Source organism: Sulfitobacter sp. LC.270.F.C4 (assembly GCF_032922545.1).
GTDB lineage: Bacteria > Pseudomonadota > Alphaproteobacteria > Rhodobacterales > Rhodobacteraceae > Sulfitobacter > Sulfitobacter profundi.
This window is the reverse complement of the sequence record NZ_CP136692.1, coordinates 1789803-2016925: the sequence shown is the minus strand read 5'-3', so window position 1 is coordinate 2016925 and position 227123 is coordinate 1789803. Positions and strand designations below refer to the sequence as shown.

Below are 227123 nucleotides of genomic sequence, written 5' to 3'. Positions count from 1 at the left end.
ATTTCCCTGCGAACGGAAATTTGAATGGACTTGCGCGTCTTATTATTGGCAAACCGGGCAGGCAATAGGGTCGCTCGGCGGCAATGGTAAATTCACGGGGAACGACATGGGATTCAGCGCGACATCTTCACGGCATCTGCCCAATCTTATCGCGGGGCTGGCCCTGATGATCACGGCGTTGATCTTTGCCGCGCCCGCCACGGCGCAGGTCACTGCCTTCAAACAGGCGGTCGCCGAGGCCGCCGCGCAGGACGATGATATCGCTGCTTTCTACCGCGAAAATGACTACGCCGCGATCTGGACCGGCGCCGCCGAGGAACACCGTGTGCGCCGTTCGGAACTGCTGCGGGCGATCACCACGGCGGATGACCACGGCCTGCCGGTGACGCGCTATAACCCCGATGCCGTTCTGGACATGCTGCGCAACGCGCAGAGCCCGCGCGACCGGGGATTCGCCGAAGTTGAACTGAGCCGCGTCTTCCTGCGCTACGCTCGCGACATACAGACCGGCGTGCTGATCCCCAAGCGGATCATCAGCCAGATCGTGCGTGAAATCCCTTACCGTGACCGCAAGACCTATCTGCAAGACCTGCCCAAATCCACTCCCGCTGCTTATTTCCGCGCCCTGCCGCCGCGCAGCCTCGAGTATAATGCGCTGCTCAAAGAGAAAATCGCGATGGAAAAGCTGCTGTCGCAGGGCGGCTGGGGCCCATCGGTTCCCGCAGGCAAGCTTGAGCCGGGCGATACTGGCAATGACGTGATCGCACTGCGCAACCGTCTTATCGCCATGGGCTATCTGGAGCGGTCCAACGCCGTTGGCTATGACGCCAGCCTCACCGATGCCGTGCGCCAGTTCCAAGAGGCCCATGGGCTGAACACCGATGGTGTCGCAGGTCCGGCCACGATGAAGCAGATCAACATCGGTGTAGAGCAGCGGCTGCAATCGGTCATGGTGGCGCTGGAGCGCGAGCGGTGGTTCAACACCGACCGCGGCAAACGTCATATCCTTGTGAACATTCCCGACTTCTCGTCCAAGATCATCGACGACGGCAAGACCACTTTCCAAACCCGCTCTGTCGTCGGGGCCGCACGCGAAGACCGCCCGACGCCCGAATTTTCGGATGTGATGGAGCATATGGTGGTCAACCCAAGCTGGTACGTCCCACGCTCGATCATCGTTGGGGAATACCTGCCGCAGCTTAAGCAGAACCGTAATGCGGTGAGCCATATTGAAATCACCGACAGAAGTGGCCGGAAGGTGAACCGCGGTGCCGTGAATTTTAGCAAATACACCGCGCGGACCTTCCCCTTTTCCATGCGTCAGCCGCCCAGCAACACCAATGCTCTGGGTCTGGTGAAGTTCATGTTCCCCAACAAATACAACATCTACCTTCATGACACCCCGGCCAAGAGCCTGTTCGACCGCGACGTGCGCGCCTTTAGCCATGGCTGTGTGCGTTTGGCCGAGCCGTTTGAGTTTGCCTATGCGCTTCTGGCACGGCAATCGGCAGACCCTGAGGGGGAGTTTCAGGCCGTGCTGCGCAGCGGGCGTGAAACGCGGATCGTCTTGAAAGAGCCGGTCCCCGTGCATCTGATCTACCGCACAGCCGTCACCAACGCCCGTGGTCACACCGAATACCGCGATGACGTCTATGGCCGGGATGCGCTGATCTGGAACGCGCTGGCCAAGGCGGGGGTGGCCTTGCGCGGCGTTCAGGGGTAACTCTCGGGCGCGCAACAAGTAAGGGCCGCCCGAAATGACCTATAGTGTTCAGCAAATCGCCAAAGCCGTCGGCGCCAGCGCCGAGGGCGACATCGAACTCAAGGTCAGCGGCGTTGCCGAACCGGCCAGTGCCAAACAGGGTCAGATGGCGCTGGCGATGGACCCGCGCTATGCCAGCAGCCTTTCTGAGGGTGCCGCCGAGGTGGCGATGCTCTGGGAAGGCGCGGATTGGCGGGCTCTGGGTCTCAAGGCGGCAATCTTGCCAAACCGTCCGCGCTATGCGCTTTCCGGTGTGACGCGCATGCTCGACAAAGGGCAGGGGTTCAAGCCGGGCATCCATCCTACAGCCGTGATCGACCCCGAGGCCGTGCTTGGCGATGATGTCTCGGTCGGGCCGCTGGCGGTGATCTCTGCCGGGGCGCGGATTGGCGCGGGCAGCGTGATCGGGCCCCTGTGCTTTGTCGGCGTGGATGCGACATTGGGCGAGGGCTGTTTCCTACGAGAACACGTCAGCATCGGCGCGCGCGTCACCATCGGCCCACGCTTCATTGCGCAGTCCGGCGTGCGTTTGGGCGGCGATGGTTTCTCCTTTGTGACGGCAGAGCTGTCCACGGTCGAAAAAGCCCGGCAAACGCTGGGCGATCAGGGCGACGCCGCGCCACAGCCTTGGACCCGCATTCATTCGCTCGGCGCGGTGACCATCGGCGCGGATGTTGAAATGGGCATGGGCTCCACCATCGACAATGGCACCATCCGGGATACCCGCGTGGGCGATGGCACGAAAATCGACAACCTTGTCCACATCGGCCATAACGCGGTGATCGGCAAAAACTGTCTGCTTTGCGGGCAGGCCGGGGTCGGCGGTTCGACCCGCGTGGGCGACAATGTCGTGCTGGGCGGGCAGGTCGGTCTGGCCGATAACATCACCATCGGTGACCGGGTGATCGCGGGCGGCGGGACGGTTGTGTTGTCCAACGTGCCCGAGGGCCGGACCATGCTGGGCTACCCCGCCACGCAGATGAGCAAACAAACCGAAATCTACAAAGCACTCCGCCGTCTTCCCAAACTGCTGCGTGATGTCGCGGCCCTGCAAAAGGTGGTTTCCAAAGCCGACAAGGCTGACTAAACCTGCCGCGGACATATGTGAGGGACGCCGCCATGAGCACTCAGGATCAGGTCATCACCATCCTCGCCGAACAGGCCATGATAGAGCCGGAAGATGTCACGCTCGACAGCACGCTGGAGGATCTGGGCATCGACAGCATGGGGGTCGTCGAGAGCATTTTCGCCATCGAAGAGACGTTTGACATCAACGTGCCGTTCAATGCCAACAGCCCCAGCGAAAGCGATTTCGACATCTCGACCGTGCGCAGCATCGTCGCCGGGGTGGAGCGGCTGAAGGCCGAACAGAGCTGAGCGGATGAAACGCGTTGTCATCACAGGTGCCGGCACGATCAACGCTTTGGGCTTGTCGGTGCCAGAGACACTCGCCGCGATGCGCGAAGGCAAATGCGGCATCGGCTCGCTCGAGTTCCGCGATGTCGAGCGGTTGGCCATCCGTATCGGCGGGCAAGTGCGCGGGTTCGAGGCCGAAGGGCGCTACAACCGCCAGCAGATCGCCCTCTATGACAGGTTCACGCAGTTCACCCTCGCCGCCGCACGCGAAGCGATTGAGCAGTCGGGGCTGACCTTCACCGATGAGTTGGCCGCCCGCGCCGGTGTGGTTCTGGGCACGGCGGGCGGTGGCGTGTCCACGTGGGACGATAACTACCGCGCGGTTTATGAAGAAGGCAAAAATCGGGTGCATCCCTTTGTAGTGCCCAAGCTGATGAACAATGCCGCCGCTAGCCATGTCAGCATGGAGTGGAACCTGCGTGGTCCGTCCTTTACCGTGTCGACCGCCTGCGCGTCGTCCAACCACGCCATGGCGCAGGCTTTCGCGATGGTCCGCTCCGGCATGAGCCCGGTGATGGTGACGGGCGGATCGGAATCCATGCTCTGTTTTGGCGGGGTGAAAGCATGGGAAGGGCTGCGCGTGATGAGCCGCGATGCGTGCAGGCCCTTCTCGGCCAACCGCAATGGGATGGTGCAAGGCGAGGGCGCGGGGGTCTTTGTCTTCGAAGACTATGACCACGCGCGGGCACGGGGGGCCGAAATCCTTTGCGAGGTTGGAGGTTTCGCCATGACTTCGGATGCCAGCGACATCGTCATGCCTTCCAAGGCCGGGGCCGCGCGGGCCATGCAGGGTGCGCTGCAGGATGCGGGGATCAACCGCGAAGAGGTCGGCTATATCAATGCTCATGGCACCGGGACGGCGGCCAACGACAAGACCGAATGCGCCGCCGTGGCGGATGTTTTCGGCACCCATGCGGATCGGTTGATGATTTCCTCCACCAAGTCGATGCACGGCCATGTCATCGGCGGCACCGGCGCGGTTGAGCTTTTGGCCTGTATCATGGCGCTGCGCGATGGGGTGATCGCCCCCACCATCGGCTATGAAGAACCCGACCCGGAATGCGCCCTAGACGTGGTGCCCAATGAGGCGCGGGAGGCGCAGGTCGATGTGGCGCTCAGCAATGCCTTCGCCTTTGGCGGGATGAACGCCGTCTTGGCGCTGCGCCGCACCTGATCCCAGAACCGGCAACGAAAAATGCCGCCCCCGAGGTCGGGAGCGGCATTTAAACTCACGTCAACAGCAGTGTCTTACTGCTCGATCACCGACACTTCGTCATAGCCCGCGGTGAACCCGTCGAGCGAGAGTGTCAGTTTCACTTCTTGATCCGGGGCAAGGGCGGGCACGATGGTCAGCACCGCTTGCTTGCCGCGTTTGAAGGCGCCGATATCGGCATCGGTCAGACCCATGCGCACGTAGCAGCCCACCGGGTTGCAAAAGGCATAGGGATAGCGGCGGGCTTTGCCACCGTCGACCGACAGGGTCAGCTGTGCGGGCAGGGCGGTCTCAAGCGGGACAACAACCGTGGCACCGGCTTTGGCCTGACCACCATCAGGCAGACGGAAAAGCGAGACTTCGGCAACCGGCGCGCCTTCGCCATCAGCGAGGAGCTGGTACATCTGGCAGGGGTCGACCTCTTCCTCGGTCTTGATGCAGCGCATCTCCCAAGAGCCGATCTCTTTCTTGGTGTAGGGCTTGCCCAGTTCGGGGTCTTTGTCCGCGTCTTCGCCAAGGCTCAGCTGTTCTTCGATCTGGGCGGCATTGCCGCTGGTGCCGGGCTGGGGCTGCTGCTCTTCGGTCTGTGCTGGCTCTTCTTCCGTGGCGGTCTGGGCGAAAGCCGTCATTGGGGCCGTCAGTGCAAGCGCTGCACAAAGCGGCAGGGCGGTCATAAACTTGCTCATGTCATATCCACATTTGTTGCGTTACCGCCCCTTACCACGCCGCCGCGGGATTGTCAGTGGCCATGGCCGCATTTCAATCATGGTTCGGGCAATTTCATGCCGACCTGCGCGGGGGCGGTTTCCCTACGTTCTCAAGGGTTTAGGCGGCACAAATGCAAAAGGGGACGCAGCGCGCCCCCTTTCCGTGTACTTTCTCCCCGTCGGACTGGGCCGACTTATTAATGCCACGTTAGGCAAGCAGGTGATGCCGGTCAACAGGAAAAATGCGACAATCTGTCAGGGGCCCGCGACAGTCCTTGGCAGAAAAAGGGCCGCACCCGAGGGCGCGGCCAAGTCTAACAGGGAGGAAGTACACCCACCCGAAAGAAGGACATGCGGGCGGGGTGCCTTCACTATGGCGCGCAAAGGTTAAGTTTGTATGCTCTAGTGGAACGGACGAATGGCTAAATTTGACAGAAAGGCCCCAGCGTGAGCAGTGACATCTTTATCGGCGGCGGCGGTCCCGACCATGCGACCAAGCAATTCCTCGACCTCGGCTATGCCAACCGCCACGGGCTGATCGCAGGGGCGACGGGCACGGGCAAGACGGTGACGCTGCAAATCCTTGCCGAGGGTTTTGCCAATGCCGGAGTGCCGGTGTTTCTGTCGGATGTGAAAGGCGATCTGTCCGGCCTTGCAGTCGCGGGAAGCGAGACCGCCAAACTGCATGTCCCCTTCACCGAACGCGCGGCAAAGATCGGCTTTGACGACTATGCCTATCAATCCTTTCCGGTGACCTTTTGGGATCTTTTTGGGCAGCAGGGCCACCCCGTCCGCACCACCGTTTCCGAGATGGGCCCGCTGCTGATCGCCCAATTGCTCAGCCTTTCCGAGGCACAGGAGGGCATCCTGAACATCGCCTTTCGCGTGGCTGACGAAGAGGGGATGCCCCTTTTGGACCTGAAAGACCTGCAATCCCTGCTGGTCTGGGTGGGCGAGAATGCAAAGGACTTGGCGCTGCGCTATGGCAATGTCTCGACCGCGTCGGTGGGCACGATCCAGCGGCGGTTGTTGGTGCTGGAGAACCAAGGCGGCGCGCAGTTGTTTGGCGAACCGGCGCTGGCGCTGTCGGACCTCATGCGCTGCGATGCCGAAGGCCGCGGACGGATCAACATCCTCGCCGCCGACAAACTCATGGCCTCGCCCAAGCTCTATGCCACCTTCCTGCTGTGGCTCATGTCCGAGCTTTTCGAGGAACTGCCCGAGGTCGGCGACCCCGACAAACCGAAGCTCGTGTTCTTCTTCGACGAGGCGCATCTGCTGTTTGACGACGCGCCCAAGGCGCTGGTCGACAAGGTAGAGCAGGTGGCACGCCTGATCCGCTCCAAGGGCGTCGGCGTCTATTTTGTCACCCAAAACCCGGCCGATGTGCCCGACGATATCTTGGGCCAGCTTGGCAACCGCATCCAACACGCGCTGCGCGCTTTTACGGCGCGCGACCGCAAGGAACTGCGCCAAGCCGCAGAGACCTACCGCGAAAACCCGCGTTTCGACACCGAAGAGGCGATCCGCGAGGTCGGCGTGGGCGAGGCGGTGACCTCTATGCTGCAACGCAAGGGCGTGCCGGGCGTGGTGGAGCGCACCTTGATCCGCCCGCCGTCTTCTCGGCTGGGGCCAATCACGGTGGCAGAGCGTGCGGCGGTGCTGGCGGAGTCCGATCTGGCGGGGAAATACGAGACCATTCAAGACCGCAACTCGGCCTATGAGATGCTGAAGGCCCGCGCGGAAGCGGCGGCCAAAGAGGCCGAGAAAATCGAAGCCGCCGCCGAGGCAGAGGATGAAGCCGCCCGCGAGTTTCAAAAGGCCCGCCGCTATGGCGGGGCGCGCAGCGGCGGCGGCAGCCGGTCGGGCCGCAAGGCATCAGACGGGTTTGGCGATGCCATCGCAAGCGCGGTGATCAAAGAGCTGAAAGGCACCACCGGGCGCCGTATCGTACGCGGCATCTTAGGCGGCTTGTTCAAAGGGCGCTGAGAGGCTGGACAGACAAAAAAGGGGCGCGGTAGCAATACCGCGCCCCTTTTCGTGAGGGGATCTCACCCACAGCTTACCGCTCGGGGATCAACCCGCGTGGGCTGAAGCGTAGCACCAGCAGCAGCACGACGCCCATGGTCAACAGCCGCATATGCGCGGCGCTCTCGATCAGATGCGCCTTCAATGCCGAGCCTTCGGACATGCCAGCGGTGATCAGGCTCATCAGCCACAGACCCATCGGTTCGACCTGCACCCAGAGGAACCAGATCAGGAAACCACCCAAGATCGCGCCGAAGTTGTTGCCCGACCCGCCAACGATCACCATCACCCAGATAAGGAAGGTAAAGCGCAGCGGCTGATAGGTACCCGGCGTCAACTGGCTGTCCATCGTGGTCATCATCGCACCCGCAATGCCGCAGATGGCAGAGCCGAGGATGAAAACCTGCAAATGCCGCGCGGTGACATCCTTGCCCATGGCTTCAGCCGCGACTTCGTTGTCACGGATTGCCCGCAGCATCCGACCCCAAGGGGAATGCAGCGCACGCTGGCTCATCCACAGCAAAAGGATCAGAACCGCCGCGAAAAGCGCGATATAAAGCAGTTTTACCCAAAGCGTCGAGGCTTCCACCGGGTCAAACCCGAAGCCGGCGGCGCGTTCCACAAAGGAGGTGCTGTTCTGCAGATCGATCTCATAGGGCACCGGACGGGGCAGGCCGATCACGTTTTTCACGCCGCGGCTCATCCAGTCTTCGTTTTTCAGCACCGCGATGATGATCTCGGCAATCCCCAGCGTGGCAATCGCCAGATAGTCCGACCGCAGGCCAAGCGCCGTCTTACCGATCAGCCAAGCCGCCCCCGCAGCAAAGAGACCACCCACAGGCCAAGAGATCAGCACCGGCAGGCCAAGACCACCAAGATAGCCGGTCTGCGCGGGGTTGATCGCCTCGACAGCCTCAACCGCAGGATCGAGCAGGGCGCGGAAGATGAAGAAACCGATGACCAGCACCGCGATCACCGCAAGGGTGCGCGCCGTGCCGGGGGCCATGCGTTTCATCAGCATGACCGCCGCCACCACGGTGCCCGCCCCAAGGGCCAGCGCCCCCAGAATGGCGAAACCACCGGTGGACCAAGCGCCCTCGGTCGGGGGCATGGAGACCAGCACAGCCGCCAGACCACCCAAGGCGACAAAGCCCATGACGCCGACGTTGAACAGCCCCGCAAAACCCCATTGCAGGTTCACCCCAAGCGCCATGATCGAAGAGATCAGGCCCATGGCGATGATAAGCAGGGCAGAGTTCCAGCTTTGGGCAAAGCCAGTGTAGATGATCATCAGGGCGATGATCCCGAAAAGGATCGTGTTTTTCACAGTCTGGGTCATACCGATTTCCCCTTGAACAGGCCGGTGGGCTTGATCAGCAGAACGATCAGAAGAATGACGAAGCTGACCGCAAATTTGTAATCCGTGCTCATAAGCTGCACCAAGCCGTCAGGCTGCAGCCCTTCGGGCATCACATAGCCCAGCACCTTTTTCCACGCATAGGTAATCGTGACTTCGCTGAATGCGATCACGAAACCGCCCGCGATCGCCCCCACCGGAGAGCCAAGCCCGCCGACGATGGCCGCCGCGAAGATCGGCAACAGAAGTTGGAAATAGGTGAAGGGTTTGAACGACTTATCAAGGCCGTAAAGTGTGCCCGCGATAGTCGCGAGTGCGGCCACGATCATCCATGTGATCATCACCACGCGCTCGGGGTTGATGCCCGACAAAAGCGCCAGATCCTCGTTGTCGGAATAGGCGCGCATGGATTTGCCCGCGCGGGTCTTGTTGAGGAACCAGAACAGCACGGCCACAACGATGATCGCGGTGATGATGGTGATGCCTTGGGTCGTCTTGAAGGCCAGACCTTCGCGCAGGCCGGTCATCTCTTTGAAATCCCGCGCCGACATGATGAAGCGCTGCCCGTCGAGGAAGTTCTGATCGTCCGCGCCAATGATGAAGCGGGTGATGCCGTTATAGATAAAGGTCACACCGAGGCTGACGATCACAAGGATCACCGGCTTGGCCTTTTGCTCGCGGTAGAATTTATAGACCACCCTGTCGGTGCCCAGCACCAGCAGCATGGCAAAGGCGATGCCGAAGGGCAGGGCCAGAAGCGCCGTGGGCAGCACGCCGAGGCTGAGGCCCATGGATTGGAACAGCCATGTTATCAGGATCGTCGCCATGGTTCCCATGGCCATCGTGTCGCCATGGGCGAAGTTGGAAAACCGCAGAATGCCGTAGACCAGCGTCACGCCAAGCGCGCCAAGCGCCAGCTGTGAGCCATAGGCGATGCCCGGAATGAGCACATAGTTCGAAAGTGCAATAATTGCGTTGAGCAGATCCATGTTCAGCCCCCCAGAAACGATTTGCGGACTTCAGGATCGGCCAAAAGCTCTTTGCCGGTGCCGGTAAAGGCGTTCGCCCCCTGCACAAGCACATAGCCTTTGTCCGCGATCTCAAGCGCTTGACGGGCGTTTTGTTCGACCATCAGGATCGGGATGCCGGTGCGGGCCACCTCGATGATCCGGTCAAAGAGTTCGTCCATCACGATGGGCGAGACACCCGCTGTCGGCTCATCGAGCATCAGAACCTTCGGCTGCGTCATCAACGCCCGGCCCACGGCGACCTGCTGGCGTTGACCGCCCGACAATTCGCCCGCCGCCTGATTGCGCTTTTCCTTGAGGATCGGGAAGAGGTCATAGACCTGCGCCATCGTATCGCGGAAATCATCACGGCGGATGAAGGCCCCCATCTCTAGGTTCTCTTCGACCGTCATTGAGGTAAAGATGTTTGAGGTCTGGGGCACAAAGCCCATGCCCTTGGCCACCCGGTCTTGCGGGCTGAGATTGGTGATATCCTCCCCATCCAGCCGCACATGGCCTTTGCGCATGTCGAGCATACCAAAGACCGCCTTCATACCAGTGGATTTGCCCGCACCATTGGGGCCGACGATCACGGCGATTTCGCCGCGATCCACTGCGATGGTGCAGTCATGCAGAATGTCGGGGCCCGCGCCGTATCCGGCGGTCATGCTGTCGCCGATCAGAAAGGGGCCGCCGGGGGCGGGGTGAGTTTTGCCGCTGGCCTTGGGCATGATGCTGCCTTGGCCCTTTGCGTTGCCGACCGACCAATCTTTGTTGCCGCGGTCGCCGTAGGGTTCATTGCTCATGCGCCTACCTTGTCCTTGTTCTTCAGGCCGGTGCCGAGATAGGCCTCGATCACCTGCTCGTTCGCCTTGATCTCATCCAGCGTGCCTTCGGCCAGCACGTGGCCCTCGGCCATGCAGATCACTGGATCGCAAAGGCGGCCAATGAAATCCATGTCATGCTCGATGACGACGAATGTGTAATTGCGTTCTTGGTTCAGGCGGATGATGGCGTCGCCGATGGTGTTGAGCAGCGTCCGGTTCACGCCCGCGCCGACCTCATCCAGAAAGACGATCTTGGCATCCACCATCATGGTGCGGCCCAGTTCCAGCAGCTTTTTCTGGCCGCCCGAGATCTGACCGGCCTTTTGCTCGGACAGATGTTCGATGGTCAGGAATTCCAGCACCTCATCGGCCTTGGCTTTCAGTGCGCGTTCCTCATCGGCGATGCGCTTGGTACCGAACCATGTGTTCCACAGTGTTTCGCCCGACTGGTTGCCCGGCACCATCATCAGGTTCTCACGGCATGACATCGACGAAAATTCATGCGCAATCTGGAAGGTGCGCAGCAGCCCTTTATGGAACAGCTCATGCGGGGGCAGGCCAGTGATGTCTTCACCGTCCATGGTCACCCGGCCCGAAGTGGGCTGCAGCACGCCTGCGATAACGTTGAACAGCGTGGTTTTACCCGCGCCATTGGGGCCGATCAATCCGGTGATCGATCCCTTTTCAATCGACAGGCTTGCCCCGTCGACGGCGTGAAACCCGCCGAAGTGTTTGTGTACGTCGTCTACGACGATCATATGTCCATCCCCGTGTCCGCCACCTTGTGGCTGGTTTTTATTGGTCGTCTTGCGGTGGGCCGCGCATATCCGCGCTGCCTTACCTGTTTACAGTCTGCTGAGATTCTTGGAAGGGACCGCTGCGGTCCTTTTATGAAGAAAGCTTGCCGCTGCCTCGTTAAAGGCAGATCGCGCAGCATTGCCGAAATCACACTCAGCAAGATACATGCTCAGAGCCCTGACCGGCACGGCCATCTGTTGCTTTTTCATCCTGTCCTCCCAGACGGGACGTGTTTTCCACGTCCTCAATAGGAGTTTTGTACTGGCTGCCTGCGCGGAAGAAAAGCCGATTTCCCAAGCAAAAGGCCCGATCGCGATGCAACCGGGCCTCTGCAAGTGTTTCAGACGAAGCTTAGATCAGCGGTAGCCGACCGTCACCATCTTACCGTCTTTCATTTCGATCTCACGGTAGCTGCCCGCGCTTTCGCCCGGTCCGATCAGCTCAACCGCCGACGCACCGACATAGTCGACATCGCCGCCGTCTTTGATGATCTGCAGCGCTTTGCCCAGCTCACCCGGCAGGATTTTTTCGCCCGGTGCGTTGGCGACTTCCATCACTTTTTCTTTGTACATCGCCGGATCGTTGGACCCTGCGGCCTGCATCGCCAGCAGCATCAGAGCCGCCGCGTCATAGGCTTCGGGCGAGAAGGCGTTGGTCGGCTCGAAACCGGCTTCTTCGCCCATCTTCTTGTAGTTGTCGGGGCCTTCGCCAGAGGCGCTTGGGTTCTGACCGAAAGAGCCATCCGCGATCTCGGCGAATTTTTCTTCGAGCGTGTCGGAGACCATGCCGTCGGGGAACATGAAGGTGTCGAACGCGCCTGCGTCCAGCGCGCCGTTCACGATGCCCGCACCGCCTTGGTCGACGTAGCCTGCAACGATCAGCACTTCACCACCGGCAGAGGCCAGCGCGCCGACTTCGGCGGAATAGTCCGCTTTGCCGTCTTCATGCGATGTGTTGATTGTGACGGTGCCGCCGGATTCCTTAAACGCGGTTTCAAAGCTGTCGGCCAGACCTTTACCATAGTCGTTGTTGGTATAGGTGACGGCGACTTCTTTGATGCCACGGTCGTTCAAGATGTCGGCCATGACCTGACCCTGACGCGCGTCAGACGGTGATGTGCGGAAGAACAGGCCGTTGTCTTCGACGGTCGACAGAGCAGGCGATGTCGCCGATGGCGAGATCATCACGATGCCGTTCGGAATGGCGACGTTCTGCAGCGAGGCTGTCGTCTCGCCCGAGCACATGCCGCCCACAATGCCGCTGACGCGATCAGAGGTGATCAGACGCTCAGCGGAAGCCACGGCCAGACCCGCGTCGATGCAGCCGGTGTCGCCACGCTCGGACGAAACGGTGGCACCGTCGAGGAACATGCCGGATTCATTAACTTCGGAAATCGCCAGTTCAGCACCGGCAGCCATGTCATTGGCCAACGATTCCAGCGGGCCGGTGAAGCCCAGCAGAATGCCGATTTTTGTGTCTTCTGCATGCGCGCCGGTGGCGAGCAAAGCTACGGCCGTTGTGGCCATCAATATTTTTTTCATTTGGTACTCTCCCTTAGTTGAACTCTCGTTCTGATCGAACGTTAGGTCGTGGTTTCGAAAAAGAAAAGGCGATTTATCACGTGGTCTGCGCGGGCGGCTTTTCGCGTGTGCCGAGTGGAATGCTGGAAATGGGCCGCTTGCTGGCTATGTCTTGTTCCAAGCCCCCATGCCCAAAGGAGCCTGCCCGTGACATCCGCCAAACAATTTGCAACCGCCACTTTCATCGGCCTTAGCAGCCTCTGCGCCGCAGGCGCGGTAAGCGCCCAGAGCAGCCTGACGATCACCCCCATAGCCGAGGGTCTAGAGGCGCCTTGGGGCATCGCCCCCATGCCCGACGGCGGCCTGTTGGTCACCGAGAAAGCCGGGCGGCTGATCTACCAAAAAGACGGCGCACGGCATGAGGTGTCGGGCCTGCCCGAGGTGGCCGTGGTCGGGCAGGGCGGTCTGTTGGACATCACCTTGGCCGAGGATTTCGCGCAGAGCCGCCTGTTGTTCCTGACCTATGCCAAACCCCAAGAGGGCGGCGGCGCGGGCACCGCTTTGGCCAGCGCCAGATTGTCTGAGGACGCCCGCACTCTGGAAAACTTGACTGAGCTTTTCGCCATGAAACCGGGCAGCAACGGCGGGCAGCACTTCGGCTCTCGCGTGGTCGAGGCGCGGGATGGCACGCTGCTGGTGACCATCGGCGAACGTGGCGATCGCCCCGCAGCCCAAGACCGCAGCACCCATAACGGCAGCATCATCCGCGTGAACCGCGACGGCTCGATCCCCGACGACAATCCCTTTGTCGATATGCCCGATGTGCTGCCCGAGATTTGGTCCTATGGCCACCGCAACCCGCAAGGCGCGGGGCTGGATTTGGATGGGCGGCTTTGGGTGTCGGAGCACGGGGCCAAGGGCGGCGACGAGGTGAACCGCATCACCAAGGGCACGAATTACGGCTGGCCGGTAATTTCCTACGGGGAGCATTATTCGGGTGCGAAGATCGGCGAGGGCACCTCGAAAGAGGGAATGGCGCAGCCCGAATTCTACTGGGATCCCTCCATCGCGCCTGCGGGGCTGGTGGTCTACTCCGGCGCGCAATTCCCCGAATGGGAGGGCGATATCTTCGTAGGCTCGCTCAAGTTCGACTATATCGCCCGGCTGAGTGGTGACCCGCTGGAAGAGGTCCAGCAGATCAAAACCGCCGAGACTGCCCGCGTGCGCGATGTTGTCGAAGGCCCCGAAGGTGCGATCTGGTTCATTTCAGAGGGCAATGGCACCGTCTACCGGATCACGCCTTGACCCTCAGGCGGGCTGCCGGGTGGATTGGCTGCCGCGCTCGCGATAGGGCGTGGTTTGATAGTGCGCCCGGTAGCATTTGGAGAAATGCGAGGGCGAAGCAAAGCCGCAGGCCAGCGCCACGTTAATCACGCTCATATCCGTCTGCATCAACAGGTTACGCGCCTTTTGCAGCCGCAGTTCCATATAGTACCGTTTGGGGCTGCGGTTCAGGTAACGCCGGAACAGCCGCTCCAGCTGGCGGGTCGACATGCCAACATCCCGCGCAAGGATCGAGGGGCTGATCGGCTCTTCGATATTACGCTCCATCTGCTGAATGACTTGGCTGAGCTTGGGATGCCGCACACCGATTCGGGTGGGCACCGACAGGCGCTGCGTGTCTTGGTCCGTGCGGATCGACGAATAGATCAGCTGGTCCGCCACGGCATTGGCTGTTTCTTCGCCGTGATCATCGGCGATGAGTTTCAGCATCAAATCCAGAGACGAGGTGCCGCCCGCCGTGGTCAACCGATTGCCGTCCACCACGAAAACCGATTTCGTCAGGATAACCTCTTCGAATTCCTCGCCAAAGCTGTCTTGATTCTCCCAATGGATCGTCGCGCGTTTGCCATCGAGCAGCCCGGCCTTGGCCAACGTATGTGCCGCAGTGCACAGGCCGCCCACCACCAACCCTTTGCGGGCCTCGCGGCGCAACCAAGCCAACAGTTTCTTGGTGGTCGCCGCCTGCACGTCGAGGCCGCCGCAGATCACAATCGTGTCGTCGCGGCCCAATTCCTCTAACCCGCCATCAAGCGCAAAGACCGCGCCGGCTGAGCTTGTGCAGGTCTCACCGTTTTCGCCCACGGCCTGCCATTGGTAGACCTCGCGTTCGAGCATGCGGTTGGTGATACGCAGGCATTCCACCGCCGAGGCAAAGCTCAACAGGGTGAAATTCTCCAACAGCACAAAGACGAAGCGCCGCGGCTTGTCGGTCTTGGGGGGCATGCGGGTGGCCGGGCGCGGTTGGGACATCTCGGCGTCTTTCTACTCAGGTCGTCTCTGCCGACATGTGCCATAGCCGCCAGAACTTGCCGAAAACATTGCCCACGGGCCTGTCGTAACGTCAATAGGGCGCATTTCGGTTCTGGTCACTTTACCCGCGCCTTTGTATAGAGAAAGATCACGAAGCGCCGACACTCGGCGCTGTGGAGCGGAGTAGAAAGATGACAGACTGGAGCACCTCAAGCTGGCGCAGCAAACCGCGCGTCCAGATGCCCGATTACCCTGACCAAGCCGCATTGCAAGCGGTTGAGGCACAGCTGGCACGCTATCCGGTCCTCGTTTTTGCGGGCGAAGCACGCCGACTGAAGAAACATCTGGCCGCCGCTGGCCGTGGCGAAGCCTTCCTTTTGCAGGGCGGCGATTGCGCGGAGAGCTTTGAGCAGTTCAGCTCGGACGCCATTCGCGACACATTCAAAGTGATGTTGCAGATGGCCATCGTGCTGACCCACGGTGCCAAAGTGCCGGTGATCAAACTGGGCCGTATGGCCGGTCAATTCGCCAAACCGCGCTCGGCTCCGACCGAAGTGGTCGATGGTGTGGAACTGCCCAGCTACCGCGGTGATATCATCAACGATCTGGCCTTTAGCGAAGCGGCCCGCATTCCGGACCCGCAAAAGATGCTGCGCGCCTACACACAGGCCGCCGCCACGCTGAACCTGTTGCGCGCCTTCTCGACCGGGGGCTATGCGGATGTGCATCAAGTCCACGGCTGGACGCTGGGCTTCACCGATGACGAAAAGGCCGAGAAATACCGCGAGATTGCCAACCGCATCTCTGACACCCTGGATTTCATGGCCGCCGCTGGCGTGACCGCCGAAACCGCGCATACCTTGCAATCGGTGGAATTCTACACCAGCCACGAGGCGCTGTTGCTGGAGTATGAAGAGGCGCTTTGCCGTCGTGACAGCCAGACTGGCAAGTGGCTAGCAGGCTCGGGCCATATGATCTGGATCGGTGACCGCACGCGGCAGCCCGACGGCGCGCATGTGGAATTCGCCAGCGGTGTGCAAAACCCTATCGGCCTGAAATGCGGCCCCTCGATGACCAGCGATGACCTCAAGCAATTGATGGCCAAGCTGAACCCCGACAACGAAGAAGGCCGTCTGACGCTAATCTCGCGCTTTGGTGCGGGGCAGGTGGGCGATCACCTGCCGCGTCTGATCAAAACCGTGCAGGAAGAGGGCGCGAATGTCGTCTGGACCTGTGACGCGATGCACGGCAACACGATCAAATCCTCGACCGGTTACAAGACCCGGCCGTTTGATTCCGTGCTGCGCGAAGTGCATGAGTTCTTTGCCGTGCATAACGCCGAAGGCTCTGTCCCCGGTGGTGTGCATTTCGAGATGACCGGCCAAGACGTGACCGAATGCACCGGCGGTGTGCGGGCGGTCAGCGACGAAGACCTGTCGGACCGCTACCACACCGCCTGCGACCCGCGCCTTAACGCCAGCCAATCGCTGGAATTGGCGTTCTTGGTTGCCGAAGAACTGTCGAACCGCCGCACGGCACAGACAGCGCGGGCAGCTGGGTAACAGACGCGGCCTTGGCCGACCCACGATGAGATTGACGCCGCCCCGCATAATGCAGGGCGGCGTTTTTTTACGTTCGAAGGGCAGGTTTGCGCGCTATTCCTGCTCTGACTTCACCAACCGCAGGTAGGGCGGCAGATTTCCCGTCGTGGCACTGGTGAAGCTGGCTTTTCCCTCTGCAAATCCGGTTTCCCTTGGCAAAGTTGATTGTTGCAACGGAGCGGCATAGCGCAACGCTCTGGTCGCACCGCCAATGCCGCTGCGCCGCGTCGCCTGCGCCAGATCGAAACGCCGCGGGGTTTGGCCGACCTCGCCTCGTACGACCAGACAGCCCAGCACCCGGCTGACATCGCCCAGATCGCTTTTAAGCGGCAAAAGCAGCATGCGCCCCGTCAAAGCAGGTCGCCCATAGGAGGCAGCCGCGCTGAGATGCAGGGTGGTTTGACCGGGCAGTTGAAAAACCTCTTCCAGCGCCTCGCTGACGCGGGGACGCGATTGCGTGCCGAAAAAGGCGGTGATTGGCATGCCGCGCACCTCCATCCCCATGAGATCGCGCAGATGGCCGCCCGCGATACGCAACCGCCCAACACCCACCGCGACACGTTCAAGGATAAAGGCGTATTCCAGCGCGGCCTCTATTCCGCGCGGGTCGATATCGGACCGCCGCGGCATCAATCTGTTGCCACGCAAGGCTTCCCAATAGGCTTCGACCTGCGCCAGCGGGCCATAGCCAACATGCGTCCGATGATCTGACATGGCGACAACATTCTGCGCGGTGTGGCCTGTATTGCCCATTAAAACTCACCCATAAGGACCTGGCCAATACAGCTGCCGTTTTTGAAACGACAGCGGCACAATGTGGCCGAAAACATTACCAAATCATTAATACCGCACCCCGAGAGAGAATTCGTCCCGCTTTCGGCGAAGTGGTTAACGACATTGCCTTGGGATCAGCCGGTCCATCGGGGCCGGGGGCTTGCCCCTCGCGGGGGTTTCGCCGTAAGGCAGGACATGACCGCCCTTGCAAGGAACGCACCGATGATCAGGTCCATGACAGGTTTCGCCTCTGCCTCCGGCACTTTGGAAGGCTGGAGCTGGTCTTGGGAACTGCGCGCGGTCAATGGCAAAGGGCTCGACCTGCGGCTGCGTGTGCCCGATTGGGTCGACGGGCTGGAGGTCGCCCTGCGCAAGCAGGTGACGGCTCAGGTGGCGCGGGGCAATATCACCTGCAACCTGCGCATATCCTCGGCTGAGAGCGACGGCAGCTTGCAGGTCAACGCGGCGCATGTCGACACGCTGCTGACCGCCCTGCATGAGATTGAGGCCCGCGCGATGGATGCCGGTGTGTCGCTCGCGCCCTCGCGGGCAAGCGACATTCTCACCATGCGCGGCGTGCTGGAACAGGCCGAGCAGGCACAGGACATCGACGCGCTGCGCGACGCTTTGCTGTCGGAAATGCCCGCCTTGCTGCGCGACTTCAACGCCATGCGTGAGCAGGAAGGCGCGGCGCTGGCCACGGTCATGCAAGCGCAATTGACCGAGGTCGAAAACCTTGCCGCCGAAGCCGCCGCTTTGGCCGAGGCGCGCCGCGAAGACAGCGCCACCAATCTGCACCGCAACCTCGCAAGGGTGCTCGACAACAGCGAAGGCGCGGATGCCGACCGGGTGGCCCAAGAGCTGGCCTTGATCGCGGTCAAAGCCGATGTCACCGAAGAGATTGACCGCCTTGCTGCCCATGTCGCCGCCGCCCGGGCGCTGATCGGGCAGGGCGGGCCGGTGGGGCGCAAGCTGGATTTCCTGATGCAGGAGTTCAACCGCGAAGCCAACACGCTCTGCTCCAAGGCGCAGAGCACCGAATTGACGACTGTCGGTCTGGCCCTGAAGGCGGTGATCGACCAAATGCGCGAACAAGTGCAAAATGTGGAGTAAGACGTGACAAACCCAAGCCGACGCGGCCTTCTGATCATCCTAAGTTCCCCCTCCGGGGCGGGCAAATCGACCATGGCCCGCGCCCTGCGCGCATGGGATCCGACGATCAAGTTCTCGGTTTCCGCCACCACCCGCGCCCCCCGTCCGGGCGAGGAGGACGGCACCGATTACCGCTTCGTCGGCGAGGAGCACTTCCGTCAGGCCGTGGCCGAGGGCGAGATGCTGGAACATGCCCATGTCTTCGGCAATTTCTATGGCTCGCCCAAGGCGCCCGTGCAGGCGGCGATCGATCAGGGGCAAGATATCCTCTTTGACATCGATTGGCAGGGCGCACAGCAAATCCGCAACTCGGATCTGAACACCCACACGCTGTCGATCTTCCTGCTGCCGCCCTCGATCACCGAATTGAAACGCCGTTTGGAAAGCCGTGGGCAGGACGATGCCGAGACCATTGCCAAACGCATGGGCAAAAGCTGGGACGAGATCAGCCACTGGGATGGCTATGACTTCGTGCTGGTGAATGACGACCTTGATCAGACCGAGGCACGGCTGAAATCCATCATCACCGCCGCGCGGCTGCGGCTGAGCCAACAGCCCGCGATCAAGGACCATGTCCGCCGTCTGCAATCTGAATTTGAGGAGTTGAAATGACCCTTTACGCCCTTGCTGATGCCCGCCCCGATGTCTCTCCGGATGCTTGGGTCGCGCCGGATGCCAATGTGATCGGCAAAGTCACACTCGGGCCTGACGCCTCTGTCTGGTTCGGCAGCACCCTGCGCGGCGACAATGAGATGATCACCGTGGGTCGCGGCAGCAACGTGCAAGAGAACTGCGTCTTTCACACCGATATGGGCTATCCGCTGACCGTGGGCGAGGATTGCACCATCGGCCACAAAGTCATGCTGCACGGCTGCACCATCGGCGACAACAGCTTGATCGGCATGGGGGCCACGGTGCTGAATGGGGCCAAGATTGGCAAGAACTGCCTGATCGGGGCAGGGGCGCTGATCACCGAGAACAAGGTGATCCCCGATGGATCACTCGTTATGGGCGTGCCGGGCAAAGTGGTGCGCGAACTCGATGCACAGGCGATCCAACAGTTGACCGCCAGCGCCAAACACTATGCCGAAAACGCCGCGCGCTTCCGTCGCGATCTTGAACCGCTCTGACATGGGCAACACCGCCGTGACCCTTGCCGATGTGGTGGCGGCGCTGCCGCTGCCAAGCGTGGCCATCAACGCCGAAGAGCGGATCACCGTTCTGAACGCCCCCGCCGAAGATTTGCTGGGCAAGGGGCTACTGGGCCGCCACTTTGTCACCGCGCTGCGCCAGCCGGGGCTGGTCGAAGCGGTGGAGCGGTGTCTTTCGGGGGCGGGCCCCTGCCAAGCGCGTTTCACCAGCATTGGCGGCGAACACGGCACCACCTATGACGTCAGCCTGCGCCCGGTGGGGGCGCATGGGATTGTCCTGCTCAGCTTCAACGATGTGACGGAGATGGCGCAGGCCGGGCAAATGCGCCGCGATTTCGTGGCCAATGTCAGCCACGAGTTGCGCACCCCGCTGACCGCGCTCATCGGATTTATCGAAACGCTGCAAGGCCCGGCGCGTGATGACACGGCGGCGCGCGAGCGTTTTCTGGGGATCATGGCGCAGGAAGCCGAGCGGATGAACCGACTGGTGGGCGAGCTTTTGTCGCTCAGCCGGGTCGAGGCCGAAGAGCGCGTGCGCCCGGAAGTGCCGATTGACCTGCGCGATGTGCTGCGCGGCACCCTGCGCAACCTCGCCCCGCTGGCGGTGGATAGCAACGTGACATTGGCGCCGACATTGGGCGATGCCCCGGCGCTTGTGCTGGGGGATGCGGACCAATTGGTGCAGGTCTTTACCAATCTTATCGAGAACGCGATTAAATACGGCGGGCGCGACAACAGGGTCGAGATCTCGGTTAAAAGCACGGCCCATGACCCGGCGATGCGCGGCCCGGCGGTCTATGTCAGCGTGCGCGACCACGGCCCCGGCATTGATGCAATTCACCTGCCGCGCCTGACCGAACGGTTTTACCGCGTCGACAGTCACCGCAGCCGCGCGCTTGGGGGGACAGGGTTGGGCCTGGCCATCGTCAAACACATCATGAATCGCCACCGCGGGCGGCTTAAGGTGACCAGCACCCCCGGCCAAGGGGCCGAATTCCGCGTGATTTTGCCGATGAAAACGGAATCTGACTAAATTTTGCAGAAATTTGGTGATTCAGGCCGACTGTCATGAAACTGTAACGTTGCTGTCACAAAAGCACAGCACCGCCTTCATAGACGGGGCGCAGATCACCATGGGGTGGTCACCAATTCGCATCTGACAGGAGATATCATGTCACTCGCAAAACTCACCACTTCCGCCCTGGCGATTGCCGCCGTATCCGCAACTGCCGCTGCCGCGCGTGACCAAGTACAGGTTGCCGGTTCCTCGACCGTGCTGCCCTATGCCTCCATCGTCGCCGAAGCCTTCGGCGAAAACTTTGACTTCCCGACACCGGTCGTGGAATTGGGCGGCTCTTCGGCTGGCCTCAAGCGTTTCTGCGAAGGCGTGGGCGAGAACACCATCGATGTGGCCAATGCCTCGCGCCAGATCAAAGACGCCGAAGTGGCGGCCTGTGCCGAGAACGGCGTGACCGACATCATCGAAGTGCGCGTTGGCTATGATGGCATCGTTTTCGCCTCCGACATCAACGGCGAGACTTTTGAGTTCACCCCGACCGATTGGTACAAGGCCCTCAGCGCCAAGGTTGTCGTCGACGGCGAAGTGACCGCAAACCCCTACACCACGTGGGATCAGGTTAACCCCGCTTTCCCAGCCCAGCCGATCCAAGCCTTCATTCCCGGCACCAAACACGGCACGCGCGAAGTCTTTGAGGAAAAAGTGATCCTCGCAGGCTGCGAAGAAACGGGCGATCTGGAAGCATTCGCAGAAGCGGCGGACGGCGACAAGAATGCCGCCGAGAAAGAGTGCATCAGCCTGCGCACCGATGGTAAATCCGTCGACATTGACGGCGACTACACCGAAACGCTGGCACGCATCGAAAGCAACCAAGACGGCATTGGCGTCTTTGGTCTGGCCTTCTATGAGAACAACACCGACAAGCTGCAGGTTGCCACCATGGGCGGCGTTGAGCCAACCACCGAGAGCATCGCCTCGGGTGACTACCCCGTGTCGCGCCCGCTGTTCTTCTACGTCAAGAAAGCCCACATCGGCGTGATCCCCGGTCTGAAAGAATACGCAGAATTCTTCGTCGCTGACGAAGTTGCTGGCCCCGACGGCCCTCTGGCCGAATACGGTCTGGTGTCCGACCCCGAGCTGGCCGACACCCAGTCCGTGGTTGCCGACGAGACCGTCATGGGCAGCGGTTCCTAAACCTAACCTAAACGACGCCGGGGGCGGGCAACTGCCCCCGGTTTTTCGCTTTTTGATCCACCGGGGGACATGTGGGACAAATACTGACAACAGGCGCGGTGCTGCCACTGGTCATCCTGATCGCGGCTTTGGCACTGGGCGGCTACTTCCTTGCGCGGCGGCGGGCTTTGGCCTCTGCCCAAGGCGACAGCCGCAATCTGCATTCGCTGCCAAGCTATTACGGCTATAACGCGGTGATGAGCGTGGCGGTGCCCGCGCTTTTGGTTCTGGGCCTCTGGCTGCTGGTGCAGCCGATGCTGGTGCAATCTTCGGTGGTCGACATGATCCCTGCCGAGGCTGTGCCCGAAGGGTCTTCCGTTAACCTGATCATGAGCGATGTACGCCGGTTGGCCGATGGGCTGGATGCGGCGGTTTCTGCCGGTGCTCTCAGCGCGGGCGACGCAACGGACCTATCTGCCGCGGACGATCTGCGCGCATGGCTGGCCGAACGCGGCGTCGCCATCGGGGCCGAGATCAGCCCCGAAGTCCTCGCCGCCGCGCAGGCCTACCGTCAGATGACGGCCACGGGCAATTTTTGGCGCAACATTGTCGTCGCACTCATCGCCTTGATCGCGCTTTTTCTGGTGCTGCGCGAAACCGATGCCGAATTCCGCGCCCGTAACCGGGTCGAGGGTGGCATCAAAGCTCTGCTGATCCTTGCGGCCTCCCTCGCGATCCTCACCACCGTGGGCATTGTGCTGTCGATGCTGTTCGAGACGATCAACTTCTTTAATCTGCATCCATGGACTGATTTCTTCTTCGGCTCGTCTTGGGCGCCAAACTTTCGCGGGGACAGTGACCTTTCGATCCTGCCGCTGCTTTGGGGGACGCTCTATATCTCTTTCATTGCGCTGCTGGTGGCTGTGCCCATCGGGCTCTTCGCCGCGATTTACCTAAGTGAATATGCCGGTCCCAAAGTGCGCGCCACAGCCAAGCCGCTGCTGGAGATCCTCGCTGGTATCCCAACCATCGTTTACGGTCTCTTCGCGCTGCTGACGGTTGGACCGTTCCTTGTGCAGGTCTTTGGCCGGGGGGATGCAGGGCTGCTGGGCGTTGACTGGATGTCTGGCGCGACCTCGGTGCTGACCGCTGGTTTGGTCATGGGCATCATGCTGATCCCCTTTGTTTCGTCCCTGTCGGACGACATCATCAACGCGGTGCCCCAGTCGCTGCGCGACGGCTCCTTTGGCTTGGGTGCCACCCAGTCCGAGACGATCCGTCAGGTCGTGATCCCCGCCGCTTTGCCGGGCATCGTCGGGGCCGTTTTGCTGGCCGCCAGCCGTGCCATCGGTGAGACGATGATCGTAGTGCTGGGGGCAGGGGCCATCGCCCGCATCTCGGCCAATCCGCTGGAAGCCATGACCACCATCACCACCCGCATCGTCAGCCAGTTGACCGGGGACAGCGATTTCGCCAGCCCAGAAACGCTGGTGGCCTTTGCCCTTGGCCTGACCCTCTTCGTCCTGACCTTGGGCCTGAACGTGCTGGCCCTCTACATCGTGCGTAAATACCGGGAGCAGTACGAATGAGCGATATCCCCAACCCCGCAGCCCCTTTTGCAGACCCGCGCGGTGCGTCCCTGCTGGTGCAAGACGGGCGGACCAAACGCCGCAACGCCGCCGAGGGCCGTTTCAAGCTCTATGGGATCATTGCCATCGTCATCGGCCTACTGATGCTGCTGACGCTGCTTTTCACCATCATCTCCCGCGGTACCGGCGCGTTCCAGCAGACCTATGTGACGCTTTCCGTGCCACTTCTGGAGGACAAGCTCGACAAGAACGGCAACCGTGATCTGGAAGACATTAAAAAGGTCTCGACCTTCGGCTATTCACCTTTGCTGAAAGCGGCCTTTGAAAACAAGGTCGAAGCGGCGGGGATCGAGACTGATCTCAAGTCGAAAGACATGGCTGACATCCTGTCGAAAGACGCCGCTGCACAGCTTCGCGATCATGTTCTGGCGAACCCAGAGTTGATCGGGACCGCCGCCGAGTTCGAGTTCCTGACCAACAGCCGCGTCGATGGCTACCTCAAGGGCCGTGTGACTCGCGAAAGCATCGCCAATGACAAGAACATCAGCGCCGAACAGATTGATTTTGTAGATGTTTTGATTGCTGACGGCAGCCTCGAAAAGCGCTTTAACCTCGACTTCATCACGGGCGCCGACGCCTCTGACGCGCGGCCCGAAGCGGCGGGCATGGGGGTGTCGATGATCGGTTCCTTTGCCATGATGCTGGTGGTGCTGGTGCTGGCGCTGCCCATCGGTGTTGCGGCCTCGATTTATCTCGAAGAATTCGCCCCCAAGAACTGGATCACCGACATCATTGAGGTGAACATCAGCAACCTCGCTGCGGTGCCGTCGATCGTCTTTGGCATCCTCGGCCTTGCGGTATTTATCAACTATATGCACCTGCCGAACTCCGCCCCCTTGGTCGGTGGTCTGGTGCTGACACTGATGACCCTGCCGACGATCATCATCTCGACCCGCGCTTCGCTGAAATCCGTGCCGCCGTCGATCCGTGATGCGGCGCTTGGGGTAGGGGCCTCGAAGATGCAATCGGTCTTTCACCATGTGCTGCCCTTGGCCGCGCCGGGCATCCTGACCGGCACCATCATCGGGCTGGCGCAAGCCCTTGGCGAAACAGCACCCTTGCTACTTATCGGCATGGTCGGCTTCATCGCCTCCAACCCGCCGGAGACCATCGCCGAAGGGCTGATGTCCCCGAATTCCGCCATGCCGGCCCAGATTTACGAATGGGCCAAACGCGCCGACCCGGCCTTCTATGAACGCGCCTGGGGCGGTATCATCATCTTGCTGGTGTTCCTGATCTCGATGAATGCCATCGCCGTGCTGCTGCGCCGCCGCTTTGAGCGACGCTGGTAAACAAAGGACGGGACCATGAAAGACAACAGATATTCGGAGAGTGACGTGACAACCCAACCCGTCAAGATCGCGGCCCGCAATGTGCAGGTCTACTACGGTGACAGCCACGCCATTCGCGACGTGGACATCGACATCAACGATAAAACAGTGACGGCCTTCATCGGCCCTTCGGGCTGCGGGAAGTCGACTTTTCTACGCTGTATCAATAGGATGAATGACACAATTGACGCCGCACGCGTCACCGGTGATATTCGCATCGACGGCGAAGACATCTATGACAAACGCGTCGACCCGGTGCAGCTGCGGGCCAAGGTAGGCATGGTGTTCCAAAAGCCCAACCCGTTCCCCAAGTCGATCTACGACAACGTGGCCTATGGCCCGCGCATTCACGGGCTGGCGCGCAACAAGACTGATCTAGACGAGATTGTCGAACAGGCGCTCCGCCGTGGGGCGATCTGGAACGAGGTGAAGGACCGTCTGCATTCACCGGGCACGGGTCTGTCGGGTGGCCAGCAGCAGCGTCTGTGCATCGCTCGTGCCGTGGCCACGGAGCCCGAAGTGCTGTTGATGGATGAGCCTTGCTCGGCGCTTGACCCGATCGCCACCGCGCAAGTCGAGGAATTGATTGACGAATTGCGTCAGAACTACTCCGTCGTGATCGTCACACACTCCATGCAACAGGCCGCGCGAGTGAGCCAGAAAACCGCCTTCTTCCACCTCGGCAACCTTGTGGAATTTGGCGACACCGACGACATCTTCACGCGCCCCCAAGACCCGCGCACCGAAAGCTACATCACCGGCCGTATTGGATAATATCATGTCAGATCAACACATTGCATCAGCATTCGACCGCGATCTGGAAGCGGTTCAGGCCCAGATCCTCAAAATGGGCGGCTTGGTCGAAGACGCCATCCGCCGCGGTGCCCAGTCACTTGAAACCCGCGACGAAGAGCTCGCCAATGAGGTGCGGGCAGGGGACAAGGCCATCGACGGGCTGGAAGAGCAGATCAACGAAAGCGCCGCCCGCGTTATCGCTTTGCGCGCGCCCACGGCGATTGACCTGCGGCTGACATTGAGTGTCATCAAGATTAGCGCCAACCTCGAACGTATTGGCGACTATGCGAAAAACATGGCCAAGCGCAGCAGCGTGCTGAACCAGATGGAGCCAGTCAGCGACAGCACCGGTGCGATCCGCCGCATGGCCGGCGCAGTTGAGGCGATGCTGAAAGACGCGCTTGATGCCTATATCCAGCGCGACGCCGATCTTGCGCGTGACGTGATCACCCGCGACGAAGATGTCGACCAGATGTATAATGCGCTGTTCCGTGAATTCCTGACCTTCATGATGGAAGACCCGCGCAGCATCACAGCCTGCATGCACCTGCATTTCATTGCCAAAAACGTCGAGCGTATGGGCGACCATGTCACGGCCATCGCAGAACAGGTCGTCTATCTGGTGACCGGTGAGACGCCTGAGGACGACAGGCCCAAGGCCGACCGCACCTCGATCACCACGAAGGACTGAAACCATGGACGTGACCCGGCCACAGGTTTTGCTGGTAGAAGACGAACCCGCGCAACGTGAGGTATTGGCCTACAACCTCGAAGCCGAAGGCTTTGAGGTGCGGCGCGCCGAGGATGGTGAAGAAGCCATGTTGCTGGTGTCAGAGGCCGCACCTGATCTGGTGATCCTCGATTGGATGATGCCCTTAATGAGCGGCATCGAAGTCTGCCGCCAGTTGAAGTCGCGAGAGAGCACTCGGCATATCCCGGTCATCATGCTCTCGGCGCGATCCGAGGAAGTGGACACCGTGCGGGGCCTTGAGACCGGCGCGGATGACTATGTCATCAAGCCATACAATCTGCGCGAACTCATGGCGCGTGTGAGAACGCAGTTGCGGCGCACACGACCTGCAGCCGCAGGCGCGCTACTCAGCTTTGATGACATCCAGCTTGATCCAGAACGCCATCGCGTAAGCCGTGCGGGCAATGAACTGAAACTGGGGCCAACAGAATATCGGCTGCTGACAACGCTGCTTGAGAAACCCGGCCGCGTGTTCAGCCGCGACCAGTTGCTCGACCACGTTTGGGGCCGCGATATCTATGTCGACACGCGCACTGTGGACGTTCACATTGCACGACTGCGCAAGGCGTTAACCCGTGAAGGCGGTGGTGATCCAATCCGTACCGTACGGGGCGCGGGCTACGCCTTGGGCTAAGGCATTCGGTTCACCCTTAGGACGCCATTTATTTACATAATACTGATTATGAGTTTTACATATTACGGTATTGGCCCCGTTGTTGCGATCTTCTCGCCACAGTAGCACCTCAATGCCACCTGACGCTGGACAGCGCCAGTTTCGCTCCGCTAACACTATCTAGATGTTTTAAAGCGAGTGATTATGGCCTCTGTACTTATTTTGAACGGCCCGAACCTGAACCTGTTGGGCACGCGACAGCCTGAGGTCTATGGCAAGACGACCTTGGCGGATGTTGAGGCTCTCTGCGCGGCGGAAACTGCGCGGCTGGAATTGGAGATGCAGTTTGCGCAGTCCAATCACGAAGGCGCGTTGATCGACTTGATCCATGAGGCCCGTGGCCAACATGCTGGTATCATTCTGAATGCTGGCGCCTATACGCATACGTCGATCGCGCTGATGGATGCCATTGCCTCTGTCGAACTCCCTGTGGTCGAAGTGCATTTGAGTAATATCCATGCCCGTGAGAGCTTTCGCCATAGGTCCTACATCGCCCCTGTGGCCATCGGACAAATCTGCGGTTTCGGTGTACACGGCTATGTTTTGGCCATCCAAGCCCTTCAACGTTGTATTGTAAGCTAATGAATTTGCGCGATTATCTTCATCAAATCGCGCATAGCCCGACAATCGAAGAACTCTGGGATGCCCATACACGACAGATGGCTGACTATGGGTTTGACCGGCTGATCTACGGGTTTACGCGCTACCGAACGCCGACATCGCTGGGGGATCCGGCGGATTTTGTTATTCTGAGCAATCAAAGCCCGGAGTATCTTAACGGCTATCTTCATAGCGGGCTGTACTTCAACGCGCCTATGCTCAGATGGGCGCTGAACAACGAAGGCGCTTGTAGCTGGGGCACCCTGCCCGAGATCACGCATGGCGATGACCTGTCGGAGTCCGAGAAACGGGTGGTTGATTTCAACGCGCGGATGGAGGTGACCGCGGGCTACACGATCAGTTTCCGTTCAATCTCGGCGCGGTCCAAAGGCGCGATCGCCTTGACGGCACGGCGCGGCCTGACCCAAGACGAGGTCGATGCGATCTGGGACGAGCATGGCGCCGACATTCAGTTGATGAATGAAATCGCGCATCTAAAGATCCTGTCCCTGCCCTATAGCAGCCCCAACCGAAGCCTTACGCGGCGCCAGCTAGAGGTACTGCAATGGGTCGGAGATGGCAAAACAACGCAGGACATCGCTCTGTTGATGGGTCTGACAGCCCCCACCGTCGAAAAACACCTGCGCCTCGCCCGAGAAGCGCTGTCGGTTGAGACGACAGCTCAGGCGGTGCTGAAGGCCGCTTTTGCGAACCAGATGTTTGTGATGGATCCGTAATATATTAGGGTATGGAATACCTTACTGGCACCTCAGGTAGTAGATGGCCATGGTCCGCCAGTATCGCGGGTGTTCGCATCAACGGTACGACGGGCTTTAAATCCTTGTAATACCAAGGCGCTTTTGGGCCCGCCGGTTTCAGTCAGGTTTATTTTTCACCTGGCTGACCGGATCCCTACCCATCCCCAGATACTCTTCGTTCACGGCCCCCGCCCTGCGCATTGGCAGCGCCGCCATGCGTATCCCTCCAACGAAAAAGGGCGGCGCATTGGAATGCGCCGCCCCATATTCAGCATGACGAAAAGGCTTAGCCTTTCGCGGCTTTTGCCACTTCTGCTGCGAAGTCTTCTTTGATGACCTCGATGCCTTCGCCAACTTCCAGACGCACGAAACCGGTGATGGTCGCGCCCGCTTCTTCGGCAGCTTTGCCGACGGTCAGATCAGGGTTCACAACGAAGGACTGGTTCACCAGCGTCACTTCAGACATGTACTTCTGCATCCGGCCGGTGATCATTTTCTCGATCACGGCTTCGGGCTTGCCGCTTTCACGGGCGATGTCCATCTGAACTTGCTTTTCTTTCTCGACCACGGCTGGGTCCAGATCAGCTTCGGACAGCGATGCAGGGTTCACAGCGGCGATGTGCATCGCGATCTGCTTGCCCAGTTCTTCGTTGCCACCGTTCATGGCGACCAGAACACCGATCTTGCCCATGCCGGGCGCGGCTGCGTTGTGCACGTAAGAGACAACGGTCTCGCCTTCGATGCTCTGCATGCGGCGCAGGGACATGTTCTCGCCGATTTTGGCGATGGCGTCGGTCAGCGTGGTTTCAACGGATTTGCCATTGATCTCAGCCGCTTTCAGCGCTTCGACATCGTCCACTTTCAGCGCTGCATCGGCGATGTTGCTGACCATGGACTGGAACTCGGCGTTCTTGCCAACGAAGTCGGTTTCGGAGTTCACCTCAACCGCGACACCGCGGCTGCCTTCAACCTTGACAGCCACAAGACCTTCGGCTGCGGTACGGCCGGATTTCTTCGCCGCTTTGGCAAGACCTTTGGTGCGCAGCCAGTCAACGGCGGCTTCCATGTCGCCGTTGCTTTCTGTCAGTGCCTTTTTGGCGTCCATCATGCCCGCGCCGGTGCTGTCGCGCAGTTCCTTGACCATGGATGCTGTGATTGCCATCTCTTGGTTCTCCTTTGGAAATCGGGTTCAGGCCCAAGGCCCGCTACTGGTGGAAATCGGGGCAGGTTACCCTGCCCCGTGTTTCAGGTCCGTGACGCTTAGCCTTCGGCTTTTGCGACGGTCTCTTTCTTGGATTCGATGTCCAGCGGCGCGTCTTTGCCCATGGCATCGTCATGCACGGTCTCTTCGGATGCGTTGCCGATTTCGACGCCGGTGCTTTCTTCGCTTACGGCTTCCTCTTCGGGGGCTTCTTCCATGGCGCCCAGATCAACGCCTGCCGCACCCAGCTGAGCGGACATGCCGTCGAGAGCAGCGCGCGATGCCAGATCGCAGTAAAGCGAGATGGCGCGGGCCGCGTCGTCGTTGCCGGGGATGATGTAGTCAACGCCGTCGGGCGAGCAGTTGGTGTCAACCACGGCCACAACTGGGATGCCCAGTTTGTTGGCTTCGGCGATGGCCAGTGCTTCTTTTTTCACGTCGATGACGAAAAGCAGGTCAGGACGGCCGCCCATTTCGCGGATGCCGCCCAGCGATGCTTCCAGTTTGTACTGGTCACGCTCCATACCAAGACGCTCTTTCTTGGTCAGGCCTTCAAAGCCGCGCTCGGACTGCTCATCGATGTTTTTCAGACGGTTGATCGACTGCGAAACGGTCTGCCAGTTGGTCAGCGTGCCGCCGAGCCAACGGTGGTTCATGTAATACTGTGCGCATTTCTCTGCGGCTTCGGCGATCGGCTGAGCAGCCTGACGCTTGGTGCCAACGAAGAGAACACTGCCGCCTTTGGCGACGGTGTCACGGATCACTTTCAGCGCATCGTCCAGCATAGGAACGGTTTGCGTGAGGTCCATGATGTGGATGCCGTTGCGTGCGCCGTAGATGTACGGGCCCATGCGGGGGTTCCAGCGCTGTGTCTGGTGACCAAAGTGTACGCCTGCTTCAAGCAGTTGGCGCATGGAGAACTCAGGAAGAGCCATGTCTTTATACCTTTCCGGTTTAGCCTCATCGGGGGTATGACAGCGTCATGCTGCCAACCGGCGGACGTTTTGGGATTTCTCCCCAAAAGGCCCAACCCCGACTGCGGGTTCAAGTGGTGCGCATATATGCCAGCGCGCGCCGCAGCGCAAGGGGCTTATTGCAGGCCCGACCGGGGATCGGCATGCCCTGCCCGCACGATCGCCTCGCAATGTTGCGCCAGCGCCTTGCGCCCCGCGAAATCGGCTACCGGAAGCGGCGGGTGATAGACCACCTCGACCGCACCCTGTTTTCGCGCGGCCAGTGTCGTCAGCAGATGCGCCCCAAATGACATATCCCCCCACCATCCATAAAACCGCGGGTCTTCGCCCTGAGGCGCATGGTAGATCACACTCACCGGCTGAACCGCGATCTCGTCACGCAAGGCCGGGTCGAAAAAAGCCTCAAAAAGGGTTGTTTTGAAGGGCAGCACTTGCAGCCCGTCGGTGCTGGTGCCCTCTGGGAAGAACAGCAGCTTATGCCCCGCCAACAGCCGTGTCCGAAAAACCTCTGTCTGGCTGCGCGCCTCGGCCCGGTCGCGGCGGATAAAGACCGTCCCCGTCGCCCGCGCCAACCAGCCGATGCCGGGCCAGCCCGCGACTTCGGATTTGGAGACGAAATAGATCCGTTTGGCCGCGTTCAGCGCGAAAATATCCAGCCACGACGTATGGTTGGCCACCACCGCGCCGCGCCGCTCCATCGGGGTGCCCCGCCTGACAAAGCGCATGCCAAGCACCCAGAATGCGGCTCGGCATACCATTTGCGTGATATGGGGCGTGATGGGCCGGTGCAGGCCGAAAATTGGCCGCTCGATCAGCCGCAACAGCAACAAGACCACCAGCCCGCCAAAAACCAAAAGCGCCAAGAGCACACCGCGCAGCGCCACGCGCAACATCCCCCCAAGGGTCAGGTGCCGCTTGGGCGGTGGCTGGTCACTGTCCCAAGTCGTGGTCATCCTGCGCCTCCGCCATAGAACCGTGTCTGACGCGCGCTCATCTGTTTCGTGTCCAAGATCAGGCAGACATCCGTGGTGTTAAAGGCACGGTCGATATAGGCCCCCTCGCCCACGGTGCCGCCCAGCCGGAGATAGGCTTTGATCAGGCTCGGCACGGCCAGCATGGCTTTGCGCCGGTCAAGCTCGGCCTCAGGGATCAGGTCCATCGGTGTGATTTCACGGGCGCGCACGCGCAGGTCTGCGGGCGCCAAGTGCCGATGATGCAACAGCGAAAGCGGTTCGGCCAAGGCGGCCGTATCGGTGCCGTGAAAACTTGCCACGCCGAACAGAACCTCGATCTCATGCTCGGCCACATAGCGCCCGAGCGCGGCCCAAAGGTGGTGCATCGCCGTGCCACCGCGATAGGCAGGATCAAGGCAAGACCGCCCCAATTCCAATAGTTTACGTCCCGAATTCTTCAGCGGTGTCAGATCGTATTCCGTCTCTGAATAGAACCCGCCTGCCCGCGCGGCCATATCCCCGCGCATCACCCGGTAAACGCCCGCAAGCTTGTCTTTACGCAGATCCGTCAAAAGCAGATGATCAAAGTAGGGGTCGAACCGGTCTTGCTCCAGCCCGGCGGTGTGATCGACCATCGGCCCGCCGCCGCCCAGCTCTTGCACGAAGACATCATAGCGGAGCCGCTGCGCGGCCTGCACATCAGCGTCCGTCTGCGCCAGTCTGACTTGAAAATCTGCTGCAACGCCCCGCGGCATCGGCCAATCCTATGCCCGAAATGAAAGTCTTCGCCTGATAGGCAATCGACTGGCAAGGCGCAACAGTTGCAAGGAAAGTGAAAACCGGTTACTCTCCCTCTGGTTGCTTCAAAGAAAATTTCTTCCACCATTAAGGATTTAGAAAGGGTCATCCCTCATCAAAGACCGGCATTAATTCCAAACGAAAGCTATCTATGACCACCTTACCCTGGTCACGAAAGTTGACCGTCACCTTGCCGCCGATGTTGCTTTGCACTTGGCCCGTGCCCCATTCGGGATGCTGCGGGTGCATGACCAGCATGCCCGGCGTCAGCAGCGCGTTCAGATCATCCATGCCGTTTCCAATCATCCTAAGGGGCCACCATGGACCAATTTAACATCGACCTGCCCGCGCTGATCGGCAGCCGCATCTGCCACGACTTAATATCGCCAATCGGCGCCATCAACAACGGGCTTGAACTGCTTGAAATGGCTGGCACCGGGGCCGCACCGGGGCCAGAGCTTGCCCTGATCGGCCAAAGTGTCGAAAGCGCCTCGGCCCGTATCCGGTTTTTCCGCATCGCTTTCGGGGCCGCTGGCGATCAGACCATGGGCCAGAATGAAGTGACATCGATCCTGCGCGATCTCTATACCGCCTCACGGGTTGAGATTGACTGGCAGATCACAAGCCCCCAATCGCGCAACTGCGTGCGAATGGCGTTCCTATCGCTGCTTTGTATGGAGACGGCTTTGCACCATGGCGGGCGGATCACCATTACCGTAGAGGCTGGCCAATGGCGTCTGCATGCCGAAGCCGACAAGATCGCGATAGACCCCGCACTTTGGGCGCTATTGTCTCAGCCGAATCCAGACCAGTCGCTACAACCTGCACAGGTCCAATTCGCGCTCTTGCCCATTTTGGCCCAAGCGCAGGGGAATGAAATCACAGTAGACAGCGCTGACACGGTCCTCACCCTGTCTTTCTAAGGGTCAGCCGCGCACCGTTCCCGCGCCCCGAACGAGGTACTTAAAGCTCGTCAACTGCGCCGCACCGACGGGGCCGCGGGCGTGCAGTTTGCCCGTCGCGATGCCGATCTCCGCACCCATGCCAAACTCTCCCCCATCCGCGAATTGAGTGGAGGCGTTGTGCATCAGAATCGCCGAGTCCAACCCGCTGAAGAATTCCGTCGCTGTCTCAGTGTTCTCGGTCAGGATGCAGTCCGTATGGCCCGACCCGTACTGGCGAATATGGGCCATGGCAGCCTGGACATCGGGCACGACGCGCGCCGCCACGATCATGTCGAGGTACTCTTGCCCCCAATCCGTCTCGCTCGCCGGAACCGTGCCGGGGATATCCTGCAGTGCCGCATCGGCGCGCACTTCGACACCGGCATCGATCAAGGCCCGGATCACACCTTTGCCAATGGTCTTGGCGATACCCTCGTGGATCAGCAAACACTCCGCCGCGCCGCAGATGCCCGTGCGCCGTGTCTTGGCGTTCAGCACCACTTTAAGCGCTTTCTCAGGGTCGGCCTCGGCGTCGATATAGATATGCACGATCCCTTCAAGATGGGCAAAGACCGGCACGCGCGCCTCACGCTGTACCAACCCAACAAGCCCCTTGCCGCCCCGCGGCACGATCACGTCGATGGTATCGGTCATGGTTAGCATTTCACGCACCGCCGCCCGGTCGCGTGTGGGCACCAGTTGCACCGCATCCTCGGGCATGCCCGCATCCCGCAACCCCTGTTGTAGGCAGGCGTGGATGGCGCGGGAAGAATGAAAGCTCTCAGACCCGCCGCGCAGGATCACCGCGTTACCGGCCTTGAGGCAAAGCGCCCCCGCGTCTGCCGTTACATTCGGACGCGATTCATAGATCACGCCGATCACGCCAAGCGGGGTCCGAACACGCTGGATGTTTAGCCCCGAAGGCTGGTCCCATTCGGCGATGATCTCTCCCACTGGGTCGGCCTGTTCCGCGACCGAGCGCAGCCCGTCGACCATGCTGCGAATGCGGTCTTCGTCCAGCATCAGCCGGTCCATCATCGCATCCGACAGTCCCTTATCGCGACCAAAGTCGAGATCCTGCGCATTGGCGGCGATGATCTCGGCCCGGTTCTTCCAAACGGCGTCGGCGGCGCTGATCAATGCGGCATGTTTACGCTCTGCCGTGGCGCTTGCCAGACGCGCTGCTGCGGCGCGGGCGCGGGCCCCGATATCGGCCATCAATTTAGATATATTTTCGATGTCACTCATAGCCTTATGCCCCTGTCTTAATCTTGCGCGCGCCTAGAGCGCCATGTCGTCCCGATGAATCAAGGCCGCCCGCCCGGGATAGCCCAGCAGGGCCTCGATCTCTGCGCTTTTGTGGCCCTTGATCTGCCCGATCTCTTCGGCGGAATAGCGGCTGAGACCATGGCCCACGGCATGCCCCGCCGGGTCGTACATGGCGATGCTGTCACCGCGCTCAAAACGGCCTTCGACAGCCGTCACCCCCGCGGGTAACAGCGATGTGCCCCGCGCCAGGGCCGCGACCGCGCCGGCGTCCACAGTGACCGCCCCGCGCGGTTTCATCGCGGCGATCCAACGTTTGCGCGCGGCCTGCGGATCGCTCTGCGCGCTGAACCACGTGGCATTCGCCCCACCTTCAAGTGCCGTGAGCGGTCGCATGACAAAACCATCGGTGATCGCCATCGCGCAGCCTGCCGTGGTCGCCGTGCGCGCGGCCATCAGTTTGGTCTTCATGCCACCTTTGGACAAACCCGACCCGGCATCGCCCGCCATCGCCTCAATCTCGGGCGTGATACTGTCGATCACCTCATAGCGTCGCGCGGTGGGATCCTGCGAAGGATTGGCGCTGTAGAACCCATCCACATCGGAAAGCAAGATCAACTGGTCCGCCCCCACTGTCACCGCGATCTGCGCCGCGAGACGGTCGTTATCGCCAAAGCGGATTTCATCGGTCGCCACCGTGTCATTCTCATTCACGATCGGCACGACGCCGAGCGAAAGCAACTGCTCAAGCGTGGCGCGGCTGTTGAGGTATCGGCGACGGTTGGCGCTGTCTTCCAGCGTGACCAAGACCTGCGCGGTCGTGATGCCATGGGGGGCGAGCACCTCTTCGTAAGCTCGCGCGAGGCGGATTTGCCCGACAGCCGCCGCCGCCTGTGCTTGCTCCAGCGCCAAGACAGTCGGCGGGAGGCCCAAGACACCCCGTCCAAGTGCAATTGAGCCCGAGGAAACCAGTACAACGTCGCAGCCCAACCCTTTGAGCCACAACACATCTTGCGCCAATCCGGTCAGCCAATCCCGGCGCAAATTGCCGCTGTCGCGGTCCACCAAAAGGGCGGAGCCGATCTTGATAACGACACGGCGGGCGGTGCTTAGGGTTGCCAAGGCGTGTCTTCCTCGGTGGTGCGGAAGCGGAGGCGGTCGTCATCGATGTTTTGGCGTAGGGTCCGCAACACTTCGGTCACGCCTTCACCGGCGACACTGGACATCATCATCACCTCGCCGCCGCAAGCTTTTTCCAAGTCACTCAAACGACTTGCCCGCTCTTCTTCATCCAGCGCATCAACTTTATTCAACACCGTGACGCGCGGCTTTTCCGCCAGATCGCCACCATAGGCTTCCAGCTCGCCGATGATGGTGTGATAATCTTCCGCCACAGTCTCGGACGTGCTGTCGATCAGGTGTAGCAACACCGCGCAACGCTCGACATGGCCTAGGAAAAGATCGCCCAGCCCGCGCCCTTCGGAAGCGCCTTCGATAAGGCCGGGAATATCGGCTACGACGAATTCTGTGTTATCGACACCAACCACCCCAAGGTTCGGGTGCAGCGTGGTGAAAGGGTAATCCGCAATCTTTGGCCGCGCGTTCGATGTCGTGGCGAGGAAGGTCGACTTACCCGCGTTCGGCAGACCCAAAAGCCCCACATCGGCGATCAGCTTGAGCCGCAGCCAGAGCGTACGGTCGACGCCCTCTTGGCCCGGGTTTGAGCGGCGCGGCGCTTGGTTGGTGGCGGATTTGAAGTGCAGGTTGCCCCAGCCGCCATTGCCACCACGCGCTAGCTGGACGCGCTGGCCCAGCTCTGTCAGGTCCGCGATGACCGTTTCTTGATCCTCGTCGAGGATCTCCGTGCCGACGGGCACACGCAGGATGATGTCATCGCCATCCTTGCCGGTGCGCTGTTTGCCCATGCCGGGTTGCCCGTTCTTGGCAAAGAAGTGCTGCTGATAGCGAAAATCGATCAGCGTGTTCAGCCCATCCACTGCCTCGGCCCAAACCGAGCCGCCGGTGCCGCCATCGCCGCCATCCGGACCGCCATATTCGATGTATTTCTCGCGTCGGAACGACACACAGCCGCCGCCCCCGGCACCGGATCGGATATAGACTTTGCACAGGTCGAGAAACTTCATGGTCTTGCCTTTCAGGCGCGGGAAACGGAGCTACAGCTTGCAGCTATAGGTCCATGTGGGTACGGCAGCATCGCGGGCCAAGCAATAGGTTTCCGCGTCGCCGAGATAGACAAACCCTGCGTTGGTGAGCACCTTGGCCGAGGCCGGGTTGTCATGGAAAACAGAGGCAAAAAGCGCGTCATTGCCCAAGGGGTTGGCATCCACCAAAGCCTGCACCGCGTCGGAGGCCAGATGGGTGTTCCAGAACGCCGGGGCGACCCAATAGCCGATTTCGGATTGGTTGCGGTCGAGCCGGGTGAGAGAGATCACCCCCATGACCTCGGAACTCTCCGCGCGGCTGCCATCCATGACCCAGACGTCTTCTTCCCGGTCATCCGACATTGCGCGGGTCACATAGGCTTCGACACTGCCCGGCGGCAGCGGATGCGGGATAGAGGATGTCGCATTGGCGACCCGAGGGTCGCTGGCATACATCTCAATCATGCCCATATCCGACCGGCGCACCGGGCGTAGGTCAAAACGCTCTGTCTCAATAACTGGTTGGTTCACAATCGCTTCCAACTGCATCGTCATGTTCCTCCTCCGAACAGACTGGATTGGGGGCTTTGGTCCAAGCTGGCCGCCCCTGCCCCGATGAGGCACAAACAGCGCTTCGGGGCGTTGATACATCCGACATATTCCTCCCTGCCGAATGTAACGACTTTATCAAAATTCGGCCCTGTCCCGCCAAGAACGGTAAAACGATCTGACAGGCCGTCGAGCCTTGAACTGAAAAACAAACGCATGGGACATGTCCCGGAAAAAGAAAAGGGACCGGCGGTATCGCCGATCCCTGATTTTTTCAAACCCTTTGGGGTACGGCTTATTCAGCGGCCTCCGCGCGTGGCAAAACCGAAATAAACGTGCGGTTTTTCAGACCTTTGTGGAAGGTCACAGCGCCGTCGACGGTTGCAAAGATCGTGTGATCTTTGCCCATGCCAACGCCGTTAGCTGGCCAAAACTTGGTGCCGCGCTGACGCACGATGATGTTGCCAGGGATAACGGCTTCGCCGCCATATTTCTTAACGCCAAGGCGACGACCAGCTGAGTCGCGCCCGTTACGGGATGAACCGCCTGCTTTTTTATGTGCCATCTCGGTCTCTCCTTAGCCTTTGGTCTTTTCTTTGGCCTGATCGACCCAGCCTTCACGCTGGATACGGCCTTTGAAAGACAGTTTCTCGTCAACTTCAGCGATATCCGCTTCGGTCCATGCTGCGATCTGGGCAAAGGAAGTGATCCCCGCTTCGTGCAGCTTCTTCTCAAGTGCCGGGCCAACGCCGCTCAGCTCTTTCAGGTCGTCGGTGCCTGCGTCGGCTTTCTTGGCCTTCGGCGCGGCTTTTTCGGCTTTCGCCTTAGGTGCGGCGGCCTTCTTGCTCTTGGCTGGCTTTGCAGCATCATCGGACTTGCCGGTGATCGCAGCAACAGCGGCAGCGCTTACTGAGCCGGTGCCGATGGCAGCAGCAACGCCCGACTTATCCGCGCCCGAAGACAGGATGTCGGTGATCTTGATCAAGGTCAGTTTCTGACGGTGACCTTTGGTACGCTTGGAAGAGTGCTTCCGGCGACGCTTGACGAAGTTGATAACCTTTTCGCCTTTGATCTGGTCAACGACTTCGGCCTGAACGCCTGCATCTTTAACCATAGGCGCGCCGAGCACGGGACTGTCGCCGCCGAGCATCAGAACTTCGTTGAACTGGACTGTTTCACCAGCATTGGCCGCAATACGTTCAACCCGCAGCATATCGCCGGATTGCACTTTGTATTGCTTGCCGCCTGTCTTGATGACCGCAAACATGCGTCTTCCTTTTCTGTCATCCGCGTTCTGTGGCCCCCGCTTGGGAGTTTGTGGATGGCTTTCCGGCCAATCCGCCTCGAACAGCGCGCCCTTAGGGCGTCATTAAAAATCAATCCCTAGGACGGATTACCCGCCGGGATGCGGGCTTATCTTCGGAATGGCGGGACAAGTCAAGTAGGTTTTCGCGCTCAATTCTCTGCCCCTGTCAGAGGCTTTCGGCCACCATATTCAGGGCCAGAGCACGCCCAAGCCCGTAAGAGATATCCTCATAAGCCCGGCCAAACCCGTCGAAAAGCGCCCGGTTGAGGGCACGCCCGGCGCCTGTCTCGGCAAATTGAGCATATTGTGCAATCTCGGCGTCGCGCAGGGGGTGATAGGCCAGCAGCAGATAGGCGTGCATCCAGACAGAGGTGTCTTCGGTAACCGCCTCCAGCTCGGCGCCGACCTCGGCCAAGAGGTCTTCGTCACTGTCTTCCAAGGCGCCACCGTCGCGCATTCCGCGCAGGAACTGGAAATTGCTGTTGAGCGCCGTGCTGACATTGCGGTCAACCATATCGGCGGCGTCGATCAAGCGGCGGATCAGAGCGACCCGTGGATCATGATCCCCGGCCAATACGCCATAGTGCGCCCGCGCGATCTGCTCCACTTCCGGCTCGGCAATGGCGGCACGGCCCGCGTTCTCCAGCCCGACGATCCGACCGCCCAATTCCGTTGAATAGAAGTCAATCGCCTGCTCGACTTCGCCAGAGGTCATCGTCTCTTCCAGTGCCCGGCGCACCATTTCGACCATGCGCCCGGCGTCATGGATGCTTTCGACCTGCATCTGCCAGCCCGGACCGCCCTGCCCGCCCAGCATGTCTTGGTTCAGCATCTCGGCATGGGCCTGCCCCTCGTCACTGAGGATCACCGCCGCTTGCCGAAGCTCCAACAAATCGACAAGCACGGTCATGCGCGCGTCGGCCCAAGCGGGCAAAGCCAGAAGCCACAGGAGTGGCGCAAATACCCAAGCCCGCATTAGAGGTCCTGACTGGGCTGCATCGCCGCGAGCCGGGTGGCCACGGCCTCGAACCGATTGGCCATGATCTCATATTGGACCGCGTTCATCAGCGTATAAACCTGCTGCATCTCGGGATGCTCAAGCGCCTCGGCATAGGCGAGCAGATCGTCGTCTGAGAAGGATTGATAGGTGTAGGCCGCGTTGGCCAAAGCATTCGCGGCAATCTGAGCGCCCAGTTCATCGGCCTGCGCGCGCATCGCTTCGCGCAGGTCAGGCTCTTCCATCTGCAATTCGATCACCCCGGCGCCCGCGGCGGCCAAAAGGAAGCGAATCTGCACCTCTTGAATGGCCCGGACCGAGATCTCTTCGACATCGCTGGCGACATTCAAACGCCGCAGTGTTTCCAATCGCGGCGAGCCAATGCGCTCAAGCCCCGCCACAATCGCTGCACCGCTTTCCGCCTTCAGCCCGTCATCCTCGGCCATATGCGCCTTGTTCTCTACGGCCACCAAACGCTGGCCCAGATCGCTCGCATAGAAATCGGCGGCATGATCCAGCAGATCGTCGCTCAGCGTTTCCGAAAGGATATCCATCGCCATGCCGTGCATCAACTCGGTGTCAAAGACATCCCGCACCAGCCGCGACCATTCCGAGCCGAAATCCTCGCTTTGCAACCCCAACATCTCGGGCGCGGAATCGGCTGAGAGGCGAATGCTCTCTAACGCCACGTCAAAGCCGGTCACTTCCAAGAACCGCTCCAACGCGCCGCGCTCTGCCGCCCGTAGCGGCACGGCAAGGGCGACAAGCAGCATCATCGCCATGACGAAGGGGGCTGCGATCAATCTATTTTGGCGAAACATGGGCTGTCCTTTCGCGGAATTCTGCCTTTAAACTTAGGCTGTACCAGCCCCGGCACAATGAAAATCCCCAAACTTTCCCTTGATGCGCAAAACCCCTCTTGCCACTGCCTGAAAAGGCGACTAAACGGACCCCCCAGACCCCCGCGGAGAGGTGCCGGAGTGGTCGAACGGGGCGGTCTCGAAAACCGTTGAGCCTTCACGGGTTCCCAGGGTTCGAATCCCTGTCTCTCCGCCACTACCGCCTTGAGAGTAGTGACTTTTTATCCGATCGATAATGGATGACGATATGCTGAATATCGCTCAACCCCAGTAGGCGCTGGCGCGTTTTTCTAGCCCCTCGTATGCCCCTTCACAGCACCTCCGCCGCCAAGTGATCCCCACACCTCCAATTGATCCAGATCAATGCAGCTTCCCCGTCGCCGCCCCATACTGGCCACGGTCACATGAGGAGCGCCGCTATGCAAAATACCACACTGACAGTCGTTCTCGGGGTCAACGCCCGGCCCGACCAGCTAGAGACCCTCGCGCGCGAGGCGCAGACCCATGGCGCCCATCTGATCGTTCTTCTGCTCAGCGAAACCGCTCCGGTGCCGGTCTATTCCATGGGCGTGGGAGAGCTCAGCACCTATTCCCTTCCCGCTGGCTGGCAATCGGATGTGGATGAGGCCCGCGCCGCGGTCGAAAAGCAGCGCAAGGAATTTTCGCAGTATCTCAGCGACCAAGGCGCCAGCGCAGATGTCCGCGCGGTCTGTGGTGAAGCCACGGCCCTACGAAACACCGTCGCGCGGGCGGGGCTCACCTGTGATGCGGTGCTTATCGGGACGGGCCTGCGCGAAGACGCGCGCTTGTTCGAAGACATCGTCCATGCCGCACTGTTCGATTCCGCTGCCCCCGTCTTGCTGAACATATCGAACCCACAGGCGGCTCTGGCCCCGCAATCGGTCTTTGTGGCACGGAAAGCGGGCCTCCCAGCCACGCGGGCGATCCGGGCGGCTCTGCCAAGCCTGCGGACCGCGCGGGAGGTGACTGTGGCGCTCTTCGATCCGGTCTCGATCTCTGCCTATGACGGGGAAAACCCCGGCACAGATGTCGCGGCATGGTTGACCCACCAAGGGTGCCACGTCGCGGTGCAGCAATATGCAAGCGGCGGAGAGGACATCGCTACCGCGATCGTGAAGCGCGCCAAGGAAACCGGCGCCGAGCTGATCGTCATGGGGGCCTATGACCACTCCCGCCTGCGCGAAAAGGTTTTTGGCGGCACGACCCGCAGCCTGATTGAACAAAGCGCCTTTCCTGTGCTTCTGTCGCACTAATGCCCGCTGATACAAAGGACCTGCTGCACATGCGCCCTTGTTTAACCGCCTTTGTCGGACTGTCCTGCGCCCTTCTCGCTGCCTGTTCAGACGGGTCTTCCGAAGATGCCGACCGGGTCCGCGAAGGGCAGCGGGTCTATGCAAAGGAATGCGCCGCCTGCCACGGTGCGCGGGGCGAAGGGGCTGGCCCCATGTCGCTGCAGCTTGATGTTGTGCCGCCTGACTTGGCTGGGCTGAAACAGCGCAATGACGGGTATTTCCCGCGCGAATTTGTCAGCCGCTTTGTCATGGGCCAGCTTGCAAAAGACGATACTGCCTCCCCCATGCCCGACTTTTCCGCCGTTGGGCTGCGCCATGTTTACCCCAATGGCGGCGCGGATGGGGAGGTGCTGGAAACCGATTTCGCCAATCTGCTCGATTATTTGGAAGCGATCCAGTGGTAGTGTAGTGGAGATCTGGGGGCAGGCACCCGCCGCGGCCCTGACCGCCCTCTCCATTGCGCCCAAGCCCTTAGCCGCGCTATCGCATGCCCTGCCCCGCATCCCCACAAACGGACCCCGTGCATGAAGATCAACGATGAAAGCCCCGTTCTGCTGGCCCTTCTGGACGCCGCCGTTGACGCCATGGTGGTGGCGGATCGCGCGGGCAATATCCTGCGGGTGAACAAGGCCGCGGCGGCCCTTTTTGGCCATTCGGTCGAGGCGTTGGTAGGGCGAAACGTGCGCATGCTGATGCCGGGGGATATGGCCGTTCAACACGACGGCTTCCTGCGCCACCACCTTGATACCGGCGAGAAACGCATCATCGGCGTGGGCCGCGATGTCGAAGGGCTGCGCGCCGACGGCAGTGTTTTCCCGCTGCATCTTTCCGTGGGCCGTGCGGATATCTCTGGCGAGGTCGCCTTTGTCGGCATCATGCACGATCTGTCGCGCAGAAAGGCCGCCGAAGAGGCCACCGCCCGCTCGCAACGGATGGATGCCATTGGCCAGATGACCGGCGGCATCGCTCATGATTTCAACAACCTGCTGACGGTGGTGATTGGCAATCTGGAACTGCTGGAAATGTCGGAAACCTCTGCCAAAAGCGGCGCGCTGATTTCCGACGCGCTTGAAGCCGCAGAGATCGGGGCAGACCTGACCTCTCGTCTGATGGTCTTTGCCCGCAAAAGCACGCTGAACGCCGCGGTGATCGACCTTAACGCCGAAGTCTCCAAGGCCGTGGCGATGCTCAAGCGTACCATCCATGGCCATATCGCGGTCGAGACAGCCTTTGCCGAGGATCTCTGGCAGGCCAAGGTGGACGCCACCCAACTCCAGACCGCCGTCTTGAACATCGCGCTCAATGCTCAAGATGCCATGCCCTTGGGCGGTAAGATCACGTTGGAAACCCGCAACATGCAGCTTGATGACACCTATGTCGCGCAGGAGATCGGCATCGACATGGGCAACTACATCCGCCTGTCGATCGCCGATACGGGGGCGGGCATGTCCCCCGAAACCCGCTCCCGCGCGATGGAGCCGTTCTTTTCGACCAAGCCGGTCGGTCAAGGCACGGGGCTGGGCCTGTCGATGGTTTACGGCTTCATCAAGCAATCCGGCGGGCATATCGCGATTTACAGCGAATTGGGCAAGGGCACGACGATCAGCCTCTATTTTCCGGCGCTTAAAGACAGCGCACGGGCGCGCCCCGTATTGAGTGAGGACCCCGCGCGGCACGCCGCCATCGGCAGCGGCCTGCGCGTGCTGCTGGTTGAGGATGACCCGATGGTGCTGCGTCTGTCCGAAACCCGGCTGAGAACGCTGGGATTCGACTGCGTTACGGCAACGACCGGCGATGTCGCTTGGGACATCCTTCAACGGCGCGACGACATCGATGTGGTCTTTACCGATCTGGTGATGCCCGGCGAACTTTCGGGCCATGCCTTGGCCAAACGGGTCGCGCAAGACATGCCCCACCTGCGGATATTGATCACCTCAGGCTTTTCCGAAAACGTCCTGCGCGGAGAGGAGGAGACCCATGCCTTCGCCATCCTGCGCAAACCCTACAGACAGGCGGATTTGGCCGAGGCATTCCGCAGCTTGCTGCAAGATTAATCCGCGCTTTCGGCAGGGCTTTCTGTCAGCACATAGCCGACCCCGCGCACCGTCTTGATCAACTGCGGGTGGGCCGGATCACGCTCGACTTTTTTGCGCAGCCGCGCCACTTGGTTGTCGATTGTCCGGTCCAAAGGCGCCCAGTTCTGCCCGTCGATCAGGTCCATCAGCCGGTCGCGCGACAGCGGTTTCTTCGCGTGGGTTAGAAAGGCGGCCAAGAGTTTGAAATCAGCCGTGGTCAGATCACCCTCCTGCCCGTCACGGCCCAGCAGCAGCATCCGGTCGAGGTTGATCTTCAACCCATCGAGCGTAAGCCACGGGTCGTCGCTTTGCGGCGCAGGCGCGCCCGCCTCGCGTTTGCCACTGCGCCGCAGAACCGATTTCACACGGGCCAAAACCTCTCGCACATGGAACGGCTTGGTCAGGTAGTCATCCGCGCCCAGTTCCAGCCCGACAACCCGGTCGATCACATCGTCTTTGCCCGTCACCATGAAGATCGGCACGTCATGGTCGCGCTGCAGCTCACGCGCGATGTCCAGCCCGTCTTCGGCGCCGAGGTTGAGATCCAAGGTCACCAGATCAAAGGCTTCCGCCGCAAAGGCCGCCCGCACGCTTTGCGCGTTATGCGCCTCGGTCACAAGGTAGCCATCGCTCTCAAGGCAGCGCCTCAGAAGCGTTCGGATCTTGGCATCGTCATCAACAACAAGGATTTTTTTCGCGGTCACAGCCATCACCCACAAAAGCTGCGCTTGTATAGTCCGCAACCCAAGCGAGCACCACCCGCAGCACCACCCCCTGCGACAAAGCGTTACAAACGGATACAACACCGCAGGTCTTGCTGCGACATACACCTGAGAATGTGACCGCGCCCCAGAAAGGACGATCGCATGTACGTGACGCTATCAAACGAGTTCACTCCCGCAGTCAAAGTGCCAGAGATACAGCTTTGCCCCCGCGCCCCCGCCGCGCAACCGCCTCGCAAGCGGCAGGCGGTCGGGACGCATCTGTTTCGCGAAGGCGACATCGCCCATCATATCTATGAGATCACCTCGGGTGTCTTTCGTCTGACCCGCGTGCTGGGCAACGGGCGGCGGCAGGTCATCGCCTTCGGCCTGCCGGGCGATATCATCGGCTTTCCCAATGGCGCGCTACATCACAGCGATTGCGAGGCGATCGAGGCGGCGGAGGTGATCGCACACCGCCGCCATTCGCTCGACGATTTCGGCGGAGACAACGACACGCATAAGCGGCTGTTGAACGCCGCCCTGCGTGAGATCTCGGCGATGCAGGATCACTTCATGATGCTGGCCCGCAAATCCGCAATGGAAAAACTCGCGTCCTTTCTGATCACGCTGGCGGAGCGCAACGGGCGGCCGATCGGCAATCACACCACCTGCACCCTGCCCATGACACGCGGCGACATCGCCGATTTTCTGGGCCTGACGATCGAAACCGTCAGCCGCACCCTGACCCGCCTGCGCAAACAGGATATCATCGCGCTTGAAACCTCTCAGACGGTCCTGATCAAGGACATGGAGGCGCTGATCTCGGCCTCGCAGGCCGCTGACTGAAAGCAATCTGCCACAGAACCAAAAGCGCGGGTTTCGACCCACCCTTTGCGCTTCAGGCCGTTTTGTCCGGCCTAGGGTTCTGTCGGTCCTCGCCATTGGGCACCTCCCCATTCTCCAGCAAAATCCGCGCGGCGTCGCCTTCCAGATCATCGTATTGCCCATTGCGCAGCGTCCAAAGACAGGCCGCAAGACCGGCCGCGCCAAGGCAGATGGAGACGGGGATCAGAACGATCAGGATATTCATCGGCGCACCGCATTCAAAACCACGAGGATAGAGGAGGACGACATCACCGCCGCCGCCATCAGCGGGGTGGCAAAGCCCATGACCGCCACCGGGATCGCAACCGCATTGTAGGCCGCGGCCAAGGCCAAGTTCTGCCGGATGCGGCTGCGCGCCCGCCGCGCCAGACGCAACGTATCCTCCACCGCAGATAGATCACCGCCCAGCATCACCCCGTCCGAGGCGACCCGCGCCGCATCCAGTGCCGTGGCCGGGGCAAGGGACGCATGGGCCCCCGCAAGAGCCGCCGTGTCATTCAGCCCATCGCCCACCATCAGCACCCGCCTGCCCTGCGCAGCCATATCGCGGACCAGATCGGCCTTATCCTCAGGCCGGACGGCGGCATAGACTGTGGCAATGCCCAATGTACGGGCCAAGATAGCCGCCCGCTGCGCGGTATCGCCGGTGACCATGGCAACCTCCAGCCTCCGCTCTTGCAGCGCGCTGACCGCTTCTGCGGCACCGGCGCGGGGTGTTTCAATCAGCGGCAGGGGGATGCAACGGTCTGGCAGTTGCAGCTCTGGCCCATCCTGCCCCCGGCGCAAGGAAACCGGCGCGCCGTTCCACAGACCGTTGATCCCCTGCCCCGGCACCTCTCTCAATTCGCGCAACTCGCCGGGCATATGACCCTGCAGCGCCGCCGCCAGGGCGCGTGACGCCGGATGGTCCGACGCCTGCGCGAGGGCAAGTGCCACCGAAGCCGCGCGCGCATCAATAGCGGGCAGACGCGCCACGCCTTCAGTCAGCGTCCCGGTCTTGTCGAACAGAACCGTGTCGATCTCGGCCAAACGCTCCAGCGCCGTGGGGGATTTCAGCAGCACGCCCGCGCGGAACAAACGCCCCGTCATCGCCGCCGTCACCGCCGGAATGGCCAGTGCCAAGGCGCAGGGGCAGGTGATGATCAGCGTCGCCGTGGCCACCGCGATCGCCTGATAGAGGTCCCCCGTCAGCCCCCACCAAACGGCGAATGCCAGCGCCGCCAAGCCATGCACCACCGGCGCGTAAAGGCGTGCCGCCCGGTCCGCGATCCCGCTGTAGCGGTGCTTGCCCGTCTCGGCCACTTCGACGAGGGCCGCAAGGCGGCGCAGGGTGCTGTCCTCGGCGCGGCGGGTGACGCGCAGGTTCAGCGGCGCGCCGAGGATCACCTCGCCCGCACAGATCGCCCCGCCCGCCGCTACGGCAACGGGGTCGGCCTCTCCGGTCAGGGCGGAGCGGTCCACCATCGCGGCCCCCAAGGCCATGCCGTCCACCGGCGCGCGGGCCCCGGCGGCAAGGGCGATGCGGTCGTCGGGCATCAAGGCGCTCACCTCCACCGTCTCACGGCCCTTTGCGGTCAGACGGGTGGCGCGCGGCAGTTCCAGCGCCGTCAATTCCGCCGCGGCAGAGCGCGCCGTCGCCCTTGCGCGGTGCTCAAGGTAGCGGCCCACCAGCAGGAAAAAGGTCAGCGACAGCGCCGCGTCGAACCATGTATGCGCCCCCGTGGCGGCACAAGTTTCATAAAGTGAGGTGGCCGCCGCCAGCAGGATCGCCAGCGCAATCGGCACGTCCATGTTCATCCGTCCGGCCCTTAGGGCGACCCCTGCCGAGGCAAAGAACGGCACCGCGGAGAAGGCCAGAGCAGGCAGCGCGATGGCCGCGGAAACCCAGTGAAACATCTCTCGCGTGATATCGCCCGCCCCGGACCAGACCGCGACGGAAACCGCCATCACGTTCATCATGGCAAAGCCCGCGACGGCGGCACGGGCCAGCAGACGGCGGCCTGTGTCATCCCCCGCCGGGCGCAGGGCGGTCGCATCCAACTCATGTGCCTCAAAGCCCGCATCGTTCAACGCCTGAAGCGCCGCGCTGGCGTCATATCCGGGCATCAGGACGATCCGCACCCGCTTGGCCCCAAGGTTCACCCGCGCGGTTTTGACTGAGGGCATTCGGACCAAGACCCCCTCGACCCCCGCAATGCAGGCCGCGCAGCGGATCTGTGGCAAGGCGAGGTGAAGTGCCTTGTCGTTCTCCGCAACCCGCTGCGCTGCGGCCTCGGCCGAGGGGGCGGCTGCGACACAGCCCGGACAGGCGGCAACGGTCATGGGGTCACCCGCAACGAAATGCGGCGGCGAAAGAGCGTGCCATCGGCGGCGCGCATCTCGATCCGGAGGTTCCAGTTGCCAGCGCCTGCGGTGACCGGGGCCACCCATGCATGGCCATCCCACGCGAAGGCAGGCGTCATGTCGTCCGCCACAGTGGTCGCACGGCCCAGTGTCGCCGCGATGATCTCGGGCCGTACCACCGCCTCTCCAGCGTTCTGCACCGCCAAGCGCAGCGCGGTGGCGGTCAGCTTTGTCTCAACCATCCAGCCCAAAGCCTCTTGCGCCGCGCGGTCCGTGTCGAAATTCTGCGAGGCGATGTAGCTCGACTCGGTTTCCTTGCCCGGAAAGGTGCGCACCGCGTTGAACGCAAGCGCGAGGTTCACCGCGATGATGATCGAAAAGCCGCCCACGAAGATCGCCAGCACATGCCAGCCTGTGAGGGGGCGTTGCCTTTGCAACTCTGCTGCGGTCATTGGCTGTCCTTTCCATTGAAAATCGTATCGCCAAAGGCCCGCTCGCCTGAGCGGATATCTTCGACCCAAAAACGCAGACCGCTGCGCGGCGCTGCGGCGACTTCGGTCTGCGGCGGGGCGATCACATAGACCCGTTGCAGGCGGGTGGTGTCGGCGGGCACAGCAACCACCGGATCAGGCGCCCCCTCGATGCTGAGGCCCAAGCCATGGTCCCCCGCGAGAGACAGCCGGAACGCCCGCGCCTCCCCATGTTTGTTGCGCAGACGGATGTCATAGGCGTTGCGGATCGATCCATCCGACAGGGTAACGAAGGTCGGGTTGCGCACCGGGGCGATGGTCATGTCGATCTCGGGCCGGATGAACAGGGCCACGACAAGCGCCACACCGATGGTGGCCCACGCGGCGGTGTAGATAAGCGTCCGAGGGCGGAAGACATGCTGCCAAAGCGGCTTGGGCTGCCACGGAGGCTGGATGGCCCCGGCGACATCCCCCGCCGGTGTCTCGGCAAGGCCCGCCACGGCGGCGCTCGCCTTGGGCGCAGTAGGCGGCTCATCATCCAGCGCGAGGTAGTCGATCAGCCCGCGCGGGCGGCCGATCTTGGCCATCACATCGTCGCAGGCGTCAATGCAGAGCGCGCAGGTGATACATTCCATCTGCTGGCCTTCGCGGATGTCGATCCCCATCGGGCAGACCGCGACACAGGCGTTGCAATCGATGCAATCGCCCAAGACCTCTCCATCCCGCGATTGGCGGTCGCCTGCGGTGTTTTTGTCCAGCGCCGCGCCGTAGCGCGCCACCGCATTGCCGCTGCCGATCGCCTCTGCCGCCGCTTTCTGGCGCTTTACCCCGCCCTTGCCGCGCGGCTCCCCCCGCCATTTGCGGTAGCCGACGGTCAGCGTGCCGGGGTCCATCATCGCGCCTTGAATGCGGGGCCAAGGGCACATGTAGATGCAGACCTGTTCGCGCATGAAGCCGCCAAAGATAAAAGTCGTGGCGGTCAGCACGGCAATGGTGGCATAGGCGACGGGGGCGGCTTGCAGGGTCACTAGGTCGCGCGCCAGACTGGGCGCATCGGCAAAGTAAAAGACCCAAGCCCCGCCCGTGGCCACCGCGATCAGTAGCCAGACCAGCCATTTCGCCCCCCGCAGCCGCGCCTTGCGCAGGCTCCACGGCGCGTTGTGCAAACGAATACGGGCGTTGCGGTCGCCCTCGATCCAGCGTTCGACGGTCATGAAGAGATCGGACCAGACGGTTTGCGGGCAGGCATAGCCGCACCAGACCCGACCCAGAGCGGAGGTGAACAAGAACAAGCCCAGCCCCGCCATGATCAGCAACCCGGCCACAAAGTAAAACTCATGCGGCCAAATCTCGATCCAGAAGAAATGGAAGCGCCGGTTGGCGAGATCAACCAGAACCGCTTGGTCCGGCAGGTTCGGCCCCCTGTCCCAGCCAATCCACGGGGTGACGTAATAGACCCCCAGCGTGAGGATCAGGATCACCCATTTTAACCGGCGAAAGAAGCCGCTCACCCGGCGGGGAAAAATCGGCTCTCGTGCGGCAAAAAGCGGGGGGGCGGCGTTGGACATCGGCGGTATGCTCCGGGGGTTACGTCTTGCGGCCTACACCCGCGGGGCGCAGGCCGCTTTGATCTGCATCAATCCGCAGATCATTTTGTCATACCTACTCAATCGGCGGCTGCACCCTCGGCATCGACTGTGGCTTCGCCCCCGCCCAGACCGTGGACATAGGCGGTCACAGCGCGCACCTCGGCCTCGCCCAGACGGGCCTGCCACGGCGGCATCACCCCCATGCGCGGCGTTTTGAGTTGCCGCAGGATCGCATCATGGCTGCCGCCGCGCAGCCAGATCGCATCGGCAAGGTTCGGCGCGCCCATCTCACGGTCGCCAAGGCCGCGTTCCCCATGGCAAGCGCTACAGTTGTCGGCAAAGACTTCCGCTCCCGCCCGCGCCGCGCCCGCGTCATGCTCAAGCCCCGACAGGCTGCGAACGAAATGCACGGTGGCGTCGAGATCGGCCTCTTCCATCCAGTCAAAGGGCGGCATTTCAGAGAAGCGCCCGTCGGGATCATCCTCATTGCGGATACCGTGGCGCACGGTGTAGGCGATCTCCTCCATCGTGCCGCCCCAGAGCCAATCGTCGTCCAAAAGGTTGGGGTAGCCCGAGGCCACGACACCCCCCGCCCCCGCGCCGTGGCATTGCGAGCAATTGGCGGCAAAGACCGAGCGCCCGGCCTGCGTCGCGAAACGGTGCAGTTCTTCGTTGTCCTTCAGCACCGCCAGATCGACGGTCACGAGGCTCTGCGTCAGATCGGCGTTCGACAGGTCCACGCGGGCGATCTCGGCGGCGACCTCACCGCGGGTGGAATAGCCCAACAGCCCCGCCGTAGCACCCGAGACCATCGGCCATGCGGGATAGAGGATGGTATAGATCACGCCCCAGACGACGGTGGCGTAAAAGGTCCAGAGCCACCAGCGCGGCAGGGGCGTGTTCAGCTCTTCGATCCCGTCCCAACTGTGGCCTGTGGTCTCGGTCCCGGTGGCGGGGTCGATCTTGCGATTGTCGGTCATGGCTGGGCTCCGTCATGGCGGGCTTGGTCAGGCTCTTCGTTGCGAAATGGGACGGCGGCGGCATCGTCGTGCAGGGCGCGCGCGCCGGGGCGGAAGGCCCAACCAATGACCCCGAGAAAGATCAACGTCAGGATCAGAAGCGCCCAGCTGTCTGCCAGTTCGCGCAGGAAAGAATAGGTGTCCATGGCAAACTCCTCAGCGGGTGGCGTCGGGCACGAAGGTCGAGAAATCGACCAGCGTCCCGAGCATTTGCAGATAGGCGATCAGGGCATCCATTTCGCTGATGCCCGGCTGCCCGTCGAAGCTGCGCACCTGCGCGCCGGGGTAGCGTTCCAGCAGCCCGTCGTAGTCCCCCATGGGATCGACTTGCACTCGGAAATCGCCACGGACATTCGCGATCATCTCATCGCTATAGGGCACGCCGACCGTCCGGTGGGTCGCCACCAGATCGGTCACATCCTCAGGCTCAAGCTTGGCATCCATGAGAAAAGCGTATTTCGGCATCACGCTTTCCGGCACGACCGACTGCGGGTCCATCAGGTGATCGACATGCCACTCATCCGAATAGCGCCCGCCGACCCGCGCCAGATCCGGCCCGGTGCGTTTAGAGCCCCATTGGAACGGGTGGTCGTACATCGATTCCGCGGCAAGGCTGTAGTGGCCATAGCGTTCGGTCTCGTCGCGCATCGGGCGGATCATCTGGCTGTGGCAGACATAGCAGCCCTCGCGGACGTAAATTTCCCGCCCCGCCAGTTCCAGCGGCGAATAGGGGCGCATGCCGTCGACCTCTTCGATGGTATTCTCCAGCCAAAAGAGCGGCGCGATTTCGACGATCCCGCCGATGCTGACCACCCCGAGCGAGGCAATCAGCAGCAGGGTCGCATTGCGCTCGAACCGCTGGTGAAAGGTGATCGTCTGCGTCTCGGGCGGCAGTTCGTTGGGGATTTTGCCCGTCTTCACGCCTTCGCTGGCGGTTACGACCTTGGGATCGTCAGCGGGGTCATAGTTCGGGCTGTGGGGGTTCTTGGCCATTGATCTTACTCCGCTGGCAGGGCGACGGTGACGGGACGGGCTTGCGGGGCGCGGATGGTCATCCACATGTTCCAGACCATCACTGCACCGCCCGCGAGGTAGAGCACCCCGCCCAGACCTCGGACCACATACATCAGGAATTTGGCTTCGACGGTGTCGGCAAAGCTGTTGACGAGGAAGCCATTGGCATCGACCTCACGCCACATCAGCCCCTCCATAATGCCCGAGACCCACATCGACGCCGCGTAGAGGACGATGCCAAGGGTCGCGAGCCAGAAGTGCAGGTTGATCGCCGCCATGGAGTGCATCTGCGCCCTACCCCAGAGCCGTGGCGTCAGGAAATAAAGCGCGCCAAAGGTGATCAGCCCGTTCCATCCAAGCGCGCCGGAATGCACATGGCCGATGGTCCAGTCGGTGTAGTGGCTCAGCGAGTTTACCGCGCGGATCGACATCATCGGCCCTTCAAAGGTCGACATGCCGTAAAAGGCGAGCGAGGCGACGAACATGCGGATGATCGGATCGGTGCGGATCTTGTCCCACGCGCCTTCGAGCGTCATCAGACCGTTGATCATCCCGCCCCAGCTGGGCATCCACAGGATGATCGAAAACACCATCCCCAGCGTCGCCGCCCAATCGGGCAAGGCGGTGTAATGCAGGTGGTGCGGCCCGGCCCAGATATAAAGAAAGATCAGCGCCCAGAAGTGGATGATCGACAGCTTGTAGCTATAGACCGGGCGGCCAGCCTGCTTTGGCACGAAGTAATACATCATCCCAAGGAAACCGGCTGTCAGGAAGAAACCCACCGCGTTATGGCCATACCACCACTGCGTCATGGCATCCTGCACGCCCGCAAAGACCTGCACCGATTTCGAGCCCCAGATCGACACCGGGATGGCGAGGTTGTTGACCACATGCAGCATCGCCACGGTGATGATGAAGGCCAGAAAGAACCAATTGGCGACATAGATATGACGCTCGCGCCGCTTCAGGATCGTGCCGAAGAATACGGCGAGGTAGGTTAGCCAAACGATGGTCAGCCAGATGTCGACGTACCACTCCGGCTCGGCATATTCTTTGGACTGGGTGGCCCCCAGCAGATAACCCGTGGCGGCCAGCACGATGAAAAGCTGATAGCCCCAAAAGACGAACCACGCCGCGTTCCCACCCCAGAGCCGCGCCGAAGAGGTGCGCTGCACGATGTAGAACGACGTGGCGATCAAGGCATTGCCCCCAAAGGCGAAAATCACCGCGCTGGTGTGCAGCGGGCGAAGCCGGCCAAAGTTCGCATAGGGCTGCGCCCATTCGATATTGAGGGCCGGAAAGGCGAGCTGAAAGGCGATGAAGGTACCGACCAGAAACCCCACCACGCCCCAAAAGGCGGTGGCAATCACGCCATAGCGGATCGGACCATCCATATAGCCCTGCGGCGCCATGGACACGGCAGGCCGTGCATCCTCAACAGGCATTCGGCGCAACTGCCAAAAGAACAACCCCGCCGCCACCAGCATGATCAGCAGGGCATGGACCATATAAGCCGGATCGCGCGCCCAATCCGCCCCGAGTGCTGCAAAAAACACTATAAGCGCAAGCACGATCAACTTGAGCGTATCGAACATATTCCGAATCCCTTCATCTTTGGGAGACGGATCGCATGCGGCTGAGACCACCGCTTTGATCTATGTCAAAGAGGGCGGCATAAGCCTGCGAAGGGCGCGATTTCTGGGCGGGCGCGGGGCCTAGCTTTTCGAGCGCGCCCCGCTGGGATCATACATCGGTTTCAGGCTCGCCTCGGCCTTGATCCGGCGGCCCGCGACGTCGATCTCATAGGTCGAGCGCAGCAGGTCGGGGACGCTTTCCCCTTCGCAGGGCACATAGCCCAGCCCGACCGCGCCGCCCAAGTGATGCCCGTAATTGCCCGAACTGAGATAGCCCGCGAGTTGCCCGTCCCGCAGGATCGGCTCGGCGTGATACAGCAGCGGCTCCGGGTCCGTCAGACGGAATTGCACCATTCGCAGGGTCAGCCCCGCCTCCTTCTTGCGCAACACCGCGTCGCGGCCAATGAAATCGGGCTTGTCGGTCTTCACCGCAAAGCCCAAGCCCGCCTCCAGCACATGGTCCTCGCAGGTGATGTCATGGCCGAAATGGCGAAACCCCTTTTCGATCCGACAACTGTCCATCGCGTGCAGCCCGCAGAGTTTCAGCCCATAGGCCGCGCCTGCGTCGATCAGCACCTCAAAGACATGGGCCGCCATTTCAGTGCTGACGTAAAGCTCCCAACCCAGTTCGCCCACGTATGACACGCGGTGCGCCCGGGCGAGCCCCATGCCGATCTCGATCTCCCGCGCCATGCCGAAGGGGTGCGTCTCGTTAGAGAAGTCATTGGGGGATATCGCCTGCAACACCTCCCGCGCCTTTGGCCCCATAATGGCGAGGACCGCTTCGCCCGCCGTCACATCCGTGATCACAACAAGGCGCTCGCCCGTATGACGGCGCAGCCATGTTTCATCCGCCAGCCGCGTCGCGGCGGGGGTGACGACGAGATAGGCCGTTTCGCTGAGCCGCGTCACGGTGACATCCGCCTCGATCCCGCCCCGAGGGTTGAGGAATTGCGTATAGACAATCTTGCCCACCGGCACCGCCATCTGCGCACCGCAGATATGGTTCATGAAAGCCTCGGCCTCTGGCCCCTCGACCCGGATCTTGCCGAAGGACGACATATCATAAAGCCCGACGCCCGTGCGGATGGCGGCGTGTTCGGCGGCTTGATTGTCGAACCAGTTCTGCCGCCCCCAAGCGTAGCGGTATTCACGCTCTTGGCCGGCATCCGCAAACCAATTGGCCCGCTCCCAGCCCGCAAATTCGCCCATGACCGCGCCATGCTCCTGCAGATGTGCGTGCACCGGGCTGCGCCGGATGCCCCGCGCGGTCGCCTTTTGGCGATAGGGAAAGTGGTCGGCATAGAGCAGGCCCAGCGTTTCGGTCGACCGCGTCGCCAGATAGGTCTTATTGCCCTGAAACGGCTGCATCCGCGCAATGTCCACATCGCCCAGATCAAAGGGTTTTTGCCCGTCTTCCATCCATTGCGCCAGCGCCATGCCCGCGCCGCCCGCCGACTGAATCCCGATAGAGTTGAACCCGGCGGCGACCCAGACATTGTCCATCTCGGGGGCCTGACCGAGGTGATAGGCATCATCGGGGGTGAAACTTTCGGGACCACTGAAAAAGGTGTGAATCCCCGCGTCCGCCAGCAGTGGCAACCGTTTGACGGCCATCTCAAGGATCGGCTCGAAATGGTCGAAATCTTCGGGCAGTTGGTCAAACTCGAAACTCTCTGGAATACCCTGCAGCGCCCATGGCTTGGCGACAGGCTCAAACGCACCAAGCAGGATTTTGCCCGCATCCTCTTTGTAATAGGCATATTCATCGGGGACACGCAGCACCGGCAATTCGCGCAAGGAGGGAATGGCTTCGGTGACGATATAGAAATGCTCACAAGCTTGCAGCGGCACGTTGCTGCCCAGCATCCGGCCCACGTCCCGCCCCCACATGCCCGCGCAATTGATGACATGCTCGGCCTCGATCTGCCCCGCGCTGCCATCCTCCCCGGCCCAATCTACTGCTGTGACCCTACGCCCCGCGCGCACCACGCCAGTGGCCTTGACTCGCTCCGCCACGATCGCGCCACGCGCCCGCGCGCCCTTGGCCAACGCCAGCGCGATATTGGCCGGATCGCCCTGCCCGTCTTTCGGCAGATAGACCGCGCCGGTCATGCCTTCGGTCTCTACGTGGGGATACTTGGCGTGCACTTCCGCGGGGGTGATTTCCTCGACCTCCACGCCAAAGGCGCGGGCCATGGCGGCCTGACGCAGGATTTCCTCGCGCCGCGCAGGTGTCAGCGCGGCAGTGATCGACCCCACGCGCTTGAACCCCGTGGCGACCCCGGTTTCCGCCTCAAGCGCGCCGTAGAGTTCTTGGGAATATTTCGCCAGCCGCGTCATGTTCTGCGTCGCGCGCAGCTGCGCGATCAGCCCTGCCGCGTGCCATGTGGTGCCAGAGGTCAGCTGTTTGCGTTCCAGCAACACGACATCGGTCCAGCCGAGCTTTGTCAGATGGTACGCGACCGAACAGCCGATCACGCCACCGCCGATGATGACGGCGCGGGCTTTGGAAGGCAGTTGTACCATTTCAGACCTCCTGCGCGCGGATGCGGGTGTTTTCACTGTCCCAAAGCGGCGCGTCGGGCTGCACCGTGGCGCGGTAACTCTGGCCAAAGATTTCCACCGTGAGGTCGGTGCCCGGCACGGCAGCCTCGGCCTGAACCACCCCGAGGGCGATGGAGGCATCGACGCGGTAGCCATAGCCGCCGCTGGTCACTTCGCCCACAACCCGGCCCTTCAGGCGCAGTGTGGCCATCGCTGGCGCGTCTTGTGGATTGCCCTCAACGACCAACGTGACGAAGCGCCGCTGCGGCCCCGCCGCCCGTTCGGCAACCAGCGCCGCTTTGCCCGGAAACGCCTGCGGTTTCTCCAACCGGATGAACCGGTCCAACCCGGCTTCCAGCAAAGTGTATTCCTGCGACAGATCGCCTTTCCAGGTGCGGTAGCCTTTTTCAAGCCGCATGGAATTGAGCGCGAACATCCCGAAAGGCACGGCCCCACCCGCGATGACCGCATCATAAATCGCGGGCATATCCGAGGGCGCCGCGTGGATTTCCCAGCCCAACTCGCCTGCGAAACAGACCCGCGCAAGCAACGCGGGCTTGCCCTGCACAGATGCCTTTTGATGGCTGAGCCACGGCAATGCCAGATCGGCATCGGGAGCCAGTGGTGCCAAAAGCGCACGGGATTTCGGGCCACAGAGGATCAGGGTCGAGACTTGATCTGTTTGATCCGTGAGGCTGATCGCCCCCCCTTTGGGCAACGCATCGCGCAGCAGTTCAAAGTCATGCCATTGCGCGGGGGCGGCGGTGATCAGGGTGAATTCATCTTCCGCATGCCGCAGGATCGACATTTCGGTCAGCACCCGCCCCCGGCTGTCGGGGAAATAGCCCAGTGTCATCCGCCCCACTTTGGGCAGCGCGCCTGCGATCCGCCCCAGCAGCCAGTCCGCAGCGCCCGGTCCCGCCAGCGCAAAGCGTGAGAAACCGGGCAGGTCCAGCACGCCGACATGGTCGCGCACCGCCTCGACCTCAGCCCGGACCCGGACGGCCCATGGGCCAGCCCTGTCCCATGTCTGGGTCGCCTCTTCCGAGGTATCATCGCCGGGTTTTGCGAACCAATTCGCCCGTTCCCACCCGTTGTAGGCGCCCATCTGACCGCCCGCTGCGCGCAGGCGGTCATGAAACGGCGACAGTTTCTTATCGCGCCCCGCAGGCCACGCGTGATGCGGGAAATGCATCGCATATTCATGACCATAGGTCTCTAAAGCCTTGGCGAGGGTGAAGTCGTGATCGGCATGGGCAGTGAAGCGGCGCGGGTCGACATCCCACATGTCCCACTCCGTCTCACCCGCCATGATCCATTCGGCCATGACCTTGCCCGCGCCGCCGCCCTGCGCGATGCCGAAGGTAAAGCTATGCGCCTCAAAGGCATTTGGCACGCCGGCCATCGGGCCGAGCATCGGCAAGCCATCGGGCGCATAGGGGATCGGCCCATTGATCACCCGCCCCACACCGCTTTGGCCCAAAAGCGGCATCCGCGCCATGGCGTCTTCGATATACCATTCCAGCCGGTCCAGATCATCGGGGTAGAGCTGAAAGCTGAAATCCTCGGGCATCGGATCGTCGGGGGTGATCCAATGGGCTTTGCAGTTGCGCTCATAGGGACCGAGGTTCAGACCGTTCTTGTCTTGCCGCAGGTAATAGGAACTGTCCACATCGCGGACCATCGGCATTTTGTGGCCCTTTTCGGCGGTCCATGCGGCCAGCTCGGGGATTTCTTCGGTCAGGAAATACTGATGGCTCATCACCACGGCAGGCACCCGGCGGCCGCCATGGGGGCGGAACCATTCGCCGACCCGCTGCGCGTAATAGCCGGCAGCGTTGACCACCTTCTCGCAGCGGATATCGCCCTTTTCGGTATGGACGATCCATTCGCCCCCATCGCGATCTATGCCGGTGGCGGGGGTAAAGCGGTGAATTTGCCCCCCTGCCTCCCGCGCGCCTTTGGCAAGGGCTTGGGTCAGTTGTGCCGGGTCAATGTCCCCATCCAAGGGGTCCCACAACCCGCCCGCAAGGTCATGTAGCTCTATGAACGGGTTATGCTCTTTCAGCTCGGCGGGGGTGCACATCTCCATCCCCAGCCCCTGCGCGCGGGCCATGGAGGCGACATGTTCAAACTCCTGCATCCGTTCACGACTATGGGCCAAACGCAGCGCCCCGGTCACGTGGTAGTTGATCGGATAGCCCACCGCCTCGCCCAAGCTGCGGTACATCTCTAGCCCGTAGCGCTGCATGTTCATCACCGCCCATGAATTCGAGAAATTGGGGCAATTGCCCGCCGCATGCCAAGTGGAGCCCGCGGTGAGCTCGTTCTTTTCAAGCAGGACGCAATCGGTCCAACCCGCACGGGCAAGGTGGTAGAGGGTCGAGACCCCAACCACGCCGCCCCCGATGATCACGACCCGCGCCGTTGTCGGAAAATCAGCCACGTTCAGCTCCCTTTGCCAAGCACTGCCAAAGGCTGACCAAAGGCGCCCCCGGTCAGTTTGAAACCATTTGAATTGATAAAAACCCGGTTCAGTAAACCGGCGGAGAGATCACCCAGACCACCACGGCAGGCGTGTCGTAGGGGTTGTCCCAAGTGTAATATTCGCCCCGAATGCGAAAGCTGTCGCCGGGGCAGACGGTAAAGCTGCGCTCTGCAATCTTCAGGTTCAACCGGCCGGAGATGACAAAGCCCACCTCCTGCGTTTCGCGCATGACGGGCGCCTCCAGCCCCGAATAGGCTGCAAAGGTCGAATGGATGACCTCGAAACTGTCGGTCAGATCGGGGGAAAGCAACTCTTCCGTCAACCCGTTGGCCGCACTTCCCATGGCCCGCCGTGCCCCGGCGCGCACAACATAGCCGCGTTCCTCGGGGGTCACTGTCGCTTCGCCAAAAAGCAGAGAGACCGGCACGTCCAAGATCTCGGCCATGCGTCGCAGGTCTGAGATGGAGGGAGTCGAGATATCGCGTTCGACCTGACTGACCCAGCCAACGGAACGGTCCAACGCCTCGGCCATATCGGTCAGGGTCAGTCTGCGCCCCTTGCGGATCGCGCGTAAATCGGCCCCCAGTGAGCGTGGCGCCGTGGCCTCGGCCCCCTGCCTTTTCGCTCGGGTCATGTGAAAATATCCTCCATTTTTTCACTGTGGCGCGGAATTCGGCGTCTGGCAAGTGTTTCTCCTCGAAAGCGATGAACTGAGGCGGGCGGGGTTAAGACCGCCCCTTCCAAGGCACCAACAGCCGCTCGGCCTTGCGCATCAACATGTCGATGCCAAAACCGATGACGCCAATCAGGATGATCCCCATCAGTACGATGTCGGTCAGCTGGAATTTGGAGGCGACCATGATCATCATCCCAGCCCCCTTTTCTGCGGCCACCAGTTCGGCGGCCACCACCGTGCCCCAGCAGACGCCCATCGCCACCCGCGCCCCGGTAAAGATCTCGGGCAAAGAGTTCGGCACGATCACATGGCGCATGATTTGCGCCTTGGACGCGCCAAGCGAATAGGCCGCGTGGACCTTGGTGATATTCACCCCCGACACGCCCGACCGCGCAGCGATGGCCATGATCCATAGGGCCGCAAGGAACAGCAGGATGATCTTGCCCACCTCGCCGATCCCCGCCCAGATGATCACCAACGGAATCAGCGCAAGCGGCGGCACGGGTCGCATGAATTCGACAATCGGATCGAACCACCCGCGGAACCAGCCCGACAGGCCCATGGCATAGCCCAGCGGAATGCCCACCAGCGCCCCAAGGGCAAAGCCCACGACAACGCGGAAAAGCGAATAGCCCAAATGCTCCCACAGGGTGCTGTCCCGGTAACCTTGGCTGGAAATCTCACCCAACCGGGCGACCACGGCCTCAGGTGGCGGCAGCCAAATCGGCTCCATCTGCCAGCCCTTCGCAGGCTCAAAATTAAGCGTGCCCTTGGGCGACATGCCGACGCGGCCAAAGTCAGTCAGCACCTCCCCACCCGGCACGATCTGCTGGCCGTTCACCGCGACGACGCGGTGCCCGACATCGCGGCCCTTCTCGTCATTCTTATCGACGCGCAAAAGCCCCGACCGCCATGCGCCGATGGTGAAAGCGTCATTCTTGGCCCAGCCTTCGCCGGGATCGACCTGCGGCGTATCGGCATCTTCGCCCACGGGATGCACCAAGACGGTGATCGTCGCATCATCGCGGCTGCCGTCTTCGGCCTCTGCGGTATAGGTCAGCTCGGCCAGCCCCTCAAAGGGGCCGGGCGCATGCAAAAACCGGGGCAGCAGCGACGAGCCGGTAAAAGCGCCCCACAGCAAAAAGATCGTTAGGATCGAGATTACGCTGGCGGTGCGGTTCGAGGTGACAGCGCTTTCATCGCCAAAGGTGACGGTCTTGCGCGCAACAAATCCATTCGCAGTCTGGTCGACGGCAAGACGCACCAAAAAGAATGAGACGGCAAAGATAACGATATAAATCAGCAGGATAACCATTATGCGTCCTCCGTCCGGCCCATAATCTCTTCTTCCATGTCCCAGATCATACCAAGGATCTCTTCGCGTCTTTCGGCGAATTCTGGATGCTTCTTAACCTCGCGCAGATCGTGGCCCACCCCCAGATCGGCAAAGGGCAGACGGTATTCGCGGTGAATGCGCCCCGGACGCGGCGCCATGACCAAGAGCCGCTCGCCCAGCAGCAGCGCTTCTTCGACCGAATGGGTGATGAGGATGATGGTCTTGCCCGTCTCTTTCCAAAGCTTCAGCACAAGGCTTTGCATCTTTTCACGGGTCAGGGCATCAAGCGCGCCCAAAGGCTCATCCATCAGGATCACGTCGGGATCATTTGCCAGACAACGCGCCAGCGCCACCCGCTGCTGCATCCCGCCGGAAAGTTCGTAGATCGCCTTTTCCTTGAAGTCCCGCAGCCCGACGATATCGAGCAGGTGGTCGACCTCGGCCCCGTATTGCTTTTCGCTCTGCCCCTTCATCCGAGGGCCAAAACTCACGTTCTCGCGCACCGACATCCATTCAAACAGCGCACCCTGCTGAAAGACCATGCCCCGCTCTGCATCCGGCCCGGTCACGTTGTGGCCATTCAAAACGATCTCGCCCGAGGTTGGCGCAAGAAATCCCGCAACGATGTTCAGAAGCGTCGTCTTGCCACAACCCGAGGGGCCCAGCACCGACATCAATTGGCCTTCGGCAAGGTCAAGCGATACGTTTTCAAGCGCCTGTACGTGACCGCCATTGGGCAGGTCGAACCGCATCGACAGATTTTCGATTTTTAGTCCCGACATGCCGCCCCGGTGCCCCCTGCTATTTTTCTAAGACCGCTCCCGCCTGCCCGGCTCTTCGGCTACAACGAACCGGGCAAAGATTGGGGGCGGCCCCGTATTGAGCCGTCTTGGCTTACATCTCGCCTGCGGCCTGCAACGGACCGGTGTTGACCGCGTCGTCGTAGCTGTCGAGCGCCGCGTCGATCGCGCCCGCTTCGACAAAGACATCTGCGACGCCTTTCATGAACTCCTGCGCGCCACCCCCGAGCCATTTCTCTCCCATCTGGTCCTCAAGCGAGGGGAAGGTGAAGGTCGCGATCGTTTCCATCGTGGCGTCTTCGTCCATGCCGGCGTCCTTGGCGATCACGGGCAGCATCTTGGCTTGATTGGCCTCATCGGCCCACATCGCATTCGCTTCTGCCGTGACTTTCAGGAAAGCAGACACCGTATCGGAATTTTCAGCCACCCAAGACGCCGGGCCAGAGGTCACGTCGAAAACGAGAATGCCCAGTTTTTCTTTCTCGGCGCCCGTCAAAAGGATATTGCCATGCTCCAGCATCCGCCGCAGAGAGCCGCCCCAGCCGCAGGCCATATCGACCGAACCCTGCGCGATGGCTGCAGCGCCATCAGGCGGCGCCATGTCGACCACATCAAGCGACCCAACATCGACGCCGAAGTGGCTCATTTGTTTGAGAAAACCATAGTGCGCAGCGGTGCCGAGTGGCACGGCGACCTTCTTGCCTGCCAGTTCCGCGACGGAGGATTTATCGATCTCTAACTCCTCCCGGATCACGCAGTTATCATTCTCGGAATAGCTGACTGCGACATCAAGAATCTGAATATCTTGCCCCGCCGAGGTCGCCACCACGAAGGGCGGCACGCCTTGGCTTACCGACATATGCACATCGCCCGACGCCATCGCCGCCGACATGGCTGTGCCGGAGTCGAAGCTGACCCAATTCACACTGGTGCCAAGGGCTTCGTCATACATTCCCTCGGCCTTGGCATATTGGAACGGCATTGGCCATTCGAGGAAATACCCCACGGTCAAATCCTGCGCGGCAGATTGGGTGACACCCATCACAAGCAGGCTGGCGGCGGTGCCCATCAGTTTCACGGTCTTCATGATATTCTCCCTAGGTCTGTTATGGTCGCTTCTTCTAATTGAACGTCCCGTTCACATGTTTCGCGACCATCGGCCCCTGTCAGACATCAGGAAGGGCAAGCCCCGGGTCATGTGAAAAAACCCCTCGTGATTTCACGATACGGGTGGAATTGAACTTTTCAACAAAATTCTCACGCCGCAACGCAACATAATTTTCATGTTAAGAAGTCTGCGTAGAATTTAGCCGGGGGCACTTTTGCCCCTCGCAACGATAGGCGAGAGCTACGCGGTATTCCTAAACAGTAATTTAATTGTTTTGGCCGACCGTCAAACTCAACCTAATTGGAGAGGGAGTCTTAACCTGCCGAATTGCAGCCCCTTTGGGGCGATGGTGATCTCGACCCGCGCGGGGCGGGTCAAGTCTGTCGTGACGCTCTGAAAGCGCGCGTTTACCAGGAGGTGATAACAGTGCCCTGATAGCTTTCATCGATGAAGGCTTTGATTTCATCGGAATGATAGGCCTTGAGCAGTGTCTCAACCCATGCGGCTTCCTCGTCGCCTTTACGCACGGCGATGACGTTCACATATGGGTTCTCGGCGCTTTCCATCGCGATGGAATCTTCCTTGGGGCTCAGACCCGAGGCAATCGCGTAGTTGGTATTGATCAAAGCCGCATCCAGATCGGCCAGCGACCGCGGCAGTTGGGCGGCATCAAGCTCTTTGAAGGACAGGTCCTTGGGGTTCTCGGTGATGTCGAGCACGGTCGGCACCAGACCTGCGGCCTCATCCACCTTGATCAGACCCAGTTCTTGCAGGACCAGCAGCGCGCGGCCACCGTTTGTGGGATCGTTCGGGATGCCGAATGTGGCCCCTTCTTCCAGATCGGCAAGCGCGGTGATCTTGTCCGAATAGACACCCATGGGGGTCGTGATGGTGTTGCCAACGACGCTCAACTCAAAGCCGCGGTCTTTCATCTGCGCTTCAAGATAGGGCACGTGCTGGAACGAGTTGGCCTGAATGTCGCCATCGGCCAGCGCTTGGTTCGGGACCACGTAGTCAGAGAATTCGACCACATCGATGTCCAAGCCCATCGGCTCGGCGATACGGGCGACCTCTTCCATGATCTCGGCGTGCTCGCCGGGGGAAACGCCGACTTTGATTTCCTCGGCGGCAAGACCGGTGGCCATCAGCGCCAGAACGGAGGTGAGTGTCGTAAGACGAAGCATAGTAGTCTCCTTAGATTGAGAGGGCGGGTGTAAGGCGCGGCCTATTGGCCGCCGCTTTTGGTGGCCCGTTTGTCCACGGCGCTGGCGATACGCTCGCCTATGGACTGCACAAGCTGTACCAAGACGATAAGGATGATCACGACGATTGCCATAACGTCAGGCATAAACCGTTGATATCCATATCGAATACCAAGGTCTCCCAGCCCTTCGCCCCCTACGGCCCCGACCATGGCGGAATAGCCAATCAGGCTGACAATCGCCAAGGTCAGGCCCAGCGTGATGCCGGGGAGCGCTTCGGGCAGCAGCACTTTGCGGATGATCTGCAGCGGGGTCGCGCCCATCGCGCGGGCGGCTTCGATCAACCCGGAATCGACCTCACGGATCGCGTTTTCCACCAGACGCGCGATGAAGGGGACCGTCGCGATAGTCAGCGGCACAATGGCCGCCGTGGTGCCGATAGAGGTTCCGGCCACCATGCGGGTAAAGGGAATGATCGCCACAACGAGAATGATAAACGGAACGGAGCGCGTGGCGTTCACCACCAGCCCGAGCCCCTTGTTCACCCAAGGCGCGGACAGCAGTTCCCCGCGTTGCGAGGTGGCCAGAAACAGCCCCAGCGGCAGGCCAAAGACCGTGCCAAGGATCGCGGATACCGCCACCATATAGAGCGTTTGCCCCGTCGCTTCGATCAAAAGGTTAATCAGATTAGCCGACATAGCCCAGCACCTCCGTCAGAAGCCCGTGTTGTTCCAAAAAGGCGCGCGCTTGGGCGGCCTGCGCCACCGGCAGAGACACCAGCAGGTTGCCGAAGGGCCGGGTTCCGATCTCTTCGACAGCGCCCGCAAGGATATTGACCGGAATGCCCATATCCTGCGTCAGCCGCGCCAACATCGGATCGGTGGCATGGGCGCCTGCAAAGGTGACGCGGATCACCTCTTCGCCGCCCGTTGCAGGGGCGGTTTGGGTCAGCCGTTCTTTGACGAAAGCAGGCAGGGTGACGCCGGTCACGCCCGAAAGGAAGGACCGCGTCGTCGCGTGTTGCGGCGCGGTGAAGATGTCATAGGTGGCCCCATGTTCGACGATCTGGCCCGCCTCGATCACCGCCACATGGCTCGCGATGTCGCGCACCACGGCCATCTCATGGGTGATCAGCAGGATCGTCAGCCCCAAATCGCGGTTGATGTCCTTCAAAAGCGACAGAACCGTTTGGGTGGTCTCAGGGTCCAGAGCCGAGGTCGCCTCATCCGAGAGCAACACTTTCGGCCCGGTGGCCAAGGCGCGCGCGATGCCGATCCGCTGCTTCTGGCCGCCCGAAAGCTCTGCCGGGTAGCGCCCCGCCTGCGCGCTTAGCCCGACCCGGTCGATAAGGTCCGCCACACGCGGTTTGATCTGCGCGCTCGGCATCCCGGCCACTTCGAGCGGCAGCGCAATATTGCCCGCCACGGTACGTGAAGACAGCAGGTTAAAGTGTTGAAAAATCATGCCAACGTCACGTCGGATCGCGCGCAACTTGCCGCCTTTGGCGGTGCTGACATCCTCACCGCCGACCAGCACGTTGCCGGTGGTCGGACGCTCCAACCCGTTGACCATGCGCAGCAAGGTCGATTTGCCCGCCCCCGAACGCCCGATGATCCCGGTGATTGAGCCCGGTGCCACGTCGAGGGATATCCCCTCAAGTGCATTCACGGTCGCCCCGCCTGCTTTGGTAAAGGCCTTGCCGACCTTGTCAAAGGCGATCGAGGCACCTTCTGTTGTGATATCAGTCATTTTCCGTCCGGGTCGGGGTGGGTTTCGAGTGGTGTCCCCTAGATAGAACCCCTGCCCCCGATGCAAGCCACGATCATGCATAGCTGCCTTGTTTTGCACACCTATCTCTTGCCGGGGCATTCGCCCCTTGTGCCGTTAGCCGATGAGGATAATTATATTCACGAATCGGAATGAATGCGGGGAGGGCATAAGATGAAGGTCAATAGACGGACGGTGCTGGCAGGGATGGGCGCGGCGGCCCTTGCCCATGGCCCGCTGCGTGCCTTTGCCCTAACCTCTACCCAGATCGGTGGGTATGAGTTTGTCAGTGTGAGCGACGGCAATCTGCTGCTCCCGCGGAGTTTCTTCTTTGAAGGTTTGCCGCAGGAGGAACTGGCGCAGGTTTTGGCGCCCTTTGATCTCCCTCAGGACCAGTTGGCGCCGCCCTGCAACCTGACGCTTTTGCACAATGACGACCGGGTGATCCTCTTCGACGCGGGCGCTGGCCCCGCCTTTATGCCATCGGCCGGATCGCTTTCAGAGAGCTTAGACGCGGCGGGCATCGCCCCGGAGGCGGTGACCGACGTTGTCTTTACCCATGGCCACCCGGATCACCTTTGGGGCGTGCTGGACGATTTCGACGATCTGGTCTTTCCCAATGCGCGCTACCACATGGGTCAGGTCGAATGGGACTATTGGCGCGATCCGGCGACCGTGGACACAATCGGCGCAGCCCGCGCCGCCTTTGCCGTCGGAGCCGCGCGGCGGTTGGCGGCGATCGCGGACCGGGTGGCCCATTTCTCCGACGGAGATGAAGTGCTCCCCGGCATCATGGCACAGGCGAGTTTCGGGCATACGCCCGGGCATATGTCGTTCCTGCTGGGCAGCGGTAGTGACGCGATGATGATCGGCGGCGATGCCATCGGCAATCACCATCTCGCCTTTGCCCGGCCCGGCTGGGCCAGCGGATCGGACCAAGACCCCGAGCGCGGTGCCGAAACCCGCCAGCGGTTGCTGGACCGGCTGGCGGACGAACAGATCTGGCTGATGGGCTTTCACCTGCCACAGGGCGGTCTGGGCCGGGTTGAACGCCGTGGCGAGGGCTATCGTTTCGTCGGAGCCGCGCGATGAAGCGGTTCCTTTGCATCACCGCCCAACTGCTCGCCTAAAACACCACGACCGGTAGAAATTGCGGACAGATACCTCGGCTCGTCGCTCTACGACAATCCCTATGCGGTCGTCCCCGGCGCGCGCTCTGCCGTCGGCGCGACCGCCCCGTAGACCTATGAAAACGCGAGCCATAACAACAATCTAAGCTTCATCGCCACCGGCGACGAGGTTGTTTTGCTGTATTTAATAGTCCCAGACTTCACTGTCATGTTTCGATAATCCTAGCCAAAGCGCTCGCAAGCACCAGTTCGGCCCCGCTTACCCTAAGGACCCGAGGGCGGATCACGCCCAGGCATAGGGTGGCATCAGAAAAAGGCAGCCGCTTCCAACTCCACCGTGATTACCCCGATGATCGCTCCGTTGGATGGTTCTGTAATGGGCATCGAAACACGGCTTTGATGCGCTTTGGAGCCTTCATCGATGGCCACTTGATCGATTACGAACATCCCCGATGGTGGCGTGAAACGATTGCTGTTCTTGGGCTTGCCGCCTTTGAAATAGACCGATGCGGTGCCGCTGGTGACGACGGTCAACCCATAGGCGTCAAGCAGCGCCACTTCGGCAATCTGACCTTTGGCGCGGGCAATCTGCGCCGCTAAGAAGGCTACGGCGACAGGGGCCGTTGCTTGGCTCGTCGGGGTGGCCTGCGCGGTCGCTGCGGCAGATGCGGCGGCCAAGACATTCATCTCACGGTGTCGCTGGTTCTGCTGCGCAATCGCGTCGACGATGCGGGCGTCATTGACCCAAGACAGCAAATCCCGGTCGATATAATCGTTCAGCGCCCAAGGCACTTCGGACGCGGTAACCTTGAGCCCGGAACACAGGATGAAGATGAGCGATACAAGTGGCAGGTGTCGAAGCATCGGGGAGCCCTCATGAGGTTGGCGGCGCGAAGACCGCGGGAGAGCTACACCCTAGCGTTCGATTGGTTTACGCCTCATGAACGGCGATGACCGCTTAAACCTCTTCGCCCTTAAACCCCGTTGCCACAACGAATTTCTCTGATGAATCCGGTCGGCTTGCGGGCGGTTTGATATTGGCGACCTTGGTGAAACGGCGCTTGAGCAGCTTTTGCAACTCGCCCTCCGCGCCCCCCGCCAGCACCTTGGCCACGAATGTGCCGCCTTCTTCCAAGACGTCGAAAGCGAAATAGGCCGCCGCCTCGCAGAGCGAAATGATGCGCAGGTGGTCGGTCTGCTTGTGCCCCGAAGAGGCCGCCGCCATGTCGGACATGACCACATCCGCCTTGCCGCCCAGCCATTCCTTTACCTTGAGGTCAGCGTCGTCTTTCATAAAGTCGAGCTGGTGCAGCTCGCACCCCGCGATCGGCTCCATCTCTTGCAGGTCGACGCCCAGAATGGTGCCCTGCGTCTTGCCCTTCTTCTCGCCCAGCACATTGCAGCGTTTGACCGCGACCTGACACCAACCGCCCGGCGCGGCGCCAAGGTCCACCACCCGTGCACCGGGGACAAGGAAACGATATTTATCGTCTAGTTCCATAATCTTATATGCCGCCCGCCCGCGATAGCCTTCGGCCTGCGCGCGTTTGACATATGGATCGTTCAACTGCCGCTGCAACCAGCGGGTGGAACTGAGCTTGCGCCCGCGTGCGGATTTCACCTTGACCTTGAGGTCACGCTGACCGCGCCCCGAGGTGTTCTTTCCGTCCGGTGTCTTGGCCATCAAAAGACCCCTTCTTCTAATACGCCATCGGCGCTCATCTGTGCATATAGCAGGCCTTCGCGCAGACCGCGATCCGCAACTGACAGCCTGTCGGTCGGCCAGCAGCGCATCAAGGCTTGCAGGATCGCGGCGCCCGACATGATCAGGGCGGCGCGGTCTTGGCCGATCCGCGGATCGGCGCGCCGCCCGCCCGGCCCCATGGCGATATAAGAGTGGATCACCTTGTCGATCTGCGCGCTGGTCATGCTGAGGCCATCGACCTTGGTCCGGTCATAGCGTTTCAGGTTCAAGTGGCTTGCCGCCACGGTGGTCACGGTGCCCGAGGTGCCGACGATCTGAAACCGCTTTTGCGACTGGATCGTCTGATAGGGTGTGAAATCGGTGAGGTTCTCTTCGAAAAACCAGCTCATCAGGGCGAAACGCGCGGCGTCGTCTTCGACGTCAGAGAATTGGTCGCGCAGCGTCGCCACGCCCAGAGGCACGCTGATCCAATCCACCACCCGTGCGGCAGGCACATCAGATTTCGCCTGATAGAAGCCGCCCTGAAGCCGCATGATCGACCGGGCGCGATCCGCCCGAGGGACTTTGGAGATGTCGATCCAGACCAGCTCGGTCGAGCCGCCGCCGATGTCGACCACCAGCAGGTTCTCCGTCTTGCGGCTGACCAGCGGTGCGCAAGAGATCACGGCAAGTTGGGCTTCTTCCTCGGGGCGGATGATATCGAGCTTGAGACCCGTCTCGCGCTGGATACGGCGCATGAACTCTGCGCCGTTTTGCGCGCGGCGACAGGCTTCGGTCGCCACAAGCCGCATGTTTTGCACCTTATTGCGCCGCAACTTCTGCTGACAGATACGCAATGCTTGAATGGTGCGCGCCATCGATCCGCGCGACAAACGCCCGGTTTTTTCCAAACCGGCACCCAATTGTACCGATTTTGAGAAACTGTCCACCACATGGAAACCGCTGCCACGAGGCTGGGCGATCAACATGCGGCAGCTATTTGTACCCAGATCTAGGGCCGCATATAGCTCATTAGATCTGGGCGGAACTGGCGCGGGGCTCAGAGCCGGAATGTCTTTGTCGAGCGCACCCGCACCTTTGGGACGCTGTGGCGCCATGGTTACGCGCCTTTCATATCGAGTTGCCCCCAAGGTATTCCCTGCGCCGGGCCGGTGCAAGTGGTCGCAGTGCCTTGGGCCAATTTCCGCGGCGTCCTGCGCCATGCCCCAACTCTTCGGCATCTCAGGACCACCTCACAATCATCTTGAGAATAATGGGGGCGCAGGGCCCTCGTGATGGCCCGCCCGATGCGCTATCACGAGCCCCAAGTCGCGGATGGGTCGTGTTTCGTCGAAAAACGGCCCTGTCCTGACCGCGACGCTCGTTAGACAGGTTTAAACCGGAGGAATTGTCCCATGCCCGCAGTCACCATCGTTTACTGGCGCGATATCCCCGCTCAGGTGATCGTCGGCAAGGGCCGCCGTGGGTCGAAACGCCCCCTGCCCGAACGCTTTGAACAGGCGATCGACCGCGCGGCGATGAAGATCGGCGCCGGAGATTCCGACGCTTATCTGGCGGAATGGCGCAAGGCGGACCCCTTTGAGGTTGAAGGCGATCCCGATGCCATCGCCGACGCCGAAGCCGCCCGGATCGACGCGGAATACGACCGCGACCGGATTAAGCAACTGATTGACAACGACGGCTGGGCATAGCCTGCCAGCCCTATGATCAAGGACACGCTCATGGCACTTTTGAACTTCCGCAAAAAGGAAACACCGGCCCCGCAGGCGCCGGTGGCCGAAGTCGAGGCGCTATTGAAGGACTATTCGATTGAGGTGATGCCCCGCACCGCCGAGAAGGTCGAGGATTTCCGTGCTCTGCTGCCGGAAGGCACCCGTGTCTATATCGCCCATATCGATGGCACGCCGATCGAGGATATGGTCGCCACCGCCGCACGGCTGAACGCCGATGGCTTCAACGTCATGCCGCATTTTCCGGCGCGCATCATCAAGGACCGCGCCACACTGGCCGATTGGATCGCCCGCTATCAAGGGGAAGCAAACGTGCGCCAAGCGCTGCTTTTGGCGGGCGGTGTTACCACTCCCGTAGGGGAATTCAGCGACTCCATGCAACTGATGGAGACGGGCTTGTTTGATGAGGCCGGTTTCACCCGGTTGCATGTGGCGGGCCACCCAGAAGGCAACCGCGACATTGACGCCGACGGTGGCCGACTGAATGTAGATGCGGCGATGAAATGGAAGAACGACTTTCAGTCTCGCACGGATGCCGAAATGGCCATTGCCACACAATTCGCCTTTGAAGCGCAGCCGATCATCGAATGGGCCGACAGCCTTAAAGCGGCGGGCATCACCCTGCCCATCCACATCGGAATCGCAGGCCCTGCCAAGCTGCAAACCTTGATTAAATTCGCCATCGCCTGTGGTGTCGGACCATCGCTGAAGGTGCTTCAAAAGCGCGCGATGGATGTCACCAAGCTGCTGTTGCCATATGAGCCGACAGATGTGATCAGCGAATTGGCCGCTTACAAAACAGCGCATCCGGACTTCAACGTCACTCATGTGCATCTTTTCCCGCTTGGCGGGATCAAGACCAGTGCCACATGGGTCCAAGAAAACGGCGGCGCCTCTGGCGTACCCGCCGACGCAGCCTAAAGGAAGTTACATGACCAGAACCGTCATCGAATCCAAGACCAAGACCGCCGTCATCGGCTTTGACGAGCCGTTTTGCGTGATCGGAGAGCGGATCAACCCCACGGGCCGCAAGATCCTCAGCCAAGAGCTTGAGCAAGGCGATTTTTCCCGCGTCGAGGCCGACGCCATCGCACAGGTCGCCGCCGGAGCTACGGTCCTGGATGTGAACTCGGGCGCGGTTTTCTCCAATAAAATGGCCGAAGACCCCCGCTATGCCGACAACAACTTCGTCGAGCCGATGCTGATGCCGGAACTGATCAAAGTGGTGCAAAATGCCGTCGATGCGCCGATCTGTATCGACAGTTCGGTCCCCGGCGCGCTCGAGGCAGGCTTGCAAGCCTGCGAAGGCCGCCCGCTGCTGAACTCCGTCACCGGAGAGGAAGAGCGGCTGGAACTGGTCCTGCCCTTGGTCAAGAAATACAACGTGCCCGTGGTGGCGATCTCCAACGACGACACCGGCATTTCCGAAGACCCGGATGTGCGTTTCGCCGTGGCCAAAAAGATCGTCGAACGTGCCGCCGATTTCGGCATCCCCGCCCATGACATCGTGGTCGACCCGCTGGTCATGCCGATTGGCGCCATGGCGACGGCGGGCCATCAGGTCTTTACCCTCGTGCGCCGCCTGCGTGAGGAATTGGGCGTGAACACCACCTGCGGTGCGTCCAACATTTCTTTCGGTCTGCCCAACCGCCACGGGATCAACAACGCCTTCCTGCCGATGGCCATGGGCGCTGGCATGACAAGTGCGATCATGAACCCGGTGGCCGTGCCGCTCAACGCCGTCAAGATTGCCGAAAAGCGCGCCGAGATGGCCGCCGCCGGGATCATCCTGCCCGAAGAGATGGATGACGAGACCTTCGTGACGCTCTTTAATCTGGGATCGACCAAGCCCCGTCCGGGCAAGGAGATGGAGGCCATCCGCGCCGCCAACTTCCTCTTTGACCGTGACCCCCATGGCAGCGCATGGATCGAGTTCAACAAGGTCGCCCCCAAGGCCGGCCAAGAAGGCCGAGGCCGCGCGGGCCGCACCGGCGGTCGCCGCCGCCGCTGAGCCCGCTCGGAACGATGAAAGGCCCCCCCAGCATCGCTGCGCGGGGCCTTTTGTTGTCGGCGTTCATGGAGAGCCGTTTTTTCAGATAGGTAAACGGCGGAAATCGATCGCCATCCCGAAGGCGACGGCCCTGCAAAAGCTAGTCCGCCCGGTTCTGGCTCACGAGCTCTTGGATCGCGGCCATAACCGCCGCGACATGGTCGGCGTCCGCTCCGGCACTATGCGGTTCATTAAAGCCGCCCATATCATTGTCGAAATACTTTCCCGAAGCCTTTGAAAAATCTTCCGAAAGCGCGGCACGGCAAAGGATGTCGGCGCCGATGCTCAGGTCATTTCCAGCAACGCCAAAGCCTTCCTTAACCATTTTGGACGCCAACAGCGACCCGGGATTGACCGCGATGAAGAGCGGGCCATCCTGATGTGCGCGGGCCATTTCCTGAGTCCAGATCGTGATCGCCAATTTGCTCTGCGCATAGGCCGCCATATCGTCCAAGGTGCCGTTGCCCCGAAGAGCGGCCACATCCACCGGTGCCTGCGCGGCAGAGGAAAGGTTCACCACCCGGCCCGCTTTGGGCAGTACCGGCAGCAAGAGTTGAACCAGCAGATAGGGCGCTAATGTGTTGACCACAAAACGCGCGTCTAGCCCCGCTTCGGTGCGCGGATCGGGCAGTTTCAGGACACCTGCATTGTTGATCACCACGTCGATCTGGCTGTGATCGATGCGCAGCGCCTCTGCCAATGCCGCGACCTCATCCAACTGCGACAGATCTGCACGGTAGGTCTGGGGGGTGCCGCCCATCTCGGCCGCCGCTGCGCTTAATTTTCGGCGCTGCGCCCGTGCAGCAGCACGGTGTGCCCCTGCCCGCTAAGTTTCTTTGCCGTCAGCAGACCGATGCCGTCGGTCGCGCCGGTGATGAGGATGGTCTTGGTCATGGCTTTCTCCTTATCGGGGTCTCTGCGCGTCTCTGCGATGGCGCGGGATGCGTCGGTCGGACGATCACCAACCGCCCAAAACCTGCTTGCCGATCACCCGCCCGCTTTCTTGCCGCAGATGAGCGGCGCGAAGGTTCTCTACATTTATCACGCCCGCATGTTCGGTCACGGTAGATTGCAACCTGCCCGCGTCGATCATCTGGGCCACCCGGTTCAAGAGGTCACGCTGCGCGGTCATGTCTTCGGTCTGGAACATCGACCTTGTGAACATAAACTCCCAATGCACGCTCAGAGCTTTGGGTTTCGCCGCTTTCATGTCCAGCGTCTCGGGGTCGTCGATCAATGCGATCTGGCCGCGCGGGGCAATGGCTTCGATGATGGCTGGCCAATGCATGTCCGTGGCTGTCAGCGCGGCAACATAGCTGGGCGCGAGGTTGAGATCGGCAAGCTGCGCCACCAGATCACCCCGGTGATCCACCACATGATCCGCCCCCATCTTGCGCACCCAGTCTTGGGTTTCCGGACGCGAGGCGGTGGCGATCACGGTCAATCCGGTCAGCGCCTTGGCCAATTGGATAAGGATCGACCCCACGCCCCCGGCCCCGCCAATCGCCAAAAGCGCCTGCGCCTTACCGGCGCCTTCCGTCAGCCGGAAAGCATCAAACAGCATTTCCCATGCGGTGATCGCGGTCAGCGGCAGACTGGCGGCCTCAACGAAATCGAGCGTTTCCGGCTTTCGCCCCACGATCCGGGCATCAACCGCATGAAAAGCGGCGTTGGTGCCTGCACGGGTCACATCCCCGGCATAGAACACCGCATCCCCGATGGCGAAATCCGTAACCTCTGTGCCCAAGTCGACGACCACCCCCGCCGCGTCGAACCCCAAGACCTTTGGGCCGCCATCGGGGGCGGAATGCGCGCGCAGCTTCACATCCACCGGATTGACAGAGATGCCTTTTACCTCAACCAAAAGATCGCCCGGCCCCGGGGTGGGGCGGTCGATTTCCAACGCCTCTAAAACCTCTGCCGCGCCGGTGGTGTTATAGCCGATGGCTTTCATTTCGATTGTCCTTCTTTCCGAATTACGTGGTTGGACAGGAGGTATCAGTTCGCCGGACTGTATAAACCGGGGCGAAACCGGATTGAGTTTATCGAAACGCAGGATAATGGGGACGCAAGGCGCCTGCGCAGTGCGCACTCCGCACAGGCTCCCAAGGTCAAAAGCTGTCGACTGCAGAACGGTCAAACCGCATCAACTCATATCGCTGAGAGATATGGCGGAGGCGGTTTGACCTTCGCCCCCTCTACACGAAGGTATTCGTCACCGCAGAACGCTGCACTCACGCAAGGGGATCAAACCTTCCAAGCGACCCTCAGTATCAGAACCTTAGCGACAGGCATGACATGCCGCCGTCCAGTTTGGCGCATTCCGCATTACTGATCTCGACCACTTCAAAGCCTGCTTTCGTCAACATTTCCGCGGTGCGGGGGAAGCCCGCAGGACAGAGCACATATTGGTTAAACCGGATGCTATTGGCGGCGGCCTCTTCGCCCTCGGCGGTGTGCAACACGCGGTAGCCTTCGAAACAGCCCGAAGCGTCGAGCCGTTTGGTGCTGAGGATGGTGTCCCCATCGAGCAGTGAGCAATCGGTCTTGAAATGCAGCACGCCGGGTGGCGTAAAGACCTCGCGGAGGCTATGGCCCCAGTCCGAGACGATCCGCGTGAGCTCGGCCACGCCTTCGGCATCGGTGCGGTCTGATCTGCCCACCAAGATCTCGCGCCCGGTGACCAGAATGTCGCCTCCTTCGATATGGCCGGGGCCTTCAATCTGGCGCAGGTCACTGTAAAGGGTGCTCAGGGTCGGTGCCATTTCGGCCACCTCTCCCATGCGGCTCGGTGCGCCGGGGCGCATCAGAACGGCCCCCTTTGGCAAACAAAGCGCGGTATCCTCAACAAAGACGGAATCGGGAAAGGCGTCCAGCGCGGGCAGTTCGATCACCTCAGCGCCGGTTTCTTTCAATGTGGCAACGTAATGCGCATGGGCCTTTTCCATCTGCGCAAGATCGGGGGTGCCGATGTCCTCGGCGCGCAGACCATCGACGATGCTGGCGGCGGGGCGACGGGTGACGGCGCGGGTGAATTCATAGGTGGGGTCTGTCATGTTATGCTCTCTTGTTTGCTTGCGCGGGGGTCGGCTGTGCCTGAATTTCAATGAGCGTCGGCCCGCCAGTCGCGGTGGCCGCGCGCAGCGCATCTGCAACGGCGCCGGCTTGCGTATCGCAGCGCCAGAAGGGCAAACCGCAGGATTGTGCGACGGCGGCAAAGTCCGGCGGGGCCGGGTCACATCCGACGACGCTTACCCCCGCATCCTGCATGGAGGTGGCGATTTCTTGATAGCCGTGGTTGTTCCAGATGATGAAGCAAATCGGCAGGTTTTCTTGCACCGCGCACATCAGTTCCGGCAGGCTGAACTGCGCGCCGCCATCGCCTGCAATGCAGATCACCGGCGTGTCGGGTGCCGCGAGCGCCGCCCCGATTGCAGCGGGGATGCCATAGCCAAGCGCGCCAAAGCCGGTGGCGGCGTTGAACCAGCCGCCGGGGCGGTCGTGATCGTAATAAAGGTTGCCCGCATAGATTGGCTGGGCGGAATCGCCGACGATGATCGCCCCCGGAACGGCTCCGCGCAGTTCAGCGAGGGTGTCGCAAGCCGCACGCATCTCCGGGCCGATCTCTTCAAACGCCTCGCGGCGGGCCTTGGCCGCCCGCGCTGCCCCGTCTGGCGCGGCATCCCCGTCGACCGCGGCATTCAGCGCGTCAATTGCGAGAGCCGCATCGCCGTGGATCGACAGTTCGGCGGCATGGCGGGAAAGCTGTTCAGCGCAAATATCGACGCGGATGAGCCTTTGGATCTCGGGCATGGTGCCGCTGGCGTACATATCATAATCGGTCGGACCCAATTCAGTGCCCAAGGCCAGAACCACGTCCGACTGCGCGATCAGTGCCCGCACGGCTTGCAGGCTTGGGCTGGCCGGAACGCCCAAAGGATGCTCGAACATTACGCCGCGGGCATTCACCGTTTGCACCACCGGCGCGCCTAGCTTTTCGGCGAGGATTTGCAGGGCATTCCCGGCTTTTCTAGCCCCGCCACCGGCAAGGATCAGGGGCGCCTTGCTCTGCGCCAGTATCGCAGCGGCTTTTGAGATTTGCTCGGCAGACGGAGGTGTCACAGAGGTGGCGGAACTAGAGGGCGCTTCGGCGGTATAGGGCGCGCCGGCCACGTCCAGCGGTATCTCAAGATGTGTGGGCCCCGGTCGGCCGGACTGGAACGGCTCAAAGACCCGGTCGAGCATGGGGGCGAGTTCATCGGCGGTTTCAACCCGCTCGGAGATCAGCGCGACGGTCCGTGCCATCGCCCGCTGATCCGGCAGCTCGTGGAGATGGCCCCTGCCCTTGCCAAGGCTGGGCAGCGTGTTGACGCCAGAGATCACCAGCATCGGCACGGAATCCGCGCGCGCTTGCCCCATTGCGGTCAGCGTGTTGGTCAGCCCCGGCCCCGTGATGACAAAGGCAACACCGGGTTTGCCGGAGACCCGTGCATAGCCATCCGCCATGAAGCCCGCGCCCTGTTCGTGCCGGGGCGTCACGTGGCGGATGCCCGAGGCCGCCAAGCCCCGGTAAAGCTCGATCGTGTGCACCCCGGGGATGCCAAAGACACAGTCGACACCGCGCTGTGAAAGCTGGGCGACCAGCGCCTCCCCGAGGCTGGTCATGCCGTTTCCAGCTGCAATTGCGCCGCGTGCCGGATGATCCGGTCACAGGCCGCATCAAAGGCCGCGTCGCCGGTCGTCAGCGCCACACGCACCCAAGCATCGAGCGTTTCCCCAAAGGACGCACCGGGCATGACCGCCACGCCAGCCTGCTCAAGCAGGTGCATGGCATAGTCGGTGCCGCTCATACCGGTGGCGGACACATCGATCATTGCAAACATGCCCGCATCCGGTTGGTGCACCTTCAACGGGCTTTCTTGCGACAGACGGCGGTGCAAACGCTCGGCGCGGGCGGCAAAGCGTTGCTTCATCCCTTCAGCCACGGGCGACCCCTCGCGCACCGCTTTTTCGGTCATGTCAGCGATAAAGGGCTGGTTGCCGAAAAGCATGGTCTCCGACAGCGGCAAGAGAGCCTCGGTAAAGGCTTCGGGGCCGATGCACCAACCGCTGCGAAAGCCCGGTGCGGCGTGGGATTTTGAGATCGATGAGACGACGATGGTGCGGTCAGCCAGTTGCGGACGCCACAGCGGCGAGCAGAATTCAGAGGGGTCAAAGATCAGTTCTTCGTACACTTCATCAGAGATAATCCACAGATCATGGGCAATGGCCAGTTCACCAAGCGCGTCTATCTCCGCGCGGGTCAGGACCGCGCCGGTGGGATTATGCGGCGTGGTCAGCAAGATTGCCGTGGTCTGCGGGGTGATCCTTGCGGCGAGGTCATCCGCATGAAGGCGAAAGCCGTTTTCCGGGCGCAGCGGGACGGGCACCATCTCGGCACCGCTGGAGCGGATAACCCCTTCGTAAGTGGCATACATTGGATCGCCGACCAGAACTTGCTGCCCCGCCTCGGCCACGCCCAACAGCACGGCATAAAGCGCCGTCTGCGTGCCGGGAAAACACATGGCTTGGTCCGGCGTGATGCGACGGCCCGCGCGGTGCGAATATCGTTCGGCCAATGCAGCGCGCAGACCTGTCTCACCCCGACCGTCAGAATAACCAGTGCGGCCCCGGCGCATTGCATCGGCCGCCACATTCATAAGCGCGTCGGGTGTCGGCACGTCCGGCTCGCCGATGGTCAGCTCAATAATATCACGGCCCTGTGCGGCAAGCTCGCGGGCCTTTAGATGCACTTCCCATTTCGCGCCGCCAAGACCTGCCAGCCGTCGGGTGATATCTGTCGTTCTCATGTCTGTTGCCCTGCTTTTGTGAGGTCTATCCCGAGGAGTGCTCCGACGGAGCGAATTCCGATTTCTGAAAGCTCATCCGGCGCGAAAGCGCTCGGTAGAACACCGCCTTCCATCCACAATCCATCGATCACGGCGTTGCAGGCGATGGCCAAATGGCGCAGCTCTTGTGCTGTGCGGGGCTGACCCGCCTCGTTCAATACGGCTGCGATCAGCGCCTCAAGGCGGTTGCGGAAATTGTAATAGGTCCGTTTGTGACTTTCGCGCATCTGCGCGTCGTCATGGACCTTGGTCAGAAACCCCGCCCAAAGGCTGACCGACCCCGCGTCGACAACCGGCGGTGTCAGACTACCGACGACAAAGGCCGCCAACCGTGCCACCGGCGCGCTACAGTCGCCCCCCGCGAAAGCCGATGTCAGGTCGGTGAGCCGGTCCATGTGATGCTCATAGGCCGCGGTAATCAGGTCTTCTTTCGACGAAAAGTGGTGCCTAATCATACCCTGTGACACGTCAGCACGGGCCGCGATTGCCCGGACCGTCGCGGCCTGAACACCCTTTTCGGCGATCAGCGACAGAGTGGCCTTTATCAGGGCCTCTCTGCGGTGTTCCGCTGGCTCACGTTTGAATTTAGGCGTGCTGTCCGACACAGGCGATTTCCGAACCCCCTAATTATACACTTGCATGATTACGAAATACGGGCCTTACTACAAGACAGAAATTTGGGACACATCAAATGAGGGGCGCGGACGCTTTGCAAAGAGAGCCGATCAGAGCCACACAAGCAGCCGAAGACGCCAGCGCCGATAGCACGGCGGAGAATGAGGCCATAAGAATAACCGACCTGCACAAATCCTTCGGCGCGTTGGAGGTTCTCAAAGGTGTCTCACTGACCGCGCAAAAGGGCGATGTTGTCGCCATCATCGGCGGCAGCGGGTCGGGCAAATCTACCTGCCTGCGCTGCATCAATTTCCTCGAAACCCCAAGTGCGGGTCAGATCATCGTCAACGGTGAAGAGATCAAGATGCGCCAAGACGGCTCCCCCGTTGACCGCCGCCAGATCGAGCGCATCCGAACCCGCCTTGGCATGGTGTTTCAGGCTTTCAACCTCTGGACCCACCGCACCCTGCTGGAAAACGTCATCGAGGTGCCGGTCCATGTTCTCAAAGTGCCGCGGGACGAGGCCATCAAGCGCGCACGGGTGCTGCTAGACCGGGTCGGACTGGGCGATAAGGCTGATACCTTCCCTGCGTTTCTGTCAGGAGGACAGCAGCAACGCGCGGCAATTGCCCGCGCCCTTGCGGTGGAACCCAGCGTGATGCTGTTTGACGAACCCACCAGCGCGCTTGACCCCGAGTTGGTGGGTGAGGTGCTCACGGTTATCCGCGATTTGGCTGCCGAAGGGCGCACCATGCTGCTTGTCACCCATGAGATGAAATTCGCGCGCGAGGTGGCGACGCATGTCGTCTACCTTTTTGAGGGGCGCATCGAAGAACAAGGCCCGCCGGAAGAGCTTTTCGGCAACCCTCAATCCGCCCGGCTGCGGCAGTTTTTGCAGACAGTCGGCTAAACCACCAAGAAAAAAACAGGGAGACTACCAATGACATTTAAGAAACTCATGACGAGTGCGATCGCGACAGCAGTGCTGAGCGCCGGTGCCGTGGCCGCCGAAGAGGTCAAAATCGGCATCGCAGCCGAACCCTACCCGCCCTTCGCCTCTCTCAATGCCTCCGGTGAATGGGAAGGCTGGGAAGTTGAGATCATCGACGCGGTCTGCAAAGCGGCCGAGTTGGACTGTGTGATCACCCCCGTGGCTTGGGACGGCATTATCCCCTCGCTGACAGGCCAGCAGGTCGATGCGATCATGGCCTCCATGTCGATCACCGAGGAACGTCAGAAAACGATCGATTTCTCTGATCCCTACTACAACACGCCCGCGGTGATCGTGGCGGATAAGTCGATGGACATCGAACCTACGGCCGAGTCGCTGGCCGGTAAGATCATCGGCATTCAAGCCTCAACAATCCACCAAGCCTATGCCAATGAATATTTCGGTGATGCGGCAGAGATCCGGGTCTATCAGACGCAGGACGAAGCCAATCAGGATCTGGTCTCGGGTCGGATTGATGCCACACAGGCGGACAGCATCGCCATGGCGGATTTCGTTAACTCCGACATCGGCACCTGCTGCGAGATCAAGGGATCGGTGGAGAATGACGAGGCCATCTTGGGCCAAGGTGTCGGCGCTGGCGTGCGCAAGGGCGATGACGCGCTGCGGGAAAGCCTGAACAAAGGCATCGCGCAGATACTCGAAGATGGCACCCACGAAGAGATCACCGGGCGCTATTTCGATACCAGCATCTACGCAGAGTAAGCGCCCATCGTGGAGATGATCTTCGAAACGCTCGGGCTTGCCGAGAGTGCGCAACTACTGTCCCTCAGCCCGCCGGGCTGGGGCGGCAACCTGTTGCGCGGGCTTGCGAACTCTCTGCAGATCGCATTTGGCGCTTTTGGGTTCGGTCTGCTGATCGGGCTCTTTGGGGCCTACGGCAAGCTCTATGGCGGGGTGGTCCTGCGCGACCTCCTCGCCGTTTATACGACTGTGATCCGGGCCGTGCCGGAATTGGTGCTGATCTTGATCCTCTATTACGTCGGCACCGATCTCATTAACAAAGTCTCAGGCGCCATGGGTTATGGCCGGGTCGAGATTAGCGGTGTCGTCGCCGGGATCTGGGTGCTCGGCGTGGTGCAGGGCGCCTATGCCACCGAGGTGCTGCGCGGCGCGATCCAAGCCGTGCCCGCGGGCCAGATTGAGGCCGCGCGCGCTTACGGGATGCCGCCGCTGATGCTGCTGCGCCGCGTGACGATCCCCGCGATGATGTCTTTTGCCACGCCGGGTCTTGCGAACCTGTGGCTAATTGCGACCAAAGATACCGCGCTTCTGGCCATCGTCGGCTTCAGCGAATTGACGCTGGAGACCCGACAGGCTGCCGCCAGCACGCGCGCCTATTTCACCTTCTTCCTCGCCGCGGGCGCGCTCTATTTGATTGTAACCCTATGTTCGGGCGCGGTCTTTGCGCGGATCGAAAAATGGGCGCGGCGCGGTCAGCCGTCGCTGAAAGGAGCGGGCCGATGATCCCCTTTCGCGCTCTGATGCAGCCCCACCGCATTGTCATGCTGGCGCTTTTGCTGGCTGTGGTCATCTGGTGTGCCGTGGCGCTGCGGTGGGATTGGATACCGGAATATGCCCCGCTGGCGTTGGAAGGGCTCTGGCGCACGATCTGGATATTGGTCGTCACCTGCGTGCTGGGTTTTCTCTTGGCCATTCCATTGGGGCTCGCGCAGGCCATCGGGCCTTGGTACCTGTCTGCCCCTGCCCGGATATTCTGCACCGTCATCCGTGGCACGCCTCTGCTCTTGCAGATCTGGCTGCTCTACTACGGCCTCGGCTCGCTTTTCCCGCAGATCCCTTGGATCCGCGGCAGTGAACTCTGGCCCTACCTGCGCCAAGCTTGGCCCTATGCGGTGCTGGCGCTGACGCTGTCTTATGCGGGCTATGAAGGCGAAGTTATGCGCGGCGCGTTTTCAAGTGTGAACAAAGGGCAACTTGAGGCTGCAAACGCCTTCGGCATGCCGCGTTTCACCATGTTCCGCCGCATCTGGCTGCCACAGGCGATCCGCAACGTGCTGCCAACGCTCGGTGGCGAAACCATCCTGCAACTCAAGGCCACACCTCTGGTCGCGACAATCACGGTGGTCGAGCTTTATGCCGTATCCTCGCGAGTGCGCTCGGACACGTTTATCGTCTATGAACCGCTGATCTTGCTGGCTGTGTTTTACATGATCATCGCCGGGGTCATCGCCTTGTTGTTCCGGCGGTTCGAGAACCAAGTGCCGGGATAGCGAAGGGCAACGGTTGGATGGGATCCAGCTTCTCAGACGAGATCGAGAACGCGATCAGTCCGCCCTCAAATCCATGGGCGTTGTGCCAAACTGGCCCTTGAAGGCGCGCGTCATAGCACTTGCGCTTTCGTAACCGCAGCGCGTCGCAATCTCAGAGATTGACAGGTTGGTCCCTTCGACCAAGCTTTTCGCAGCGATCAGGCGTCGGTGCCGATAGACTTGGCCCGGCGTCGCATTCAAACTGCGCGCGAACCGTCTTTGCAGGCTTTTGAGCGAACACCCCAAGTGCCGCGCAATGGTCGGAATTGGCACCGGCGCTTCGATAGTCTCATCCATAAGGACAAGCGCCCGAGACACCAGTTTGGACCGCCCCGATATGTTGTCGGGCTGCCCAAACGGCTGATCGCTTTGATGCAAGAAAAGCGACGCGACATCGAGCCGTGTGATCTCGCCGCAGTGCGCCCCGATCAACGTCAGGACCAGATCAAAGGAAGCCATGGCACCGCCGCAGGTGATCCGGTTGCCATCAATGACAAACCGCTCTTGCCGGGCATCTACCTGCGGAAATGTCTCTGAAAAGCTTTCGAAAAGATGCCCATGGATGGTCGCGGGCCTGTCGTCCAACAGCCCTGCAGCCGCCAGCAACCAGGCCCCCATATCGAGCCCCACCAGACATTTCGCATTCGCGCAAAGCCCCCGCAGCGCGGACAGCACCTGACTGCTGCTCAACGCAAGATGGCCATAGCTGGCGGTCACCATGAGGTAATCACAGGGGGGCTTTGTCGCGGTGGCCAATTCGGTCTGTACCAACATCCCGCTTGAAGACCGCACAAGCCCCCCCTCAAGCGAAAGCAGGCGCCAGTCATACCGCGCCTGCCCGGTGATGCTGTTCGCGGCGCGAAACGGCTCCAAAGTGTTGGCCAGACAATGGTTCGAAAAACCATCGAACAACAGAATGTCGATCTTAACCGTCTCGCCTGATGATTTTGTCTTTTCCTGCATGTTTCTGACTAGCACTGCACATGTCCGCCGATCAATCCGGATAGTCTGCAGATAAAGCTAAAAGGAGACCAAGATGCCCCTGCAGATGACCCGTGAGGTCTTTATCACCTGCGCCGTGACCGGATCCGGCAGCAGCCAAGATCGGTCACCCCATGTTCCCCGCAGCCCAGAGCAGATCGCCAATTCGGCCATCGCCGCCGCCAAAGCGGGCGCGGCGATTGTGCATTGCCACGTGCGCGACCCCGAGAGCGGCGTGCCCTCACGCGATCCGAAACTCTACCGCGAAGTGACCGAACGCGTCCGCGATGCCGAAGTCGACGTGGTCCTGAACCTGACCGCAGGCATGGGCGGCGACATCGTCTTTGGTCCGCCCTCCGCGCCGCTGCCGTTGAACGATGCCACCGATATGGTCAGCGCCGAAGAACGGCTGGCCCATATCGAAGACTGCCTGCCCGAGATATGCACCCTCGATTGCGGCACGATGAACTTTGCCGAAGCCGATTATGTGATGACCAACACGCCCGGCATGCTGACAACGATGGGCGCGCGGATGGAAGCGCTTGGCGTGAAGCCAGAGATCGAAGCCTTTGATACCGGCCACCTTTGGTATGCAAAACAACTGGTTAAAGACGGCGTGTTATCTTCGCCCGCGCTGGTGCAGCTTTGCATGGGCATCCCATGGGGGGCCCCCAATGACCTGAACACCTTTATGGCAATGGTTAACAATGTGCCTGACGACTGGAACTGGTCCGCGTTTTCGATTGGCCGTGACGAGATGCCCTATGTCGCCGCATCTGTTTTGGCAGGCGGGCATGTGCGCGTCGGGCTTGAGGATAACCTGTGGCTTGGAAAAGGCGAGCTTGCCACCAACGAGGCGCTTGTTTCGCGTGCCGTGTCGATCATCGAAAACATGGGGGCGACCATCATGGGCCCCGATGCCGTGCGCCAAAAACTGGGCCTGACAAAGCAGGCGCCACGATGACCAAAACAGCAGCTATCATCGGCGGTGGTGTCATTGGCGGCGGCTGGGCCGCGCGGTTTGCGTTGTCAGGCTGGAACGTCGCTATTTTCGACCCTGATCCCGAAGCCGAACGCAAAGTCAGCGAAGTCATGGCGAACGCGCGCCGGTCCCTGCCCGCCTTGTCCGAGGTCGCACTGCCGCCCGAAGGTCAGGTGAAAATCGTCCCCACATTGGCCGACGCCGTTGCAGAGGCCGACTGGATTCAGGAAAGCGCGCCGGAACGGCTTGAGATGAAGCACAAGATCTTCGCCGAAATTCAGTCCCACTGCCGCAAAGACGCGCTGATCGGCTCTTCAACCTCGGGCTTCAAACCGTCCGAACTGCAGCAAGGCGCGCTTCGCCCCGGCGAGATTTTCGTCGCACACCCGTTCAACCCGGTCTATTTGCTGCCGCTTATCGAACTGGTCGGTGACGATGCCACGACCACGCGCGCGCAGGAAGTGCTTACTGAAATCGGCATGAAGCCCCTGAAACTACGCAAGGAAATCGACGCGCATGTGGCTGATCGTTTTCTCGAAGCGGTCTGGCGCGAGGCGCTTTGGCTGATCAAGGACGGCATCGCCACGACCGAGGAAATCGATGACGCCATCCGGTTCGGCTTTGGTCTGCGTTGGGGGCAGATGGGCCTGTTTGAAACCTACCGCGTGGCGGGCGGCGAGGCCGGGATGGCCCATTTTATCGAACAGTTCGGGCCCTGCTTGCAGTGGCCTTGGACCAAGTTGATGGACGTGCCCGAACTGACCGATGATTTGGTACAGAAGATCGCCAGCCAATCGGACGCGCAATCCGGTGCCCATACGATCCGCGAGCTTGAACGCATTCGCGACGACAATCTGGTATCCATGATGCGGTCCCTGAAGGGCCGTGACTGGGGTGCAGGCGCATTGCTGAACGCGCATGACACCCGCCTTGAGGGCAAAGCCGACCCTGACTTTACCAATCCCATCATCACTGTTGCCCGCGCCATTCCAATAGATTGGACGGATTACAACGGGCACATGAACGAAAGCCGCTATGGGCAGCTGTGGTCAGATGCGGCCGACGCGCTCATGCGCATGATCGGGGCCGATGACGCCTATATCAAATCCGGCTTCAGCTACTTTACCGCCGATACCCACACCAAGTTCCGCAATGAATGCCATGCAGGCGACACAGTCACCGTTGTCACGACCATTCTTGAGGGTGCGGGTAAGAAGCTGCGGCTGTTCCACGAATTGAAGAGTGCCGAAGGCGAGGCGATCGCAACCTGCAATCAATTCCTGCTGCACGTCAGTCTGGAAACCCGCAAATCCTGCGACCCTGCGGCGCATGTCAGCGACAAGCTCGCCTCCATCATCGCGGCCCAAGCCGCCCTGCCCAAGCCGGAGCATAGCTGATGCATTTTGGATTGACCGAAGAACAAGGGATGATCGTTTCCACCGTGCGGTCCTTTGTCGAAAACGAAATATACCCCCACGAGGCAGAGGTAGAGCGCACTGGCGAAGTCCCCGATGACGTCGCGCAGACAATCAAGCAAAAGACGCTGGATCTGGGGTTTTATGCCTGCAACTTCCCCGAAAGCGTTGGCGGGGCTGGCCTCTCGCATCTTGAATTTGCGCTGGTTGAACGCGAATTGGGCCGCGGCTCTATGGCGTTGAACCATTTTTTCGGGCGGCCGCAGAATATCTTGATGGCCTGCAAGGACGATCAGATTGAACGCTATCTTTTCCCCGCCATTCGCGGCGAAAAGATGGATGCACTGGCCATGACCGAACCCGATGCAGGGTCCGATGTCCGCGGCATGAAATGCACAGCCAAACGCGATGGCGGTGACTGGGTTCTGAACGGAACCAAGCATTTCATCTCTGGCGCGGATCATGCGGATTTCCTGATCGTCTTTGTGGCAACCGGCGAAGACGACACGCCGCGCGGCCCCAAAAAGCGCATCACGACATTCCTGGTCGACCGCGGCACGCCCGGTTTCACCATTCGCGATGGCTACAAATCGGTCTCGCACCATGGCTACAAGAACATGATCCTCGAATTTGACAACTGCCGCCTGCCGGATGCTCAGGTTCTGGGCGAGGTCGATGGCGGCTTTGCGGTGATGAACGAATGGCTTTACGCCACGCGGATCACGGTCGCTGCAATGTCTGTGGGCCGCGCACGACGTTGCTTTGACATGGCGTTGAATTACGCGGCTGAACGCAAGCAGTTTGGTCAGCCGATCGGCAAGTATCAGGGCATCAGCTTTCAGCTGGCCGACATGATCACCGAAATCGATGCGGCAGATCACCTGACATTGGCGGCGGCGTGGCGGCTGGATCAAGGCCTGCCTGCTAGCCGCGAAATCGCCAGTGCAAAGCTCTACGCGTCGGAAATGCTGGCGCGGGTGACGGATGCAACCCTGCAAATCTTTGGCGGCATGGGCTTGATGGATGACTTCCCCATTGAACGGTTCTGGCGCGATGCGCGGGTCGAACGGATTTGGGATGGCACATCTGAAATCCAACGCCACATCATCAGCCGCGATCTATTGCGCCCCCTTGGCGCCTAGGACCAAGACATGAGTGATCTTGCGCGTCTCTTGCGACCACGTTCCATTGCCGTCGTCGGCGGTGGGGCGTGGTGCGACTCCGTGATCGAGCAGAACCAGAAGATCGGGTTCAAGGGTGATATCTGGCCCGTGCATCCCAAAAAAGACAGTGTTGGCGGCTTGCCGGCCTTCAAGACGCTTGCTGATTTACCAAACGCGCCGGATGCGACGTTCATCGGTGTAAACCGCAGCGCAACCATCGATCTGGTTGGCGAGCTGAACCAAATGGGAGCAGGTGGTGCCGTGTGTTTTGCCAGCGGGTTCAAAGAAACCGCCGACGGCGCCGTTCTGAATGACCAATTGCTGTCCGCAGCAGGGGGAATGCCCATTCTCGGGCCGAATTGCTACGGGGTTCTGAACGCCGTGGATCAGGTGGCGCTTTGGCCGGATCAACATGGGCTGGTGCCCGTTGAACGCGGCGTGGCGATCTTGGCGCAGTCGTCCAACATCGCGATCAACCTCACGATGCAGCAACGCGGGTTGCCCATTGCCTATACCATCACCGCGGGCAATCAGGCCCAGCAAGGGCTTGCCAGCATCGCCCAAACTGTCATCCGCGACGACCGCGTGACGGCACTTGGCCTTTACATCGAAAGCTTTGGCGACATCGCGGATTTTGAAGAACTGGCGCGGCTGTCGCGTGCGCTCGGCAAACCGATTGTGGCGCTGAAGGTGGGCCGCTCGCAGGAGTCGCAGCTGGCAACCATTTCGCACACCGCCTCGCTCGCAGGCAGCAGCGCGGGGTCAGATGCGGTACTGGCGCGGCTTAGCATTGCGCGGGTCGGCTCCCCCGCTGCGCTGCTTGAGACGTTAAAACTATTTCACTGCCATGGCCACCTGTCCGGGGGGCGCATTGCGTCGTTAAGCTGCTCAGGCGGCGAGGCAAGCGTCATGGCGGATACCGCCGCGCACTGTGGCCTGACTTTCCCCCCCCTGACATCTGCTCAAACAGATACGCTTTCCCAGCACCTCAGTTCGCTGGTCAATCTGACGAACCCCTTGGATTATCACACACAAATCTGGCGCGATAAGGCCGCCATGACAGCCGTGTTTGCGGCCATGACGGGCGATGATATCAACCTGACGCTCGTGGTGCTTGATTTCCCGCGCCTAGACAGCTGTGCCGCCGATGATTGGATGATTGCAATCGAGGCGATCGAGGAGGCAGCCCGGCAAACGGGCCGTCCCTTTGGGGTGGTTGGGTCCATCGTTGAAAACCTGCCCGAAGCGATTGCAAAACGCCTGCTTGGCGCGGGGATCGTGCCGCTGTGCGACTTTGGCACGGCCTGTGAAGCGATCAGCGCAGTTCGCGTGCCGACACCCCAAAATCACCAGCCCCTGCTACCTGCCCCCAGCTTCGCAACCACCACCACGGCCACCGAAGGCGATGCCAAACGGGCCCTTGCGGCATACGGCTTGGATATCCCCAAAAGCCGTGCAGGCATCGCCGTTGCAGATGTGATCGCTTGCGCCGAAAAGATCGGTTTTCCTGTGGTCTTGAAGGGTGAAGGGGTTGCCCATAAAACCGAAGCCGGCGCGGTAAAGCTGAACCTCACTGACGCGGAACAAGTCAGCGCGGCGGCGCAGGCAATGCAGGCCGAAACCTTCCTTGTCGAAGAAATGATCACCGGCACCGTCGCCGAACTTTTGCTGGGCGTCGTCGCGGACCCCGCTCACGGGTTTGTCCTGACGTTGGCCGCGGGCGGCACCCTGACGGAAATTCTGGAGGACGGACAATCCTTGCTGTTGCCAACCACGGACGCTGACATTCGACACGCCTTGGGGCAGTTAAGAATAAACCCCCTGCTGAGCGGCTATCGCGGTGGCGAGGCAGCGAACGTAGACGCCATTGTTGACGCGGTCCTAAAGCTGCAAGACTTCGTCAGCGACCACGCCGACGAGATTGCCGAAATCGAAATCAATCCCCTCATCTGTACAAAAGACCGCGCGATCATCGCCGATACGCTTTTGGTGAAAGGAACAACATGACAAGCCCCGTTAAAACGCGCCGAGAGGGTGCCGTGCTCGAAATCACTCTGGACCGCCCAAAGGCCAATGCCATCGATCTGCACACCAGTCGTATCTTGGGCGATACCTTTGCGGCCTTTCGTGACGACCCTGATTTGCGGGTTGCGATTATCACAGGTGCCGGGCCGAAATTCTTCTGCCCCGGTTGGGATTTGAAAGCTGCTGCGGATGGCGACGAGGTGGATGGTGATTATGGCGTAGGCGGATTTGGCGGCCTGCAAGAATTGCGCGACATGAACAAACCGGTGATCGCTGCGGTAAACGGTATTTGCTGTGGTGGCGGGCTCGAATTGGCGTTGTCGGCAGACGTTATCTTGGCGGCCGATCATGCAAGTTTTGCGCTGCCCGAAATCACGTCTGGCACGGTGGCTGATGCCGCCTCGATCAAATTGCCAAAGCGCATTCCCTATCATATCGCAATGGAGATGCTGCTCACGGGCCGCTGGCTGGACGCCGAAGAAGCCAACCGCTGGGGGTTTGTGAACCACGTCCACGCGGCAGATGAACTGATGACGCAGGCCTGGGATATGGCACGCCTTTTGGCCTCGGGCCCGCCGCTGGTCTATGCCGCGATCAAGGAAATCGTGCGGGATGCCGAAGATAGCAACTTTCAGGACACCATGAACCGGGTTACCAAACGCCAGCTAAAGACTGTCGATGTGCTTTACGGCTCCGAGGATAACGCCGAAGGTGCGCGGGCCTTTGCTGAAAAGCGAGATCCGGTCTGGAAAGGGCGCTAAGAGCGTCGCATCCGGGCTTTCATCGGACCGCGGGGATATTAGTCCCGCGCCACCTCAACGGCCCACTCAATGAACGGTTGAGCCGCGGCTTTCCTGCTCCCGGATCTGGACGACGGGATAAAATAGCCGTTCCCAAACTTTCTAGCGTTTTCCATGAGATTTCACGCTGCTGGCGAGAAAAACATCCAATCCACGGAGGCGCAGTCGGAATTGTTAGCGCAAACCGTCACCCGTAACAGAAACGCAGATCAGTCGGATCGATCAAGTGATTGATTCGGATCGATCAAGTGATTGATTTAATGGCGGACCCTAGAGGATTCGAACCTCTGGCCTCTGCCTTCGGAGGGCAGCGCTCTATCCAGCTGAGCTAAGGGTCCACTAAGGGGCGGTATAGCCAGAGCGGGCCGCCCCTGCAATGGGAAATCCGGGTGAAAGGGCGGCGAAACTGAGCTTAGGCGAAAAGATCATGCGCCAATTCAAGTGCGTCAACCAATGTGTCGACCTCGGCGCGGGTGTTATACATGCCAAAGGACGCTCGGCAGGTGGCAGAAACCCCCAGATGCGTCATCAAAGGTGCCGCGCAATGGTGCCCGGCCCGCACCGCCACGCCCTTTTTGTCGAGCACGGTTGAAATGTCATGGGCATGGGCCGCGCCATCTAAGGTGAAGCTAAAGATCGCCGCCTTATCCGGTGTCGTGCCCTGAAGGTTAAGCCAGTTCAGACCGCTGAGACGGGACACGGCGTAGTCGCGCAGATCATCTTCATGGGCGGCAATCTTCTCCATCCCCAGGTCCATCATGAAATCCAGCGCCACGCCCAAGCCGATGGTGGCCACGATGCCGGGGGTGCCCGCCTCGAACATCATCGGCGGGTCGTTGTAGCTCACCGCGTCTTTGCTGACTTCGCGGATCATGTCGCCGCCCCCGATGAAGGGGCGCATTTCGGCCATCCGCTCGGACTTGATATAGATCGCGCCTGAGCCCGAGGGGCCGTAGAGTTTGTGCCCCGTGACGGCATAGAAATCACAGCCGATGTCTTGGACATCCACCGGCATATGCACCGCCCCCTGCGAGCCATCGACCAGCACCGGAACGCCTTTTTCGTGCGCCGCTGCGGTGATGGATTTCACATCAACTTTGGTCCCCAAAACATTGGAAAGATGCGATATCGCAACCAGCTTGGTCTTTGGCCCGATGGCATCGATCACCGCCTGCGGGTCCAGCGCGCCAGTGGCGTCTACGTCGACCCATTTCAGCACCACGCCCTGCCGCTCGCGCAGGAAATGCCATGGCACGATATTTGCGTGATGCTCCATCACCGACAGGACGATCTCATCACCGGCCTGCATCCGCGGCATGGCCCAGCCATAGGCCACGGTGTTGATCCCCATGGTGGCACCGGTGTTCAGCACAATTTCATCTTCTGATCCGGCATTGAGAAACCGTGCAACAGTCCCGCGCACGCTTTCATATTTGTCGGTCGCTAGATTAGAAAGGTAGTGCAAGCCACGGTGAACATTAGAGTATTCATTCGCGTAGGCTTGGGTGATCGCATCGATCACCACCTGCGGCTTCTGCGCTGATGCACCATTGTCGAGATAGACCAGCGGCTTGCCGTTCACCTCGCGGCCGAGGATCGGAAACTGCGCCCGGACAGCATCAACGTTGAACATGTTTCAAACTCCTTGGGCGGTCAGCCCGATCAAAGACAGCAGGAGGCCAAGACCCAGCAAGACCCCAAGCGCGGCCCCTGCCAGCACAGCGGCGGCATGGAAGAGCCCCGGCAGATGCAGCAGTTCGGCCACGAAATTCAGCAGGATCCAAAGACCCCAAAAAGTAACGACGAATGAAGCCAGCAGCGCCACCGGCGGCAGAGCCATGGTCAACAGCAGGATTCCCAATTGCGCACAGAGCCGGAGCGCCTGCAACCAGACCACGGCCGCCAGAAGCGGGGCCGCCGCGCCCTGCCCGCCCAAGGCCCGGCCGACCCAAGACAGCGCATGAACATAAAGGACCATCAAACCGGCCAGCAGCGCAAAAAGCACCAGCGGCGATTGGAAATAACTCGGCAACGCCATGGCGGGCGGCGCGATCACGAACATCGCCGAGATCACCAGTGCGTTCAGCGCCGCGACCAAGGCGAGCGATGTCCATATCACCTCGCGGCCCAAAGGCAGGGCCGCGATCATCCGCGCTGCGGCGCGGGGGCTGCGCAGTGTGGTTTGCGCGAGTTGGATCAGGGCGGCGCTGTCCATCTCAGCCCCGCTGTGCCGCAAGCAGGCCTGCGATCCAGAACCAGAAGAACACGGCCAACCAGAGCACGCCAACAATCTGCGCCTGCACGCCCGGTCCGATAAAGCCAAGCGCGAGGCCCAGCAACAGCAGGATCGGCGCGGAAGCGAGCAGCGACCAAACCAAGGTCAAGCGCACCGCGTAGCCAGTGAGCCGCTGCCCCGCGATGCGGCTGATCGCCCAGACCATCGCCGCCAGACCATAGAGCAGCATCGGCATCACGAAGATCCAGAAAAACGCGCTCCAATACTGCCGCACGGCCAGCGGTCCTTCGGGGTCAAGATGCGCCGCGCGGGCTTGATAAGGGGACAGGGCCACGAAAATCAGCAGCCCCGCCATGAGCGCGAACATCAGAACGCGCACCTCGTTACGGCCCTGCGCCAACAGCCCCGACATCACTTTGCCGGGGCCGCGATAGGTCGCAACGATATCGCTGGTGACAGCCATCAGCTGCTACGACGCTCCAACCACGAGCTGAGACGCCCGTTGATCTCTTCGCGCAGACCTTCGGCTTCGATCTCTTCCACTGCTTCGGCAAGGAAGGCCAGTGTCAGAAGGTCGGTCGCCTCGGCATGAGACACGCCGCGGGCACGGAGGTAGAACAGCGCCTCTTCGTCGATCGCACCAGAGGTCGAGCCATGCGAACAGGCCACGTCATCAGCGTAGATCTCAAGCTCAGGCTTGGCGAGGAACTGGCTGTCGCCGTCCAGCAAAAGCGACTGGCTGATCTGATAGCCATCGGTCTTCTGCGCGCCTTCCTTAACGAGGATTTTGCCTTGGAACACGCCAGTCGCACCGTTGCGCAGCACCTTCTTATAGACCTGACGGCTTTCGCAATTCACCGCGTCATGGGTGATGAAAACCGTGTCGTCATGATGGAAGTCACCATCGCCGACGCAGGCACCAGCCACATGGGCCGAGGCATCATCGCCGGTGAGCTCGATCACACATTCGTTGCGCGTCAGCGCGCCGTTCACGGTAACGGTGAAGCTCTTGAACAGCGACTCGCTGCCGAGACGGGTGAAGATATGTGTCGCGGCCCGACGCTCATGATCGCGGCCCTGTGCACGGACATGGTGGAAGCGCGCGGTGTCGGCCACTTCAACCTCCATCACGGTGTTGAAGCGCGCGGCAGCGGGGCCGTTCTCCAAAAGCGTCACTTCGGCGCCTTTTTCGAGCTTCACAACGTGGTGCAACATCGCATCCGAAGTCTCTGATTTATGGTTATAAACCAGATTGATCGGCTTGCTCACCTGACCGGTGACATGGATCAGCACCCCGTCACTCGCGAAGGCTGTATTCAGCGCTGCCAGCGGGCGTTGAACCGGTGTCTGGCCGTTCTTTTCCAACGCACCATAGAGGTCACGCGCCCAATGCAGGTCGCTGTCCGCCGCCGCGAGCCGTTCGATGCTAACGCCTTCCAGCGACAGATCGTCGGAGGCTTCGGCGTCGAATTCACCGTCGACAAAGACGATACGCAGACGGTCGGTGTCGTCGAAAAGCGGCGCCTCGCCGTGATCGAAAATCGCGGCAGGCTGCGCCTCGGGTTGCGTCAGCGTGTCGGGGCGGGTGAACTTCCAATATTCATCCCGGCGTTGCGGCAGGCCCATGACACGGAGCCGCGCCAGCGCGTCCTCGCGCGCCGCCTGGGCCCAACCACCCTGCGGCATGCTGAGCCGTGCGATCATCGCCTCGGTCGGGGTTTCTTGCAGTTTCGCTTCGGCCATTATGCCACCTCAGCGAGAATGTCTGCGTAGCCGTTGTTCTCGACCTCAAGGGCGAGCTCGGGGCCACCGGTCTTGATGATGCGACCGTCGTGCATGATGTGCACAACATCGGGTTTGATGTGGTCGAGAAGACGCTGGTAGTGCGTGATGACAAGGAAGCCACGGCCTTCGGTGCGCAGGGCGTTCACGCCTTCGGCGACGAGTTTCATGGCGTCAACGTCAAGACCCGAGTCAGTCTCGTCGAGGATGCACATCTTTGGCTCAAGCATGGCCATCTGCAGGATTTCGTTGCGTTTTTTCTCACCACCCGAGAAGCCCATGTTCACAGGCCGCTTCAGCATGTCGGCGTCGATCTTCAGATCCTTCGCCTTGGCGCGGATTTCCTTAAGGAAGTCTGCGGCCGACATTTCCTCTTCGCCGCGCGCTTTCCGCTGTGCGTTCACCGCGGTGCGCAGGAAGGTCATGTTGCCGACGCCGGGAATTTCAACGGGGTATTGGAAGGCAAGGAAAAGGCCCGCCGCGGCGCGCTCTTCGGGCTCCAAGTCCAGCAGGTCTTCGCCTTCGAGCGTGGCGGAGCCTTCGGTGACCTCGTAGCCATCCTTGCCCGAGAGCACGTAGCTCAAAGTCGACTTGCCCGAGCCGTTCGGCCCCATGATGGCGTGTACTTTGCCAGCTTCGACTTCCAGATCGACGCCTTTGAGGATCTGCTTGTCCTCTTCTTCCAGTTTCACCTGCAGGTTCTTGATGCTCAGCATTTCGGTCTCCTTCTGGCGCGCCTTGCGCCGCATTTCATGCTATTTCAGTGTTATCTCAGGGGCTTGCCCCTGCGTGTTAAAGTTCATGCCGCCCCCTGACGGGCGCAGAGCGCGGCGGGAAAACTATCTTTCAGCGCGGCGCGACAGGCTTCGATGCCGTCTTGGTAGCTAAGCGGCGCGTCGGGTTTGCGGGCCGCCGGAATATCGGCCAAGGCGATCGGCACGCGCATGTCACGGCCCACCGAGGCGGCGTAGTCGTGGAACTTGAGGCGTCCCTGCCCGTCGGGTGCGACCCAAGTGTTCGCCACGCCGTAGGCATCCGCCGTGATCAGCCCGTGGAGGGATGAGGCAAAGACATGGGCACAGGCGGCGATGGCGGCGCAGACATGCTCTACCGGGTCTCGCGGATCGATCAGCACATAGGCGCTGTCGGAGGCCACGAGGTCCAGCAGTTCGGGGGCATCGGCGAGCGTATGATGCGGCACGATGCCGATCTTGTCGCCGCGCGGTGCATCGCTTGGCAGAACCTCGTTCACCAGAAGCCCGGGATCACCGAAAGCGTCAGTCTCCACCCCCAAAAGCGCCGCGGTCACCGGACCGCGCAGCAATGCGATCTCGATGTTTTTCAAGAACGCACGGCCCCCTGCGGGACGCAGCAGACCGCTGCCCCATATCACCGGCTTGGCCCCGTCGCGCGGCGTGTCGAAATTGCGCCGCACGATTTGCAAAAGCGAGCCAAGACCAAAGACATCCGCCTCGTCCACCGACGCATGGGCCACCCGCCGCCCTGAGACATGGCTCAGGATCAGCGGGCTCAGCGCATCGCCGAAATTCGGCTGCGCCTTCCACCAATGCAGGCGGAGGGGGGTATGCGCCGCAGCAAGGCTCATCAGCCGACGGAGCCTTCAAGCGAAATAGCCACCAGCGCTTGCGCTTCCATGGCGAACTCCATCGGCAGGGCTTGCAGCACGTCCTTGCAGAAACCGTTCACAACCAGCGCCACGGCCTCTTCCTCGTCCATCCCGCGCGAGCGGCAGTAGAACATTTGATCGTCGTCCACCTTGGAGGTGGTCGCCTCATGCTCGACCCGGCTGCTGTTATTCTTGACCTCGATGTAAGGCACAGTATGCGCCCCACATTCCGAGCCGATCAGCAGGCTGTCACACTGCGTATAGTTGCGCGATTCCTTGGCCTTGGGGTGCATCGAGACGAGGCCCCGGTAGGTGTTCTGCGCCTTGCCCGCCGATATGCCCTTGGACACGATGCGCGACTTGGTGCGCTTGCCGAGATGGATCATCTTGGTGCCGGTGTCGGCCTGCTGCATGTTGTTGGCGATGGCGATGGAGTAAAACTCGCCTTGGCTGTCATCACCGCGCAGGATGCAAGAGGGGTATTTCCACGTCACGGCAGAGCCGGTCTCGACCTGTGTCCACATCACCTTGGCGCGGTCGCCGCGGCAGTCGGCGCGTTTGGTCACGAAGTTGTAGATGCCGCCCTTGCCGTCCTCGTCACCGGGGTACCAGTTTTGAACGGTGGAATATTTCACCTCAGCATCTTCTTCGATGATGATCTCAACGACGGCGGCGTGCAACTGCGACTCGTCACGCTGTGGCGCGGTGCAGCCTTCGAGGTAGGACACGTAAGAGCCCTTGTCGGCGATGATCAGCGTCCGCTCGAACTGGCCGGTGTTTTCGGCGTTGATGCGGAAGTAGGTCGACAGCTCCATCGGGCAGCGCACGCCTGGCGGCACGTAGACAAAGGAACCATCAGAGAAGACAGCGGAGTTCAGCGTCGCGTAGAAGTTGTCCGATACGGGCACAACCGAGCCGAGGTACTTCTTCACCAGTTCGGGATGCTCGCGGATCGCTTCGGAGATCGAACAGAAGATCACGCCAGCCTTTTTCAGTTCCTCTTGGAAGGTCGTCCCGACCGAAACGGAGTCAAAAACCGCGTCGACAGCCACTTTGCGGCCCTCGGCAGGGGCGTCTTCGGCCCCTTCGACACCGGCAAGGATCATCTGCTCTTTCAGCGGGATGCCCAGTTTCTTGTAGGTGTCCAGCAGCTTGGGGTCCACGTCATCAAGCGACTTGGGCTTTTCGGCCATGCTTTTCGGACGGGCGTAGTAATACTGGTCCTGAAAGTCGATCTCGGGGTAATCGACCATCGCCCAGTCGGGCTCTTTCTTGGTCAACCAGCGATCATAAGCCGCGAGGCGCCATTCAAGCATCCATTCCGGCTCTTCGTTCTTTTCCGAAATCAGCCGCACGATGTCCGGCGTGAGCCCCTTGGGGGCGTATTCCATCTCAATGTCCGTGGACCAGCCGTATTTGTATTTGCCGCCGACTTCGCGCACGGCATCCACGGTTTCCTGGTCGACGCCTTCCTTGACGCCATCATTCTCTTTCAGGGTCATATTTTCCAAGGTTTCAGTTCCTTTCCGTGGCGGCGCTCAGGCGGCCCGCGTTTCGTGCTTTTTCAGTTTGGCGGTCCAGCTTGTGGCGAACCGCAGGATATCTTCCCGGGTGGTGTTCAGGCCCAGCGACACCCGGATCGCGCTGGCGGCCTGTGTTTCATCAAAGCCCATGGCGCGCAACACGGCACTCGCGCGGACCTTGCCGCTGGAACAGGCCGATCCCGCCGAAATGGCAAAACCAGCGAGGTCCATCTGCATCACCTGGGTCTCGCCCTTCCAGCCGGGCGTAATGATGCATGAAGTGTTGGGCAGGCGCGCGGCGCCTTTCCCTACAAAAATAGTCAGACTTGTGGCATCCGCAAGGGTCGCTTCCAACAAATCACGCTGTTCGGCCACCTCTTCCCACCGCCCCGCAGAGACATCTGCCGCCGCCGCTTCTGCCGCTGCGCCAAAACCTGCGATGGCGGGGATATTTTCGGTCCCTGAGCGGCGGCCCATCTCTTGCCCGCCGCCCCGCAAAAGCGCATGTTCAGCCAGATCAATGCCGCGTTTGACGATCAACGCGCCGATGCCCTTGGGCCCACCCAGCTTATGCGCCGAGGTGAGGATGAAATCCGCCCCCGACGTGGCCATTTTGAACCGCGTTTTGCCAAGGGACTGCACCGCATCGACCAACACATAGGGGCTGCTCTCCATCGCCCAGCACTGCTGCGCCAAGGGCATGGTTTGTTGCAGCACGCCGGTTTCGCTGTTGGCAGCCTGAAGAGCGACCAGATCAGCGCCCGCCGCAGCGGTCAGATCACCATCCCAAACACCATGCGCGTCGACACCCAAACGATCCGCCTGCCCCCATGAGAGCACCGCGTCATGCTCCACGGCGGATGTCACCATCCGCGCGCCCATCGCCGCCGCAAGCGCCGCCGCCTCTGTTGCACCGGAGGTAAAGATCACATCGACCGGATCGCACCCCACAAGCCCCGCCACCTGCACCCGCGCGCGTTCAACCACAGCCTTGGCCGCACGCCCCTCGGCATGGACCGAGGACGGGTTGCCGGGCAGATCCATCGCCGCGATCATCGCCGCGCGCGCCTCCGCCCGCAGCGGCGTGGTCGCGTTATGGTCGAGGTAGACCCGCATCCTTCATCCTTTTCCAAATACCGCGGGGGTCCGGGGGCAGCGCCCCCGAAATCCCACATCGCCACCCGCACAGGCCACAGCGGCCAAAGCGCGTTTGCTGCCCAAAACCACCCTCACGTTTCATCCACCACGGCAAAGAGGGTCGGCACCGCCGGACAGGGGGCCAGTTCGTTATCCACCACATCCGACAGGCGGGTCTGGTGCAAGAAGACATAGACATGCGCGCTCAGGCCCTGCCAAAGCCGGTTGGTCAGCGATTGCGCTCGGCTGCCCGAAAGCCCGCCCGAGGCACCTGCCCCCTTGTGCATCGCATCCACCGTCTCATCCACCGCGGCAAGCACATCGACCACGCGAATATCCGTAGCCGGACGCGCCAAACGGTAGCCCCCGCCCGGCCCCCGGACAGAGGTTACCAGCTCGGCCCGCCGCAGTTTGACGAACAACTGTTCGAGATAGGGCAACGACACCGACTGTCGCTCGGCAATGTCACCCAGTGACACCAACGTCCCCGCAGGCTGCAGGGCAATATCGGCCAAAGCGACCATCGCGTAGCGCCCTTTGGTGGATAGCTTCATCGTCTTACCCTCACTCGCCGTGCCATTTGATTGACGTGGGCGGCTTAAATGCCTAAGTCCAAAGACTGATCCACGCGACACTGCGCGGAACCAGATTAGAACCGTTCTAAGGTGGCCTAGCGAATTCGTCAACTATTCGCGGCGATCTTTGAACCCCCAGACAGGGACACCCATGCCCGAGGTTATTTTTCCCGGACCCGAAGGCCGCCTTGAAGGCCGCTACCACCCCCAAAAAGAACGTGACGCCCCGATTGCCATCGTGCTGCATCCGCATCCACAGTTCGGCGGCACGATGAATCACAAGGTCGTCTATAACCTGCACTATGCGTTCTACAACATGGGTTTCACCGTGTTGCGCTTTAACTTCCGCGGCGTGGGCCGCAGTCAGGGTGAATACGACCAAGGCATCGGCGAATTGTCCGACGCGGCCTCGGCGCTTGATTACCTGCAATCGATGAACAACAACTCCAAACATTGCTGGGTTGCGGGTTTCTCGTTTGGTGCGTGGATCGGCATGCAACTGCTGATGCGCCGGCCAGAGATCACCGGCTTTATCTCGGTCTCGCCGCCCGCGAATATGTATGACTTTTCGTTTCTCGCGCCCTGCCCGGCCTCTGGTCTGGTCATCAACGGCACCGCCGACCGCGTGGCACCGCCTGCTGACACGACCAATCTGGTCAACAAGCTGCATGAGCAAAAAGGCATCACGATCACCCATCAGGAGATCGAAGGCGCCGGGCACTTCTTTGAAGAGCCGCATATGGACACGCTGATCACCTCGACCAGCGACTATGTGAAACGCCGCCTGACGGAATCCACCCGCTAATGGCGGACGCGGTCGTCCTCCAACTGGCCAACAAGCTTGCCGAGGAATGTCTCGCCGTGCAGGCCGAGACCGGTGAGGAGCGGCTGTTTATCGAAGTTGGCGAGGTGCTTGGCGCCTCGTCACAAACGCTCGAAGAGGCCTTTTTGACGGCGATCCGAACGCGGATGGCCAATGACAAGGCCCGCGGTTTTCTTGCCCGCAAACTGCGCGATCATCGCGGCAAGGCCGGCGCATGACCGAGCGGCTCGACCAGCAGATCGCCTTTCTCAATGAGGCCGACAAGCTCAAGACAATCCTGCGCGGCACCACGCTGTGCGATGCAAGCCGGGCGGAAAACTCGGCCGAACATTCATGGCATTTGACGCTCTACGCGCTGGTTCTGGCCGATCAGGCCGGTCCAGAGGTGAACATCAACCGCGTCATCAAGATGCTGATCCTGCACGATCTTGTTGAGATCGACGCGGGCGACAATCCGATCTTCGGCGACTATGACGCCGCTGAAATGGAAGCGCAGGAACAAATCGCCGCCGACCGCATCTTTGGCCTGCTGCCCGCCGATCTGCGGGTCGCATTGCGCAGCATCTGGGAAGAGTTCGAAGCCGCCGAGAGCCCTTCGGCCCGCTTTGCCAAATCGCTCGACCGGTTCCAGCCCCCGATGCAAAACCTCGCCTCGGGCGGGGGCAGCTGGACCGATTACAACGTCTCGGAAGCGCAGATCGAAGAGAAGGTTGGCCGCAAGATCGCCATCGGCGCCCCTGCGCTTTGGTCCTACGCCCGGGCCCGTATCAGCAGCTTTTTCGCCGGGGTCGGCGCCTGACCGCGAGCTTCGGCATACCATGGTATACGATCTTTCTCTTTGGCCCCCGATAGGCTAAAGCACGGATAAATACATTCTCAACCAAAGGAATTCGTCATGTCGAAGATTAAGGTAGAAAACCCCATCGTCGAACTCGACGGCGATGAGATGACCCGGATCATCTGGGATTTCATTAAGAAAAAGCTGATTACCCCCTATCTTGACGTTGACCTGAAGTATTACGACCTTGGCATGGAAGTGCGGGACGAGACCGATGACCAGATCACCGTCGACGCGGCCCATGCGATCCGCGAGCATGGCGTCGGCGTGAAATGCGCCACCATCACCCCCGATGAGGCGCGGGTCGAAGAGTTTGGCCTCAAGCGCATGTATCGCAGCCCCAACGGCACCATCCGCAACATTCTGGGCGGCGTCATCTTTCGCGAGCCGATCATCTGCCGCAACGTGCCGCGCCTTGTGCCGGGTTGGACCCAGCCGATCGTCGTGGGCCGTCATGCCTTTGGCGACCAGTACCGCGCCACCGATTTCCGTTTTCCCGGCAAGGGCAAGCTGACGATCAAGTTCGTCGGTGACGATGGGGAGACGATCGAGAAGGAAGTCTTCGACGCGCCGTCCGCCGGTGTCACCATGGCGATGTACAACCTCGACGATTCAATTCGTGACTTTGCGCGCGCTTCTTTCAACTACGGTCTGAACCGCGGCTGGCCGGTGTATCTGTCGACCAAAAACACAATCCTCAAAGCCTATGACGGACGCTTCAAGGACCTGTTCCAAGAGATTTTCGACGAAGAGTTCGCCGAGGACTTCAAGAAAAAGAACATCTGGTACGAACACCGCCTGATCGACGACATGGTCGCCTCGGCGATGAAATGGTCGGGCGGCTATGTCTGGGCCTGCAAGAACTACGACGGCGACGTGCAATCCGACACCGTGGCGCAGGGCTTTGGCTCGCTCGGGCTGATGACCTCTCAGTTGATGACCCCGGATGGCAAAATCGTGGAGGCCGAAGCCGCGCATGGCACCGTGACGCGCCACTACCGTCAGCACCAAAAGGGCGAAGAGACTTCGACCAACTCCATCGCCTCGATCTATGCTTGGACGGGCGGATTGAAGCACCGCGGCAAGCTGGACGATAACACGGCGCTGATCAATTTCGCCGAGACACTTGAGAAGGTTGTCGTGGACACGGTGGAATCGGGCTTCATGACCAAGGACCTTGCCCTGTTGGTGGGGCCGGATCAGGGCTGGCTGACGACCATGGGCTTCTTGGAGAAGGTGGACGAGAACCTGAACAAGGCGTTGGCTGGCTGAACTGGCCGGATTTGCGCTAAATGCGACGGGCCGCAGCGATGCGGCCCTTTTCTATTTTTGCGATCGCGCTTGCCACCCGGCCCGGAACCAAGCCGCATGCGCCGCGCCATCGCCTGCCCGCCCGTCACGCCGGAGGCGTGCCGCTATATATGGGCGCACATATGGTGCGACCGGGTAGGCGATTTGGCAAGGCTGGGTGCGACCACGCGGAAGCACATCACCGCTGAGCAATAAAGTGGCACGAGGCACCATCTGATCGCCGACCCACGGGCAGGCGTTGGCCCTCAGCCCCTACTGCCCCCGGTTGTGCGTCCGGGCATAAAGCTTGGCGATAATCCCGCTCGCTGTCTTCTCGAACAGGCAGGGGATCAGCGCATGCACCAGCGCCGCACCCGCCGCCGTGAACAGCAGGCCCGAGAACTTAAGCGCGAAGGCCATATGCTCGAAAAACGTCTCCTCCACCTTTGCGGGATGGTCGAGAAAGATACGTGCGATCATGGGAAACTCCTGTCTTTACCTTTGCAGCACCTTAACCCAACCCCTTTGTGACGTTTTCTCAAATCCCACCCCGCAACCCCTTGCCGCTGAGAGGATTTCCCACCAAACTCCCAAAATGACGACACTTGATGACATTGACCGCCGCATATTGGTCGAACTGCAACGCGACGCCAGCCAATCGCTCGAAGCGCTTGGGTCCGCTGTCCACCTTTCGCGCAACGCCTGCTGGCGCCGCATCCGCACGCTTGAGAAGGCAGGCGTGATCAAAAACCGCGTCACGCTCTTGGACGCCGCGAAACTTGACCTCGGCCTCAGCGTCTTCATTCAGGTGCGCACCAACGCCCATGCGCCCGATTGGTTGGACAAGTTCTCCAAGGCCACGCAGGCCATGCCCGAAATTCTTGGCGTCTACCGGATGACCGGTGATCTGGACTATTTGATCCGGGCGCGGGTTCGGGATATGGCGGGGTATGATCGCCTTTATCAGGACCTGATCCGCCGGGTGCCGCTGTCGGATGTTTCGGCCAGTTTCGTGATGGAGGAGATCAAAGAAACCACCGAACTCCCCCTTTGAAGAAGGCGCGCCCCCATGCATTATCTGTGGCTCATCATCGCCGTGGTGGCGGAAACCCTTGGCACGACCGCGGTGCAGGCCTCGCATCAATTCACCCGGCTCTGGCCCTCGGTGGCGGTGGTGGTTTTCTACATGATCTCTTTCTACTGCATGTCGCTGGCGCTAAAGGTCATGCCGGTCGGAATCGTCTATGCCTTTTGGGCGGGCCTCGGGATCGTGCTGATCGCGCTGATCGGCTTCGTGCTTTTCGGCCAACGGCTGGACCTGCCCGCAGTCCTTGGCCTTTTGCTGATCATCAGCGGCATTCTGGTCATCCATCTCTTCTCGAACAGCGCCACCCATTAAGGCCGCAGCGGCGGCACAGGTTCGCGCAGTAACAGGCACAGCGCGCCATTAGGGCTAGCAATTGCAGTCGGGGCGCGGTATGGGCGGCGCAATTATACGCGCAGCTTCAGGTTGGCGCGTCCCTCCCCTATCCAAAGGCTGACTTAATGGACCTGCGCAACATCGCAATCATCGCTCACGTCGACCACGGCAAAACGACGCTGGTAGACGAGCTTCTGAAACAATCCGGCACCTACCGCGAAAACCAGGCGACCACCGAACGCGCCATGGACAGCAACGATCTGGAGCGCGAGCGCGGCATCACCATTTTCGCCAAGCCGACCTCGGTCGTGTGGAACAACACCCGCATCAACATCGTCGACACCCCCGGCCACGCCGACTTTGGCGGCGAAGTTGAGCGCATCCTGTCGATGGTTGACGGTGTGGTCCTGCTGGTCGACGCCGCCGAAGGCCCGATGCCACAGACCAAATTCGTGACCTCCAAAGCGCTGAAACTGGGCCTGCGCCCGATCGTTGTGCTGAACAAAGTCGACAAGCCCGATGCCGAGCCTGACCGCGCGCTCGACGAATGCTTTGACCTTTTCGCCAGCTTGGATGCCACCGACGAGCAGCTTGAATTCCCGCATATGTATGCCTCGGGCCGTTCCGGCTGGGCGGATGCCGAACTCGACGGGCCGCGCAAAGACCTGAACGCGCTCTTTGATCTAATCCTTGAGCACGTCCCTGCCCCCAAGCAGATCGAGAACGCCGACAAACCCTTCACCATGCTGGCCACCACGCTTGGCGGTGACCCCTTCCTGGGCCGATTGCTGACCGGCCGTGTGGAAACCGGCACGTTGAAAGCTGGCCAGACACTCAAAGCCATGTCGCGTGATGGCACCCTGATCGAGAACTTCCGCTGCACCAAAATCCTCGCCTTCCGCGGGCTGGAGCAGACCGCCATCGACGTGGCCGAAGCCGGTGACATCGTCTCCATCGCGGGCATGACCAAGGCGACCGTGGCCGACACGCTGGCCGATGCCTCCGTGAACGAGGCGATCCCCGCCCAGCCGATCGACCCGCCGACCATCACAGTGACCTTTGGCATCAACGACAGCCCACTGGCGGGCCGTGACGGCAAAAAAGTGCAGTCGCGCGTGATCCGTGAGCGCCTGATGAAGGAAGCCGAATCCAACGTCGCGATCAAAATCTCCGACACACCGGGCGGCGACGCTTTCGAAGTGGCTGGTCGTGGCGAATTGCAGATGGGCGTTCTGATCGAAAACATGCGCCGTGAAGGGTTCGAGCTTTCGATCTCTCGCCCGCAGGTTCTCTTTCAAGAGATCGACGGTGTCCGCCATGAGCCCATCGAAGAAGCCACCATCGACGTGGATGACGAATACTCCGGCGCGGTCATCGAAAAGATCACCGGCACCCGCAAGGGTGAACTGGTCGAGATGAAACCAGCCGGTGCGGGCAAGACCCGCATCATCGCCCATGTCCCCTCGCGCGGGCTGATCGGCTACCACGGCGAATTCCTGACCGACACGCGCGGCACGGGCGTCATCAACCGCGTCTTCCACTCTTGGGCACCGCACAAAGGCACGATTCCGGGCCGTCGCGCGGGCGTTCTGATCTCCATGGAAAACGGCTCCTCGGTCGCTTTCGCCCTGTGGAACCTCGAAGAGCGTGGCAAGATGATGATCGGCGCACAGGCTGACGTTTACACCGGCATGATCATCGGTGAGCACAGCCGCGAAAACGATCTTGAAGTGAACCCGCTGAAGGGCAAAAAGCTAACCAACGTGCGCGCCTCGGGCACCGACGAAGCGGTACGTTTGACCACGCCGATGACGCTGAGCCTTGAAGAAGCCATCGCCTATATCGACGACGATGAGCTTGTTGAAGTGACACCGAACGCGGTCCGCCTGCGCAAGCGTTACCTCGACCCGCATGAGCGCAAGCGCATGGCGAAAGCCAGCTAAGCCACGACTTTTACAAAATAAAAACGGCAGCGCATCCCAGGATGCGCTGCCGTTTTCACATCTGACGCCGGAAAAGCCGCAGGCCTTACCGATCGCTTTCCTCTCTGTCGATATGCCCGCGTTTCGCAAGACTGAGCGCGGCCAAAAGGCAAAGGATGGCCCAAGCTCCCCCCCAAGCCAGCCAGCCGCCACATCCGTTGGCCAATGCACCCCCATATAGACACGGCTGATCCCAACGAGCAGCGTGAGCAAGACGGCAACCGCCAGCGTATAGACCTTGAGTGCCCGGCGCGTCTGCGCTCGCGCCACCATCGCCCCTAGCGTGAGGTAAGCGACAGCCGCCATCATCGAATGCCCCGAAGGAAAGCTCGCCGTGTGGACCAATGACCCATGCGGCACAAGGTCGGGGCGCGGCCGGTCAAAGAACTCCTTGGCGATACTGCTCAAGACGATCCCCCCGCCAACAGTCGCAAAGATGTAGAGCGCGGTAGACCACCGCCGTTGCAACAAGAAAAAGAGCGAGACCACAACGGTCGTCAGCACCAACACTGCAACACCGCCCAAGGCTGTCAGGTCACGCCCGATCTCTTCCACCCACCACGGGCCGATGGGATCCGACAGATCGCCCGGCGTGCGCAGGAACAATAGGATGTCACGGTCAAGATTGCTGGTGCTGCCTGCCACGACCTCTTCGGTGAGTTCGGCCAAGGTCCAGACGGCGATGACCGAAAGGCCCATCAGGGCCAAAGTGGTCACCTCCACGTGGCTGCGGCACCATTGGGCGAAAGCGGATAGTCGGTTGAGGTTCATATGGGTCAACCGCCGTTCGGGGCGAAGGTTCCCCCATCAAAGCAAGACGCCCCACCTGCTATTCAGGCGGGGCGCTTTCCAATCATTCCTCGGTTTCGACGATCATCAATTCGCGTTCGGACGCACCGCGCGCATGGCTCAACGCAGCCTGATAAGCTTCAGAATGGTAACATTTTTCCGCTGTTTCAACATCGGGGAAACGCGCCACGACATTGCGCGGCCGTTCCTTGCCCTCAAGCTGAACGAAACGCCCGCCCCGCGCGATGAACTTGCCGCCATGGGCCGCAATGGCCTCAGTAGCGCCGGCGGCGTATTTCTTATATGCCTCTTCGTCGGTGACGGTGACATGTGCAATCCAGAGTGCGCCCATGGGCCTTATCCTTTCAAGATGTTTTCAGCCGCGGCAATCGCCGCTTCTGCATTCTCTGCCGAGGCACCACCGCCCTGAGCCAGGTCAGGCCGACCACCGCCGCCCTTACCGCCCAATTCGGCCACCGCCGCTTTGACCATGTCGACTGCCGAAACGCGATCTGTCAAATCCTGTGTCACGCCGCCCGCGACCGCGGCCTTGCCCCCGGTATCGGCGATCAGCAGCACCGCGCCAGAGCCCAGCTTGGCCTTATGTTCATCCACCAGACCGGGCAGGTCTTTGCCTGTGATACCGCTGAGGACTTGGCCAATGAATTTGACGCCATTCACCTCACGCGCTTCGGGTGCGGCCGCACCGCCGCCCGACATCGCCAATTCGCGCCGCAGCTGCGCCACTTCGTTGGACAGGCTCCGGCGTTCGTCAAGCAGGGCGCGCACCCGTTCGGGCACGTCGCTGGTCGCTGTTTTCAACTCTGCCGCAACCCGGCTCAGCGCCGCTTCTTGCTCCCGCAGCCAAGCCAGAGCTTCGGTCCCGGTCAGCGCCTCGATCCGGCGCACCCCCGCGCTGCTGGCACTGTCCCCCAGCAGAACAAAAGCGCCAATATCCCCAGTCTGACGCACATGGGTACCGCCGCAAAGCTCAAGCGAATAGGTCGATTTGTCGCTTCCCTTGCCGGAACCTTCCAATTGACCCATCGAGACGACACGCACCTCATCACCATATTTCTCACCAAAAAGCGCCTGCGCCCCCATGGCCCGCGCGTCATCCGGCGTCATGATCCGCGTCTCCACCGGCGTGTTCTGGCGGATATAGTCATTCACCTCGCGCTCGACTTGGGTCAATTCCTCCTGCGACAGCCCCTTGGCATGCGAGAAATCAAACCGCAGACGGTCATGCGCGTTAAGCGAACCACGCTGCGACACATGATCCCCAAGCGCGTTGCGCAGCGCCTCATGCAGCAAGTGCGTGGCCGAATGGTTGGCCCGGATGGCACTGCGCCGCAAACGATCGACCTCAAGAACAGCCGTTTGACCCGGTTTCACCTCGCCTTCGACCACATGGCCGAAATGCACAAAGACACCTGCAGATTTGCGTGTGTCGGTCACATTCACGATACCGGTTTGCGTGCGGATCACCCCGGTGTCGCCGACCTGCCCGCCGCTTTCCGCATAAAACGGCGTCTGGTTCAGCGCGACCTGCACATCACTGCCCACAGCGGCAGCATCCACCTGATCACTGCCTTGCACCAAGGCCACGATCTGCCCCTCGGCGCTTTCGGTGTCATAGCCTAAAAACTCGGTCACGCCGCTTTTGTCGGCCACGTCGAACCAGACGGTGGCATCCGCAAACTCACCCGACCCAGCCCAAGCCGCACGGGCTTTCGCTTTCTGCGCCGCCATTGCGGTGTCGAACCCGTCGGTATCCACCGCGCGCCCTTTTTCGCGCAGCGCATCCTGCGTTAGATCAAGCGGGAAACCGTAGGTATCATAAAGCTTAAACGCCGCCTCCCCCGGCAGTGTGGCCCCCTCAGGCAGTCCACTCAATTCATCATCCAGCAGCTTCAAACCGCGATCAAGCGTCTGGCGGAAACGGGTTTCCTCCAGCAACAACGTCTCACGGATGAGCGATTGTGCCTGACCCAATTCAGGGTAAGCCGCGCCCATCTGCTGCACCAATGATGGTACCAGTTGATGCATTAAAGGGTCCTTAACGCCGAGCAAATGCGCGTGGCGCATCGCGCGTCGCATAATCCGACGTAGCACATAGCCCCGGCCCTCGTTCGAAGGCATCACCCCATCCGCAATCAGGAAAGAGGTCGACCGCAAATGGTCGGCAATCACCCGGTGATGGGTCTTTCCTGGCCCATCGGGATCGGTCGAAGACGCATGTGCGCTGGCCTCAATCAGGTTGCGCATCAAGTCCGTGGCATAGTTGTCATTCGTGCCTTGCAACAGCGCCGCCACCCGCTCGATCCCCATGCCGGTATCGATCGACTGGTTGGGCAGCGGCTGGCGCGTCCCATCTTCGAACTGCTCGTATTGCATGAAAACGAGGTTCCAGATCTCAACGAAACGGTCCCCGTCTTCTTCGGGCGATCCCGGAGGGCCGCCCCAGATGTGGTCCCCGTGATCGTAGAAAATCTCGGTGCAGGGTCCGCAGGGGCCTGTTGGACCAGCGGACCAGAAGTTATCATCCGTCGCGATGCGAATGATGCGTTCATCCGGCAGGCCAGTGTGCGCCTTCCAAATTTTAACCGCTTCTTCATCCGTATGGTACACCGTGACCAAAAGCCGGTTCGGGTCGATGCCGAACTCTTTGGTCAATAGGTCCCAAGCAAAGGGGATCGCCTCGGCCTTAAAGTAGTCGCCAAAGCTGAAGTTGCCCAGCATCTCGAAAAACGTGTGGTGCCGCGCGGTATAGCCCACGTTGTCGAGGTCATTGTGCTTGCCGCCCGCCCGCACACATTTCTGCGCCGACGTAGCGCGGCTGTATTCGCGTGTTTCCACCCCGGTAAAAAGGTTCTTAAACTGCACCATACCGGCAGCGGTGAACATCAGTGTCGGGTCGTTGCGCGGCACCAGCGGGCTGGAGGGCACGATCTGATGCCCCTGCGCATCGAAATAATTCAGAAAAGTTGAGCGAATTTCATTCAGCGTCTTCATGGGCGAGGCCTTCCGGGGCAGATTTGATCGATCCCAAATACCCCTCAGCCTCGGCGCTGTCCACCGTTCCTGCCCATGAAAAAGGGGCGCAGCCCAAGGCCACGCCCCCGTTGCAGTGTCTTAATACCCAAAGCGTGTTTACGCTTCGAGGATATCCGCGTCATCGCCGCCGGACCCTTCGAAGTCCAATCCATGGGCTGCGCGGATCTTATCCTCAATCTCCGACGCCATGGCCGTGTTTTGCTTTAGGAAGGTTTTCGCGTTCTCGCGCCCTTGCCCGATCCGCTCATCCCCATAGCTGAACCATGAGCCCGATTTATCGACCACGCCAGCTTTTACGCCAAGATCAAGCAACTCGCCCATCTTGGAGATGCCTTCGCCATACATGATGTCGAACTCGACCTGCTTGAACGGCGGCGCGACTTTGTTTTTGACGATCTTGACCTTTGTCGCGTTGCCGACAACCTCATCACGGTCTTTCAGCGCGCCGATGCGGCGGATGTCGAGCCGGACAGAGGAGTAGAATTTCAGCGCGTTACCGCCCGTTGTCGTCTCGGGTGACCCGAACATGACGCCGATCTTCATCCGAATTTGGTTAATGAAAATGACCATACAGTTCGACCGGCTGATCGAGCCCGTCAGCTTACGCATGGCTTGGGACATCAAACGGGCCTGAACACCGACGCTGCTGTCGCCCATCTCACCTTCAAGCTCGGACTTCGGCGTCAGAGCCGCGACTGAGTCGACGATAACCATGTTGACCGCGCCCGAGCGCACAAGAGTGTCGGTGATTTCTAAGGCTTGTTCGCCCGTGTCGGGCTGCGAAATAAGCAACTCGTCAATGTCCACGCCAAGCTTTTTCGCATACTGCGGATCAAGCGCGTGTTCCGCATCAACAAAGGCGCAGACGCCGCCAGCTTTCTGCTGCTCCGCGACGCAGTGCAGGGTCAAAGTTGTCTTACCCGAGGATTCCGGGCCATAAATTTCAATGATACGCCCCATCGGCAGACCGCCAATGCCAAGCGCGATATCAAGGCCCAGCGAGCCTGTGGAGCTGGCTTTGATGTCCTGGATCGCCCCTTCGGCGCCCAGCTTCATGATCGACCCTTTGCCGAACTGACGTTCGATCTGGGCCAGCGCGCTGTCGAGCGCCTTTTGCTTTTCTGCGGTTTTCTTGCTGTCCATTGTCAAAAGATCTGCCGTTGCCATTAGGTTCATCCCTTAGTGTCACAGTGGCGCACCGGCGGCAATCGCCTGCACGCTATGTCGCTTGTGTTCTTCTAATGTTCCATATGAGGGTAAATGAAGAACATTTCAATGATTTTGTTTGTCCTTTAAGTTTTCTCGGGAATGGTAAAGAAATGGTTTACCCGACATAGATGGGACCATGTGCAGCTTGGGATAAGACGCGAGTGATTGTTTTTTTCAAAGAACGGCTGGCCTTTCTGTCAGTGCCCAAAACCGGAACCACCGCCTATGAAAAGGCGCTCGCGCCCCGCGCGGACATGGTGATCTCCGATCCCCCTATGCTGAAACACGCGCCCGTCTATCGGTATAATCGGTTTGTTCGACCGATGTTCCTTAAAGTCTGCGATGCCGAGCTTGAACTTATGGCCGTCATGCGCGAGCCGATTTCTTGGCTTGGCAGTTGGTACCGCTATCGGCGGCGCCCTTTCATGGAGGGTAGGCCCAACAACACCTTTGGGGTTACTTTTGACGAATTTGTGCTCGCCTATATGAAAGGCGACAAGCCGGGTTTTGCCGATGTTGGAAGCCAGTTGAAGTTTATGGAGACCCAACCGAACGGCACCGGCATCACCCACCACTTCCGCTATGAAGATCAGGCCCGGCTGCGTAGTTTTTTGGAAGAGCGGCTCGACGTGACTCTGTCCTTGGGGCAAGAAAATGTATCGCCCAAGATGGAATTGGCGCTTTCCCCAAACGTCGAAAAACGCTTTCGCCGGAAATTCGCGGCGGAACTTGAGCTTTACGAGTCGATCCCTTAGCCCTGCCCTCAGCTTAGTGTAACTGGTTATGTACCGTATTGGTCAGATCGGTCAGGGAGAAGGGTTTGGGCAAAAAAACCGAGTTGGGAATTTTCGACTGTTCCTGCCCGAAATTGTCCTCTGCATAGCCAGAAACGAAAACGACCCGCACGTCCGGTCGTTGTTTCAAAGCTTGGCGCACCCAGCTTGGCCCGTCCATGCCGGGCATGACGACATCCGTTACAAAGACGTCGATATCCAGTTCTTGATCTTCGAGCATCTTCAGTGCGGCTTCGGCGGATTCCGCTTCAAGCACCGTGTAGCCGCGCAGGCGTAGGGCACGGCTGGCAAATGCCCGAACCGGCGCTTCATCTTCGACCAGCAGGATTACCCCATCGGAACGCTGCAGTGGGCCCTGATCGGGCTGCGAGGCGGTCTTTCGAGAAACCGTATGCGGCTGCCCCTCAAGCACGGGAAAGTACAGAGTAAAACAGGTTCCACGCCCCAACTCACTGTCGATAAAGATAAATCCGCCCGTCTGTTTGACGATCCCATAGGCGGTGGAGAGGCCAAGGCCGGTCCCCTCGCCTGTGCGTTTGGTAGTGAAAAACGGCTCGAACACTTTTTGCAGCTTATCTTTCGGGATGCCGGTGCCATCGTCGTGGACCTGCACTGTGACATAGCGCCCGGCGGGAACGCTGACCCGGTCCCGCTCGAGTGGTTGGTCGAGTGTTGTCACCTCCGTCAGGATGCGAATTTCACCCCCGGCGGGCATCGCATCGCGGGCATTGACAACGAGGTTCATTAACACCTGCTCCAACTGGCGTTTATCCGCACGGATCGGCGCAAGGACCGGGTCATGGCTTAAGGTTAGCGTTACCTTCTCGCCCACCAGACGGTTCAGCAAATGGGTAAGGTCGGCCAAGGTATCGCGCATGTCTAGCGTTTCGGGCCGGAGGGTTTGTTTGCGGGAGAAGGCGAGGAGCTGCCCCACCAGCGCCGCTGCCCGATTGGCGTTCTGATTAATCTGGACCAGATCGCTGAAATCCGGATCGCCTTGGTCATGGCGCAGCAAGAGGAGGTCGCAATGGCCGGAAATTGCGGTCAGAAGGTTGTTGAAATCATGCGCCACACCGCCGGCTAGCTGACCAATGGCTTGCATTTTTTGGCTCTGCACGAATTGCGCCTCTAGCGATTTCAGTTCGGTCGCGTCTTGTAGCACCGCGATCAGGGCGGCCTCTCCGCCTTCGGATATCCGGTTCAGCGAGACCTGTACGAAAATCTCCTGATCCGTGCGGGTCAGCCTGAGAAATTCGGATTTCTGCACCAATCGCCCTGCGAGACTGTCATTCAACCAGTCTGAGATAGAACGACCCAGCCCCTCCATTAGCTGTGAAAGATGCGCGCCGCGTCGCAGGGAGACGCCGAGCAGTTTGGCCGCCATTCGGTTGAACGCCAATACGGTCCCATCTGGCCCCAGCTTGATCATCGGCACGGGGAGGTCTTGAAAAGTTTCCCATCCCAATTCACTGGCTGAGACACCCCCATCGGGCGGGGGCAAAAGGTAAAGTGCACGGCGGTTGGCACCGGCGTCGACTTCGGCCACCAATACCTGACGGTTGCCTTGCGCGGTGGATATTTCCGTCACGGTTCCCGAGGTCAATGGCAGGGCGTTGAACAGTCGGTCCATGGACTTCACCCGGTCCCCGACGAACATTCGAGCCGCCTCGTTCATGAAAAGGATCGTCCCGCCCCGACCGACCATGACCATCGGCAAGGCCATGCTATTTTGGGTGGCACGGGGTCCCGCGCGGGCTGGTGCCGGTTCGATCCGCCAAAGCAAGCGGTCAGCCGACACATGGTGTACGGATATGCGCACCGGGCCGACGCGGGTGATCACTTCTTCCCGTGCGTTGCCGCTTGCCGTGGCACGGGACTGCAGTCGGTAGAGAAGACCCACGGGGTTGGAGAAATGCGTTCGCAGGGCCTGCGCGAGAGTTTCTCCGCTGCCGTCGCCAAACTGCTTTTGAGCCGCTTCATTGCGGTAAATAACTTGCCGGTCGATCGACGCGATGAAGCTGGGCGTGCCGTCTTTTGCGATGAAATCGGCGACCCCGTCGGTGCTGGCTTGGTTCAACGTCCGCGCCCGCAGGCGGAGGGCCATGTAACCGATTGAAATCAAGCCGAGCGTGACCGCCGCTGCGGTAAGGCCAAGCTTCAACGACGCCTCGGCGCTGCGCTGCGCGAGCGCACCGGTGGCCACGGCCATCGCCCCAAGCAGCCATAGCCGCGTGAGCCCGGCCTGCCCGCCAACCCCTGAATCCCCGACGCCCTGCTGCACGCAATTCCCCTAACAACCGAATCATAGGACTATTACGTGCGAGAGAAGTTAAGCAGGCTTTAACCCTAGAGCACTTGCACGCATTGGTTGATTATGGGGAAAACTACTCGCGCGTCAACTGTGCTGAGAAAAAGCCGTCGCCCTCGGCAGTCACGTCATAACGGTCCATCCGGGCGATTTTCCAGCCCGGGTGACGGGCCAAAAATGCCTCAACCCGCGCCTCATTTTCCTCTCGGAAAAGCGAGCATGTGGCATAGGCCAAAACGCCGTTAGGTTGCGTAAGTGCCACTGCGGTATCGAGAATTTGGTCTTGAATGGCAGTCAGTTCAGCCAGCCGGTCGGGGGTCAGGGTCCACTTCCCCTCTGCCGCGCGGCGCCATGCGCCAGACCCCGAACAGGGCGCGTCGCAGAGAACGAGGTCATAGGGCGCGCCAGCTTCGGCTTTTTCGGTATCGGCCAGGGAAATCTCAACACCCGCGCGCGCGGCGCGGGGGGAAAGGTCGCTCATCCGACGCGGGTCGATGTCATGGGCCGTGATCTCGCGCGTGGCGTCCATGGCCAGAGCCAAGGCCTTGCCACCGCCCCCGGCGCAGTAGTCCAGTACCCGCCCCCCCAGCGGCAGGGCGGCCACGACTGCTTGGCTCGCCGCGTCCTGCAATTCCACGTAGCCATCTGCAAAGGCGGAGGAATTTCGGATCCGGCGTTGCCCCTCAATTACGGTTAGCGCGGCATCGGCAAGCGGGTTGGCTCGGGTTTGAACGCCCTCCTCCGCCAGCAATTCCTGCGCGGCAGGCACCGCGATCCGCGCCGTGTTGACCCGCAGACAGATCGGCCCGCGTTCCTGAAGCGCCATGGCTGCGGCATCCGCCTTTTCCCCGAGCGCCGCGTCGAACAAGGGCAGCAGCCAATCGGGCAGGTTCAACCTTGTGGCGCGGTCTTCGGGCGCTTGTGGGAAAGCACGTTCCGCGTCGCTCAACGGCGTGGGCGCGTGCCCCTCGCCCGTGAACAGCGCCTCAAGATCAGCCCCTTGCCCGTGCAGCACACCGATCATCAGGGCACGGCCCGTATCCCCGCCGCCGTAATGGGCCGCCGTCCGTTTCTGGCGCAGCACGTCAAAGACATGATCCCGCACGGCGGCCCGGTCTTTGGAGCCTGCAAAACGGCTTTGCCGCGCCCAACGGGTCAGCGCCTGTTCGGCGGCCAGCCCCCCGGCAATCGCATCCAAAACTTCTATCGCAGCCGATACGCGCGCGCCCGGGGTCATGGCATCTTCCTTAGGTAAAGAACGGCTTTTAAGCCGTTGCTTTTATGGGTTAACCGATACGGTAGTTCGGGCTTTCGCGGGTGATCTGCACGTCATGCACATGGCTTTACCCCATTTATTAACAATGACTTGCAGCCCGTTCACATCTGCTTTGCATCTATTTTTCAAGCAAATCGCGCGCCTTGGCCCATTCCTCGTCAACCTTGGGATCAGCCAATCGGAGGTCAAGATCACAATGCATCTGTATCTGAGGCCACCATTCTTCTTCAAGAGCTTTCCGGATCGGGTCGAGATGTGCGAGCTTTGCTTGGAGGTAAATTTAAGTGGTCTTGCTGCCGTCATTGTTCCGCATCTGCCGCCGTTCACGTGTATCCAGTGCGGCGACGTGACCAGCCAGCATCGACAGGCTCTTTGAAGAGCACACGCATTTCAAGCCAGTCGATCAATGTATGACGGATCGAATACCAGTTCACATTTACTGCCCCCTTTTCGCCGAGGGCACGCTTTGCAATCCGATGGATGATCTGGGTGCCATTCTTACCTTTCAAACCTTCCGAGCGATAGTGGATTAGCTGCTGATCCGGCCCCGCGGTTCTGACAGCTTCAGCGGTAGCCCACCGCATCGGGCCAGTCACTGGTATGACCGGTCGATACTTAGTGGTCTGCTTCCAACCAGCAGGCAGGGTATCAATTGCTTTGAGCTCCCACAGAACCTGATCCAGCCACATCGGCGTGAACACGCCGCTCCGGACAGCGCTACCGAGTTCAAGAAGCATCATATGCGTGTGGTGAGGGCACTGACACGCGTCGATCAGCTTGCCGATTTCCTCAAATGTGACGTGTCGACCTTTGGGATCGCGCTCGATCTGCGCGGTTCGTCCTGCGACACTAATTGTCAGCACCGGGTTAGGGCCCGAAATAATCCGCGCTTCAAGTAGAAAATTCAGTGTCGCACGGGCTATGTTGACGATGTCCTCAATGGTATTCGGATGTAGAGGTTTACTCCGCTTGCCACGTTTTTCATCTCTGTCGTCACCGGTCCAGCCCAGTGTCTTTTTGTCTCCCAACATACGGTCGCGCATTTTCCGGATCGCATCGGGAAGCTCGCTGGCTGAAACCTTCGCCAGGGACGACTTTAAGTAAAGCTTGTAAATCTCATCCAGACGTTTTGCGCGACCGTCAGACAAATTTGGCTTCTTCTCCCGGCAATAGAAGTGCCAAAGCTCTTCGAATGTCGGGTCGTGCGGCCGTTCGATCAGGTCATCCGGAGAGACAAGTGCGGCCATGCGACGCCACGCTTCGGCTTCAGCACGAGCACGGTCTCTGCCGAAACTCTCAGACTCTTGCTTTCCGGTGTTCTTATTAGTCCACCTGAGATGATAAGTATTTCGGTTCTGTGCGACGGTAAATTGGCCGATCCGTTCAAGTGTTTTCTTGATTGCATCTACCCCCGTGGCTTTCTCGCACGTTTATAGATGCAACCGGGATCGTCAACCGAGAATTACAGCTCTCAAGGCAGCTTTGTCAGTCTTTGCTTTATAGGTCGTGCTGCGCTTCGGTGCCGGCTTGCTATCGAGCTTCATTGCCGGAACCTCCTGCTCTTTCATCCAGTTCAGGAGTGAGGCAGACATGTACCGAACAGGCTTTCCTGGAATGTGCGGTATAAGTTCTGATCGGCGCACCTCTCGGAGCTTCGTCAGGCCAATTCGCAGAAATTTAGCTGCTTCAGGTTCGGTTAGAATTTCCGGTCAAGATACTGAAAAGGCGTTTATTTCTGGTTCGTATGACACTTCAAGGCTCCTCATTTTTGAGGAGATGCGTCTCTCTTTGCGGGTGCGGCCGGCTACCTTGAAGGCCGGTCGTAATGTCTGGCCAGAGATCGGGAGATCCGAAAATGTTTAACTCACCAGAACCCAAGACAATCGATGAAATGGCCGTCGAAGCTGTGCGTCTGGGCCGGGAAGTCGCTGATGCGGCCCGCTTCGTGCATCTTGGCGGAAATGTTAAGGATGTTGCTTTTGTTGCGCGCGCCCTCTCCAACCTCCGAGAACGCCAACCGTTACGCGATGCAGATGAAGGTAGCCTGGAGGCTGTCCGCGAGATAATAGCTACGGACCTTGCTCGCGAAGTCACGGACCATGAAAACCGCTTCTTTGCGACCGATTGCGACGAATGTGGCCCCATAGGGGAAACGCGGAAAGTACCGGTCTACACCGATCGTGGCAATAATCTCCTCGAACTTCAGAGCCTGTTCGAGCAGTTTACAAAAGTGCGAGCTGCCGTATTTGACCACTTGGCAGCGCACCGACTTCTCATTGAGAAAATGGACGCCTAATAAGTCCAAAATGCCCAGCGTCATAAGTCGTTGGGCATTTTTCTACCGGGTTTAAGCATCCTGCCCAAGCGTTGCTCTTATGAGCGAATAATGACAAAGGCGTGGGTAGGTGCGAACGAAACGGCCATAGGCGCAGGAGATGCCGTCTACGCATGGAACAAGGTTCCGACAAGAAATGCAATGGCGGCGGCCACCTCCCCCCAATCACCAGGGTCTCGCCAGCAGATCGCCACAAAGGGCTGAGAGACCTGACGCTTTTCAGCCCGCCGATCGCAAAAAAGTTCACCAAGGTCAGCGCGGCCGAGACAGAATATGCGTTATCCAGTCCGAGAATGAACGGGAATAACGGCATGTTTCCGGCCGCCAGAAAGCGCAGAAAGGTGGCGGCGGCGGATTTCACAGGGTGTGGCTCGACACCGCTCAGCCTGTATTCCCCCTCCATCATCATGGCAATCCAGCTTTCGCGATCCTTCGTGATCGCGTCGATTGCCTGGTTCAGAACACCCCCCCTCCAGGCCCTTATTGGTCAAGGTTTCTCGGACCTCAAGACGTTCGCCTTCGGGATGGTCTTGTAGGTGGAGTTTCTCGATTTTGCGGATGCGACGCATGTTGCCGAGTTCGGTTTTGGTGCCTGAATTTTGGCCGCTGCAATTGAAAGCCCATCGGCCAGAACGTTCGCTATTCTCAACGCGATGCTGGAAGGCGAGAGCCCGGCTCCCATCGTGCTCACCCACAACGTATGGGCAGTTGACTGGCGCGTGGTGATTACGCTGCTGGGCTGGATAATGCTTTCGGCGGGCACCGCGCGAATTTCGTTGCCGGATTTGATACAGAAAATTGGTGAAACCATGCTCCGCCACTGGGGGCTGATCATGGTCCCCGCGTGCTCATAATGGCGCTGGGCGGCTGTCTGATCTTAGTCGGCTTTCTGGCCGATTTGCCACATGAGTAATATCAGAAAAAAGTGTCACTGTGTGCAAGCAAGGGAAATCTACGACGACATCCCGGCCCCGAAGCGGCGTTTCCTTATGGGCACCTCTAAAAATTGCGCTGACCTTGGCGCTGCTTTATGATTGAGGCGACGGATCGGCACAGGGGATGCAGCCATGGCGCAGATGGGTTTTTTCGATCTTTCCGACCGCTATGCGAGCTTGGATGTCAAGAGGGACCCGCTGGTCGCGATCGACGCCGTGGTGCCATGGGAGGAATTCCGGCCAACGCTTGAGGGGGTTTGGCGCAAACCGGATTCAGAGCGTAAATCGCGCGCGGGGCGCAAGCCGATCGACGCGATCGTGATGTTCAAGGCGCTGGTTCTGAGCGCGCTCTACAACCTGTCGGACGATCAGATTGAATATCAGGTGCGCGACCGGCTGTCGTTCATGAGGTTCCTGGGCCTCGGACTGGAGGACCGTGTGCCGGACGCCAAGACGGTCTGGCTCTACCGCGAGGCGCTGGCTCAGGCGGGCATGGTGGAGGCGCTGTTCAAGCAATTCGACGGCCATCTGGCGCGGCAGGGCTACATCGCGCGGGGCGGACAGATCCTGGATGCGTCCATCGTGCCGGTGCCGAAGAACCGCAACACCCGCGAGGAAAACAAGACCATCAAGAGCGGCGAGGTGCCCGAGGACTGGGAAAACAAGCCCGCGATGCGCTCACAGAAAGACTTGGACGCGCGCTGGACGAAAAAGCACGGCAAGAGCCATTACGGTTACAAGAACCATGTGAATGTGGACCGCAAGCACAAGCTGGTGCGGCGCTATGACGTCACTGACGCAGCCGTGCATGACTGTCAGGCGGTGGATCACCTGCTGATGCGGGGCAACACCGGCGCGGGCGTCTGGGCGGATTCTGCCTATAGGTCCGAGGAGATGGAGGCGAAGCTGCGAGCGCGCAAGCTGACCAGCCACATTCACCGCAAGGGCAAGCGGGGCAAGCCGCTGACCGAACAGGCCAAGGGCAGCAACCGAACCAAATCCACGGTGCGGGTCCGGGTCGAACATGTCTTCGGCGCGCAGACCAACGACATGGGCGGCACGCTGGTGCGCACGATCGGCATGGTGCGGGCCAAGGCGAAGATCGGAATGAAAAATCTTGCCTATAACATGCGCCGCCTCGTCCAGTTGCGCCGCATCAACCCGTGCCCGGCATGAAGACCGGGCAAACCAGCGACCAGATCAGGCCGCAAGGCCGTAAAAGCCAGGCGTGAAAGGCGCCGCGCCGTGACCGTCCCGGGGCGCCAGGCACCAACCGACTGCCTACCTCCCGCTTCTAGCCACACGCACTGCTGTGCGGCTACGAAAATGGTTAAAAATCGAGGTGCCCTTATTAAAACACCTCCGATTGCCCGGGTCTGGGGTCGATGGTGGTTTCACCAAGCAGCCGCTTTCGGCCCTTACCTGCCCTTTGCTTCACGGCTGAGCGCTGCAGTGCAGCTTCACCAAACCAGCCATTCATGCATGGCGCAGCATATTCGAAGACTGAAGGTCTGATGAGCGGAGCCTGCCGCCTTTCATGGCATCCGATTAAATGTCTTTTTAGGGCAATTTAGGGCGAGCAATAGGTAGCTGCACCTTCCACCAAAGGCAGCCGCCGATAGCCTCGATGAATAGGGCTTTCGGAAAGGGCTGTAGGCGACATCAAGTCGAGAGGCTTAGTCGCCCTCCTTGAGCACTTTCTTGGGATTCTTTGAATCGAACTCTTCGGGCCTGTGTGCGGCTCCCTCGTGGTCGTCTTGTGCATTATGCCGCTTGCGGTGCGGCGGGCGCTTTTCTTTGGCGTAGTCTGGTTCGTTTGGCATCGGGTGCTCCGTTCTCTAATGGCGGGCTGAGCCCACGGCTAATTGGAATCAAAGGCGTCTTTTACCCAAAGCTCAAACTGTCTGATAAATGTTCCAGCCAAGCTCAGTGCGCCGTGCTTAGCTTTCAGCTTTGGTTAAGAAGCACATGCTTCAGCGAACAGCTGACGTGGAAAGGTAGGCCTTTTCCCGTGGCGCAACTTATCCGACCGGAACCATAGCGGCTATTCCGTGTTTCCAGTACTAACCAAATATCCCGCGTTTCCAATACTAACCAAAGGAGAACGATGATGACTTCACAGCGCCAAGCGACCGCAAATTTGGTTCACAATGGAGAATATTCCGATCTACGGTTCGTCAATATGATGTCCGCCCATCATGCGATGGCGGTATCAATGGCCGAGGTTGCGGTGGAAAAAGGCGAGCACAACGAACTCGTCCAGTTCGCAAAGACCATGATCGAAGATCAGAAGAAAGAAATCGAAACGCTTGATGGCATAATCGAAGACCTTGATGGCCCTGATGAAGTCGCGACGGAAACCCATCCCCATGAGCGCAGCATGCTCGGGATGGACAGCCCAGAAGAACTCGCAAAAAAGGCACCCTTCGACAAAGCATTCATCGATTCACAACTGCCGCACCATGCCTCTGCAATTGAAATGGCGGCGGTCGCTCTGAAACAGAGTTCCAACAGCGACATCAAGAAGCTTTCGAGGAGCATTATCGATGCTCAGGCCCAAGAGATCGGCAAAATGATCGACTGGCGCCACAGCTGGTACGGTGAAAAGGGCTGAATTTTGCCAGCAAGATAGCCTTCCTGTGATCTGGTCTACTGTATGATGTCACAGCCACTTGACGCGCAGGCCTCAGAAAAAGTGCAAGGCTCCAGCAGGAGGAAGGCTTTCAAAGTTCGCGCCGATAGGTAACCTTGCTTGGGCATAAGGGATACCAAAATTCATGACGACATTGATCGCCATCATTTTGATCTTTGCATTCTCAATGCTGTTCACCGCAGCATTGCGCGCAGGTGCTGCAGGTCCAAGCACCTATCCTCAGAAGCGCCCTATACTCGGGGGCAGTGATCCTGAGACCCATGCATGGCAACGTTTCCACATCCGGTACTACACTATGACGCTGCTGTTCGTCGCCTTCGAGATGGAAATGATGTTCATGTATCCTTGGGCCGTAGTTTTCGTAGAGGAAGGCCCCAAGGCGCTGGCAGAGATGGGTATGTTCTTGGTCATTCTATCGGTCGGGATCGTCTATGGCTGGCGGGAGGGTATTTTTCGGTGGGAATGAGCTGGCTTGCAAAAATGGCAGGGCTGGCCGAAGTGCCGTTGTTTGTAGCCTTTGGCGAGGGTGCCCCTGCAGATGCCGCGAGCGTGCTGGCTAAAGCCCCCGGATTGCGCGTTGTTGAGACGCCGCGAGCCGCAGCGATCTTGTTCGTGGTAGGCACGGTTCCAGAGGCTCTTCTACCTCAACTGCACCGCCTGCATGACCAGTTGCCGCACCCCCGCGCCAGCGCTCTCTGGCATTCTCGCAATGAGTTGCCAGGCGCGACGAGAATAGAAGAAATAGCGAACATCAGCGTTTTGTTGAGGGCAGTTCACAGAGATCTGCTGGTTGGCAGTCTCAAGTCCGAGCCCGACTTTTTGTCAGATGCCCCGCCAAGCGAGTGGCGCGGGATCGGGCCACATGGTCAGGGCGGTAAAGGCATGATGGGCGGCACGCCTTATGGAAGGCCGATGGCGATGACGGCCGCCGATCTGCGGGATGGGCTGGAGCTTGATGCCTACACCGCAGATTTCGGTCCTTTTCTGCCCATGCTCCCGGCCGGGCTCGTCCTGACCCTCACTCTCCAAGGCGACACGATACAGAACGTTGCGGTTGCGCATCCGCCGTTCGAAACCCAAGAACAACGCGGTTGGGTTCTACTCAATCTTCTGGGACTGCCCGCACTGGCCGAACGGATGTTACGCGCCACCAACATCGGCAATGCGACCGTCAAACGGCTGATCCGCTTATCGGGCGCGCGGGCAGCAATCCCCGAAGGGTTGGGCCGCACTCATGACGGATCGGACGTACGCACGCGCTTTGACCTGCTGACCGGCACCTCAGAACCCATTTTCAACCTGCACGTCCAGCAAATAGGCCTTGATGATCTATTGATCGGTCTGGAATGGCACGAAGCCATGCTGGTTTTGAACAGCTTTGACAACGCATCGCTGCGCGCCATTTGCGCCAATACCTCTGATCCCGAGCCCGATACAATGGCGGGCGGAATGGATCACGGCGTCCATGCAGGGCACATGTCATGAGCGTCGCCCTCACCCTGATGATAATGCTCGTATTCATGATCGTCGGCATGCTTATCGCTGCGGTTCTGGACACGTTTTTCTACCGATGGCTGGCCGGACGAACTGGGGGCAGTTTGCTAACGCCGCTCTATACCGCTGCGGCGGAAGTGTCTCGGCAACGCATTTCGACCGAGGCGCCAGACAGAATGAACTGGTTCCTGTCCATCTCGGGTTTTCTGACGCTCGGTGCGATTGGTCTCGCTGTCGTACCGCTCGGGCCACAGTCTGTAGTGATTGGCCTCGAAACCAGTGTGGTGCTGTGGGGGGCGTGCGAGTCCCTCGTGGTTGTGCTTGTGTTTTTGCACGGCTGGGCACCCAATTCCCCGCTCGCCCTGATCGGGGCCTATCGCTATGTCGCTATTGGGCTGCCGATCATGCTGCTTAGCATGTTTGTCCTGATCGCCGCCTCACTGCCTGCAGAGTCGCTTGATCTACGCGCTATCGTGACGTCGCAAGAGGACATATGGAACGTGATCCGCCAACCGCTTGGGCTGCCCCTCTTCATACTGTTGGGATTGTCACTTACGCTGCGCGGACCACTCGACTACGCCGACAGTGCTGACCTTGCAGGCGGCACGTCTATTGAGGATTTAGGCGCTAATCGGTCCGGTTGGCAGGTGGCAAGATTGTCCATGTTGGTCGGCTTTTCTGCAGTGGCCGCCTCGGCATTTCTGGGCGGCTATCTCGGCCCGGTCCTTCCGGGAGTTGTCTGGCTCGCGTTCAAAACACTAACCATCATGGCTGTCATTATCGCCCTGTCTCATCTGCTGGCGCGTATGCCCGTAGCACGGATGCTCGGGCTGATCTGGAAGGTCCTGCTGCCAATTGCCTTCTTGGACTTGTTGCTGGCCGGACTGGTGGCGCTGGCATGACGGATATTGCTTTCTATTTCCTCTCGGCGATCGCCATCTGGAGCGGTTGGCGGGTTTTTCGGGTCAACTCGATGATCCGTGCAACATTCGCGCTGATGGTCTCGTTCATCTGTGTCGGTGCCATCGCGCTATTGATGTCTGCCGATTACATCGGCGTCGCCACGGTCTTTATGATGGCGGTCGAGATGATGGTCATGGGTCTTTTCATGGTGATGTTCATGATGAACCCGGCAGGCCTGAACCCGATGCAGATGGTGCATCAATACCGCCTGTCGATAGGAGCGGGCATTGTAGCTTTTATCGGCCTCACAGTCGCGGTGCTCACAACTGACCTACCGCATAATCCCCTGCCTGCGGGTCGGGATACCATGCGTGATCTGGGCATCAACCTGCTGGGCAGCTCGATGCTGATATTCGAGACCGCCGGGGTGACGCTATTGGCGACCATGCTCGGCGCTGTCATCTTATCGAGCCGCCGTGGCCGGTTTGGAGTGTCGGACGAGGGTGCTATCCCCCCAGGGCTTCATCCGGGCGGAACACCTGCGGGGCGCAAGGTGGAGGAAGGCGGTGGCCACGGAGGGCATGGTGGTCATGGTGGTCATGGTGGTCATGGTGGTCATGGTGGTCATGACAAGATGACTGACAAGAAGGACGGCGACCAAGGCACTGGCCATATGGGTCACGAGATGGCCGACGACGACCCGGCGTTGTCAGCAGAGCATACGGGTCACGGAGGACACACAACCGGCGCTAACCCAGAAGGCGCCGATCCAAAGAAGCCCAAACAAGAGCCAGCACCGGACCCGCATGAAGGCCACGGCACCAAGCCGAAGAAGGAGCATTGATATGTCGTTAACGGCCATATTGATTGTCGCGTCGGCGCTCTTTGGCATCGGTCTGTTCGGTGCGTTATCACAGAAATCCTTTGTAATGCTGATGATGGGCTTGGAGCTGATGCTAAATGGCACCCTACTCGCGGCTGTGGGGTTTTGGGCCTTTACCCTTGAAGGGGCGCCTGAGGGACAATTGCTTGCGATCCTGATCATGGCGGTGATGGCAGTCGAACTGGCAATCGGCTTTGCCTTGGTTGTTGCCGTCTATCGCAAACGCCAAGCGGATGTGATTGAAGCGCTCGGGACGCTGAAAGAATGACGCTTTGGCTACTCCCCCTTCTACCGATTTTGTCAGGCGTGTTAATCGCGGTGATGGGTGATCGGTCGCGCGGCTGGCTTGGAGGGTTGGCAGTGGCCGTGCTTGGCGGGACTTTCGTCTTGGCGTTAGCTGCCGTCACAAAAGATTGGACCGCGTACTTGATCTGGTCGGATGCACTCCGGCTTACCGCCTCTCTCACGCCGATCTCAGCGGCGGTTGCTCTCATGGTTCCCGCCATAGCCCTTGCTGTTGTCCTTCACGCCGCACAGCATGAACAAGCGCGTGGGCTGGGGCGGCTAATTGGCATCATGATCCTGTTCACAGGCGGTATGGAATTGGTTGTCGTCGCCGATGATCTTTTGACGCTGCTTATCGGCTGGGAGCTAATTGGCGCCTGTTCCTGGGCGCTGATCTCGCACAAGTGGCGCGACATCGAAAATCCGCGTTCGGGCCTTTATGCTTTCGTGATGACGCGGTTCGGTGACCTTGGACTTTTTGCTGCTGCGATGGCGCTCTACTCCGCCACGGGGTCTTTCGATTATGCCGGTATCGCAACGCTCAAAGGCACGTTTCAGTGGATCGTAGCCTTTGGAATCCTTCTTTCGGCGGCCTCGAAAGCCGGGCAGGTTCCCTTCTCGCCCTGGCTGTTTCGGGCGATGGCTGGCCCCAGTTCGGTCTCGGCGCTTCTCCATGCGGCGACGCTGGTGGCAGCCGGTGCCTATATCATCGCGCGTCTTGAGCCATCCTTGTCCATCGCTCCCGGGTTTAGCGTCGCGGCGATCTTGATAGGGGTGATCACTGCTCTGGCGGGTGGCGTCACCGGGGTTTTGCAGAACCACGCCAAACGGCTGCTTGCAGCGTCCACTTCGGCCCAACTCGGATTTATGTTCGTCGCAGTCGGCGCGGGGTATCCTGGGATCGCGGTGCTGCACTTGATTGTCCACGCCACATTCAAAGCGCCGCTTTTCCTTTCGGCGGGCCTCGCAGGCGATGCTGCGGGGAGCTACCGCCTGGATAAAATGATGCTGGGCCAATCGCTGCCAATCGTCGGGGGGCTTACAGCTATAGCAGCAGTCGGACTTGCCGGGATGCCGCCTGCGGGAGGTGGTTGGAGTAAAGAAGAGATCATTAAAGCGGTTGAACATACTGGGTATTGGCTGCCAATCGCAGTGATGCTCGGCGGCGCACTGAGCGCGGCCTATACGACGCGCTTCTTGTTGTTGGCATTTAGCTGGCGCGGCGATGACGAGCGGTCAATCGAAGTGCCTGGCATGATGGAAACCATCGGACTGGGTATCCTCGCTGCATTAACGCTAACAACAAGCCTTCTGTGGTATCCGCCCCTGGCTGAGGCACTTGCCGCCCTATTGGACATGACGCTCCCCAAAGGCAGCCCTTTGATGCTTGGCCTTTCGCTGGCCTTTGTCGCCGCCGGTGTCTTGGGCGGCGTCTATCTGGTGCGGCGGCACCCTACGCTCGGAACAAGCGGTGCCACTGCTGCCGCCTCAGATTGGCTCGGGCTGCCCAAGTTGATCACCATCGCCGTTGTGCGACCCTTAGATGCGCTTGCCCGTACAACGGCTTGGATTGACGACACTCTCATTGACGCGGGGCCTCGTGGGGTCGCTTTCATGGGCCGCAAAGGGGCGGCTTTTATCGCGGAAGTGGACAACCGTGTTGTTGATCAGGGTATTCGGAACACTGCTGCATTTGGCGACTGGCTTGCTCAGGTCAGCGACCGTTTCGGGGAGACGATCTCTGATGGCATACCCGAAGGCAGTGCGCGCCTGACCGGTATGTTAGGCCGCGACATTCGCCGCCTGCAAACCGGGCTATCGTACCACTATTACGCTTACATTATTGGCGGCGTCATCGCCGTGATCGCCATTCTCGCTGCAGGAGCATGACATGCTGACACTCACCATCCTAATCCCGATGCTGGGCGCCCTGGCTCTGACCGTTCTGCCCAGTCTCGGCCACGCCGCTGCCCGCATCATCGCGGTCGCAACCTCGACATTGTCGTTCTTGCTGCTTCTAATCGTCTGGTACCAGTTTGACACAAGCTCAGCGGCCCCTGCCTTTCAGGCCTATGCGGAGGCCCCTTGGATACCCGCGCTCGGTGTCTTCTGGCGCGTGGGCGTGGATGGCATGTCATTGGCGCTCTCGTTGATGAGCGGCGTCCTCTTTATCGCTTGCATCGCATGGCCGATGGAGAACCCTGAACGTCCCCGCGCCTACTATGCATGGTTTCTGTTTCTGGAGTCGGTGTCGCTGGGCCTGTTCATGGTCCTCGATTTGCTGATCTTCTATGTCTTCTTTGATCTCAGCCTCGTCGGGATGTTCTTCCTAATTGGACGGTGGGGCCATGGTGACGCCCAAGGTGCGGCGCTCAAGTTCTTTATCTACACGTTGGCGGGGTCCCTCGCGATTTTGCTGGCGATTATCGGGCTGGTGCTGACAGTTGACCCAATCACGTTTGACATGCGCGCTTTGATTGCTGCGCAGCCATTGGCAGGGATGGATTTGCGGGGTGGTTTGATCCTTTTGGGCTTTGTGCTGGGGTTTGCCGTCAAAGCCCCGCTGTTTCCGGTTCACACATGGTTGCCACCTGCGCACGTCATGGCACCGGGGCCGGTGTCGGCCATCCTCGCTGGCGTCTTGCTGAAGATGGGGACCTATGGGCTCGTGCGGATCCCCTTTCAGATGATGCGCGAAACCTTCGCCGACTATGCATTGCCACTGGCGATTGTGGCACTCGCTTCTATCCTATGGGGAGCCATCGTCGCCTTGGGGCAGACCGACCTAAAACGGCGCATCGCCTACACGTCGGTCAATCATATGGGCTATACCGTCTTGGGCATCGCCGCTGCAGGAGCCTTGTTGAACGGCGCAGAAGGCGCGCGCGAAATGGCTTTGACCGGTGCGGTGGTCGAAATGGTCGCGCACGGGTTAATCACTGGCGCGCTCTTCTTGATTGCCGGTGGCTTCTGGGCGCGCAGTGGGACCTATGACATGGATGCTTACGGCGGGCTGGCCAAAGTGGCTCCTCGCCTGACAACCGCTGCCGTGATTGCGGCTTTTGCCAGCCTCGGGTTGCCGGGGTTGGCCGGTTTTGTGGCGGAAGTGCAGATCTTTGTCGGCACCTTTGCCGTCTTTCCGGTGATCGCTGCGATTGGTCTGCTGGGCATTCTCATTACTGCCGCACTCTTTCTGCGGCTGTTGCAACAGGTGTTCTTTGGTGACCTGCCAAAAGCACGCGAGGGGTTTGCCGATGTCAGCTTACGTGAAGGCAGCATTCTTGCAGCGATCTTGGCGCTGGTCATTCTGATCGGCATCTATCCGCGCTGGTTGCTTGATCTGATCGGCAGCGCCTCCTCTGCCATAATAGGGAGCTGACCGGTGCCAATCGGCGACGTATCCCCTGAGATCGCGATCATCATGGCGGCAGTGTTGGCGCTGCTGTTTGCGGCCTTTGCGCCCCGACGAATGCAGGCCGGATCGGCATTCATCGCCCTCGCAGGCATTGCCGTCGCCATTGTTTTGGTTCTGGGGCAATTGGGGGAAACCCGGTTCACCTTTTCAGGAACTTGGGCGCTGGACGGAGCGAGCCTTTGGGCGCGATTGATGATCCTGCTGGGCACGGCCTTTTGTATTCTGCTGGCACCGGGCTGGTTCCGCACCGATCCACGCCATGGAGAATATTACACGATCCTCCTGTTTGGTGCGCTTGGGGCTATGGCAATGGCCGGTGCCGGAGACCTGTTGCAACTCACTATCGCGGTGCTGCTGTCTTCAGTCACCGGCTACACGCTGGCCGCGTGGCACCGCGACTGGGCGCTGTCCATCGAAGCTGGCATGAAATATTTCCTCATGGGAGCACTGGCAAACGCATTGCTGATTACCGGGGTCACCTTAATGCTGGGACTCTTGGGGAACACCGGATACGCAGATATTGCCGCTTCATTAAGGCTCGGCACTGGGCTTTCTCCGCTGCTCTTTGTCGGATTTGCGCTAACCCTAACCGGTGTCGCGTTCAAACTGGGTGCAGTACCCGCGCATGCATGGTTGCCCGATGTGGCCGAAGGCGCACCGGTCCCATCAGCCGCATTCCTGACGGTCGTGCCCAAGATCGGCGCGGCCATCGCATTGGCCCGCCTCGTGCAGCTTGTGCCCCCCGAATTTCTTGGCCTGCGCCCGCTGATCGCGATTTTAGCCGCAGCGACAATGACCTTGGGCAATCTGGCCGCGTTTTGGCAGGATGATATCCGTCGGCTAATCGGCTGGTCCTCGGTGGCACAGGCAGGCTACGTATTGATGGCCGTCACCGTTCTGGGGCTTAGTCCAGATGCGCTGAGCGCCCTGCTGGCCTTCATAGCCAGTTATGCGATAGGCAATCTCGCAGCTTTTGCGGTCGTGGCATACCTACGCGGGCGCACGGCTATCGCCGACTACGACGGCTTGGCCAAGCGGCGCCCGCTCGTGGCGACGGTACTGGTGGTCTCCTTCCTCTCTTTGGTGGGCATTCCGCCAACAGTCGGATTTCTGGGTAAACTGGCGCTGTTCATGACCACGATAGACGGAGGCTATACTTGGCTCGCGGTGGTTGCAGCTGCCAATACCGTTGCGTCGCTGTTCTACTATGCGCGGGTAATGGGCCGCGCATATTTCAACGCGCCGCCTGAGGAGATCGCTGTACTTGATCGCTCAAGTGGGGTGGCAGTGTTGATCGGGGGCGTCCTCCTACTCGGCGGAGCCCTCTTGGCAGGCAGTGCATTCACGGCCTTTCAAATCAGCCAGCTTTTACCCTGATCGAATTATTCGAGAACCTACGGTAAATCATCCGCGCAAGGAACAACATTAACTCTATACGGGTTGCCTTCTTATGATCCAAGCAATGCTTCTTTCAGTTCTGGTCGTGAGTATTTGCACGACAGTCCATTATTTCGTCCTTAGATGGGTTTCCGATACCATTTCTCAGCGCAATCGAGAGGCGCATGGTCAGAATTTGGGGCTGGCAGTTGGCGCTATTACGACGGCTCATGTAATTGAGGCTTTCATCTATACGCTCTTCTTCCTTTGGGCGGTGCAGGGTTTGCAAATCGGTACGTTGGAAGCATCCGGCCCAGGGTCTAAGGACCTCTCTTTGATGGATTACTTCTATTTCTCCCTGGTCAACTTCACCACCCTGGGACGCGGTGACCTAAACCCTGAAGGACATCTGCGCTTCATAACAGGCATTGAAGCTTTCCATGGCTTTCTGATGATTACCGCGTCAGGGAGTTTCGTGCTACAAGTCATGGGTGGAAAGGCGCCGCTGTCGAAAACGGAATAGCCTGCCGCAAAATAGTTCAAAGCATTTCGTGCTTTTGCGCTAAGGATCATGGTCCAAACGTGGGGGTATCTCACAAATTTGACACCGCGCGTCAGATTGCCTCGATCGCGTCCTTAAGCAGATCGCGCACTTGCCCCGCGACGGCGTGAAGATCGTCATTATCGATAGCCGACATCGACGCGACAGGATCAACAGCGCTGACCTCTACACCTGCCCCTACTTTCCGGAGAATGACGTTGCATGGCAACATGGCTCCCACACGTGGCTCAATCCCAATTGCCTCCCACGCCATTTTCGGATTGCAAGCGCCCAAGATGACATAGGGATCCATCTCGGCATCAATCTTCTTCTTCATCGTCGCTTTCACATCGATTTCAGTCAACACGCCAAACCCCTTGGCAGACAATGCCTCACGGGTCCGCTGGTCAGCCTCTTCAAAGCTCACGCCTTCCAGCGTGCGATTTATGGTGTAGCCCATTTTCATTTCTCCTACTTATGATTTGGTCTGCCACGATCCGCAGGTGGTAAGGACCGCTTCTGATACGTCGGCGTTCGGCAAGAAATTATCCGACGGTGAACTGCCCCATCATGCCGGAGTCCTCATGCTCCAATATATGGCAATGATACATGTACGGGGTCTCTTTCGTGGCGGGTCGATCAAACCGGATTAAAATTTCTGCAGTATTTTCGACCCACACAACATCTTTCAGGCCGGTCTTTGCGTAATCAACCGGCTGACCATTCTGGCTTAGGACTTGAAACGACGTGCCATGAACATGGAAAGGGTGAGCCATCATGTCGGCGGAAATCTCCCAGATCTCTGTCTCGCCAAGACGCAATTCTTGGTCAATCCGATCCATATCATAGCTCTCGCCATTGATGCCAAGGTTTGGTCGGCCGCCAAACATCCCACGCATCATTCCCATGCCCATCATCATGTTTAGCTGGAATTTACGTCGCCTAACGGGCTCACCAAAATCCGGGATCGGTGCCCCTCCGAGTGTTTGAGGCAGCTTCGCGACAGCGGCAGGAAGGCTATCGTCCACTTCAACCCGTAGCACCTGCAGAATACCTTCAGCCGAGGCCGTCTCTGAACTGCCCCCCATCATTCCACCGCCCATCATGCCACCCATCATCTGGACCGGCACGTTTTCCGATACGAGGGACGCAATGCTTCCGTTAGAGAAGTCCACGAGGATCTCCGCTCGCTCAGCCGGGGCGAGGTGAAGCTTATTGCGGGGGGCCGGCGCTGGAAACAGCCCCGCGTCCCCGGCAATCTGATGAAAGCTCCTATCATCGTCGAACCTAAAAACATAAACGCGTGAATTAGACGCGTTTAGGATCCTAAAGCGGACCAGACCTTTTGGAACTTTCGCAACTGGGTTTAGCGCGCCGTTGACGGCGATCTGGTCTCCTCGGAAACCCTGCATCGCAGTCATTCCATCATCATCGTATTGCAATCCACCACTGCCGGAGAAAGCGCGGTCCTGTACGATCAGGGGAATGTCATCGACACCGTAGTTGTGCGGAAGATCGCCTGCGGAAACGTTGTCATCATCAATCAACAGCATGCCCGCGAGACCGCGATATACCTGCTCGCCCGTTCTTCCATGAGGGTGTGAGTGATACCAATAGGTCCCGGCAGGCTGATCAATGTCCAACAGGTTCTCAACCTCGCGACCCGGCGCAATTAAGGATAGCGGGCCACCGTCTTTTCGACCGGGAACGTGTAGCCCATGCCAATGAGCTGTAATCGGTTCATTCAATCGATTTTCAATTGTCAGACGTGCGGTCTGCCCTCGTCGCAGACGGAGAGTCGGTCCTAAATGGTCTTGAGACCATCCAAGCACCCGGGCTTCTGTGCCTGCGATAAACGAGTGCGATCCCTCAATGGCAGCCAACTGGTTCCCCGCCTCTTCCCCCACTTCCATCAGGGGAGGGATCGGAAGTTTTCCTGAAGAAAGGGTTCGTACTTGTGCGCGCCCGACAACTGCTGGTGCAGCAAATGCCGAAATCGTCCCGATCAGGAACCTACGTCTCTTCATAAAGCGTCTCCCGCTAACCTCACGGTACTCTTCGGGCCAGCCGATAGCACGTGCTTCGGGAATCAACGCATCTAAGGCGGTAGTGTTCCGCAGCGGAGCTTTTCACGGTCCCACCATGCTGACTCCGCACTCTCATCCGATAAGATCCAAGTTCGTGAGCAATATTGGCCCCACCGACACGCGGTTGAGGCAGAGTTTGTGCCGATAGTATTGCGATCGACAGGACTTTAACTGAGCCCCTACGATTGGGCGACTGATAGTAGCAATATCGACGTGGCGCTGCGCACCGCCAAGCTCATGCCCACCAAGACCCTTGAGGGCTTTGACTTCAGCTTCCAGCCATCGCTCGACCGGGAGCGGATCGCCGCGCTGGCCCAGTTGGACTTCATCCGGCGGGCCGAGGTCGTTCACTTCCTTAGGCCGCCAGGCACCGGCAAGCCGTATCCGGCCACGGCCCTCGGCGTCGCCGCTGCGAAGGCCGGGAAGAGCGTCTATCGCGCAACCTTGGCCGATCTGATCGCAGCGTTGAGCCAGGCTGAGCGCGAGGGCCGGCTCGCGGAGAAGATCCGTTTCTATACCCGAGCGTCTCTGCTGATCGTCGGCGAGATCGGTTACCTGCCGATCACCATCGGTGGCGCTAACTTGTTCTTCCAGCTCGTCAACGCTCGCTACGAAAAGGGCGCCATGATCCTCACTTCGAACCGCAGGTTCGCGGAATGGGGCGAAATCGTCGGCGATCCAGTCGTCGCGACCACACTGGTCGACCAACTCCTGCATCACGCTGTCGTTATCAAGATCGAGGGCGCCAGCTACCGTCTGCGTGGCCATGCCGACCTTATCCCCGAGCGTGTCCGAGCCAACGCTCCAATCGCTCCGCCACCGCCGCCAAAGCGCCGCGGACGGCCGCCAATAGTAAGGAATGGAGCCGCTGATCACTGTGCCGGCTGATCACCGGAATCAAGCAAGTGGGGAATTTTACTTCGGCACTTTTGGGGAAAGTTCAAACGGCGTTGACACAAGGTTCGCATACCAGCCCAGAGCGATCATAAATGCGGGCTTTTCACTCACCGTTGGAAGCCTTGTATCAACCATTGCGGTCGTTCCTCGCTTTACTATTAAATGCAGCCATCAGGCGCAGTTTCACCTCAACGTCGCGGGTCGGGGCACATAGCAATGCCTTCAGATTTCGGCCCATTCGAGCACTCCCATCAGGTCCCAAAGGGCAGGCTTTCATAAGGGGTAAGTCGCATCCATCGTGCGGGCAGAACAGACCGTTGATGGGACACAGACCTTAGGTGATCATTGAGAGCCCTGGATATTGGACGTGGAGCCTCGACAGGGTGGAACGCCACCACTGGAAAGGAAGGTGGTGGCGAACCAATTGGATCAGTCAGACAGTTTCTCTTTGGCGTCCCCGACGCCTTTCTGGACCTTGCCCTCGGCCTGATCGGCCTGGCCTTCGTTCTTTAGGTCGTCCTTGTTAGCAGCGTCGCCGACTTCCTCTTTAACCTTCCCGCCGATATCCTTCACTTTACCTTTGGCTTGATCTTCGTTTGCCATTTCTCTCTCCTTTGCATTTAGTTGGTATCGAACCAACGGGATGAGAGACCCGGAAGTGCCCCCGGCAGTGGCCCTAAATGGTTTGTTTTTCAGCGGAGAAGCACCGGCAACTAAGCGGCCAGCGGCAGAGAAAGAAGCTGGACCCAAAGCTCACTCCTCGCGTTGGTCCTGTCAAATGGTAACATAGTCAGGAGATGCAACATGAGTAACGCAATACGCACTTTGGTGCAGGACTACGGTTGGATTCACACCGGCATTGGGCTTGCAGGAAATACGTTGTTCTTCCTCGGGAGTATTGCATTTCTCCCGACCTTTAAGAGATGGGAGGAAGTTGGGATGGAATGGCAGACAGTGGGGGTATGGATCTTCATTGTGGGGTCATTTCTCATGCTGATCGGCACGCTCGGCAATCTACTGGTCAAAATTTATGAGGCACGGGAGCAAGAGTAATACACCTTTGCCTGATGCGCGGTCTACGCCACTGGCGGCGGACCTTGCTTTGCCTTGCTTGGACACTTCACCGCTGGTCTGCGGCGGATCTTATAGCGAGGTGGATATCCTGCTCAGCCTCTGCGATATCATCTTTGCGCAGTTGGGGCGGTTCCATATCCGTGGCCGTGTTACACATTTCCACCTTGATCGGATAATGATCCGAACCCCATTCCGGCAACACTTCAAAGTTGGCGACAGCCAATTCCGGTTGATGCAGGATTTGATCGAGTGGCCACGACATCCACCAAGAATGCGCGTCATAAGTGGGCAGGTAGCCAAATTTCTCTCTCGGATCGATGAAGCCGCCAACGCGCTGGAGCCGCTCAATGGAGGTTTCCCATGGGACTGCGTTCAAGTCACCTGCAACGAGCACCGGAAGGTCGCTGCCGCGGGACTTCAGCGCCGCCCACATCAGCTGAGCGTCCCTCCCCGTAGAGGATTGCCCCGGGTGCGGCGGGCGGGGATGTAGCCCCATGAACTGAACGCTGTCTCCAGACGGCATCTCGACATTCGTAAGGATAGCAGGGGCGTCCTGTTCGACTGGAAAAATGACCTCAGTTTCGCTTATTGGCAGGCGTGAGAAGAGGTGCATGCCGAAGAACCCACCGGTGATGCGCTGAGCCTTATGCGGCATTTGGCTATCCAAAGCCGCGAGTTCCGCATCCCACCACTCATCGGTCTCTAAAGCGAGGAATAGATCGGGGCTGTGCTCTTCGACAAGCCGGATCAGCCCATCTGCGCTCCTATTACCTTTTTTTACGTTGGCGACCATTACTACGAACTTCTGGTCGGCTTCGCAGGCAAATTGAGGGGTGTTGCTCTGGGGCACGTAGGGGAAAAGCTTCAAGGTGTTGTAGCCGATCGCCAGCGCGACAAGCGCAACCAGAACCATCCGAAGCTTGCGGCTAACTGTTCGAGAAATCGCGATCAGGGCAAGAACTGCTATGAGCGCAATTAGATACTGTAGCCGGGGGAAATCCGTCATCCGCACCCACCAAAGGTTGGTTTCGATCAACGCGCCGAAGCTAAGCAGAAAAAGAGCCAGCGTGGCCAAAGTGAGCAGCGTTGATACGACGTATTTCATGTGTTCTCCCCCGTTAGTTACTCAAAGAACACCGCAGGGGCCGGCAGAGTTTCATCTTTCCTAAGTTGTTCGCAAGGCCACCTCTCGTCAGCGGGGGCTGCGTAATCCCGAAACCGCACAGAGCAATTGCCGGCGCACTGCGCGGCGAAGGTCCAAAAACAGCCTTTCGTAAAGTCGGACGCGAACTGATTCTACAGACGCTCGCGGCGGAGTCCTGTGGTCCACCGTATTGCAGGGACAACGTGTGCGGCGCACCCGCGCCCGTCAGTAAGAGGGTTTGGCGCCGCGCGGGCATAGGGATCGCGAATGAGGGCCGGTTTACTTTTGAAAGTTGGGTCACTGTTGGGTTCATCCTTTTGTAATGACGCGTTGGATTTGGGAAATGGCCGCCGAGCTGTCCCACGCGGCGGGGCCGACCTTACGGGCGACCTCGCGGCCTCGGGGGTTAACCAGCAGTGTCGTGGGCAGGCCGACAACGCCGAAGGCCATCATCCCCCGCAACTGGTCTGCCAGATAAAGGTCGAGATGCGTGATGCCGATCTCGGCATAAAAAGTGCGCACAGTGTCGAACCCGCCCCTATCGATTGAAAGCGCGAGAACATGAAACTCCGCCCCGCCCAGCCGCGCTTGCAACCTGTCGAGGGTTGGCATTTCATCGCGGCAAGGCGGGCACCATGTTGCCCAGATATTGAGCAATACCGTCCGGTCACGAAAGTCCGCCAAAGTTAGGCTCCGCCCTGCCCCATCCGTGATGGGCGGCGACAGCATTGGCAGGGGCTTTTGATGTTCCGCCATCACGGTGCGCGCCGCGACTGGCGAAGCCCCAAGCGCCAATGCGCCGCTCAGAAACCCACGCCGCTTCATGCGTTCTGCTCCTGTTGCAAACGCCGCACCACGGGAAGGATATCTTCCTCCAGCGAACGTCGATTGAACGGGCCAACATGTTTGTAAGCGATGCGCCCTTTGGCATCGATCACAAAGGTTTCCGGCACGCCGTAAACGCCCCAGTCAATCGCAGTCCGGCCAGAGCTGTCGGCACCGATCCGGTCATAAGGATCGCCGAGTTCCGCAAGGAACCTGCGGGCGGCGGCGGGCTTGTCTTTGAGGTTGATGCCGTGGATCGGCACGCTGTCGGTTTGGGCCAGTTCCATCAGTAGTGGCATCTCAACCCGACAAGGCACGCACCACGAAGCCCAGACATTCACGAGGGACACTTCGCCGCGCAGATCAGCCGCCGATAGCCCCTTCCCGCGCCCTTCGATGGGCGGCAGGTTAAACGCGGGAATGTCCCGGCCGATCATCGTGCTGGGCAGGCCATCGTCGTTGTTGAACAGACCCCAGAGGAACGCCGCCGCGATGGCCCCAAAGACCATCGCAGGCAGAGCTGCGATGAACAGCGACCACCGTGGTTTGCGGACAGGCTGTCTGTCCTTGCTCATGTTCCGCCCTCATCCTTAGCAGTGACTTCAGCCTGAAAGCCGCGTTCCCGCTCGGGCCAGGTGCTTTTGATATAGCCAAGGATGGCCGTGATCTCTGCATCGCGCAGGATGCCGTCGAACACCGGCATGTCGCTTTCATAACCCGGCACGACCGAAGCCAGCCCGTTCTTGGTAATGTCGAAAAGCTGCTGATCCGCATGGTGCCACGTATGGCCCGTTTCATCATGCGGCGGCGCGGGCATGCGGCCATTATCGAGCCGCCTGCGCCAGTCCGGCTGGCCTTCGAGATCGGCGCCGTGGCAAGAGGCGCAGCTTTCGGCATAAAGCCCCGCGCCAAGCTCGATCATCTGTGCGTCCACGGGCACGCCGAGCACGGCGAGCGCCGGGGAGCTGTCCTCCTTCCCCCCGGCCCAGACAGCGACCGCCGCGGCGCCCGCGATGCCGATAGCGGCGGTCAGACCCAACCGGTTCATGCGGGCCGCCGCAGATATTTGACCAAGGCCAGCACGCCCAGCACCAGCACCGCCAGCACCAAGAGGAAGAGCACGCCACAGGCGATCATCATTCCGACCGACATCGGCCCATTCATCATAGTTCCGTTCATCATGTCTATTATTCTATCCTCATTCATTTGAATACACGGCCACGCCGTCCTCACCGAAAGCGTAGGTTTTGAGCGTGCCGCTCTTGCCTGCCATGCCGGGCGCGTTCTGGGGCATACCGGGCAGCGTGATACCGGTGACCTCGGGGCGCTCGGATGTCAGACGCTGGATGATCTCAACAGGCACCAAACCGCTGACGTAGTAGCCGTCGACCTCGGCAAGGTGGCACCCCAACCCCTGTTCCGGCACGCCGACCTCGACCGAGCGTTTATCGAAATCGCGGTCGTCGATGAGGGTCACGTGAAAGCCGTTCTCTTCGGCATAGTCGGCATAGGCGTCGCAGCAGCCACAGGACGGGTCGCGCCAGATGGTCATTTGGCGATCTGCCGGGACGGTGCTTGCCACATTGTCGGTGGGCGCCGATTTGTCGTTTTCCGCCATGCCGAAGGTGGCAAAACCGATGATACCGGCGGCGGTCAGGGCCGCGGCCGCGCCGAGGGTGAATTTACTGTTCATGTCTGGTCTCCGTCAGGGGTATTGAGGGGGTCAAAGGTCAGCCCACCATCGCGGCTGACCGAAAGAATGCCGTCGCGAACGGCGGCAAGATGCTGAGGGTCGACAGGATCGACAGCCAGCGCGTCGATCTTTCCCGGCGCGGCACGCGTCCAATTCACGCCTGCGTCTGTCGAGGTCCAAAGGCCAGTCGCCAGGCCAGCGTAGAGCCGTTCAGGCGCTTTGGGGGAGAGTGCCAAATGGGTGATCGGCAGGCCTTCGGGCAGAGGTTTGGCAGGCGGCGGCGTTTTACCCGCGGCCAGCGCATCCATCGCGTCGCCCGCGGTCACTTCCTGCCAGCGGCAGAAGCAATCCGGCACGCGGGTCAGCCCGGCGTCGGTCCCTGCATAGAGCCAGATGCCGCCCATGCCAGTCGGATTGCCCACTGAGACGAGCGTCAACACCTCACGTTCGGCCTCTTCGAGATAGGGCCGGTCCATGACGAATTCCCAGCTTTCGCCCGCGTCTTTGCTGCGCCAAAGCCCGTCATCCGCGATGGCGGCATAAAGCATGTTTGGCTCAATAGCCGCTTGGGTCAGCGCTGTGACGCGGGTTGCCGGCAGGCCCGCGCTGGCGTCTGCCCAAGTGCGTCCGCCATCACGGCTGCGCATAAGGCCGACAGGATCAACTGCCGCGAACAAAGTGCCCGGAGTCTCTGGATGGCTGGTGATCGCGGTGATTGATCGCTCCAACGACACATGCTGGATGTCGCTTGGGGCGGGCACGCGCCAAAGCTTGCGCTTTGAAGCCACAACAAGTGCATCGCCGTCATACTGAAGGGCGCGGATCGACTCCCCCGTTGTCGTTGCGAGGGAGACATGAGGTAGGATCAGCGTCGCCCCAACTGTGGCAAGCCCGCCGGACAGCACACGCCTGCGCGACACATCGCGCGGTGGATGAATAGACATAGAGGTCGTTCCCGAAAGTGACAGATAAGGTCGAGCGTGTCGCTGCGCAGTGGCAGCAAACGTCGCGAAACCGGGCCGTCACCCTTCGATGCGGCCGGTCAACTTAGGGAGGTGGTTCGCGGTGGGAAAGGGTCAGACCCGAGATCAATCCCGGCGAGGCCAAGATCCCCGGGCACAGGCGCGAAGAAACGCTGCACGCTCTCGGGTTGGGACTGAAGCAACTGCGACATCACAAAGACAGATGCCGTGCAATCAATGTCGCACACCACCTCACCCTGATCTTCTTGCAAGCAAGCTGTGCAGCTATCGTCCTCCTCCATCGTCGCGGATGCGGTCAAACCTGACATCTGCAAGGACATGTTCGCCGCCGCCAAATCATGCGCCAATATGCCCGTCAAAAGAACGAGCGAGAGGCAGAATGTGGCAAGGCGAAGCAGCATGCGCATGGCACTGATATAGGAACCCGATGCGGTGCTGTCGATCCCCTCACCAGAAAGTGAGGCTGAGCAAGACGCCGCAGGCCCGCAGATCGGCAAGACACAGCGTATTGCGATGCGCCTCAGCGGTCGTCGTGCGACGTCCCATCGTTGTGCTCAGCATCTGTGCCAGCGCGCGTCGGGCCGCCCTCATGCCCAAACAACGCGGCATCCTGATGGGCATTTGCGGAGGTTTCAAACTCAAGGCTTGAATGGGTGATGCCAAAGTCATCCGCGAGCATTTTCTTGACCGCTTGCTTCACAGCATCAAGGTCCCTCCAATCTTGCCCCTCCAACACCACATGGCAATCAAGCGCCACCTCATGCTCTTGCATCTGCCAAAGATGAACATGGTGCACGTCCCTGACGCCAGCGACCTTGGTCATCGCCTCAACCACTGCCTCTGCATCCATGTCGGGCGGGCTGCCCAGCATCAACATACGGATCGGACCTCCGATCTCAGTGAGTGCCAGATAAAGGATATAAAGCGCGATACCGATGGTGATCGCCGGATCAACCCAACGCAGATCGTAAAGGATGATGAGTGTGCCGCCAATAATCACCGCGACCGAGGCCAGCGCGTCGGACAGGTTGTGCAAGAACAGCGCCCTGATGTTCACGCTACCCTTCTGCATCGAATAGGTCAGCAGCGCCGTCAGCGTATCGACTACCAGCGCGACAGCACCCAGAATGACCACCGTCCAACCTGCCACCTGAGGCGGATCAATCATGCGCATTCCGCCCTCGTAGATCAGATAGACCCCGACAAGAATGAGCGTGGTGTAGTTGATCAAAGCGGCAACGATTTCGATCCGGCCATAGCCAAAGGTCATCCGCGCATCTGCCGGACGCCGGGCGATTTTGCGGGCGACAAAAGCGATGACCAATGAGGCCATGTCCGAAAAATTGTGCAGCGCGTCCGCGATTAGGGCGAGCGACCCCGCAAAGATCCCGCCCACGATCTGCGCCACCGTGAGAAGCGCATTCGCCCAGATGGCCAGTGATACTCTGCGATCCCCGCTTTCGGGGTCAATATGGGCGTGATCATGTGCCATCTGTGCTTCCTACCGGTTTGGGGTCAGAACCGCTGCGTTTTAGGCAGCTTCGTAGTGTGTGAAGACTTCGCTGCTGCCGTCACGGCCAATCAGATAGACATCATAGGCATCGCGCTCGCTCTCCGGCCCCATCCCTGGTGAGCCATAGGGCATCCCCGGCACAGCGAGGCCAATGGCATCCGGGCGCTCGGCCAGCAGTTTGCGGATATCGGCGGGCGGGACGTGACCTTCGATCATATAGCCCTCGATCTTTCCGGTGTGGCAGGAGGCCATATTTTGCGGGATGCCGTTGTCTTGCTTGTATTTGATCAAGAGCGTCCCCAAGCTGCGTTCCGTCGTCACGGCAAAACCCTCGTTCTCCAGAATCTCGATCCACGCTGAACAGCAGCCGCAGTTGGGATCTTTCATCACATGGATGGCGGGCTTTGCTTCGGCCCATGCGGCGAAGGGTGCGGCGGCGGCAAAGCTGGCGGAACAGGCCAGCAGGCTGCGTCGTGTGAGGGTCATGTGAAGTCCTTCCCAAGGTTCAAACTGTCGTTTTATTGGTTGCATGGGTTGTAGATCGACAGCTGGGGTCGGCCAACCGCTCAGCGGTAGTTGGCCGGAAAAACAGCAGCCGCAGGCCGTTCAGCGCCCCCGATACGGTTGCCCTGGTATCCGCCAAGATCGCGTTCCAATACGCGGACTTATCAATATCTTTTCCCTGGCAATTCGATCAGGCTTGTATGAGGGCCATTTTTTCGGGCGGTTATGCGAAAGCTGGTGCTCATGCGGCGGCAGCCATATCCGAACCCTTCATAGCCACAGTTTGCAGGGCCTCTGCGGGCATCAATGCGTCATCCATCAAATCCTCAATGAACGTGCTCAGCAACTGCGTGCGTCCGGTGACCGAAGCCTTGCGATAGATCGCGTTTGTCTGCGCCTTGATTGTCCCTTCTGAGGTGCCGCGCAGTTCCGCAATGTCGCGGGTGCTTAGTCCTTTGACCAAAAAGACCGCGACGTCCCGCTCTGCGGGGGTCAGCCCCCAATCAGTGAAATGCTGCGTCATCACCAGCGAGAACTCCGAGGTGCATCTGCGCATCTTCTCTTCGGCCAGCCGCGCACGTTGCAGACTGGTCCTGAGGGCGATCCAGCCAAGGGCCACGCCGAGGTTCAGGCCGATGGCCAAGATCGTTTGCTGATATTCGTGGCTCTGCCAAATCAGAAAATCAGGCTCCAGTCCCATGGCGTCCAGCAGGAAGCAGATGGAGAAAAAGATCGCCACAAGGGCCTGTAATGCAGCGATGGCCCAGAGGGCGATGGTTCCACGCGTTTTCATGCTCGAAGTGCCTTTTTGTTTTTATGGAGAATGCGGGGCCGGCCCGGTTAACCGGCCCCGCAAAGGCGTTACTTCATTGCTACGACGGTCAACTTGCCTTTGACGCGGTCAGCTACGAACTCGATGTTCTGGCCTTCCTTCATCTTAGCAATCAGTGCCTCATCGGCTTTGAACACCATAGTCATCGACGGCATGTCGAGGTTTTCCAAGGGGCCGTGGATGATGGTGACCTTCTTGCCCTTGGGATCGACTTTTTTGACCTTACCAGTGGAGTAGACGGCCGGAGCTTCGACAGCCGGGGTTTCGGCAGAAGCTTCGGTGGACGTCTCGGCCACGGTGATCGGGCCGTGCATGCCGGATTCGTAGTGGCCGGGGATCAGGCAAGCGAACTCAAAGCTGCCGGCATTGGCGAAGGTCCAGATCACCTCTCCGCTGCCGCCCTCGTCCAGACGGATCGAGTTCGGGTCGTCGTGCTCCATGTCCATCTTGGCCATGGCTTCTTTGTGCTCGGCATTGCCTTCCATCGTGTCGATCACGAACTCTGTCCGTCGTCAGGGTTTTTGGGACCAATCGCGGCCTAAACTAAGAGAGTGTTTGGCTCATCTGATTGGTGTGATTATGCGGCGCGTTGTGTGTGATGCAAGCGCCGCCTTTCGAGCGTCTTTCGTTTAATCCTTTCCCTTTCTTGCAGAATGGCTTTGTCGCGTCCGAAGTAGACGTCGGCGGGTGTGACGTTGTTCAGGCTCTCGTGGTAACGCTGATGGTTGTAATGATCGACGAAGGCTTCGATCTGGGCTTCGAGATCACCCGGCAGGAAGTAGTTTTCCAACAGGATGCGGTTCTTTAGGGTCTGGTGCCACCTTTCGATCTTACCTTGGGTTTGCGGATGATACGGCGCTCCGCGAGAGTGTTTCATGCCTTTGTCCTGCAACCATTCAGCCAGTTCGCCAGAGACATAGCTGGATCCGTTGTCGCTGAGCAGTCGCGGTTTGTGGAGCACATGAACCTGATCGCAACCGGACGCCTGAAGGGCCAAATCAAGCGTGTCAGTGACATCTTGGGTCCTCATATTTGTGCAGAGCTTCCACGAGATAATGTAGCGGCTGTAGTCGTCGAGGATCGTGCTGAGATAGAACCACCCCCAGCCCAGAACCTTGAGATAGGTGAAGTCGGTTTGCCAAAGTTGATTGATGGCTGTGGTCTTGTCCCTGAACTCATTGGCCGCCTTGATGACGATGAAGGCTGGGCTGGTGATCAGATCATGTGCCTTCAGGATACGATATGTCGAAGCCTCTGATACAAAATAGCTTTCCTTGTTAGTGAAGGTCACCGCCAGTTCTCGCGGTGACAACTCTGTTTCTTGTAGCGCCAGTTTGACAACTTTGCGCCGCACCTCGTTAGGAATGCGGTTCCACACATGTTTGGGCTTGGGAGATTGATCCTGCAGCCCAGCCTCGCCGCGCTGGAGGTAGCGGTCAAACCAACGGTAGAACGTCGTGCGGGGGATGCCGAGCTTGGCCAGCGTTAGCCGAGCCGACAGGTGGCTTTCCTCAACCAAGCGGATTGGACCTGTCGCGTATTTGTGCCGCCCCGAGTGCTCGTTTAAGCCACCTTTCGCTCGAAAGCGACAGGGCTTTTCCAACCCAATGCTGAGTGGCGGCGGCGCGGATTGTAGAACCCGTTTATGTATTCAAAGATCGCCATCTCAGCCTTGCGCCTTGTCTCCCAAGGATGCCGCCAGATCAGCTCTGCTTTGATGGTCTTGCAGAACGTCTCGACCGCCGCGTTGTCATAGCAATTGCCCTTGCCGCTCATCGATACCTTGAACCCGTGCTGGCGCAGGAGTTTCTGGTAGTCGTGTGAACAATATTGCGACCCACGATCCGTGTGATGAATGCAGCCTTTGGGTGGTTGCCGGAACGCGATGGCCATCTTCAACGCCCGGATCGCGAGGTCACGCTTCATGCGGTTACTCACAGCCCAGCCGATGACGCGTCGGGAATGCAAATCCAAGATCACGGCCAGATACAACCAGCCCTCGCGCGTCCAGACATAGCTGATGTCACCGGCCCATTTCTGGTTTGGTTGATCCGCCGTGAAGTTCCGATCCAATAGGTTGGGCGCAATGTTGAACTTGTGATCGCTGTCGGTCGTCACCTTATGTTTGCGTGTTCTCACAACAGATATGCCGTTCTGACGCATCAATCTGCCAACACGGCGGTGCCCGACATCCAAGCCGATCTCCTTAAGCTCTTCCGTCATCCGCGGCCTGCCGTAGCTGCCCAGGCTGAGACGGGACTGTTCTTTGATATGTGCCAGCGTCACCAGATCAGACCGCTGTCTGCGGCTGGCTGGCCGACTGCGGAAAGCCCGCAAACCGCGCATGCTGACATCCATAACCTGACACAGGCGCGCTGCCGGAAACGCATCCCGGTGTTCTTCCACGAACCTAAACCTCACGGCTTTTGGCTCGCGAAGAACTGCGTTGCTTTTTTTAGGATGTCCCGCTCCTCCTTGAGAATGCGGTTCTCACGCCGAAGCCGGTCATTCTCTTGAGCAAGGCTCAAATCTTCTTTCGACACCACGTCTGTGTCTCTGTGCGCGGTGATCCATTTGTTAAGCGTCGACATACCGACGCCAAGATCATCCGCCACCTGCTTACGCGTTAGCCCGCTGGTCAGCGCGATCCGCACCGCATCTTGGCGAAATTCGTCCGTCCGTTTCAATCCCATAGTCAGTCTCCTTTGTTGCAGTAAATGCTATCAAAGGGGCGGCACAAATACGCGACAGGTCCAGATGATCTCCAACTTCTCAGATGCGGGGTATCTCATTCGTGCTCGCCCCCATCTCCCAGCATGCTTTTTTTAAGCAAGCGGAGTTCCAACGTCTGCTCCGCAACCATCTCCTTCAGATCACGAGCTTCGCGGCGCAGATCCCTCACCTCGTCAGTGTTTGCGGCACGTGCCGTGTCGCCAGCAAGGCGTCGCTTTCCTGCCTCCATGAAGTCCTTAGACCATTTGTAGTAAATGCCCTGAGAGATACCCTCACGGCGGCACAGCTCAGCGATGCTGTCTTCACCACGCAAGCCGTCCAGGACGATCCTGATCTTCTCTTCAGATGAATAGTGCTTGCGGGTCGCTCGCTTGATGTCTTTGACGATCTTCTCGCCAGGACTTTTGCGTGTTCCAGTTGTCTGTCTCATCTTCCACTCCTGAGGGGTTACGATGAGCCAAGAACTCTCTCTTATCAAATAACGCTATTTGGACCCATAAGCGCTGACGTCAGACACTCTCCAGCAAGTGTCGCGCCTGTGGTTCGGTCGGCCTCATCGCAGATAATTAGGTCAAATGCGGGCAAACCTGCCTTCTGTGAGGCATCAAGGACGCCGATCGATTGGTAGGTTGAGAAAACCACCGTCATCCGCTCAGGATCCTCCTGTGCAGCCTTTTCGACAAGCCGCTCGGGCTTGGTTGTTGCTGGAAAAGCAAGATCGTGGGCTTCAATTTCGGCCGCATCGTCATTCGAGACCCGGCGCTTGCCTACTTGCGCGTCAGAGCAAACTGCGAATGCTCGGAAGGGTGTGTCTGTGTCATTTGTCCACTCACGCACAGTCTGGGACATCAGTGCCAGCGACGGCACCATGAATAGAACGCGCCCACCTTTGCCGACCAAATCCTCCGCGATCTTGAGCGAAGTGAAAGTCTTGCCGGTTCCGCAGGCCATGATGAGTTTGCCGCGGTCGGCCTCAGAAAGCCCGGCCCGCACTGCTTCCAAAGCTTCAACCTGATGGGGCCGCAACGTCTTCTTGTCCGAGAGGACCGCCTCGCCTTTGATCCCAAAGAGCGTCCAATCGATAGGGCTCTCACGCAAGTGCGTAAGAGACAACCGGACGACAGGAATAGCCTGGTCAGCAATTGTAGCCTCCGCGTTTACACCCCATTCAACTTCGGTTGTGTCAATTACAATTCGGCGGACGAAAGGTGACTTTCCCGATGCCGCAATGAAACTATTGATGTCGGCCTTCTGGATTCGATGTGCTGCTGAGTAGAATTTGCATTGGATCGCCGCGAAACCGTCTTCGTTGCGCAGCTTAGCAACGAGGTCGATACCAATGTCCTTGGCGTTGCGCCCAGTTTCGATCGCCCAGTCAGACCACGTCCAAACCTGAGAGTATTCCTCAGCCTGCACTGGATCGACTGTCAGAAAGGCACACGCAAGCCTTTCGAAATATGTTCCCTTTTCGCGTTCGGTGACTGCGGCGTCTCTATACGATTGAAGAAGGGTATCAAGTGCGGACATAATCAGACTGCTTTTTCATCATGTTGAGGGTCGCTCCGGCGATTGCGCCCTCCGACCCTTACAAATTGCGTTTAATTAGGAAGCCAACGCCCACGGCAACGACCATTTTTCTACGGAGTTCGGGCTCAATCTTTGAAGTGGCACATCACTCGGCCGCAGTCGCATGAGTAGCGTTCTCAAGTCTTGCGACATATGCCTTCGTTGAGTCCACGGACGTGAAACAACGGAATCCCGCTTGATTTGCGATGGCGAGCAGTTCGGGGCCTTCAGCCAGCAGCACAGCGACGGGTTCAGAGAGCTCTGCTTGAAGACCATTTGGCCACACCAGATCGAGAACGGCCTCCTGCTCACCCGTTTCTTCATTCACAAATTCCCATGCGATTTCACCCTTTGAATAACCTTGGCTTTCCACCCAAGCATTCAACTCCTCCAACTCTCGCCCCTCTTCCTCGCTGGCGATACCTCCGAGAAGAACGCTATCACTCACTTTGGCCGGTGCAGAGCCTTCCAGCATGTTCGCATCGTCATGCAGTAATGACCTCAGGCAGGTGTTTGCGGCCTCAGCAAGCAACTCTTTTCTGGCTTCCAAGAAATCCCGAAAGTTGTTCAGCTTCCAAAGCTGCGGGTCTTCGGGCACCCATTGTGAGCGTAGTGCGCCAGGATGGGCCGCCTCGACTTCCTCGAAATATGCCTCCGGTCGCCTGTCGCTGATAACCAGGTTCGTGTCCTTGGTCAGAAAGCAGAAGTTTCCCAAAGCATTGACCTCAGATCGGCTGTAGCCCGCCTTATAAAGCTGAGCCCTTGGGAAGATGTGATGAACTTCTAAAGAGCTCATTTTGCCGAGTAGCTCTCTCTTGAGCGGGAGGCCCGTTCCCCAATCGCACGCCTCTGTCATCCTCGTCAACATATAGAGCACGGGGTAGAATCGAGACCCTACACTCCAGCTGTGGAAGTGACCCGGTTCCACGCGGAGACCACCTTGCGTTAAGCGCAGTTCATTGAGCAATTTGTCGAGATCGCCTCCGCTTTGTTCAAGAATTCCGAGATCTTTATCAATCACGCTCTCGGTGGAGGCTGAGAACCGCCCCCACATACCGCTTTGGACATACCAGAACAGCAACTTGTCACGAGTGCGTTCATCAAGCCGACCGCCGCGCATTTCGAGAAATCGAACCATGACAGGGACGGCAAACCGGGCAAACAGCACCCGATTGTGGTCGAGACCAAGTCTGCCTGCCATCATATTAAGAGCAGTATCAGTATGCCGAACAGCGCGCGCCAAGGCATCGGCAATTTCATCGGCGGAACGATCGTGGAGATAAAGAAATTTGGCCTCCCCGGTTAGCACCGTATTTACAGACCGGAGCAACCAATCGAGGGTAAAGTCGTAGCCTGCATCTTTCCAGCGAGCGAGGCTCGACTTCATGGTGTCGCGGGCCTCCGGCCAGTCGGCACAGATTTTTGCAAGCGCCAGATCGCCCTTGGAAAGCTTGGTGCCGCCGCTATTCACGCGATTAAATATGTCGACGACTACATCAAGGGTTTTGTCCGATCCTGTCACCTCCTCGATGTGGAAGTTCTTGTCTCGAATGCTGAGTAACTGGTTCAGGCGGCCAACATACTCGCCCAACCGAACCGTATGCTCTGGGTTGCTGTTAAGTTCGTTGATGAAGTTTCCAACGCCTGCGTTGCCACTTTTCATGAGCTCAGTGACGTCAATCCAAAGAGGATCGTCGCGCATTTTGATGGGTTGATAAAACTCAAATTCTTCGGTTGCGAGATTGAACCGAAGCTCCGTAAAGGACCTCTCATTTCCATCGAAGAACTTCGGAGGCGCGCCCCGTATCACGCCATACAGGGAGGTGATCCGCTGCTGACCATCAAGTAGCAACTTGACTACACCTGGCGCAAGTTCTCCATCGCCTCTGTGGGCCGCAGTTGAAGCACTGGTTGCCCAAACCAGAAGGCTTCCGACCGGATGCCCGCGATAGAGGGAGTGGAATAGGCCTCGGACCTGCTCTCGTCCCCAGACATATCCGCGCTGGAATTCGGGGAGTGCCATATGCCCATTGTCAATGTAATCGAGGATCGAAGTAATATTCATTGTAAAATACCGTAGAAAAATTCGGTTTGAACTACTCTGCCGTATGAAACCCATTGCATGCAACCTCTGATAGTCTCCGAGGCGAAGCGTGGAAGCCATGGCTCGGAGCATTTGTCCTCGCGATGAACGTCTCGCCGAGATATACTTATTCTAATCAGTTAGTTAGAAATTATTTCGATTTCTCCCTTCGGATTCAGCAAATTTGGCCAATGTCTATTTTGCCAACGCCGCCATGTAGGGATCAACAGGCCAGTTCTCCTGATGATCCAAGGAGCCGGTAGGCAGTCGAAACGCTTCTTGCTGTTACGGAAGCTGCGGCTCTTGTCACCCGAGGCAGTCTGCCGAGGGCACTGCCTGGGAGAACATCATGTTCGATATCCCCACCGCGCCCACGCGCGTTCACTACCTTTTTCAAGAAAACATGGAGGCGCTCCAGAATGCCGCGCTTCTTCTCGGCGGGCGGCCGTGGCTCAAACGCGTCCAAAGCTTATTCGAAACTCTCTGGACCGAGAATTCCCTTCACGGCCGTGTCGGCCGTGAAATCAATGCGCTTCATCGTCTGCTTACTCTTGCGGATGTGCACGATCCGTCCCGCCCCGAAGCTGCATACTTCGCAGCTCTCGATCCCTCATCGCCGCATGTCGAGGAAATCAGCCTGCTGGCTGACGAGCTTCGTCAGGCGTCCGAAGAGACCTACGCCGATCAACAGCCCTCCTCCAACGACGACAAGGAGAATATCAATGGATAAGTCCCAAATGCTGGATGATAAACTGACCTCTCGAATTGAAGCTGCTCTCGATGTCTCGAACAAGACGCTGGAAGCTATCGCCGGTGCCCAAGAGGCAGAGGCGCTTGATAGGGGGCTGCTCGAAGATGTGCTGGCACTGAAAGACAGGATTGAGGGCCTCACCATCTTCGCGACAAACGAACATTTCGCTGTGAAAGAGCTGGCTGACCGCCTCGAACCAGTCATTTTGGCGGCGACGACTGTTCATTACATCCCAGCCGAGCAGTGGACATCAACCCGCCGAGCGAAGAGAAAGTCGTGGATCGCTATGGTCTCGCGGCAATCGACCTTCGTAGCCGTCTCAGGGATCTCGCCTCACGGTTAGCCGCAATACAGAACATGCTGGAAGCGGAACGGATCGCGACGAACCTCCGCGGCGAATAGAACTGATCTGCGCACCTGCGTCGCCAAATCCGGCGACGCAGCCCTTCTTGCCACGTCCAGAAAGACGGCCGAGAACATACAACCCAAGCCTGTCACAAAACATTTGCTGAAGTTGTCACATGCGTGGCACACTCACTGTCACACGCGGAGTCATACTGCGTTCGAAGGCGTTTTTTTCGTTTGTATTCTGTAAGTTGAGGCCTATTTCCTGGGCCCCTACTGCCGGAGCTAAACCTCCAGCGTTTTCCAATTTGAAAATTGCCCTGAACTCCCAGCGAGGGTCATTGCAGGCGTATGCGCCTCCCCGCGGGAAAGCAACACAGCCCATACCTCAAGCAGAATGCATCAGTTTTACACTAAGGCTATCCTTATTTGCATCAGCCAACTAACTGATGCGTTGTCCAGTTCCGGGTATGTTCTGGACTGTTCCAGTCATGTTCCGGCGCGAGCGACAGCGCATAGTATTGAATATCTTATATACATATCAATGACTTACCCAATTCTATAATTGGGAGATTCCCGCGTGATCTGAACGTCGTGCACATGGCTTTCCTTCAGCCCCGCGCCGGTGATCTTCACAAAGCTACAGTTGCGGCGCATCTCACCGACCGTGGCGCATCCGGTATAGCCCATCGCCGCGCGCAAACCGCCCACAAGCTGGTGGAGCACATTGCCCGCGCTGCCCTTGTAGGGCACCTGACCTTCGATGCCCTCGGGCACCAGTTTGTCAGAGGCGGCATCTTTTTGGAAATACCGGTCCGCCGAGCCGCGCGCCATGGCGCCCATGCTGCCCATGCCACGGTAGCTTTTGAAGCTACGGCCTTGATAAAGAACGACTTCACCGGGGCTTTCGTCGGTGCCTGCGATCATGCTTCCGACCATGGCGCAAGAGGCACCAGCGGCAATCGCCTTGGCGAAATCGCCGGAGAACTTGATGCCACCGTCGGCGATGATCGGCACGTCACCGGCGGCGGCCACGCAATCCATAATGGCGGTTAATTGCGGCACGCCCACACCCGCGACCATCCGCGTGGTGCAGATGGAGCCGGGGCCGATGCCTACTTTCACAGCATCCGCGCCCGCGTCGATCAATGCGCGGGTGGCGGCACCGGTGGCGACGTTGCCCGCGACGACCTGCACATCGCCGAAGTGCTTTTTGGCACGGGTCACTGCATGGGCCACGCCTTCGGAATGGCCATGTGCCGTGTCGATCACGATCATATCGACGCCCGCATCGACCAGCGCCTCAGAACGCTCGAAACCCGCGTCGCCCACGGTGGTCGCCGCAGCCACGCGCAGCCGGCCCAGATCGTCTTTGCAGGCGGTCGGGTTCAGCACGGCCTGTTCGGTGTCGCGCAGGGTCAAAAGCCCGGTGAGCACGCCGCTGGCATCGGTGACCAACAGTTTCTCGATCCGGCGGGATTTCATCAGGCTGATCGCCTCGTCCCGGTCGGCAGGCTCTTGCAAGATCGCCAGCCGCTCGGAGGTCATCATCACCGACACCGGCGTGCGGTCGTCAGAGGCGAAGCGCATGTCACGGTTGGTCACGATGCCCAGCACGCGGCCATTTTCATCCACCACCGGGAAACCCGTCACGCGGTAGCGTTCTTGCAGCGCATTGGCATCCGCCAACGTCTGGTCGGGGCGCAGGGTGATCGGGTTGTAGACGATGCCGGATTCAAAGCGTTTGACCCGGCGCACTTCGCGGGCCTGCTCTTCGATCGTGAGGTTGCGGTGCACCACCCCCATGCCCCCGGCCTGCGCCAGCGCAATCGCCATACGGCTTTCGGTCACCGTATCCATGGCCGAGCTGAGCAGCGGGATATTGAGCGCGATGCTCTGCGTGACGCGGGTTCTTGTATCTGCGGTAGATGGCAACACAGAAGACGCCGCGGGAACCAGCAGTACGTCATCAAAGGTCAGGGCCTCACGAATCTCCATTTAACACCTCGGGTCTGGATGGGTTCATTTGGCGGTTTCCTATTTCACGGATGGCAGGGATTGGAAAGGCCTATTCCCCCGCGTAAGGCATGAACATGGAATGACGTAGGCGCGGCACGAATTGCCGCCCCGCATCTTTCCCCCGCCGCGCGGAACGCTATGGTGGCGCAAAGAAACAAAGGACGGCCCCGATGAGCAGTGATCCCCTCGTGATTTTCACGCCCTCTGGCAAGAGAGGGCGCTTTCCCAAAGGCACACCGGTGCTGACCGCTGCACGGCAGTTAGGCGTTGACTTGGACTCGGTCTGTGGTGGGCGCGGCATCTGTTCGAAATGTCAGGTCTCGCCCGGCTACGGGCAGTTTTCCAAACATGGCGTTACCGTCGCACCTGACGCGCTGAGCGACTGGAACGCGGTCGAGGAACGCTATGACGAAAAGCGCGGGCTGAAAGAGGGCCGCCGTCTGGGCTGTCAGGCCACGGTGCAGGGCGACGTGGTGATTGACGTGCCGCCAGAGAGCCAAGTGCACAAACAGGTCGTGCGCAAACGCGCCGAGGCGCGGGAGATCGTGCTGAACCCATCGGTAAAACTGTTCTACGTCGAGGTGACAGAGCCCGACATGCACGAACCCTCGGGCGATCTGGAGCGCCTGCGCACCGCGCTGGCCGAACAGTGGGAACTGGAGAAAGTCACCGCCGATTTGCACATACTGCAAATGATGCAGCCGGTCCTGCGCAAGGGCGCGTGGAAGGTGACCGTCGCCGTGCATCTGGGCGATCAAGAGAACGCGGCCCGGATCATGAACATTTGGCCGGGATATTATGAAGGAACGGTCTACGGGCTGGCGGTCGATCTTGGCTCCACCACCATCGCGGCGCATCTGTGTGATCTGCAAACCGGAGAGGTCATGGCCTCCTCCGGGGTCATGAACCCGCAGATCCGGTTTGGCGAAGACCTGATGAGCCGCGTCAGCTATTCGATGATGAACCCCGACGGCGCGCAGGAGATGACCCGCGCGGTGCGCGAGGGGATGAGCACGCTATTTACCCAGATCGCGACCGAAGGGAATGTCGCGCCGGACCTGATCGTCGATGCGGTCTTTGTCTGCAACCCGGTGATGCACCACCTGCTGCTCGGCATTGACCCCTTTGAGTTGGGCCAAGCGCCCTTCGCGCTGGCGACGTCCGGCGCGCTGCGCCTGCGGGCAGAAGACTTGGATCTGAACATCCACCCCTCCGCCCGCGTCTATCTGCTGCCTTGTATTGCGGGCCATGTGGGCGCAGATGCCGCCGCCGTTGCCCTGTCAGAGGCGCCGGAAAAATCGAATGATTTGATGCTGGTGGTCGATGTGGGCACCAATGCGGAAATCCTGCTGGGCAACAAGGAAAAGGTGTTGGCCTGTTCCTCTCCCACCGGGCCTGCTTTCGAGGGTGCGCAGATCAGCTCGGGCCAACGCGCGGCACCGGGGGCGATTGAGCGGGTCGAGATCGACCCCGAGAAAAAAGTGGCGCGGTTCAAGGTGATCGGCTGCGACCTTTGGTCCGATGAGGAAGGCTTTGAAGAGGCCGTCGCGAGCACTGGGATCACCGGCATCTGCGGCTCGGGCATCATCGAGATGGTCGCAGAGATGCGCATTCACGGCATCGTCGACGCGCCGGGGCTGATCGGCAGCGCCGAGCAGACAGGCTCGGCGTCGGTTTTCGCCGATGGGCGCACCAACAGCTATCTGGTCTACGACGGCACCGAAAAGGGCGGCCCAAAGATCACGGTGACCAACCGCGACATCCGCGAAATCCAAATGGCCAAGGCGGCGCTCTACTCCGGGGCCCGTCTGTTGATGGACAAATTCGGCGTCGACAAAGTCGACCGGGTGGTGCTGGCCGGGGCCTTTGGCGCCCATATCAGCCCCAAACACGCGATGGTGCTGGGCATGATCCCCGACGCCCCGCTCGAAAAGGTCACCAGCGCGGGCAATGCCGCAGGCACCGGTGCGCGGATTGCCCTGCTCAACACCGATGCGCGGGCTGAGATTGAGGCGACTGTGCGCGCCATCCACAAGATCGAGACCGCCGTCGAACCACGCTTTCAAGAGCATTTCGTCAATGCTTCTGCCATTCCCAATGCAGTGGAACCCTTCCCCATTCTCAACAGCCTCGTCGCCCTGCCGGACGTGACCTTTAATACCGGCGGCGGCGGCACAGGCGGCGCCGGGGGCGAGCGCGGCGGACGCCGTCGCAGAAGAAAGGCCACGTGATGAGCACGCCCGACAACAACGATCAGGTCGAATTCTGGAGCGCGGCGGCGGGCCGAAAATGGGCCGCGCGGCAGGCGGAGCTGGATATCCTCATGCAGCCGGTGCTTGACGGCGTGCTGGCCCGCGCCGAACTGACGCCGAAGCTGCGCGTGCTGGATATCGGCTGTGGGGCGGGTGCTGGCTGTCTTGCGGCGGCCAAGGCGGTGGGCGATGAGGGCGCGGTGCTGGGCGTCGATGTCTCTGCCCCGCTTCTGGACCTCGCGCGGCAGCGTGCCGCCGCCCTGCCCCAAGTGGCCTTTCACCATGGCGACGCGACCGAGCTTGAACTTGAGCCCGCCTACGACCGGCTGATCTCGCGCTTTGGGGTGATGTTCTTTGCGGATCCGGTGCTAAGCTTTACGCGGATGGCCGCGCAACTCAGCCCCGGTGCAAAGCTTAGCTTTGCCGCTTGGGGGCAGATCCCCGAAAATCCTTTCTTTACCCTGCCCGCCCGCGCGGCCCGTGCCACCATCGGTGCCATGCCCAAAAGCGACCCCGACGCGCCCGGCCCTTTTGCCTTTCGTGACCCCGAACGTGTTGTCTCGATCCTCGCGGCAGCGGGCTTTGCCGATATCGCATGCAAGGTGACCCAACTTGACCTCACCCCCGCAGGCACGGTCGATGACCTTGCCCAGCAGATGTGTGACATTGGCCCGGCCAGCGGCGCGATCACCCATTTTGACGCCAACCCCGACCAAGTCGCCGAGTTACGGCAGACCATTGCCGATGCCCTGCAGTCCTACGCGCAAAACGGCCCCCTGCGCCTGCCCGCCGAAATCAATTTCGTCACCGCGACGAAACCCTGACTTGACCTTCCCCGGCGCGCCGATTATCCCAACCTCAGCGCGCGGGTATGGTGAAAAGGTATCACGGCAGCTTCCCAAGCTTTAGTTACGAGTTCGATTCTCGTTACCCGCTCCACGCTAGTCTCCCTTTCCAAGCCGACCATGGATGATCGCGGCCAAGGCACGCGAACTTACCTAGGGTCACCCACGAAAAGCCCATTCTGGTCCGAATTTCGCCATGATTGCCCGCAAAAGTAGCAATCAGCAGGGAAGTAACTTACGCGCAAATGGCCCAACGAAGTCAGATGCGCTGGCAGGCAAAGGAAAAAAGCGTGGCAAACGCGTTCAGGGACTACGCAACGTCCAAGGCGTATATCATCGTCAATTTCATCGTGCTGTGCTGCGTCGCTGGCATCAGCTATTCGATCGTCAAATTGGATTACGAACAACATATCGCCAGCATCCGTCAGGATGCGCGGCAGACGCTCCATGAAGTCAGCAATCAGGTGCAGCACCAGTTCCAAGAAACCATTCTGGTGACAAAGAACATCGAGAATATTCTGCTCTCCGGCGAAGCCTTCAAAGACAAGAAAATCGAACTTCTGGTCAAAGAGCTGCGGGATCGGAACCCCGGCATTCAGGCTTTCGCCCTAGCCCCTGATCTCAAGATCACCCATAGCTATCCCAAAACCCCGAACGCCGGGGTTATCGGACTGGAATATAAGAACATTCCGACGCAGCTTTCAGGTGTGGCAAACGCCTACCGCCGCCAGAGCCCAACCATCGAAGGGCCGCTGAACCTCGTTCAAGGCGGCAAGGGCTATATCATGCACTACCCGGTGTTCGAGCGCCCCATCGGCCTTGGCGCGCCGCGCTTTTGGGGGGTGATGTCCATCGTGTTCCAGCCTGACCGGCTGTTTGAACTGCATCAAAACCCGCATCAAGCCGCTGACTATATCTATAGCCTGCGCGCCTTCCCGACAGGTGTCATGCCGGACGATATTGCGCCCGCGACCATCGACCCCGCAGCGCCCGTCCGCACCCGGTTCGAGCTTTTGGGCAAGACATGGGAGGCCACGGCAAGCCTTGCCAACGGCCTGCCTCCTTATGCTCCGCAAAGCCCCTACCTCGTGGCTTTCGCTCTGATCGCGACCATCGCACTGATGGCGGGGCTCTGGGCCTTCCGCCGGGTCACGCTGAAAAAGCAAGAGGCCCATGCGCTTTTGGCCGAGGGCATCGGTTCGATCCAAGAGGGTTTTATCGCCTTTGACGAGAAAGAACGCCTGGTCACCGTCAACAGCAAGTTTCTTGAGTATCACCCTGAAATCGCTGACCTTCTGATCCCCGGAAAAACCATCGAGGAGCTTTTGCGCAATTGGGTCGCGCGGCATCAGCACCCCGAAAATGTCGAAGACCGTGAGGCATGGATTGCCAAGCGCCTTGGGCGGTTCCGCAATCCCACCGGCGCCTTTATTCTTGAGGTGTCCGACAACTTCTGGCTCAAAGTCACGGAATCGCGCACGCCGCATGGCTATACCGTGGGCATCTGGACCGATGTGACGGCTGAGAAACGCGCGTTGGACGCGGCCAAGGCGGCAGATCGCGAGAAAACCGAATTCCTCAACAACGTCAGCCATGAGCTGCGCACCCCGCTTACCGTGATCTCGGGCCGGGCGACCTTCTTGCAACATGCCGAGAAACTGCCTCAGGCCCGGCGCTTGCAGACCGCTTTGAACAACAGCGCGAACGCCACGCCCGATATCCGCCACAGCGTGGACGAATTCCAGAACTTCGTCTCGGACCAAGCGGGCGGTATCGCGGGATCGTCCAAACATATGCTGCGTCTCGTCGAAGACCTGCTGGATTGGACCAAAGTCGCGCGCGGCAAGATGGAGCTTGATCTGCAAGAAATCGAAACCAGCGAGATCGCCCGCTCGGTCGCCGATGACCTGCGCCCGGATGCCGAGGCCAAGGGGCTGATGCTTACCTATGAGGATAACGGCACAGCCAGTGCCAACGCCGATCCGGTCCGCCTGCGGCAGATCCTCTACAATCTCATCTCAAACGCGATCAAATTCACCCGCACCGGCAACATCCACCTCAAGATGCATCAGACCGCAGAGGAGATCACCTTTGCCGTGACAGACACGGGCTGCGGCATTTCCGAGGACAATCTCGCACGCGTTTTCCTGCGGTTTCAGCAGGTTGACGGCTCCATGTCACGCGAGAACGGCGGCTTGGGTCTGGGGCTGGCGATTGCCGAGCAACTGGCCACTCTGCATGGCGGCAGCCTGTCATTGGAAAGCAAGATCGACGTGGGCAGCACCTTCCGGCTGACCCTGCCCCGGCCCGTGGCCGACAGCAAGATGCGCCGCTCAGCCTGACGCCAAACGCGGTTAAAAACGCCCCGGCCCAGATCAGACCGGGGCGGCCTACCTCAGCTTTCGCCCTGCATCAACACATCACCGAAACGGTCCCGTAGATCGCGTTTAAGCACTTTGCCGGTCGCATTGCGCGGCAGGGCCTCAGCAAAGACCACGCGATCCGGCACCTGCCATTTGGCGATCTGGTCTTCAAAGACCTTGAGGATATCCGCTTCTGACGGATCGGCCCCTTCGGCCTTTACCGCGACCAGAACCGGGCGCTCGTCCCATTTGGGATGCGTCGCGCCGATCACCGCGGCGTCGGCCAGATCGGGATGGGCGATGGCGATATTCTCCAACTCGACCGAGCTGATCCATTCGCCGCCCGACTTGATGATGTCCTTGGCCCGGTCACGGATGGTGATATATCCGTCCTTGTCCATCGTCGCGATATCGCCGGTGTCGAACCAGCCATCGCGCAGGGTGCTGTCGCGGTCGGATTGATAATAGGCGTCCAAAATCCAATGCCCGCGCGTGACCAGCGCACCTTGGGTTTCGCCGTCATGGGGCAGCGGCTTGCCTTCGTCGTCCCAAATCTCAAGCTCAACACCAAAGACCGGGCGGCCTTGGTTCTCGCGCAGTTTATGCTGTGCGTCTTCGGGCAATTCACCATGTTTTGCCAAGGGTTTGTTGACGCTGCCCACCGGCGACATCTCGGTCATGCCCCAAGCGTGGATCGTTTCAACGCCATAGTTTTCGCGGAAGGTCTTGATCATCGACGGTGGACAGGCCGAGCCTCCGACCACCGTGCGCTCAAGGCTGGTGAGTTCGCTGCCCGACTTCTTGGCCGCCGCCAACAGCCCCTGCCAGATCGTCGGCACGCCAAGCGCCAAGGAAACACGGTAGGTGTCGATCAACCCCACCAGCGACGCCCCATCAAGGTTCGGCCCCGGCAGTACCATCCGCGCGCCGGTCATGGCGCTGGCATAGGGGCAGCCCCAAGCGTTGACGTGGAACATGGGCACCACCGCCATGACGATATCCCGCGCAGAGATGGCAATGCTGTCGGCCATGTTGATGCCGAAGGAATGCAGCACGGTCGAGCGGTGAGAATAGAGCACGCCCTTGGGGTTGCCCGTGGTGCCGGAGGTGTAGCACAGGCTCGACGCGGTGTTCTCATCCAGATCGGGCCAGTCGAAATCCGCGTCCCCTGAGGCCACCAACTCGTCGTAGAAAATCAGCCCCGGCAGCGCCTCGGCGGCCTCGGCATCAGGGCCGGACATCAACACGAGATACTTGAGATGCTCCAGGTTGTCGCGGATCGCGGCGACCAGCGGCACGAAGGTCTTGTCGATGAACAGCACCTCATCCGCCGCGTGATTGAGGATGTAGATGAGTTGATCGGCGAAAAGACGGGGGTTGATCGTATGGCAGACAAAGCCCGCGCCGGAGGTGCCAAAGTAGATCTCCAAATGCCGGCGGTTGTTCCACGCGATGGTCCCGCAGCGCGCCTGCGGTGACAGCCCCAAATCGGTCAGGGCCGAGCCCAAGCGCCGCGCGTTCTCGGCCACCTTGCCCCAGTTGGTTTCATCAACCCCGCCCGTGGTCGAAACCGAGATAATCTCCCCCTCGGGGTGGTAGCGTTCGGCATGGGCAATCAAGCTTGAGATCAGCAGCGGCTGCGACATCATTTGGCCAAGCATAATGGGGATCCTCCAATCATTTGCTTTGAGACTGTCCAAAGGTCAGGGCAGTTGCAAGCCTTCCCCTCCGGCAAGTCGAAATCGGCAACGATAGGCAGCAAAATAGAGCGCGCCGGCTGGGTTCGCCTGCGCGCTCTTTCAATCAACTTTGGATGCAGCCCCTAGTCGCGATGCTGGTGGATATAGCCGATCAACGCGGCGGTAGAGCCATCCTTACCCTCGGCAGAAACCTCTCCTTCGACCAGCGGCTGGAGCGACTTGGCCAATTCCTTGCCCAGTTCCACGCCCCATTGGTCGAAAGAGTTGATGCCAAGGATCACCCCTTCGACAAAGACGCGATGCTCATAAAGCGCGATGATCTGGCCCAGGGTGAACGGATCGAGCGTTTCATAGGCCAGCGTGGTCGAAGGACGATTGCCGGGGAAAACACGGTGGCGCGCTTGCCGCTCAAGCTCATCGCCCGCAAGCCCCGCGTCGCGCATGATCGCCCGCGCTTCTTCCAATGACCGCCCGCGCATCAGCGCTTCGGATTGGGCGAGGCAATTGGCGATCAACAGGTCGTGGTGATGCTGCAAGTCAGGCTCATGCCCTTTGGCCGCGACCAGAAACTCGCACGGGATCACACGGGTACCTTGGTGGATCAACTGATAGAAAGCATGCTGCCCATTGGTACCTGCCGCCCCCCAGACCACCGGGCCGGTGTGGCGCGGGCTGTCAGAGCCGTCCATCTGCACGCCCTTGCCGTTCGATTCCATCTCAAGCTGTTGCAGGTAGTCGGGCAGCATCTCAAGCCGTTGGTCATAGGGCAGCACCGCACGGGTGGCATGGCCGCAGATTTGGTTGTGCCAGATGCCCACCAGCGCCAGAAGGATCGGCATATTCTCAGCCGGTTCGGCACCGCAGAAATGGCGGTCCATCTCCTGCGCGCCGCGCAGAAAGCTGTCAAAGGCCTTGGGGCCAATGGCGATCATCAGCGAAAGGCCAATGGGCCCCCAGACGGAATAGCGCCCGCCGACCCAATCCTCAAAGCCGAAGACCTGCGCGGGGTCGACCCCAAACTCGGCGGTCTTGTCATCAGCGGTGCTGAGGGCTGCGAATTGCGCCGCCGGGTCACCGCCATGGTCCTGCATCCACGCCTGCGCGGTGCGCGCGTTGGTCATGGTCTCAATGGTGGTAAAGGTCTTGGAAGCGACGATCACCAAGGTCGTCTTGGCATCCAGCCCCCGCAGCGTATCGGCGATATGCGCACCATCGACGTTGGAGACGAAATGGCAGCGCGGCCCATCGTGATAGGGCGTCAGTGCGCGGGTTGCCATGGCGGGGCCAAGGTCCGAGCCGCCGATGCCGATATTGACCACATCCGTGATGTCGCCGCCGCGCACCTGATCGGCAAAGCTGCGCATCCGCGCAAGCGTGTCGCGGACCTGCGGCATGACATCTTCGCCCGCCACCTCGACCGGCCCGCCATCAAGGTTGCGCAGAGCCGTGTGCAATACTGCGCGGCCTTCGGTTTCATTGATCGGCGCGCCCGCGAACATCGCATCGCGACGCTCAGTGACCTTGGCGTTTTCTACCAGCTGCAACAGCGCCGCGCGGGCACCAGCGTCAATATTGGTCTTTGCGTAGTCAAACAGCATGTGCTGCGTGCGGAGCGAGAAATCCTCGGCGCGGTTCGGGTCATCGAACAGCGCGGTTATCTTGCGGTCCGCCACGGCGTTTTGCCGCTCTTGAAGGTCTTGCCAAATGCTCATCATGCCGCCCAGTAAACTTCAGTTTCATCCAGCACCGCTGCGATCGGCGCCTCATCGGGGGAAAGCCCCTGCGCGCGCTCAAGGGCGGCGCGTTTCTCTTCCCCGAAAATCACGAGATGTTTGTTCAGCGCCCCATCCAAGACATGCGCAGGAAGCGTGACCCGCGCGGTGGGCTGCCCCTCGGGGTAGACCGGGCACAGCAGTGGCGCATCAGCGGCCAAGGCGTCAGGCAGACCGGGGTCGCCGGGGAAAAGCGATGCAGTATGCATGTCATCGCCCATGCCAAGCAGCAGCACAGAGATCGGCATATGGCTGGCCAGACTGGGGGCCACGGCCTCTGCCCCTTCGCCCGGCGACAGACCAGCACGGAAAAAGGGGATGAACCGTGCCGCGGCGGCGCGGTCGTTCAACAGATGCTCGCGGACCAGACGCGCGTTCGACAGCGGATCATGTTCATCGACCCAGCGTTCATCGGTCAGCATCACATCCACCCGGTCCCAATCCAGATCGGTGGCACTGAGCATTTCAAAGATCGGCCCGGGGGTAGAGCCGCCCGGCACCGCGAAAGACACGCGGTCATTGCCCGAAAGCGCCGATTTCAGCTTGCCCGCCAGTTTGTTGGCGACATTCATCACCAGCATTTCGCGGTCCGCATATTCGATGATGTTCATGGGGATACCTTTCGCCATTCACGGCCATCGCGCCGCATCATTTCTGTCGCATCCGTCGGCCCGGCAGAGCCGCTGTCGTAGGGTTTGGGCACGTCGTGACGCGCCTCCCAGCCTTGGATGATCGGATCGGTCCAGGCCCAGGCGGCCTCGACCTCGTCGTCGCGCATGAACAATGTCTGGTTGCCCCGGATCACGTCCATGATAAGCCGCTCATAGGCATCGACCTGATCGCCCCCATCGGGGCCGAGCGCCTCGGCAAAGGTCATGTCGAGCGGCACATCGACCAGACGCATGCCCCCCGGGCCCGGTTCCTTGATCGTCACGCCAAGGGTGATGCCTTCGTTCGGTTGCAGGCGGATCGACAGCACATTGCGGTGGCGGCCTGCGTCTTCGGCAAAGATCGAATGGGGCGTGTCCTTGAAAACCACAGTGATTTCGCTGGATCGCGCCACCATGCGTTTGCCGGTGCGCAGATAAAACGGCGTGCCATGCCAGCGCCAATTGCTGATATGGGCCTTGAGCGCCACAAAACTCTCGGTCCGCGAGCGCGGGTTGTCGACGGCGTCGCGGTAGCTTGGCGCCTCTTCTTCATTGCCCTCTTCGGCCTCATACTGACCGCGGACCAGATGATGCGGCAACACCGGATCGATCGCGCGGATCACTTTCAGCTTTTCGTCGCGCACCGCATCCGGATCAAACCGCGCGGGCGGCTCCATCGCGATCAGGCACAAAAGCTGCATCAGGTGGTTCTGCACCATGTCCCGCATGGCACCGGATTTGTCGTAGTATTCCCCACGCCCGCCGACGCCAACAGTCTCGGCCACGGTGATTTGGATGTGATCGACATATTGGCGGTTCCACAGAGGCTCGAACAGCATATTGCCGAAACGCACGGCCATGAGGTTTTGCACCGTCTCTTTGCCGAGATAGTGATCGATGCGGTAGATCTGCTGCTCTTTAAAATAGGTGGCCAATGTCGCGTTGAGCGCGCGCGCACTCTCCAGATCGCGGCCAAAGGGTTTTTCGACGACAATCCGACATTCCGCGCCCGCCATGCCCCATTGCTGCAAGCGTTCAGCCAAATCGCCAAAGAGCCCGGGCGCGACGGAGAAATAGTAGACCTCGATCCGGTCCTTCCCGGACATCAACTCCTGTAGCTCGCGCCAGCCGGTCTCTCCCCGTGCGTCGATGGCGACGTAATCGAGCTTGGCCAGAAAGGCATCAAGGTTACCGCAGGCGTCTTTGCCGCCAAATTCGCTGATCGCCTCTGACACCATCTCGCGGTAGCCTTCGGCGTCCATTTCGGTGCGCGCGGCGCCGATGATCCGCGCCTCTTCGGGCATTTGGCCCGCGCAATAGCGGCGGTAGAGACCGGGCAAAATCTTGCGCCGGGCCAGATCTCCGGTGCCGCCAAAGATGACCAGATCGAAAGGGTCGACAGGGATAACACGCGAAACCATTGATCAATCCTTGTCTGTGCGAGATAGCAGAGTTAGCGCAAACATACTTATTTTTACCCAGTTCACAAGACTGTGCGCCCCGCGGCTTGGACTTTTAGGCAGGGTCGCAATAGCTTACCACAACTGGATAGGAACACACGGGATCACGCAAGGACCAATCATGAAAGATATCGCGCAAGCAAACGAGGGCAAGTTCCAGAACCCGGCGGTGACCGCCAAGGGGGAACCACGCGCCACCGTCGCTCTGCGCGGCGCGGAGACGCTGTGGTTCAACACGGGCACCCTGTGCAATATCGAATGTGTGAACTGCTACATCGCCTCCAGCCCCAAGAATGACGCGCTGGTCTATATCACCGCCGAAGAGGTGCGCGACTACCTCGACCAGATCGTCGAGCGCGACTGGCCGGTGCGCGAAATCGCCTTTACCGGGGGCGAGCCCTTCATGAACCCGCAGATGATCGAGATCACCGAAACCTCACTGGCGCGCGGCTATGAGGTGTTGATCCTCACCAACGCTATGCGCCCGATGATGCGCAAATCGGTGCAAGACGGTCTGTTGCGGCTGCGCGATGCCTATCCCGGCAAGATGACCTTTCGTATCTCCGTCGATCACTACCGCCGCGATCTGCATGACGCGGAGCGCGGTGAAGGGGCTTTTGACAAGACGCTGCTGGGCATGGAATGGCTGCGCGACAATGGGTTCCGCATGGCCGTGGCCGGGCGCTCGATCTTTGCCGATAGCGATGCCGATAGCCGCGCGGGCTATGCCGCCTTTTACGCAGAGCACGGCTTTGACATCGACGCCCAAGACCCCGGCATGACCGTACTTTTCCCAGAGATGGACGAAACCGTTGAAGTTCCAGAGATTACCACCGCCTGCTGGGGCATCTTGGATATTTCGCCAAATGCGGTGATGTGCTCTTCCTCTCGTATGGTGGTCAAACGCAAAGGCGCTGAGAAGCCTGCCGTGCTGGCCTGCACCCTGCTGCCCTACGACCCGGAGTTCGAGCTTGGCACGACCTTGGCCGAGGCGGAGCGTGATGTGGCATTGAACCACCCGCACTGTGCAAAGTTCTGTGTCTTGGGCGGGGCGAGCTGTTCGGCCTGACGCCCCTGCCCTTTGGATGGCTGCCTTTTGGCTTAATGTAGCGTGAACTCGCCCACTTGGTTCTGCCACTCACCGGGACCGATCAGCTTGCGATGGGTGAAACGGACCGAATGCAGCGGCCCATCCAGTTCCGCGCGCCAGAATTCGACGAATTCGAACAGACGCGGATGGTCTGGCGCGATGTCGTAATCCTGCCAGATATAGCTGTTCAGCACATGACTATAGTCGGGCATATGATAAAAGAACTCTGCCGTGGTCAGCCCGTAACCTTTCAGCATCATTTCGGTTTCACTGCGGGGCATGTTGCGCCTCCTTTGCTGCCTCTGTATGACAAGTTTGCGCGGTGAGAATTACTTTTCAATGAAAACAGCATGTTGGCACTTGAGCTAGAGTGCTGCCAGTGCGTTTCGGCCACAGCCATTGCACCTGATATGCCCCGTCTGCTATAGAAAACCCCAAGATATAGAACCATAAAAATGGTGGGCAAGATACGTGACCGATACGCCGGATACCCCTGAAAACGCAGACAAAAAGCCCATCTTTCACGGGCCGTCGGTAACCATCGAACACGAAATGCGCACGTCCTATCTGGACTACGCGATGAGCGTGATCGTCAGCCGCGCGATTCCCGATCTGCGCGATGGCCTGAAACCGGTGCACCGCCGCATCCTTTATGCGATGCATGAGACCGGCAACACGCATGAAAAAGCCTACCGCAAATCTGCCCGCCCGGTGGGCGATGTCATGGGCCAGTACCACCCGCATGGCGATAGTGCGATTTATGATGCGCTGGTGCGGATGGCGCAGGATTTCTCCATGTCGCTGCCGCTCTTGGACGGTCAGGGCAACTTCGGCTCGATGGACGGGGATAACCCGGCGGCAATGCGCTACACCGAGGTGCGCATGGACAAGCCTGCCGCCTATCTTTTGGCGGACATAGACAAGGAAACCGTTGATTTCCAAGACAACTACGACGGCAAGCAGCAGGAACCGACTGTCCTGCCCGCGCGTTTTCCCAACATGCTGGTCAATGGCGCGGGCGGTATCGCCGTCGGTATGGCGACCAACATCCCGCCGCACAACCTTGGTGAGGTGATCGACGCTTGCCTCGCGCTGATTGACGATCCGGACCTCACCTCTGAACAGTTGATCGACTACGTCCCCGGCCCCGATTTCCCGACAGGCGGCATCATGCTGGGCCGTTCCGGCGCACGCAAAGCCTACCTTGAGGGGCGTGGCAGCGTGGTGATCCGCGCCAAGACGCGGGTCGAAGAAATCCGCAAAGACCGTTGGGCCATCGTCATCGACGAGATCCCCTATCAGGTCAACAAAGCCACGATGATCGAAAAGATCGCCGAACAGGTCCGCGATAAGAAGATTGACGGCATCGCCCACGTTCAAGACGAAAGCGACCGCAACGGCGTGCGCGTGGTGGTCGAGCTGAAACGCGACGCGACTGCCGAAGTCGTGATGAACCAGCTTTACCGATTCACGCCGATGCAAACCTATTTCGGCTGCAACATGCTGGCCCTGAACGGGGGCCGCCCCGAACAGCTGACGCTGCGCAAGTTCCTCAGCTACTTCATCGACTTCCGCGAGGAAGTTGTCGCCCGCCGCACCGCCTATCTGCTGCGCAAGGCACGTGAACGCAGCCACATCCTTTGTGGTTTGGCCGTGGCCGTCACCAACATCGACGAGGTTGTCGCCACCATCCGCGCCTCTGCCGACGCGGCCGAGGCACGCGAAAAGCTGATGACCCGTCGCTGGCCCGCCGAAGACATCTTGCCCTATATCGCGTTGATCGACGATCCGACCCATACCGCGAATGACGATGGCACCTATAACCTTTCCGAGGCGCAGGCCCGCGCAATTCTTGAACTGCGTCTGCAGCGCCTGACCCAGATCGGCGTCAAGGAAGTCACCGACGAGCTGGAAGAGTTGGCCGGTAAGATCAAGGAATACCTCGAAATTCTCGGCTCCCGTGAGCGCATCCTCGGCATCATCTCGGACGAGCTGCGCGAGGTGCGCGAGCAATTCGCCGTGCCGCGCCGGACAGAGATCGTCGACTGGTCGGGCGACATGGACGACGAAGACCTGATCGCGCGCGAGGATATGGTCGTGACCGTGACTTCCGGCGGCTACATCAAACGCACGCCGCTGGCCGACTTCCGCGCGCAGCGTCGGGGCGGCAAGGGTGTTTCGGGCATGCAGACCAAGGAAGAGGATGTTGTCACCAACCTATTCGTTGCCAATACCCATACGCAGCTTTTGTTCTTCACCACCGATGGCATGGTCTACAAGCTAAAGACATGGCGGCTGCCGCAGGGGGCCCGCACCGCCAAGGGCAAGGCCATCGTCAACATTCTGCCCATCCCCACCGGGGTCTCCATCGCCGCGATTATGCCCGTGGACCGGGATGAGAAGGATTGGGACGACCTACAGGTGATCTTTGCCACCTCCGCCGGGACCGTGCGGCGCAACAAGCTGTCGGATTTCACCAATGTGAAGTCCAACGGCAAGATCGCGATGAAGTTCGAAGGCGAACACGAGGGCACCACGCTGATCAACGCGCGCATCGCCTCGAACGACGATGACGTGATGCTGGTCACCGACGCAGGCCGGGCAATCCGCTTCCCGGCGACCGACGTGCGCGTCTTCAATTCGCGCAACTCCGTCGGCGTGCGCGGCATCCGTTTGGGCGAAGATGACAACCTCGTCTCCATGTCCGTGATCCGGCATTTCGAGGCTAGCTCGGAAGAACGTGTCGCCTATCTTAAACAGCGCCGCTTGATGGCCGGGCTGACCGATGACGACAGCAGCGACGACGAGGAAGAGCAGGTACAAGCCGGGCAGCTCAGCACCGAACGCTATGCCGAAATGTCGGCAGCCGAAGATCTGATCCTGACGATCACCGCAAAGGGCGCGGGCAAGGTTTCCTCGGCTCATGATTACCCGGTCCGCGGCCGCGGCGGCATGGGTGTGACTGCTTGGACCAAGGCCATGGCCCATGGCCCTATCGTCGCCTGTTTCCCGGTGGAAATGTCCGATCAGGTGATGCTTGCAACCTCCAAAGGCCAGTCGATCCGCGTCCCGGTTGAGGGGATTTCTTTCCGCTCGCGCAGTGCAGGCGGCGTGAAGGTGTTCAGCACTGGCAAAAACGAGGAAGTCGTCAGCGTCGCTTGGATCGCCGATCAGGGCAACGAAGAAGACGAAGCCGAAGAAGGAAGCAGCGCCGCCGAATAATCGGCGGCCGCTCCGCCCCCTGCGCAAAACGTGGGGGGCGTTTTTTTTCGACAGACTATCCAGCAATAAAAAAACCCCCGCGCTATCAGCGCGGGGGTTTTTCCATCTTAAGCTTTCGTTAAGACTTAGTTGGTAGTCGTTGTTGTAGTCGAAGAGGACGAGCCCGACGCAATCGCAATCAGGACCAGAGCCGCACCAGCTGCAGCAGCGCCGCCACCCAGGCCAGCGCCCGCTTCGAAGAGACCAGCGCCATCAGCACGAACGCAAACACGCGCGGTGTTGCCGTCAACTGTTACTGGGTTCGGCTTACAGTTGTAGATGATGCCGTTAGCGCCCTGAACCTGAAGCGAATAGACGCTATCGTCCGATGCGCCAAGAACAGCTGCCTGTGTTGTCGTCTGGGCGAAAGCAGCACCCGAAAGAGCGATAGTCGCCGCCACCGTTGCAAGAATTTTCACGTCTAGGTACTCCTGTATCTCGTCAAATTTTAAACTCACTGCACCATCGCATATAAACGTGGGCAGCGCAAAGGCGAAATGTTAAGGCATAGTTAAGAACCAAAGCAGTGCCCGCTGTTTAAGCAACCCCGTCAACGCTCAATTGTTCCCGGTCTTGCATGCTTAAATATTGTACAAATCTTTGAACTTATTCTCCAGATAAGTCAGCAAAGGCGCCTCCGTCGGCGACTTTCCGCAAGCCCGCGCGATCACCTCTCGCGGCCCGTAGAGCCCGCCGTGCTGCTGCACCTTCTCGCGAAGCCATGCAGTGGCCGCGCTTGTATCTCCTCTTGCCAAGGCGTCATCAAGGTCAGGTACCGATTTCCGCAGCGCCTCATGAAGGCATCCCGCATAGACATTGCCGAGGCTGTAGGTTGGGAAATACCCCAATAGTCCGACGGACCAATGGACATCCTGCAAGACCCCGTTTGAGGGACGGTCAACCGCGTAGCCGAAATCGGCCTCGAACCGATCGTTCCATGCGGCCTCCAACCCGTCGACCTGCAGATCGCCCGACATCAGCGCCCGTTCAAGGTCGAACCGCAGCAGGACGTGAAGGTTATATTGCAGCTCGTCAGCCTCGGTCCGGATGAAGCCATCCGACACGCGGTTGACGATTCTGTAAAATGTCTCGGCATCCGGCACGCCAAAGTCGCCGTAGACAGCCGTCATCTCGCCATAGAGCCATCCGGTTAAGGCGCGGCTGCGGCCAATTTGATTCTCATAGATTCGGCTTTGGCTTTCATGCACCCCCATCGACACGCCCCGCCCTAGTGGGGTCAGCAGGTAGGCGCTGTCGATTCCCTGTTCGTAGGCGGCGTGGCCAACCTCATGCACGGTGGAGTAAAAGCAGTTGAACGGGTCAAGCGCATTGGTCCTTGTGGTGATCCGGACGTCCAAACCCGAGCCCGATGAGAAAGGATGCACCGCCTTGTCGATCCGCCCGGTGGCCAGATCATAGCCAAAGCGCCGCGCCAGTTTGGCCGTCAGGGTCATCTGCGCCGCTTCGTCGAAAACCCCTTCAAGCACCGGCGGCGCTTCGGCCTCCCGCACGGCGGCGCGCAGTTCGGACAACTTTGGGCGCAGCGCGCCGAACATGGCTTCGAGGTCCGCCGCCGTGGTGCCGGGCTCATAGTCTTCTAGCATCGCGTCGTAGATACCGATATCGCGCCCCTCGGCCAGCGCGGCCCCCTCTTCCCGTTTGAGGGCGATCACTTCTTTCAAGGTCGGGGCGAAGGCCGCGAAATCGTCGGCGGCACGGGCCTCGGCCCATGTGCCTTGGGCGGCGGAGGTGACGCGGGCGATCCGCGCCGCCAGATCGGCGGGGACACGGGTCGCACGGTCAAAATCGCGTTTGATGTGGCGCAGATTGGCCTGACCCACCGCGTCCAGACCCGCCGTTTCGATACGGCCCAGCCAATCGGCGATACGCGGGTCGATCCGGCGGGCGTGCAGCACGCTTTCCATCGCCGCCATCTCCTCGCCCCGCTGGGGCGCGGCGCCGCGGGGCATGACCGTTTCTTGGTCCCAGCCGAGCCGCCCCGCGACCTGCGCCAGCGCTTCTGTCTCGCGCTGAAAGGCCATCAAATCGTCATATGCAGTCATGTCTCAGCCTCTCAGCGATGTGGCGACGGGATAGGCCGCAAGGAAACGCGCCCGCAGGATCAACACCCAGAGCAGAACGGCCAACGCCTGATGTGCTAGCGCCAGATGCACCGGCGCGGCATAGAGCACCGTGGTGATGCCCAGAACCACCTGCAAGGCCAGCGCCGCCATCACCGCATTAAACGCAAAGCGCGTGCGTGCATGGGCCGAACGGCGACCGCGCAGCCAGACGACCACACCGAATGCAAAGAGCAGATAGCCCGCCATCCGGTGCATGAATTGCACCAGCCCGGGATTTTCAAAGAAGTTGCGCCATGTGGGCGTGATATCGAAAGCCTCTGGCGGGAAGAACTGCCCCTGCATCAGCGGCCAATCGACGAAGTAGCGGCCTGCGTCAATCCCAGCCACCAGCGCGCCCAGCAGGATTTGCAGCGCTGCAAAATGCAACAAGCCGGTGGCCATGCCGAACTGCTTGGCCTCCTTGGCGCGGCGGGCCTGAATCAGGTCGCGTTCGCTGCGGCCCAGCAAGAGCACATACCATGTGATAAATCCAAGGATGACAAAGGCGAGGCCGAGATGGGTCGCCAAACGGTAAGAGGCCACATCCGTCACCCCCTGCCCGCTGGTCACGCCTGAGGCGACCATCCACCAGCCAATCGCCCCCTGCGCGCCGCCCAATGCACCGATGAAAAGCAGGCGCTTGTTCCAGCCCACAGGAATTTGGCGCCGAAGCAGGAAGTAGAGAAAGCCCAAAACCCAGACGAGGCCAATCACCCGGCCAAGTTGCCGATGCCCCCACTCCCACCAATAGATGCTTTTGAAATCAGAGAGTTCCATCCAAGAGTTCTGGACCTGAAACTCGTCGATCTGCTTGTATTTATTGAACTCAGACTGCCAGTCGGCCTCAGTCATCGGTGGCAGGGCACCGGTTACGGGGCGCCATTCGGTGATGCTGAGCCCAGAGTCGGTCAGCCGCGTCAGCCCGCCCACGGCGATCATGACAAAGACCAGCGCGAAGAGGATCATCAGCCAAATCCGGATCGGGCCGCGTGCGCCGCCACGGCCCTTGTCGATGCCGCCGGTTTGCACCGGGGCACGGCTGGGTTGGTCGGTGCCGACCTCTTCGAAAAGTTTGCGTTTTTCCGCCATGGCGCGCCTCATTTTCCGTTTGGATGCAGTGGTATGCCATGGGCGGGGAAAGGTCTAGCGGGGTGAGTTATGTTGCCGCATGTGCCGAGGGCCATCGCCTGCCCGAGGGGTGGCGAACCGACGGGTCCCGTCATGCCGCTTTATGGTTCAAGCTTGGTGCATCTAATCTAAGGCGCGGCACATTTTGGCAAAATCGCCTCCCCGTGGGGCGGGCAGGCGATGGCCCGGCGCCTGTGGCCTGATTCCGGGCCGGGGGCTTCGCTCAGCCCTTCTCTTTCCACCGGACCATTTGCCGCAGGATGCCATGCAACATCTGCACATCCGCTCGGGTCAGCGGCATCCGCGACCACATGTTGCGCAGGTTCAGCTTCATCGACGCCGTTTTGTGCTCGGGGTAGAAGAAACCTGCCTCTTCCAACCGTTCCTCGTAATGCCGCGCCAGATGGTCAACCTCGGCCCCTTTGGCCCAGTCGGTGCCCGCCATCTCGGTCACCTCATGCGTCACTTCGCCCTGTGCGCGCATCCATTCATAGGACATCAAAAGCACACATTGCGCGAGGTTGAGCGAGGCGAATTTCGGGTTCACCGGAACCGAGACGATGGCGTTTGCCTGCGCGATATCCTCATTCTCAAGCCCGGCCCGCTCTGGCCCAAAAAGCACCGCAACCCGTTGGCCCGCCGCGATCTTTTCCGCGGCCAGCCGCATCGCCGCTTCGGGGCTGTAGACCGGCTTGGTCAGGTCGCGGCCGCGCGCGGTGGTGGCAAAGGTAAAATCGCAATCGCTGAGCGCGCCCGGCAGATCGTCGCAATGCTGCGCCTCATCCAACAGCCGCCCTGCGCCCGAGGCCATGGCCACGGCAGATTGGCTAGGCCAGCCGTCGCGCGGGGCCACGACGCGCATGTGATCAAGGCCGAAATTCCACATCGCGCGCGCCGCGGCGCCGATGTTCTCGCCCATCTGTGGGCGGACAAGCACGATGGCCGGGATCGGCGCAGGCTGGACGGAGGAGGATGTTGTCTGGGTCATGCGCGCCTCATAGCTCCTGCGCCGCACCACCGCAAGAAAGCCCGCGCCACAGACGCATATCCGTTTTCATTTGCAGCGCCTTGCGCTAGTCAGACCTCCAGACCCGAGCAGGGCCCCAGACCCGATTAAGGACAATGACCATGGACGCGCCAGAACAGCCGCAGATTTACCTTATCACCCCACCCGAAGTTGAGCTGAGCCAATTCCCCGCGCAACTGGCCGCCGTGCTGGACGCGCATCCGGTCGCCTGTGTGCGGATGGCGCTATCAACCCGCGACGAAGACCGTCTGTCGCGCGCAGGTGACGCGCTGCGCGAAGTGACCCATGCGCGCGATGTGGCCTTGGTGATCTCGGATCACCTGCTGATGGTCGAAAAGCTCGGCCTTGACGGGGTACACCTGAGCGATGCCGCGCGCACCGTGCGCCATGCCCGCAAAGAACTGGGCGAAGATGCGATCGTCGGTTCTTTCTGCGGCACATCGCGGCACGAAGGGATGGCCGCTGGCGAAGCCGGGGCCGATTACGTCAGCTTTGGCCCCACCCAAGCCAGCACGCTTGGCGACGGAAGCTTTGCCGAAGCCGAATTGTTTCAATGGTGGTCCGAAGTGATCGAAGTGCCCGTCGTCGCCGAGGGCGCGCTGAACATCAACATGATCCGCGCCCTTGCCCCCCGGACCGACTTTTTCGGCATCGGGACCGAGATTTGGGACAAGGACGATCCGGTGGCCGAACTCGCCACCCTGATCGCCGCCATGCAGGGCTAAGCGGCCCTTGGGGCAGCCCGGTTAAGGGCTGCCCGCGTGCTTACAGAAATACCCGTTCGATGAACCAATAGGCCCCGACCGCCGCGATGACGCAGGAGGCGGGCACCGCGATGGCCCGGCGATACCAATTGCGCTTCATCGCCCAGCCGACCAGCACGAAGGCGATGGCGATCACCGCAAGCTGGCCCAGTTCCACCCCAATATTAAAGCCAATAAGCGCCGGGACGAATTGCCCCGCAGGCAGGCCAAAGTCCCCCAGCACCGAGGCAAAGCCGAGCCCGTGCAGCAGGCCGAAGCCAAAGATCACCAAGGGCCGCCAACGGTTCAGCGCGGAATGAAAGATATTTTCGACCGCGACATAGGTGATCGACGCGGCGATCAGCGGCTCGACGATGGCACCGGGCACGTTGACCCAGCCCAGAGCACCAAGCGCAAGCGTGACCGTATGGGCCAGCGTAAAGGCGGTAACCTGCCAGATCAAAGGGCGCAGACGGGTCGACAGGAAGAACAGGCCCAAAACGAAAAGGATATGATCCAACCCTTTGGGCAGGATGTGGTCGAAACCGACCGGGATATAGCTGACGAAGGCTTGCCAACCGCTTTGCGCATCGCCGCCCGAGAGCGCGATCTCGGGGCTCGTCTCGCCGCCCGCCAGATAGCCGGTATAGGGGTCTTCCACCCCCTGCTGGCGCAGGACCAATGCGCCCGCGCCATCGGGCCAGGTCACCTGCACCTGCTCGGCTCCTGCGGGCACTGCCGCCTCCAGCCGCCAAAGACTGTCGCGCGGCAGTTCGGCGTCGATCCCCTCGGGCACCTCGATCATCACACTTTCCAAAGGCACGGCCGCGCCATTCACGCTGAGCAATGGCAGGCTGTTCCAGTTCGGCAAAAGCTCGGGCGCACGGGCCGCGATACGCGCGGCGGGCAGGCTGCGCAGCGCATCGTAATCGCCTGCATTCTCGGCATTGTCGGTGTCTTCGACAGTGTCGAGGTCGATCCCCGCCAGCAGGGCTTCGAGGTTAATCTCAAGCGCCAGCACCGCGCGCCCTTCGGCGACGGTCAGGTCCGCGATTGTCGGTTTGACCTCATGCGCCTGTACCGCCGCACCCATGGAAAATACCAACGCGCTTGACATTAGCCCAAGCAATGCCAGCTTGGTTCTTAACAAAATGAAAGTTCGCTTCATGAAACTGTCCCAGTTGTCCGCTATTATTTTCAGTATCTTACCGGCATTACCTGCCGTTGCCCATGAATACTGGCTGTCGCCGCTGAACTATCAAGTGGAAAGCGGTGAAAAGATCGCAGCCCATTTTCGCAATGGCGAAGAGTTTGTCGGATCGACCTTTCCCTATCTCCCCAACCGGCTCAATCGTTTTGAGATCGTGGTAGAGGGACAGGCCTATAATCTCTCTCCCCGTGCGGGCGACAACCCGGCACTGCAGGTCCCCGCACCGGGCCGGGATGGTCTGGTCGTTGTACTGGCCGAAACCACCCCCTCAAAGGTGATCTATGAGGAATGGGAGAAGTTCCTCTCATTTGCGGAACACAAAGATTTCCCAAAAGCCGAAGCCGATCACAGCGCCAACGGCTGGTCGCAGGAAAAAGTCGTGGAGAGCTATACACGCCACGTCAAAACCCTGATCGCCACAGGTACGGGCGTTGGAGACGACGCCCCCACCGGCATGACCACCGAGTTTGTCGCCCTGACGAATCCCTATGACGCGGATTTTGACGGTCAGATGAAAGTCGCGCTTTTCTATCAGGATGAACCCCGCGCCGATGCCCAGATTGAGGTATTCGACCGCGCGCCGGATGACAGCGTGACCATCTCGCTCCACCGCACCGACGCGGCGGGCGAAGCGGTTATTCCAGTCACCGCAGGCCACGAATACCTCTTTGACGCCGTGGTGCTGCGCCCGGCAGCAGCGGCGCAAACGGGTGCCGGATACGATCCAGATCAGCCGGTCTGGGAAACGCTCTGGGCGGCGCTGACATTTGCGGTGCCACAATAACGCCGCTTGCGCGTGGGCAGATTTGGCGGCTAGAAGCGCCGCATGACAAAGACAGCTGACATCCTGTGCATTGGCTCCGTCCTTTGGGACGTGATCGGCCGCTCTGAAAACGCCATGCGCCAAGGCTCTGACATGCCGGGGCGCATCACCCGTTTGCCGGGCGGCGTGGCGCTGAACATCGGCATGGCCCTTGCGCGCTTTGGGCTGACGCCCGCGCTGCTGTCCGCCGTGGGCCGCGATGCGGAGGGGGATGAGCTGATCGCCGCCTGCGCCCTGCGCGGATTGATCACCGATCACGTCTACCGCTCAGACGACCTGCCGACCGACCGCTATATGGCCGTCGAAGGGTCCAACGGGTTGATTGCCGCGATTGCCGATGCCCATTCGCTGGAAGCTGCGGGGGATAAAATTCTGCGCCCGCTGGAGGATGGCAGCCTGCCCGCCCCTTACGAAGGCGCCGTGGCGCTGGATGGCAACCTCACCGTCGAATTGCTCGCCCGGATGGCGCAGAGCCCGCTGTTGGCAAAGGCCGATCTGCGCGTGGCCCCCGCCTCTCCCGGCAAGGCACTGCGGCTGACGCCTTTCCTCAAAGCGGGGCGCGGCACGCTTTATGTAAACCTCGAAGAAGCCGGGCTGCTGTGTCAGGCCAGCTTTGACGATTCCCCCTCCGCCGCCCGCGCTCTGCTGGCCCGCGGCGCGCGTCGTGCCGTGGTGACAGACGGCGGCAACCCCGCCACCGTGGGTCAAGGCGATGATATCATCACCCTCACCCCGCCCTCGGTCCATGTGGCCCGCGTGACGGGCGCAGGCGACACATTCATGGCCGCCCATGTGGCTGCCGAACTTGGCGGTGCCGTCGCGCAACCCGCCCTCAAGGCCGCACTTGACGCTGCTGCCCTTTACGTTTCCGGAGAGACCAAGATATGACCACCGCCCCTTCCGCCCTGCCCCTGACCTTCAGCGCCGAAGTGGCCAAGGCCCGCGAAAGCGGCGCACCGATCGTGGCGTTGGAAAGCACCATCATCACCCATGGCATGCCCTATCCGCAAAACCTCGAAGTGGCGCGGCAGGTTGAGCAGGACATCCGCGATGCCGAGGCCGTGCCTGCAACCATCGCCGTGATCCGTGGCGCGTTGCACATCGGTTTGGACGACGACCAGCTTAGCGATCTGGCGCAGGCCAAAGACGTGGCGAAACTTTCGCGCGCTGACATGGCCGTCTGCATCGCGTCGGGCGGCACAGGCGCCACCACTGTCGCCGCCACCATGATCGCCGCCAATCTTGCGGGCATCGAAGTCTTCGCCACCGGCGGCATCGGCGGCGTGCACAAAGGCGCGGAAGACAGCTTTGACATCTCCGCCGACCTGATGGAATTGGCGCAGACCCCCGTCACCGTGATCGCCGCGGGTGCCAAAGCCATTCTGGACGTCCCGAAAACGCTGGAAGTACTTGAGACCCAAGGCGTGCCGGTCATCACCGTGGGGCAAGACAGCTTCCCCGCCTTCTGGAGCGCAGGCTCCGATTTGCAATCGCCGTTGCGCCTTGACGATGCCGCAGCCCTTGCCAAAGCCCACCGCACCCGCGCCGCCATGGGGCTGCCCGGCGGGCAGCTTGTGGCCAATCCGATCCCCGCGGATGAGGAGATTCCTGCCGCCGAACTGGCCCCGATCATCGCGCAGGCCCAGTCCGAGGCCGATGCGCAGGGTGTCAGCGGCAAGGGCGTGACCCCCTTCCTGCTGCAGCGTATTTTCGAACTGACCGAAGGCCGTTCGCTCACCGCCAATATCGCATTGGTGCGCAACAATGCCCGGCTGGGGGCCAAGATCGCCGCAAACCTCGTCAACCTGCCGCGTTAAAGGCGAAAAACACCGTCGAGCCATTGCCGGGCCGGGGCATACGCCTTAGCTATGTTGCGATTAACTCTTCGGAAAACGGCGCAGATGAACACACCTTTTGATCCCGACCCAACACAGGTCCGGCGCAGCCTTGTCGCAAGGCTGCGCGCGTCTTTCCTGACCGGGTTGGTTGTGATTGCGCCCGTTGGGCTGACCATCTGGCTGATCTGGAGCGTGGTCGGCTGGATCGACGGTTTCGTGCTGCCATTGGTGCCCAAAGCCTACCATCCTGACCGCCTACTCCAAGATTTCCTTGGCCTTGACCCGTCGATGCAATTCAACGTGCGCGGCCTTGGGGTGGTGATCTTTTTGATCTTCACCGTCATGGTGGGCTGGGCTGCGAAAGGGCTGATCGGGCGTTCGATGATCCGTTTTGCCGAAAGTCTGGTGGAACGCACCCCCGTGGTGCGGACGATCTACTCCGGCATCAAACAGATCTCCGAGACGATCTTTGCCCAGTCCGAGCGGAGCTTTGAGACCGCCTGCCTGATCGAATACCCCCGGCGCGGCATCTGGGCGCTTGGCTTTATCTCGACCGAAGCCAAGGGAGAGGTCTTGGCCCGCACAAATGCAGGGGGCGAGATGCTCTCGGTCTTTCTACCGACCACACCAAACCCGACCTCAGGCTTTCTGCTCTTCCTGCCGCGCGAAGATGTGATCGAGCTCGACATGAGTGTCGAAGACGCGGCGAAGCTGGTGATCTCTGCCGGGCTGGTCTACCCGCCGCGCCCCGGTGCCGATCTGCCCGAGGCGCTGGCGCTGTCAGACCCCGAAAACTCAGCCGAACATCGCGGGTAGATCGACGCTGCTGCGTTGGTTCAGATCATCAAAGTGGTCCGTCAAGAACTGATCCGCCGCCGCCACACCCGCCTCATGCAGCGCCCTGATCACGGCTGGGTTCGGCATCAGCTTGGTGGCCACCGAAAGCTGCGCCATTAGCGCGTCATCGGCGATCATATGCATGTGGACCCGCTTCATCCGCCCCTCTGGCAGGGTGCCATCCGCGATCAGGCGCTGGACGAAATCAATCGCCCGCATCTCTCGCAAGAGGCTGGAATTAAAGCTGATCTCATTGATACGGTTCTGGATTTGCTGGGGCGTTGTCGGCAGGTCTTCACGCTCTAGCGGGTTGATGTTCACCACCACGATGTCTTCGGGCAGGTCATCGCGGAACAGCGGAAACAGCGCCGGATTGCCGGTATAGCCACCGTCCCAAAACGCTTCGCGTTGGCCGGTCTGGGCATCGTCAATCTCAACCGCCTTAAAGATCGTCGGCAGACAAGCCGAGGCCAGCAGCGCGGCAGGGCCGATCTCATCTCCCTCGAACACCCTGATCTTGCCGTTGCGCACCCGTGTGGCGCAGACAAAGAAAAACGGCGGCTTATGCGCGCCCACCTTGCCATAGTCGAACCGCGCCACGACATCTTCGAGCGGATTGCGATAGAACGGGCCGTAGGCATAGGGCGACACAACCCGCGTCAGCGAGTCTGAGATCGCCATAGGCAGGGAATATTCCATCGCCTGACTGAGCTTATCCAGCCCAAAAGGCGCCAGCCAATGCGACAGCCGCAGGTCGGAAATGCCCGACACCTGCGTCCAGAGCCAATCAAGGTTCTCACGCGCGCCCTCGCGCCCGCCCGAGATCATGCCCGATTTCAGCGCCGCGCCATTCAGCGCCCCGGCAGACGTGCCGGAGATGCCGCAGATCTCAAGATCGTCCTGTTGCAACAGCCGATCCAACACCCCCCAAGTGAAAGCGCCATGCGCGCCGCCCCCTTGGAGGGCGAGGTTAATGCGTTTTTTGACCGCCACGGCGCTTACAACGCTGTCCAGCCGCCATCGACGCTGATGGTCGTGCCGGTGATCTGGGCCGCCGCGTCAGAGCAGAGAAACGTCGCCGTGCCGCCCATCTGCTCGACAGTGGCAAATTCACGCGAAGGCTGGCGCGTGAGCATGACCTGCTCGATCACCTCCTCGCGGCTCATGTCGTATTCCTTCATCGTGTCGGGGATCTGCTTCTCGACGATCGGGGTCAGCACATAACCCGGGCAAATCGCGTTGCAGGTGATCGGCTCTTTCGCCGTCTCCAGCGCCGTGGTCTTGCTGAGGCCGACAATCCCATGTTTTGCGGCGATATAGGCCGATTTATAGGGCGAGGCCGTCAAGCCATGCGCCGAGGCGATGTTGATCACCCGGCCCCACCCCGCCTTGCGCATCATCGGCAGTGCTTCGGCGGTGGTGTGAAAGGCCGACGACAGGTTAATCGCGATAATCGCATCCCATTTCTCGGCCGGAAACTCAGGGATCGGAGCCACGTGTTGGATGCCCGCATTGTTCACCAGGATGTCACAGGTCCCGGCTTCGGCGATCAAACGCCGACACTCCGCCCCCTTGGACATATCCGCCTTGATGTACCGGGCCGTTACGTTGCATTCCTCGGCCATCTGCTGCGCCAAAGCATGATCCGCTTCGTCATCGGTAAAAGAGTTCAACACGATATCGGCCCCGGCCCGCGCCAATTCCCAGGCGATGCCCAGTCCGATTCCAGAATTCGATCCGGTGATGACGGCTGTTTTGCCGGACAGGTCGATGGTGAAAGCCATGGCGCGTCTCCTTGTTCATGCTGCGACTGCATCATGTACTGCGGAGAGGGCAAAGGGAAAGGGTTTGCGCGCGAAACCGCCAAGGAAGGGAGGCGGCACGCAATAGGCCAAAAAAAACGCCCGCACGAGGCGGGCGTAAGTTATTGAGGCAGGTTTCATACAGGCAAGAAACCTATCGAGCAGTGACCTCTGTATACGCAATCTACGGCCACAATCCAAGCTAAAAGTTTGATAAGGCGGGAATCCGCGGGTATGGATTAACTCCAACAAAATAAGGGCAGATCGTGATTGTTTCAAAAATGAGCTGGGATTTTTTCTCGACAGCACGGGGCGTTGCGGCGCTTTCTTCACTGATTCTGCTCTCTGGCGCGGCTGGGGCGGCCCCTCAGCATGGAATCGCCATGTACGGCGACCCGGCCCTGCCCGCCGATTTTGCCGCCCTGCCTTATGTAAACCCCGAGGCCCCCAAGGGGGGCGAGATCGTTTTGGGCAATACCGGGGGATTCGACAGCCTTAACCCCTTCGTGCGCAAAGGCACCGCGCCTTGGCAGCTGCCGCATTTCACCCATGAGACTTTGATGGGGCGTTCATGGGACGAACCCTTTGCGCTTTATGGGCTGCTGGCCGAGACGATCGAAGTGCCCGATGACCGTTCGTGGGTTGAGTTCACCCTGCGCGAAGAGGCGCGGTTTTCCGATGGCAGCCCGGTCACGGTCGAGGATGTGATCTTTTCTTTCGATCTGCTGGGCACTGAGGGCCACCCCCGCTACCACGGACTGCGCCAACAGATTGAAAGCATCGAACAGACCGGTCCGCGCAGCCTGCGGATGACCTTTGACAGCGACAACCGTGAGCTTGTCCTGCTCGCCGGGATGCGCCCCATCCTCAGCAAAGCGCAGTGGGAGGGGCAGGACTTTGCCAATGCCCCCTTGACCGAAATACCACTAGGAACGGGGCCTTACGTCATCAGCGACTATCAGGCGGGGCGCCATGTCACGCTGACGCGCAACCCTGACTACTGGGGCGCCGATGTCCCCTTTCGGCAAGGCACGCATAACTATGATGAAGTGAAAATCGACTTCTACGGCGATGCCAGCGTGTTGTTTGAGGCGTTCAAGGCGGGCCAAATTTCGGCCGTGCGCGAATTCAACGCCGAGACTTGGGCCACGCAATACGACTTCCCGGCGATCAGTCAGGGCGAGGTGGTGAAATCCAGCTTTCCGCACAGCAAACCCTCGGGCATGACGGGCTTTGTGATGAATTCCCGCCGCGCGCCCTTTGACGATTGGCGGGTGCGCGACGCGCTGATCTCGGCCTTTAACTTTGAGTATATCAACGAGACGCTGACTGGCGGTGCCCTGCCCCGGATCACCTCCTATTTCTCAAACTCCGACCTTGCCATGCGCGATGGCCCGGCGACGGGCCGGGTCTTTGACCTGCTGGCCGATTACGCCGACACGCTGCCGCCGGGCACGGTGGATGGCTATCGGCTGCCGGTGGCCGATGGCTCTGTCCGCAACCGCGCGGGCATCCGTGCCGCGATGCAGCAACTTAATGCCGCAGGCTATCAGGCCGAAGGCGGCGTCATGCGCCGGGCGGATGGCACGCCGCTTACATTCTCCATTCTTCTGTCGAAGGGCAGCCGTGAAAACCTAGCGATTGCAGAGCTTTACACGCAGGCGCTAAAGCGGCTCGGGATCACAGCGCAGATTGAAACGGTTGATGACGCGCAATTCGTGGCGCGTCAGAACGAATATGACTTCGACATGACCACCTTCCGCCGCGCCCTATCGCTCAGCCCCGGCACAGAGCAGCGTTTCTATTGGGGGTCAGAGGCCGCCGACCTGCCCGGCACACGCAACCTGATGGGCGTGCGCTCTCCGGCGGTGGACGCGATGATTAACCAGATGCTGCAGGCCCGCGAAACGGCGGATTTCGTCGCCGCCACCCGCGCGCTTGACCGTATCCTGACCGCCGGGCGCTATGTCATTCCGTTCTGGCAGTTCGACGAGGGGCTGATCGCCCATGACGCCCGCATGGCTTACCCTGACACGATCCCGCTATATGGCGACGGGCCGAACTTCATGCCCGAAGTCTGGTGGTGGAAACCGGCAGAGAATTCAGACCAGTGAGGTCACCCAGAGGATCGTCGCATCCTCATCGCTGAGCGAGACGACATTGTGCCCCATGGTGGCGTCGTAATAGGCGCTATCGCCCCGGCGCATGTCGACGGGTTCGTAGAACTCGGTAAAAAGCCGCACCATGCCGGTCAGCACATAGAGGAATTCCTCGCCGTCATGGCGCACCCAGCCGTCGAACTCCTCCATCCGGCGCGCGCGGATGCGGGCACGGTAGGGCAGCATCTGTTTCTTGCGCAGGGCGTCGGCCAGCAGAACATGCTCATAGGTGCCGGTGGCCTTGGCCGCGCCCTCTTCGGCGCGGGTCACGGCCATGCGGCCGGTGATCTTTTCCCCCGCAGGCGGGGTGAACAACTGCGGCACCGTGATCTCCAACCCCACGGCGAGCTTTTTCAGCGCGTCATAGGTGGGCGACATCAGCCCGTTTTCGATCTTGCTAAGGGTGGAGCGCGCCAGCCCGGCCTGCCGCGCGGCCTGCTCCAACGTCCAGTTGCGCGCCTTGCGCAGCTCGCGCACCCGCGCACCAAGGTCGACCGGCGGGGCGGTCTCGCTCGCGCCGCTTTCGCGGGCGATCTGGATCATGGAACGGGGCGGCGTGTCTGTCATGGACCTGCTATAGCCGCGCCCAAAGGCGCTTGCAACGCTGCCCGCTTGCGATACCCGCCCCGGCCCGCTATGCCCGTTGCGCAGCAATAGATGGGGTTTACCATGGCCGAAGCGATCAAACTCGATATCATGTCAGACCCGATCTGCCCATGGTGCTATATCGGCAAGGCGCATCTGGACCGCGCATTGCAGGATCACCCCAACCATCCCTTCGCCATCGAATGGCACCCTTTCCAACTGAACCCCGAGATGCCGCGCGAGGGCATGGACCGTCGCGCCTATCTAGAAGGCAAGTTCGGCGGCAAAGAGGGCGCCGTACGCGCCTATGCACCGGTCGTGGAACATGCCGAAAAGGCCGGTCTGAACATCAACTTCGAGGCCATGCAGCGCACGCCCAACACGCTGGACGCGCACCGTCTGATCCATTGGGCCGGGATCGAAGGCCGCCAAACCGCCGCCGTCTCCGCGCTTTTCAAAGCCTATTTCGTCGAGGCCCGCGACATCGGCGATGCCGAAGTGCTGGCCGATATCGCCGATAGCATTGAGATGGACGCCGCCGTGGTTACCCGCTTGCTGAAATCCGATGTCGACGCGCAGGACATTCGCGACCGCGATGCCCATAGCCGCAAGATGGGGGTGAACTCCGTGCCGACGTTCATCATCGCGAATGCCCATGCGGTGCCGGGTGCACAGCCGCCCGAGCTATGGGCGCAGGTCATTGCCGATCTGACCAAGCAGCAGAGCTAAACAGGGCGGCAATCATTGCCAAGTTAAGCGTTCTCAATTATCGAGAGCGCAACCACTAGTTATTCCCTGAAGCCTGCCCAGACGGATCCGCCGTTCGGGACAATCGCCGGAGCGCGCGTTCGTGACCACCGAAAATCCAAAATTCTCCATGGGGCGGATCGAATTCGTCGCCCTCATCGCGATGATGACCGCCACCATCGCCTTTTCCATTGATGCGATGCTGCCCGCCCTGCCCGAGATCGCGGCAGAACTCTCGCCCGAGATCGCCCACCGCGCCCCGCTGATCCTCACGTCCTTCGTGCTGGGCATGGGGTTGGGCACGTTCTTTAGCGGGCCGTTGTCGGATGCATTCGGGCGCCGCAACGTGGTCTTTGGCGGCGCGGCACTTTATTCGGTGTCGGCCTTCGTCGCATGGATGAGCAACTCACTGGAAGTCATGCTCGTGGCCCGTATCTTTCAGGGGCTCGGCGCTTCTGGCCCCCGCGTGGTGGCCGTGGCGATCATCCGTGACCTCTATGCCGGGCGCGAGATGGCGCGGATCATGTCGGTGGTGATGATGGTCTTCGCACTGGTGCCAGCAATGGCCCCGATGCTGGGCGCGGGGATCATTCACACAGCGGGCTGGCGCGCGATCTTCATCGCTTTCATGGCGTTTTCGATCATCTCGGTGGTCTGGATGGGCCTGCGCCTGCCCGAAACATTGCCGCGGGAAAACCGTCGGCCCCTGCGTGCGCGGCTGATCATCGGGGCAGTGCGCGAGTTGGTCGGACACCGCACGGTGCGCCTGTCGATCCTCGTGCAATCGCTGGCCTTGGCGATGCTATTTTCGATGATCATGCTGGTGCAGCCGATTTATGACACCGTCTATGGCCGGGGTGAAAGCTTCCCGCTCTGGTTCGGCGGCATCGCCGTTGTGGCGGCCAGCGCCAGCCTGATCAATGCGCTGCTGGTCGTGCGCTATGGCATGCGCCGATTGGTGAGCATCGCCTTTGGCTTTCAAATCCTGCTGTCGGGTGCCATGTATTTCCTGAACCTCGGCGCCCTGCCCGACCCTTACGGCTTTGCCGCCTTTGTGTTCTTCCAGACCTGCCTGTTCTTCCAAGCGGGGCTGACGCTGGGCAACCTTAATGCCATCGCGATGGAGCCGATGGGCCATATCGCGGGCATGGCCGCCTCGGTCGTGGGGGCGATTTCAACTGTGCTGGCCGCGCTCATCGCCTCGCCCGTGGGGTTGATGTTCGACGGCACGACCAAGCCATTGGCGCTGGCGATGCTGCTCATGGCCATCGGGGCTTACGCTCTGATGCTCTATATGGGGCGGATGGAAAACCGACAGCCGGCGGCGGCGGAATAACCGCCGCCCTTTCGGGGCTTAGCCCTTTGCCTTGGCCTTTTTCGCAGTCTTTTCTTTGGCGATCACATGTTCGGCCAAATCGCGTGCAATGGCAAAGGCGCCTTTGATCTTGTCGGCATCCGTCTTCCAATCCCGGCGCACGACGATCTTGTTGTCCTTAACCTTGGCCAGCCCACGCTGGTCTTGAATGAACTGCACCAGCCCCTCGGGCGAGGCGAATTTGTCATTGTGGAACTGGATCGTCGCGCCCTTCGGCCCACCATCGAGCTTGGCGATCCCGGCGCGTTTGCACATCGCCTTGATCCGCACCACCAGCATCAGGGTGTTCACCTCTTTCGGCAGCTTGCCAAAACGGTCGATCAATTCGGCGGCAAAGCCTTCGAGTTCCACTTTAGTTGAGAGCTCGCTGAGGCGGCGGTAGAGGCCAAGACGCACATCGAGGTCAGGCACGTAGTCCTCAGGAATGAGCACCGGCACGCCAAGGTTGATCTGCGGTGCCCATTGCTCGTCGGCCTCGCTGAGGCCCTCCATCTCGCCCGCCTTGATCTTGGCAATCGCCTCTTCCAGCATGGACTGGTAAAGCTCAAAGCCCACATCGCGCATCTGGCCGGATTGCTCTTCGCCGAGCAGGTTGCCCGCCCCGCGAATATCAAGGTCTTGGCTGGCCAAGGTGAAGCCCGCGCCAAGCGTATCAAGGCTGCCCAACACCCGCAGACGTTTCTGCGCCGTATCCGTCAGCTTCGCGCGCGGCTTGGTGGTCAGATAGGCATAAGCCCGGGTTTTCGAGCGGCCCACCCGGCCCCTGATTTGATACAGTTGCGCAAGACCGAACATATCGGCGCGGTGCACGACCATGGTGTTGGCCGTAGGAATGTCGAGGCCGGATTCAACGATCGTCGTTGCCAGCAGAATGTCGAATTTGCTATCATAAAAGGCGTTCATCCGGTCATCCAATTCCCCCGGTGCCATCTGACCGTGGGCGACGACGTAGGAGAGTTCCGGCAGCTGCGCCTGAAGGAAATCTTCGATCTCACGCAGATCGCTCAGGCGGGGCACCACATAGAAACTCTGCCCGCCCCGATAATGCTCACGCAGCAGCGCCTCGCGGATGGTAACCGCGTCGAACTCGCTCACATAGGTGCGGATCGAGAGGCGGTCGACGGGCGGCGTGCCGATGATCGACAGATCGCGCACGCCCGTCAGCGACAGTTGCAACGTGCGGGGAATCGGTGTGGCGGTCAGGGTCAGCACGTGGATATCGGTGCGCAGGGATTTGAGCCGTTCCTTGTGAGTCACGCCGAAATGCTGCTCTTCGTCGATCACCAGCAGGCCGAGGTCCTTGAACCGGATGCCTTTGGCCAGCAGCGCATGCGTGCCGATGACGATATCGACCGTTCCCTTAGCCATCCCATCGCGCGTCGCCGCTGCCTCTTTGGCCGAGACAAAGCGGCTGAGTTGGCGCACTTCGATCGGGAAGCCGCGAAAGCGTTCGGCAAAGCTTTTGTAGTGCTGCCGGGCGAGTAGTGTCGTAGGCGCGATCACCGCCACCTGAACACCCGACATCGCCGCAACAAAAGCCGCCCGCATCGCAACTTCGGTTTTACCAAAGCCCACATCGCCGCAAACCAGACGGTCCATCGGATTGCCGCTGGTCAGATCATCCACCACGTCGGCAATTGCGCGCAGCTGGTCGTCGGTCTCCGTATAGGGGAACCGGGCGGAGAAGGCATCCCACATGCCCGGCGGCGGGTCGAGCACCGGCGCTTTGCGCAGCGCGCGTTCGGCGGCAATGCGGATGAGCTTGTCCGCCATCTCGCGGATACGCTCTTTGAGTTTGGCCTTTTTCGACTGCCACGCGCCACCGCCGAGCTTGTCCAGCAGCCCTTCGTCATGCCCATAACGCGACAGCAGTTCAATGTTCTCAACGGGCAAGTAAAGCTTTGATTGCTCGGCATATTCCAGAACGAGGCATTCATGGGCAGCACCTGCGGCGGTGACCACCTCCATCCCGTGATAGCGGCCGATGCCGTGGTCGACGTGAACCACCAGATCGCCGGGGCTGAGGCTTTGGGCCTCGGTCAGGAAATTCTCGGCCCGGCGTTTGCGTTTCGGCGCACGGATCAATCGGTCGCCCAGCACGTCCTGCTCGGAAATCACCGTCATCCCCGGCGCTTCAAAGCCGTGCTCCAGCGCCCAAACGGCCAGATGCAGCCCGCGTTTGCCGATCCGCGAGGCATCCGCCACCGGGATCGCTTCGGCCAACCCTTCGTCTTCTATCAGCCCCGTCAGGCGTTCGCGTGCGCCTTCGGAATAGCTGGCGATCAGCACCGGCCCTACTTCAAGCTTTGCTTTAATATGCGCAGCCAAAGCACCGAAAAGACTGACCGATTCCTGCTGTCGTTCGGGCGAGAAGTTGCGCCCGATCCGCGCACCTGCGTCCAACACGCCCGGCCCAGTGGGCTGCGGCAATGGGTTGAACTGGATAACCCGTTTCCCAATCAACGCCTCGTTCCAAGCGTCGTCGGTCAGATATAGCCCTTCGGGCGGGGCGGGTTTATAGACGCTGTCCATTTTAGAGCGCGTCTTCATCGCCAGCTGCCGCGTCTCATATTGGTCGGCAATCGTGTCCCACCGCGCGAGGCGCATGGGCGTCAATTGATCGTCCAGCGTGATCGTGGCCTTCGGCAGATAGTCAAAGAGCGTTTCGAGATTGTCGTGGAAAAACGACAACCAATGTTCCGCGCCTTGATGTTTGCGGCCCGCGCTGATCGCCTCATAAAGTGGATCATCAGTGCCCGCCGCGCCGAATTCGATGCGGTAGTTCTGCCGGAAACGGGTGATCGCCGCGTCATCAAGGATGACCTCGCTGACCGGAGCAAGCTCTACCGGATCAAGTTTTTCCGTGGTGCGCTGCGTGGCCGGATCAAACCGCCGCGCCCCGTCCAGCACGTCCCCGAAAAGATCAAGCCGCACCGGGCCAAGGTCGCCGGGCGGGTAGATGTCGATGATCCCACCGCGCACGGCGTAGTCGCCCGGCTCCATCACCGTGGGGCTTTGCACAAAGCCCATGCGCACCAGAAAGGCGCGCAGGGCTTTTTCGTCGATCCGGCTGCCCACGCGCGCCGCAAAGGCCGCGTCGCGCAGGGTTTCGCGTGCGGGGATACGTTGGCTGGCCGCGTTCAGCGTCGTCAGCAGAACGAACTGCTGGGGCATCCCATGCACCAGCGCGGCCAGTGTCGCCATCCGCTGCGCCGAGATATCGGCGTTGGGCGACACCCGGTCATAGGGCAGGCAATCCCAGCTTGGGAAGGTGACGACCGGCATATCGGGCGCGTAAAACCGCAAAGCGGCCTGCATCGCCGCCATGCGTTTGTCATCGCGCGCCACATGGACCACCGGCTGGCCGCCCTTGGCGATTTCATCAAGAATGGCGCGGGCATCATAGCCTTCGGGAACGCCGGAGAGGGTGATATTACGCGGATCGTTCATCGGGTCTCAATTGGGCCTCACGGGGGGCCTGTCAACCCGCCAGCGGGCCAATGCTTAGATTTTGATACATTCCCCAAAGCGCGGTCACGAAGATCGAGAACATGCCGATGATCTGGGTATAAAGCCGGTGCCGCATCAGGCGCCGCTGCAACACGTCGCCGGTGGAGCCTTCGATGCGGATGAGCCGCGCGGTCGACAGGCTCAGCAGCCCGACCAGCGACATGGGGAACCCCAGCAGCAGCAGGGCTTGGGCGAATTCGATGGCATAGACGAACCCCAAAAGCACCAGAGAGGTCAGCGCGAAAAACCCCAGCCCCAAGAGCCAAAGGCCCGAGACCTGCGAGATATAGAGCAGCCGGTTCACGTTGATCCGCACGATGTCTTCGAGATCGGCCTGCGCCTCGCCCCCATAACGTCGGGCACGCAGCACCATGTCAAAGGGCACGCCCAATACCCAATGGCTTGCGGTCGACCACATCACAGCCAGCGCGATCCAGAACCACAGGTTCGAGAAAGAGCGCATGTCAATCATTTCGAAAAGGGTCTGGTACCAGTCCAAGGCGTGCTCGTCCGAAATTTAAGTTCGCATCTCTTAGCGGTCCGGCGCGACAATTCATAGGGTTGAGGCGTTCAAAAATACATGGCAAGCCCATGCCAAGCCATTCTGAGGTAATTTTGATGCAACCCGTCCACGCCCCCTTCCCCGCCACGCGCCTGCGCCGCACCCGTGCCAACGCCGGTATCCGCGCGCTGGTGCGCGAGAATGACCTGCGACTGGGCGATCTGATCTGGCCGGTTTTCGTGCGCGAAGGCGAAGGCGTGGAAGAACCGATCCCCTCCATGCCCGGGGTCATGCGCCGCTCGGTCGACACGCTGGTCGCGGCGGTGCGCGAGGCGGCCGATCTCGGCATCGGTACGGTCTGTGTCTTTCCCTATACCGGCCCCGAGGACCGGACCGAGGATTGCGCCCGCGCCTGGGATCCGCAAAACGCGACCAACCGCGCCATCGCGGCGATCAAAGAGGCCATGCCGCAGATGGTCGTGATGACAGATGTCGCGTTGGACACCTATAACATCAACGGCCACGATGGTTTTGTCGAAAACGGCATCATCGTGAACGACCGAACGGTTGAGGCGCTGGTCAAGATGGCCTTGGCGCAGGCCGAGGCGGGCGCGGATATCATTGGCCCGTCGGACATGATGGATGGCCGCATCGGCGCGATCCGCGCAGCGCTTGAGAACGCAGGGCACCATGACGTGATGATCCTCAGCTATGCCGCAAAATACGCCAGCGCCTTTTATGGCCCGTTCCGCGATGCGGTGGGTGCCTCTTCGGCCCTCACGGGTGACAAAAAGACCTACCAGATGGATCCAGCCAACAGCGACGAAGCCCTGCGGCTGGTGGCGCGCGACCTGTCGGAAGGTGCGGATATGGTCATGGTCAAACCCGGCATGCCTTACCTTGATATCTGCCGCCGCGTGAAAGACGCCTTTGGCGCGCCGACCTTTGCCTATCAGGTCTCGGGAGAATACAGCATGATCCGGGGCGCGGCGGACCAAGGGTGGATCGACGGCGAACGCGCAATGATGGAGAGCCTTTTGGCCTTTAAGCGCGCGGGTTGTGATGGGGTGCTAACCTACTTTGCCCCCGATGTTGCCCGGCTTTTGGCCAAAAGCGCGTGACCTAAGGGCGTAAATCTGCGCAAAGGGTCCAACCGACATGACAAAGCGCGTGATTATGCGTAATCTCGCGCATAAGTCGGGAAAACCGGCAGCAGGCAATCGATCTTGAACATACAGGCAGAATAGATGAGCAATCAGACATATAACCGGCGCTTTGTGACTTTGGGCGCCCTTACGGCCCTTGGCGCCACCGCGGCTTGCGGCAACGGCGTGGGCGGACGGGGCGGCGCCATGATCGACGCGCGCGTCGATGCGACCCTGGCCGAGATGTACCGCGGCTATCCCAACACCCGGCAGTTGGCCGAAAAAGCCAATGGCATGCTGGTCATGCCGCTGGTGACCGAAGCGGGCCTTGGCTTTGGCGGCGCTTACGGGCGCGGCGCGTTGCGCGTCAACGACGTGACGGTGGACTACTACTCGGTGACCAAAGCTTCGGGCGGCTTGCAGATTGGCGCGCAGCAATATGCGCATGTGCTGTTCTTCATGACCGAGCCCGCGCTGCGCGAATTCCGCAGCTCGCCGGGTTGGGCGGCTGGCGCCGGTCTGGAATACGTGATCTCCGACAAGGGCGACAGCGTGAGCGCCGACACGACCACTGTCATGGCTCCGGTTCTGGCAGCGGTCTTTGGCCGCGCGGGCCTGCGGATCGGCGCGACACTGGAAGGCACGAAATACACGCGGATCATCCCCTAATGCAGGGTCGACCGATGGTCTTTGAAGGGCAGCGCCAGTTTCATCCGGCGCTGCCCTTTTTCTTTTGCAAACAGCCTTAGCCCATGGCGCGCAGGCGTTTGATCAGGCTCGACGTATCCCAACGCCCGCCGCCCTGCTTTTGCACGTCTTTATAAAACTGATCGACCAGCGCCGTGACCGGCAGGCTCGCCCCTGTCTCATCCGCTGTGTCCAGACAGATACCCAGATCCTTGCGCATCCAATCCACCGCGAAACCGTGCTCGAACTTGTCGTCGAGCATGGTTTCATAGCGGTTTTCCATTTGCCACGAGCCTGCCGCGCCTTGGCTGATGACCTCAACCACCGCGCGGCCATCGAGGCCCGCCTTCTCGGCGAAATGCAGTGCCTCAGAGAGGCCCTGCACCAGCCCGGCGATGGCGATCTGGTTGCACATCTTGGTCATCTGGCCTGCGCCACTGTCGCCGATGCGGCGGCAAATCTTGGAGTAGACCTCCATGATCGGCAGCGCCCGGTCAAAGGCGCCCTCATCTCCGCCGCACATGATCGACAATTGGCCGTTTTCCGCTCCTGCCTGACCACCCGAAATCGGCGCGTCGACAAAGCTCACCTGCGCGTCATCGGCAGCGGCGTAAAGTTCGCGCGTGACGGCCGCTGAAACGGTCGTGTGATCGACAAAGATCGCCCCCGCCGTCATGCCGCCAAAGGCCCCGTCCTCTCCCAGACAGACCGAGCGCAGGTCATCGTCATTGCCCACGCAGGCAATCACGAAATCCGCATCCTTTGCCGCCGCGCGCGGGGTCTTGGCCATGGCGCCGCCATAGGTTTTCACCCAGTCTTCGGCCTTGGCTTCGGTGCGGTTATAGACGGTCACTTCGTGGCCGGCTTTTTGCAGATGCCCCGCCATCGGAGCCCCCATGACCCCCAGTCCCAAAAACGCGAGCTTTGCCATGTGCTTTTCCTTATCATTCAGTTGCGTTATTCCCTGTCACAACACCTACCACCCTGCGCGCTCCGGTCAATCTGCGCGCCAGCCGAGGATCCCCCGATGGCATTGATGTTTCGCTGGCTTATCCGATTGGCGGTGTTTCTCGTCACGTTAAGCGTCGTGGTTTTGCTGCTGGTCTACTGGTTCGCCGCGCGGTCGTTGCCCGACTATGACGATACGGTTGAGGTGCGCGGCGTCACCGCCCCTGTGGAGGTCGTGCGCGACAATGCGAATGTGCCGCATATTTTTGGTGAGACGGACGCGGATGTGTTTTTCGGCCTCGGTTTTGCCCACGCCCAAGACCGCCTCTGGCAGTTGATCACCCTGCGTCGCACCGCACAGGGGCGGCTGTCAGAGGTCTTTGGCCCCGCCACCGTGACCACCGACAAACTGATGCGGCGCTATGATATCTATCGGCTCGCCGTGGCCTCTGCGGATAAGCTTGATCCCGAAACTAAATCAGCGCTTGAAGCCTATTCCGCCGGGATTAACGCGCGGTTGGATCAGATCAACACCGAAGCCTTGGGCCGTGGCGCGCCCGAGATGTGGCTGTTCAATGCGCCCATGGCCCCGTGGCGGCCTGCGGATTCACTGGCGATCACCAAATTGATGGGCCTGCAAATGTCGGGCCATCTGGAGGCCGAAGTGCTGCGCGCACGGGTGTCATTGGAGTTAAGCGACCAAGATCGCCTGCGCGATATCCTGCCCGACGCGCCGGGCAGCGGGGTCGCCGCCCTGCCTGAATATGCCGCCCTCTTCCCCGAGGTAACGACGCGCCACGCCGCAGCGGCCCCGATGGACAGTCACCCGCTGTCGCCATTCAAGCGGCAGGCTTTCGCCGGGGCTTCCAACGCTTGGGCCGCCGCGCCCACGCGCTCTGCCGCGGGCGGCACGCTTTTGGCCAATGATCCGCACTTGGGGTTCACCGCCCCGGCGATCTGGTATCTGGCCCGGCTGGAGCTTGAGACCGGCGGCGTGATCGGCGGCACGATACCCGGCATGCCCGTGGTCCTGACAGGCCGCAGCGCCGATCTGGGCTGGGGGCTGACCACCGCCTATGTCGACGACCAAGACGTCTATATCGAAGAGCTGAACCCGGAAAACACCGAAGAATACCGCACCCCCGACGGGTTCAAGAAATTCCGCAAACGCTCGTCGATCATCAATATCGCGGATGCCGATCCGATCACCGTTACCCTACGTTGGACCGACAATGGCCCGGTGCTGCCGGGCAGCCATTACAACCTTGGCAGCATCACGCCGCCGGGGCATGTGGCCTCTGTCGCCTCGACCCTCTTTACCGAAGAAGACACCTCGCTTGCCGCCGCGATGAAGGTGATGCGCGCGAAATCGGTGCAGCAGGCGATCAATGCAGCGACCGACTATGTGGCCCCGGCACAGAACCTCACACTGGTGGACCGTGACACCATCGCCATGAAAACCATCGGCGCCATGCCGCGCCGCGATGCCAATCACCAAAGCAAAGGGCGCATGCCCAGCCCCGGCTGGATCGCCGCCAACCGCTGGGACGGAATGTTGCCCTATACCGCCAACCCTGAGTTCATCGCCCCCGCGGGCGGCATCCTTGGCAATACCAACAACAAGACCGTGGACCGCCCGTTCCCCAATCACGTCTCTTTCGTCTGGGGCGACACACAGCGGGTGCAACGCTGGCAGCGGCTGATGCAGAACCGCGAGGTTCATACACGCGACAGTTTCATCGAAGCGCAGCTTGATACGGTCAGCCCCACGGCCCGCGCGCTCTTGCCGCTGATCGGCGCCGAGCTGTGGTTCACCGGAGAGGCCGCGCCCGATGGCACGCCCGAACGCCAGCGCCAGCGCGCATTGGATCTGCTGGCAGGCTGGTCGGGTGAAATGAACGAACACCTGCCCGAGCCGCTGATCTATGCCGCATGGATCCGCGCCCTGCAGGACCGTCTGATCCGGGATGAACTGGGGCCACTGGCCGAAGAATTCACCCATATTCAACCGCTCTTCATCGAACGCGCCTTCCGCGATGTGCAAGGCGCTGCGAAATGGTGCGACGTGCGCCAATCCGCGCCGGTCGAAACCTGCCATGACATGGCGCGACTGGCATTGGACGACGCCCTGCTCTGGATCAAAGAGACTTGGGGCACGCAGTTGGAATCCCTCCGCTGGGGAGACGCGCATCAGGCGACCCATGATCACCCCGTTTTGGGCGACGTGCCGCTGCTGCGCTACTTCGTGAACATCCGCCAGTCGACCTCGGGCGGGGACAATACCCTGCAACGGGGGCTGACCCGCGGCACCGGCAAAGACCCGTTCTATAATGTGCATGGTGCAGGCTACCGCGGGGTCTATGACTTTGCCGATCCCGACAGTTCGGTCTTTGTCACTTCCACCGGGCAATCGGGGCATTTCCTGTCGCGGCATTACGACGACATGGCGCAACTCTGGCGGCGGGGCGAATATATCCCGATGTCACTCGACGCCGAACTGGCCCGCGCCGCCGCCGTGGGCGTGACCCGATTGGAGCCTGCCCAATGACCGCCCGCGTGATCCTGTTGAACAAACCCTACGGCGTGCTGTCGCAATTCACCGACAAAGGCACCGAGGGCAGCACGCGGCCCACACTCTCGGCCTATATCGACGAAAAGGGGTTTTATCCCGCAGGGCGGCTTGATCGCGACAGCGAAGGGCTCTTGGTGCTGACCGACCACGGCCCCCTGCAAGCCCGCATCGCGCATCCCAAGTACAAGCGGCCCAAAACCTATCTGGTACAGGTCGAAGGCACGCCCGATGCCGCGGCCCTTGAGGCACTGCGCAAGGGGGTGGAACTGAAAGACGGCGTTACGAAACCGGCCCAAGTGGATCTGATCGACGCGCCCGAGGCGCTCTGGCCGCGCGACCCGCCCGTGCGTTTTCGCAAGACGGTGCCCGACGCTTGGCTGCGCATCACCATCCGCGAGGGGCGCAACCGGCAAGTGCGGCGCATGACGGCGCATGTGGGGCTGCCCACCCTGCGGCTGATCCGCGCCAGCGTGGGCGATTGGGAACTGGCCGGACTGCAACCCGGCGCATGGCGCTGGTCGACCGAGAATGGCCGTTAGGTCAGCGCGCGGGTGACCGCTACGCCTGCGGTTGCCGCCGTGCCGGTCAGGACCGACCCCCAGGCGAAGTCTCGCGCCACCATGGCCCATGTCCAATCCTTGAGCGTCGCCAGATTGGTGAACTCATAGGTGCCATAGCCCATCGCGCCGATCAGCAGCGCATTGCCAAAGACCCAAAGCAAAGAATGATCCTGCATCATCGCGGGCCAAGACACGAACCACAGCACCACCGCCACGAAGAAGGCGTAAAAGATCAGCGCCGGGGCGACGCGGAATTCATCCAGCAGCCAGTCTCCGATATCACGCTCAAACACGGGTTTGATGAGATAGGTCAGTCCAAGGTAGTCCAGCCCGAGGAAGATCACGGCGGTTGAGATATAAAGGATGACGAGGGTCATGTGGCGCGCTCCGCAAAAGGTCGTTTCACCATATGCGACGCAGCGGGTCGATTTCGATGCTTGCCGGGGCAAAAATTGCCCCAGCCTGCGCCGTAGCTCTTAAATCTGCTGGAATTCAGCCTCTTGGCGCGCGGACCAACGCACGGTGATCTCAAACCCGTCTTCGGTCTGACGCTCACCTTCCACCACGTCCTGCGCAAACAGCCAGGCGCGTTTCTTGCCTTCGGCAAAGCCGAGGGTCAATTCGGCCTCGCGCACCGCCCCCTGCAGCGCTTCGGCGATGTTTTCCTGAAACGCCTCAAGCCCCTCGCCGGTAATGGCCGAGATTGCCAGCACGTCGTCGTTGCGCGCAGCCCGCGCGCGCATGGCGTCGGCGCGGTCTTCGGGGAGCAGGTCCAGCTTGTTCCAAACCTCGAAACTGCGGGTCTCTTTCGGGACGCCGAGTGAGGCGAGGATATCGCGCACGTTCTGCGCCTGCTCTTCAGTCTCGGTATGGGACACATCGCGCACATGGCAGATGATATCGGCGGCCAGCACCTCTTCCAGCGTGGCGCGGAAGGCTGCGACGAGTTCGGTGGGCAGATCGCTGATGAACCCCACCGTGTCACTGAGAATGATCTCTGGCCCGTCGGGCAGGACAAGGCTGCGCATGGTCGGGTCGAGCGTGGCAAAGAGCATGTCTTTGGCCATAACCTCGGCCCCGGTCAGGCGGTTGAAAAGCGTGGATTTTCCGGCGTTGGTATAGCCCACAAGCGCGACGATCGGGAACGGCACTTTGGCACGAGCGGCGCGGTGCAAGGCGCGGGTTTTCACGACCTTTTCCAACTGCCGGCGCAGACGCACCAACTGGTCGTCGATCGCGCGGCGGTCCGCCTCGATCTGCGTCTCACCCGGACCACCAACAAAGCCCAAACCGCCGCGCTGACGCTCAAGGTGGGTCCATGCGCGAACAAGGCGCGTGCGCTGATAGTTCAGCGCGGCCATCTCGACCTGAAGCACCCCTTCACGGGTCGCCGCGCGGTCGCTAAAGATCTCCAAAATCAAACCGGTGCGGTCGAGCAGCTTGACGCCCCAAGCCTTCTCAAGGTTGCGCTGCTGGACCGGGGTCACCGGACCGTCAACCAGCACAAGCTCAACCTCGGCTTCCTTCATGCGCTGATCGAGTTCCTCGATCTTACCTTTGCCAAACAGCATCCCGGCATGAACGGTACGCAGGGGCACGACTTCGGCCCCCACCACCTCAAGCTCTGGCAACGCTTCGGCCAATGCAACGGCTTCGGCCAGCGCGGGCTCAGGCGCGCGCCGGTCGTTGTCGGTCTTGATATCAGGATGCAGCACCCAAGCGCGCGTTACGCGGGGCCCATCGCTGTTGTCGATCTGAAATGCTGGACGGCTCAAGAAGCGTCTTCGCCCTCATAAAGGCTGATCGGCTGGCTTGGCATGATGGTCGAAATCGCGTGCTTGTAGACAAGTTGCGATTGACCGTCGCGGCGCAGCAGAACGCAGAAGTTGTCAAACCAGGTAATCACACCCTGCAATTTGACGCCATTGATCAGGAAAATTGTCACCGGGACCTTGGTCTTGCGGACGTGGTTTAGGAACGCATCCTGAAGGTTCTGTCTGTCTGACGCCATGGTAGTCTCGCCTTTTGTTCTTGCTGGCGTCCGCGTACCGGACCCCCCCATTGCCTCAAGTATGGAGTGCGAAAGCGTGAGTTTCCAGCCCCAATATCAGCGGACTAGGACGGTTCTACCGCTAAACGTGTCAGGCGCGCCACAAATTCGGGGTCATCAGCGCAATAATCGCCAAGGTTTCCAGCCGACCCAGCACCATTGCGCCGCTGAGGATGATTTTCGCGGCCACGCCCAGTTCGATCAAATGGATGGGTTTGTCGGCAGCATGTTCGATCAGCGGCCCGGTCGTGGAGAGCGTGGCCACCGACATGACCACCGCCGCATCAAAGGACGCGCCAGTCAGAGTCAGAAGAAGGGTCACTCCGGCGAGCGACATGGCAAAAAGCATGAAGAAAATCCACGCGATAAAGGCCCCGTTGCTTTGCAAGCGACGCCCGGCGGCCCCCGCGCCGCTGACGGAATTGGGATAGACCAGTCGGTCCATCTCGCGCACCCCGTTTTGATAGAGCGCGAAGACCCGCAAAAGCTTGACCCCGCCCGCTGTGGTGGCCACCCCGCCGCCGATCAGTGCAAGCCCCATGAGCACCAACCCCGGCGTGCGCAGCCCTGACCAATTCTGCGCCTCGGCCCAATGTTCAGAGACGAAACCAGTCGTCGACAGGAAGGACAGCACGGTAAACAGTCCGCCCCAAAGCGCGTGCAAAGCGCGGGTGCCGTCAACCTCGACCTCAACCTCGAAGGCGCCGATCCAGTGGCGTGCGAACAGCAGCAACGGCACGCCGATCACCACCAAAAGACCGATGCGGAACTCTGGGTCGGTCATCAGCCCGCCTTGGGTCGCGGTCACGGTATCTTTGGAAAAGGTCAGCCGCGACAGGGCGAAGAGCATAAACAGCATCATCACCGCCTCGCCGGTGACGCCGACCTGCGCTTCGGCCACGCCGCCGATGGGCGAAATGCCCGAGGTCGCCATGACCGACATGGCATGACAGAGCGCCACCAAGCCCGTCTCTCCGCCGATGACCAGCAAGAGCCAAAGCAGCAGCGTCAGGCCGAAATAAATCGGCAGCAAAGCCTGCGTGGTGCGCAGCAGACGTTGGCGCGGGGTGATCCGGCCCATGCGGGCGCCGATACGGTCATCTGGCCGCCCCGGTTCGGCCTGCGCCGTCACCTCAAAGCCGCCCAAATGCAGCGGGGCCAGAATGGCCGAGGCCGTGACCCACATCAGCAAGCCGCCCATCCAGCCCACCTGCGCGCGCCACAGATGCAGCGTGTTGCTTAGCCGTGCTGGGTTTTCGAACATTGTAGCGCCCGTGGTGGTCAGCGCGCTAACCATCTCGAAATAGACATTCACAAAGCGCGTCGTCGGCAAAGCTTCAAGGAATGGCACGGCAAAAAACACAGGCAGAAAAACAAAGGCCGAGAGCAGCGATAGCAGCGGCCCAAGTGCGCCGTCCAAGGGTTTGCGCCCGGCATGGGCAATGGCGATGAGGGTAAATGCCACAAGCCCCAAAACCCCAGCATAGAGGAAAGCGCGGCTGGCCTGATGGTCGTTCACCACCAGCCCGTGGATCGACGGCAGGATCATCGACACAGCAGAGACACCGAACAATTGCAAAAACAGCGGCAGTTGCACGATCTCGCGGCGAATGCCGGTTGGCCGGATGCTGGTCGGTTGCGTCACAAGGGCGCTCCTGCGCTTAGAAAAAGTCGATCGAGACCTGCAAAAGCTGCTCAACCCGGGGCACATCCTCGGCCAGAGCGAAGAGGGCAACAACATCCCCTTCGTCGATCCGTGTGCTGCCCATGGGGCGGATCACCTTGCCTTCTTTGCGCAGCATGCCGATCAACACGCCCTCGGGGAAGTCAATTTCCGACACTTTTTTGCCCGCGAGGGGCGATGTCGACAGCACTTCGGCCTCGATCACCTCGGCCTCGGCATCGCCGATGGAATAGACCGCCCGCACCCGCCCGTGGCGGATGTGACGCAGGATCGAACTGACCGTCGTGGCGCGCGGATTGATATAGGCGTCGATGCCAAGGTGGGTCATCAGCGGCACCAGCGTCGGATCGTTGATCAGCGCGATGACATAGGGGCAGCCCTCGGCCTTGGCGCGCACACAAGACAACATGTTGGTTTTGTCGTCATCCGTCACCGCCAGCATCGCATCGGCGCGGCTGATGCCCGCCTCGGCCAGCAGCGCGGCATCGAGCCCATCGCCGTTCAACACGATCGTCCGCTCAAGCCCTTCGGCGGCGCGTTCGGCGCATTTGCGGTTTTTCTCGATCATCTTGGTGCGCACGCGCAGCGGTCCGGCCTCAAGGTGCTGCGCCACGGTCAACCCGACATTGCCGCCCCCCACAAGAACAACACGCTCTTGCTTGGTGGTTTGTTTGCCGAAAATCTCCATCGTGCGGGCGATGTCGTCGTGATGCGAAAAGACATAGCAGTCATCGCCGACGAAAAGCTGATCCTTCGCCTCGGGCGCGAAAAGTGTGCCATCGCGGCGCACGCCCACGACGACCGCGCGCAGGGTCGAGAAGAGATCGGTCAACTGACGCAGCGGCGTGTTCACCACCGGGCAATCACTGTCGATGGTAATGCCCAGAAGCTGCGCCTGCCCGTCCATGAAAATCTCGGTGTCGAAAGCCGCTGGCGCACTGAGGCGCTGGAGCGCTGCGGTGGCGACCTCTTTCTCAGGGGAAATCACCACGTCGATCGGCATGTGATCGCGCCGGTAAAGGTCGGAATAAATCGCATCCAGATAGGACTGGCTGCGCAGACGGGCGATCTTGCGGTTGATGCCAAAGACCGAATGCGCCACCTGACAGGTCACCATATTGACCTCATCGGAGTGGGTCGCGGCGATGATCATCTCGGCGTCCCGCGCGCCCGCACGGTCCAGCACATCGGGGTAGCTGGCGAATCCGGCGATGCCCTGCACATCCAGCGTGTCGGTGGCGCGGCGGATCAATTCGGCATTGCTGTCGACCACGGTCACATCGTTGCGCTCTCCGCTGAGGTGACGGGCAATCTGCCAACCCACCTGCCCTGCACCGCAAATGATGATTTTCATGAAGGTTTCCTTACCCTGAGCAAAGATCGTGTGAGGGTTGTCTTAGGTCGGTTAGAGGGCATGACAGATGGGTTGGCAAGGGTCAAATCAATTGTCATTCCCCCGCATCAGCGGCATGATAGCACTATGAAACCGATATCGCTTCGCCCCTCGCGCGCCGCCTTTGCCCTGACGCTCATCGCCTTGGGGGCTGCCGCCTGCGCGCCGCTGAACACCTATTACAAACCGGGCGCGACCGTTGCGCAGGTCAACCGGGCCACCACCTCTTGCGAGGTGCAGGCCCTGCGCGATGTGCCGATCTCAACCCAAATCCGCCGCGAACCGCCGCGCTATGTGCCCGAGCGTCGCCATTGCGATGCCAATAACAACTGCACCACGCGGGGCGGCTTTTACGTGCCGGGTGAGTTGGTGACCTTCGACCCCAACCAAGACCTGCGCAACCGGGTTGAGGGGCAATGTATGGCCGACAAAGGCTTTGCGCCGGTGTCGATACCCGCCTGCCCCAGCAATGTGGCCCGCGCCGCACCTGCGCGCGCCACCACCACGCTGCCCGCACTCAACCCCAAGTCCTGCGTGATCCGCAACAGCGATGGGTCGTTCCAGATCGTCACCCAAGGGTGAGGCGCTGCGCGAGGGGGCACGCCCCCTCGCAGTTCTGCGGCGGGGGTCAGCCAGCCGCTTCGATTTCCTCGTCCACATGGGCCACGCGCACACCCGCCTTGGCCGAGGTCACAACGCCGAGGGATTTCAGTTTGCGGTGCAGGGCGCTGCGCTCCATCCCGACGAAATTTGCTGTCCGGCTGATGTTGCCGCCAAAGCGGTTGATCTGGGTCAGCAGATACTCCCGCTCGAAAGCCTCGCGCGCTTCGCGCAACGGCAGCGTTGCCAGCGCGCCGGAAAGCACCACGCGCCCCTCATCGCCGCCGTTTTCCTCTTCGCCCGGCAGTTCACGGGCCTCGATCGGGCCGGTGCCATCCCCGAGGATCAGCACCCGCTCAACAAGGTTCTTAAGCTGGCGCACATTGCCGGGCCAGACCATCGTCTGCATCAGAGCAACGGCATCTTCGGTCAACGCACGCTGCGGCAGACCTTGGGAGGTGTTGAACTCGGCGATGAAATGTTCGGCCAGCAGCGGAATATCCTCGCGCCGCTCCTCCAAGGACGGCACGGCAATCGGCACGACGTTCAGACGGTGATAGAGTTCCTGCCGGAAGGTATCTGCCTTGATCGCCTGATCCAGATCGCGGTTCGTCGAAGAGATCACCCGCAGATCGACGCGCACCTTGTCGGTCCCGCCCACGCGGGTGAACTGTTGGTCCACCAGCACCCGCAGGATTTTGGACTGGGTGCCAAGCGGCATGTCCGCGACCTCATCAAAGTAGATCACCCCGCCGTGGGCCTGCTCCAGCAGCCCCGGCTCGACCCCGCGGTCCGGCGTCTCCCGGCCAAAGAGCACCTCTTCCATCCGATCAGGCGCCACCCCGGCGCAGTTGACGGTGACAAAGGGCGCCGAGGCGCGGGCGGAATGGGCGTGGATATAGCGCGCCGCCACTTCCTTGCCCGACCCCGCGGGGCCAGTCAGCATCACGCGGCCATTGGATTTGGTCACCTTGTCAAGCTGGCCCAGCAAGGCGCGATAGGATGCGGAGGTGCCAATCATCTCCGAAGTCGCCACATCGCGGCGCTTGAGGTTCTGGTTCTCCCGGCGCAGGCGCGAGGTTTCCATTGCGCGGCGGATCACCACCAGCAATTGATCGATGTTAAAGGGCTTTTCGATGAAATCGTAAGCCCCTTGCTTGATCGCCGCCACGGCAATCTCGATATTGCCGTGGCCCGAGATAATCACCACCGGCACATCGGGATTGTCCCGTTTGACGGTCTTTAGAATATCGATCCCGTCCATCCGGCTGTCTTTCAACCAGATGTCGAGGATGATCAGCGCGGGCGCCTCGGTGTTGATCTCGGCCATCGTCTCATCAGAATTGCTGGCCAAGCGCGTGGCAAAGCCTTCATCCTCAAGGATGTCCGAGATCAACTCACGGATGTCGCGTTCGTCGTCTACAATCAGAATGTCACTCATCTGCCTTATCCCCTTGGTCTGTCGTTGCGTCGATGGCCAAGGGCAGTGAAATGACTGCCATGGCACCGTGATGGTCTTGCCCGTCGAATGCGGGCGCGGTTTCGAGCGTCAGGCTGCCGCCGTGTTCCTCGATAATCTTTTTGACGATGGGCAGGCCCAGTCCGGTGCCCTCGCTGCGCGTGGTCACATAGGGCTCGAACAGCCGCGCGCGGTCTTCGGGCAGGCCGATGCCGTTGTCGGCGATGGTCAGCCGCAAAAGCCGGTTTTCCGGTGTTAGCGTCACGCGAATTTGCGGCACATGCCCCTCGGGCGTGCCTTCTTTCTTCAGGCTTTCAATGGCTTCGCCCGCGTTCTTGATCAGGTTGGTCAGCGCCTGCGAGATCATCGTGCCGTCGATATTGGCCATGACCGGCTGCGCGGGCAGGTCAAGCTTGATCGCCACCTCTTCCTGCCTGCTTTGCTGAAGCAACACGGCATCGCGCAGCAATTGCCGGATGTCCTGACGGCTGGTTTCCGGCTCGGGCATCCGCGCGAATTTTGAGAATTCGTCGACGATGCGCCGCAGGTCGCCGGTTTGGCGGATGATCACCCCGGTCATTTGTTCCAGCGCGTCGTCATCGCCCTCGGCCATTTTGGGGCCGAACTTGCGGCGGATGCGTTCGGCACTCAACTGGATGGGCGTCAACGGGTTCTTGATCTCATGGGCAATCCGGCGCGCCACGTCGCCCCAAGCGGCCATGCGCTGCGCGCTGACCAGATCGGTCACATCGTCAAAGGCCACCACATAGCCTTCAAGATCGCCATCCTTGGACCGCCGGGTCGCCATGCGCACCAAGAGGTTCTCCATCGCCCCTTGGCGCGAGACTTTGATCTCCGCCTGCGCCACTTCGTCCGACGCGGCCTTCACCGTCTCGAACAGCGGGCCGAACTCCGGCACGGCAAGGGTCAGCGGCAAGCTTTGCTGATCTTCCGACCAGTCCAGCAGCCGCATGGCAGAGCGGTTCACGAAGGTGACGCGCCCCTCCGGGTCAAGCCCCACAACGCCCGAGGTCACCGAGCTTAGCACGGAATCGAACAACCGGCGACGGCGCTCGATCTGGTCGGTATTTTCCAACAGCGTCTCGCGCTGACCCTTCAGCTGCCGGGTCATCTGGTTGAAGTAACGCCCCAGCATGGCAATTTCGTCATCGCCCTCTTCTTCGCGGACCTGCACGTTCAGATCACCCGCGCCCACCTGTTGCGCGGCCCCGGTCAGGCGCCCAACCGGGCCGGAAAGCCGTTCGGCAAACCACAGGCCCAGCCAAACGGCGGCCAGAATGAGGATCACCGCAAAGCCCAGATAAACAAGGGCAAATTCGAACAGCAGCCGCCCGCGTTCGGATTCAAGCTGCTGGTACAGGCGCACCGTTTCTTTGGTCTCATCCAGCAGCGCCAGAATCTCACCATCCACCGCGCGGGAGACATAGAGAAAACGATCGACATAGGCGTCCATCGGCACCAGCGCGCGGAATTCATTGTTGGGCCAGTCCTCGATGACCAAAAGGCCCTCGTCACTGGCGGTCTCAAGCTGCGCCTCGGTGGGTGCTTCGAAATCAAAGAGATAGGACCGATCCCCCCGCGCCCGGATCTGCGCGGTGCTGTCGATCAGAAACGCCTCGCGCAGGCCGCGCTGAATTTGCCGCTGGCCCTCGCCCAAAAGCTCACTGTCGCTAAGGTTGATGCCCTGCGCGCGGGCGCTGTCGATGCTGCGGGCAAGGGTCTGCGCGTCCAATATCAGGGCCTCGCGCTGCTCGGCCTCATAGGCTTCGGCCGCCGCGAGCGATGAGCCGACCACGCCGCTGACCCGGTCAGAAAACCAGCCCTCAAGCCCCACGTTCACCGTAAGCCCTGCAAAAATCGCCACCGTGACGGTCGGGATCAGCGCCATCAGGGCAAAGACGCCCGTCAACCGCAGGTGCAACCGAGAGCCAGCCGATTTGGCGCGGCGCGCCGAGATCAGCCGCCCGACCTGAATGAGAACCAGCGCCGCCACCAGCAGCACATAGACCAGATCGGACAACAGAATGAGCCGCAGGTTGAGCGTATCCGCCCCCTGCCCCAAAGGCCCGAGTGCCAGATAGGTCGCAAGCGCCAAAACCGGCCCCAGCACCACCAGCCCAAAGGTGGACCAATTGCGCAGCCGCTTGACTCGCCTGAGACGCCCCAACCGCTCGAGCTTGAACCTGCGTGACCGGGTTGCCACCCGCATACCTCACCGATGTTGTGATGCATTGCTGCATCAACCGCCATATTATGTGGTCCTGAACGGGAGAGTACCCCGATGGCCACTGTTATGTGGCTCTTTTACATCATCTTGCGGCCCCGTGTCACCTCAATATCGAGGTCGGTGATCTTCTTACGCAAAGTATTTCGGTTAATTCCCAGCAAAGCGGCACATTTAGCTTGGTTCCCTGCCGTCGCGGCAAGCGCGATTTCGATCATCGGCAGTTCGACTTCGCGCAGGATCCGCGCGTAAAGCCCCGGAGGCGGCAGCATGGTGCCGTGCAGGTCGAAATAACGCTGCAAATGACGCTCGACCGAGGCACCCAGCCGTTCGGTATCGGCCTCGGTCTGCATCGGCGCCGGACCACTTTGTGCGCCCAGCAACTGCTCGGCCTCGCTCGCCGTGATCTCGGCCGCTTGGCTGGCCAGTGCCAGTTGCCGCATGGCATGTTCCAATTGGCGCACATTGCCCGGCCATGGAAACTTCAGCAAGATTTGCGCGGCCTTGTCCGACAGTTTGCGCGGTGACGCAGGCCCGGGGTTGGCACGTGCCAAGAAGTGATCGGCCAAAAGCGGGATGTCCTCCACCCGGTCCCGCAGTGCAGGCACTTCGAGGGTCGCCCCCGACAGGCGGTAATAGAGATCGCGGCGCAGCTTGCCTTCTTGCATCGCCGCATCCAGATCGCTTTGGCTGGTGGCCATGAATCGCGGCGCGTCTTCGCCCGGCGCATCCATCATCCGCACCAGACGGGCTTGAATATCTTGGGGGAAATCCGCGATTTCGTCGATCATCAAGGTGCCACCGCCAACCCGCGCCAACACCCGCGAAGGGCCTTCGATATCGGCAAGATCGGCATCCGTCACGGTCACGAACGGCAGGCTGCGCCGGTCTGAGAAGTCGTGAATGGCCCGCGCGATCAGCGATTTGCCCGAGCCGCTTTCGCCCCAGATAAGCACAGGCAGATCGGTGTTCATCACCCGTGCCACGGTGCGGTAGAGCGCCTGCATCACCGGGGTCCGGCCAATCATCGGCAGATCGTCACGCTCGGCGTCGATCTCGGCACCGTCGTCAGCGGCGGCTTTGCGGCTGAGCGTCGTGCGCTGCTCCAACGCCCGAGCGGTGCGTTTCATCAGATCCGGCAAGTCGAAAGGTTTGGGCAGATAGTCAAAGGCTTCGGCCTCTGCCGCCTTGATCGCGGTCATGATGGTGTTCTGCGCCGAGATCACGATCACCGGCAAGCCGGGTCGGTCCTGCGCGATTTTCGGGAGCATCTCCAACCCGTTGCCATCGGGCATGACCACGTCAGAGATCACCGCGTCGCCCTTGCCCTCGCTGACCCATCGCATCAGGGTGGTCAGGCTTGAAGTGGCATGAACCTTGCAGCCCGCGCGGGTCAGCGCTTGGGTCAGAACGGTGCGGATCGTGCGGTCGTCATCGGCGACGAGGATGGTGCCATCCATGTCAATTCTCCTTGAGGGCAGCGGCGCCTGCGCGCGGCAGCGAAATGCGGAATGCGGTTCGACCGGGGGCGGAACTGACTGAAATCCAGCCTCCGTGGTCTGAAATAATTTTACTCACCAAGGCGAGGCCCAGCCCGGTGCCATTCTCCCGGCCCGAGACGAAGGGATCGAAAACATCGGCGCGGATATGATCCGGCAGGCCGGGGCCATCGTCAATCACCTCGATCTGTAGGGGCAGCGGCTGGCCATCCCCATCGGCGCGGCGCAACTGGAACCCGTGTTCATAAAAGCTGCGCAGCCGGATGGTGCCCCCCGCCGCGCCCGCCGCCTCAGCCGCGTTGCGGATGAGGTTCAGCAAGACCTGCAATAGCTGGTCCTTATCACCAAGCGCGGGCGGCAGAGAGGGGTCGTAATCCTCAGTGATTTTCATCTTTGAGCCGAAGCCCAACAGCGCCGACCGCCGCGCGCGGTCCAGCACATCATGCAGGTTCACCGGCTTGCGCTCAGGCGCCATGAGGTTGCCAAATTGCTCGACCTGTTCCAGCAGTTTCACGATGCGCCGGCTTTCGGCAACGATGAGATCGGTCAGTTCCAGATCACTTTTGGACAGGTTCATCGATAAAAGCTGCGCCGCGCCGGTGATCCCGGCCAAAGGGTTCTTGATCTCATGGGCCAGCATCTCGGCCATGCCGATGGCGGATTTGGCGGCGGATTTTACACTGTGATCTTGGGTGATGCGCCCGGCCAATTCGCGCGGGGTGATCATCAGAACCATCTCCCCCGCCCCGCCCACCAGCGGCGCAATCTGCAAGCCGCATTGCAAAGGCGCGCGCTGCATCGCGCCGACATCCACGTCATTCACGAACAGCGGCGTGCCCTGCAGCCGCGCACGGGCAAACGCGGCCTCAAGCGGGTGATCCACCGCGATCAACTTCCAGATCGACTGGCCAATCGTGGCGCGGGCCGAGGCATTGAGGAAGCCTTCGGCGGAAGGGTTCAAATCCGCGACCCGGTCGTCGGCGCTGACGATAAAGGCAGGCACCGGCAAAGAGGTCCAAACCTGCCGCTCAGGTATCTCGGCCCTCATGCCGCGACCGGAGGTTGAGCCGCCGCGGCGTCGTACTGCATGGCCTCTGCGATCAGATCAAAGGTGGTTTTCACCTCCCCCGCCGTCAGCAGGGCGCGGCGCAGATCGGCGGGGGTGGCGCAATGGTCCATATACCAGCCCAAATGCTTGCGGGCGACTTTGGCCCCCAGATCGACCCCGTAAAAACGCAGCATCTCGTCGTAATGTTCGGCCACCATCTGGGCCATTGCGGCCCCTTTGGGGATCATCGGTTTGGCGCGTCCGTGCAGGTCATGCGCGATTTGCGCCAGCAGCCAAGGCCGCCCCTGCGCGCCGCGCCCGACCATCACACCATCTGCGCCCGACAGCCGCAGGGCTTGGCGTGCCTCATCGCTGCCAGTGATATCGCCATTGGCGATGACGGGGACGCGCACCGTTTCTTTCACCGTCCGTATCGCGGCCCAATCGGCGCGGCCCTTGTAGAACTGACAGCGCGTGCGCCCGTGAATTGTGATCATCTGCACGCCCGCATCCTCGGCCCGTTTGGCGATGGGTGCGGCGTTGAGCATATTGTCGTCCCAGCCGAGCCGGGTTTTGAGTGTCACAGGCACGTTGACCGCGCCCACAACCGCCTCAATTAGCCGCAGCGCGTGATCAGGCGTCTTCATCAGCGCCGAGCCCGAGGCGCCCTGCGTCACTTTCTTGGCCGGGCAGCCCATGTTGATGTCGATGATCCGCGCACCCATCGCCTCGACCATCCGTGCGGCTTCGGCCATCGGCTCGGCTTCGCGCCCCGCGAGCTGGACGGAGGTGCCGATGACATCCAACCCCAACTCTGCCTTCTCTCGGGTACCGGGGCGGCGGCTGAGCAGTTCTTGGCTGGCGACCATCTCCGACACGACCAAACCGGCCCCGAATCGCGCCACGAGGCTGCGATAGGGCAGATCGGTGATCCCCGCCATCGGGGCGAGGAATACCGGAGGGTCGAATGTCAGGGGGTCGGCGGTCACGTGCTTAATCCTTGTGCGGTCCCTTGCTGTGTAGCTCTGCCACGGGGTGACCTCAATGAAACTAGCCTGAAAAGCAGCTATGCGCCAAGCAACTGCTTATTTTTTAGGCAGCCACCCCAGATTGCACCCCGCCGCCGCATTGCCTAGACAGGGCCATGTTCACCACGTTTTCCAGATTGCCCGCATGAGTATCGCAGCTTTGATCGTCGCCGCAGGGCGCGGCAGCCGCGCGGGCGGTCCGCAGCCAAAACAATGGCAGGCGCTGGCGGGGGCGCGTGTGATCGATCACACCCTCGCCGTGTTTCGCACCCTACCCCAGATCACCGAAATCGTGCTGGTGCTGCACGAAGACGACATGGATCAAGCCGAGGCATTTGCGGCCCAAGGCGTTACCGTCACCACCGGCGGGGCGGAGCGTGCGGCCTCGGTCCAACGCGGGCTTGGGGCCATTCGGCACGCGGAGAAGGTGTTGATCCATGACGCCGCGCGGCCCTGCGTTTCGGCCCAGATCATTGCTGGCGTGATTGATGCGCTCGACCAGAACCAAGCAGCGGCCCCCGGCCTGCCGGTCACCGATGCGCTTTGGAAGGGCGCGGATGGCCGCGTCACCGGCACGCAAGACCGCAGCGCCCTGTTCGCCGCGCAGACACCGCAGGGCTTTGACCTTGCCGCGATCCGCGCGGCCCATGCCGCCTATGACGGCCAAGCGGCGGATGATGTCGAAGTCGCCCGCGCGGCGGGCCTGACCGTTGCCATCACCCAAGGCAGCGCCGATAACCTGAAAATCACCCGGCCCGAGGATTTCGCCCGCGCCGCCCGCATATTGGAGACCCGCATGGACATTCGCACCGGCAACGGATTTGACGTGCACGCCTTTGGCCCCGGAGATCACGTGACCCTCTGCGGCCTCGACATTCCGCACACCCACGGGCTGGTCGGCCATTCTGACGCCGATGTGGCGCTGCACACGGTCACTGACGCGATCTATGGCGCGCTGGCACGGGGCGACATCGGCCAGCACTTCCCGCCGAGCGATCCGCAGTGGAAAGGCGCGCGCAGTGATATCTTTCTGCGCCATGCCGCGCAGATGGCCCGCGATATGGGATTTACGCTGACCCACGTTGATTGCACGCTGATCTGCGAAACCCCTAAGATTGGCCCCCATGTGGAGCCGATGCGCGCCTCTATGGCCGAGATGCTAGGGCTTGAGGTCGACCGCGTATCCGTCAAAGCGACAACAAGCGAGCGCCTCGGCTTTACCGGACGTGGCGAAGGCATTGCCTGTATGGCCACAGCAACATTGGTGAAATCATGACCCCTGCTCATCTCATTGCGACACTTCTGGGCGTTGGCCATATCCGCCCCGCGCCGGGCACTTGGGGGTCGCTTGTTGCGCTGCCTTATGCGTGGCTTCTGCATGTGTTCGGCGGCTTTCCCCTGTTGGTGATTGGCATCCTTGTGGCCATCCCGTTGGGCTGGTGGGCCACAGCGCGCTATACGGCCGGCGGGCCGGATCATGATCCCGGCGAAGTGGTGATCGACGAATTGGTCGGCCAGTGGATCGCGCTTTTGCCCTTGTCTTATGCCGCTTGGTCCATGCAAATTCCGATCCTTGCCATGTGGCCCGGTTGGATCGCCGCCTTTGCCCTATTCCGGTTGTTTGACATCACCAAACCGCTGATCATTGGCTGGGCAGACCGTCAGGGTGGCCCCTTTGGTGTGATGCTTGACGATATCTTTGCCGGCATCTTCGCCGCGTTTGGCGTCATGGCCTTGGCGGCGCTTTACCACGGGGCCCTGTAAATGATCCTCGCGGCGCAACTCTTGGAAAAGGCACGCGAAACCGGCGCAATGGTCGCCTGTGCGGAGAGTTGCACGGGCGGAATAGTAGCTGCCGCACTGACTGACTTGCCGGGGTCTTCGGCGCTGCTCGACCGGGGCTTCGTGACCTATACCAATGCCGCGAAAATCGCGATGTTGGGCGTGTCAGAGGCGACGCTCGCGCAATGGGGTGCAGTGTCTGAACAGGTGGCCGCAGAGATGGCGGCGGGCGCATTGGCAAACTCTGAGGCGCAGATCGCCGTATCGATCACAGGCATCGCCGGGCCCGGCGGATCAGAGCATAAACCCGAAGGCCGCGTTTGTTTTGGCCTTGCCACAGCGGAGGGCGTTCAGACGGAAACGATCGAGTTCGGCGCCCAGGGCCGCGACACGGTACGGCTTGCGGCCCGTGACCACGCGCTTGGCCTGTTGCTGCGAGGCTTCGCGGCGCTTTAGCCTTTGGGCCCGTAAAGCTCTTTCGCACGGTTCTCAAAGGCCCGCACGATGCGCTGCATCGCTTCGTTGAAAACCACGCCGATGACCTTTTGCAGGATCATGTTCTTGAATTCGAAATCGACAAAGAAATGCACCTGACAGCCTTCGAGGTTATCCTCGAAATGCCAGTTTGATTTCATATACTTGAACGGCCCATCCAGATATTCGGTGTCGATCTTCTTGGCCTCGGGCCAGAGCACGACGCGGCTGGTGAACCGCTCCCGAAACACTTTGAAAGAGATCACAAGATCGGCTTCCATCACCCGGTGATCGCCCCGGTCTTCGTCACTGCGAATGCGCGCAGCAGCGGTCCAAGGCAGGAATTCGGGATAGCGAGCCACATCGGCGACAAGATCATACATCTGTTGCGCGCTATAGGGCAGTTGGCGGGTCTCTGAATGGGTGGGCATTGCGTTCCGTTGCGTTGCAGGTTACCCCCTATTTCACGTCTCAACCCCGCAGATTCAAGGGCAAAACCATGGCACACGGGCCTTATGTCATCGACGAAATGATCTCGGCCAAGGCCATCGCGGCGCGGATCGAGGATCTCTGCCGTGAGATCCATGACGAATTCAACGGCACCGATAAATTGGTCGTGGTCGGCCTGCTGCGCGGGTCTTTTGTGTTCATCGCCGATCTGGTGCGCGAATTGGACCTGCCGATCGAGGTCGATTTCCTCGAAGCGTCCAGCTATGGCGACGGCATGGAGAGCAGCCGGGAAGTGCGCATTCTCAAGGATTTGCGCGGCGCAATCGAAGGGCGCGACGTGCTGGTCGTCGAAGATATCGTCGACACCGGCCACACCCTGCACCATGTCACCAACCTGCTCCGCTCGCGCGAACCAGCGCGGCTGAAATCCATTGCCCTGCTCGACAAACCCACCCGGCGCGAAGTGGATTTGAAAGCGGATTGGACCGGCTTTGAAATCCCGGACGAATTCGTCGTGGGCTATGGCATCGACTTTGCCCAACGCAACCGCAACCTGCCTTTCATCGGGAAAGTTCGCTTTACGTGATGGACCCGCGGTGGCTGCTGCGGATGTCCCAATGGGCGCGCAATCCACCCTCGGGGAAACGGGTGATCGTGGCCTTTGCAATCATCGCGGCGGCCTTGGCCATCGGGTCGATCGAATGGCTGGGCTATTGGCCCGACTGGGCCACGGCAGAGCGTATCCCCCGCCGGTTCTAAGCCGAAGCGCGCCTGTATCCTGCTGATCACTTTTTTGTTTTTTGTGACCCGCCCCTCCCATGCTACGCTGCGGCAAGAAAAGGGAGATGACCATGTATTTGACCAAAAGCATTACTGCCATCGGCGTCAGCGCCGCATTGATCGCCACTGCCGGCTTCGCCGCTAACCACAGCGAAAAAGCCGCGAGTGACGCGGTGAACGCGCGCCATGCGCAGATGCAACTGATCGCCTACCACACCGGCATCTTGGGCGGGATGGCCAAGGGCGAGACGGACTATAACGCTGAAATGGCAACCGCCGCCGCCACCAATCTTCATGCCGCCGCGGGTTTTCAGCCCGGCACGCTTTGGCTTGAGGGCACTGAGCAAGGCGCCGTTGAAGGGTCCCGCGCCAAGGCCGAAATCTGGAGCAATTCTGAGGGGTTCAACGACGCCTTCATGGCGCTGGAGACCGCCAGCGCGGATATGATCGAGGCCGCAGGCACCGATCTTGACGCCCTGAAAGCGGGCATGGGTGCGGTGGGCAAGGCCTGCGGCGCCTGCCACGACGATTACCGCGGCCCCAAGAACTGATCCTTGCGCCCTATTGTCCCTGTACTGCTGGGCTGTGCCGTTCTCGGCGCGGCCCTTGGCTGGGTCGCAACCCGGCCCGATCCGCTTGAGCCGTCTTATGCCGCAGGTCTGACGCCTGACCCGGAAGCGGGGGCGCGGGTCTTTGCTGCCGGGGGCTGCGTTTCGTGCCATGCCGCCCCCGAGAGTGAGGGGGGGGAGATGCTGGTTCTGGCCGGTGGCCTGCCCTTCCCCAGCGATTTTGGCACCTTCCACGCGCCCAATATCTCGCCCGATGCATACCATGGCATCGGCGACTGGACCTTGCCAGAGTTTGCCCGCGCCGTGACGCGCGGCGTCTCGCCCGAAGGCCAGCACTACTACCCCGCCTTTCCCTATACGGCCTACCAACACCTCGCCCCGCAGGACGTGGTGAACCTCTTTGCCTATATGCAAACCCTGCCCGCTGCAGATGTCCCGAGCCTGCCGCATGAGGTGGGTTTTCCCTTCAACATCCGTCGGGGCCTCGGCGCGTGGAAGGTTATGTTCTTTGACGAAGATTTCGTGCTGGCCGATGCGTCAGACACACAGGTAGCGCGCGGGCGCTACCTTGTCGAAGGGCTGGCCCATTGCGGCGAATGCCACACGCCACGCAACGCCTTGGGCGGGTTAGAGCAGGACGCTTGGCTGACCGGCGCGCCGAACCCCTCGGGCAAGGGGCGCATTCCCGGCATCACGCCCGCACATCTTGAGTGGTCCAAGGCCGATCTGGTGGAATATTTCACCTCCGGCTTCACGCCGGAATGGGATAGCGCGGGCGGAGAGATGGCCGAGGTGGTCAGCAACCTTGCCCAACTCCCCGAAAGCGACCGCGAAGCGATTGCGGCCTACCTCAAAGCCCTGCCCGGCGGTTAACGCCGGGCGCGTCTTCCTGGGATTACGCGATACCCAGCTTGCGGTTCCGCGCCTCGCGCAGACGCGCGAAATCGTCGCCCGCGTGATAGCTCGACCGGGTCAGCGGCGTGGCGGAAACCATGAGGAAGCCCTTGCCGTAGGCCGCTTTTTCGTAGGAGGTGAATTCCTCCGGCGTGACAAAACGGTCCAGCGCGTGGTGCTTAGGCGTGGGCTGCAGATACTGGCCAATGGTCAGGAAATCGATGTCGGCGGCGCGCATGTCTTCCATCACCTGAATGACCGATTGCCGATCTTCGCCCAAGCCCACCATGATGCCCGATTTGGTGAACATCGACGGGTCCAGTTCCTTTACCCGCTGAAGCAGGCGGAGAGAGTGGAAGTAACGCGCGCCGGGGCGCACTTCGGGGTAGAGGCCCGGTACGGTTTCGAGGTTGTGGTTAAACACATCCGGCCGCGCTTCGACAACCTTTTCAAGGGCTTCGGGACCGCAACGGATGAAATCCGGTGTTAGAATTTCGATCGTCGTGTCGGGGCTGCGGTGGCGCACGGCGCGGATGGTCTGGGCGAAGTGCTCCGCCCCGCCATCTTCGATATCGTCGCGATCAACGCTCGTGATAACCACATGGTTCAACCCCAGCTTGGCGACAGCATCGGCCACGCGGCCCGGCTCGAACACATCCAGATCCTCTGGTGGCTTACCCGTGGCGATGTTGCAGAAGGTACAGGCGCGGGTGCAGACCTCGCCCATGATCATCATGGTGGCGTGCCCTTGAGACCAGCACTCGCCAACATTAGGGCAGCCCGCCTCTTCACAAACCGTGGTCAGCTTGTTGTCACGCATGATGCGCGCCGTCTCGGCATAGCCCTTGCCGCCGGGCGCTTTGACCCTGATCCAGCTCGGTTTTTTTGGCTGGGCGTTGTCGGGCTTGCGCGCCTTTTCGGGGTGGCGCTGTTCGGGTATCTTCAGATCGCGCATCGGGGGCCTCTGATCATTGTGTCGCACCCTGTTTATCACAGTCCTTGACCCGATGACCACCTACAGCATGCGCCCCCAAGACAAGGCTGCCATGCACCAGCGGCATCACCCCTTGCCAATGATTTAGTGCTTTGTTTTATAACCGGAAAATTACAATGCAGTTGCAGCATTGCGAGAGTTGCTCAGGCTGCCTATATGGGCTACCAACCGACAAAGATTCCAATCCGAGAAAGAGAGACGCGATGAAACCCGGTATTCAAGTTCCCAACGTCACCTTCAAAACGCGCGTGCGCGACGAAAGCATCGAAGGCAACAACCCCTTCCGCTGGGAAGACAAAACCAGCGAAGACTTCTTCAAAGGCAAGCGCGTTGTTCTGTTCTCGCTCCCCGGTGCCTTCACGCCGACATGCAGCACCTACCAGCTGCCCGGTTTTGAGAACAACTTCGCAGCGTTCCAAGAGCATGGCATCGACGCGATCTATTGCCTGTCGGTCAACGACAGCTTTGTCATGAACAAGTGGAAAGAGATGCAGGGCGTCCAGAACATCGACGTGATCCCTGATGGGTCCGGCGAGTTCACCCGCCGCATGGGCATGTTGGTGGCCAAAGACAACCTCGGCTTCGGCGCGCGCAGCTGGCGCTATGCGGCGATCGTTAACGACGGTCAGATCGAAGCATGGTTCGAAGAGCCCGGCATCAGCGACAACCACGGCGATGACCCCTACGGTGTTTCCAGCCCCGAGACCCTGCTGGAATACCTCGAAAACCAGAAGCAGACCGAAGCGGCCTAAGCGCCCTTTGAGTGACGGATCGGGCCATTTGGCCCGGTCCCTCTGACCCCGCTGCCCCGCCCGCGCCTAGTATGTCGCGCGTAGCTGCCCGGTCAGCCCTTCCCCCACATCTTTCAGCGTCTGGGCCAATTGCGCCGCCCAACCGCTGCCCGGCGTGCCCGCCCGGCGCACGAGCCCGATCTGCCGCGCTGGCTCCGGTGTGCCGAAACGGTGCAGCCGTAGGCCCGGCGCGGCATCAAGCTCGGTTTTGGCGGCGATCTCGGGCATCAAGGTCATGCCAAACCCCGCCTCCACCAGCCGCGATAGGGTCGCGAGAGACGAAGCGCCCGTGTGGATGCCCGCCTGCGTCCGGTCCCGCTGACAAACCTCTAGCGCTTGATCGGTCAGGCAGTGACCGTCTTCCAGCAGCATCAGCGGCGTGCGGGCCAGATCGGTCGGACGGACAACCGCCGCCCCCGCCATCCGCTCGGCGGAGCCCGCCAGCAGAAAGCGATCTTCGAACAGGGGCATTTCGGCCAGACCGGTTTCGCCTGTTGGCACCGCCATCACCGCCGCGTCCAGCGCCCCGGCCCGCAAATCGGCCAACAGCTGATCGGTCTGCGCCTCGCGCACCTCGACCCGCAGGGAAATATCCTGCGCGCGCAGGGCGGCCAGCACACCGGGCAAAAGATAGGGCGCCACCGTCGGGATCAGCCCAAGGTTCAAGGTGCCCGCCAGCCCCACCTGTTCGCGCGCCGTGGCTTCCAACAGTTTGGCGCGGCGCAAAATATCCTCGGCGCGGGTCAGCACCTCGCGGCCCAAGGGCGTCAGGACCGAGGCGCGGCTTTGCCGTTCGATCAACCGCCCCCCCAGCGACTCCTCCAAGGTGCGGATCTGCACGGAAAGCGCAGGCTGAGAGATATTGCTGGCCTCCGCCGCCCGCCCGAAGTTGCCCAAAGTCGCCAGTGCGCGGAAATATTCAAGTTGCTTTAGGGTGAAGTTCATAACTTTTACCTATCGCAATTTTACAAAACTGCAATTGGAAATTATGGGCGAAATGGATCATCTTCCCCTCAGACAATAACCGAGGGGAACCCAAGATGAGCAAGCGTCTCACCACCACCGCCGGCGCGCCGATGCCGACCAATGAAACCAGCAAAACCGCCGGAAGCCGTGGCCCGGTCTTGCTGGACGATTACCAATTGATCGAAAAACTGGCCCATCAGAACCGCGAGCGCATCCCCGAGCGGGCCGTTCACGCCAAGGGCTGGGGCGCCGAAGGCACCTTTACCGTGACCCATGACATCAGCGAATACAGCTGTGCGGCGATCTTCTCCGAAGTGGGCAAGACCTGCGAAGTCCTCTCGCGCTGGTCCACCGTGGCAGGCGAATTGGGTGCCGCCGACAGTGAGCGTGACGTGCGCGGATTCTCTGTGAAGTTCTACACCGAGGAAGGCAACTGGGACGTTGTGGGCAACAACACCCCGATCTTCTTTGTCCGCGATGCCTATAAATTCCCGGACTTCATCCGCACCCAGAAACGCCACCCGCGCACCAACCTGCGCTCGCCCGAGGCGATGTTCGACTTCTGGGCGGCTCAGCCCGAATGCGTGCACCAGGTGACCATCCTGATGTCGGACCGCGGCATTCCGGTGAACCCGATGCACATGCACGGCTACGGCAGCCACACCTATTCGATGTGGAACGCCAAGGGCGAGCGTCATTGGGTGAAGTTCCACTTCCGCTGCCAGCAGGAAATCCGCAACCGCACCAATGAAGACGCGGAAAAGCTGATCGGCTCGACCCGCGAGAACTTCCAAGAGGATCTCTTCAACGCGATCGAAGGCGGCGAATTCCCGAAATGGGAGCTGAATATCCAAGTCATGCCCGAGGCAGAGGCCGAGACCTGCGGCTTTAACCCCTTTGACCTGACCAAAGTCTGGCCGCATGCGGATTACCCGTTGATCCCGGTCGGTATGCTAGAGTTCAACCGCAACCCCGACAACTACTTCCAAAGCATCGAGAACGCCGCCTATTCGCCCTCGAACAAGGTGCCGGGGATTGGGTTTTCACCCGATAAGATGTTGCAAGCGCGGGTCTTTTCCTATGCGGACGCGCACCGCTACCGTCTTGGCACGCATTACGAGGCGCTGCCCGCCAACGCGCCCAAGGCCGCGCCGATGCACCACTACCACAAGGACGGCTCCATGCGGTTCTTCCCCCAGCAGACCGGCCACCCGGATGCCTATTACGAGCCGAACCAATATGAGGAATCGGCCCGCCCCGACCCGTCGGTGCAAGAGCCTCCGCTGCGCATCTCGGGCGATGCGGATCGCTATGTTCAAGAGGAGACGGATGCCGATTACGTCCAGCCGCGCAAGCTCTACACCGAGGTGTTCGATCAGGCGCAGCGTGACCGTCTGCATGAGAACATGGCCGGTGCCATGGCGCCCTGTTCGCAGCAGGTAAAAGAACGCTGGTATGCGGTGCTGGAAAAAGTGCACCCCGACTATGCCGCCGGCGTGCGTGACGCTTGTGAGAAAGACGAAGTGGCGATTTCGGTGACAGATGAGACGCCGACGAAGGTCGCAGACTGAAACAACCGGGGCGGCAGGATCATCACCCTGCCGCCCCTTCTTTATCCGATCATCGGGCCGCCCGGGCCTACGGTTTCGTCGTAGTGTCGTTTGAGCCGCATCAGCGCGATCCGCAGCACGATCTTGCCTGATCGCGCCGACCATCCCAGCCGCTTTTCAGTGGTCTCCAACCCTTCCAGATAGCAGCAACAGCGCAGCACCACGTCAGACAGACCGGGGCCGAGGTCGGCCATGGCATCTGCCACCCGCTTGCGCGCCTCTGCCGCGGCCATGCTGCCCGAGCCCTCACGCCGCCCGCTGGGTTTTGCGCCCGGCGTCAGGAAATGATCCCAATTTTGGGTCACCTCACCGCCCATCTGGGCCAGTTCGAAATCCTCACGCAGCCTTTCACCGGCATGGACCAGCCCCTCGTTCAGAAAGGGCGCACCGGATTTGTCGCGCCGCCGAGCAAGCGCAGACAGCGGGCTTTCCGACAGGCAATAGCGGCCTCGGCGCGGGGCCGCATCGGCATCCGCGCCCTCTTCCGCCTCGGGGCCGCTGGCCAAGCCCAGAAACGCGGTCTGATCTTCGGCAAAGCCATGTGCGCCCGCGCCTTGGTCTTCTACCATCCGCCGCAGCGCAGCCCGCCCTGCGCTGGTGATGCGGTAGCGCGTTACCCGGCCTGCGCTGCCGGGGGCGATCCAATCTTTAAGGGCCATCGCCTGCGCCACGGCGCTGTCCACCACCGCGGTGCGTGCGCCGGGGCCGGTGTCCGTCTCGCGCAAGACGACGGCCTTTTCCATGCCCTCGGCCACGGCGAGGATCGCGCCCGTCTCATGCAGGCGCCGAAGGACCCGCAGCGCCTCGGCGGCGAAAGTGTCTTCGTCAAGAAGGGGGATGGCGGGTTTGGTCATTGTCGCTGTCTTTCCTGCTGGGGGGCCAGCAGTACAATCCAAAGCGCGCCGCACCGCCCCGAGCCTGCGCAGGGCGGCATCCACCAGCGGATCGTCGCGCCTTGTCTCGATACGGCGGATTTGGCGCATGATGGTCGAGGCATGGCAGCCAGCTTGGCGTGCCAAAGCCCGGATCGGTGCGCCGGTCTCCGTATGTGCGAGGTAATGCAGGGCTCCGTGCGGCACCCATCCCGGCAGGACGGTCTGTTGGATTTGGTGATGCGCCTTCAATTGACTGCCACTTCCATTTTGGCGGGTCCCCAAGCCGGAGAGTTATCCCCAGAGTTATTCACAACCTATGGATGTTTTGGTTACCCGTTGGTTAAAATCGTCGCATTTGGCAATGATTGTTTCCAAAAGGTAAACAGCATCGGTATGCGCCGTGCGCCGCGAAGCCATGACGCGCAACACCCGGAAAGGTTGTGCCATGCTTCGATGATCCGGGGTGATTCACCCCCCCGTTCACCGGAGAGTTGTGATGCAAGATGTACTGACCATGCTGCAAAGACTTCACCGCCCGCGCCTGTTGATGCGCGCCGCCCGTATCGGAGCCGAGGATTACCGGCGCGGCACCCATCTGCCCCGCATATTGGGCTTTGGCATGTTGCCGCGCCACGGCACGGCGCTGATCAAACTGATCGAGATCGAGGCCGAGTTGGACACCCAGCGCAAGACGGCAGATGCAAGCTATAGCCTGATCCGGCATGTGGATGTGCTGATCGCCATGGTCGGCGAAGCGCGTTTTCTGAGAGCCGCGCAGAGCCCCAGCGCGTAGAGGCCGCGGCGGGGGAAAGCCCCCCGCAGTCCTATTTTAGGTAAAGCTATCCGGCTCCGCTGCCTTGCGGGTCGCGACATAGGCATCAAGCGCCTCGCGAATGGCCGGATCTAGCGCGGGTTGCTGATAATCGGCGAGCATCTTTTCGACCCGCGCGGTGGCAAGGGTCTGTGTATCGCGCGCCCCCTCATCCGACCATGTCTCGAAGGGTTTGTAATCCAGCAGGTCGGATTTCCAAAACGCCTCGCGGAAGTTGTTCTGTGTATGGGCGCAACCGAGGTAATGCCCCCCCGGCCCGACTTCGCGGATTGCGTCCATGGCCTGCGCGTTCTCGTCCATCTCCACCCCGCGGGCGAGGTGATGCAGCGTGCCCAGTTGATCGGCATCCATGACGAACTTCTCGAAAGAAGACACAAGCCCCCCTTCCAGCCAGCCACAGGCGTGCAGCATGAAGTTCACCCCAGCCAGAAGCCCCATGTTCAGACTGTTGGAGGTCTCATAGGCCGCCTGCGCATCGGGCAGTTTCGAGCCATTGAAAGACCCGGCGCTCCGGTAAGGCAGGTTCAGCCTGCGGGCCAGTTGCCCAGCGCCATAGGTGATATGCGCAGCCTCAGGCGTGCCGAATGTGGGCGCACCGCTGTTCATGTCGATGGAGGTCACGAAAGCCCCCATGATCACAGGCGCACCGGGGCGGACGAGCTGGCTATAGGCGATGCCTGCCAAAGTCTCGGCCAAGACCTGCGTCAATGTCCCTGCGACACTCACCGGGGCCATCGCACCCCCAACGATAAACGGCGAAATGATGCAGGCCTGATTGTTCTCGGCATACACCTTGAGCGCCCCCATCATCACATCGTCGAATGTCATCGGCGAGTTGATGTTGATGAGCGAGGTCATCACCGTGTTTTCCTGCACGAAGTCCTTACCAAAAAGGATGCCGCACATATCGACACTGTCCTGCGCGCGCGACGGCTCGGTCACCGACCCCATGAAGGGTTTGTCGCTGAGCGTCATATGAGCATGCAGCATATCGAGGTGGCGCTTGTTCACCGGGATGTCGGTCGGCTCACATACCGTCCCCCCCGAGTGATGCAGCCATTTCGACATATAGCCGAGCTTCACGAACTTCTGGAAATCCGCCAGCGTAGCATAGCGGCGCCCCCCTGCGGCATCGCGCACGAAGGGCGGGCCATAGACCGGGGCGAGGACAAGGCTCTTGCCTCCAATCACCACATCCCGCTCGCGGTTGCGCGCCACTTGGGTGATCGTCGAGGGGGCGGTAGAGCACAGCTTGCGCGCTAGCCCCCGTGGAATACGCACCCGTTCGCCCTGCACATCGGCCCCGGCGTCACGCCACAGTGCCAGCGCATCGGGGTTGTCGGGAAAGTTCACACCGATCTCTTCAAGCACTGTGTCGGCGTTATGCTCGATAATCTCCAGCGCTTCTTCGGTCAGCACTTCGAAGTTCGGGATGTTCCGCTCGATATAGCGCGCTGTCTCGAATGAGACGGCCGTGCGTGCCGCGCGCCGTGCCGCACCTCCGCCGCCGCGTGCCCGTCGTGCTGATTCCGCCATTGCTCTATCCTTCCCGCAACTCTTGGCCTGTGCCTACCCCATTCCCAAGTGCCCCTTCGCGCGGATAACGCCCTCTAGCGGCAAAAAGCGACATCGCGTGCCGTCCTCGCGCCACTTGCGCGAATTAAACGCGACAGGGCTACGTCTTCGGCCCGCTAGAGACTTGCCAGAGCGCGCCCACGGGCCTAATCACGGCCCCATGACAGATATCACCCATGACCGCCTTCTCATCATCGACTTCGGCAGCCAGGTCACGCAGCTTATCGCGCGTCGCCTGCGGGAGCTGAACGTCTTTTGCGAAATCCACCCGTTCAACACGGTGGACGAAGCCTTCCTCAAGGAATTCGCGCCTAAGGCGGTGATCCTGTCGGGCGGCCCGTCCTCTGTGTTTGCCGAAGGCGCACCACGTCCGCCGCAGGCTGTGTTTGAACTGGGCGTGCCGATCTTGGGCATCTGCTATGGCCAACAGGTCATGATGCATTGCCTTGGCGGCCATGTGGAGCGCGGTCACGGCACCGCCGAATTTGGACGGGCTTTCGTAACCCCCACAGGCCAACAGCTTGATCTGCTGGAGGGTTGGTTTGCCACCGACCGCGAACAGGTCTGGATGAGCCACGGCGACCACGTCAGCAAGATCGCTCCGGGGTTTGAGGTCTATGGCACCTCCCCCAACGCGCCTTTCGCCATTACCGCGGATGTTGAACGTCACTTCTACGCGGTGCAATTCCACCCCGAGGTGCACCACACGCCCAACGGCCCGCGCCTTTATGAGAACTTCGTGCGTCTGGCAGGGTTCAAAGGCGACTGGACGATGAGCGCCTACCGTGAGGAAGCCATTGCCGCGATCCGCGAGCAGGTTGGCGACCAGAAGGTGATCTGTGGCCTTTCCGGCGGCGTGGACTCCTCCGTCGCCGCCGTGCTGATCCACGAAGCCATTGGCGATCAGTTGACCTGCGTCTTCGTTGACCACGGTCTGCTGCGCAAGGGTGAGGCCGAAGAGGTCGTCACCATGTTCCGCGACCACTACAACATGCCGCTGATCCACGCTGACGAGCAAGAGTTGTTCTTGGGCGAGCTCGACGGTGTCTCGGACCCCGAGACCAAGCGCAAGATCATCGGCAAGCTCTTTATCGATGTGTTCCAGAAACACGCAAAAGACGTGGGCGATGCGACTTTCTTGGCCCAAGGCACGCTCTACCCCGATGTGATCGAAAGCGTCTCCTTCTCCGGCGGCCCTTCGGTCACCATCAAGAGCCACCACAATGTCGGTGGCCTGCCCGAAAAGATGGGCCTCAAACTGGTCGAGCCGCTGCGCGAGTTGTTCAAAGACGAAGTGCGCGAGCTGGGCCGTGAACTCGGGCTGCCGCCTTCGTTCATTGGCCGCCACCCCTTCCCCGGGCCGGGCCTTGCGATCCGCTGCCCCGGTGAGATCACCCGCGAGAAGCTGGCGATCCTGCGCGAGGCCGATGCGGTCTATATCGATCAGATCCGCCGCCATGGTCTCTATGACGATATCTGGCAAGCCTTCGTGGCGATCCTGCCTGTGCGTACCGTGGGCGTGATGGGCGATGGCCGGACCTATGACTTCGCCTGCGCCCTGCGTGCGGTGACGTCCGTCGACGGCATGACAGCGGACTACTACCCGTTCACCCATGACTTCCTTGGTGAAACCGCCACGCGGATCATCAACGAGGTGCCGGGCATCAACCGCGTCACCTATGACATCACCTCGAAACCTCCGGGCACCATCGAGTGGGAATAAACATGAGGGTGGCCCTAACCGGCCACCTTCGCTGCGCCACCCGGGCCGAGGCGGACCGGGTGCGCGCGGGGCTTGACGCGCATCTGCGCCTCACCCGTGCCGAGCCGGGGTGTTTGCGCTTCGACGTGACGCCCACCGACGATCCCCTCCTGTGGCAGGTATCGGAACTTTTCACCGACCGCGCAGCCTTTGCGGCGCATCAGAACCGCACGGCGGCTTCAGACTGGGCAAGGCTCACCGCCGGGATCACACGCGACTACAAGATCACCGACACCCCGATCACCGACCGCCAAATCATCGGCGACGAGGCCAAGGGCGATGACCAATTGACCAACCCCACATGACCCCCACCGTCCGCGCTGCACTCTGGATGATCGGCTCCATCGGCTCTTTCTCGACCATGGCTGTGGCGGGGCGTGAACTCTCGGCACGGTTCGATACCTTTGAGGTGATGCTCTACCGCAGTGTGATCGGTGTGATCATCGTCCTGTCGCTCGCTTGGGCCACCGGGGCGTGGCGGCAGATCAACACCCGCAACTTTGGCCTACAACTTATCCGCAACCTCGCGCATTTCACCGGGCAGAACCTATGGTTCCTCGCCGTGTCGCTGATCCCGCTGGCGCAGGTCTTCGCGCTAGAGTTCACTTCACCGCTTTGGGTCATCGTTCTGTCGATCTTTCTGCTGGGCGAACGGTTGACCGCCACGCGGGCGCTGGCCGCCGTCATGGGGTTCATCGGCATTCTGATCGTCGCACGGCCTGATATTGGCAACCTCAACACCGGCATTCTGGCGGCGGCGGGCTGTGCGGTCTTCTTTGCCCTGACCAATGTGCTGACCAAGCGGCTGACGCGCACCCAAGGGATCACCACGATCCTATTCTACCTCACAACGCTGCAATTGATCTTTGGCCTGATCTCGGCGGGCTACGACGGCGATATCGCCGGACCTACTGTTGAGACGATGCCCTTTCTGCTGCTCGTCGGCGCCTGTGGGTTGCTTGCGCATTACTGTCTAACCAACGCGCTGAGCCTCGCCCCCGCGACCGTGGTGGTGCCGATTGATTTCGTCCGCCTTCCGGCGATCGCGGTCGTCGGGATGCTCCTCTATGCCGAAGCGCTCGATGTCTGGGTCTTCGTCGGGGCCGCGATCATTTTTGCGGGCAATTACCTCAACATCTGGTTTGAGACCCGCAAAGCACACCCCAAGTAATGTTTGCCCAGATTTCAACCTGACCCAAGGTCAGTGATTGACGCAAACGGCAGCTATCCGCTTAGATCATTTCTAACCTGTGCCGGGGAGGAACCGCACAGAAGTCTTGGGAGGAAAGCAAATGAAAACCTATTTCTTGGCAATTCCGGCACTGTTGGCATCTACGGCACTCGTTCACGCTGGCGGTATCGATCGGTCGGGCCAATCCATCAACGCCCTGTTTGAAAACGGGCGCTATGCCGAGTTCAGCTTCGGGCATATCTCGCCCGACACGTCGGGCACCTCGGTTGCGGCGCTCGGCAGCCGCGATTCAGGCAATGCCACAGAAAGCTACATGCAGTTTGGCGCCGCCTATAAGGCAGACATCAACGACAAACTGTCCTATGCGATCATTTATGACCAGCCCTTTGGCGCTGACATCGATTACCCCACGGGCACCGGCTACTACGCCGCAGGCGCGCAGGCTGATCTTGATGCGCACGCTCTGACCGGCCTGCTGCGCTACCGCATGAACGACAACTTCAGCGTTCACGGCGGTCTGCGTGTGCAAACCATCGAAGCCACAGCGGCTGTCCCCTTCGTCGGCGGCTATACGGTTGATGGTGAGCGCGACACAGGCGTCGGTTATGTCGCTGGTGTCGCCTATGAGCGCCCCGACATCGCCATGCGCGTAGCGCTGACTTATAACTCTAAGATCGAACATGACGTAGACACCACCGAGTTCGGCGCAGTCATGAGCACGACCGAAATCGAAACACCGCAGTCGGTGAACCTCGACTTCCAGACCGGTATCGCGGCTGACACTCTGCTCTTTGGTGGCATCCGCTGGGTTGATTGGTCGTCCTTCGATATTTCTCCGGCTGCCTATGCTGGCGCCACGGGCGGGGCCTCCCTCGTGAGCTATGAGAACGATGTTTTCACCTACTCGCTGGGTGTGGGCCGTCGTCTGAATGACAACTGGTCGGTCTCTGCTTCCGTTGGCTATGAGAAGTCCGAAGGCGGCTTTGCCTCCAACCTCGGCCCGACCGATGGCAACAAGAGCCTCGCGCTGGCCGCCGTCTATACCCGCGACAATATGAGAATCACCACCGGCGTGCGCTACGTCAACATCGGTGACGCAGAGACGGCCATTCCGGGCTTTGCCCCGGCAGCGGAATTCGAAGACAACGATGCCGTGGCCTTTGGTGTCAAAGTGGGTTTCACCTTCTAATCCACACCAGAACCGTTGAGATCACGTCGCCCGAACCCCTCGGGCGGCGTTTTTTATGCATGCGCATCTTTCGGGTCGTGCCGATCAATGGAACGGCCTAAACCCGAGGTCATGATCACACAAAAAACCATTCCCCCGCGTGCTTGGATCGAAATGGGCTTTCTCGCTCTGCTTTGGGGCGCGTCCTTTGTCGCCGTGCGGGTGGCACTGGATGAGATCGGGCCGCTGACCTCGGTTGCGCATCGGGTGTTCTGGGCGATGCTGGTGCTTTGGGGCGCGGTCGCCGTTATGCGCCTGCCGCTGCCGCGCGACCCGCGCATCTGGGCGGCCTTCCTGCTGATGGGGTTGTTGAATAATGTGATCCCCTTCTCGCTGATGGCATGGGGGCAGCTGCATATCCCCTCTGGCCTGACCTCAATCCTCAATGCCGCCACGGCGATCTTTGGCGTGCTGGCCGCCGCGATCTTTCTCGCGGATGAGCGCATCACCCCGCGCAAGGCGATTGGCGTCTGCCTTGGCTTTGCCGGGGTCAGCACCGCCATCGGGCTGGAAAACCTCACGAATTTCGACCTCGGCAGCCTTGCGCAGCTTGCCGTGCTGGGTGGGGCGATGTCCTATGCCATGGCGGGTGTCTGCGCGCGCAAACTGCTGCCGGGCCAACCGCCGCAACTGGCCGCCGCCGGGATGCTGACAGGGGCCACGCTGATCATGCTGCCGCTGGCATGGGTGGTCGAAGGGCCGCTGACGCTCGACCTTGCCCCGGCGACGCTCATGGCCATTGCCTATTACGCGCTGGCTGCCACGGCGCTGGCCTATCTGCTTTATTACCGGGTGCTGGGCATGGCGGGCAGCAGCAACCTGATGCTGGTCACGCTGCTGGTCGCACCCGTCGCGATCCTGCTGGGCGCATGGCTGCGCGATGAAACCCTGCGCCCTGCCGCCTACAGCGGCTTTGCCCTTCTGGCGCTTGGGCTTTTGGTGCTGGATGGCCGCATCTGGCGTCTGGTCAAGCACTGGGGTACTCAGGGGAAACGAAGCACTTAACCTTGGTGATACATGCTCTACCCCACGGCTGACGACTGGCGCGCCGCGCCGCGCCGCAAAGTTCTGATCTTCGGCATGTCGGGCTTGGGCAAAACCCATCTGTCCAGCCTGCTGCGCGCCAGCGGGGATTGGTTTCACTACTCCATCGATTACCGTATCGGCACCCGCTATCTGGGCGAACTGATCGCCGACAACGCCAAAGCCGAGGCGATGAAGGTGCCGTTTCTACGTGATCTGCTGCTCAGCGACAGCATCTACATCGGGTCCAATATCACCTTCGACAATCTATCGCCCGTGGCCACGTGGCTCGGCAAGCCGGGCGATCCGTCGCGCGGCGGCCTGCCCATGGCGGAATACGCCAAACGCCAAGAGGCCTTCCGCCGGGCCGAGATCAGCGCGCTGGAAGACACTGATTATTTCGCCACTCGCGCCGAAGTGCTCTATGGCTATCCGCATTTCATCTGCGACACCGGTGGGTCGATCTGCGAATGGGTCGACCCCGAAGACCCCAACGACCCGCTTCTGCGCCAATTGGCCGACGAATGCCTGCTGGTCTGGATCAAAGGCGACGAGGCCCATACCGAAGAACTCATCCGCCGCTTCGACAAAGCCCCCAAGCCGATGGCCTACCAGCCTGAATTCCTCGCGCGTGCGTGGGCCGACTATCTTGCGGAAAAGAATATCCGCGAAGACGCCGTGAACCCCGATGATTTCATCCGCTGGACCTATGCCGCCGCGCTGTCGCACCGCCAGCCGCGCTATGCTGCGATGTCGAAATGGGGCGTCACGATCACCCCTGCCGACATCGACACACTAAAAGCTCCCGAAGACTTTACCGATCTTATCGCCCGCCACCTACCCTCGGGCGGTTGAACCCACCACGCCCAAGATTACCTGACTGCTCTGGCTACCCCTGAAAGACCTGTCTCATGCCCATCAAGATCCCCTCCCGCCTGCCCGCCTTCGACGTTCTGCGCAACGAAGGGGTCATGGTGCTGGACGAGGAACTGGCGTCCCGACAGGACATTCGCCCGCTTCGCATCGCCCTGCTGAACCTGATGCCCAAGAAAATCCAAACGGAGAACCAGTTCGCCCGTCTGATCGGCGCAACGCCTCTTCAGATTGAACTCAGCCTCATCCGCATGTCCGACCACCAAGCCCGCAATACGGCAGCAGAGCATATGGAAAGCTTCTACCGCCCCTTCGAGGAAATGAAGGCCGAGAAATTCGACGGGCTGATCATCACCGGCGCACCGATTGAGCATCTTGAGTTTAACGAGGTGACCTATTGGGACGAACTAGGCGAAGTGATGGAATGGACCCAGACCAACATCCACTCCACCTTTGGCGTCTGCTGGGGGGGCATGGCGATGATCAACCATTTCCATGGGGTTAAGAAACACATCCTGCCCGAGAAAGCCTTCGGCTGTTTCCGCCACCGCAACCTCGCGCCCGCCTCGCCGTATCTGCGCGGGTTCTCGGATGATTGCACCGTGCCCGTCTCTCGCTGGACCGAGATGCGCCAAGACGAAGTGAACACGCACGCGGGCCTCACCACGCTTTTGGGTAGCGATGAAGTCGGCCCCTGCCTGATCGAAGACCCCGCGCACCGCGCGCTCTATGTCTTTAACCATTTCGAATACGACCGCGACACGCTGAAACAAGAGTATGACCGCGACGTTGAGAATGGCGTGCCGATCAACGTGCCCTGCAACTACTACCCCGAGGATGACCCATCGCGCACCCCGGTGAACCGCTGGCGCAGCCACGCGCATTTGCTTTACGGCAATTGGATCAACGAGATATACCAAACCACCCCCTTCGATATGAATGAGATTGGCCATTAAACTGCTGCTCGCCCTTCTGCTCGGACTGGCGCTGCTGGTGGCGCTTGTCCAATGGCGCGCCGCACGACATGAGGCGCGGGCCGAGGCCAGCCACCCGCCCGAGGGCGAGATCATCACGGTGGATGGCCTGCCGGTCCATGCCAAGGTTATCGGCAGCGGGCCTGATCTGGTGCTGATCCATGGGGCCAGCGGCAACCTGCGTGATTTCACCATGGGGTTCGCGGAACGGCTGAGCGATCGCTACCGCGTCATTATGTTCGACCGCCCCGGCATGGGCTATACCGCCCGCCTCCCCGGCGCGCGTGGCGCGTGGAACCCGCTGGGGGAATCGCCCCAAGAACAAGCCGCGCTGCTGCAAAAGGCTGCCGACCAGCTTGGCGTCGAAAACCCCATCGTGTTGGGCCACTCCTTTGGCGGGGCTGTGGCGCTGGCCTGGGGGTTGCAGCGGCCCAAAGACACCGCCGCGCTGGTGCTTGTCTCTGCGGTGTCAGAGCCATGGCCCGGTGGGCTGGGCTGGATTTACAACCTCAGCGCCTCGCGGCTTGGCGGTGCGCTTTTTATCCCCGCCGTCACCGCTTTCGTCCCCGAAGGCGTGGTGCAAAGCAGTGTTGAGGCGATCTTTGCCCCGCAGCCCGCGCCCGAGGGCTATGCCGAACATATCGGCACCGGGTTGACCCTACGCCGCAGCGCCAGCCGCGCCAACGCCCAGCAGGTGCACCAGCTTCGCCCCCATGTGGTTGAAATGGCCGCACAATATGACCGTCTGACCATGCCGGTTGAGATCATTCATGGCGATGCCGATACCATTGTGCCAATGCATATCCACGCCGAGGAATTGATCAAAGACATCCCGAACGGCGCGCTCACCCGACTGCCCGGCATGGGCCATATGCCCCATCATGCCGACCCGCAGGCCGTGGTCGACACAATCGACCGCGCCGCCACCCGTGCGGGTTTGCGTTAAGCGCCTTAACATCCCATATTGAAACAAGAACAACCCGCAAGGAGCGCCCATGGACCTGCCCTTTGACGGCGCAATCAGCGCCTTTTACGAGAATGACGCCCCCGAGGACATTCGCCAAGCGATCCGCCGCTCCGACAAGGACGATATCCTTTCGCCCAGCTATCCGCATGACGAGCGTCTGTCGCGCAAAACCTATGAGCGCGACTATGAGCGGTTGCAGATCGAAATGGTCAAATTGCAATCTTGGGTGCGCGAAACGGGCCAGCGCGTCGTCATGGTGTTTGAGGGCCGCGACGCCGCCGGAAAAGGCGGCACGATCCGCCGTATGCGCGAGAACCTAAGCCCCCGTTCCGCCCGTATCGTCGCCCTGTCGAAACCCACTGAGACGGAACAGGGCGAATGGTATTTTCAACGCTACATCAAACACTTGCCCACGGCGGGCGAGATGGTGTTTTATGACCGCTCTTGGTACAATCGCGGCGTGGTGGAAAAGGTTTTCGACTTTTGCACCCCCGAACAGCGCGCGCATTTCTTTGAACAAGTCACCCCGTTTGAGCAGATGCTCGTCGAAGACGGCATTCACCTGATCAAGTTCTGGCTCAATGTTGGCCGGGCCGAGCAGTTGCGCCGCATGCTGTCGCGCGAATCCGACCCGTTGAAGCAATGGAAGCTCAGCCCCATCGACGTCAAAGGTCTCGCCAAATGGGAGGAATATTCGAGCGCCATCGCCGAGACCCTGCTGCGCAGCCATACGGATGAGACCCCTTGGACGGTGATCCGATCCGACGATAAGCGCCGCGCCCGACTGGCCGCGATGCGCCACCTGCTGAACCGCTTCGACTACCCCCAGAAAGACGCCAAAGCGATTGGCAAGATCGACGACGAGATTTGCGGCGGGCCGGACATCTGGGATGCCTAAGCGCGGCTATCATCACGGCAACCTGCGCCAAGCCTTGATCGACGCAGCACTTGAGTTGATCGAGCAGCGCGGCCCCACGGGCTTTACCCTCTCCGAGGCCGCTAAACGCGCGGGCGTCACCCCGGCTGCGGTCTATCGCCACTTCGAAGGCCGCGAAGACCTGATCGCCGAGGCCGCGCATCAAGGCTATGATATCTTTGCCGAATTGATGGAATTTGCTTACGAATCCGGCCAGCCCTCAGCCCTCAAAGCCTTCGAGGCCACGGGCCGCGCCTATCTGGCATTCGCGCGCAAATACCCCGGCCATTACATCGCCATGTTCGAATCCGGCATCTCGGTGAACCGCACCCCGGAACTGGCCCATGCCGCCAACCGCGCCAATGGCGTGCTGGAACGCGCAGCATCCGACCTCAGCCAGCATATCCCGGCAGACAAACGCCCGCCCGCTTCGATGTTCTCGGCCCATATCTGGGCGATGAGCCACGGCGTGGTCGAACTTTTCGCCCGCAACTCCCCCGGTCGGGCGTCGCCCTTCCCAGCAGATGACCTGCTGGAAACCGGGATCGGGATTTACCTGCGCGGGCTGGGATTGGTCAGCCCCGACGAGTAAGGTTTAGCGGCCCTTAGGCCGCCACCCTCATGTTTTGCAAGACATCCGCCGCAATCTCAAACGAGCGCAACCGCGCCGCGTGATCGTGGATTTGCCCGGTCAGGATCAACTCATCCGGGCGGTGCTGCGCGATCATCGCCTCTAGCTGACGTTTCACGGTTTCAGGACTGCCCACGGCGGACACCCGCAGCGCATGATCCACCCCCTGCCGCATCCCTGCGCCAATCTCGGCATCAATGTCGCGCACCGGCGCTGGCAGCTTGCCGGGGCGGCCTGTGCGCAGACGGGCGAATGCCTGCTGCATGGTGGTGCGCAGATAGGCCCCCTCTTCATCCGTGTCGGCAGCGAATACGTTGACCGCCAGCATGAAGCGCGGCGCGGGGCAGGCTTCGGACGGTTTGAAATCACGACGGTAGATGGCCGTGGCCTCCTCCAACGCATCGGGCGCAAAGTGAGAGGCAAAGGCATAAGGCAGCCCAAAATGCGCCGCCAGTTGCGCACCATAGAGCGAGGAGCCGAGGATCCAGATCGGCACATGCGTCCCCTCACCCGGATGCGCACGGACGGGCGAGCGCGGGTCGGCGTCACCCAGATAACCCATCAACTCGGCCACATCATCGGGGAAGTG

The 227123-nt window shown here is 60.6% G+C and carries 217 protein-coding genes, 3 tRNA genes and 6 pseudogenes (1 of these 226 only partly in view); 103 read left to right on the top strand and 123 right to left on the bottom strand.

Going from position 1 to position 227123, the window contains the following annotated elements; translation table 11 throughout:
* The first annotated feature begins 106 nt into the window (after positions 1–106).
* Genes R1T45_RS13750 through R1T45_RS13735 form a run of 4 tightly spaced genes read left to right on the top strand, consistent with a single transcriptional unit; the run spans position 107 to position 4352 of the window.
* On the top strand, positions 107–1723 hold the full coding sequence (locus R1T45_RS13750; protein WP_317389338.1) for a murein L,D-transpeptidase: 1617 nt from the start codon (positions 107–109) through the stop codon (positions 1721–1723).
* A 34-nt stretch (positions 1724–1757) separates the two neighbouring features.
* Complete coding sequence (locus R1T45_RS13745) at positions 1758–2849, top strand: UDP-3-O-(3-hydroxymyristoyl)glucosamine N-acyltransferase (RefSeq protein WP_317389337.1); 1092 nt, start codon at positions 1758–1760, stop codon at positions 2847–2849.
* A gap of 32 nt (positions 2850–2881) precedes the next feature.
* Positions 2882–3139 (top strand): acyl carrier protein, encoded by a 258-nt coding sequence (locus R1T45_RS13740; protein WP_007119669.1) that lies wholly within the window; start codon positions 2882–2884, stop codon positions 3137–3139.
* Between the two features lie 4 nt (positions 3140–3143).
* Positions 3144–4352 (top strand): beta-ketoacyl-[acyl-carrier-protein] synthase family protein, encoded by a 1209-nt coding sequence (locus R1T45_RS13735; RefSeq protein WP_317389336.1) that lies wholly within the window; start codon positions 3144–3146, stop codon positions 4350–4352.
* Positions 4353–4426: 74 nt separating this feature from the next.
* Here the strand turns inward: R1T45_RS13735 and R1T45_RS13730 are convergent, their stop codons facing one another.
* Complete coding sequence (locus R1T45_RS13730) at positions 4427–5077, bottom strand: invasion associated locus B family protein (RefSeq protein ID WP_132443400.1); 651 nt, start codon at positions 5075–5077, stop codon at positions 4427–4429.
* Between the two features lie 468 nt (positions 5078–5545).
* Between R1T45_RS13730 and R1T45_RS13725 the strand changes: the two genes are divergently transcribed.
* Positions 5546–7087: a helicase HerA-like domain-containing protein gene (locus tag R1T45_RS13725; protein WP_317389335.1), complete on the top strand. Its 1542-nt coding sequence runs from the start codon at positions 5546–5548 to the stop codon at positions 7085–7087.
* A 73-nt stretch (positions 7088–7160) separates the two neighbouring features.
* On the opposite strand, the gene R1T45_RS13720 is transcribed toward R1T45_RS13725, so the two are convergent.
* The 5 genes from R1T45_RS13720 to R1T45_RS13700 all read right to left on the bottom strand — a co-directional run bounded on the left by R1T45_RS13720 (position 7161) and on the right by R1T45_RS13700 (position 12656).
* Complete coding sequence (locus R1T45_RS13720; protein ID WP_120351072.1) at positions 7161–8465, bottom strand: branched-chain amino acid ABC transporter permease; 1305 nt, start codon at positions 8463–8465, stop codon at positions 7161–7163.
* Positions 8462–9472 (bottom strand): branched-chain amino acid ABC transporter permease, encoded by a 1011-nt coding sequence (locus R1T45_RS13715; protein ID WP_067628635.1) that lies wholly within the window; start codon positions 9470–9472, stop codon positions 8462–8464. Before R1T45_RS13715 ends, R1T45_RS13720 begins: the two co-directional genes overlap by 4 nt.
* A gap of 2 nt (positions 9473–9474) precedes the next feature.
* Positions 9475–10296: an ABC transporter ATP-binding protein gene (locus R1T45_RS13710; RefSeq protein WP_317389334.1), complete on the bottom strand. Its 822-nt coding sequence runs from the start codon at positions 10294–10296 to the stop codon at positions 9475–9477.
* A complete protein-coding gene (locus tag R1T45_RS13705; RefSeq protein ID WP_067628634.1) occupies positions 10293–11075 on the bottom strand; it encodes an ABC transporter ATP-binding protein in 783 nt (260 codons plus the stop codon). Before R1T45_RS13705 ends, R1T45_RS13710 begins: the two co-directional genes overlap by 4 nt.
* 396 nt (positions 11076–11471) lie before the next feature.
* Complete coding sequence (locus R1T45_RS13700) at positions 11472–12656, bottom strand: ABC transporter substrate-binding protein (RefSeq protein ID WP_120351073.1); 1185 nt, start codon at positions 12654–12656, stop codon at positions 11472–11474.
* A 222-nt stretch (positions 12657–12878) separates the two neighbouring features.
* On the opposite strand from R1T45_RS13700, the gene R1T45_RS13695 reads away from it, so the two are divergent.
* Complete coding sequence (locus tag R1T45_RS13695; protein ID WP_411041399.1) at positions 12879–13940, top strand: PQQ-dependent sugar dehydrogenase; 1062 nt, start codon at positions 12879–12881, stop codon at positions 13938–13940.
* Positions 13941–13943: 3 nt separating this feature from the next.
* Here R1T45_RS13695 and R1T45_RS13690 read toward each other — a convergent pair whose 3' ends face one another.
* Positions 13944–14948, bottom strand: coding sequence for a GlxA family transcriptional regulator (locus tag R1T45_RS13690; RefSeq protein ID WP_317389332.1), 1005 nt, complete (start codon positions 14946–14948; stop codon positions 13944–13946).
* Positions 14949–15139: 191 nt separating this feature from the next.
* On the opposite strand from R1T45_RS13690, the gene R1T45_RS13685 reads away from it, so the two are divergent.
* Complete coding sequence (locus R1T45_RS13685) at positions 15140–16510, top strand: class II 3-deoxy-7-phosphoheptulonate synthase (protein ID WP_120351076.1); 1371 nt, start codon at positions 15140–15142, stop codon at positions 16508–16510.
* Positions 16511–16603: 93 nt separating this feature from the next.
* Here the strand turns inward: R1T45_RS13685 and R1T45_RS13680 are convergent, their stop codons facing one another.
* Positions 16604–17263: a PAS domain-containing protein gene (locus tag R1T45_RS13680; RefSeq protein WP_317389331.1), complete on the bottom strand. Its 660-nt coding sequence runs from the start codon at positions 17261–17263 to the stop codon at positions 16604–16606.
* A gap of 282 nt (positions 17264–17545) precedes the next feature.
* Here R1T45_RS13680 and R1T45_RS13675 point away from each other — a divergent pair, with 282 nt between their 5' ends.
* From R1T45_RS13675 to R1T45_RS13620, 12 genes are all read left to right on the top strand, one after another.
* Positions 17546–18436 carry a YicC/YloC family endoribonuclease gene (locus tag R1T45_RS13675; RefSeq protein ID WP_317389330.1) on the top strand — a complete coding sequence of 297 codons (891 nt, stop codon included), beginning with the start codon at positions 17546–17548 and terminating at the stop codon, positions 18434–18436.
* A gap of 3 nt (positions 18437–18439) precedes the next feature.
* Positions 18440–19087, top strand: a complete 648-nt coding sequence (gene gmk / locus R1T45_RS13670; protein WP_317389329.1) for a guanylate kinase — start codon at positions 18440–18442, stop codon at positions 19085–19087.
* A complete protein-coding gene (locus tag R1T45_RS13665) occupies positions 19084–19605 on the top strand; it encodes a gamma carbonic anhydrase family protein (RefSeq protein WP_120351080.1) in 522 nt (173 codons plus the stop codon). The genes gmk and R1T45_RS13665 overlap by 4 nt, the downstream gene beginning before the upstream one ends.
* A gap of 1 nt (position 19606) precedes the next feature.
* Complete coding sequence (locus R1T45_RS13660) at positions 19607–20659, top strand: sensor histidine kinase (RefSeq protein ID WP_120352203.1); 1053 nt, start codon at positions 19607–19609, stop codon at positions 20657–20659.
* A gap of 138 nt (positions 20660–20797) precedes the next feature.
* A complete protein-coding gene (locus tag R1T45_RS13655) occupies positions 20798–21838 on the top strand; it encodes a substrate-binding domain-containing protein (protein WP_317389328.1) in 1041 nt (346 codons plus the stop codon).
* A 71-nt stretch (positions 21839–21909) separates the two neighbouring features.
* Entirely contained in the window at positions 21910–23406 is a 1497-nt protein-coding gene (pstC, locus tag R1T45_RS13650; RefSeq protein WP_411041240.1) for a phosphate ABC transporter permease subunit PstC, read from the top strand.
* The gene (pstA, locus tag R1T45_RS13645; RefSeq protein WP_317389327.1) at positions 23403–24758 is read left to right on the top strand and encodes a phosphate ABC transporter permease PstA; all 1356 of its coding nucleotides are present in this window, start codon (positions 23403–23405) and stop codon (positions 24756–24758) included. The genes pstC and pstA overlap by 4 nt, the downstream gene beginning before the upstream one ends.
* A gap of 15 nt (positions 24759–24773) precedes the next feature.
* Positions 24774–25571: a phosphate ABC transporter ATP-binding protein PstB gene (gene pstB / locus R1T45_RS13640; RefSeq protein ID WP_317389326.1), complete on the top strand. Its 798-nt coding sequence runs from the start codon at positions 24774–24776 to the stop codon at positions 25569–25571.
* 4 nt (positions 25572–25575) lie between these two features.
* Complete coding sequence (gene phoU, locus R1T45_RS13635; RefSeq protein WP_067628605.1) at positions 25576–26283, top strand: phosphate signaling complex protein PhoU; 708 nt, start codon at positions 25576–25578, stop codon at positions 26281–26283.
* A 4-nt stretch (positions 26284–26287) separates the two neighbouring features.
* Complete coding sequence (gene phoB / locus R1T45_RS13630; RefSeq protein ID WP_067936042.1) at positions 26288–26977, top strand: phosphate regulon transcriptional regulator PhoB; 690 nt, start codon at positions 26288–26290, stop codon at positions 26975–26977.
* Positions 26978–27160: 183 nt separating this feature from the next.
* Positions 27161–27598, top strand: a complete 438-nt coding sequence (aroQ, locus tag R1T45_RS13625) for a type II 3-dehydroquinate dehydratase (protein WP_120351085.1) — start codon at positions 27161–27163, stop codon at positions 27596–27598.
* Positions 27598–28353 carry a LuxR family transcriptional regulator gene (locus R1T45_RS13620; protein WP_067936045.1) on the top strand — a complete coding sequence of 252 codons (756 nt, stop codon included), beginning with the start codon at positions 27598–27600 and terminating at the stop codon, positions 28351–28353. The genes aroQ and R1T45_RS13620 overlap by 1 nt, the downstream gene beginning before the upstream one ends.
* Positions 28354–28660: 307 nt before the next feature.
* Here the strand turns inward: R1T45_RS13620 and tsf are convergent, their stop codons facing one another.
* The 5 genes from tsf to R1T45_RS13595 form a co-directional block, all read right to left on the bottom strand.
* Entirely contained in the window at positions 28661–29536 is an 876-nt protein-coding gene (tsf, locus tag R1T45_RS13615; RefSeq protein ID WP_120351087.1) for a translation elongation factor Ts, read from the bottom strand.
* A 98-nt stretch (positions 29537–29634) separates the two neighbouring features.
* On the bottom strand, positions 29635–30510 hold the full coding sequence (gene rpsB, locus R1T45_RS13610; protein ID WP_067629648.1) for a 30S ribosomal protein S2: 876 nt from the start codon (positions 30508–30510) through the stop codon (positions 29635–29637).
* Positions 30511–30665: 155 nt separating this feature from the next.
* Positions 30666–31502 carry a lysophospholipid acyltransferase family protein gene (locus tag R1T45_RS13605; protein WP_132443391.1) on the bottom strand — a complete coding sequence of 279 codons (837 nt, stop codon included), beginning with the start codon at positions 31500–31502 and terminating at the stop codon, positions 30666–30668.
* On the bottom strand, positions 31499–32257 hold the full coding sequence (locus R1T45_RS13600; protein ID WP_317389325.1) for a GNAT family N-acetyltransferase: 759 nt from the start codon (positions 32255–32257) through the stop codon (positions 31499–31501). The genes R1T45_RS13605 and R1T45_RS13600 overlap by 4 nt, the downstream gene beginning before the upstream one ends.
* A 148-nt stretch (positions 32258–32405) precedes the next feature.
* Positions 32406–32591 (bottom strand): DUF3553 domain-containing protein, encoded by a 186-nt coding sequence (locus tag R1T45_RS13595; protein ID WP_067262087.1) that lies wholly within the window; start codon positions 32589–32591, stop codon positions 32406–32408.
* A gap of 29 nt (positions 32592–32620) precedes the next feature.
* Between R1T45_RS13595 and R1T45_RS13590 the strand changes: the two genes are divergently transcribed.
* Positions 32621–33223: a histidine phosphotransferase family protein gene (locus R1T45_RS13590; protein ID WP_317389324.1), complete on the top strand. Its 603-nt coding sequence runs from the start codon at positions 32621–32623 to the stop codon at positions 33221–33223.
* Between the two features lie 3 nt (positions 33224–33226).
* On the opposite strand, the gene R1T45_RS13585 is transcribed toward R1T45_RS13590, so the two are convergent.
* The 8 genes from R1T45_RS13585 to R1T45_RS13550 form a co-directional block, all read right to left on the bottom strand.
* Complete coding sequence (locus R1T45_RS13585; protein ID WP_120351091.1) at positions 33227–34492, bottom strand: glutamate-5-semialdehyde dehydrogenase; 1266 nt, start codon at positions 34490–34492, stop codon at positions 33227–33229.
* A 33-nt stretch (positions 34493–34525) separates the two neighbouring features.
* A complete protein-coding gene (proB, locus tag R1T45_RS13580) occupies positions 34526–35632 on the bottom strand; it encodes a glutamate 5-kinase (RefSeq protein WP_317389323.1) in 1107 nt (368 codons plus the stop codon).
* The gene (obgE, locus tag R1T45_RS13575) at positions 35620–36654 is read right to left on the bottom strand and encodes a GTPase ObgE (protein ID WP_317389322.1); all 1035 of its coding nucleotides are present in this window, start codon (positions 36652–36654) and stop codon (positions 35620–35622) included. Before obgE ends, proB begins: the two co-directional genes overlap by 13 nt.
* 30 nt (positions 36655–36684) lie before the next feature.
* Positions 36685–37221 (bottom strand): GNAT family N-acetyltransferase, encoded by a 537-nt coding sequence (locus R1T45_RS13570; protein ID WP_317391095.1) that lies wholly within the window; start codon positions 37219–37221, stop codon positions 36685–36687.
* Between the two features lie 295 nt (positions 37222–37516).
* A complete protein-coding gene (rpmA, locus tag R1T45_RS13565; RefSeq protein WP_007119633.1) occupies positions 37517–37786 on the bottom strand; it encodes a 50S ribosomal protein L27 in 270 nt (89 codons plus the stop codon).
* A gap of 12 nt (positions 37787–37798) precedes the next feature.
* A complete protein-coding gene (locus R1T45_RS13560; protein WP_067624931.1) occupies positions 37799–38488 on the bottom strand; it encodes a 50S ribosomal protein L21 in 690 nt (229 codons plus the stop codon).
* Positions 38489–38693: 205 nt separating this feature from the next.
* Complete coding sequence (locus R1T45_RS13555; protein ID WP_120351096.1) at positions 38694–39503, bottom strand: DUF2059 domain-containing protein; 810 nt, start codon at positions 39501–39503, stop codon at positions 38694–38696.
* Positions 39503–40345, bottom strand: a complete 843-nt coding sequence (locus tag R1T45_RS13550) for a DUF2059 domain-containing protein (protein ID WP_409202454.1) — start codon at positions 40343–40345, stop codon at positions 39503–39505. Before R1T45_RS13550 ends, R1T45_RS13555 begins: the two co-directional genes overlap by 1 nt.
* 145 nt (positions 40346–40490) lie before the next feature.
* Between R1T45_RS13550 and R1T45_RS13545 the strand changes: the two genes are divergently transcribed.
* From R1T45_RS13545 to R1T45_RS13530, 4 genes are all read left to right on the top strand, one after another.
* Positions 40491–40580 (top strand) — tRNA-Ser (locus tag R1T45_RS13545).
* A gap of 223 nt (positions 40581–40803) precedes the next feature.
* Positions 40804–41658: a universal stress protein gene (locus tag R1T45_RS13540; RefSeq protein WP_317389321.1), complete on the top strand. Its 855-nt coding sequence runs from the start codon at positions 40804–40806 to the stop codon at positions 41656–41658.
* A gap of 29 nt (positions 41659–41687) precedes the next feature.
* The gene (locus tag R1T45_RS13535) at positions 41688–42101 is read left to right on the top strand and encodes a cytochrome c (protein ID WP_317389320.1); all 414 of its coding nucleotides are present in this window, start codon (positions 41688–41690) and stop codon (positions 42099–42101) included.
* 120 nt (positions 42102–42221) lie between these two features.
* The gene (locus R1T45_RS13530; RefSeq protein WP_317389319.1) at positions 42222–43751 is read left to right on the top strand and encodes a PAS domain S-box protein; all 1530 of its coding nucleotides are present in this window, start codon (positions 42222–42224) and stop codon (positions 43749–43751) included.
* On the opposite strand, the gene R1T45_RS13525 is transcribed toward R1T45_RS13530, so the two are convergent.
* Positions 43748–44482 carry a response regulator gene (locus R1T45_RS13525; RefSeq protein WP_260009174.1) on the bottom strand — a complete coding sequence of 245 codons (735 nt, stop codon included), beginning with the start codon at positions 44480–44482 and terminating at the stop codon, positions 43748–43750. The two genes, R1T45_RS13530 and R1T45_RS13525, sit on opposite strands and share 4 nt — an antisense overlap.
* Before the next feature lie 156 nt (positions 44483–44638).
* Here R1T45_RS13525 and R1T45_RS13520 point away from each other — a divergent pair, with 156 nt between their 5' ends.
* Positions 44639–45322, top strand: coding sequence for a helix-turn-helix domain-containing protein (locus R1T45_RS13520; RefSeq protein ID WP_317389318.1), 684 nt, complete (start codon positions 44639–44641; stop codon positions 45320–45322).
* Between the two features lie 52 nt (positions 45323–45374).
* On the opposite strand, the gene ccoS is transcribed toward R1T45_RS13520, so the two are convergent.
* The 17 genes from ccoS to R1T45_RS13435 all read right to left on the bottom strand — a co-directional run bounded on the left by ccoS (position 45375) and on the right by R1T45_RS13435 (position 65336).
* Positions 45375–45566, bottom strand: coding sequence for a cbb3-type cytochrome oxidase assembly protein CcoS (gene ccoS / locus R1T45_RS13515; protein WP_067628064.1), 192 nt, complete (start codon positions 45564–45566; stop codon positions 45375–45377).
* Positions 45563–47683, bottom strand: coding sequence for a heavy metal translocating P-type ATPase (locus tag R1T45_RS13510; protein ID WP_317389317.1), 2121 nt, complete (start codon positions 47681–47683; stop codon positions 45563–45565). Before R1T45_RS13510 ends, ccoS begins: the two co-directional genes overlap by 4 nt.
* Positions 47680–48156, bottom strand: a complete 477-nt coding sequence (locus R1T45_RS13505; RefSeq protein WP_317389316.1) for a FixH family protein — start codon at positions 48154–48156, stop codon at positions 47680–47682. The genes R1T45_RS13510 and R1T45_RS13505 overlap by 4 nt, the downstream gene beginning before the upstream one ends.
* Complete coding sequence (gene ccoG, locus R1T45_RS13500) at positions 48153–49742, bottom strand: cytochrome c oxidase accessory protein CcoG (RefSeq protein WP_317389315.1); 1590 nt, start codon at positions 49740–49742, stop codon at positions 48153–48155. Before ccoG ends, R1T45_RS13505 begins: the two co-directional genes overlap by 4 nt.
* Positions 49743–49840: 98 nt before the next feature.
* Positions 49841–50743: a cytochrome-c oxidase, cbb3-type subunit III gene (gene ccoP, locus R1T45_RS13495; protein WP_317389314.1), complete on the bottom strand. Its 903-nt coding sequence runs from the start codon at positions 50741–50743 to the stop codon at positions 49841–49843.
* Positions 50740–50928, bottom strand: coding sequence for a cbb3-type cytochrome c oxidase subunit 3 (locus R1T45_RS13490; RefSeq protein ID WP_120351105.1), 189 nt, complete (start codon positions 50926–50928; stop codon positions 50740–50742). The genes ccoP and R1T45_RS13490 overlap by 4 nt, the downstream gene beginning before the upstream one ends.
* A gap of 10 nt (positions 50929–50938) precedes the next feature.
* Positions 50939–51775: a cytochrome-c oxidase, cbb3-type subunit II gene (gene ccoO, locus R1T45_RS13485; protein WP_317389313.1), complete on the bottom strand. Its 837-nt coding sequence runs from the start codon at positions 51773–51775 to the stop codon at positions 50939–50941.
* A 5-nt stretch (positions 51776–51780) separates the two neighbouring features.
* Positions 51781–53391, bottom strand: coding sequence for a cytochrome-c oxidase, cbb3-type subunit I (gene ccoN, locus R1T45_RS13480; protein WP_259944339.1), 1611 nt, complete (start codon positions 53389–53391; stop codon positions 51781–51783).
* Between the two features lie 120 nt (positions 53392–53511).
* Entirely contained in the window at positions 53512–55959 is a 2448-nt protein-coding gene (locus R1T45_RS13475; protein ID WP_317389312.1) for an FAD-dependent oxidoreductase, read from the bottom strand.
* Between the two features lies 1 nt (position 55960).
* Positions 55961–58423 carry an FAD-dependent oxidoreductase gene (locus R1T45_RS13470; protein WP_317389311.1) on the bottom strand — a complete coding sequence of 821 codons (2463 nt, stop codon included), beginning with the start codon at positions 58421–58423 and terminating at the stop codon, positions 55961–55963.
* Between the two features lie 88 nt (positions 58424–58511).
* Positions 58512–59099: a helix-turn-helix domain-containing protein gene (locus R1T45_RS13465; RefSeq protein WP_132443370.1), complete on the bottom strand. Its 588-nt coding sequence runs from the start codon at positions 59097–59099 to the stop codon at positions 58512–58514.
* Positions 59100–59190: 91 nt separating this feature from the next.
* Entirely contained in the window at positions 59191–60456 is a 1266-nt protein-coding gene (locus tag R1T45_RS13460) for an ABC transporter permease (protein ID WP_067629396.1), read from the bottom strand.
* Positions 60456–61259, bottom strand: coding sequence for a taurine ABC transporter ATP-binding protein (locus R1T45_RS13455; RefSeq protein ID WP_067629395.1), 804 nt, complete (start codon positions 61257–61259; stop codon positions 60456–60458). Before R1T45_RS13455 ends, R1T45_RS13460 begins: the two co-directional genes overlap by 1 nt.
* A gap of 112 nt (positions 61260–61371) precedes the next feature.
* Positions 61372–62364 carry an ABC transporter substrate-binding protein gene (locus R1T45_RS13450; RefSeq protein WP_317389310.1) on the bottom strand — a complete coding sequence of 331 codons (993 nt, stop codon included), beginning with the start codon at positions 62362–62364 and terminating at the stop codon, positions 61372–61374.
* Positions 62365–62792: 428 nt separating this feature from the next.
* The gene (locus R1T45_RS13445) at positions 62793–63569 is read right to left on the bottom strand and encodes a MetQ/NlpA family ABC transporter substrate-binding protein (RefSeq protein WP_067629390.1); all 777 of its coding nucleotides are present in this window, start codon (positions 63567–63569) and stop codon (positions 62793–62795) included.
* Positions 63570–63610: 41 nt separating this feature from the next.
* Positions 63611–64285 (bottom strand): methionine ABC transporter permease, encoded by a 675-nt coding sequence (locus R1T45_RS13440; RefSeq protein ID WP_317389309.1) that lies wholly within the window; start codon positions 64283–64285, stop codon positions 63611–63613.
* Entirely contained in the window at positions 64275–65336 is a 1062-nt protein-coding gene (locus tag R1T45_RS13435; protein WP_317389308.1) for a methionine ABC transporter ATP-binding protein, read from the bottom strand. The genes R1T45_RS13440 and R1T45_RS13435 overlap by 11 nt, the downstream gene beginning before the upstream one ends.
* 192 nt (positions 65337–65528) lie before the next feature.
* Here R1T45_RS13435 and R1T45_RS13430 point away from each other — a divergent pair, with 192 nt between their 5' ends.
* Complete coding sequence (locus R1T45_RS13430) at positions 65529–66446, top strand: MBL fold metallo-hydrolase (RefSeq protein ID WP_317389307.1); 918 nt, start codon at positions 65529–65531, stop codon at positions 66444–66446.
* A gap of 57 nt (positions 66447–66503) precedes the next feature.
* Positions 66504–66665: pseudogene (locus R1T45_RS13425) on the top strand (MBL fold metallo-hydrolase); the annotation flags it as partial.
* A 125-nt stretch (positions 66666–66790) separates the two neighbouring features.
* On the opposite strand, the gene R1T45_RS13420 reads toward R1T45_RS13425, so the two are convergent.
* The 3 genes from R1T45_RS13420 to R1T45_RS13410 all read right to left on the bottom strand — a co-directional run bounded on the left by R1T45_RS13420 (position 66791) and on the right by R1T45_RS13410 (position 69286).
* Positions 66791–67348 carry a hypothetical protein gene (locus R1T45_RS13420; protein ID WP_132443366.1) on the bottom strand — a complete coding sequence of 186 codons (558 nt, stop codon included), beginning with the start codon at positions 67346–67348 and terminating at the stop codon, positions 66791–66793.
* A gap of 94 nt (positions 67349–67442) precedes the next feature.
* Positions 67443–68168: an RlmE family RNA methyltransferase gene (locus R1T45_RS13415; protein WP_317389306.1), complete on the bottom strand. Its 726-nt coding sequence runs from the start codon at positions 68166–68168 to the stop codon at positions 67443–67445.
* The gene (locus R1T45_RS13410; RefSeq protein WP_067266266.1) at positions 68168–69286 is read right to left on the bottom strand and encodes a Ppx/GppA phosphatase family protein; all 1119 of its coding nucleotides are present in this window, start codon (positions 69284–69286) and stop codon (positions 68168–68170) included. Before R1T45_RS13410 ends, R1T45_RS13415 begins: the two co-directional genes overlap by 1 nt.
* Positions 69287–69583: 297 nt before the next feature.
* On the opposite strand from R1T45_RS13410, the gene R1T45_RS13405 reads away from it, so the two are divergent.
* Genes R1T45_RS13405 through R1T45_RS13395 form a run of 3 tightly spaced genes read left to right on the top strand, consistent with a single transcriptional unit; the run spans position 69584 to position 71930 of the window.
* Complete coding sequence (locus R1T45_RS13405) at positions 69584–69880, top strand: virulence factor (RefSeq protein ID WP_067625152.1); 297 nt, start codon at positions 69584–69586, stop codon at positions 69878–69880.
* A 30-nt stretch (positions 69881–69910) separates the two neighbouring features.
* Positions 69911–70840: a methylenetetrahydrofolate reductase gene (locus R1T45_RS13400; protein ID WP_317389305.1), complete on the top strand. Its 930-nt coding sequence runs from the start codon at positions 69911–69913 to the stop codon at positions 70838–70840.
* Between the two features lie 10 nt (positions 70841–70850).
* Positions 70851–71930 (top strand): methyltetrahydrofolate cobalamin methyltransferase, encoded by a 1080-nt coding sequence (locus R1T45_RS13395; RefSeq protein ID WP_317389304.1) that lies wholly within the window; start codon positions 70851–70853, stop codon positions 71928–71930.
* Positions 71931–72069: 139 nt separating this feature from the next.
* Here the strand turns inward: R1T45_RS13395 and R1T45_RS13390 are convergent.
* From R1T45_RS13390 to R1T45_RS13365, 6 genes and pseudogenes are all read right to left on the bottom strand, one after another.
* Positions 72070–72863, bottom strand: a pseudogene (locus R1T45_RS13390) (SDR family NAD(P)-dependent oxidoreductase).
* A gap of 64 nt (positions 72864–72927) precedes the next feature.
* The gene (locus R1T45_RS13385; RefSeq protein ID WP_317389303.1) at positions 72928–73923 is read right to left on the bottom strand and encodes a zinc-binding alcohol dehydrogenase family protein; all 996 of its coding nucleotides are present in this window, start codon (positions 73921–73923) and stop codon (positions 72928–72930) included.
* A gap of 319 nt (positions 73924–74242) precedes the next feature.
* Positions 74243–75025, bottom strand: coding sequence for a dimethylarginine dimethylaminohydrolase family protein (locus R1T45_RS13380; protein ID WP_132443361.1), 783 nt, complete (start codon positions 75023–75025; stop codon positions 74243–74245).
* A gap of 1 nt (position 75026) precedes the next feature.
* Positions 75027–76634, bottom strand: a complete 1608-nt coding sequence (locus R1T45_RS13375) for a 5-guanidino-2-oxopentanoate decarboxylase (protein WP_317389302.1) — start codon at positions 76632–76634, stop codon at positions 75027–75029.
* Positions 76631–77818 (bottom strand): pyridoxal phosphate-dependent aminotransferase, encoded by a 1188-nt coding sequence (locus R1T45_RS13370; protein ID WP_317389301.1) that lies wholly within the window; start codon positions 77816–77818, stop codon positions 76631–76633. Before R1T45_RS13370 ends, R1T45_RS13375 begins: the two co-directional genes overlap by 4 nt.
* Entirely contained in the window at positions 77815–78462 is a 648-nt protein-coding gene (locus tag R1T45_RS13365) for a TetR/AcrR family transcriptional regulator (RefSeq protein ID WP_120351121.1), read from the bottom strand. The genes R1T45_RS13370 and R1T45_RS13365 overlap by 4 nt, the downstream gene beginning before the upstream one ends.
* 86 nt (positions 78463–78548) lie before the next feature.
* On the opposite strand from R1T45_RS13365, the gene R1T45_RS13360 reads away from it, so the two are divergent.
* From R1T45_RS13360 to R1T45_RS13345, 4 genes are read left to right on the top strand one after another with little or no spacing between them, the layout of a single operon-like run.
* Positions 78549–79382 (top strand): ABC transporter ATP-binding protein, encoded by an 834-nt coding sequence (locus tag R1T45_RS13360; RefSeq protein WP_317389300.1) that lies wholly within the window; start codon positions 78549–78551, stop codon positions 79380–79382.
* Positions 79383–79412: 30 nt separating this feature from the next.
* The gene (locus tag R1T45_RS13355; RefSeq protein WP_317389299.1) at positions 79413–80186 is read left to right on the top strand and encodes a transporter substrate-binding domain-containing protein; all 774 of its coding nucleotides are present in this window, start codon (positions 79413–79415) and stop codon (positions 80184–80186) included.
* Between the two features lie 15 nt (positions 80187–80201).
* Entirely contained in the window at positions 80202–80948 is a 747-nt protein-coding gene (locus R1T45_RS13350) for an ABC transporter permease (protein ID WP_386283966.1), read from the top strand.
* Complete coding sequence (locus R1T45_RS13345) at positions 80945–81715, top strand: ABC transporter permease (RefSeq protein ID WP_067937438.1); 771 nt, start codon at positions 80945–80947, stop codon at positions 81713–81715. Before R1T45_RS13350 ends, R1T45_RS13345 begins: the two co-directional genes overlap by 4 nt.
* A gap of 54 nt (positions 81716–81769) precedes the next feature.
* Here R1T45_RS13345 and R1T45_RS13340 read toward each other — a convergent pair whose 3' ends face one another.
* Positions 81770–82717, bottom strand: coding sequence for a GlxA family transcriptional regulator (locus R1T45_RS13340; RefSeq protein ID WP_120351125.1), 948 nt, complete (start codon positions 82715–82717; stop codon positions 81770–81772).
* A 73-nt stretch (positions 82718–82790) separates the two neighbouring features.
* Here R1T45_RS13340 and R1T45_RS13335 point away from each other — a divergent pair, with 73 nt between their 5' ends.
* Genes R1T45_RS13335 through R1T45_RS13315 form a run of 5 tightly spaced genes read left to right on the top strand, consistent with a single transcriptional unit; the run spans position 82791 to position 89081 of the window.
* Complete coding sequence (locus tag R1T45_RS13335) at positions 82791–83699, top strand: 3-keto-5-aminohexanoate cleavage protein (RefSeq protein ID WP_317389298.1); 909 nt, start codon at positions 82791–82793, stop codon at positions 83697–83699.
* Positions 83696–85114, top strand: coding sequence for a carnitine 3-dehydrogenase (locus tag R1T45_RS13330; RefSeq protein WP_317389297.1), 1419 nt, complete (start codon positions 83696–83698; stop codon positions 85112–85114). Before R1T45_RS13335 ends, R1T45_RS13330 begins: the two co-directional genes overlap by 4 nt.
* Positions 85114–86274, top strand: a complete 1161-nt coding sequence (locus R1T45_RS13325; RefSeq protein WP_317389296.1) for an acyl-CoA dehydrogenase family protein — start codon at positions 85114–85116, stop codon at positions 86272–86274. The genes R1T45_RS13330 and R1T45_RS13325 overlap by 1 nt, the downstream gene beginning before the upstream one ends.
* Before the next feature lie 9 nt (positions 86275–86283).
* Positions 86284–88302, top strand: coding sequence for an acetate--CoA ligase family protein (locus R1T45_RS13320; protein ID WP_317389295.1), 2019 nt, complete (start codon positions 86284–86286; stop codon positions 88300–88302).
* Entirely contained in the window at positions 88299–89081 is a 783-nt protein-coding gene (locus tag R1T45_RS13315) for a carnitinyl-CoA dehydratase (RefSeq protein WP_317389294.1), read from the top strand. The genes R1T45_RS13320 and R1T45_RS13315 overlap by 4 nt, the downstream gene beginning before the upstream one ends.
* A 300-nt stretch (positions 89082–89381) precedes the next feature.
* Here R1T45_RS13315 and R1T45_RS13310 read toward each other — a convergent pair.
* The 10 genes from R1T45_RS13310 to R1T45_RS13265 all read right to left on the bottom strand — a co-directional run bounded on the left by R1T45_RS13310 (position 89382) and on the right by R1T45_RS13265 (position 97979).
* Positions 89382–89458: transfer RNA gene (locus tag R1T45_RS13310), tRNA-Arg, on the bottom strand.
* A 74-nt stretch (positions 89459–89532) separates the two neighbouring features.
* Positions 89533–90753 carry a cysteine desulfurase gene (locus R1T45_RS13305; RefSeq protein WP_120351131.1) on the bottom strand — a complete coding sequence of 407 codons (1221 nt, stop codon included), beginning with the start codon at positions 90751–90753 and terminating at the stop codon, positions 89533–89535.
* 3 nt (positions 90754–90756) lie between these two features.
* Positions 90757–91335 (bottom strand): YIP1 family protein, encoded by a 579-nt coding sequence (locus R1T45_RS13300; protein WP_132443349.1) that lies wholly within the window; start codon positions 91333–91335, stop codon positions 90757–90759.
* A 1-nt stretch (position 91336) separates the two neighbouring features.
* Positions 91337–91819, bottom strand: coding sequence for a hypothetical protein (locus R1T45_RS13295; protein ID WP_067625316.1), 483 nt, complete (start codon positions 91817–91819; stop codon positions 91337–91339).
* The gene (gene sufD / locus R1T45_RS13290) at positions 91819–93099 is read right to left on the bottom strand and encodes a Fe-S cluster assembly protein SufD (RefSeq protein WP_317389293.1); all 1281 of its coding nucleotides are present in this window, start codon (positions 93097–93099) and stop codon (positions 91819–91821) included. The genes R1T45_RS13295 and sufD overlap by 1 nt, the downstream gene beginning before the upstream one ends.
* Entirely contained in the window at positions 93099–93854 is a 756-nt protein-coding gene (gene sufC / locus R1T45_RS13285; protein WP_067625310.1) for a Fe-S cluster assembly ATPase SufC, read from the bottom strand. Before sufC ends, sufD begins: the two co-directional genes overlap by 1 nt.
* 83 nt (positions 93855–93937) lie before the next feature.
* Entirely contained in the window at positions 93938–94744 is an 807-nt protein-coding gene (locus tag R1T45_RS13280; RefSeq protein ID WP_317389292.1) for a polysaccharide pyruvyl transferase family protein, read from the bottom strand.
* The gene (gene sufB, locus R1T45_RS13275) at positions 94744–96267 is read right to left on the bottom strand and encodes a Fe-S cluster assembly protein SufB (protein ID WP_120352208.1); all 1524 of its coding nucleotides are present in this window, start codon (positions 96265–96267) and stop codon (positions 94744–94746) included. The genes R1T45_RS13280 and sufB overlap by 1 nt, the downstream gene beginning before the upstream one ends.
* 36 nt (positions 96268–96303) lie before the next feature.
* Positions 96304–97404 carry a cysteine desulfurase family protein gene (locus tag R1T45_RS13270; RefSeq protein ID WP_317389291.1) on the bottom strand — a complete coding sequence of 367 codons (1101 nt, stop codon included), beginning with the start codon at positions 97402–97404 and terminating at the stop codon, positions 96304–96306.
* Between the two features lie 113 nt (positions 97405–97517).
* Entirely contained in the window at positions 97518–97979 is a 462-nt protein-coding gene (locus R1T45_RS13265; RefSeq protein WP_067942247.1) for an Rrf2 family transcriptional regulator, read from the bottom strand.
* A 172-nt stretch (positions 97980–98151) separates the two neighbouring features.
* On the opposite strand from R1T45_RS13265, the gene R1T45_RS13260 reads away from it, so the two are divergent.
* The 4 genes from R1T45_RS13260 (at position 98152) to R1T45_RS13245 (ending at position 100933) form a co-directional block, all read left to right on the top strand.
* Complete coding sequence (locus tag R1T45_RS13260) at positions 98152–98805, top strand: alpha/beta hydrolase (RefSeq protein ID WP_067626833.1); 654 nt, start codon at positions 98152–98154, stop codon at positions 98803–98805.
* Positions 98805–99041 (top strand): hypothetical protein, encoded by a 237-nt coding sequence (locus R1T45_RS13255; protein WP_120351137.1) that lies wholly within the window; start codon positions 98805–98807, stop codon positions 99039–99041. The genes R1T45_RS13260 and R1T45_RS13255 overlap by 1 nt, the downstream gene beginning before the upstream one ends.
* Positions 99038–99622, top strand: a complete 585-nt coding sequence (locus R1T45_RS13250; protein ID WP_132443346.1) for an HD domain-containing protein — start codon at positions 99038–99040, stop codon at positions 99620–99622. The genes R1T45_RS13255 and R1T45_RS13250 overlap by 4 nt, the downstream gene beginning before the upstream one ends.
* Positions 99623–99718: 96 nt before the next feature.
* Positions 99719–100933, top strand: coding sequence for an NADP-dependent isocitrate dehydrogenase (locus tag R1T45_RS13245; RefSeq protein WP_067942253.1), 1215 nt, complete (start codon positions 99719–99721; stop codon positions 100931–100933).
* Between the two features lie 291 nt (positions 100934–101224).
* Here R1T45_RS13245 and R1T45_RS13240 read toward each other — a convergent pair whose 3' ends face one another.
* Entirely contained in the window at positions 101225–101431 is a 207-nt protein-coding gene (locus tag R1T45_RS13240) for a DUF6356 family protein (protein ID WP_317389290.1), read from the bottom strand.
* Between the two features lie 115 nt (positions 101432–101546).
* Between R1T45_RS13240 and R1T45_RS13235 the strand changes: the two genes are divergently transcribed.
* The 3 genes from R1T45_RS13235 (at position 101547) to typA (ending at position 104314) form a co-directional block, all read left to right on the top strand.
* Positions 101547–102005 (top strand): Lrp/AsnC family transcriptional regulator, encoded by a 459-nt coding sequence (locus R1T45_RS13235; protein ID WP_132443344.1) that lies wholly within the window; start codon positions 101547–101549, stop codon positions 102003–102005.
* Between the two features lie 15 nt (positions 102006–102020).
* The gene (locus R1T45_RS13230) at positions 102021–102350 is read left to right on the top strand and encodes a DMT family transporter (protein WP_067626829.1); all 330 of its coding nucleotides are present in this window, start codon (positions 102021–102023) and stop codon (positions 102348–102350) included.
* Between the two features lie 146 nt (positions 102351–102496).
* Entirely contained in the window at positions 102497–104314 is a 1818-nt protein-coding gene (gene typA, locus R1T45_RS13225; protein WP_067931183.1) for a translational GTPase TypA, read from the top strand.
* A gap of 228 nt (positions 104315–104542) precedes the next feature.
* On the opposite strand, the pseudogene R1T45_RS13220 reads toward typA, so the two are convergent.
* From R1T45_RS13220 to recA, 4 genes and pseudogenes are all read right to left on the bottom strand, one after another.
* Positions 104543–105052: pseudogene (locus tag R1T45_RS13220) on the bottom strand (phosphatase PAP2 family protein); the annotation flags it as partial.
* Positions 105053–105206: 154 nt separating this feature from the next.
* Entirely contained in the window at positions 105207–105494 is a 288-nt protein-coding gene (locus R1T45_RS13215; protein WP_132443342.1) for a DUF1330 domain-containing protein, read from the bottom strand.
* A gap of 5 nt (positions 105495–105499) precedes the next feature.
* Positions 105500–108157, bottom strand: a complete 2658-nt coding sequence (alaS, locus tag R1T45_RS13210; protein WP_317389289.1) for an alanine--tRNA ligase — start codon at positions 108155–108157, stop codon at positions 105500–105502.
* Between the two features lie 138 nt (positions 108158–108295).
* The gene (gene recA / locus R1T45_RS13205; RefSeq protein ID WP_067627237.1) at positions 108296–109366 is read right to left on the bottom strand and encodes a recombinase RecA; all 1071 of its coding nucleotides are present in this window, start codon (positions 109364–109366) and stop codon (positions 108296–108298) included.
* Positions 109367–109569: 203 nt separating this feature from the next.
* Between recA and R1T45_RS13200 the strand changes: the two genes are divergently transcribed.
* Positions 109570–110163, top strand: coding sequence for a gamma-glutamyl kinase (locus tag R1T45_RS13200; RefSeq protein WP_120351144.1), 594 nt, complete (start codon positions 109570–109572; stop codon positions 110161–110163).
* A gap of 13 nt (positions 110164–110176) precedes the next feature.
* Here the strand turns inward: R1T45_RS13200 and R1T45_RS13195 are convergent, their stop codons facing one another.
* From R1T45_RS13195 to R1T45_RS21015, 4 genes are all read right to left on the bottom strand, one after another.
* Positions 110177–112411, bottom strand: a complete 2235-nt coding sequence (locus R1T45_RS13195; RefSeq protein WP_411041398.1) for an ATP-binding protein — start codon at positions 112409–112411, stop codon at positions 110177–110179.
* A gap of 175 nt (positions 112412–112586) precedes the next feature.
* Positions 112587–113747 carry an RsmB/NOP family class I SAM-dependent RNA methyltransferase gene (locus R1T45_RS13190; protein ID WP_120351146.1) on the bottom strand — a complete coding sequence of 387 codons (1161 nt, stop codon included), beginning with the start codon at positions 113745–113747 and terminating at the stop codon, positions 112587–112589.
* Between the two features lie 362 nt (positions 113748–114109).
* A complete protein-coding gene (locus R1T45_RS13185; protein WP_317389288.1) occupies positions 114110–115033 on the bottom strand; it encodes a hypothetical protein in 924 nt (307 codons plus the stop codon).
* Positions 115034–115237: 204 nt separating this feature from the next.
* Positions 115238–115489 (bottom strand): helix-turn-helix domain-containing protein, encoded by a 252-nt coding sequence (locus R1T45_RS21015; RefSeq protein ID WP_348429878.1) that lies wholly within the window; start codon positions 115487–115489, stop codon positions 115238–115240.
* 122 nt (positions 115490–115611) lie between these two features.
* Here R1T45_RS21015 and R1T45_RS13180 point away from each other — a divergent pair, with 122 nt between their 5' ends.
* On the top strand, positions 115612–116082 hold the full coding sequence (locus R1T45_RS13180; protein ID WP_317389287.1) for a hypothetical protein: 471 nt from the start codon (positions 115612–115614) through the stop codon (positions 116080–116082).
* On the opposite strand, the gene R1T45_RS13175 is transcribed toward R1T45_RS13180, so the two are convergent.
* Positions 116060–116524, bottom strand: coding sequence for a VIT1/CCC1 transporter family protein (locus R1T45_RS13175; RefSeq protein ID WP_317391091.1), 465 nt, complete (start codon positions 116522–116524; stop codon positions 116060–116062). The two genes, R1T45_RS13180 and R1T45_RS13175, sit on opposite strands and share 23 nt — an antisense overlap.
* A gap of 196 nt (positions 116525–116720) precedes the next feature.
* Here R1T45_RS13175 and R1T45_RS13170 point away from each other — a divergent pair, with 196 nt between their 5' ends.
* A complete protein-coding gene (locus R1T45_RS13170; RefSeq protein ID WP_317389286.1) occupies positions 116721–116975 on the top strand; it encodes a hypothetical protein in 255 nt (84 codons plus the stop codon).
* 213 nt (positions 116976–117188) lie between these two features.
* On the top strand, positions 117189–118232 hold the full coding sequence (locus R1T45_RS13165; RefSeq protein ID WP_317389285.1) for an IS5 family transposase: 1044 nt from the start codon (positions 117189–117191) through the stop codon (positions 118230–118232).
* Between the two features lie 500 nt (positions 118233–118732).
* Here the strand turns inward: R1T45_RS13165 and R1T45_RS13160 are convergent, their stop codons facing one another.
* On the bottom strand, positions 118733–118879 hold the full coding sequence (locus R1T45_RS13160; RefSeq protein ID WP_317389284.1) for a hypothetical protein: 147 nt from the start codon (positions 118877–118879) through the stop codon (positions 118733–118735).
* A 248-nt stretch (positions 118880–119127) separates the two neighbouring features.
* Here R1T45_RS13160 and R1T45_RS13155 point away from each other — a divergent pair, with 248 nt between their 5' ends.
* From R1T45_RS13155 to R1T45_RS13110, 10 genes are all read left to right on the top strand, one after another.
* Positions 119128–119670 carry a DUF305 domain-containing protein gene (locus R1T45_RS13155; protein WP_317391090.1) on the top strand — a complete coding sequence of 181 codons (543 nt, stop codon included), beginning with the start codon at positions 119128–119130 and terminating at the stop codon, positions 119668–119670.
* A 163-nt stretch (positions 119671–119833) separates the two neighbouring features.
* Positions 119834–120175, top strand: a complete 342-nt coding sequence (locus tag R1T45_RS13150; protein WP_120351436.1) for an NADH-quinone oxidoreductase subunit A — start codon at positions 119834–119836, stop codon at positions 120173–120175.
* Positions 120172–121194 carry a hypothetical protein gene (locus R1T45_RS13145; protein ID WP_317389283.1) on the top strand — a complete coding sequence of 341 codons (1023 nt, stop codon included), beginning with the start codon at positions 120172–120174 and terminating at the stop codon, positions 121192–121194. Before R1T45_RS13150 ends, R1T45_RS13145 begins: the two co-directional genes overlap by 4 nt.
* Positions 121191–122105 carry an NADH-quinone oxidoreductase subunit H gene (locus tag R1T45_RS13140; RefSeq protein ID WP_317389282.1) on the top strand — a complete coding sequence of 305 codons (915 nt, stop codon included), beginning with the start codon at positions 121191–121193 and terminating at the stop codon, positions 122103–122105. The genes R1T45_RS13145 and R1T45_RS13140 overlap by 4 nt, the downstream gene beginning before the upstream one ends.
* Positions 122102–122950, top strand: a complete 849-nt coding sequence (locus tag R1T45_RS13135) for an NADH-quinone oxidoreductase subunit J (protein WP_317389281.1) — start codon at positions 122102–122104, stop codon at positions 122948–122950. The genes R1T45_RS13140 and R1T45_RS13135 overlap by 4 nt, the downstream gene beginning before the upstream one ends.
* 1 nt (position 122951) lies before the next feature.
* Entirely contained in the window at positions 122952–123257 is a 306-nt protein-coding gene (nuoK, locus tag R1T45_RS13130; RefSeq protein WP_120351440.1) for an NADH-quinone oxidoreductase subunit NuoK, read from the top strand.
* Positions 123254–125164 (top strand): NADH-quinone oxidoreductase subunit L, encoded by a 1911-nt coding sequence (locus R1T45_RS13125; RefSeq protein ID WP_317389280.1) that lies wholly within the window; start codon positions 123254–123256, stop codon positions 125162–125164. The genes nuoK and R1T45_RS13125 overlap by 4 nt, the downstream gene beginning before the upstream one ends.
* A gap of 1 nt (position 125165) precedes the next feature.
* On the top strand, positions 125166–126653 hold the full coding sequence (locus R1T45_RS13120; RefSeq protein WP_120351441.1) for a NuoM family protein: 1488 nt from the start codon (positions 125166–125168) through the stop codon (positions 126651–126653).
* Positions 126654–126656: 3 nt separating this feature from the next.
* Entirely contained in the window at positions 126657–128066 is a 1410-nt protein-coding gene (locus R1T45_RS13115) for an NADH-quinone oxidoreductase subunit N (protein WP_317389279.1), read from the top strand.
* A 73-nt stretch (positions 128067–128139) separates the two neighbouring features.
* Positions 128140–128589: an ion channel gene (locus R1T45_RS13110; RefSeq protein ID WP_317389278.1), complete on the top strand. Its 450-nt coding sequence runs from the start codon at positions 128140–128142 to the stop codon at positions 128587–128589.
* Between the two features lie 91 nt (positions 128590–128680).
* Here R1T45_RS13110 and R1T45_RS13105 read toward each other — a convergent pair whose 3' ends face one another.
* Positions 128681–129067 (bottom strand): DUF302 domain-containing protein, encoded by a 387-nt coding sequence (locus tag R1T45_RS13105; protein ID WP_317389277.1) that lies wholly within the window; start codon positions 129065–129067, stop codon positions 128681–128683.
* 85 nt (positions 129068–129152) lie between these two features.
* Positions 129153–130634, bottom strand: coding sequence for a multicopper oxidase family protein (locus R1T45_RS13100; protein WP_317389276.1), 1482 nt, complete (start codon positions 130632–130634; stop codon positions 129153–129155).
* A 231-nt stretch (positions 130635–130865) separates the two neighbouring features.
* Between R1T45_RS13100 and istB the strand changes: the two genes are divergently transcribed.
* Positions 130866–131582, top strand: a complete 717-nt coding sequence (gene istB / locus R1T45_RS13095; protein WP_317391089.1) for an IS21-like element helper ATPase IstB — start codon at positions 130866–130868, stop codon at positions 131580–131582.
* A gap of 438 nt (positions 131583–132020) precedes the next feature.
* Here istB and R1T45_RS13090 read toward each other — a convergent pair whose 3' ends face one another.
* Positions 132021–132194, bottom strand: a complete 174-nt coding sequence (locus R1T45_RS13090) for a CsbD family protein (protein WP_132445071.1) — start codon at positions 132192–132194, stop codon at positions 132021–132023.
* A 201-nt stretch (positions 132195–132395) separates the two neighbouring features.
* Here R1T45_RS13090 and R1T45_RS13085 point away from each other — a divergent pair, with 201 nt between their 5' ends.
* Positions 132396–132644 carry a YrhK family protein gene (locus tag R1T45_RS13085; protein WP_120351446.1) on the top strand — a complete coding sequence of 83 codons (249 nt, stop codon included), beginning with the start codon at positions 132396–132398 and terminating at the stop codon, positions 132642–132644.
* 67 nt (positions 132645–132711) lie between these two features.
* Here R1T45_RS13085 and R1T45_RS13080 read toward each other — a convergent pair whose 3' ends face one another.
* The 17 genes and pseudogenes from R1T45_RS13080 to R1T45_RS13000 all read right to left on the bottom strand — a co-directional run bounded on the left by R1T45_RS13080 (position 132712) and on the right by R1T45_RS13000 (position 146523).
* Positions 132712–133770 carry an endonuclease/exonuclease/phosphatase family protein gene (locus tag R1T45_RS13080; RefSeq protein WP_317389275.1) on the bottom strand — a complete coding sequence of 353 codons (1059 nt, stop codon included), beginning with the start codon at positions 133768–133770 and terminating at the stop codon, positions 132712–132714.
* A 348-nt stretch (positions 133771–134118) separates the two neighbouring features.
* The gene (locus R1T45_RS13075) at positions 134119–134634 is read right to left on the bottom strand and encodes a TlpA disulfide reductase family protein (RefSeq protein WP_317389274.1); all 516 of its coding nucleotides are present in this window, start codon (positions 134632–134634) and stop codon (positions 134119–134121) included.
* On the bottom strand, positions 134631–135209 hold the full coding sequence (locus R1T45_RS13070; protein ID WP_317389273.1) for a DsbE family thiol:disulfide interchange protein: 579 nt from the start codon (positions 135207–135209) through the stop codon (positions 134631–134633). The genes R1T45_RS13075 and R1T45_RS13070 overlap by 4 nt, the downstream gene beginning before the upstream one ends.
* Positions 135206–135682 carry a cytochrome c gene (locus R1T45_RS13065; protein ID WP_317389272.1) on the bottom strand — a complete coding sequence of 159 codons (477 nt, stop codon included), beginning with the start codon at positions 135680–135682 and terminating at the stop codon, positions 135206–135208. Before R1T45_RS13065 ends, R1T45_RS13070 begins: the two co-directional genes overlap by 4 nt.
* Complete coding sequence (locus R1T45_RS13060) at positions 135679–135816, bottom strand: hypothetical protein (RefSeq protein ID WP_165935574.1); 138 nt, start codon at positions 135814–135816, stop codon at positions 135679–135681. Before R1T45_RS13060 ends, R1T45_RS13065 begins: the two co-directional genes overlap by 4 nt.
* A 16-nt stretch (positions 135817–135832) precedes the next feature.
* Positions 135833–136327, bottom strand: coding sequence for a DUF411 domain-containing protein (locus R1T45_RS13055; RefSeq protein WP_317389271.1), 495 nt, complete (start codon positions 136325–136327; stop codon positions 135833–135835).
* Positions 136324–137271: an exo-alpha-sialidase gene (locus R1T45_RS13050; RefSeq protein WP_317389270.1), complete on the bottom strand. Its 948-nt coding sequence runs from the start codon at positions 137269–137271 to the stop codon at positions 136324–136326. The genes R1T45_RS13055 and R1T45_RS13050 overlap by 4 nt, the downstream gene beginning before the upstream one ends.
* Before the next feature lie 98 nt (positions 137272–137369).
* Positions 137370–137711 (bottom strand): hypothetical protein, encoded by a 342-nt coding sequence (locus R1T45_RS13045; RefSeq protein WP_317389269.1) that lies wholly within the window; start codon positions 137709–137711, stop codon positions 137370–137372.
* A 119-nt stretch (positions 137712–137830) separates the two neighbouring features.
* Positions 137831–138802, bottom strand: a complete 972-nt coding sequence (locus tag R1T45_RS13040; protein ID WP_317389268.1) for a cation diffusion facilitator family transporter — start codon at positions 138800–138802, stop codon at positions 137831–137833.
* Positions 138803–138841: 39 nt separating this feature from the next.
* Positions 138842–139309, bottom strand: coding sequence for a DUF411 domain-containing protein (locus R1T45_RS13035; protein ID WP_120351454.1), 468 nt, complete (start codon positions 139307–139309; stop codon positions 138842–138844).
* Between the two features lie 259 nt (positions 139310–139568).
* Complete coding sequence (locus R1T45_RS13030) at positions 139569–140120, bottom strand: helix-turn-helix transcriptional regulator (RefSeq protein WP_317389267.1); 552 nt, start codon at positions 140118–140120, stop codon at positions 139569–139571.
* 68 nt (positions 140121–140188) lie between these two features.
* Positions 140189–140662: pseudogene (locus R1T45_RS13025) on the bottom strand (copper-binding protein); the annotation flags it as partial.
* Positions 140663–140736: 74 nt separating this feature from the next.
* Positions 140737–141684: pseudogene (locus R1T45_RS13020) on the bottom strand (IS3 family transposase); the annotation flags it as partial.
* Positions 141685–141722: 38 nt separating this feature from the next.
* Positions 141723–142852 (bottom strand): IS3 family transposase gene (locus R1T45_RS13015; protein ID WP_317389266.1). Its coding sequence is split into 2 segments (ribosomal slippage): positions 141723–142618 and positions 142618–142852, totalling 1131 coding nucleotides; the frame shifts between segments, so codons are not numbered across the junction.
* Positions 142853–142915: 63 nt separating this feature from the next.
* Positions 142916–143322 (bottom strand): annotated as a pseudogene (locus R1T45_RS13010) (transposase); the annotation flags it as partial.
* Positions 143323–143366: 44 nt separating this feature from the next.
* Positions 143367–144419 (bottom strand): DEAD/DEAH box helicase family protein, encoded by a 1053-nt coding sequence (locus R1T45_RS13005; protein WP_317389265.1) that lies wholly within the window; start codon positions 144417–144419, stop codon positions 143367–143369.
* A gap of 145 nt (positions 144420–144564) precedes the next feature.
* Positions 144565–146523, bottom strand: a complete 1959-nt coding sequence (locus R1T45_RS13000) for a DUF262 domain-containing protein (RefSeq protein WP_317389264.1) — start codon at positions 146521–146523, stop codon at positions 144565–144567.
* Positions 146524–146890: 367 nt separating this feature from the next.
* Here R1T45_RS13000 and R1T45_RS12995 point away from each other — a divergent pair, with 367 nt between their 5' ends.
* Both R1T45_RS12995 and R1T45_RS12990 read left to right on the top strand, forming a co-directional pair.
* The gene (locus R1T45_RS12995; RefSeq protein WP_317389263.1) at positions 146891–147271 is read left to right on the top strand and encodes a hypothetical protein; all 381 of its coding nucleotides are present in this window, start codon (positions 146891–146893) and stop codon (positions 147269–147271) included.
* On the top strand, positions 147264–147635 hold the full coding sequence (locus tag R1T45_RS12990; protein WP_317389262.1) for a hypothetical protein: 372 nt from the start codon (positions 147264–147266) through the stop codon (positions 147633–147635). Before R1T45_RS12995 ends, R1T45_RS12990 begins: the two co-directional genes overlap by 8 nt.
* A gap of 551 nt (positions 147636–148186) precedes the next feature.
* On the opposite strand, the gene guaB is transcribed toward R1T45_RS12990, so the two are convergent.
* Positions 148187–149635 carry an IMP dehydrogenase gene (guaB, locus tag R1T45_RS12985; RefSeq protein WP_317389261.1) on the bottom strand — a complete coding sequence of 483 codons (1449 nt, stop codon included), beginning with the start codon at positions 149633–149635 and terminating at the stop codon, positions 148187–148189.
* A 191-nt stretch (positions 149636–149826) separates the two neighbouring features.
* Between guaB and R1T45_RS12980 the strand changes: the two genes are divergently transcribed.
* The 4 genes from R1T45_RS12980 (at position 149827) to R1T45_RS12965 (ending at position 155095) form a co-directional block, all read left to right on the top strand.
* Positions 149827–151887, top strand: coding sequence for an ASKHA domain-containing protein (locus tag R1T45_RS12980; RefSeq protein ID WP_317389260.1), 2061 nt, complete (start codon positions 149827–149829; stop codon positions 151885–151887).
* Complete coding sequence (locus R1T45_RS12975; RefSeq protein WP_317389259.1) at positions 151887–152732, top strand: class I SAM-dependent methyltransferase; 846 nt, start codon at positions 151887–151889, stop codon at positions 152730–152732. The genes R1T45_RS12980 and R1T45_RS12975 overlap by 1 nt, the downstream gene beginning before the upstream one ends.
* A 41-nt stretch (positions 152733–152773) precedes the next feature.
* Positions 152774–152847 (top strand) — tRNA-Gly (locus R1T45_RS12970).
* A 196-nt stretch (positions 152848–153043) separates the two neighbouring features.
* On the top strand, positions 153044–155095 hold the full coding sequence (locus R1T45_RS12965; protein WP_317389258.1) for an ATP-binding protein: 2052 nt from the start codon (positions 153044–153046) through the stop codon (positions 155093–155095).
* Positions 155096–155148: 53 nt separating this feature from the next.
* On the opposite strand, the gene R1T45_RS12960 is transcribed toward R1T45_RS12965, so the two are convergent.
* The 4 genes from R1T45_RS12960 to zwf all read right to left on the bottom strand — a co-directional run bounded on the left by R1T45_RS12960 (position 155149) and on the right by zwf (position 160659).
* Entirely contained in the window at positions 155149–156777 is a 1629-nt protein-coding gene (locus R1T45_RS12960; protein WP_317389257.1) for a long-chain fatty acid--CoA ligase, read from the bottom strand.
* A gap of 161 nt (positions 156778–156938) precedes the next feature.
* Positions 156939–158531, bottom strand: coding sequence for a glucose-6-phosphate isomerase (gene pgi, locus R1T45_RS12955; RefSeq protein WP_317389256.1), 1593 nt, complete (start codon positions 158529–158531; stop codon positions 156939–156941).
* Positions 158528–159199 carry a 6-phosphogluconolactonase gene (gene pgl / locus R1T45_RS12950; RefSeq protein WP_067623829.1) on the bottom strand — a complete coding sequence of 224 codons (672 nt, stop codon included), beginning with the start codon at positions 159197–159199 and terminating at the stop codon, positions 158528–158530. The genes pgi and pgl overlap by 4 nt, the downstream gene beginning before the upstream one ends.
* A complete protein-coding gene (gene zwf, locus R1T45_RS12945; protein WP_317389255.1) occupies positions 159196–160659 on the bottom strand; it encodes a glucose-6-phosphate dehydrogenase in 1464 nt (487 codons plus the stop codon). The genes pgl and zwf overlap by 4 nt, the downstream gene beginning before the upstream one ends.
* Positions 160660–160819: 160 nt before the next feature.
* On the opposite strand from zwf, the gene R1T45_RS12940 reads away from it, so the two are divergent.
* Positions 160820–161767, top strand: a complete 948-nt coding sequence (locus tag R1T45_RS12940; RefSeq protein ID WP_317389254.1) for a radical SAM protein — start codon at positions 160820–160822, stop codon at positions 161765–161767.
* Between the two features lie 32 nt (positions 161768–161799).
* On the opposite strand, the gene R1T45_RS12935 is transcribed toward R1T45_RS12940, so the two are convergent.
* Positions 161800–162069 (bottom strand): usg protein, encoded by a 270-nt coding sequence (locus R1T45_RS12935; protein ID WP_067623819.1) that lies wholly within the window; start codon positions 162067–162069, stop codon positions 161800–161802.
* Between the two features lie 190 nt (positions 162070–162259).
* Between R1T45_RS12935 and gyrA the strand changes: the two genes are divergently transcribed.
* Entirely contained in the window at positions 162260–165010 is a 2751-nt protein-coding gene (gene gyrA / locus R1T45_RS12930; protein WP_317389253.1) for a DNA gyrase subunit A, read from the top strand.
* Positions 165011–165135: 125 nt separating this feature from the next.
* Here gyrA and R1T45_RS12925 read toward each other — a convergent pair whose 3' ends face one another.
* The 4 genes from R1T45_RS12925 to R1T45_RS12910 form a co-directional block, all read right to left on the bottom strand.
* Positions 165136–165468: a hypothetical protein gene (locus R1T45_RS12925; RefSeq protein WP_132443330.1), complete on the bottom strand. Its 333-nt coding sequence runs from the start codon at positions 165466–165468 to the stop codon at positions 165136–165138.
* Between the two features lie 162 nt (positions 165469–165630).
* On the bottom strand, positions 165631–167112 hold the full coding sequence (locus R1T45_RS12920) for a carboxypeptidase M32 (protein ID WP_317389252.1): 1482 nt from the start codon (positions 167110–167112) through the stop codon (positions 165631–165633).
* A gap of 3 nt (positions 167113–167115) precedes the next feature.
* Positions 167116–168261 (bottom strand): heme A synthase, encoded by a 1146-nt coding sequence (gene ctaA, locus R1T45_RS12915; RefSeq protein WP_317389251.1) that lies wholly within the window; start codon positions 168259–168261, stop codon positions 167116–167118.
* Between the two features lie 262 nt (positions 168262–168523).
* Positions 168524–169288 (bottom strand): RNA methyltransferase, encoded by a 765-nt coding sequence (locus R1T45_RS12910; protein WP_300053427.1) that lies wholly within the window; start codon positions 169286–169288, stop codon positions 168524–168526.
* A gap of 140 nt (positions 169289–169428) precedes the next feature.
* Here R1T45_RS12910 and R1T45_RS12905 point away from each other — a divergent pair, with 140 nt between their 5' ends.
* Positions 169429–170052, top strand: coding sequence for a thiamine phosphate synthase (locus R1T45_RS12905; protein WP_317389250.1), 624 nt, complete (start codon positions 169429–169431; stop codon positions 170050–170052).
* Positions 170053–170092: 40 nt separating this feature from the next.
* Here the strand turns inward: R1T45_RS12905 and R1T45_RS12900 are convergent, their stop codons facing one another.
* Positions 170093–171238: a HupE/UreJ family protein gene (locus tag R1T45_RS12900; protein ID WP_317389249.1), complete on the bottom strand. Its 1146-nt coding sequence runs from the start codon at positions 171236–171238 to the stop codon at positions 170093–170095.
* Between R1T45_RS12900 and R1T45_RS12895 the strand changes: the two genes are divergently transcribed.
* From R1T45_RS12895 to R1T45_RS12880, 4 genes are all read left to right on the top strand, one after another.
* Positions 171237–172064, top strand: a complete 828-nt coding sequence (locus R1T45_RS12895; protein ID WP_260009429.1) for a DUF4198 domain-containing protein — start codon at positions 171237–171239, stop codon at positions 172062–172064. The genes R1T45_RS12900 and R1T45_RS12895 overlap by 2 nt on opposite strands.
* A 42-nt stretch (positions 172065–172106) precedes the next feature.
* On the top strand, positions 172107–172991 hold the full coding sequence (locus R1T45_RS12890; protein ID WP_067623801.1) for a PfkB family carbohydrate kinase: 885 nt from the start codon (positions 172107–172109) through the stop codon (positions 172989–172991).
* Entirely contained in the window at positions 172988–173920 is a 933-nt protein-coding gene (locus R1T45_RS12885) for a pseudouridine-5'-phosphate glycosidase (RefSeq protein ID WP_317389248.1), read from the top strand. The genes R1T45_RS12890 and R1T45_RS12885 overlap by 4 nt, the downstream gene beginning before the upstream one ends.
* Before the next feature lie 84 nt (positions 173921–174004).
* Positions 174005–174757 carry a DUF502 domain-containing protein gene (locus R1T45_RS12880; RefSeq protein WP_067262054.1) on the top strand — a complete coding sequence of 251 codons (753 nt, stop codon included), beginning with the start codon at positions 174005–174007 and terminating at the stop codon, positions 174755–174757.
* On the opposite strand, the gene R1T45_RS12875 is transcribed toward R1T45_RS12880, so the two are convergent.
* Together R1T45_RS12875 and R1T45_RS12870 are read right to left on the bottom strand one after the other, a co-directional pair.
* Positions 174737–175771 carry a patatin-like phospholipase family protein gene (locus R1T45_RS12875; protein WP_317389247.1) on the bottom strand — a complete coding sequence of 345 codons (1035 nt, stop codon included), beginning with the start codon at positions 175769–175771 and terminating at the stop codon, positions 174737–174739. The genes R1T45_RS12880 and R1T45_RS12875 overlap by 21 nt on opposite strands.
* Before the next feature lie 5 nt (positions 175772–175776).
* Positions 175777–176562 (bottom strand): 3-hydroxybutyrate dehydrogenase, encoded by a 786-nt coding sequence (locus R1T45_RS12870; protein ID WP_120351163.1) that lies wholly within the window; start codon positions 176560–176562, stop codon positions 175777–175779.
* A 401-nt stretch (positions 176563–176963) separates the two neighbouring features.
* Between R1T45_RS12870 and R1T45_RS12865 the strand changes: the two genes are divergently transcribed.
* Positions 176964–178694, top strand: coding sequence for an extracellular solute-binding protein (locus R1T45_RS12865; protein WP_317391088.1), 1731 nt, complete (start codon positions 176964–176966; stop codon positions 178692–178694).
* On the opposite strand, the gene R1T45_RS12860 is transcribed toward R1T45_RS12865, so the two are convergent.
* Positions 178683–179306 (bottom strand): helix-turn-helix domain-containing protein, encoded by a 624-nt coding sequence (locus R1T45_RS12860; protein ID WP_007119543.1) that lies wholly within the window; start codon positions 179304–179306, stop codon positions 178683–178685. The genes R1T45_RS12865 and R1T45_RS12860 overlap by 12 nt on opposite strands.
* 102 nt (positions 179307–179408) lie before the next feature.
* Between R1T45_RS12860 and R1T45_RS12855 the strand changes: the two genes are divergently transcribed.
* Together R1T45_RS12855 and R1T45_RS12850 are read left to right on the top strand one after the other, a co-directional pair.
* Positions 179409–180053 (top strand): DsbA family protein, encoded by a 645-nt coding sequence (locus R1T45_RS12855; protein WP_067628143.1) that lies wholly within the window; start codon positions 179409–179411, stop codon positions 180051–180053.
* A gap of 148 nt (positions 180054–180201) precedes the next feature.
* Complete coding sequence (locus R1T45_RS12850; protein WP_206054265.1) at positions 180202–181407, top strand: multidrug effflux MFS transporter; 1206 nt, start codon at positions 180202–180204, stop codon at positions 181405–181407.
* Positions 181408–181425: 18 nt separating this feature from the next.
* Here R1T45_RS12850 and mfd read toward each other — a convergent pair whose 3' ends face one another.
* On the bottom strand, positions 181426–184896 hold the full coding sequence (mfd, locus tag R1T45_RS12845) for a transcription-repair coupling factor (protein ID WP_317389246.1): 3471 nt from the start codon (positions 184894–184896) through the stop codon (positions 181426–181428).
* 31 nt (positions 184897–184927) lie between these two features.
* Complete coding sequence (locus R1T45_RS12840) at positions 184928–185455, bottom strand: component of SufBCD complex (protein WP_120351165.1); 528 nt, start codon at positions 185453–185455, stop codon at positions 184928–184930.
* Between the two features lie 119 nt (positions 185456–185574).
* Between R1T45_RS12840 and hemB the strand changes: the two genes are divergently transcribed.
* Entirely contained in the window at positions 185575–186579 is a 1005-nt protein-coding gene (hemB, locus tag R1T45_RS12835; protein ID WP_317389245.1) for a porphobilinogen synthase, read from the top strand.
* 126 nt (positions 186580–186705) lie between these two features.
* Positions 186706–187272: a YSC84-related protein gene (locus R1T45_RS12830; protein WP_067628155.1), complete on the top strand. Its 567-nt coding sequence runs from the start codon at positions 186706–186708 to the stop codon at positions 187270–187272.
* 76 nt (positions 187273–187348) lie between these two features.
* Here the strand turns inward: R1T45_RS12830 and R1T45_RS12825 are convergent, their stop codons facing one another.
* A complete protein-coding gene (locus tag R1T45_RS12825) occupies positions 187349–188221 on the bottom strand; it encodes an NAD(P)-dependent oxidoreductase (protein WP_132443317.1) in 873 nt (290 codons plus the stop codon).
* A 96-nt stretch (positions 188222–188317) separates the two neighbouring features.
* Here R1T45_RS12825 and R1T45_RS12820 point away from each other — a divergent pair, with 96 nt between their 5' ends.
* Together R1T45_RS12820 and R1T45_RS12815 are read left to right on the top strand one after the other, a co-directional pair.
* On the top strand, positions 188318–190786 hold the full coding sequence (locus tag R1T45_RS12820; RefSeq protein WP_317389244.1) for a penicillin acylase family protein: 2469 nt from the start codon (positions 188318–188320) through the stop codon (positions 190784–190786).
* Complete coding sequence (locus tag R1T45_RS12815; RefSeq protein ID WP_120351168.1) at positions 190783–191349, top strand: pseudouridine synthase; 567 nt, start codon at positions 190783–190785, stop codon at positions 191347–191349. The genes R1T45_RS12820 and R1T45_RS12815 overlap by 4 nt, the downstream gene beginning before the upstream one ends.
* On the opposite strand, the gene R1T45_RS12810 is transcribed toward R1T45_RS12815, so the two are convergent.
* The 5 genes from R1T45_RS12810 to trkA form a co-directional block, all read right to left on the bottom strand.
* Positions 191346–191747 (bottom strand): DUF2177 family protein, encoded by a 402-nt coding sequence (locus tag R1T45_RS12810; RefSeq protein ID WP_317389243.1) that lies wholly within the window; start codon positions 191745–191747, stop codon positions 191346–191348. The two genes, R1T45_RS12815 and R1T45_RS12810, sit on opposite strands and share 4 nt — an antisense overlap.
* A gap of 99 nt (positions 191748–191846) precedes the next feature.
* Positions 191847–193145 (bottom strand): GTPase HflX, encoded by a 1299-nt coding sequence (hflX, locus tag R1T45_RS12805; RefSeq protein WP_317389242.1) that lies wholly within the window; start codon positions 193143–193145, stop codon positions 191847–191849.
* Positions 193142–193381, bottom strand: a complete 240-nt coding sequence (gene hfq, locus R1T45_RS12800; RefSeq protein WP_007119530.1) for an RNA chaperone Hfq — start codon at positions 193379–193381, stop codon at positions 193142–193144. Before hfq ends, hflX begins: the two co-directional genes overlap by 4 nt.
* Before the next feature lie 130 nt (positions 193382–193511).
* Positions 193512–195065, bottom strand: a complete 1554-nt coding sequence (locus tag R1T45_RS12795; protein WP_206054252.1) for a TrkH family potassium uptake protein — start codon at positions 195063–195065, stop codon at positions 193512–193514.
* A gap of 16 nt (positions 195066–195081) precedes the next feature.
* Complete coding sequence (gene trkA, locus R1T45_RS12790) at positions 195082–196458, bottom strand: Trk system potassium transporter TrkA (RefSeq protein ID WP_120351171.1); 1377 nt, start codon at positions 196456–196458, stop codon at positions 195082–195084.
* A 126-nt stretch (positions 196459–196584) separates the two neighbouring features.
* Here trkA and R1T45_RS12785 point away from each other — a divergent pair, with 126 nt between their 5' ends.
* A complete protein-coding gene (locus R1T45_RS12785; protein WP_317389241.1) occupies positions 196585–197079 on the top strand; it encodes a hypothetical protein in 495 nt (164 codons plus the stop codon).
* Positions 197080–197125: 46 nt separating this feature from the next.
* Here the strand turns inward: R1T45_RS12785 and R1T45_RS12780 are convergent, their stop codons facing one another.
* The 5 genes from R1T45_RS12780 to dusB form a co-directional block, all read right to left on the bottom strand.
* A complete protein-coding gene (locus R1T45_RS12780) occupies positions 197126–198538 on the bottom strand; it encodes a sigma-54-dependent transcriptional regulator (protein WP_120351172.1) in 1413 nt (470 codons plus the stop codon).
* Entirely contained in the window at positions 198531–200786 is a 2256-nt protein-coding gene (locus tag R1T45_RS12775) for a PAS domain-containing sensor histidine kinase (protein ID WP_317389240.1), read from the bottom strand. The genes R1T45_RS12780 and R1T45_RS12775 overlap by 8 nt, the downstream gene beginning before the upstream one ends.
* A gap of 95 nt (positions 200787–200881) precedes the next feature.
* On the bottom strand, positions 200882–202261 hold the full coding sequence (locus tag R1T45_RS12770; RefSeq protein WP_120351174.1) for a response regulator: 1380 nt from the start codon (positions 202259–202261) through the stop codon (positions 200882–200884).
* A 1-nt stretch (position 202262) separates the two neighbouring features.
* Complete coding sequence (locus R1T45_RS12765) at positions 202263–203348, bottom strand: two-component system sensor histidine kinase NtrB (protein WP_067942678.1); 1086 nt, start codon at positions 203346–203348, stop codon at positions 202263–202265.
* Positions 203345–204289: a tRNA dihydrouridine synthase DusB gene (gene dusB, locus R1T45_RS12760; protein WP_411041397.1), complete on the bottom strand. Its 945-nt coding sequence runs from the start codon at positions 204287–204289 to the stop codon at positions 203345–203347. The genes R1T45_RS12765 and dusB overlap by 4 nt, the downstream gene beginning before the upstream one ends.
* Before the next feature lie 232 nt (positions 204290–204521).
* Here dusB and R1T45_RS12755 point away from each other — a divergent pair, with 232 nt between their 5' ends.
* The 3 genes from R1T45_RS12755 to R1T45_RS12745 are packed head-to-tail and all read left to right on the top strand — an operon-like array spanning position 204522 to position 206614.
* Complete coding sequence (locus R1T45_RS12755; RefSeq protein ID WP_317389238.1) at positions 204522–205652, top strand: bifunctional 2-C-methyl-D-erythritol 4-phosphate cytidylyltransferase/2-C-methyl-D-erythritol 2,4-cyclodiphosphate synthase; 1131 nt, start codon at positions 204522–204524, stop codon at positions 205650–205652.
* On the top strand, positions 205649–206140 hold the full coding sequence (locus tag R1T45_RS12750; protein WP_317389237.1) for a phosphatidylglycerophosphatase A: 492 nt from the start codon (positions 205649–205651) through the stop codon (positions 206138–206140). The genes R1T45_RS12755 and R1T45_RS12750 overlap by 4 nt, the downstream gene beginning before the upstream one ends.
* Positions 206141–206614 (top strand): CinA family protein, encoded by a 474-nt coding sequence (locus R1T45_RS12745; RefSeq protein ID WP_317389236.1) that lies wholly within the window; start codon positions 206141–206143, stop codon positions 206612–206614.
* Here R1T45_RS12745 and R1T45_RS12740 read toward each other — a convergent pair.
* Positions 206611–207063: a type II toxin-antitoxin system RatA family toxin gene (locus R1T45_RS12740; protein ID WP_067630597.1), complete on the bottom strand. Its 453-nt coding sequence runs from the start codon at positions 207061–207063 to the stop codon at positions 206611–206613. The two genes, R1T45_RS12745 and R1T45_RS12740, sit on opposite strands and share 4 nt — an antisense overlap.
* Before the next feature lie 68 nt (positions 207064–207131).
* Between R1T45_RS12740 and hpt the strand changes: the two genes are divergently transcribed.
* The 4 genes from hpt (at position 207132) to R1T45_RS12720 (ending at position 209304) form a co-directional block, all read left to right on the top strand.
* On the top strand, positions 207132–207668 hold the full coding sequence (hpt, locus tag R1T45_RS12735) for a hypoxanthine phosphoribosyltransferase (RefSeq protein WP_067630594.1): 537 nt from the start codon (positions 207132–207134) through the stop codon (positions 207666–207668).
* Positions 207665–207841, top strand: coding sequence for a hypothetical protein (locus tag R1T45_RS12730; RefSeq protein WP_317391145.1), 177 nt, complete (start codon positions 207665–207667; stop codon positions 207839–207841). The genes hpt and R1T45_RS12730 overlap by 4 nt, the downstream gene beginning before the upstream one ends.
* A 92-nt stretch (positions 207842–207933) precedes the next feature.
* Positions 207934–208413, top strand: coding sequence for a cytochrome c (locus tag R1T45_RS12725; protein WP_317389235.1), 480 nt, complete (start codon positions 207934–207936; stop codon positions 208411–208413).
* Positions 208414–208416: 3 nt separating this feature from the next.
* Positions 208417–209304 carry a cytochrome c gene (locus R1T45_RS12720; protein ID WP_317389234.1) on the top strand — a complete coding sequence of 296 codons (888 nt, stop codon included), beginning with the start codon at positions 208417–208419 and terminating at the stop codon, positions 209302–209304.
* Between the two features lie 22 nt (positions 209305–209326).
* Here the strand turns inward: R1T45_RS12720 and lipA are convergent, their stop codons facing one another.
* Positions 209327–210280 (bottom strand): lipoyl synthase, encoded by a 954-nt coding sequence (gene lipA, locus R1T45_RS12715; RefSeq protein WP_120351181.1) that lies wholly within the window; start codon positions 210278–210280, stop codon positions 209327–209329.
* A 242-nt stretch (positions 210281–210522) separates the two neighbouring features.
* On the opposite strand from lipA, the gene R1T45_RS12710 reads away from it, so the two are divergent.
* On the top strand, positions 210523–211071 hold the full coding sequence (locus tag R1T45_RS12710) for a peroxiredoxin (protein ID WP_120351182.1): 549 nt from the start codon (positions 210523–210525) through the stop codon (positions 211069–211071).
* A gap of 66 nt (positions 211072–211137) precedes the next feature.
* On the opposite strand, the gene R1T45_RS12705 is transcribed toward R1T45_RS12710, so the two are convergent.
* Positions 211138–212055 carry a hydrogen peroxide-inducible genes activator gene (locus R1T45_RS12705; protein ID WP_120351183.1) on the bottom strand — a complete coding sequence of 306 codons (918 nt, stop codon included), beginning with the start codon at positions 212053–212055 and terminating at the stop codon, positions 211138–211140.
* 95 nt (positions 212056–212150) lie between these two features.
* Here R1T45_RS12705 and R1T45_RS12700 point away from each other — a divergent pair, with 95 nt between their 5' ends.
* Positions 212151–213647 (top strand): catalase, encoded by a 1497-nt coding sequence (locus R1T45_RS12700; protein WP_317389233.1) that lies wholly within the window; start codon positions 212151–212153, stop codon positions 213645–213647.
* Positions 213648–213688: 41 nt separating this feature from the next.
* Here the strand turns inward: R1T45_RS12700 and R1T45_RS12695 are convergent, their stop codons facing one another.
* On the bottom strand, positions 213689–214777 hold the full coding sequence (locus R1T45_RS12695; protein WP_317391086.1) for a DUF6456 domain-containing protein: 1089 nt from the start codon (positions 214775–214777) through the stop codon (positions 213689–213691).
* 280 nt (positions 214778–215057) lie between these two features.
* Between R1T45_RS12695 and R1T45_RS12690 the strand changes: the two genes are divergently transcribed.
* Positions 215058–215354 carry a DUF6477 family protein gene (locus tag R1T45_RS12690; protein ID WP_260009458.1) on the top strand — a complete coding sequence of 99 codons (297 nt, stop codon included), beginning with the start codon at positions 215058–215060 and terminating at the stop codon, positions 215352–215354.
* A 36-nt stretch (positions 215355–215390) separates the two neighbouring features.
* On the opposite strand, the gene R1T45_RS12685 is transcribed toward R1T45_RS12690, so the two are convergent.
* Positions 215391–216929 (bottom strand): trimethylamine methyltransferase family protein, encoded by a 1539-nt coding sequence (locus R1T45_RS12685; protein WP_260009459.1) that lies wholly within the window; start codon positions 216927–216929, stop codon positions 215391–215393.
* A 199-nt stretch (positions 216930–217128) separates the two neighbouring features.
* Here R1T45_RS12685 and guaA point away from each other — a divergent pair, with 199 nt between their 5' ends.
* The 10 genes from guaA (at position 217129) to R1T45_RS12635 (ending at position 226495) form a co-directional block, all read left to right on the top strand.
* On the top strand, positions 217129–218691 hold the full coding sequence (guaA, locus tag R1T45_RS12680; RefSeq protein WP_120351187.1) for a glutamine-hydrolyzing GMP synthase: 1563 nt from the start codon (positions 217129–217131) through the stop codon (positions 218689–218691).
* A gap of 2 nt (positions 218692–218693) precedes the next feature.
* Positions 218694–219035, top strand: coding sequence for a putative quinol monooxygenase (locus R1T45_RS12675; protein ID WP_162931840.1), 342 nt, complete (start codon positions 218694–218696; stop codon positions 219033–219035).
* Positions 219032–219901 carry a DMT family transporter gene (locus R1T45_RS12670; protein ID WP_132443305.1) on the top strand — a complete coding sequence of 290 codons (870 nt, stop codon included), beginning with the start codon at positions 219032–219034 and terminating at the stop codon, positions 219899–219901. The genes R1T45_RS12675 and R1T45_RS12670 overlap by 4 nt, the downstream gene beginning before the upstream one ends.
* Positions 219902–220022: 121 nt before the next feature.
* Positions 220023–221111, top strand: a complete 1089-nt coding sequence (locus R1T45_RS12665) for an OmpP1/FadL family transporter (protein ID WP_120351189.1) — start codon at positions 220023–220025, stop codon at positions 221109–221111.
* Positions 221112–221222: 111 nt separating this feature from the next.
* Complete coding sequence (locus R1T45_RS12660; RefSeq protein WP_120351190.1) at positions 221223–222155, top strand: DMT family transporter; 933 nt, start codon at positions 221223–221225, stop codon at positions 222153–222155.
* A 12-nt stretch (positions 222156–222167) separates the two neighbouring features.
* Positions 222168–223028 carry an ATPase gene (locus R1T45_RS12655; RefSeq protein ID WP_317389232.1) on the top strand — a complete coding sequence of 287 codons (861 nt, stop codon included), beginning with the start codon at positions 222168–222170 and terminating at the stop codon, positions 223026–223028.
* Positions 223029–223084: 56 nt separating this feature from the next.
* Complete coding sequence (gene metA / locus R1T45_RS12650; protein ID WP_120351192.1) at positions 223085–224002, top strand: homoserine O-succinyltransferase; 918 nt, start codon at positions 223085–223087, stop codon at positions 224000–224002.
* Entirely contained in the window at positions 223986–224966 is a 981-nt protein-coding gene (locus R1T45_RS12645; RefSeq protein WP_317389231.1) for an alpha/beta hydrolase, read from the top strand. Before metA ends, R1T45_RS12645 begins: the two co-directional genes overlap by 17 nt.
* 49 nt (positions 224967–225015) lie before the next feature.
* Positions 225016–225885 carry a polyphosphate kinase 2 gene (gene ppk2, locus R1T45_RS12640; protein WP_317389230.1) on the top strand — a complete coding sequence of 290 codons (870 nt, stop codon included), beginning with the start codon at positions 225016–225018 and terminating at the stop codon, positions 225883–225885.
* On the top strand, positions 225878–226495 hold the full coding sequence (locus tag R1T45_RS12635; RefSeq protein WP_067629863.1) for a TetR/AcrR family transcriptional regulator: 618 nt from the start codon (positions 225878–225880) through the stop codon (positions 226493–226495). Before ppk2 ends, R1T45_RS12635 begins: the two co-directional genes overlap by 8 nt.
* Before the next feature lie 13 nt (positions 226496–226508).
* On the opposite strand, the gene R1T45_RS12630 is transcribed toward R1T45_RS12635, so the two are convergent.
* On the bottom strand, positions 226509–227123 hold the 3' portion of the coding sequence (locus tag R1T45_RS12630; RefSeq protein ID WP_317389229.1) for an LLM class flavin-dependent oxidoreductase. The gene runs 381 nt beyond the window's last position; only the last 615 of its 996 coding nucleotides appear in the window; the start codon falls outside the window, past its right edge; the stop codon is at positions 226509–226511.

Excerpts from the sequence above, each read along its gene's own strand:
- R1T45_RS13750 (WP_317389338.1), top strand. The coding sequence starts at position 107 with ATGGGATTCAGCGCGACATCTTCACGGCATCTGCCCAATCTTATCGCG.
- R1T45_RS13745 (WP_317389337.1), top strand. The coding sequence starts at position 1,758 with ATGACCTATAGTGTTCAGCAAATCGCCAAAGCCGTCGGCGCCAGCGCC.
- R1T45_RS13740 (WP_007119669.1), top strand. The coding sequence starts at position 2,882 with ATGAGCACTCAGGATCAGGTCATCACCATCCTCGCCGAACAGGCCATG.
- R1T45_RS13735 (WP_317389336.1), top strand. The coding sequence starts at position 3,144 with ATGAAACGCGTTGTCATCACAGGTGCCGGCACGATCAACGCTTTGGGC.
- R1T45_RS13730 (WP_132443400.1), bottom strand. The coding sequence starts at position 5,077 with ATGAGCAAGTTTATGACCGCCCTGCCGCTTTGTGCAGCGCTTGCACTG.
- R1T45_RS13720 (WP_120351072.1), bottom strand. The coding sequence starts at position 8,465 with ATGACCCAGACTGTGAAAAACACGATCCTTTTCGGGATCATCGCCCTG.
- R1T45_RS13715 (WP_067628635.1), bottom strand. The coding sequence starts at position 9,472 with ATGGATCTGCTCAACGCAATTATTGCACTTTCGAACTATGTGCTCATT.
- R1T45_RS13710 (WP_317389334.1), bottom strand. The coding sequence starts at position 10,296 with ATGAGCAATGAACCCTACGGCGACCGCGGCAACAAAGATTGGTCGGTC.
- R1T45_RS13705 (WP_067628634.1), bottom strand. The coding sequence starts at position 11,075 with ATGATCGTCGTAGACGACGTACACAAACACTTCGGCGGGTTTCACGCC.
- R1T45_RS13700 (WP_120351073.1), bottom strand. The coding sequence starts at position 12,656 with ATGAAAAAAATATTGATGGCCACAACGGCCGTAGCTTTGCTCGCCACC.
- R1T45_RS13690 (WP_317389332.1), bottom strand. The coding sequence starts at position 14,948 with ATGTCCCAACCGCGCCCGGCCACCCGCATGCCCCCCAAGACCGACAAG.
- R1T45_RS13685 (WP_120351076.1), top strand. The coding sequence starts at position 15,140 with ATGACAGACTGGAGCACCTCAAGCTGGCGCAGCAAACCGCGCGTCCAG.
- R1T45_RS13680 (WP_317389331.1), bottom strand. The coding sequence starts at position 17,263 with ATGTCAGATCATCGGACGCATGTTGGCTATGGCCCGCTGGCGCAGGTC.
- R1T45_RS13675 (WP_317389330.1), top strand. The coding sequence starts at position 17,546 with ATGATCAGGTCCATGACAGGTTTCGCCTCTGCCTCCGGCACTTTGGAA.
- R1T45_RS13665 (WP_120351080.1), top strand. The coding sequence starts at position 19,084 with ATGACCCTTTACGCCCTTGCTGATGCCCGCCCCGATGTCTCTCCGGAT.
- R1T45_RS13660 (WP_120352203.1), top strand. The coding sequence starts at position 19,607 with ATGGGCAACACCGCCGTGACCCTTGCCGATGTGGTGGCGGCGCTGCCG.
- R1T45_RS13655 (WP_317389328.1), top strand. The coding sequence starts at position 20,798 with ATGTCACTCGCAAAACTCACCACTTCCGCCCTGGCGATTGCCGCCGTA.
- pstA (WP_317389327.1), top strand. The coding sequence starts at position 23,403 with ATGAGCGATATCCCCAACCCCGCAGCCCCTTTTGCAGACCCGCGCGGT.
- pstB (WP_317389326.1), top strand. The coding sequence starts at position 24,774 with ATGAAAGACAACAGATATTCGGAGAGTGACGTGACAACCCAACCCGTC.
- phoU (WP_067628605.1), top strand. The coding sequence starts at position 25,576 with ATGTCAGATCAACACATTGCATCAGCATTCGACCGCGATCTGGAAGCG.
- phoB (WP_067936042.1), top strand. The coding sequence starts at position 26,288 with ATGGACGTGACCCGGCCACAGGTTTTGCTGGTAGAAGACGAACCCGCG.
- aroQ (WP_120351085.1), top strand. The coding sequence starts at position 27,161 with ATGGCCTCTGTACTTATTTTGAACGGCCCGAACCTGAACCTGTTGGGC.
- R1T45_RS13620 (WP_067936045.1), top strand. The coding sequence starts at position 27,598 with ATGAATTTGCGCGATTATCTTCATCAAATCGCGCATAGCCCGACAATC.
- tsf (WP_120351087.1), bottom strand. The coding sequence starts at position 29,536 with ATGGCAATCACAGCATCCATGGTCAAGGAACTGCGCGACAGCACCGGC.
- rpsB (WP_067629648.1), bottom strand. The coding sequence starts at position 30,510 with ATGGCTCTTCCTGAGTTCTCCATGCGCCAACTGCTTGAAGCAGGCGTA.
- R1T45_RS13605 (WP_132443391.1), bottom strand. The coding sequence starts at position 31,502 with ATGACCACGACTTGGGACAGTGACCAGCCACCGCCCAAGCGGCACCTG.
- R1T45_RS13600 (WP_317389325.1), bottom strand. The coding sequence starts at position 32,257 with ATGCCGCGGGGCGTTGCAGCAGATTTTCAAGTCAGACTGGCGCAGACG.
- R1T45_RS13595 (WP_067262087.1), bottom strand. The coding sequence starts at position 32,591 with ATGGATGATCTGAACGCGCTGCTGACGCCGGGCATGCTGGTCATGCAC.
- R1T45_RS13590 (WP_317389324.1), top strand. The coding sequence starts at position 32,621 with ATGGACCAATTTAACATCGACCTGCCCGCGCTGATCGGCAGCCGCATC.
- R1T45_RS13585 (WP_120351091.1), bottom strand. The coding sequence starts at position 34,492 with ATGAGTGACATCGAAAATATATCTAAATTGATGGCCGATATCGGGGCC.
- obgE (WP_317389322.1), bottom strand. The coding sequence starts at position 36,654 with ATGAAGTTTCTCGACCTGTGCAAAGTCTATATCCGATCCGGTGCCGGG.
- R1T45_RS13570 (WP_317391095.1), bottom strand. The coding sequence starts at position 37,221 with ATGCAGTTGGAAGCGATTGTGAACCAACCAGTTATTGAGACAGAGCGT.
- rpmA (WP_007119633.1), bottom strand. The coding sequence starts at position 37,786 with ATGGCACATAAAAAAGCAGGCGGTTCATCCCGTAACGGGCGCGACTCA.
- R1T45_RS13560 (WP_067624931.1), bottom strand. The coding sequence starts at position 38,488 with ATGTTTGCGGTCATCAAGACAGGCGGCAAGCAATACAAAGTGCAATCC.
- R1T45_RS13555 (WP_120351096.1), bottom strand. The coding sequence starts at position 39,503 with ATGCGGGCTTGGGTATTTGCGCCACTCCTGTGGCTTCTGGCTTTGCCC.
- R1T45_RS13550 (WP_409202454.1), bottom strand. The coding sequence starts at position 40,345 with ATGTTTCGCCAAAATAGATTGATCGCAGCCCCCTTCGTCATGGCGATG.
- R1T45_RS13540 (WP_317389321.1), top strand. The coding sequence starts at position 40,804 with ATGCAAAATACCACACTGACAGTCGTTCTCGGGGTCAACGCCCGGCCC.
- R1T45_RS13535 (WP_317389320.1), top strand. The coding sequence starts at position 41,688 with ATGCGCCCTTGTTTAACCGCCTTTGTCGGACTGTCCTGCGCCCTTCTC.
- R1T45_RS13530 (WP_317389319.1), top strand. The coding sequence starts at position 42,222 with ATGAAGATCAACGATGAAAGCCCCGTTCTGCTGGCCCTTCTGGACGCC.
- R1T45_RS13525 (WP_260009174.1), bottom strand. The coding sequence starts at position 44,482 with ATGGCTGTGACCGCGAAAAAAATCCTTGTTGTTGATGACGATGCCAAG.
- R1T45_RS13520 (WP_317389318.1), top strand. The coding sequence starts at position 44,639 with ATGTACGTGACGCTATCAAACGAGTTCACTCCCGCAGTCAAAGTGCCA.
- ccoS (WP_067628064.1), bottom strand. The coding sequence starts at position 45,566 with ATGAATATCCTGATCGTTCTGATCCCCGTCTCCATCTGCCTTGGCGCG.
- R1T45_RS13510 (WP_317389317.1), bottom strand. The coding sequence starts at position 47,683 with ATGACCGTTGCCGCCTGTCCGGGCTGTGTCGCAGCCGCCCCCTCGGCC.
- R1T45_RS13505 (WP_317389316.1), bottom strand. The coding sequence starts at position 48,156 with ATGACCGCAGCAGAGTTGCAAAGGCAACGCCCCCTCACAGGCTGGCAT.
- ccoG (WP_317389315.1), bottom strand. The coding sequence starts at position 49,742 with ATGTCCAACGCCGCCCCCCCGCTTTTTGCCGCACGAGAGCCGATTTTT.
- ccoP (WP_317389314.1), bottom strand. The coding sequence starts at position 50,743 with ATGACCGACAATCGCAAGATCGACCCCGCCACCGGGACCGAGACCACA.
- R1T45_RS13490 (WP_120351105.1), bottom strand. The coding sequence starts at position 50,928 with ATGGACACCTATTCTTTCCTGCGCGAACTGGCAGACAGCTGGGCGCTT.
- ccoO (WP_317389313.1), bottom strand. The coding sequence starts at position 51,775 with ATGGCCAAGAACCCCCACAGCCCGAACTATGACCCCGCTGACGATCCC.
- ccoN (WP_259944339.1), bottom strand. The coding sequence starts at position 53,391 with ATGTTCGATACGCTCAAGTTGATCGTGCTTGCGCTTATAGTGTTTTTT.
- R1T45_RS13475 (WP_317389312.1), bottom strand. The coding sequence starts at position 55,959 with ATGGTACAACTGCCTTCCAAAGCCCGCGCCGTCATCATCGGCGGTGGC.
- R1T45_RS13465 (WP_132443370.1), bottom strand. The coding sequence starts at position 59,099 with ATGACCCGAGCGAAAAGGCAGGGGGCCGAGGCCACGGCGCCACGCTCA.
- R1T45_RS13460 (WP_067629396.1), bottom strand. The coding sequence starts at position 60,456 with ATGGTTATCCTGCTGATTTATATCGTTATCTTTGCCGTCTCATTCTTT.
- R1T45_RS13455 (WP_067629395.1), bottom strand. The coding sequence starts at position 61,259 with ATGTCGGGACTAAAAATCGAAAATCTGTCGATGCGGTTCGACCTGCCC.
- R1T45_RS13450 (WP_317389310.1), bottom strand. The coding sequence starts at position 62,364 with ATGAAGACCGTGAAACTGATGGGCACCGCCGCCAGCCTGCTTGTGATG.
- R1T45_RS13445 (WP_067629390.1), bottom strand. The coding sequence starts at position 63,569 with ATGCTTCGTCTTACGACACTCACCTCCGTTCTGGCGCTGATGGCCACC.
- R1T45_RS13440 (WP_317389309.1), bottom strand. The coding sequence starts at position 64,285 with ATGTCGGCTAATCTGATTAACCTTTTGATCGAAGCGACGGGGCAAACG.
- R1T45_RS13435 (WP_317389308.1), bottom strand. The coding sequence starts at position 65,336 with ATGACTGATATCACAACAGAAGGTGCCTCGATCGCCTTTGACAAGGTC.
- R1T45_RS13430 (WP_317389307.1), top strand. The coding sequence starts at position 65,529 with ATGAAGGTCAATAGACGGACGGTGCTGGCAGGGATGGGCGCGGCGGCC.
- R1T45_RS13420 (WP_132443366.1), bottom strand. The coding sequence starts at position 67,348 with ATGCTTCGACACCTGCCACTTGTATCGCTCATCTTCATCCTGTGTTCC.
- R1T45_RS13415 (WP_317389306.1), bottom strand. The coding sequence starts at position 68,168 with ATGGCCAAGACACCGGACGGAAAGAACACCTCGGGGCGCGGTCAGCGT.
- R1T45_RS13410 (WP_067266266.1), bottom strand. The coding sequence starts at position 69,286 with ATGGCGCCACAGCGTCCCAAAGGTGCGGGTGCGCTCGACAAAGACATT.
- R1T45_RS13405 (WP_067625152.1), top strand. The coding sequence starts at position 69,584 with ATGCCCGCAGTCACCATCGTTTACTGGCGCGATATCCCCGCTCAGGTG.
- R1T45_RS13400 (WP_317389305.1), top strand. The coding sequence starts at position 69,911 with ATGGCACTTTTGAACTTCCGCAAAAAGGAAACACCGGCCCCGCAGGCG.
- R1T45_RS13395 (WP_317389304.1), top strand. The coding sequence starts at position 70,851 with ATGACCAGAACCGTCATCGAATCCAAGACCAAGACCGCCGTCATCGGC.
- R1T45_RS13385 (WP_317389303.1), bottom strand. The coding sequence starts at position 73,923 with ATGAAAGCCATCGGCTATAACACCACCGGCGCGGCAGAGGTTTTAGAG.
- R1T45_RS13380 (WP_132443361.1), bottom strand. The coding sequence starts at position 75,025 with ATGACAGACCCCACCTATGAATTCACCCGCGCCGTCACCCGTCGCCCC.
- R1T45_RS13375 (WP_317389302.1), bottom strand. The coding sequence starts at position 76,634 with ATGACCAGCCTCGGGGAGGCGCTGGTCGCCCAGCTTTCACAGCGCGGT.
- R1T45_RS13370 (WP_317389301.1), bottom strand. The coding sequence starts at position 77,818 with ATGAGAACGACAGATATCACCCGACGGCTGGCAGGTCTTGGCGGCGCG.
- R1T45_RS13360 (WP_317389300.1), top strand. The coding sequence starts at position 78,549 with ATGAGGGGCGCGGACGCTTTGCAAAGAGAGCCGATCAGAGCCACACAA.
- R1T45_RS13355 (WP_317389299.1), top strand. The coding sequence starts at position 79,413 with ATGACATTTAAGAAACTCATGACGAGTGCGATCGCGACAGCAGTGCTG.
- R1T45_RS13350 (WP_386283966.1), top strand. The coding sequence starts at position 80,202 with ATGATCTTCGAAACGCTCGGGCTTGCCGAGAGTGCGCAACTACTGTCC.
- R1T45_RS13345 (WP_067937438.1), top strand. The coding sequence starts at position 80,945 with ATGATCCCCTTTCGCGCTCTGATGCAGCCCCACCGCATTGTCATGCTG.
- R1T45_RS13340 (WP_120351125.1), bottom strand. The coding sequence starts at position 82,717 with ATGCAGGAAAAGACAAAATCATCAGGCGAGACGGTTAAGATCGACATT.
- R1T45_RS13335 (WP_317389298.1), top strand. The coding sequence starts at position 82,791 with ATGCCCCTGCAGATGACCCGTGAGGTCTTTATCACCTGCGCCGTGACC.
- R1T45_RS13330 (WP_317389297.1), top strand. The coding sequence starts at position 83,696 with ATGACCAAAACAGCAGCTATCATCGGCGGTGGTGTCATTGGCGGCGGC.
- R1T45_RS13325 (WP_317389296.1), top strand. The coding sequence starts at position 85,114 with ATGCATTTTGGATTGACCGAAGAACAAGGGATGATCGTTTCCACCGTG.
- R1T45_RS13320 (WP_317389295.1), top strand. The coding sequence starts at position 86,284 with ATGAGTGATCTTGCGCGTCTCTTGCGACCACGTTCCATTGCCGTCGTC.
- R1T45_RS13315 (WP_317389294.1), top strand. The coding sequence starts at position 88,299 with ATGACAAGCCCCGTTAAAACGCGCCGAGAGGGTGCCGTGCTCGAAATC.
- R1T45_RS13305 (WP_120351131.1), bottom strand. The coding sequence starts at position 90,753 with ATGTTCAACGTTGATGCTGTCCGGGCGCAGTTTCCGATCCTCGGCCGC.
- R1T45_RS13300 (WP_132443349.1), bottom strand. The coding sequence starts at position 91,335 with ATGGACAGCGCCGCCCTGATCCAACTCGCGCAAACCACACTGCGCAGC.
- R1T45_RS13295 (WP_067625316.1), bottom strand. The coding sequence starts at position 91,819 with ATGGCTGTCACCAGCGATATCGTTGCGACCTATCGCGGCCCCGGCAAA.
- sufD (WP_317389293.1), bottom strand. The coding sequence starts at position 93,099 with ATGGCCGAAGCGAAACTGCAAGAAACCCCGACCGAGGCGATGATCGCA.
- sufC (WP_067625310.1), bottom strand. The coding sequence starts at position 93,854 with ATGCTGAGCATCAAGAACCTGCAGGTGAAACTGGAAGAAGAGGACAAG.
- R1T45_RS13280 (WP_317389292.1), bottom strand. The coding sequence starts at position 94,744 with ATGAGCCTTGCTGCGGCGCATACCCCCCTCCGCCTGCATTGGTGGAAG.
- sufB (WP_120352208.1), bottom strand. The coding sequence starts at position 96,267 with ATGACCCTGAAAGAGAATGATGGCGTCAAGGAAGGCGTCGACCAGGAA.
- R1T45_RS13270 (WP_317389291.1), bottom strand. The coding sequence starts at position 97,404 with ATGCGGGTCTACCTCGACCATAACGCGACCACGCCGCTGCGGGCGGAG.
- R1T45_RS13265 (WP_067942247.1), bottom strand. The coding sequence starts at position 97,979 with ATGAAGCTATCCACCAAAGGGCGCTACGCGATGGTCGCTTTGGCCGAT.
- R1T45_RS13260 (WP_067626833.1), top strand. The coding sequence starts at position 98,152 with ATGCCCGAGGTTATTTTTCCCGGACCCGAAGGCCGCCTTGAAGGCCGC.
- R1T45_RS13255 (WP_120351137.1), top strand. The coding sequence starts at position 98,805 with ATGGCGGACGCGGTCGTCCTCCAACTGGCCAACAAGCTTGCCGAGGAA.
- R1T45_RS13250 (WP_132443346.1), top strand. The coding sequence starts at position 99,038 with ATGACCGAGCGGCTCGACCAGCAGATCGCCTTTCTCAATGAGGCCGAC.
- R1T45_RS13245 (WP_067942253.1), top strand. The coding sequence starts at position 99,719 with ATGTCGAAGATTAAGGTAGAAAACCCCATCGTCGAACTCGACGGCGAT.
- R1T45_RS13240 (WP_317389290.1), bottom strand. The coding sequence starts at position 101,431 with ATGATCGCACGTATCTTTCTCGACCATCCCGCAAAGGTGGAGGAGACG.
- R1T45_RS13235 (WP_132443344.1), top strand. The coding sequence starts at position 101,547 with ATGACGACACTTGATGACATTGACCGCCGCATATTGGTCGAACTGCAA.
- R1T45_RS13230 (WP_067626829.1), top strand. The coding sequence starts at position 102,021 with ATGCATTATCTGTGGCTCATCATCGCCGTGGTGGCGGAAACCCTTGGC.
- typA (WP_067931183.1), top strand. The coding sequence starts at position 102,497 with ATGGACCTGCGCAACATCGCAATCATCGCTCACGTCGACCACGGCAAA.
- R1T45_RS13215 (WP_132443342.1), bottom strand. The coding sequence starts at position 105,494 with ATGGGCGCACTCTGGATTGCACATGTCACCGTCACCGACGAAGAGGCA.
- alaS (WP_317389289.1), bottom strand. The coding sequence starts at position 108,157 with ATGAAGACGCTGAATGAAATTCGCTCAACTTTTCTGAATTATTTCGAT.
- recA (WP_067627237.1), bottom strand. The coding sequence starts at position 109,366 with ATGGCAACGGCAGATCTTTTGACAATGGACAGCAAGAAAACCGCAGAA.
- R1T45_RS13195 (WP_411041398.1), bottom strand. The coding sequence starts at position 112,411 with ATGGCCGTGGCCACCGGTGCGCTCGCGCAGCGCAGCGCCGAGGCGTCG.
- R1T45_RS13190 (WP_120351146.1), bottom strand. The coding sequence starts at position 113,747 with ATGACCCCGGGCGCGCGCGTATCGGCTGCGATAGAAGTTTTGGATGCG.
- R1T45_RS13185 (WP_317389288.1), bottom strand. The coding sequence starts at position 115,033 with ATGGCCGCACTTGTCTCTCCGGATGACCTGATCGAACGGCCGCACGAC.
- R1T45_RS13180 (WP_317389287.1), top strand. The coding sequence starts at position 115,612 with ATGTCTGGCCAGAGATCGGGAGATCCGAAAATGTTTAACTCACCAGAA.
- R1T45_RS13175 (WP_317391091.1), bottom strand. The coding sequence starts at position 116,524 with ATGGAGGGGGAATACAGGCTGAGCGGTGTCGAGCCACACCCTGTGAAA.
- R1T45_RS13165 (WP_317389285.1), top strand. The coding sequence starts at position 117,189 with ATGGCGCAGATGGGTTTTTTCGATCTTTCCGACCGCTATGCGAGCTTG.
- R1T45_RS13160 (WP_317389284.1), bottom strand. The coding sequence starts at position 118,879 with ATGCCAAACGAACCAGACTACGCCAAAGAAAAGCGCCCGCCGCACCGC.
- R1T45_RS13150 (WP_120351436.1), top strand. The coding sequence starts at position 119,834 with ATGACGACATTGATCGCCATCATTTTGATCTTTGCATTCTCAATGCTG.
- R1T45_RS13145 (WP_317389283.1), top strand. The coding sequence starts at position 120,172 with ATGAGCTGGCTTGCAAAAATGGCAGGGCTGGCCGAAGTGCCGTTGTTT.
- R1T45_RS13140 (WP_317389282.1), top strand. The coding sequence starts at position 121,191 with ATGAGCGTCGCCCTCACCCTGATGATAATGCTCGTATTCATGATCGTC.
- R1T45_RS13135 (WP_317389281.1), top strand. The coding sequence starts at position 122,102 with ATGACGGATATTGCTTTCTATTTCCTCTCGGCGATCGCCATCTGGAGC.
- nuoK (WP_120351440.1), top strand. The coding sequence starts at position 122,952 with ATGTCGTTAACGGCCATATTGATTGTCGCGTCGGCGCTCTTTGGCATC.
- R1T45_RS13125 (WP_317389280.1), top strand. The coding sequence starts at position 123,254 with ATGACGCTTTGGCTACTCCCCCTTCTACCGATTTTGTCAGGCGTGTTA.
- R1T45_RS13120 (WP_120351441.1), top strand. The coding sequence starts at position 125,166 with ATGCTGACACTCACCATCCTAATCCCGATGCTGGGCGCCCTGGCTCTG.
- R1T45_RS13110 (WP_317389278.1), top strand. The coding sequence starts at position 128,140 with ATGATCCAAGCAATGCTTCTTTCAGTTCTGGTCGTGAGTATTTGCACG.
- R1T45_RS13105 (WP_317389277.1), bottom strand. The coding sequence starts at position 129,067 with ATGGGCTACACCATAAATCGCACGCTGGAAGGCGTGAGCTTTGAAGAG.
- R1T45_RS13100 (WP_317389276.1), bottom strand. The coding sequence starts at position 130,634 with ATGAAGAGACGTAGGTTCCTGATCGGGACGATTTCGGCATTTGCTGCA.
- R1T45_RS13090 (WP_132445071.1), bottom strand. The coding sequence starts at position 132,194 with ATGGCAAACGAAGATCAAGCCAAAGGTAAAGTGAAGGATATCGGCGGG.
- R1T45_RS13085 (WP_120351446.1), top strand. The coding sequence starts at position 132,396 with ATGAGTAACGCAATACGCACTTTGGTGCAGGACTACGGTTGGATTCAC.
- R1T45_RS13080 (WP_317389275.1), bottom strand. The coding sequence starts at position 133,770 with ATGAAATACGTCGTATCAACGCTGCTCACTTTGGCCACGCTGGCTCTT.
- R1T45_RS13075 (WP_317389274.1), bottom strand. The coding sequence starts at position 134,634 with ATGAAGCGGCGTGGGTTTCTGAGCGGCGCATTGGCGCTTGGGGCTTCG.
- R1T45_RS13070 (WP_317389273.1), bottom strand. The coding sequence starts at position 135,209 with ATGAGCAAGGACAGACAGCCTGTCCGCAAACCACGGTGGTCGCTGTTC.
- R1T45_RS13065 (WP_317389272.1), bottom strand. The coding sequence starts at position 135,682 with ATGAACCGGTTGGGTCTGACCGCCGCTATCGGCATCGCGGGCGCCGCG.
- R1T45_RS13060 (WP_165935574.1), bottom strand. The coding sequence starts at position 135,816 with ATGATGAACGGAACTATGATGAATGGGCCGATGTCGGTCGGAATGATG.
- R1T45_RS13055 (WP_317389271.1), bottom strand. The coding sequence starts at position 136,327 with ATGAACAGTAAATTCACCCTCGGCGCGGCCGCGGCCCTGACCGCCGCC.
- R1T45_RS13050 (WP_317389270.1), bottom strand. The coding sequence starts at position 137,271 with ATGTCTATTCATCCACCGCGCGATGTGTCGCGCAGGCGTGTGCTGTCC.
- R1T45_RS13045 (WP_317389269.1), bottom strand. The coding sequence starts at position 137,711 with ATGCTGCTTCGCCTTGCCACATTCTGCCTCTCGCTCGTTCTTTTGACG.
- R1T45_RS13040 (WP_317389268.1), bottom strand. The coding sequence starts at position 138,802 with ATGGCACATGATCACGCCCATATTGACCCCGAAAGCGGGGATCGCAGA.
- R1T45_RS13035 (WP_120351454.1), bottom strand. The coding sequence starts at position 139,309 with ATGACCCTCACACGACGCAGCCTGCTGGCCTGTTCCGCCAGCTTTGCC.
- R1T45_RS13030 (WP_317389267.1), bottom strand. The coding sequence starts at position 140,120 with ATGAAAACGCGTGGAACCATCGCCCTCTGGGCCATCGCTGCATTACAG.
- R1T45_RS13005 (WP_317389265.1), bottom strand. The coding sequence starts at position 144,419 with ATGTCCGCACTTGATACCCTTCTTCAATCGTATAGAGACGCCGCAGTC.
- R1T45_RS13000 (WP_317389264.1), bottom strand. The coding sequence starts at position 146,523 with ATGAATATTACTTCGATCCTCGATTACATTGACAATGGGCATATGGCA.
- R1T45_RS12995 (WP_317389263.1), top strand. The coding sequence starts at position 146,891 with ATGTTCGATATCCCCACCGCGCCCACGCGCGTTCACTACCTTTTTCAA.
- R1T45_RS12990 (WP_317389262.1), top strand. The coding sequence starts at position 147,264 with ATGGATAAGTCCCAAATGCTGGATGATAAACTGACCTCTCGAATTGAA.
- guaB (WP_317389261.1), bottom strand. The coding sequence starts at position 149,635 with ATGGAGATTCGTGAGGCCCTGACCTTTGATGACGTACTGCTGGTTCCC.
- R1T45_RS12980 (WP_317389260.1), top strand. The coding sequence starts at position 149,827 with ATGAGCAGTGATCCCCTCGTGATTTTCACGCCCTCTGGCAAGAGAGGG.
- R1T45_RS12975 (WP_317389259.1), top strand. The coding sequence starts at position 151,887 with ATGAGCACGCCCGACAACAACGATCAGGTCGAATTCTGGAGCGCGGCG.
- R1T45_RS12960 (WP_317389257.1), bottom strand. The coding sequence starts at position 156,777 with ATGCTTGGCCAAATGATGTCGCAGCCGCTGCTGATCTCAAGCTTGATT.
- pgi (WP_317389256.1), bottom strand. The coding sequence starts at position 158,531 with ATGATGAGCATTTGGCAAGACCTTCAAGAGCGGCAAAACGCCGTGGCG.
- pgl (WP_067623829.1), bottom strand. The coding sequence starts at position 159,199 with ATGAACATCATCGAATATGCGGACCGCGAAATGCTGGTGATGAATGTC.
- zwf (WP_317389255.1), bottom strand. The coding sequence starts at position 160,659 with ATGGTTTCGCGTGTTATCCCTGTCGACCCTTTCGATCTGGTCATCTTT.
- R1T45_RS12940 (WP_317389254.1), top strand. The coding sequence starts at position 160,820 with ATGAAAGATATCGCGCAAGCAAACGAGGGCAAGTTCCAGAACCCGGCG.
- R1T45_RS12935 (WP_067623819.1), bottom strand. The coding sequence starts at position 162,069 with ATGCCCCGCAGTGAAACCGAAATGATGCTGAAAGGTTACGGGCTGACC.
- R1T45_RS12920 (WP_317389252.1), bottom strand. The coding sequence starts at position 167,112 with ATGACTGCATATGACGATTTGATGGCCTTTCAGCGCGAGACAGAAGCG.
- ctaA (WP_317389251.1), bottom strand. The coding sequence starts at position 168,261 with ATGGCGGAAAAACGCAAACTTTTCGAAGAGGTCGGCACCGACCAACCC.
- R1T45_RS12910 (WP_300053427.1), bottom strand. The coding sequence starts at position 169,288 with ATGACCCAGACAACATCCTCCTCCGTCCAGCCTGCGCCGATCCCGGCC.
- R1T45_RS12905 (WP_317389250.1), top strand. The coding sequence starts at position 169,429 with ATGGACGCGCCAGAACAGCCGCAGATTTACCTTATCACCCCACCCGAA.
- R1T45_RS12895 (WP_260009429.1), top strand. The coding sequence starts at position 171,237 with ATGAAACTGTCCCAGTTGTCCGCTATTATTTTCAGTATCTTACCGGCA.
- R1T45_RS12900 (WP_317389249.1), bottom strand. The coding sequence starts at position 171,238 with ATGAAGCGAACTTTCATTTTGTTAAGAACCAAGCTGGCATTGCTTGGG.
- R1T45_RS12890 (WP_067623801.1), top strand. The coding sequence starts at position 172,107 with ATGACAAAGACAGCTGACATCCTGTGCATTGGCTCCGTCCTTTGGGAC.
- R1T45_RS12885 (WP_317389248.1), top strand. The coding sequence starts at position 172,988 with ATGACCACCGCCCCTTCCGCCCTGCCCCTGACCTTCAGCGCCGAAGTG.
- R1T45_RS12880 (WP_067262054.1), top strand. The coding sequence starts at position 174,005 with ATGAACACACCTTTTGATCCCGACCCAACACAGGTCCGGCGCAGCCTT.
- R1T45_RS12870 (WP_120351163.1), bottom strand. The coding sequence starts at position 176,562 with ATGGCTTTCACCATCGACCTGTCCGGCAAAACAGCCGTCATCACCGGA.
- R1T45_RS12865 (WP_317391088.1), top strand. The coding sequence starts at position 176,964 with ATGTACGGCGACCCGGCCCTGCCCGCCGATTTTGCCGCCCTGCCTTAT.
- R1T45_RS12860 (WP_007119543.1), bottom strand. The coding sequence starts at position 179,306 with ATGACAGACACGCCGCCCCGTTCCATGATCCAGATCGCCCGCGAAAGC.
- R1T45_RS12855 (WP_067628143.1), top strand. The coding sequence starts at position 179,409 with ATGGCCGAAGCGATCAAACTCGATATCATGTCAGACCCGATCTGCCCA.
- R1T45_RS12850 (WP_206054265.1), top strand. The coding sequence starts at position 180,202 with ATGGGGCGGATCGAATTCGTCGCCCTCATCGCGATGATGACCGCCACC.
- mfd (WP_317389246.1), bottom strand. The coding sequence starts at position 184,896 with ATGAACGATCCGCGTAATATCACCCTCTCCGGCGTTCCCGAAGGCTAT.
- hemB (WP_317389245.1), top strand. The coding sequence starts at position 185,575 with ATGCAACCCGTCCACGCCCCCTTCCCCGCCACGCGCCTGCGCCGCACC.
- R1T45_RS12830 (WP_067628155.1), top strand. The coding sequence starts at position 186,706 with ATGAGCAATCAGACATATAACCGGCGCTTTGTGACTTTGGGCGCCCTT.
- R1T45_RS12825 (WP_132443317.1), bottom strand. The coding sequence starts at position 188,221 with ATGGCAAAGCTCGCGTTTTTGGGACTGGGGGTCATGGGGGCTCCGATG.
- R1T45_RS12820 (WP_317389244.1), top strand. The coding sequence starts at position 188,318 with ATGGCATTGATGTTTCGCTGGCTTATCCGATTGGCGGTGTTTCTCGTC.
- R1T45_RS12815 (WP_120351168.1), top strand. The coding sequence starts at position 190,783 with ATGACCGCCCGCGTGATCCTGTTGAACAAACCCTACGGCGTGCTGTCG.
- R1T45_RS12810 (WP_317389243.1), bottom strand. The coding sequence starts at position 191,747 with ATGACCCTCGTCATCCTTTATATCTCAACCGCCGTGATCTTCCTCGGG.
- hfq (WP_007119530.1), bottom strand. The coding sequence starts at position 193,381 with ATGGCGTCAGACAGACAGAACCTTCAGGATGCGTTCCTAAACCACGTC.
- trkA (WP_120351171.1), bottom strand. The coding sequence starts at position 196,458 with ATGAAAATCATCATTTGCGGTGCAGGGCAGGTGGGTTGGCAGATTGCC.
- R1T45_RS12785 (WP_317389241.1), top strand. The coding sequence starts at position 196,585 with ATGAAACCGATATCGCTTCGCCCCTCGCGCGCCGCCTTTGCCCTGACG.
- R1T45_RS12780 (WP_120351172.1), bottom strand. The coding sequence starts at position 198,538 with ATGAGTGACATTCTGATTGTAGACGACGAACGCGACATCCGTGAGTTG.
- R1T45_RS12775 (WP_317389240.1), bottom strand. The coding sequence starts at position 200,786 with ATGCGGGTGGCAACCCGGTCACGCAGGTTCAAGCTCGAGCGGTTGGGG.
- R1T45_RS12770 (WP_120351174.1), bottom strand. The coding sequence starts at position 202,261 with ATGGATGGCACCATCCTCGTCGCCGATGACGACCGCACGATCCGCACC.
- R1T45_RS12765 (WP_067942678.1), bottom strand. The coding sequence starts at position 203,348 with ATGAGGGCCGAGATACCTGAGCGGCAGGTTTGGACCTCTTTGCCGGTG.
- dusB (WP_411041397.1), bottom strand. The coding sequence starts at position 204,289 with ATGGCGGGGATCACCGATCTGCCCTATCGCAGCCTCGTGGCGCGATTC.
- R1T45_RS12755 (WP_317389238.1), top strand. The coding sequence starts at position 204,522 with ATGAGTATCGCAGCTTTGATCGTCGCCGCAGGGCGCGGCAGCCGCGCG.
- R1T45_RS12750 (WP_317389237.1), top strand. The coding sequence starts at position 205,649 with ATGACCCCTGCTCATCTCATTGCGACACTTCTGGGCGTTGGCCATATC.
- R1T45_RS12745 (WP_317389236.1), top strand. The coding sequence starts at position 206,141 with ATGATCCTCGCGGCGCAACTCTTGGAAAAGGCACGCGAAACCGGCGCA.
- R1T45_RS12740 (WP_067630597.1), bottom strand. The coding sequence starts at position 207,063 with ATGCCCACCCATTCAGAGACCCGCCAACTGCCCTATAGCGCGCAACAG.
- hpt (WP_067630594.1), top strand. The coding sequence starts at position 207,132 with ATGGCACACGGGCCTTATGTCATCGACGAAATGATCTCGGCCAAGGCC.
- R1T45_RS12725 (WP_317389235.1), top strand. The coding sequence starts at position 207,934 with ATGTATTTGACCAAAAGCATTACTGCCATCGGCGTCAGCGCCGCATTG.
- lipA (WP_120351181.1), bottom strand. The coding sequence starts at position 210,280 with ATGCGCGATCTGAAGATACCCGAACAGCGCCACCCCGAAAAGGCGCGC.
- R1T45_RS12710 (WP_120351182.1), top strand. The coding sequence starts at position 210,523 with ATGAAACCCGGTATTCAAGTTCCCAACGTCACCTTCAAAACGCGCGTG.
- R1T45_RS12705 (WP_120351183.1), bottom strand. The coding sequence starts at position 212,055 with ATGAACTTCACCCTAAAGCAACTTGAATATTTCCGCGCACTGGCGACT.
- R1T45_RS12700 (WP_317389233.1), top strand. The coding sequence starts at position 212,151 with ATGAGCAAGCGTCTCACCACCACCGCCGGCGCGCCGATGCCGACCAAT.
- R1T45_RS12690 (WP_260009458.1), top strand. The coding sequence starts at position 215,058 with ATGCAAGATGTACTGACCATGCTGCAAAGACTTCACCGCCCGCGCCTG.
- R1T45_RS12685 (WP_260009459.1), bottom strand. The coding sequence starts at position 216,929 with ATGGCGGAATCAGCACGACGGGCACGCGGCGGCGGAGGTGCGGCACGG.
- guaA (WP_120351187.1), top strand. The coding sequence starts at position 217,129 with ATGACAGATATCACCCATGACCGCCTTCTCATCATCGACTTCGGCAGC.
- R1T45_RS12675 (WP_162931840.1), top strand. The coding sequence starts at position 218,694 with ATGAGGGTGGCCCTAACCGGCCACCTTCGCTGCGCCACCCGGGCCGAG.
- R1T45_RS12670 (WP_132443305.1), top strand. The coding sequence starts at position 219,032 with ATGACCCCCACCGTCCGCGCTGCACTCTGGATGATCGGCTCCATCGGC.
- R1T45_RS12665 (WP_120351189.1), top strand. The coding sequence starts at position 220,023 with ATGAAAACCTATTTCTTGGCAATTCCGGCACTGTTGGCATCTACGGCA.
- R1T45_RS12660 (WP_120351190.1), top strand. The coding sequence starts at position 221,223 with ATGATCACACAAAAAACCATTCCCCCGCGTGCTTGGATCGAAATGGGC.
- R1T45_RS12655 (WP_317389232.1), top strand. The coding sequence starts at position 222,168 with ATGCTCTACCCCACGGCTGACGACTGGCGCGCCGCGCCGCGCCGCAAA.
- metA (WP_120351192.1), top strand. The coding sequence starts at position 223,085 with ATGCCCATCAAGATCCCCTCCCGCCTGCCCGCCTTCGACGTTCTGCGC.
- R1T45_RS12645 (WP_317389231.1), top strand. The coding sequence starts at position 223,986 with ATGAGATTGGCCATTAAACTGCTGCTCGCCCTTCTGCTCGGACTGGCG.
- ppk2 (WP_317389230.1), top strand. The coding sequence starts at position 225,016 with ATGGACCTGCCCTTTGACGGCGCAATCAGCGCCTTTTACGAGAATGAC.
- R1T45_RS12635 (WP_067629863.1), top strand. The coding sequence starts at position 225,878 with ATGCCTAAGCGCGGCTATCATCACGGCAACCTGCGCCAAGCCTTGATC.